This window comes from Janthinobacterium saanense (assembly GCF_014200675.1).
Lineage (GTDB): Bacteria > Pseudomonadota > Gammaproteobacteria > Burkholderiales > Burkholderiaceae_D > Janthinobacterium.
Genome location: NZ_JACHCI010000001.1, coordinates 342,119 through 568,869 on the forward strand (window position 1 = coordinate 342,119; position 226,751 = coordinate 568,869).

Sequence of the window (226,751 nt, forward strand, 5' to 3'; positions counted from 1 at the left end):
GCTCCTCTCGCCAGCGGATAATAGGGCCGGACCTGTCCGCAATCGCGTACATATCTGGCCCTATTTTTTTGTGCTGTCCCACTCTCACGGCACGACGCCCATGTGCGTTTTCAGCCGCGCTGCCATGGCGCTATTTTCGCCTACCCACTTTTCTCTGTTCAGGACGCGATCAGACGACGCTTTCTAAGGCGTAAATTGTTTAAATTGATTCCATTAAACAACACATTTGCGTTTAAAACGAATTAAAAATGGCAATGACCGTTTTTCTACTTTTCTAATCATCACTGATGTGAGAAATTTGTAAAACACGTTACAAAGTGTGAGTGTCTTACAAAGGTGATCACTAGACGTGACGTTTTATATAATAGAAAAATCTTGGGAGTAGTCGTTTTGAATAAAAAAGCAATCAACAGCCATGCACCGGGTTTGAGAAAAAGCACCATCGCCATCGCACTGACCCTGGCGTTCTCGCACAATGTAATGGCGCAGCAAGCTGCCGAGCCTGAAGAAAAATTACAGCGCGTCGAAGTCACCGGTAGTAGCATCAAACGCACCCAGGCAGAAGCCGCTGGCGTGGTGCAAGTGATGACCCGTGCAGATATCGAGCGCACCGGCCAGACCACGGCGCTGGGCATCCTGAATTCGTCGTCCGCCGTCAGCACTTCGATCAACTCGGATAGCAGCAGCTCTGGCAGCTTCGCTACCGGTTCGTCGGGCGTGGGCTTGCGTGGCCTGGGCAAGGTTGCCACCCTGGTGCTGGTTAACGGCCAACGCATTGCGCAATACGGCCTGGCCGATGGCGCACAGCAAAACTTCACCAATCTGGATGCGATCCCTGCTGCTGCTATCGAGCGCATCGAGATCCTGAAAGACGGCGCTTCGGCGATCTATGGTTCCGACGCCATCGCCGGCGTGATCAACATCATTTTGATGAAGAACTTTGAAGGCGCGAAAATCACCGCCAACTACAAAGAATCTGAAAAATTCAGCGACCAGCGTAACCGCAGTGCGTCCGGCATCTTCGGTGTCGGCGATATCGACCGCGACGGTTTCAACACCTACGTTTCGTACGAAGTTTATCAAAGCGATGGCTACTCGGTCGGCGACCTGCGCAGCAACTATCCTGCCTGGAATCGCTTAACCCCGAACCGTTCGACCTGGGACGCCAAGAGCTCGTTCTCGCCTACCGGTAACTATTACCTGAGCAGCACGAACATCGTCGCCGCGCCAGGCTGCCCTGCCGGCAATATCGATCCGGTTGACAAGCTGTGCAAGATGGATGCCCTGCCGTATAGCGGCTTGACCACCGATGCCAAGCGTTACGCCATCGCCAGCAATACCCATTTCAAAATCGGCAAGGATATCGATGCCAACTTTGAAATCACCACCGCCGGCGCCAAAAACCAATACATCGTTGCTCCTTTCAACGTCAGCAACGGTAGCGCGACCTCCTCGTCGAACACCTGGTACAACGCCGTCGATGGCAAGGTAGTCGGTCCGTTTTTCTATCCAAAACTGCCGGTCGGCCATCCGAATAATCCATACAATGTGCCGGTGGAATACCGCGCCCGCATGATGGACACCGGTGATGGCTTCAACTTCAACCGCACCGAATCGGATCAATCGCGCTTCATGCTGACCCTGGCTGGCGACGTCAAGGGCTTCGACTGGAAATCTTCGTTCGGCTACATGAACTCGAAAGCGACCAAGTCTACCCGTGCCCCAAGCGCTGTTGGCTACACCAATGCCATCGTGAATGGTACCTACAAATTTGGCCAGCAAAACGATCCGGCGCTGCTGGACTCGATGTTCCCGGTTCGTGTCACTGAAGGCGAGTCGAAGATCTCGTTTGCCAATGCGACCGTGTCCGGTGAAGTGATGCAATTGCCTGCCGGTCCGCTGAGTGTTGCATTCGGTACCGACATCCGTCGTGAAAAATACAAGATGGCCAGCTCGGACAACGTGCTGCGCGGCGATCTGGTCGGCATTGCTGGCTTGCAAGTCGACGACAAGATGGATCACTACGCACTGTTTACCGAAGCCACCATCCCGGTCATCAAGCGTGTTGAGTTGAGCGCTGCCGTGCGTGCCGATAAATCGACCAACAGCGATGTACATTTCTCGCCGAAGGTTGGCCTGCGCATCAATGCGACCGATACCCTGTTGCTGCGCGCTACCGCATCGGGCGGCTTCCGTGCACCAAACATCGTTGAAACCGGTAACGGTCTGGGCCGTAGCTCGTTCGCCACCAACGTCACCGATCCAAAACGTTGCTCGATCGCCAGCTCCTTGAACAAGCTGATCCAGAGCAATCCGGCTGCCACCAGCACCGACAAAGCCCAAGGCAATACCCTCCAGAGCGCTGATTGCCTGGCTGGCCTGGCCAGCTTCGTGTCGGCCAACAAGGACCTGAAGCCGGAAACTTCGCGTACGTTCACTGCCGGTTTCGTGTTTGAACCGGTCAAGAACTGGACCGTGGCGCTGGACTACTTCCACATTGAGCGCAAGGATGAAATCGGTATCCGCGCGGTTGCGGATGTATTGAAGGGTGAAGACGCGCTGCCAGCTGGCCAGCTGATTCGTGTTGATAACTCGGCTTCTGATGCGCAATTCCTGGCATTGGTCAACAAGTATGCTCCAGGCAATACCACTAACTTCGGTACCGTTGGCAAGCTGGGCCTGCTGTACAACCCATACGTCAACAGCGGCCGTACCCGTGCTTCGGGCTTCGACTTTGATGGTTCGGGCCGTTTCAACACCCCGGTCGGTCAAGTTCGCCTGAATCTGGAAGGTACTTACCTGTGGAAATATCAGGAGTACAGCGTTGCCACCAACTCCTACGACAGCAATATCTCCGGTACCTATGACCTGGGTTCGCGTATGAACATCAAGGCGCGTGCCAGCCTGAAGGCCGGCGCTTTTGATAACGGAGTGACGGTGAACTACCAGAGCGGCTATAGCAACAACAGCCCAACGTCGCCAACTTACTGCGTGACCAACAAGGTTGCGCCTGAGAACATGGCAGCTTGCTCGCGTGTTGGCAGCAACACGACGGTTGACTATAACCTGGCGTACACCGCGATCAAGAACACCCGTCTGAGCCTGTACATCGACAACGTGTTCGCGAAAGCAGCGCCAGAAAGCTGGCGTGATGGCTACCAGGTGAACCCGCAGTTCCGTCGTATCGGCGTATCGGCTGCTTACACCTTCTTCTGATCGTCTTCAGTTGATCAGTGCACGCCAGGCGCTTGCCGGGCGTGTCAAAAAACCAGGCCTTGTGCCTGGTTTTTTTCGTTATGGCGAAGGTGTAAGAGATTTATTTCAGGTTGGCCGCCACGACCTCAAAGCGTTTGCCCAGCGCTGCTTGCGAGCCCCCTTGCAATTGCTGTGCATATTGCCGCAGCACGCCGGCGGAATAAGTGCGCGAAGGTGGCGACAGGTTCGGCAGGAGGGGCAGCACGCGCTGCAGATAATCGCTGCCCTCTTGCCATTTCCCTTGCGCTGCCAGCGCCGACGCCAGCTCCACTGTACGCCGGCCGACGCGTGCATCGCTGCGCGGCTGCGCCGCTTCTTCTGTGGCCAGTGCCTGCCGGTAGAGCTGTTCGGCTTCCGCATTCTTGCCTTCCAGGCGTTTGATGCGGCCCAGGTTGTACTGGCGCTGCGACAGCAGCTCAGGCGATGCATTCGCCTGCTCGGCTGTGCGCAAGGCCTGTGTGCAGGCCAGATCGGCCTCGGCCAGTTGCCCCTTCAGTTCGGCGTTATTGCAGGCATCGTGATGTTCGTTGGAGGCGGTGAGAAGCGATGCGGGCGTGCTACACGCACTGAGCAGGGCGGCGGCGCATAGCAGACTGATAGTATGTATCTTCATGATCTCCTCGTATTTGCAATTGGGGGGCAAACGTGACTCGTTGAAGCAATGCTATTGCGAATATCGTATCAGCATTTGTATGCCTGCGGCATGTTTCGCGGCGCGTGCGGCGCGCCTCTGATTGATGGTGTCCATCCGCTGCATGGGTTTCCGCCATTTGTGCCGCTGATCTGCGTGGCGGTCCGCAGCGATGGGGGAGCGCGACCGCATCATGGAGTTGAAATCGGTGCCGGCGATTACGTCATCAGGCTGTTTTCGGCGCGCCAACTGGCGGCCCGCATCTGCACGATCCTGCGTCGCGCCGACGCCACAATTACCCTGCGCATGACTGGCATGACGATAGCCGTTGCTGTGCGGCGCCCTGCATGGCTTGCCGAGTTGGGAAAACAATGTCCTGCCATGGACAGCATCCAGCGACAGGCGCCTGGCAGCGGGGACAGTAAAAATTCACTGAGCGCATAAACTTTTAATGGCGAGCTGTTGAGGGCTTGCCTGGGGTTGTGGCGAGGGTGGCGCCGCAGCCTTGTCTGTTCTCCATCCATATAAAAAGGAGATGAGTCATGATCAAGAAAACCGGTGCCTTCCTGTTTGCCCTCGGCCTGAGCGCTTCCTATGCGTTTGCGGCCGGCGATGTGTCGCAGTGCTATATGGAGTGCGGCCAGAAAGTGGCGCGCTGCCAGGCCAGCCTGGGTGGTAGTCCTATCTGCTCGGACATGTACGACCATTGCCTGGCCACCTGCCAAAAATAAGCCGCTCCTGGCATAAAAAGCGGGGCAGGTGCGTAGGCGCGTGCCCCGTTTGTTTTACTGCTGCAATGCATTTCCGGTAAGCCGCCAGCCCGCATAAAATCGGCTTCTGCGACCATTTCCTTGCTAATTGGCATGATTTTCAGCCGCCTTAGACAACTCCCGCAAGAGCGTCGAACAACACTTTGACATACCCCGTGTTAACTTGTTGCGTCAAGGGTTTTTGTGCTATATACTAGCCGGCTTCGGTATGGATTCGTCTTTTTTGAGTCCTACGTTACTTTGTAGTTAAACAAGCCCCGCCCAATCGCAGGTGGGAATGGAGAAAAAATGAGCCTAGGCCTTCTCGGTCGCAAGGTTGGTATGATGCGCATTTTCACGGATGAAGGGGATTCGATTCCTGTCACCGTGCTGGACGTATCGAACAACCGTGTTGCGCAAATCAAAACCCCTGAAACAGATGGCTACTCCGCTGTTCAGGTCGCATTCGGTCAACGTCGCGCTTCCCGCGTGACCAAAGCTGTTGCTGGTCATCACGCTAAAGCTGGTGTTGAAGCCGGTACTCTGTTGAAAGAGTTCCGCGTTGACGCTGCTAAAGCCGCTGAACTGAAAGCTGGCGATGTTGTTGCCGCTTCCCTGTTCGAAGTCGGTCAAAAGATCGACGTGCAAGGCGTTACCATCGGTAAAGGCTATGCAGGCGTTATCAAACGTTACCACTTCGCTTCTGGCCGTGCTACCCACGGTAACTCGCGTTCGCATAACGTTCCAGGTTCCATCGGTATGGCACAAGATCCAGGTCGCGTTTTCCCTGGTAAGCGCATGACCGGTCATCTGGGTGACGTTAACCGTACGATCCAGAACCTCGTGATCGCCCGTATCGATGCCGACCGTCAGCTGTTGCTGGTCAAAGGCGCGATTCCAGGTGCGAAAAATGGCCAGGTAGTTGTCTCGCCAGCCATCAAAACCAAAGCCAAGAAGGGAGCTTAAACGATGGAACTCAAGCTTCTGAATGCGCAAGGTCAAGCCGCCTCGAACGTTGCTGCAGCCGATACGATTTTCGGCCGTGACTACAATGAAGCGCTGATCCACCAAGTCGTCATCGCTTATCAAGCGAATGCACGTAGTGGTAACCGCAAGCAAAAAGACCGTGAAGAAGTTCACCACACGACCAAAAAGCCATGGCGCCAAAAAGGTACCGGCCGCGCTCGTGCTGGTATGTCGTCGTCGCCACTGTGGCGCGGCGGTGGTCGGATTTTCCCGAACTCGCCTGACGAAAACTTCACCCACAAAGTGAACAAAAAAATGTATCGCGCAGGTATCTGCTCGATCCTGTCGCAGCTGGCTCGCGAAGAGCGCCTGATCGTGATCGACGATCTGACGATCGACGCGCCAAAAACCAAGCTGTTGTCGCAAAAATTGAACGGCCTGGGCTTTGATTCGGTTCTGATCATCACCGACGTTCTGAACGAAAACCTGGAACTGGCATCGCGCAACCTGCCTAACGTACTCGTCGTTGAGCCACGTCACGCAGACCCGATGTCCCTGGTGTTCTACAAGAAGATCTTGGTCACCAAAGCTGCATTGGCTAAGATTGAGGAGATGCTGGCATGAGCGCGATTTTGAAACATAGCGAAGAACGCTTGATGAAGGTGCTGTTGGCGCCGGTCATTTCCGAAAAGGCCACCATGGTCGCGGAAAAGAACGAGCAAATTGTATTCCGCGTATTGCCGGATGCAACCAAGCCTGAGATCAAGGCAGCAGTCGAACTGCTGTTCAAAGTTGAAGTTCTGTCCGTGCAAACTGCAAACCGTGAAGGTAAGCAGAAACGCACCGGCAAGTTCAACGGTCGTCGTAACCATACCAAGCGTGCTTTCGTGTGCCTGAAACCTGGCCAGGAAATCAACTTCTCCGAGGAGGCTGCATAATGGCACTCGTTAAGATGAAACCAACCTCGCCAGGCCGTCGTGGCATGGTAAAGGTGGTGAATGCTGACCTGTACAAAGGTCGTCCATTCGCTGCCCTGGTTGAAAAGAAATCCAAGACCGCTGGTCGTAACAACAACGGTCACATCACCACCCGTCATATCGGTGGTGGTCACAAGCAACACTATCGCCTGATCGACTTCAAGCGCACCAAAGATGGTATTCCAGCGAAAGTGGAACGTATCGAATACGATCCAAACCGCACCGCGAATATCGCTCTGCTGTGCTACGCCGACGGCGAACGCCACTACATCATCGCAACCAAAGGCATGTCCGTTGGCGATAGCGTGATGAACGGTTCGGAAGCGCCGATCAAATCGGGTAACTGCTTGCCAATCCGTAACATCCCAGTCGGCACCGTGATGCATTGCGTCGAAATGCTGCCAGGTAAAGGCGCGCAAATCGCCCGTACCGCCGGCGCTGGCGTTGTGCTGATGGCGCGTGAAGGTGTTTACGCTCAAGTGCGTCTGCGCTCGGGCGAAGTTCGCCGCGTGCATATCGAGTGCCGTGCAACCGTGGGTGAAGTCGGCAATGCCGAACACAGCCTGCGTAAAATCGGTAAAGCTGGCGCGATGCGCTGGCGCGGTGTTCGTCCTACCGTTCGCGGTGTGGTCATGAATCCGGTCGATCACCCGCACGGTGGTGGTGAAGGTAAAACAGCAGCTGGTCGTCATCCAGTTTCGCCATGGGGCCAACAGACCAAGGGTAAGAAGACACGCCGTAACAAGCGTACTACTTCCATGATCGTCTCGCGCCGCGGCAAGAAATAAGGGGTAGCACATGACACGTTCATTGAAAAAAGGGCCGTTCTGTGACGCCCACCTGGTGAAAAAAGTTGAAGCCGCGCAAGCTGCCAAAGACAAAAAGCCAATCAAAACCTGGTCGCGTCGTTCGACAATCATGCCTGACTTTATCGGCCTGACGATCGCGGTACATAATGGCAAGCTGCACGTGCCAGTTTATGTTTCCGAAAACATGGTTGGTCACAAGCTCGGCGAATTCGCACTGACCCGTACGTTCAAGGGCCATGCAGCTGACAAAAAGGCTAAGAAATAATGGAAACTAAAGCTATCCTCAAAGGTGTGCGCCTGTCGGACCAAAAGGGCCGCCTGGTTGCGGACCTGATCCGTGGCAAGAAAGTTGACGCTGCACTCAACATCTTGCAATTCAGCCCGAAAAAAGGTGCTGCGATCATCAAGCGTGTTCTGGAATCGGCAATCGCCAATGCGGAACACAATGATGGCGCCGACATCGACGAACTGTTCGTGAAAACGATCTACGTCGAAAAAGGTCCGGTCCTGAAGCGCTTCACCGCGCGTGCAAAAGGCCGTGGCGACCGTATTTCGAAACAATCCTGTCACGTTTACGTGACTGTCGGTAACTAAGGAGCCACGATGGGTCAGAAAATTCATCCAACCGGTTTCCGTCTGGCGGTCACCCGTAACTGGGCTTCGCGCTGGTATGCAGGCAACGGTAATTTCGCTGCCATGCTGAACGAAGACTTGAAAGCACGTGCTTACCTGAAAAAGAAACTGAAGAACGCTTCGGTTGGTCGCATCGTTATCGAGCGCCCGGCAAAGAACGCGCGCTTCACGATCTACAGCTCGCGTCCAGGCGTGGTCATTGGTAAAAAAGGCGAAGACATCGAAGTACTGAAGTCCGCTTTGACCAAGATCATGGGCGTGCCAGTACACGTGAATATCGAAGAAATCCGCAAGCCGGAAATCGATTCGCAACTGATCGCTGATTCGATTTCGCAGCAGCTGGAAAAACGTATCATGTTCCGCCGCGCCATGAAGCGCGCAATGCAAAACGCAATGCGCCTGGGTGCTCTCGGTATCAAGATCATGTCCTCCGGCCGTCTGAACGGTATCGAAATCGCTCGTAAAGAGTGGTACCGCGAAGGCCGCGTGCCTCTGCATACCCTGCGCGCCGATATCGACTACGGTACCAGCGAAGCATCGACCACCTACGGCATCATCGGCGTCAAGGTATGGGTTTACAAAGGCGACCGCGCTCCTAACGGCGACGCTCCAGTAATCGATACTCCAGCTGACGAGAAGAAAAGCCGCGGTCCACGCCGTGACGATGGCAAGCCAGCCGGCCGCCCACGTCCAGCGGGTGCGAAACCATCCACAGCACCAGGTGCTGCTCGTGTGCGCGCCGCTAAACCGGCCGCCGCTGCACCAGCTGAGAAAGCAGGAGAATAATCATGCTGCAACCAGCACGCAGAAAGTATCGTAAAGAGCAGAAAGGCCGTAATACCGGTATTTCGCACAGCCGCGGCACCGCCGTGTCGTTTGGCGAATTCGGTCTGAAGGCAGTTGCGCGCGGTCGTATCACTGCGCGTCAAATTGAAGCGGCGCGTCGTGCAATGACGCGTCACATCAAGCGCGGTGGCCGTATCTGGATCCGTATTTTCCCGGACAAACCGATTTCGAACAAACCGGCTGAAGTCCGTATGGGTAACGGTAAAGGTAATCCTGAGTACTACGTGGCTGAAATTCAGCCAGGTAAAGTACTGTACGAAATGGATGGCGTTGATGAAGCGCTGGCACGGGAAGCTTTCCGTCTTGCCGCCGCTAAACTGCCACTGGCTACGACTTTTGTCGTACGTCAAGTCGGCCAATAATTGGAGTTGTATATGAAAGCATCTGAACTCCGCGGCAAGGACCAGCCGGCTCTGCAAAAAGAGCTGAATGATCTGTTGAAGGCACAGTTCGGCCTGCGTATGCAAATCGCTACGCAACAGCTGAGCAACACTTCGCAGCTCAAGAAGGTACGCCGCGATATCGCGCGTGTGAAGACGGTAATGAATCTGAAGGAAGCCAAATGAACGAACCAGTGAAACAGTCGCTCAAGCGCACGCTGATCGGTAAAGTGGTATCCGACAAGATGGACAAGACCGTTACCGTTCTGATCGAGCGCCACGTGAAACATCCTTTGTATGGCAAGATCATCATGCGTTCGAACAAGTATCACGCGCATGACGAAACCAACCAGGTCAAAGCCGGTGATACGGTAGAGATCCAGGAAGGTCGTCCGATCTCCAAAACGAAGGCATGGACGGTGACTCGTGTGGTTCAAGCCGCACCCATCGTTTAAATAAAAACCACCGCTTCGGCGGTGGGTTTTAATTAGTACTTGCAGGCCCGCAAATTGTATGTAATACTTGCGGGCTTCGTTCATGTAACGCCGCAAAGTGTCTGGCCACAGACAGTAGCATTCGCGGTCAGTTGATGTATGAAGGTCATGCACCCAAACAGTGAAGCCCAGCAGGGCGGCTCTGGCGGGACCAAGACTGACCGCGGGTCTACATTGTGTGGATTCTTCGGCTTAAGTTGGGAAAGAGAATACTATGATTCAAACTGAAAGCCGGCTCGAAGTGGCTGACAATACCGGTGCCAAAGAAGTAATGTGCATCAAGGTATTGGGCGGCTCCAAGCGCCGTTATGCTGGCATTGGCGATGTGATCAAGGTAACCGTTAAGGTTGCTGCGCCACGTGGCCGTGTCAAAAAAGGTGAAATTTATAACGCCGTGGTTGTGCGCACCGCTAAAGGTGTTCGCCGCCAAGACGGTTCCCTGGTGAAGTTCGACGGCAATGCCGCCGTTCTGTTGAACGCCAAGCTGGAACCGATCGGTACCCGTATTTTTGGACCTGTCACGCGCGAACTGCGCACTGAGAAGTTCATGAAAATCGTGTCCCTGGCACCGGAAGTCCTGTAAGGAGTCGTAATGGATAAGATTCGTAAAAACGACGAAGTCATCGTTCTGACCGGGAAAGACAAGGGCAAACGTGGTGTGGTGCAGCAGCGTATTGATGCTGAACATATCGTGGTTGACGGCATTAACATCGCTAAAAAAGCGACTAAGCCAAACCCGATGACTGGCGTAACTGGTGGTATCGTCGATAAGACCATGCCAATTCACGTGTCCAACGTTGCATTGTTTAATGCAGCGACTGGCAAGGCAGATCGCGTGGGTTTCAAAGAAGTGGACGGTAAAAAAGTCCGCGTCTTTAAATCCTCCGGCGAAGTAGTGAAGGCTTAAGAAATCATGGCACGTCTCCAAGAATTCTATAAAGAAAAAGTCGTCGCCGACCTGACAGCCAAATTTGGCTACAAGTCGTCGATGGAAGTTCCACGCCTGACCAAAATCACCCTGAACATGGGTGTTGGTGAGGCAATCGCGGATAAAAAAGTACTCGAGCACGCAGTTGCTGACTTGACCAAGATCGCCGGCCAAAAGCCAGTGACCACCAAGTCGCGCAAAGCGATCGCGGGCTTCAAAATCCGTGAAGGCTACCCAATCGGTACCATGGTTACCCTGCGCGGCGCTCGTATGTACGAGTTCCTGGATCGCTTCATTACCGTGGCTCTGCCGCGCGTGCGCGATTTCCGTGGTGTCAATGGCCGTGCATTCGATGGTCGTGGTAACTACAACATCGGTGTCAAGGAACAGATCATTTTCCCTGAAATCGAATACGACAAGATTGACGCGTTGCGCGGTATGAATATCAGCATCACGACAACTGCTAAGACCGATGACGAAGCCAAAGCTTTGCTCGCCGCCTTTAAATTCCCTTTCAGGAACTGATCATGGCCAAACTGTCACTGATTAATCGTGAGATCAAGCGTGCCGACCTGGTGGCGAAATTCGCCCCTAAGCGCGCCGCTCTCAAGGCCATAGTGGATGACCAATCGAAATCGGAAGAAGAGCGCTACGAAGCGCGCCTGAAATTGCAGGCGCTGCCACGTAACTCGAACCCGACGCGTCAACGTAACCGTTGCGCCATCACCGGTCGTCCGCGCGGCACATTCCGTAAATTCGGTCTGGGTCGTATCAAGCTCCGTGAATTCGCCATGCGTGGTGAAATTCCGGGTATGACTAAAGCAAGCTGGTAATAGGAGAATATGCAATGAGTATGAGCGATCCTATCGCCGATATGCTGACCCGCATTCGCAACGCACAAGGCGTGCAAAAAACGACCGTGGCCATGCCATCGTCGAAAGTCAAAATTGCGATTGCCAACGTCCTGAAGGACGAGGGTTACATTGAAGATTTCGCTGTTGCCGAAGCTGGTGGCAAGGCGGAACTGAAGATCGGTTTGAAGTATTATGTTGGCCGTCCCGTTATTGAGCGCTTGGAGCGCGTGTCCCGTCCGGGTCTGCGCGTCTACAAGGGTAAAGACGAGATCCCTACTGTGATGAATGGCTTGGGTGTGGCGATCGTGTCGACTCCGCAAGGCGTCATGACTGACCGCAAAGCACGCGCTACCGGTGTCGGCGGCGAAGTTATTTGCTACGTGGCTTAAGGAGTTACACATGTCTCGAGTAGCTAAAATGCCTATCGTAGTGCCAGCTGGCGCCGAAGTCGCCATCTCCGCACAAGCGATCACCGTAAAAGGCCCGTTGGGCGTGCTTTCCCAGGTCCTCACCGGCCAGGTTAAAGTAGAAAACAATGCAGGAACCCTGAGTTTCGACGTGGCTGATGATAGCCGTGAAGCCAATGCCATGTCCGGCACGCTGCGCGCGCTGGTCAACAACATGGTTGTTGGCGTCACCAAGGGTTTCGAGAAAAAGCTGAACCTGGTAGGTGTGGGTTACAAGGCGCAAGCTCAAGGCGACAAGCTGAATCTGTCCCTGGGTTTCTCGCACCCTGTAGTGCACGACATGCCAGCCGGCGTTACCTGCGCAACACCAACCCCGACGGAGATCCTGATCAAAGGTATCGATCGTCAACAGGTTGGCCAGGTAGCTGCCGAAGTTCGTGCTTACCGCGCTCCTGAGCCTTATAAAGGCAAGGGCGTTCGCTATGCGGACGAAGTGGTTAAGCTTAAAGAAACCAAGAAGAAGTAATTAGGGGCTGACGATGGATAAGAAAGAATCACGGCTTCGCCGCGGACGCCAAACCCGCATCAAGATTGCGGAATTGAAAGTAAATCGCTTGTCGGTGCATCGCACCAACCTGCACATTTACGCCAACCTGATCAGCCCGGACGCTAAAGTCCTGGTTTCGGCATCGACTGCTGAAGCTGAAGTACGCGCTGAACTGGCAGGCCAATCCGGCAAAGGCGGCAATGCCGCTGCTGCAGCCTTGATCGGCAAGCGCGTTGCTGAAAAAGCATTGAAAGCAGGAATTACCGAAGTTGCGTTTGACCGCTCCGGTTTCCGTTACCACGGCCGTGTGAAAGCGTTGGCAGAAGCCGCACGCGAAGCCGGTCTGAAGTTCTAAGGATCAATCATGGCAAAAATGCAAGCAAAAATGCAAAGCGACAAGCCGGATGATGGCATGCGCGAAAAAATGATCGCGATCAACCGCGTGACCAAAGTGGTCAAGGGTGGTCGTATCATGGGTTTCGCCGCGCTGACCGTAGTTGGTGATGGCGATGGCCGCGTCGGCATGGGCAAGGGCAAGTCGAAAGAAGTGCCAGTTGGCGTGCAGAAAGCAATGGAAGAAGCACGTCGCAACCTGATCAAAGTGCCGCTCAAAAACGGTACTCTGCATCACACGGTAGTCGGTCGTCATGGCGCGTCGAAGGTTCTGATGAACCCAGCCAAGCCTGGTACCGGCGTTATCGCTGGTGGCGCAATGCGCGCTATCTTCGAAGTGATGGGCGTAACGGACGTGGTGGCGAAATCCACCGGTTCGAACAACCCATACAACCTGGTGCGCGCTACGCTGGACGGCCTGTCGAAAATGAGTACTGCTTCCGATATCGCTGCTAAACGCGGCAAATCGGTTGAAGACATTCTGGCTTAAGGTGGACAAAATGACAAACACAGTCAAAGTGCAATTGGTCAAGGGCTTGATCGGTACGCGCGAATCGCATCGCGCTACCGTGCGCGGTCTGGGTCTGCGTCGTGTAAATTCGGTTTCCGAATTGCAAGACACCCCATCCGTACGCGGCATGATCAATAAAGTATCGTATCTCGTTAAAGTTGTCGGGTAAGCCTTCGGGCTTACACGAACGGAGCAAATCATGGAATTGAATACTATTGCACCAGCCGAAGGCGCTAAGCACTACAAGCGTCGCGTCGGTCGCGGTATCGGCTCCGGCCTGGGTAAAACCTCGGGTCGCGGTCACAAAGGTCAGAAATCGCGTTCGGGCGGCTTTCATAAAGTCGGTTTCGAAGGCGGTCAAATGCCTCTGCAACGCCGTCTGCCTAAGCGTGGTTTCAAATCGCTCAACGCCACCTTCAAAGCTGAAGTGCGTTTGTCCGATCTGAACAACCTGGCTGTTGGCGAAGTCGACATTCTGGTCTTGAAGCAAGCTGGCGTTCTGGGCGTGTTGGCCCGTGACGTGCGCGTGATCTTGTCCGGCGAAATCACCAAAGCGGTGAATTTGAAGGGCTTGAAAGTGTCCGCTGGCGCGAAAGCAGCCATCGAAGCAGCCGGCGGCTCAGTAGCCTGAGTTGACCGCTAACAGCTTGATCGGAGCGAAAATTGGCGACTAATCCACAACTTGCTAAAAGTGCAGCGGCCGGTTTCCCTTGGGGGCGGCTCTGGTTTTTGCTTGGCGCATTGGTGGTTTATCGTATCGGAGCTCATGTCCCGGTTCCCGGGATTGATCCGACACAATTAGCCGCGCTGTTCAAGGAGCACGAAGGCGGCGTCCTGGGCATGTTCAACATGTTCTCGGGCGGTGCCTTGTCTCGTTTTACAGTGTTTGCGTTAGGTATCATGCCTTATATCTCGGCCTCGATCATCATGCAGTTGCTGTCGATCGTGTCACCGCAGATGGAAGCGTTGAAAAAAGAAGGCGAAGCAGGCCGTCGCAAGATCACCCAGTACACCCGGTATTTCACGGTTGCCCTGGCACTGTTTCAAGCGTTGGGTATTGCAGTCGCACTGGAGTCGCAAGCTGGTCTGGTATTGGAGCCTGGTCTTGCATTCCGCTTCGTAACGGTCGTCACTTTGTTGACCGGAACAATGTTTTTGATGTGGTTGGGTGAGCAAATTACCGAGCGTGGCTTGGGTAATGGCATCTCGATCATCATCTTTGCCGGGATTGCCGCGGGTCTGCCGACCGCACTGGGTGGTTTGTTCAGCCTGGTGTCGAATGGTTCGATCGGTAGCTTGGGCGCGATCTTCATCGTGATCCTGGTAGCACTGGTAACGTTCTTCGTGGTATTTGTCGAACGCGGTCAGCGCAAAATATTGGTCAATTACGCGAAGCGCCAGGTAGGCAACAAGATTTATGGCGGTCAAACCAGCCATTTGCCGTTGAAGCTGAACATGGCCGGCGTGATCCCGCCGATCTTTGCTTCTTCGATCATCTTGTTCCCAGCCACTATCGTGGACTGGTTTTCAAAGGGCGCCGACAACGCTAACCCTGCGGTGCGGTTCTTGAAAGATTTGGCAGCATCGATGGGGCCTGGTGAGCCTATCCATGCGCTGTTGTACGCAGTGGCGATCGTGTTTTTCTGTTTCTTCTATACCGCGCTGGTTTTCAACAGCAAAGAAACAGCGGATAACTTGAAGAAGAGCGGTGCGTTCATTCCCGGGATCCGTCCAGGCGAACAAACAGCCCGTTACATCGACAAGATCCTGACACGCTTGACACTTGCCGGCGCAGTCTACATCACCCTGGTATGTTTATTGCCGGAATTTATGCAAGCCCAGTGGAAAGTACCATTCTATTTCGGCGGTACTTCTTTATTGATTATTGTAGTTGTCACCATGGATTTCATGGCGCAAGTACAGAACTACGTGATGTCGCAGCAATATGATTCGCTGCTGCGCAAAGCAAATTTCAAGGGCGGAATTCCGACGCGTTAAGCGCGGTAAACAGACCGAATGGCAAAAGACGACGTCATACAGATGCAAGGCGAGATTCTTGAGAATCTCCCAAATGCAACATTTCGAGTGAAGCTGGAGAACGGACACGTGGTGCTCGGGCATATTTCAGGTAAAATGCGGATGAATTATATTCGCATTCTCCCTGGAGACAAGGTGACGGTAGAGTTAACACCGTACGACCTGAGCCGAGCCCGCATTGTGTTCCGTACCAAGTAACACACTGAATCAAACCAAAGAAGCGAAAGAAAGAGCCCTAAAATGAAAGTTCTCGCATCAGTCAAGCGGATCTGCCGCAACTGCAAAGTCATCAAGCGCAAAGGCGTAGTTCGCGTTATCTGCGTAGAGCCACGTCACAAGCAGCGTCAAGGTTAATCGAGGAATAACAAATGGCACGTATTGCAGGGGTTAATATCCCAAATCATCAGCATACCGTTATCGGCTTGACAGCCATCTACGGTGTGGGCCGTCCACGTGCAGAGAAAATCTGTGCATCGACCGGTGTAGCAACCAACAAAAAGATCAAAGATCTGGACGACAGCGAACTGGAAAAGCTGCGCGATGAAGTAGGTAAATTCATCGTCGAAGGCGATCTGCGTCGTGAACTCTCGATGAACATCAAGCGTTTGATGGATCTGGGTTGCTACCGTGGCATGCGTCATCGCAAGGGTCTGCCTTGCCGTGGCCAGCGTACGCGTACGAACGCACGTACCCGCAAGGGACCGCGTAAAGCCGCTCAATCGCTGAAAAAATAATCCGCTAGGGAATAATTATGGCCAAGTCGCAAAATAACGCCGCATCAGCACGCGTGCGTAAAAAAGTCAAAAAGAACGTCGCTGAAGGCATCGCACATGTCCACGCATCGTTCAACAACACCATCATTACCATCACCGATCGTCAAGGCAATGCCTTGTCGTGGGCCACTTCGGGCGGTGCAGGCTTCAAGGGTTCGCGTAAATCGACCCCATTTGCAGCGCAGGTCGCCGCAGAAGCCGCTGGTAAAGTTGCTGTTGAGTGTGGCGTAAAGAACCTGGAAGTACGTATCAAGGGCCCAGGTCCTGGTCGTGAATCCGCTGTTCGCGCGCTGAACAACCTGGGCATCAAGATCACCGAGATCCAGGACGTGACGCCGGTACCGCACAACGGTTGCCGTCCACCGAAACGTCGTCGTATCTAAGACAGTGTTGCAGAGGGCGCCTCGGCGCCAGCTGCTTTGCTGTTTGCAGTAAACAGTACAGTTGTGTGAAAACGCTGGAGCAGGGAGCCGGAAACGGTTATACTGCCCGGCTGTTCTTGCCTGTCAAATTCTGTTTGACGGGTTTTTCGTTTTCAGCCACCGTCTGATTGAAACCAAATCAGACTAGCGCCTAACCGCATCAGTGTGTTTGATCATGCATGTGGCTGGGGCGTTATCATTTAAAACAAAGGAAGTATCGTGGCACGTTATATCGGACCTAAAGCAAAACTTTCCCGCCGTGAAGGTACAGACCTGTTCCTGAAGAGCGCACGTCGCTCGCTGGACAGCAAGTGCAAACTGGACGTCAAACCAGGCCAGCACGGTGTTAAATCCGGCGCCCGCACCTCGGACTACGGTAACCAACTGCGCGAAAAGCAAAAAGTAAAACGCATGTACGGCGTGCTGGAACGTCAATTCCGCCGCTACTTCGCTGAAGCAGACCGTCGTAAAGGCAACACCGGCGAAACGCTGTTGAAGTTGCTGGAAGCGCGTCTGGACAACGTTTGCTACCGCATGGGCTTTGGCTCGACCCGCGCTGAAGCGCGTCAATTGGTCAGCCACAAAGCGTTCACCGTGAACGGTATCGTTGTGAACATCGCTTCGTACTCGGTCAAAGTAGGCGACGTTGTTGCTGTTCGTGAAAAATCGAAAAAGCAAGTACGTATCGTTGAAGCGCTGTCGCTGGCTGAACAAGTTGGTATGCCTAGCTGGGTTTCGGTTGATGCCAAGAAAATGGAAGGTACTTTCAAGTCCCTGCCAGAGCGTAACGAAATCGCTAACGACGTCAACGAATCGCTGATCGTCGAGCTGTACTCGCGTTAATAGTAGTCACTAGTATCCACCGCCCACTTTCAAGTGGGCGGTTTTATTAATGCCATCAGCCTTATCGGTGTAATGAGCCGAGGGTATTGAAAAGGACATTTCATGCAAAACAGTTTGTTGAAGCCACGTATTATCGATGTAGAGGCGCTGGGCGCCGGCCACGCTAAAGTAGTGATGGAGCCGTTCGAACGCGGCTATGGCCATACATTGGGTAACGCGTTGCGCCGCGTCTTGCTGTCGTCGATGGTGGGCTACGCGCCGACCGAAGTGACGATCGCTGGCGTCGTACACGAATATTCTTCCCTCGATGGCGTGCAGGAAGACGTCGTCGATCTGTTGCTGAACTTGAAGGGTGTGGTTTTCAAAGTCCACAACCGCGATTCGGTCACCTTGACACTGAAAAAAGAAGGCGAAGGCGCGATCCTGGCCTCCGACATCGACCTGCCGCATGACGTCGAACTGATCAACCCTGACCACGTGATCGCCCACCTGACCGCTGGTGGCAAGCTGGACATGCAGATCAAGGTTGAAAAAGGCCGCGGCTACGTTCCTGGTAACGTGCGTCGCCTGTCGGAAGACACCAACAAGACCATCGGCCGCATCATTCTGGACGCGTCGTTCTCGCCAGTGCGCCGTGTGTCCTACTTCGTTGAATCGGCTCGCGTCGAACAGCGTACCGACCTGGACAAGCTGATCATCAACATCGAAACCAACGGTGTGATCTCGCCGGAAGAAGCGATCCGCCAGTCGGCCCGCGTCCTGGTTGACCAGTTGAATGTGTTCGCTGCCCTGGAAGGTACGGAAGCTGCCGCCGAAGCGCCATCGCGCGCTCCGCTGGTCGATCCTATCCTGTTGCGTCCAGTCGACGACCTGGAGTTGACCGTGCGTTCGGCAAACTGCCTGAAAGCGGAAAACATCTACTACATCGGCGACCTGATCCAACGTTCGGAAAACGAACTGCTGAAAACGCCAAACCTGGGCCGCAAGTCCCTGAACGAAATCAAGGAAGTGCTGGCATCGCGCGGCTTGACCTTGGGCATGAAGCTGGAAAACTGGCCGCCTGCTGGTCTGGAAAAGTAATCGTAGTCTGTAGTTGTAGCAAACTGCCTGGGACAGGTGTCCCAGGCTTTTATTTTTGAAATACCAAACCGGTCCGCGGCTGATGAAGACGAAAGTCTGATTCAACCGATCGAAGAACTGGGTTAAAACTCTCACCGAAAGGATTTATCATGCGTCATGGTCACGGCCTCCGTAAACTGAATCGTACCTCGTCCCACCGTCTGGCAATGCTGCGCAACATGACAGTATCGCTGCTGCGTCACGAAGCGATCAAAACCACCCTGCCAAAAGCAAAAGAACTGCGCCGCGTTGTTGAGCCAATTCTGACCCTGGGCAAAACCGACACCCTGGCAAACAAACGCCTGGCATTCAGCCGCCTGCGCGACCGCGAAATGGTTCTGAAACTGTTCGCTGAACTGGGCCCACGTTTTGCCAACCGTAACGGTGGTTATGTACGTATCCTGAAAATGGGTTTCCGCGTCGGCGACAACGCTCCTATGGCTTTTGTTGAGCTGATGGATCGTCCAGACACGACCGAAGCTGTTGAAGTCGCTGGCGAGTAATCGCTAAGCAACAACTGCAGTATTGAAAGCCAGGCCTAGCCTGGCTTTTTTGTTTTCTGCTGCACTCATCCTTGCTGCAGTGTACTATTCTCCTTTCGCGCCGACCCCTCGTACGGCCTCCGCCTTGTACTCTTGTTCCGCGCGTCTCCTGTCGAATGGTAGATAAAAGGTAGTCCATGTCCCGTTTCCCCCGCTCCGCCGCCGCCCGCGCTGCCTCACCTTTGCAACTGATCATGGCGTGGCTGAGCGCCAGCCTGGTATTGGCCATGCTGATCTTTGGCGCCGGCGCCGCGCATGCCGCCGATGACGAGTTTCTCGATCCCGAACTGGCCTTCAAGTTCTCTGCGCGCATGCAGGACTCATCTACCGTCGCCGTGACGTATCAGATCGCCGATGGCTACTATATGTACCGCGAGCATTTCAAATTCCAGGCCGTCGGCGGCAAGCTCGGTGCGCCGGTGTATCCGGCCGGTAAGGTCAAATTCGACGAAACGTTCCAGAAGACGGTGGAAACCTATCGCCACAGTGTGACCATCACCATCCCCGTCGAGGCGGCAGGCAGCTTCACCCTGAAAGCAACGGGCCAAGGCTGTTCCGATAAAGGCTTGTGCTATGCGCCGCAGGATGCGCAAGCCCAGCTGGTGGGCGGTGGCGGTGGCCAGAGCGTGGCGCCGGGCGCCGTGGCCTCGAAATTTGCGCTGCCGGCCGCACCGGCGGTCGATACGGCTGCCGTGAACGGCCCGCAGGCGCAAGCCTCGCCTGGCGTGTCCGTGATGAGCGTCCCGCAAGCCGATATCACCAGCACGCCGGACGCCGTGCCAGCTGCGCCGGTGGCCAATGCTGCTGCAGCGCCGGCTGGCGAGATGGGCAAGATCGAATCGGCCCTGAAAGGCGGCAAGCTGCTGGTGATCGTGCCCCTGTTCATGTTGCTGGGCCTGGGCCTGGCATTTACGCCTTGCGTGCTGCCGATGGTGCCTATCTTGTCGTCGATCATCGTTGGCGATGGCGCCAAGGTCAGCCGTACACGTGGCTTGCTGCTGTCGCTGACCTATGCGCTGGGCATGGCGATCGTCTACACGGCGCTGGGCGTGGCGGCGGGCTTGGCCGGCGAAGGCCTGGCGGCCAAGCTGCAAAACCCGTGGGTGCTGGGCTGCTTTGCCTTGCTGATGGCAGGCCTGTCGCTGTCGATGTTCGGTTTCTATGAATTGCAAGTGCCAGCTTTCCTGCAAGGCAAGCTGACCTCGGTGTCGAATAATCAATCCTCGGGCCGCCTGGCGGGCGTGTTTGTGATGGGCGCCATTTCCGCGCTGATCGTGGGTCCTTGCGTGGCTGCACCGCTGGCCGGCGCCTTGCTGTACATCAGCCAGACGCGCGATGTCGTCATCGGTGGCAGCGCCTTGTTTGCGATGGCGGTCGGCATGAGCGTGCCATTGATACTGGTTGGCGTGTCGGCCGGTACCTTGCTGCCGCGTGCAGGCGCCTGGATGGATGCCGTCAAACGTTTCTTTGGCGTGCTGCTGCTGGGCGTGGCCTGGTGGCTGGTGTCGCCGGTACTGCCGGGTGCGCTGCAAATGCTGGGCTGGACGGTGCTCTTCATGGGTTATGGCATGTATGTGCTGACGGGCAATAACACCAGTAAAAATGCCTGGATCGGCAAGGCGATCGCCTTGGCCATCACCGTGCTGGGCGCCTTGCAACTGGTCGGTGTAGCCACTGGCGGGCGCGATCCGCTGGCGCCATTGGCCCATTTGGGTGGAGGCCAGGCGGCGCATGAGCAAGCTTTCGTGCGCGTCAAAACCGTGGCCCAGCTCGACGCCGCGCTGGCCCAGCTGAATGGCAAGACGGCCTTGCTGGATTTTTACGCGGACTGGTGCGTATCCTGCAAGGAAATGGAAAAGCTGACCTTTACGACGCCTGCCGTGCGCGACAAGATGGCGCAATCGGTCTTGCTGCAAGTCGATGTGACGGCCAATGATGCGGACGACAAAGCCATGCTGAAACGCTTCCAGCTGTTCGGTCCGCCGGGCATCATCATGTTCAATCCGCAAGGACAAGAAATTGCCCACTCGCGCGTGATCGGCTTCCAGAACGCAGAAACTTTCCTCGCTTCCCTGGCCAAGCTGAACTGAGTGTAAGCATCCACTCTCGCCATGAATAAGAAAAGGCCTGCATTGCAGGCCTTTCTTTTAATGCACGGCTGAACAATTAGCCGGCTTTGTGCTCCATGCCGCCATGATGCTGGCCGCGCCAGCCACCATGTTTGCCGCCTGGAACGCTGTCGTCAAACACCTTTTGCTGTTCCGGCGTCAGTACGGCATAAAAGGTTTTCAGCGTAGCCAGACGGCTTTCCTGATGGGCGATACGTTCTTTCGACATGGCGATCCATTGTTCCATGCGTTCCGGCGCCGACAGCTTGGCAAACGCTACACGCTTGGCTTTCCAGTCACCAGTTGGCGCTTTCGGCGCATTGGCGGCCGTGAAAGTGGCCCAGGCCGGTTCTTGCGCAGCGGTCAGTTTCAGTTTGTCATGCAGGCGCGCCTGGTATTTGGCCATGCGTTCGGCTGGATTGCCGCCACGGTGCCCGCCATGCTGGCCTGCAACATTGGCGCTGGCGGCAGGTGCGCTGGCGGCTGTTTCCTGGGCGTGGACGGTCAGCGATGCGGCACCCATGCCGAGCACGCTCATGGCGATGATCAATTTTTTGCTTAGGCTATTAAATGAGGTGTTCATCTTGATTCCTTTATAATTGAGAAGATGTACATGTCAGTGCACATGAATCCATGTTGAATGGTGCATGTTTCAATGAAGTGTCCAGTCCCCGACAGTTTGTATCTATATGTTTCGTCGGGTCTTCTATATACAAGACGATACAAATGCACTGCGCAGAGGGGGCTGAAGTGGGGATAATTCGTTACATGGAACCCACTTCTACAATTCTTATCGTCGACGACGACCGCGACATTCGGACCTTGCTGGCCGATTACCTGGAAACGAACGCCTATCGCACCCTCGGCGCAGCCGATGGCACCGCCATGTGGAAAGTGCTCGATGAAACGCGTCCCGACCTGATCGTGCTCGATTTGAACCTGCCCGGCGACGATGGCCTGACCCTGTGCCGCAAGCTGCGCGCGCAATCGGCCGTGCCTGTGATTATGTTGACGGCGCGCAACGAGCCGCTGGACCGTATCCTGGGCCTGGAAATGGGTGCCGACGATTATTTGCCGAAGCCGTTCGAGCCGCGTGAGTTGCTGGCGCGCATACGCAGCGTATTGCGCCGCAGCCACGCCATGCCATCGAATGCGCCATCGGACAAGGCGCAGCAAATCCGCTTCTCGGGCTGGACGCTGGACTTGACGGCGCGCCATCTGCTCAATCCCAGCGGCCTGGTGATCATGTTGTCGGGCGCTGAATTTCGTCTGCTGCGGGTGTTCCTTGAGCATCCCAACCGCGTATTGAACCGCGACCAGCTGCTGAACCTGACGCAAGGGCGCGATGCCGACCCGTTTGACCGCTCCATCGATATCCAGATCAGCCGCCTGCGTCAAAAACTGGGCGAAGATGCGCGCTTGCCGCAAATTATCAAAACCGTCCGCAATGGTGGTTATGTCCTGGCGGGCCAGGTGAATGTGGAGCCCCACGCATGAGGGCCTTTTTTGGCTCGATGACAGGACGGGTATTCATGGTGCTGCTGTTCGGTGTGGTCGCTTCGGCCGCGCTGACGCAGTGGCTGGCCGTGGGCGAACGCCAGCGTGCACTGGAACAATACCGCGACTTCCATGCCGTCGAACGGGCTGAACAGCTGGTGATGGCGGCCGACGTGGTGCCGCTGGCCTCGCGCGCCGCCTATCTGAAGGTCGCCAACAAGGGCAGCGTACGCCTGGAACTGCGTCCCGAGGCGGAACAGCAGGCGGGCCAGGCCACGGAATTTTCCACCGCCCTGCAAGCCAAGCTGGGCGAAGCATTCAAGGTCACCCCGCTGGCCGACCGTCCGGGCGCCTGCGCCAAGCCGCGCAAGCCGAGCGGGTTGTTTGCCCCCAAGCAATGGGGCGGTACTTGCGAAAACCTCGATGTGCGCATGCAGGATGGCCACGTGCTGCGCCTGCTGGTCTTGCCGCCACGCCAGCAGCCGCCGTTTGGCGAGCACAGCGACTGGGTCACCTTGCTGCCATTCCTGATCAGCATCGCCATCCTGGCCTACCTGGTCACGCGCATGACCATGCGTCCGCTCAAGCAACTGGCGCAGGCGGCGAAAGACCTGGGCAACGATATCAACCATCCGCCGCTGGCCCTGTCGGGCGCCAGCGAAATCCGCCAGGCCAGCGCTGCCTTCAACGCCATGCAGGCGCGCATACGCCAGCACATTTTCCAGCGCACGCAAATGCTGGCCGCCATCACGCACGACTTGCAGACGCCGCTCACGCGCTTGCGCTTGCGCCTGGAAAAAGTGGCGGATTCGGAACTGTATGACCGTCTGGTGGGCGACTTGTCGGCCATGCAAAGCATGGTCAAGGAAGGCCTGGACCTGGCCCGCTCGATGGATAGCACGGAAGCGATGCAGGCGCTCGATCTCGATTCCCTGCTCGATAGCGTGTGTTCGGACGCCACCGATGCAGGCCAGAAAGTAACCCTGGCCGGTCAAGCCAGCATGGCCCTGATGGGCCGGCCGATTGCCATGCGCCGTTGCCTGGTGAATTTGATCGACAATGCCGTCAAGTATGGCCAGTATGCGCAGGTCACGGTCGAGCGCATCACGGGCGCGGCCCGCATCCGTATCCGCGACGGTGGCCCCGGTATTGCACCAGACCAGCTGGCCAAGGTATTTGAACCGTTCTACCGCATCGAAACCTCGCGCTCGCGTGAATCGGGCGGCACCGGACTGGGCTTGACGATAGCCCGCAACATCGCCGAGCAGCATGGCGCGACCGTTTTGTTGGCCAACCATGTCGATGGCGGATTGGAAGTAACGCTGATTGTGCCGCAATATTACGCAGGAAAGTGATGCTTTTCATGCGACAATATTGCGCTTAATGCCACGTGGCAATTAAATTCAATCTGCGGCCCCGCGTCGCGACAGCGTGACGGAACAATGAAAAAATCTAGCCTGGTAATCCTGGTGGGTGCGGCCCTGTGTATCGGTGGCGGTATCTGGTATTTCAATCATCAGCCTGGCGTAGCGGCAAGCGGCCAGGGTGGCAAGAATGGGCAAGCGCCGACTACGGTCAGCGTGGTGAGTCCATTACGCCAGGATGTGCCGATGGTCTTGCAAGCCAATGGCAGCGTGATGCCGATCAGCAGCGTCGAACTGCATCCGCAAACCACCAGCACCATCGCCAAAGTGCATATCCGCGAAGGCCAGTTCGTCAAGCAGGGCGAGCTGATGTTCACCCTCGATGCGCGTAGCGAACACGCGAACGTCGAGAAAGCCCAGGCACAAGTGTTGCGCGACCGCGCTTCAGTGCTGGACTTCGAACGCCAGCTCAAGCGCAGCGTCGACTTGTTAAGCAAGAATTTTATTGCCCAGGGCGCTGTCGATACCCTGCAAAGCCAGCTCGATGCAGCGCGCGCCCTGCTGGCAGCGGACCAGGCTGCCCTGCGCTCGGCCCAGGTCGATTCCAGCTACACCGTGCTGCGCGCGCCCCAAGCGGGCCGCGTGGGCGCCATCGGCGTGTATGCGGGCAGCCTGGTGCAGCCGACCATGTCGCTGACCAGCATTACCCAGCTCGATCCGATCGACGTCTCCTTCACCTTGCCGGAAAGCAGTCTGTCGGGCTTGCTGGCGGCGCAAAAGGCGGGCGATGTGGCCGTTGCCGCGCTGTTGTCGGACGCGGGCGGCAAGCAGCTCCAGGGCAAGCTCAGCTTTATCGATAATGCCGTCGATTCCGCCACCGGCGTGATCAAGGTCAAGGCCCGCTTCAATAATGGCAGCACTGATTTGTGGCCCGGCCAGTATGTCAACACGCAACTGACCGTGCATACCCTCAAAGACGCACTGGTGATACCGCAAAACGCCATCATCACCACCACCGCAGGTACTTTCGTGTATTCGATGGAAGCGGACCAGACCGCCAAGATGCGCAATATCACCCGTGTGTATGCATTTGGCTTGAACGCCGTCGTCACCGGCTTGAACGGCGATGAAAAAGTCGTCGTCGATGGCAAGCAAAACCTGCGTCCGGGCAGCAAGCTGCGCCTGGCTGAAAAAGCCCCGCTCGCCCCATCGGCTTCTGCTGCGGTGGCGGTGAACGACGCATTGTCGGACAAAGCAGCATGAATTTATCCGAACTGAGCATCCGCCGCCCCGTCATGGTGGTGCTGCTGTCGCTGACGGTCATCCTGGCTGGTGTGCTGGCCTATGGCAAGATTCCAGTGGCAGCATTGCCGAGCTATAACACGCCCGTCATCAACGTCAGCGCCGACCTGGCCGGCGCCAGTCCCGACACGATGGCCTCGTCGGTGGCCTTGCCGCTGGAAAAGCAGTTTTCCACCATCGCCGGCCTGAGCCTGATCACCTCCACCAGTACCCTGGGCAACACCTCGCTGACCCTGGAGTTTGACCCGAGCATCAATGTCAACGAGGCGGCGGTCGACGTGCAGGCCGCCTTGCTGCGCGCCCAGCGTCAGTTGCCGACGGAAATGACGGACTTGCCGTCTTACCGCAAAGTCAATCCGGCCGATGCGCCGGTACTGTTCATCCAGATGACGTCGCCATCGCTGAATTTGTCTGACCTCAACGATTACGCAGAAAACCTGATCGCACCCAGCCTGTCGACCCTGCCGGGCGTGGCCCAGGTCAGCGTGAATGGCCAGAAGCGTTTTGCCGTGCGCGTGCGCGCCCGTTCCGACATGATGAACGCGCGCAATCTGACGATGGACGAGCTGGCGGCTGCCTTGCGCACAGCCAATACGAATTCCCCGCTGGGCATACTCGATGGTCCCAGCCAGACCCTGACCATCCAGGGCAATCCGCAGATGATGAAGGCGGCCGATTTTGCCGAATTGATCGTTGCCACGCGCAATGGCCAGCCCGTGCGCTTGAAAGAAGTGGCCGAGGTGGAAGACAGCTTCCAGTCGATCAAGGCGGCCGGCAGTTTCAACGGCGAGCGTTCGATCAGCCTGATGGTACAGCGGCAACCGGACGCCAATACGGTGCAAGTGGTCGATGGCGTACGCAAACTCTTGCCCGGCTTCAAGGCGCAATTGCCGCAATCGATACAGATCAGTCTGGTCAATGACCGTTCCCTGTCGATCCGCGAAGCGATCCACGACGTCAACCTGACCCTGGCGCTGACGGTAATCCTGGTGGTGCTGGTGATCTTTTTGTTCCTGCACCGCGTCGCCGCCACCTTTATTCCTGCCGTCACCATGCCGATTTCGCTGCTCGGTGCGCTGGCCTTGCTGTATTGGTTGGGCTATAGCCTCGATAACGTGTCCTTGCTGGGTATTACCCTGGCCGTGGGCCTGGTGGTCGATGACGCCATCGTGGTGCTGGAAAACATCGTGCGCCATATCGAGATGGGCAAGAAGCCGATCCAGGCGGCCCTGGTGGGCGCCAAGGAAATGGGTTTTACCATCATCTCGATTTCCGTCTCGCTGGTGGCCGTGTTCATCCCGATCTTCTTCATGCCGGGCGTGATCGGCTTGCTGTTCCATGAATTTGCCGTCGTCGTTTCGCTGTCCATCCTGGTGTCGGCCATCGTCTCGCTGACCCTGGTACCGATGCTGGCCAGCCGCTTTTTGCCGGCCGATTCGCGCGAACACCATGGCGATGGTGCTGATGGCGAAAAAACGTTTATCGGACGCCACTTCGAGGCAGGCTTTACACGCTTGCGCAATGGCTATGTGCGGGTGCTCGACCTGGCGCTGGCGCACCGCAATGTGGTGCTGTTCATCGCCGTGTGCACCTTTGCCCTGACGGTAGTGTTGTACGCCACCATCCCGAAAGGTTTCTTCCCGGAAGAAGACCTGGGCCAGATCCAGGTCAATACGGAAGCCTCGGAAGACATTTCATCGGAAGCGCTGCAAGCCCTGCAAGGCCGGGTTGCCGCTGTGCTCAAAGCCGACCCCAGCGTGCAGGACGTGACCTCGTTTGTCGGCGGCGGCAATACCGGCCGCATGTTCATGGTCTTGAAGCCGCGCAGCGAACGGCCGAAAATGCCGGTGGTGCTGGAAAACCTGCGCCGCGCGACCAGTACCGTGCCCGGTATGGCCGTGTATTTCCGTCCCGTGCAAAACTTGCAGCTGGGCGGACGCCAGAGCAAGAGCCGCTATCAGTACACCTTGCAAAGCGTCAGCCCCGATGCGCTCAATGACTGGGCGGAGAAATTTATCGCCGGCATGCGCCTGGACCCTGCTTTCCGCGATGTCACCAGCGATTCACAGATCAAGGGTTTGCAGGCCTCCTTGAAGATCGACCGCGACAAGGCCAATATGCTGGGCGTGCAAATGTCCGACATCCGCACGGCCCTGTACAGCGCCTTTGGCGAGCGGCAAGTGTCGACCATCTATTCCTCGGCTGCCAGCTATTACGTGATCCTGGAAGCGGCCACGCCGGACCGCCAGTATGACGATGCGCTCACGCGCGTGTCGGTGCGCAGCAAGTCGGGCGAACTGGTGAAACTGTCGTCGATTGCCCATGTGGAGCGCACCATTGGCCCGACGGCCGTCAATCATCAGGGGCAGCTGCAAGCCGTGACGATCGCCTTCAACCTGGCGCCGGACGTGCCACTGGGTATCGCCACTGGCAAGATCGATGTGCTGGGCAAGGAAATGAACTTACCTCCCACCATTATCACGCGCTACGGCGGCGATGCTGCCGTGTTCCAGGATTCGCAATCTAGCCAGATTATCCTGATCATTGCGGCGCTGGCGGTGATTTATGTGCTGCTGGGGGTATTGTACGAAAGCTATATCCACCCGCTGACCATTCTGGCTGGCTTGCCATCGGCTGCCGTAGGGGCGCTCCTGACCTTGCGCCTGTTCGGCATGGACCTGACCATGATCGCCATCATCGGTATCCTGATGCTGATCGGTATCGTCAAGAAGAATGCCATCATGATGATCGACTTTGCCCTGCATGCGCAGCGCAACGAGGGCATGCGTCCGGCAGAAGCCATCCGCCAGGCCTGTATTTTGCGTTTCCGCCCGATCATGATGACTTCGGCTGCCGCCTTGATGGGCGCCTTGCCGATCGCCCTGGGCCTGGGTGCGGGCGCGGAACTGCGCCAGCCGCTGGGCCTGGCAGTGGTGGGTGGCTTGCTGTTCTCGCAAGTCATTACCCTGTTCATTACCCCCGTGATTTACTTGTTCCTCGATAAATATAGCGGCACGGGACCATTAACGGATGAGCAATTGCTGGCACTCGACAGCAAGGCATAAGCCTGGACACGCCGCTTGCTGGCGCCCCTTTTTTCATGAACGGGGCGCCATTTTTGTCAGTAGCAATGATACATACGGTAACAACCGTCAAGGGGCAGCTACTGTAATCTGCTATTGCTGCAAGGAGTGCCGTGATCCTGTACGCTTCGGGTTGCAAAGCTTCGTCACTGTTTTCAAATACCAGCGACTCTGGCACACTGGCTAAGCGCTAAATTTACTGCTACAAAGAAAGCACGATTTATTTTGCATGACACGACCCACCCGATGGCTGCCAATTCAGACTATTGCCCCACTTGCGGTCAATTGATACAGCCGCCAGCCGCCTACGGATCTGAGACTAGCAAGAATCGCAAGATTATCCTGGGCGTGACGGTGCTGCTGCACGTGCTGGTGGCCTTGTATGCCGTGTTTCATAGTGACAAGATTGATAAGCTGCCGACGCCGAAGAAAGAAAGCGCGATGGTGTATATCACGCCGATGAAAAACACGCCGCCATCGCAGCCCGAGCCCAAACCCAAGCCGACGCCAAAACCGAAGGACACCAAGGTGGCCAAGGTGAAGCCGCCACCGTCGCCGAGCAAGCCGGTGGTCACAAAAAATACGCCGAGCACCAAGCCCAAGCTGGAAACCTTTACGCCACCGCTGGTGTCGAAAGTGCCTTTGCCGCCGCCGCCAGCGGAAGACATGGCCACCATGATCGAGCAGCGCCGTCAGCAGCGCCAGGCGCAGCAGCCGGCGCCGCCAGCCGAGGAAAGCGATAACGACCGTGCCATGCGCGTTGCCAAGGCCAATATTGCAGGTGCGCAAGGCCGCAATTCGGGCAGCGACAACGAAGATTCGGGTGGCGTGTTTTCCATCGTCAACCAGACCTCCTTCAGTGCCGAAGTCAAGTTCCGTGGCTGGAATGGCAACTTCAAGCGCAACTGGCTGAAGCAGGAAAGAGTGGACATCGGCAACGAGCCAGATATCGAATCGGCCATCATCAAGAAGATGATACAGCTGATCCGTGCCGAAAAACCGGGCGATTTCGTGTGGGAATCACGGCGTTTGGGCCGCAATGTCAACCTCAGCGCCAGGGTGGAAGACACGGCCGAACTGACGGCGTTCCTGCGCCAGGAGTTCTTCTCCGAGAAGAACTCGGCGCCAAGACGGCGTTAATCTGCAGTCATCCATGAAAAAAGCGGCCATTGGCCGCTTTTTTGATTGCGCTGCTGATTTGTTGATCAGGCCGGCTTGTCCGACTCGGCGCCTGCTTCTGGCTCCACGTCATCTTCCATCTCGATCAGTTCGACCATCTGGGCCGCGCCGTCTTCGCTGATGCCGGCCAGTTCCATGATCTTGTCATTGGCTTCGTCGATGCCGACGCGTTTCAATGCCGAAAACAATTGCACGGTAAATGGGAAGCCGATGCCGTCTTCATCCACGTAGCTGTCCAGCTTAGCCTTGGCCTGGCGCAATGCATTGACTGACTCGTTGCGGTTGAGCTTATCGACCTTGGTCAGGATGCAGTGGATAGGCTTGCCGGTAGGGGCGAACCATTCCAGCATCTGGATGTCCAGATCGGTGAAGGGACGGCGCGAATCCATGATCAGGATCAGGCCCGCCAATTGCTCGCGGCGCTGGACGTAGTCGCCCAGCAAGCGTTGCCAGTGCAGCTTGGCCGAGCCCGATACTTCCGCATAGCCGTAACCAGGCAAGTCGACCAGCAGGCATTCGATCTCTTCGACGATGGTGGCATCCTTGCGGTGCTGGCCCACGTGGGCGCCGCCGATGGAGAAGTAATTGATGTGCTGGGTACGGCCAGGGGTCTTGGAGGCGAACGCCAAGCCTTTCTGATTACATAAAATGTTGATGGCGGTCGATTTACCGGCATTGGAGCGGCCGGCAAAAGCGATTTCCGGCACCGTGGTATCGGGCAGGTCACGCAGTTGGTTGACGGTCGTAAAGAAGCGGGCTTGCCAGAGTTTTGACATGGGATTAGTAAAGCAACAAAATGGAGCGATAAGGGAACGATAACGCCAAGAAGCTATTGTACAATAAGGGGTTGCTTATTGTTGCCGGCGTAGCAGCGATGCGGCTTGCGGCCCTGAAAATAAAGCAAAAATCCCAGGAGCGCGGCAAGGTCCACCACTAATTTCTCACTGTCCCAGGGTGCTTGAATGAATCGTGCGTTTTCACCGTTTGTCAAATCCATGCTGCTTGCTTTGCTGGCTGTATCGGCAACTGCTACTGCGGTCGAAGAAACGAAACCTGCCCACACTCCTGCCGCCGCCGTCAAGGTAGACGCCGCTAAAGGTTCCACCCTGTACAGCGATGGCGATGCGGCGCGCGGTTTGCCTGCCTGCGTGTCTTGCCACGGCGCTGCCGGCAATTCCACCATCGTGGCCAATCCCAAGCTGGCTGGCCAGCATGAAGGCTATCTGTACAAGCAACTGGTCGATTTCACGACGCCAGAGCGTAACCAGGCCGTGATGTCGACCTATGCCAAGATGCTCAGCGATGCCGACAAGAAAAATATCGCCGCCTATCTGGCCGCGCAAGTGGCCAAGCCGGGCACCGCCAAGAACAAGGATACGATAGATCTGGGCAAGAAGATTTACCGTGGCGGCATCGCCGGCAAGCAAATCGCCGCCTGTGCCAGCTGTCATGGCGCGACGGGTAATGGCATACCCGTCCAGTATCCGCGCATTGCCGGTCAACACCAGGACTACACGATAGCCCAGCTGACCCAGTTCCGCAGCACCAAGGCGGACGCCCGCAAGAACAGCGCACCGATGCACACCATCGCCAGCCGCATGTCTGACGACGAGATCGCCGCCGTGGCCGATTATATTGCCGGCTTGAAATAATTTCATAGTATTGATTGCCATGCGCTTATGTGTGGATAATACGAAAGGGTAGCCTGTACGCGGGCTGCCCTTTTTTATAATCCGGCCTCAAACAGGAGTATGCTGCCCGCTTGCGCTCCCCTTTCATGAAGATTGCAGATTCAGTATGAGTATCAACGTATGAGCACCAGCACCACCGGTATCGAATTAAAAACCCAGCGCCGCAGTCTTGCCGAATTCGTCGAGCTGGTCTCGTCGATGCGCTTTGCCATCAGCCTGCTGACCCTGATCGCGGTGGCATCCATTATCGGCACCGTGCTCAAGCAGAACGAGCCCATGCCCAACTATGTCAACCAGTTCGGCCCGTTCTGGTTTGCTGTCTTCGACAAGTTGAGCCTGTATTCCGTGTATTCGGCCTGGTGGTTCCTGATGATCATGGGTTTTCTGGTCGCCTCCACCTCGCTGTGCATCGTGCGCAACGGCCCCAAGATGCTCAAGGACATGCGCAGCTGGCGCGAAAACGTGCGCGAACAATCGCTGCGCAACTTCCACCACAAGATGGAATGGCAAACGCCGCTGGCACGTGCCGGTCTGGCGCAGCAGACGGCGCAGCGCCTGAAGGATGCCGGTTACCAGACCAAGCTGGTGCAAAAAGGCGACGCCATCCTGGTGGCGGCCAAGCGGGGCGGCGCCAATAAATGGGGTTATATCTTTGCCCACGGCGCCATTGTCGTCATTTGCGTGGGCGGCTTGCTCGATTCGGAAATGCCGATCCGGGTGCAGCAATGGGTCTTCGGCAAGACACCGTTTGCTGGCGATGGCGTGATCGCCGAGATTCCTGCCGAGCATCGTTTGAGTCTGTCGAATCCTACCTTCCGTGGCAACACCATGATACCGGAGGGGTCGTCGAGCACCACGGCCATCATTCCCCAGGCCGATGGCGTGCTGATCCAGGATTTGCCCATCACCATTTTTCTGAAGAAATTCCATATCGACTTTTACAGCACCGGCATGCCCAAGCTGTTTGCCAGCGATGTGGTGATCACCGATCATGAAACGGGCAAGTCTTTCCCGGCCACCATCAAGGTCAATGAGCCGCTGATCTACAAGGGTCTGGCGCTGTACCAGTCCAGCTTTGAAGATGGCGGCAGCAAGCTCAAGCTGACAGGCTTTCCCATGACGGGCCAGGCCGACCAGCGCTTCGACATCACTGGCGCGGTGGGTGGCAAGACGCCGCTGGCGGGCGGCGACGACAATGCCTATACGGTGGAGTGGACCGGTTTCCGTCCTTTCAACGTGGAAAACCTTAGCGCCGGCCAAGATGTGCGCGCGGTCAACAAGTCGGACAGCTTCAACGAGAAATTCGCCGTGGGCCTGGACAAGCGCCTGGGCTCGGCTGCCAAGAATGCGCATAACAAGGACTTGAAGAATGTGGGCCCCAGCGTGCAATACATCTTGCGCGACAAGACGGGCCAGGCGCGCGAATACCAGAACTATATGCAGCCCGTGACAGTCGATGGCGCCACCGTCTTTTTGGCCGGCATGCGCGTCAATCCTGGCGATCCGTTCAGCTATCTGCGTATTCCTGCCGATGACAATCACGGCGTGACGGAATGGATGCGCTTGCGCGCCGCGCTGCAAAATCCGGCCCTGCGCGAGCAGGCAGCGGGACAATATGCGCAGCGGGCCATGCCGCAGGCGGACGCGGCCGCCTTGCGCGTGCAGCTGCAGGAATCGGCCGCCAAGAGCCTGGCCATCTTTGCCGGCAATGGCAAAGAGGGCGGTTTCCTGGCCATCTCGCATTTCCTGGAAAAAATCCCGCCTGGCGAGCAGGAAAAAGCTGCCGATATCTTCATGAAGATACTGAATGGCAGCCTGTGGGACTTGTGGCAGGTGGCGCGGGTCAAGGATGGCTTGAAGAGCGTCGAGGCCGACGAAGCCCATGGCCGTTTCTTGCAACTGGCCACGAATGCCTTGTCGGACAGCTTCTTCTATGGTGCGCCCGTGTATCTGCAACTGGAAGACTTCACGGAAATCAAGGCGTCCGTGCTGCAGGTGACGCGTTCGCCGGGCAAGAGCGTGGTCTACCTCGGCTGTCTGTTCCTGGTGATCGGCGTGTTCTCCATGTTCTATATCCGCGAGCGCCGCCTGTGGGTCTGGATACGCGATGTGGCCGGTGATGACGAGGGCAAAGGCGGCAGTGCAGCGCTGATGGCCATGAGCACGCAACGCAAGACCCTGGATTTTGAAAAAGAATTTGAGATATTAAAGCGCAAGCTGCCACAATCGGCGTAAGCTGCGCACAGATATAATTGCCGAAGGGCAACTTTTCCTGACATGGAGAGAAATGATGGAATTGGCAGATAAGCAAATATATACCCAGGAGCCGGGTTTCTTTAAAAGCCTGAGCCTGGTCGACTGGGTGTACGGCGCCGGCTTGCTGGCCGCCGCCCTGTTCGGCCTGTCCCGCTATGGCGAATTCATGGATATCTATGAAAAAGCCATCTTGCTGGCGGCCGCGCCCACCTTCGCCTGGCTGGGCTGGTACTGGAAACCCGTGCGCTGGCTGATTCCTGCCGCGGCCTTGCTGTCGCTGTTCGCCATTTCGCTGTACGGTGGCCAGCTGGACATGGCGAACCAGAAATTTTTCCTGAAATACCTGTTGTCCAGCCAGTCGGCCATCCTGTGGATGGGCACCTTGTTCGTGCTGTCGACCCTGTTTTACTGGATCAGCCTGATTACACGCACGAACTTCGGTTCCTCCATCGGTTCCGTGCTGTGCTGGGCCGGTGTGGTGCTGGGCCTGACGGGCATGCTGGTGCGCTGGTACGAGTCTTACCTGATCGGCGCAGACGTGGGCCATATCCCCGTGTCGAACCTGTATGAAGTGTTCATCCTGTTTTCCTTGATCACGGCCATGTTCTACCTGTATTACGAGCAGCATTACGCGACGCGCCAGCTGGGCGCCTTCGTCATGCTGGTGATCACGGCCGCCGTGGTGTTCCTGCTGTGGTACACGGTCACGCGCGACGCCGCCGACATCCAGCCACTGGTGCCGGCCCTGCAAAGCTGGTGGATGAAGATCCATGTGCCGGCTAATTTCATCGGTTACGGCACCTTCTCGCTGTCAGCCATGGTGGCATCGGCCTACCTGCTGAAATCGAGCGGCTACCTGGTCGACCGTTTGCCGTCGCTGGAAGTGCTGGACGACGTGATGTACAAGGCCATTTCCATCGGTTTTGCCTTCTTTACTGTCGCCACCATCCTGGGCGCCTTGTGGGCGGCGGAAGCCTGGGGCGGCTACTGGTCGTGGGACCCGAAAGAAACCTGGGCGCTGATTGTCTGGCTCAACTACGCAGCCTGGCTGCACATGCGTCTGGTAACAGGTTTGCGCGGCCGCGTGGCTGCCTGGTGGGCGCTGGTGGGCTTGCTGGTGACAACGTTTGCTTTCCTGGGCGTGAATATGTTCCTGTCGGGCCTGCATTCTTACGGCAAGCTGTAAAGAAGTATCACGGAAGCTTTATAAACGGTATTTCGGAATTGGTGTAAGGTAGTCTCATCGGTTTTAGACCAAGAGACCTGCACTTTTTCCGGAGTTGCCATGTTGATCAAACGCAGTCCCAACGGCATTGATGTGCCGTTTTCCTCAGAAATTACGCCGCGCGCCGTGTTTGAAGCGCGCCGCAGTTTCATCAAGCAAGCCGCGCTTGGCTCTATCTCCAGCGCCGCGCTGCTGGAAATGCTCAGCCGTGAAGCCCACGCGCAAGGCAGCAATCCCAAACTGGCCGCCAAGCTCAATTCCGCCTATTCGGTGCAGGAAAAGCAGACTGCCTACAAAGACGCCACCACTTACAATAATTTCTACGAATTCGGCACCGATAAAAGCGAGCCGGCGCAAAATGCGGGCAGTTTGCGCACGCGTCCGTGGACGGTCAGTATCGAAGGCGAAGTGAAAAAGCCGATGACCCTGGACCTCGACGCGCTGCTGAAACTGGCGCCGCTGGAAGAGCGCGTGTATCGCTTGCGCTGCGTGGAAGGCTGGTCGATGGTGATACCGTGGATCGGTTATTCCTTCTCGGAAATCATCAAGAAGGTCGAGCCGACCGGTAACGCCAAATATGTGGAATTCATCAGCCTGGCCGACAAGAAACAGATGCCGGGCGTGGGCAGCCGCGTGCTGCAATGGCCGTATGTGGAAGGCTTGCGCATCGACGAGGCCAACCATCCGCTGGCGATGTTGACTCTGGGCATGTATGGCGAAACCTTGCCGAACCAGAATGGCGCACCCGTGCGCATGGTATTGCCGTGGAAATATGGTTTTAAATCCGCCAAGTCCATCGTCAAGATCCGCTTCGTCAAGGAGCAGCCGCGCACGGCCTGGAATTTGACGGCACCCTCCGAATACGGCTTTTATTCGAATGTGAACCCGGAGGTGGATCATCCGCGCTGGTCGCAAGCGAGCGAGCGGCGTATCGGCGAAGATGGTTTCTTCGTGCGCAAGCGCAAGACCTTGATGTTCAACGGTTATAACGAGGTCGCGCCGCTGTATGCCGGCATGGACTTGAAGAAATTCTTTTGAGGAAGTTCATGGCCCTCAGTTTCAACCTTAATCCTACGCCCAGGCAGCTGAGCTTGCTGAAAAGCCTGATCTTCGTGCTGGCACTGCTGCCGTTTGTACGCATGGTCTGGCTGACGTATTCGGGGCAACTGGTCGAACCGCTGGAATTCATCACGCGCGGCACTGGCGACTGGACCTTGTATTTGCTGTGCATCAGCCTGGCCGTGACGCCCTTGCGGCGCATCACGCAGTGGAATTGGCTGATCAAGCTGCGCCGCATGCTGGGCCTGTTCGCGTTTTTCTATGCCTTCCTGCACTTCATGACCTTTTTGTGGTTCGATCATTTCTTTGACGTCCAGGAAATGTGGGCCGATGTGCTCAAGCGGCCCTTCATCACGGTGGGATTTATTGCCTTTGTCTTGCTGATACCGCTGGCTGTGACCAGTACGCATGGCATGGTCAAACGCCTGGGAGGCAAGCGCTGGCAGTGGTTGCACAGGCTGATCTATGTGATCGCACCGCTGGGTATTTTGCACTTCTGGTGGATGAAGGCGGGTAAACACAATTTCGCCCAGCCGACGCTGTTCGGTGTCATCGTCTTGCTACTGTTGTCAATTCGCGTCTATTACGCCTGGATCAAGCGTGCGAAAAGCGCCAGGGCGACAAGCAATGCCGGCCCGGCGCGTTCACTTTAAGATTGCGGCACGATTTCCGGTGGCGGCGGTACTGCTGCCGGCTGGACCGGGTTTTTGGACGCTGCCGGCTTGGCGGCCGGTGGCTTGGGCAGATACAGGGGACCAGGCTGGCCGCAGCCTGCCAGGAAGCTAGTAACCACAATGGCGGTGCCGATATAAAACGCTGAGGATGACTTCACGATTAGAATCACGGTTTGATTAAGATCTTTGGAGTGTAGCATGAGCGAATCGGAATTCCTGGCCCTGGCCGAAGCCACCCTGACGGACATCGAGGCGGCGCTGGACCGGCTGAACGATGAGGACGTGCTCGACGTCGAATGCAGCCGCAGCGGTAATGTGCTGGAAATCGAGTTCATCGATAACGGCACGAAAATCATCGTCAACAGCCAGGCGCCCATGCGCGAAATGTGGATCGCCGCCCGTTCCGGCGGTTTCCACTACAAACGCGTCGGCGACGAATGGCGCAACACGCGCGACGACAGCGAGTTGTTCGCTGCCTTGTCGGCCATGGCCAGCGAGCAGGCGGGCACGACGGTAGTATTGAAATAAGTTTTAGCGGCGACCCATAAAAAAAGGCAGACTTTTCAGTCCGCCTTTTTTGCTTAGAAGAGCTCGTTTTTCACGGCTTCCTTGGCTTTTTCTTCCTCCGGCGTGCCCCGCGCCGCGCCCTCCAGGCTGCCCACGCCCGTGCCCGGCGGGTTTTCCGCATAGTAGTACTCGTCGCCCACGAGGATCAGCCCATCCGGTACGGCACGTTCCTCGATAGGAATATTCTTCAGCGCCGTGGCCATGTAGTTGACCCAGATCGGCAAGGCCAGGCCACCGCCCGTTTCACGGTTGCCCAGGTTGCGCGGCTGGTCGTAGCCTATCCAGGCGATGCCCACCAGCTTGGCTTGATAACCGGCAAACCAGGCATCGATGGAATCGTTGGTGGTGCCCGTCTTGCCGGCCAGGTCAGTGCGTTTCAAGGACATCGCCTTGATGGCGGTGCCGTGGCGCACCACGTCGTTGAGCATGCTGTTCATCAGGAAGGCATTGCGTTCGTCGATCACGCGGTGGGCTTCATCGCCAGCCTTGTCCGGGTTAGCTTGCGACAAGATCTTGCCATCGCTGTCCGTCACCTTGGCGATCAGATACGGGTTGATCTTGTAGCCGCCGTTGGCGAACACGGCATAGGCGCCCGCCATCTGCAGTGGCGTCACGTTGCCGGCGCCCAGCGCCAGGGTCAGGTAGGGCGGATTCTTGTCTGCATCAAAGCCGAAGCGCGTAGCGTATTCCTGGCCATATTTGGCGCCGATCTTGTGCAGGATGCGGATGGAAATCATGTTCTTCGATTTCATCAAGCCCTTGCGCATGGTCATCGGACCTTCGTATTTGCTGTCGTAGTTTTTCGGTTCCCAGGCCTGGCCACCGGTCTGGCCCGCGTCGAACGAGATAGGCGCATCGTTGATGATGGTCGATGGCGACAGGCCCCGTTCCAGCGAAGCGGAATAGATGAAGGGCTTGAAGGACGAGCCCGGCTGGCGCCATGCCTGCGTCACGTGGTTGAACTTGTTGCGGTTGTAATCGAAGCCGCCCACCATGGCGCGGATGGCGCCGTCGGCGGTGCTGGCCGAGATGAAGGCCGATTGCACTTCGGGCATTTGCGTCAAGACCCAGTTGTTGCCTTCCTGCGATACGCGGATCACGGCGCCGCGCTTGATGCGGCGGTTCGGCGCGGCTTTGTCCGACAGCCAGGCCGAGCCGAACGTCAGGCCGGGTCCGGTGATGCTGATCTCTTCACCAGCCGAGGTCACGGCCTGGATGGACTTGGGCGATGCCTGCAACACCATGGCGGCGATGATGTCGTCGCTGTCAGGGTGATCGGCCAGTTCCGTTTCAATCGCATCGTCCGCTTCGGTCTTGGTTTTTGGAATTTCGATATACGATTCCGGGCCGCGATAGCCGTGGCGCTTTTCGTAATCCATCACACCTTTGCGCAGGGACAAATAAGCGGCATCCTGGTCGGCCTTGGTGATGGTGGTATAGACGTTCAGGCCGCGCGTGTAGGTGTCTTCCTTGAATTGCTCGTAGACAAGCTGGCGCGCCATTTCCGACACATATTCGGCGTGCACGCCAAACGAGCTGCTGTCGGTCTTGACTTTTAATTCCTCGTGTTTGGCTTCTTCGTACTGGGCTGGCGTGATGTAGCCCAGCTGGGCCATGCGCTGCAGAATGTATTGCTGGCGCATCCGTGCGCGTTTCGGATTGACCACCGGATTGTAGGCCGACGGCGCTTTTGGCAGGCCGGCCAGCATGGCCGCTTCCGCCACGGTGATGTCCTTGATATCCTTGCCGAAATAGATTTGCGCAGCCGAGGCGAAGCCATAGGCGCGCTGACCCAGATAAATCTGGTTCATATAAACTTCCAGGATCTGGTCCTTGCTGAGGTTTTGCTCGATCTTCCATGCCAGCAACACTTCATACGCCTTGCGCTTCAAGGTCTGTTCGCTGGACAGGAAGAAATTGCGCGCCACCTGCTGCGTGATGGTCGAGGCGCCTTGCTTGGCGCCGCCCGTCAGGTTGTGCAGGGCCGCGCGGGTGATGCCCAGGTAATCGACGCCGCCATGTTCATAGAAGCGGTCATCCTCGATGGCCAGCACGGCTTTCTTCATCACATCAGGAACATTCTTGATGTGCACCATATTGCGGCGCTCCTCGCCAAACTCACCGATCAGCACGCCATCGGACGTGAAGATGCGCAGTGGCATCTTTGGCCGGTAGTCGGTCAGGGTATCGAGCGCAGGCAGGTTCGGGTACGCCATCGCCAGGCCAAACACCACCAGCAAAACGCCGACTACCCCGAGGCCCAGCATGGAGAACAGGGCCATCAGGAAAAAGCGTTTGGTTTTGCTGCCTTTGGGAGGCGGCTTGGAGCCAGCGTTGCCAGCGGAGGTTGAAGATGTCATGCGTGTCATGTCTTTCGTTTGATTTTTGCGCGCCAATTTGTGCGGGGCAATTATAAGCGAGCTAGCCAGGGCCACGGCGCACCTTGGGCGCCTGGCAGGGTGCGTGCAATGTTGTCGTTACTCTATATAAGCTGGTCTGCGCCGGCTGGCAACAAGGATTTGGTAACAATTCATCTGCGCCAGATCAGGGCTGAGCCAGATAGGCCTGCCGCGCCGCAGCCCCAGGCGCAAATTCCATTTACAGCCACGGAGCACAGAGACTAGGATTTCTGACGTTGACGATGATTGCATGGTGATTTCTCCTATGAAAATGATTCCAGAAAGCAGCAATTACAAACGGCTGTGGCGAACCATGCGTGCCGTCATGGGAAGAAGCTTGCTGGGCATCGACATGGATGAGCAAGCCGTGCGCGTGGTCGAGCTGAAGCGGCGGCGCGGTCTCTGGACTTGCCCGCATTGCGGCATCGCGCCAGTAGCGCCGGGCGTGATCTATGAGGGCAGCGTGGAAGACGTCGACGGCCTGGCTACCGCCGTGCACCAGGCCTGGTCCAGCAGCGGCAGCGCCTGCGCGCGGGTAGCGCTGGCGATGCCGGATGCCACGCTGATCACGCAGACGATACGCTTGCCGGCCGGTTTGCCGGACGAGCAGCTGGAAATCCTGGTGGAGCTGGAAGCAGCGCAATACATGCCATTTGCCCTGGAAGACGCCAGTCTGGATTTTTGCATACTGGGTCCGGCCGGTAGCGATGAAATCGATGTGCTGCTGGTGATTGCGCGGCGGGCCGGCGTGCAGCGCCGCCTCGACGCCGTGGCAGCGGCAGGCTTGCATGCCGTCGTCATGGATAGCGAAGCGCTGGCGCTGCAGGCGGCCGCGGCGCAAGGGGGATGGCGAGGCTTGCCCGATGGCGCCGCCTATCAGCTGGCCTGGGGCCTGGCCATGCACAGGTATGCAGGGTGATGCAAATGAGCAAGACGGCGGCGAGTCTGCATATCAATCTATTGCCGCACAGGGCTGCGGCACGCAAGCGGCGCGAACAGGCTTGCTTGCGCCTGCTGGCCAGCGGTGCGTTGCTGGGCCTGTTGCTGGCGCTGGGCGCGGGCGCTGTGATGCAGCTCAGCCTGGAGCGCCTGACGCAGCGCCAGGAAGGGTGGCGGCTAGCCATGCAGCAGTCGGACAAGGTCATTGTCGCCGGGCAAGTCGTGCAGCGCGAGACGGCAGCGCTGGCGGCGCGCCAGGCGGCGATAACCCAGCTGCAGGCAGAACGCCATGCCTGGGTAGCGATGCTCGCCATGCTGGCCCGCGTGCTGCCCGAGGGCGTGATCCTGCACAGCCTGCATCAGGACGGCAGCCGTTTGCGCCTGCAAGGGCAAGCTATCTCGCAGGAAAAAGTCTCGGCCCTGCTGCTGGCGCTGGGGCAGGCGGCGCCACTGTCGGCCCCCGAGTTGCTGGAAGCGCGCGTGCCGGCCCATGCGATGACAGGCATGGGCGAGGGCGCTGTGGAGTTGACGGTGCAACTGAGGTTGAGTAATCCGTAGCGGGCAAAAAATACAGGAGAGGCGATATGTTGAGCCTGAAAGTAGCGGCTAGCTGGCCGCTGACTAGCCGTCTGGTCTGTGCCGGTCTGTTGGGCGCTTTGCTGGCCGCCGCCGTCTACCTGGGCTGGCTGGCCGGCTTGTCGGCGACCTTGCAGGCGGCGCAGGATGAAGAAGCGCGTTTGCGCGTGGCATATCGCATGTCACAGATGAAGGCGGACCGCTTGCCCGTTTTGCGTGAACAGCAGCGGCAGGCTGCTATCACGCTGGCCAGCCTGGAACGGCAACTGCCGCGCCAGCAAGAGATGGCGGCCTTGTTGTCCAGTATTAATCAGGCCGGCCTGGACAGGGGCTTGCATTTTGCCCTGTTCAAGCCGGGTCCGGCGAAGCCGGCAACGCTGCAAGCCCATTACGTGGCCTTGCCGATCGCCGTGCAAGTACGTGGCGGCTACCACGCCATCGGCGCTTTCGCGGCGGACCTGGCGCGCTTGCCCCGCATCGTCACCGTGCACGAGCTGGCCCTGGTCGCCGGCAATGACGGTGTCCTGACTCTGGACGCCATGCTGCACGCCTACCGCCTGCCCGATGCAACTGAACTGGCGGCGCAGGCCAAATTGCCGCCGGTGACGATGTCGCCGCTGCCGCGCCTGGTGGCGCCTTTGATTGCACAGGCTTATGACGCTGCCGACTTGCCCGATCCCTTCGGCGCTGCCGTGCAGGCGGTGGCCGCTACGCAGAGCGCCGTTGCCGCGCCCGACTTGCAGCGTCCGCGCGAAGTGCTGGAAAGCCTGGCGCTGTCGGAAATGCTGATGGTGGGCAGCGTGCAATATGAAGGCCGGCTGAGTGCGCTGATACAGGCTGGCGGGCGCGTGCATGTGGTCGCCACCGGCCAGCATCTGGGCCAGGACCATGGCCTGGTGATGGAGATCAGCGAGCAGGGCCTGCGCTATCGCGAAGTGTTGCAGGAAGCGAACGGCGCCTGGCGCGAGCGTCGCGGCGGCATCGATGTGCAAGCTGGCAAGGCGGCCAAGCCGCTCATGGCGGAGGCGCAGCCATGACGCCGCGCTGCGCGCTGCTGCTGTTGCTGGCGCTGCATGGCGCTGTTCCCGCCGCGCAAGAGGCCGTGGTGCATGTCACGGCGCCGCGATTGTATGCGGGCGAGAACATCTCCGTCGATTTCCAGAACATTGCCGTCAGGTCGGCCCTGCATGTGCTGGCCGATGTGTCCGGGCAAAATATCGTCGCCAGCGATAGCGTGGGCGGCAATATCACCTTGCGTTTGCGCAATCTGCCCTGGGACCAGGCGCTCGAGGTAGTCTTGCAAGCCAAGGGGCTGGACCTGCGTCGCAACGGCAATGTGCTGTGGATTGCACCACGCGAAGAGATTTTGGCGCGTGAAAAACTGGAGCTGGAACAGCGCGCACAGATCGCCGAACTGGAACCTTTGGCCTCGGCGATCTTCCAGCTGAACTACCAGAAAGCCGAAGCGTTCCGCGCCGTGTTCGGCCTCGATGCGGGCGAGGGCCGCAGCCGGATCTTGTCGCGCCGTGGCAGTGTGCTGATCGAACCGCGCACCAACCAGTTATTCGTCACCGACGTGCCGGCGCGGCTGGAACAGATACGCCTTTTGATCAGCAAGACGGATATTCCGACGCGGCAAGTGCTGATCGAGGCGCGCATCGTCGAGGCCAGCGACAGCTTCAGCCGCAACCTCGGTGCGCGCCTGGGTTTTCTCGACCAGGGCCTGGCGCAGGGCGGGTCAGCCGGCTTTCCGCTCGGTTCCAATGGCCGCCGCGTGGCGGTGGGCGGCAATTACGTGGGCGTGGGCGAGGCGACGGGGCAAACGGTGGCGGGCAATGGCGCTTTCGTACCCAACACGCAATTCGTCAATCTGCCGGCCGCCAGCCTCAATGGCTTGCCGGCCGCCAGTTTTGCCCTGAGCCTGTTTTCGGCCGGCGCCAACCGTTTCCTGAACCTGGAATTGTCGGCGCTGGAAGCCGATGGCAAGGGCAAGATCATTTCCAGTCCCCGCGTGGTGACGGCCGACAAGGTGCAGGCCCTGATCGAGCAAGGCATCGAGCTGCCGTATCAGGTAGCCACCAGCAGCGGCGCCACCTCGATCACTTTCCGCAAGGCCAATCTGCGCCTGGAAGTCACGCCGCACATCACGCCGGACGGCAATGTGGTGCTGGAAGTGGACGTCAACAAGGACAGCGTGGGCCAGGAAACGCGCTCCGGTTTTGCCATCGACACCAAGCACGTGAAGACGCAGGTGATGGTCGAAGATGGCGGCACGGTGGTGCTGGGCGGTATTTACCAGCAGTCCGAACGGGGTACGGAAACCAAGGTACCGCTGCTGGGCGATATCCCTTTGCTCGGTGTTTTTTTTCGCAGCACGGGCCGTAGTCAGGAAAAAACCGAGCTGATGGTGTTTATTACGCCGAAAATAGTAGCAGATCGGCCACCAAAGCGTTAATGTTTCGTCTTTGCGTTTAAGTAATATTACAGACGAAAGCAGACTGATGGTGATCATGCGGAATAGATACTGGAATCAGGCAATGAATTGGCTGGCCCTGCTGGCCTTGAGTACTTTGCTGGCCGCCTGCGGTGGCGGCGGTGGTGATCCGACCCTTGACGGCGGTAGCGGTGGTGGCGGTACGGCGGGCGCTGTTCCCTCCACATTGGCTATTGGCTTGCTCAACGTCACAGGTCAAGTCAGCAACACCATCAGCGGCAGTGCGCCATTGACCGTCAGGGCGCTGGTGCTGGATAAAAATGGCGCGGGCGTGTCCAATGCGCTGGTGACTTTTACCGTCGATGCCAACCTGGTCGCCCTAACGCCAGGCAATGGTACGGCTTTGACCGACGCCAAGGGGGTTGCCACGGTGACCATGCGTCCTGCGAGCAATGCGGTTAGCGGCGCCGGTAAAGTGACGGCCAGCGTGACGACCGCTGGCGTCACGGTCAGTGGCGACGCCAATTATCAGATTGCGGCCACGGTGGCTTCAAAAGCCAGCATCAGCGTTGCCCTGTTGAGCGCTACGGGTAGCGCCAGTAACGCGCTATCGAGTTCCTCACCGTTGACGGCGGTGGCTGCCGTCAAGGATCAGGATGGCAAACTATTGCCAAACGCCCTGGTCGTGTTTGCTGCAGATAATACCCTGGCTACCTTGTCTCCCTCCGCTGGTTCGGCATTGAGTGACGCTAACGGCGAAGCGCGCGTAATCCTGCGTCCTGTCAGCCTGGCTGTGGGCGGCGCCGGTACGTTGACGGCGGCCGTGATACTGAATGGGGTAACTTCGACCAGCGCCATCAATTTTGTCGTGGGCGCGACCACATTGAACTTTGGTAATATCGTCTTTGATACGCCATCGCTCGATGCTTATGGCTCGACCCAGGTTTCCCTCGATGTCTTGTCCAACGGCGTAAAATATACCGATCAAAGCCTGGCCGTTAATTTCAGCTCATCTTGCGTCGCTGCCGGCAAGGCCACGTTTGCCAATGTGGTGCAAACGGCCAATGGCAGTGCGCGCGCCGTTTACCGGGACCAAGGTTGCGGCGTGAGTGATGTGATTTTGGCCACCGCCAGCGGCGTGACAAGTAGCCGCAGCGCGACCCTGCAGATTGCCGCACCGCAGGTAGCCTCCATCCAGTTTTATTCTGCTATCCCGGCAGACAAATCCATCGTCATCAAGGGCCAGGGCGGCTTGTTGCGCAGTGAAAGCGCGACCTTGAAGTTCCGTGTTTTCGATACCTTCAACAATCCTTTACCCGGTTTGATCGTGCGCTTTGCCAAGACAGATGAGAATGCAGATATCGGCTTGAGTCCCCTCTATGGCACCACCGATGTGAACGGCGAAGTGACTACCAGCGTCATGTCGGGTTCTACGCCTTTATCTTTCCGTATCCAGGCCAAGATCGATAATACGAACGTCTCCACCTTGTCGGACTCTATTGTCGTCTCGACGGGTACGCCCGTGCAGAAGGCGTTTTCGATAGCCATCAGCGACAGCAATGTGGAGGGTTGGACTATCGATGCGAATGGCGCCACTCCGTCCGCTTTAGTGACCGTTGCGATGGGCGACAAGTTCGGCAATCCCGTTGCCGATGGCACGCCTGTGGTATTCCAAAGCAATATCGGTGTTGTGGGGAGCGCAAGCAGAGGCGGCTGTAATTCGATCAATGGTTCCTGCACGGTGGATTTTCGCGCGCAGGCGCCGCGTAATCCAGCGGCGAATACACCGGCCACGGTCTGCAACGGTTCTCTGGGTAGCAGCGACAATCCGCGTACTGGGGTTGCTACGATTTGCGCCAGTACCAGCGACGGCACGGCCACGCCCATCTTTGCCAAAACGAATTTCTTTATCAGCGGTAGCTCCCCGGGAACGATTTTCCTCAATGGCGGCACGGTATTGACGTCGGGGAGCGTCGTGAATGACCTGGGCCCCGTGAACTGGAACGTGCCGCTGGTATTTAGCTTGCAGATCAATGATGTCAACAATAATCCCATGCCGAGTGGAACTATTGTTGAGGTCGCCAATATCGTGCGCGCAGCCAGTGGCGGCGTTTCGCCTGCAACCGTGCAGAAAACGTTCCCGGACAGGTCTGTGCCACCGGCTACTTATCAGGGTACGAGTCACCTCGTGACCATTACCAGTCCGGCAGGCCAGCCATGTACCCCGGGAGTGGCTACATTCAATGTGAATGTAACAACCCCGCATTTACTAACTACCAGCTATCCGTTTAAACTGACGTTCACATGCCAATAATGGAGCCACAGGGCGATAGCGGAAAGACAGGGTTATCGTCTGAGTGAATACAAATAGTGTCCGAAATTTCTAACAGCAACATTTTCCTTGTCGGCCTCATGGGCGCAGGCAAGACCACGATCGGGCGCATCCTGGCCCGCAAGCTGGGCTTGCGCTTTGTCGATTCCGACCATGAGATCGAAGCCCGTACCGGGGCGTCGATACCGTGGATCTTCGAGATCGAGGGGGAGCCGTGCTTTCGCCGCCGCGAAGCGGAGGTGATCCGCGACCTGAGCGGGCAGGAAGGCATCGTCATGGCTACCGGCGGTGGCGCCATCCTCAATGCCGAAAGCCGCGCCTTTTTGAGGGAGCGGGGCACCGTGGTCTACCTGCGCGCCAGCGTCAACAACATCCTGGCGCGCACCAGCCATGACAAGAACCGGCCCCTGCTGCAGACGGCCGACCCGCGCAAAAAGCTGGAAGAGTTGACGGCCGAACGCGAGCCGTTTTACATGGAAGTGGCCGACATCGTGATCGATACGGGCCGTCCTAACGTACAATCGATGGTTCAGACTATCCTGATGCAGCTGGCCAGCCTCGAGTGCGAGGCCTCGCCCAACTGTGTCATTCATGCAGAGCCTTCGATGAACGAGCAATCCAAAATGTTGTTGAGCGTAGATCTCGACGAACGCAGTTATCCGATCGCTATCGGTCCCGGCCTGCTGGCCGACGCCGATGCGCTCGTGCGCCATATCAACGGCCACAAGGTGGCCATAGTCACCAATACCACAGTCGCGCCGCTGTACCTGGAGCGGCTGGAAAAAGCGCTGGCCGGCGATGGCCGCGAAGTGATCAGCATCGTCCTGCCGGACGGTGAGGAATATAAAAACTGGGCTAGCCTGATGCAGATCTTCGACGCGCTGCTGGCCAATAAATGCGACCGCAAGACCACCCTGGTGGCGCTGGGCGGCGGCGTGATCGGCGACCTGACCGGTTACGCGGCGGCCAGCTATATGCGCGGGATCGGCTTCGTGCAAGTGCCGACTACCTTGCTGGCGCAGGTCGATTCCTCGGTCGGCGGCAAGACGGGCATCAACCACCCGCTGGGCAAGAACATGATAGGCGCCTTCTATCAGCCGCGCGCCGTGATCGCCGACACCTCGACCCTGGAAACCCTGCCGGCGCGCGAGCTGTCGGCTGGCCTGGCCGAAGTGATCAAGCATGGCGCCATCATCGACAGCGCTTTCTTTGACTGGATCGAAGCCAATATCGCCAAGCTGATGGCGCGCGACAAGGGCGCGCTGGCGTACGCAATTGCCCGTTCGTGCGAAATCAAGGCCGACGTGGTGCGCCAGGATGAACGTGAAGGCGGCTTGCGCGCCATCCTCAATTTCGGCCACACCTTCGGCCACGCCATCGAGGCGGGCCTGGGCTACGGCCACTGGCTGCACGGCGAAGCCGTCGGCTGCGGCATGGTGATGGCGGCTGATTTGTCCTGTCGCATGGGTTATATCGACCAGGCGGCCGTGGACCGCGTGCGCAAACTGGTCGCTGCGGCCGGCTTGCCCATCAAGGCGCCGGACCTGGGCGTGGCGCGCTGGCTGGAGCTGATGGAAGTCGATAAAAAGAATGAAGGCGGCGCCATCAAGTTCATCTTGCTCAAACCGCTGGGCAGCCCACAGATCACGTCGGCGCCGCATGAACTGGTGCTGGCCACGCTGGCCGCCGGAGTCGCCTAAATGCTGCCCGAAGACTTCCTCGCTCCCTATGCGGCCCATTCGGCACAGGGGCAGGGACGTCTTTTTGCCGAGGCGCCGCACGCCTCGCGCAGCCAGTTCCAGCGCGACCGCGACCGCATCATCCATTCCTCGGCTTTTCGCCGCCTCGAATACAAGACCCAGGTTTTTCTGAATCACGAAGGTGATCTGTTCCGCACGCGGCTGACGCACAGCCTGGAAGTGGCGCAGATCGGCCGTTCGATCGCGCGCAACCTGCGTCTGAACGAAGACCTGGTGGAAGCCATCGCGCTGGCGCACGACCTGGGCCACACGCCTTTCGGCCACGTGGGCCAGGACGTGCTTAATGACTGCATGCAGGACCATGGCGGCTTCGAGCACAATCTGCAAAGCCTGCGCGTGGTCGACACCCTGGAAGAACACTATGGCGCTTTCGACGGCTTGAACCTGATGTTCGAGACGCGCGAAGGCATCCTGAAGCACTGCTCGCTGGTCCATGCGCGCGAGCTGGGGCCCGTCGCCCAGCGTTTCATCGCCCGCACCCAGCCGACCCTGGAAGCGCAGCTGACTAACCTGGCCGATGAAATCGCCTATAACAGCCACGATATCGACGATGGCTTGCGTTCTGGCCTGATCACCATCGCGCAGCTGGAAGAGGTCGAGTTTTTCGGTCGCCTTTGGCGTGATGTGCAGACCGCCTTTCCTGGCCTGTCGGGCCGGCGCGCCATCTATGAAACCCTGCGCCGTTTGATTACGGCGCTGGCTGACGATTTGATCGTTACCTCGAATGCCCTGATTCTTGATGCGGCCCCGCGCGACGTCAATGAAGTGCGCACCAGCGCTCCGCTGATCCGTTTTTCAGACGCGATGCGGCGCGACGCCACGGAACTCAAGCGCTTTTTGCGGACCAATCTGTACCGCCACTACCAGGTCAACCGCATGCGCGTAAAGGCCAGCCGCATCGTGCGCGAACTGTATGAGGTGTTCATGGGTGATCCGGCCCTGCTGCCGCCCGACTATCAACTGAAGGAAGGAGATGCCAGCAAACAGGCGCGCAAGATCGCCGACTATATCGCCGGCATGACGGACCGCTATGCGATCCGTGAACATCGCCGCCTGTATTCGCTCGACGAGCTGTAGCCTTTACAAGGCGCCGCTGGCCATCAGCAAGCGCGTCACTTCCGCCGCTGAATGCAAGCCCAGTTTTGCCATCGTATTGTGGCGGTGCACCTGCACGGTTTTTTCGCTGATGCCCAGCTCGCGCGCGATGATTTTTGAGGCTTTTCCTTCCGCCATCAGCAGCGCCACTTCGTGTTCGCGCGCCGTCAGGGTGGACAGCGCCGACAAGGCGGCGTTTGACTGCCTGGCGCGCCGGCTGTCCTCTACGCTGCGGGCCACTGCCCGCGTGACGGCGTCCAGCAAGACTTGATCCTTGCACGGCTTTTCCAGGAAGTCGCAAGCACCTGCCTTCATGGTTTGCACGGCCATGGCCAGGTCGCCGTGGCCACTGAGAAAAATCACAGGCAGGGTGATGGCGTGGCGTCCTAATTCTTGTTGCAGTTCCAGTCCACTCATCAGCGGCATGCGCACGTCGAGCAGCAGACAGCCGGGGACATGGCCGTCATAGCTATTCAAAAAATCGCGCGCCGAGGCAAAAACCTGTACTTTCCAGCCGGCCGAATCGAACAGATAAGCCAGCGAGCGGCGCATGGCATCGTCGTCGTCGACGATGAAAATCACGGCCTCGTTTTCATTGATCATGGGGTGTCTCCACGTGGGTGGCTTCCGGCAGGCGGAAGCAGACCGTCAAGCCGGGAGCGTCATCGTTCGCGTGCGCCGACAGGGTGCCGCCGAACGATTCGATGATGCTTTTGCTGAGCGACATGCCCAGGCCCAGGCCTTCGGCCTTGGTGGTAAAAAAGGGTTCGTACAGGCGGGCAAAGTGTGCCTCGTCCAGGCCGCCGCCAGCGTCGCGCACGGTCACGCTGCAAGCGCCATCGCCATGCTGCAGAACTACGCTGACAGGGTGATCGGGATTGCCGTTTTCTGCCTGCGCATCGAGCGCGTTCTTGAGCAGGTTGAGCAGCACTTGCTGTACTTGCTGCGGGTCGGCCAGCACCTGCGTCTGGCCGGCGTTCATTTCGGTAGTGATCTGTGCATGCGGATGGGCGGCACGGAACAGGGCGATGGCTTGCTCTAGCGCCTCCGATAGCGCGAACGCGGTGCTCTGCGCGGGGCGCTTTTTCGCCATCGCCCGTATATGCCGGATGATGGCGCCCGCGCGTTCGCTTTGGGTGGCGATTTCCTGCGCGCCATCGAGCAGCGGTGCTGGCTCTAGCCGTCCCGCTTCGATACGGCGCACCATGCCGCGCGCGAAATTGCCGATGGCGGCCAGCGGCTGGTTCAATTCATGCGCGATGGCGCTGGCCATCTCGCCCAGGATGGCCAGGCGGGCCGTGTGGTCTTGCGTAGCCTGGCGCTGGCGCGCCTGTTCCTGCAGGGCGTGCAATTGCTGCGTGCGGCGGCTGACCAGGTATTCCACGCGTACCGTGTGCACGGCCCAGGCCACCAGCAGGGCCAGTGCCAGCAGCATCCAGCCCCAGTAGCGCTCCAGCGCCGCATCAAAAGTCAGCTTGTTCAGATGGGCGTAGGGGCCGATGCGCAATTCATGAAGCAGTTCATCGACACTCTGGTAATCGCTGGGCACCGTCCAGCTGTAGCCTTGTTCAGTGCGCGGCATGGCCAGCAAGGCTAGCGCCACCTGTTTTGCCAGCGCCGGTGACGTCTGGCGCAAGGTGACGAAAGGCCAGTCCGGGTACAAGCGCGACGAGGTGGCGCAGCGAAAGCCTGCGATGGGGCGGGTGGTAATCACGCGCAGTTCTCCTCGCGCCACCAAGCCTTGCGCCACCATCTGTTCGAGCAAGCAGGTGCGCACGATGCCCGCGTCTGCCTTGCCTGAACGGACCGCTGCGATGATTTGCTGCGAGGGAAAGCCGCTGTAGCGCAGGCTGGCGAAATCGTGGGCAGGGGCTATGCCCGCTTCCTTCAGTTCGCGCGCGGCGATCTGGTAGCCGCCAAACGCGTCGGGCGCCACCGCCATCACGTTTTTACCTTTCAGGTCGGCCAGGTCGTGCAGCGGTGATGACTGGCGCACGATGATGGCCGAACCGATGCCGAGGCGTGGCGAGTCTGTCCAGGGCGACTCCAGGGTGGCGATGCGGCCGGCGCCATCGCTGTGTTCGAGCGCCACGTAATGGCCACTGCTGGTGATGGCAAAATCGATGGCTAGTCCATGCACGGCGCGCGTCAATCCCGCCTGATCGTAATCGGCCAGCACGAAGCGCACGCCGGGTATGCTGGCCTGCAAATGGCGCGTGACATAGGACCAGTCCTGCCGCACGGCGTCTGCGCCCTTGTAGGCCAGCACGCCGATACGGATCTCGGGCAAATCTGCCGCACTGGCGAATGACGCCGCCAGCGTAACGGCAAGGGCAAAAAGCCAGTGCACTAAAACATGCTGCGCTGCGCTGCCTGCGCATTGCCGAACAGGTCGAGCAGCAGTTTTTTGATGGGGGCGGGCAGCGGCGCGTCGGCGATTTTGCTACCGTCATACCAGACGTGGGTCGCTTCCCCGGCCAGCGACAAACGCCGCGCCAGGGTGACGCGACAGGGGATGATATGCAGCTTGTAGTGGGTGAAGACGTGCACGATGGGCAGCAGCGCTACACGCGATTCGATCTCGCCAAACGGCAGCACCGCGCGCGCCAAATCTTCATCGTCGACCGCCGGCAAGGCGCCGTTGCGCAGCACGTGGCCGTCGAGTTCAGGCAGCGACAGCAGCCCGCCCCAGATGCCGGTCGTGGGGCGCTGCTCCAGCAGTACTTGTCCCTTATCGATCACCACCAGCATGATGGCGTGTTTTTCCGGGCTGCTCTTTTTGGGTTTGCGCACAGGCAGGTCCTTGACCCGGTTGCTGGCGTAGGCCACGCAGCGTGCTTGCAAGGGGCAGCGGCCGCAATCGGGACTGCTGCGCGTGCACAGGGTGGCGCCAAAATCCATCAAGCCCTGCGTGTAGGCTTCGATGCCGGTTTCAGGTAGCAAGGCTTCGGCGCGCCGCCACATCGCTTCTTCCACCTTTTTTTCGCCGGGATACGCATCGATGCCAAACGTGCGCGCAAACACGCGCTTGACATTGCCATCCATGATGGCGGCCCGCGTACCGCTGGAAAAAGCGGAAATGGCGGCGGCCGTCGAGCGGCCGATGCCGGGCAGCTCGGCCAGCAGCAGCGGGTCGCTGGGGAACACGCCATCGTATTCGGCCACCACGCGCTGCGCGCATTTGTGCAGGTTGCGCGCCCGCGTGTAGTAACCGAGGCCGCTCCATTGCGCCATCACGTCTTCGACGGGGGCAGCAGCCAGGTCGCGCAGGGTAGGGAAGCGCTCCAGGAAGCGCGCGTAATAGCCGAGCACCGCCGTCACCTGCGTTTGCTGCAGCATGATTTCGGATAGCCAGATCAGATAGGCGTCGCGCGTGTTTTGCCATGGCAGCGCATGGCGGCCATGCTGTTTTTGCCAGGCGATCACGGTGGCGGAAAAGCTGGGATCGCTATAGTTTTCAGGCGATGCCATGCCCGGTGCGGGCGATAGCGGATGCAGCAAGCGTTTCATGCAGAGGTGTTCTTTCTAATGTCTTTGTTTATGCAGCGATGGCGGCGCGCAGCGTGTCGGCCAGCTGGATCAGTTGCGCCTTGTCGTGTTCAAGCGCGGCCAGGCTTGCATCGAAGGCGGCGATTTTTTGTTCCAGGCTGCCGGTCGCATCGTGGATGCGCTGGATCGAGGCGAAGCGCAGTTTCAGCTGTTCCTTGTACTCGGTGATTTGTGCTTCGAGCGGCGCCATGATGACTTTGAGCCACGCGCTGGCGTCGTCATTGGCTTGCGTAAAACTGCGGCGCACGCGCGAGGCGATGGTGTCGAAGAATTTTTCCATCAGCACCACACGGCTGGTGGTGAGCAAGGTCGCCGTGCCGAACTGCTTGTGGTAGATGGCTTCAATCGCGTCGATCTCCTGGCGATAATGTGCGAGCGAAAACGGCATCGGCATGGCCAGCGCCAGGCCGTGCTCGGCGGCGAATTTGCGGTACATCACGCCCATCATTTCGGTGATCTCGGCGGTCTTGCGTTCCGAGCGGTCCAGGTTCTGGCCGATGCGCTCGAAATACTGGCGCATGGCGTCGCGCAAGCCCGTAAAAAAGCGGCTGCGCTGCATGGCTGCACGCACGGCGTCGATATCGTCGCGCACGATTTCCATGCCCAGGCTGGTGTACAGCTCCGTCGACAGCCGCGTAAACACCGAACGCGTCGCCTGCAGCTTGAACAGGCTGCTGTCGAATTCCTTCTTCTCGATATCGATGCGGCGCATCATGTGGGCGATCACGCCCTGGTTCTTGCCGCGCAGGCTGTGCAGCTCATGCAGCTGCTCGGCGATGCCGCGGGCGCGCGCCGTGGTCTGCGTCTGCTGCGCCGCGACGATGGCGTCCAGGTCGAATACCAGCTGGCGCCCGATGATCTGTTTGCGGGCCGGTATCAGTTCGTCGAACAGCGCCGTTTCCAGCGCCTGCAAACGGCTTTTTTCCAGCAGCGCCGCATCATGGTTGATCTTGCCTACCAGGGCTTTTTGCGCCGAGACGGGAAACACCTGGCCGGGGTCCAGGGTCAGCAGCTGCGCCACGCTGGCTTGCTGGCGCTCGATTGCCTCGGCCACTTGCGCATCGCCGCGCAATTCGTCCCACATGCTGTCGATCTTGTTAAGCACCACCAGCCGTCCCGGCCCGGCGCCGATATGGTTGCGCCATACCTCGATATCGCTGCGCGTCACGCCCGTGTCGGCCGCCAGGATGAACAGCACCGCGTGCGCATTCGGGATCAGATTCAGGGTCAGTTCCGGTTCCGTGCCGATGGCGTTCAGGCCGGGCGTGTCGAGGATGACCAGGCCCTGTTTCAGCAGCGGATGGGGGAAGTTGATGATGGCGTGGCGCCACATGGATACTTCCACCAGACCGTCTTCGCCGACGATGGCTGGCGCGTCGGCATCGTCGGCGTCGAACAGGCCATAGCGGACCGCGTCTTCCACGCTCACGCGGCGCGTCAGGCTGACCTGGCGTATGGCTTCCTGCATGTCGCCACCGGCGTCGATATTCAAGGGCAGCACCGTCCACGCCGACTCCATGTCGCGGTAGTCGCTGGTCGACAGATTGTGCGCGCGCGTCTCGATCGGCAGCAAGCGGATGCAGGGCGGCCATGCCGCGTGGTACAGCAGTTCGGTAGGGCACATGGTGGTGCGCCCCGCGCCCGAAGGCAGAATGCGCTGGCCATAATCGGCAAAGAAAATGGCGTTGATCAGTTCGGATTTGCCGCGCGAGAATTCCGCCACGAAGGCCACGGACAAGCGGTCGTCCAGCAGGCGTGACAGGCAGCGCGCCAGGCGCAGCGCGGACGCGCCGTCGACCAGGCCGGCGCCTTGGGCGGCTTGCTGGTAAGCCTGCAAGGCGGCCAGTACATCCTGGCGCCATGCGCTGTATTGTTCCAAGTCCCTGACCATCTGGATCCTTTGTGAGTACGCTACTTTTGACAGTTCACACAGTAAAACGTCGAGCGCTGGCCCTGCACGATCTGGCGTATCGGCGCACCGCACACGCGGCATGGCTTGCCGGTACGGTTGTAGGTGAAATACGTTTGCTGGAAATAGCCGGACTGGCCATTGACGCCGATGAAGTCGCGCAAGGTGCTGCCGCCCTGGACGATGGCTTCGGCCAGCACGTCGCGGATCGCCTGCGCCAGTTTTTCATAGCGCGCCAGGCCGATGCGTTTGGCTGGCGTCTTCGGATTGATCCCCGCGCGGAACAGGCTTTCGGAACAATAGATATTGCCCACGCCGACCACGATATCGCCCGCCAGCAGCACCTGCTTGATGTTGGTATTGCGGTTGCGGGTTTTCTCGAACAGCAGTTGGCCGGTAAAGCCGCCTTCCAGCGGTTCCACGCCCAGGCCGCGCAGCAGCGCGTGTCCGTCCAGCGGGCCGTCGGCCTGGTCGTGCCACAGCACGGCGCCAAAGCGGCGCGGGTCGGTCATGCGCAGCACCTGCTGCACACCGTCGGCGTCTTCCACCACCAGGTCGATATGGTCGTGTTTTTGCGCTTCGGTACCGGGTGGCAGCACGCGCAAGTGGCCGGACATGCCCAGGTGGATGATCAGGCTACCGTGCTGAAAGTGGATCAGCAGGTATTTGCCGCGCCGCCCCGTCAGGCCGATAGTCTGGCCCGATAACTGTACGCCCAGGGCAGGGGGGAAGGGCCAGCGCAAGCCATCGCGGCGCAGCACGACGGAGCGCACGGTGCGCCCTTCGATATGGGGCGCGACACCGCGCCGTGTGACTTCGACTTCTGGCAATTCTGGCATAGGACTCGACAGTGAAAACAGCTGGGTTGCGGGCGTATGGCCGGCTACGGCCTCTGATGGCGATATCGCGTATCGTTAACCCGCTTATTCTCGTATATATTTCGTTACATACGTGAAGTACGCGATCTACGCGTTGGGCGTAGAATCAAACTTTGCCGTTTAGCCAGGATCAGCCTTTGAAAAACGCTTTCGCCATTGTAACCTTGTCCGCCCTGATGGCCACGCATGCCATGGCACAGACACCAACCGCGCCAACCGATACGCCGGCAGGCGCTCCTGCGGCCACGCCAGCCACTGCAGCAGACGCCAAGCCAGAAACTACACCAAAAGCGGCCGCGGATGCAGGGCTGCCCAATGTCAATCTGAGTAGCGATTTGCTCTACAAGCTGACCAAGGCGGAGCTGGAATTCAAGAGCGGCCAGTGGCAGGGGCCGTATGTGACCATGATGATGGCGGCGCAGCAGACGCGCGATCCGCGCCTGGCGCGCCGTGCTTCTGAAATGGCGCTGGCGGCAAAGCAGGGCGGCGAAGCACTGGCGGCTATCCGTTTGTGGCGCGAACTGGCACCCGATTCCGACGAGGCGACGCAATTTTTCCTCGGCTTTGTCGTGCTGACGGACCGCATCGAAGAAGCGGAGCCTATCTTTGCCCAGCGCCTGGCAAGCGCGCCACCGGGTTCGCGTGGCGTGGCGCTGTTCCAGATGCAGCAAATCCTGGCACGCGCGAATGACAAGCTGTATGCGTATTCCATGCTGGTGCGTTTGAGCCAGCCGTATCTGGACATGTTCGAAGCGCATCTGGTGCTGGCGCAGGGCGCCCTGTCTATCGGTGAACGCCAGCGTGCCATCGATGAAGCGAACAAGGCCCTGCAGATGAAGCCTGCTTCCGACCTGGCGGCGCTGACCCTGGCGCAGGTGAGTGGCGAGCCTGAAGCTGCCAGCAAGGTGCTGGCAGCTTTCCTGGACAAGAATCCGAACAGCATCGAAGTACGCTCCGCCTATGCGCGCCTGCTGGTCGAGCAAAAACAGCTGACAGCGGGCCGAGATCAATTCCTGCTGCTCTTGAAAACCCAGCCTGACAACGCGGCCGCCCTGTATGCACTGGGCATCATCACCTTGCAACTGGACGACACCAAGGGCGCCGAGCAGTATTTCAAGCGCTTCCTGGCCGTGCTCGATAAATCGGCTGACGATACGCGCGATCCATCGAAGGCCCTGATGATACTGTCGCAGATCGCCGAGACGCGCAACGACACCGCCGGCGCCATCGCCTGGCTCGACAAGGTTGACAACCGCGAGTCTCCCGGCTACTTCGACGCCCGTTTGCGCCGCGCGCAGCTGATCGCCCGCAATGGCGACCTCGATGCTGCCCGCAAGGCGCTGACGGAAATCGAAGTCGATGATCCCGCCAGCCAGGGCCAGGTGCTGCTGGTCGATGCGCAACTGCTGCGCGACGCCGGCTACACGCAAAGTGCCTTCACGGTGCTGGGCAGTGCAGTGACGCGCTTCCCTGACAATCCGGAACTGCTGTACGACTATGCCTTGCTGGCCGAGCGTCTCGATCATACCGATGTGATGGAAGCGAGTCTGCGCCGCGTGATGGCGCTGGCGCCCGACAACCAGCATGCTTATAACGCGCTTGGCTACTCGTTTGCCGAGCGTGGCGTGCGCCTGCCCGAAGCCTATGCCTTGATTGAAAAAGCCCTGCAAATGGCGCCCGATGATCCCTTCATCATGGATAGCATGGGCTGGGTGCAGTTCCGCATGGGGAATGTGCCCGCCGCCGAAGAAGCGCTGCGCCGCGCCTACGCCTTGCGCGCCGATCCTGAAATTGCCGTCCACCTCGGTGAAGTGCTGTGGCAAAAAGGCGAGAAAGCGGAAGCCCAAAAGCTGTGGCGCGATGCGCAAGGCAAGGACCCGAAAAACGAAGCGCTGAAAAGCACGCTGGCGCGCTTGAATGTCAGTTTGTAGTTCTTGCCCACACTCTTCACCCCCAGGGCAAGGACTGGGGTCGAACCCTGAGGGTTCGACCCCGGCGTTTGTACTTGGGGTGATTTGATAAAATTGTCCATGTCCAAACACCTCCTTCCCCTTTCTATCCTCTGCCTGGCCCTCTCGGCCTGCTCCACCTTGCCATCTCCGTTTTCGTCCAGCGCGCCGCCCTCCGCGCAAACGGTGGCGCCGTACCGCGCGCAGGTGGAGCTGACGGGGCGGCTGAACGTGACGTATCAAAAGAATGACAAGCCCGAATCGGCCACGGTCAATTTCAACTGGCAGCAAACGGCGCAGCGCACCGACGTGACCCTGTATTCGCCGGTGGGCAGCACCCTGGCCACGATCGCCGTCACGCCGCAGGAAGCGGTGCTGACGCAAAGCGACAAGGCGCCGCGCCGTGCACCCGATATCGACACCCTCAGCGCACAGCTGCTGGGCTGGTCCTTGCCCGTATCGGGCTTGCGCGACTGGCTGCAAGGCTATGCGGATGGCGCCGATGGCCGGCGTTTCGTCGCTTCGCCGCAAAATAACAGCGTGACGACGAAGGACGGCTGGCGTTTGCGTTATGTGTCGTGGCAAGATGCCGGAGAAAATACCCCAGGCGCATTGCCCCAACCGCGGCGTATCGATGCCGAACGCACTACCAGCGCCCAGGCCGATGCCGTGTCGCTGCGCATCGTTCTCGATCCCGCCCCATCGCCCCAAGCACAATGACACTGACTTCCCTGCTCACTTCTTTGAATAACTGCCCGGCGCCGGCCAAGCTGAACCTCTTTTTGCACATCAATGGCCGCCGCGATGATGGCTACCATCTGCTGCAAACGGTGTTCCAGCTGGTCGACCATGGCGACACCTTGCACTTTGTGCTGCGCGACGATAGCCAGATACGCCGCACGACGGTTTTGCCTGGCGTGCCCGAAGAGCAGGACCTGATCATCCGCGCCGCCAGACTGCTGCAAGCCGAAGTGCTGCGCCGCACGGGCGCCTTGCCGTGCGGCGTCGATATCGCCATCGACAAGGTCTTGCCCATGGGCGGCGGCCTCGGTGGCGGTTCTTCCGACGCGGCCACGGCCCTGATGGCCTTGAACCGTTTGTGGCAAGCCGGCTTGACGCGCGAAGAGCTGATGGCGCTGGGCTTGCCGCTGGGCGCCGATATCCCGTTTTTCATCTTTGGCGAGAACGCCTTTGCCGAAGGCGTGGGGGAAGCCTTGCAGCCCGTGGCCACGCCCGATTGCTGGTATGTGGTGATCGAGCCGGGCGTGCAAGTTCCTACTGCTGCAATTTTTTCTGCAGAAGGCTTGACGAGGGATAGCGAACCCGTCACAATAGCGGACTTTTCCAGGCACCTCGCAAAAAGTAACAGCGTGAGCGGGTTTGGTAAAAACGATTTACAGCAAGTGGCAAGCAGCCTTTTCAAGCCGGTAGCAGATGCGGTAGAATGGCTGAGTGCTTACGGAGAGGCCAGGATGACTGGTTCCGGTGCTTGTGTGTTTAGCGCGTTTGCAAGTAGCGAGGAAGCCGATGCAGTGCTCAGCAATGTGCCTGATGTCTGGATAGCCTGGAAAGCAAAAGCACTGAGCCGCCACCCGATGCTCACCGTGTTGTAAGTAGTAAAAAAAGATTTTGCTTAGCTTCAAATAGTCGGTATAATACTGGCCAACATGACGGCAAGCAGTCAGTTGCGTAGGGGAATCGCCAAGCTGGTTAAGGCACTGGATTTTGATTCCAGCATGCGAAGGTTCGAATCCTTCTTCCCCTGCCACCCGTTTCACCGTAGTCTGTCGATGCGAAGTCAGCGTCCAGTACGGGAAGCAAAAACATGTTTCGCTACGCGGAACGTGCTAAACACAGACTGACCGGGCTACTGCCCGGTTAGTGCTTTCAAGACTACTATATCACCTCTTGGGACTCCCATGGCTTACGAAAACCTGATGGTTTTTACCGGCAACGCGAATCCAGCGTTGGCAGAGGGGGTCGCAAAAAATCTCGGCATCCCTCTCGGTAAGGCAAACGTTTCGAAATTCTCCGACGGCGAAGTAATGGTCGAGATTAACGAAAACGTTCGCGGCAAGGATGTTTTTGTTTTGCAATCCACCTGTGCTCCAACCAACGACAGCTTGATGGAAATCATTCTGATGGTTGATGCTTTGAAACGTGCTTCGGCTGGCCGTATTACCGCCGCCATTCCTTACTTCGGCTATGCCCGCCAAGATCGCCGTCCACGCTCCGCGCGTGTTGCGATCTCGGCCAAGGTAGTGGCGAACATGCTGGAAGAAGCCGGTGTCGAGCGCGTCCTGATCATGGACTTGCACGCCGACCAGATTCAAGGTTTCTTCGATATTCCAGTCGACAATATCTACGCATCGCCTATCTTGCTGGGCGACTTGCAAAAGAAAAACTACCAGGATCTGCTGGTGGTGTCGCCCGACGTCGGCGGTGTGGTACGTGCGCGCGCCCTAGCAAAACGCCTGGGCTGCGACCTGGCCATCATCGACAAGCGTCGTCCAAAAGCGAACGTGTCGGAAGTCATGAACATCATCGGTGAAGTCGAAGGCCGTAACTGCGTGATCATGGATGACATGGTCGATACGGCAGGTACCCTGACCAAGGCTGCCGAAGTGCTCAAGGAGCGCGGCGCCAAGAAAGTGGTTGCCTATTGCACGCACCCAGTGTTGTCGGGCCCGGCGATCGAGCGTATCTCGGCATCGCCACTCGACGAGCTGGTTGTCACCGATACGATACCCCTGTCCGAAGCGGCCCTGGCCTGCGGCAAGATCCGTCAATTGACGTGCGCGCCGCTGCTGGCCGAAACGTTCAAACGCATCATCAAGGGCGATTCAGTGATCTCCCTGTTTATCGACTAATACGATAGACGGCAACAAACGTCACCTGCGGCGCGACCGGCTTTTTGCCTGTTGCGCCGCAGTGTTTTAGTTTTCGGGGCGCATCCGCGCCCATTTTCGAAGATTCCTGGTCGCGGGAGTCTTCATAACACAAGACGCGAGTCTTGTTCTTTTTGGAGTTTCACATGAAAGTTATCGCATTCAAACGCGAATTGCAAGGTTCCGGAGCGAGCCGCCGCCTGCGCACTTCCGGCCAAACCCCTGGTATCGTTTACGGCGGCGTTGAAGCCCCAGTACTGATCTCGCTGGATCACAACGCCCTGTACCACGCGTTGAAAAAAGAAGTTTTCCACTCGTCGATCCTGGATCTGGAAATCGACGGCGTTTCGCAACAAGTTCTGCTGCGCGACTTCCAAGTCCACGCATACAAACAACTGGTTCTGCACGCTGACTTCCAACGCGTTGACGCATCGCAACCTATCCACGTGAAAGTTGCTCTGCACTTCGCAAACGCTGACGTTTCCCCAGCAGTCAAACTGCACGGCGCAACCATCAGCCACGTTGCCAACGAAATCGAAGTAGCTTGCCTGCCAGGCCAGCTGCCAGAATTCATCACCGTTGACCTGTCGAACATCGACGTTGGTCACTCGCTGCACGTAGCCGACCTGGTCCTGCCAGCTGGCGTGACCGCTGTCACCCACGGCAACAACCTGACCATCGCTACCGCATCGGTACCAGCTGGCCACGTTGCTGCTGAAGCCGAAGCCGCTGCTGAAGCCGACAAGAAGTAATCGCCGCCGCAGCAATGCGGTTGTGGTAAGGAAAAACCCGTCAGGTTCACGCCGGACGGGTTTTTTTCTGCCTGTTTTCACCGATAATGTTTTCATCGATAATTTTTCATTGCAGACAACATCATGCCCATACGCCTGATCGTCGGCCTCGGTAATCCCGGTCCCGAATACGAACAAACCCGCCATAACGCCGGCTTCTGGCTGGTGGACAACCTGGCCAACAGCTTGCCCGGCACCCGCTTGCAGCGCGATACACGCTACAACGCCATGCTGGCCAAGACATCCATCGCCGGCAACGACGTCTGGCTGCTCGAACCGCTGACCTTCATGAACCGTTCGGGCCAGTCCGTGGGCGCCCTGGCGCGCTTTTTCAAGATTGCCGCCGATGAAGTGCTGGTGGTGCATGATGAACTGGACTTGATGCCCGGTATCGCGCGCCTGAAAAAGGGCGGTTCCGCCGGTGGCCACAATGGTCTGAAAGACATCACGGCCGCGCTGGGCACGCAGGATTACTGGCGCTTGCGCCTGGGCATCGGCCATCCGCGCAGCCTGAGCCTGCAGCAGCAAGTGGCCGATTTCGTGCTGCACCGTCCGCGCCGCGAAGACCAGGACCTGATCGACCAGGCCATCGAAAAATCCCTGCAAGTCATGCCGCAGATTATCGAAGGCAAGTTTGAAGCGGCGACGATGAAGCTGCATACGGCCTGATACCGGTCTGATACCAGCAAGATGCGCCTGCGTTGGCGCTACTTGCCCATCATCAGGCTTTTGTCGCGCGCACAGCAAGGGTACAATGGCTCCCTGACTATGTGGCATATGCACCATCCCCGGAAAACGATGAGCGCACGCTCCGTTTTCCCTAACAGCACGGCAAGCACGCCGATCAGCGGCGCCATGTGCTTTGATTATTAAAGGTTTTTCATGAGTCTCCAATGCGGTATCGTCGGCTTGCCGAACGTCGGCAAGTCCACCCTGTTCAATGCACTGACGAAAGCCGGCATCCCGGCTGAAAACTATCCGTTCTGCACCATCGAGCCTAACGTCGGCGTCGTTGAAGTGCCGGATCCACGCATGGATGCGCTGGCGGCCATCGTCAAGCCGGAACGCATGGTCAACGCCATCGTTGAATTCGTCGACATCGCCGGCCTGGTGGCTGGCGCATCGAAGGGCGAGGGCCTGGGCAACCAGTTCCTGTCGCACATCCGCGAAACGGACGCCATCGTCAACGTCGTGCGCTGCTTCGAAGATGACAACGTCATCCACGTGGCTGGCAAGATCAGTCCGCTCGACGATATCGAAGTCATCCAGACCGAACTGGCGCTGGCCGACATGGGCACCGTGGAAAAAGCCATCCACCGCGAAAACAAGAAAGCCCGTTCGGGCGACAAGGACGCCGCCAAGCTGCTGGCCATCATGGAACGCATGATGCCTTACCTGAACGACGCCAAGCCAGTGCGCGCGATGGGCCTGGACGCCGACGAAATGGAACTGATCAAGCCTTTGTGCCTGATCACGGCCAAGCCGGCCATGTTCGTGGCCAACGTGTCCGACACGGGCTTCACCAACAATCCGCTGCTGGATCAACTGACCGAATACGCAAAATCGCAAAACGCCCCTATCGTCGCCATCTGCGCGTCGCTGGAAGCGGAAATTGCCGATCTGGACGATGCCGACAAGGAAGCTTTCCTGAGCGACATGGGCATGCAAGAGCCAGGCCTGGACCGCTTGATCCGTGCCGCCTACAAGCTGCTGGGCCTGCAAACCTACTTCACCGCTGGCGTGAAAGAAGTCCGCGCCTGGACCGTGCCGGTCGGCGCCACCGCGCCACAAGCAGCCGGCGTGATCCACACCGACTTCGAACGCGGCTTCATCCGTGCGCAAACCATCGCCTATGACGACTACATCGCCTTCAAGGGCGAAGCCGGCGCCAAGGAAGTGGGCAAGATGCGCGCCGAAGGCAAGGAATACATCGTCAAGGATGGCGACGTGCTGAACTTCTTGTTCAACGTTTAATTACAGGTCTTCTTTCCTGCACCCAAAAACCCGCTGCGGCGGGTTTTTTCATGGGCGCGCCACGCTTGTGAAATCGCCATGCCGGTATTGCTTGATGACATATAATTTGCGCACGACTTCCTTATCTTTGCCATATTAATCAACAGGAGCACCATGTTTTTACGCAAATTCCAATCGTGCGCGCAGCTGATGCTGGCCACTGTGCTGATCAGTTTTGTCGCCACTACGCCCGCGCGCGCCGAAGCGGTCGCCGCCAAATTGCCCAATGTGGTGATCCTGGCCACGGGCGGCACGATTGCCGGTAGCGGCGCCGACAGCACCACGACCGTGGGCTATACCTCGGCCACGGTGGGCGTCGACCGCTTGATCGCGGCCGTGCCGGAATTGAAAAAAGTCGCCAATGTAAAAGGCGAGCAAGTGTTCCAGATCGCCAGCGAAAGCATGGGCAATGAACACTGGCTGGTGCTGGCCAAGCGCATCAATGTGCTGCTGGCCTCGCCGGATGTCGATGGCGTGGTCGTGACGCACGGCACGGACACCATCGAAGAAACCGCCTATTTCCTGAACCTGACGGTGAAAAGCAACAAACCGGTGGTGGTCGTGGGCGCCATGCGTCCATCGACGGCCATTTCCGCTGACGGCCCCATCAATCTGTACAACGCCGTGTTGTTGGCAGGCAGCAAAGAAGCCGTGGGCAAGGGCGTGCTGGTGGCCTTGAATGACCAGATCAATGCAGCGCGCGAAGTGACCAAGACGAATACCTCGACCACCGACACCTTCAAGTCGACCGAACTGGGCATGCTGGGCTATATCCAGGGCAGCAAACCGTTCTTTTATCGCCAGTCCACCCGCAAGCACACGGCGGACAGCGAATTCGATATCAGCAAACTCGATTCCCTGCCGCAAGTGGACATCGTGTATGGCTATGCCAATATGAACCGCGTGGCCATCGACGCCTTTATCGCCGCAGGCGCCAAGGGCATCATCCACGCGGGCGTGGGCGATGGCAGCGTGGCTGCGCAAATCAAGCCGGCGCTGGTGGAAGCGCGTCAAAAAGGCGTGCTGATCGTGCGCGCCAGCCGCGTTGGCCAGGGCATCGTGGCGCGCAATGGCGAAGCCAATGACGATGAACTCGATAGTGTGGTGTCCGATACCTTGAACCCGCAAAAAGCGCGCATCCTGCTGATGCTGGCTTTGACCAAAACCAACAGTACGCAAGAGATCCAGCGTATTTTCTACACATATTGACGTATTTGCCAGGCCAGCGCCCTGTCAGCCCCATCTGGCAGATTTACGCTGGCCTGCTTTGCTGCCATACTTCGCCTTTGAACAATTCATTGGCAGACGCTGCGGCACTGCCCCGTGTCACATGGCCTTCCTGTCCGACATCACCCTGTATCCCATCAAATCCTGCGCCGGCATCCGCTTGCGCGAGGCGGTCCTGACGCGTTCCGGCCTGATGAGCGAGCACGTGTATGACCGGGAATGGATGGTGGTCGATGTGCACGGGCGTTTTTTGACCCAGCGCGAATATCCGCGCATGGCGCTGATCGTGCCGCGCATCAAGGCCACCACCCTGGAGCTGCGCGCGCCCGGCATGCTGCGCCTGGAAGTGGAACTGGGCTTGCCCCACCCGCAACTGGCGCCCACGCTGGAAGTGCAAGTGTGGGACGATACGCTGCGCGCCTATGATTGCGACGAAGTCACGGCCACCTGGTTTTCAAACGCCATCGGTGTGCCGTGCCGGCTGGTGCGCTTTCACCCGGATGTGGTACGCCCCACCAGCACCAAGTGGACCGCTGGTGTTGCCGCTTCGACCATGTTTGCCGATGGCTATCCGGTGCTGATCGCGGGCGCCGCTTCGCTCGACGACGTCAATGAAAAATTGCACGCCGCCGGCCGCCCAGCACTTGCCATGGACCGTTTCCGGCCTAATCTGGTGATCAGCGATATTGCTGCCTTCGAGGAAGATTATGCAGACTTCCTGCAATTTGGCGCCACCGTGCTCAAACCCGTCAAACCGTGCTCGCGTTGCCCGATTCCCTCGGTCGACCAGGCCACGGGTGTGCCGGGGCCAGATCCGCTGGACGTGATGCAAGGCTATCGTGCCAAGCCTGAACTCGATGGCGCGATCTGCTTCGGCATGAACGCCATCGTCACCGAGGGTGGCGATGAGCGCATCGTCGTGGGCCAGGAAGTCGGTTTCGAACTGGCATTTTGAGTGCCGCGCCTGCACAGAAGGGTTGGAGGTTTTTGAGATGAATCAACCGATATCGCCGGTGCCAGGCCAGCCTGAGGATGAGGCTACGCAGCAACGACTTGCCAATCTGGACGCCGAAAACCAGACTCTGCAGGCGCGCCTGGCCTTTTTGCTGGAACAGGTCGAGCGCAACCATGACATCATGTGCCGGCACCAGGCGTTTGATCTGGAAATTGTCAGCGCGTCCACCTTTCCCGAGCTGATAGGCACGATTTTTCGCACCTTGCCAGTGATTTCCGACCTCGATGGCGTCACTTTGAGCTTGCTCGATGAGGAAGACGATATTTTGCTGGTGATGGAAAAGCTGGGCGTCGATTTCAGCATCTTTCCGCAACTGCAGTTTGTGCATGAGCCGGCTGAACTGGGTTTCGCGCCGCCTGCGCCCGTGCTGGAAGGCGAGCCGGCCTTGCCGCCGCTGCCCTTGCTGGGCGTTTTCGATACCGCGCTGCATGGCAAACGTTTTCCCGGCGCAGATGTGCCCCTGCGCAGCGTGGCCCTGGTGCCCTTGCTGCGCAACAAGCGATTGATCGGCAGCCTGAACCTGGCCAGCAGCGATGCGGCGCGTTTTACGCCCGCGCTGGGGACGGATTTCATCAAGCACATGGCCTCGATTATCGCCATCTGCCTGGAAAACGTGATCAGCAATGAAATGCTGAAATACATAGGCTTGACCGATTCGCTGACGGGCGTCTATAACCGCCGCTATATCGACCGCCGCCTGCTGGAAGAGATCGCGCGCGCGCGCCGCCAGAACTATTTTATTTCCTGCATGTATATCGATATTGACCATTTTAAATTGGTCAATGACACGCATGGCCACCAGGGGGGCGATGAAGTGTTGCGCGAGGTAGCCACGCGTATTCGCCACGAATTGCGCCGTTCCGATGCGCTGGGGCGTTTTGGCGGCGAGGAATTCGTCGTGCTGCTGATCGATGCCGACCTCGATAGCGCCAGTTTCGTGGCTGAACGCATACGCGCCAGCATCGCCGATACCATGTTCGACTTGCCTGGCAACACGCAAACCTGGGTCAGCGTGTCCATCGGCGTGGCTAGCCTGGACGGTGAATCGATCTTGCAGCCGATGGAAACGGTCTCCCAGCAACTGGTGGCCAATGCGGACCTGGCCCTGTACCAGGCCAAGGCCAACGGGCGCAACCAGGTGGTCAGCTGGCAGGCGCCGATTTCATGATAGTGTCAGCGTAACAACAGGCCTTCCGCCTTCGCCACCGCATCGGCGCTGCCACGCAGCACCACCACGTCGCCGATGGCCAGTTCTGTCTCGGGCGTTATTTCCAGGCGGCCCCGTCCCCGGCGGATGGCCGTCACAAAAGCACCGCAGCCAGCCACGTCGACCGTGCTGAGCGGCAATCCCACACACTGTGCACCATCGCTGAGCGTCACTGTATGCAAACGTTCCAGATCGGCATCGTCACCGGCGTCGCTGGCGCCGTGGAAGTAGCCGCGCAGCGAGGCATAACGCTCTTCGCGCGCCGCTTGCACGCGGTGCACCACACGGCGCAGCGGCACGCCCATCATGATCAGCGCATGCGAGGCGAGCATCAAACTGCCTTCCATCAACTCCGGCACCACTTCGGCCGCGCCTGCATCGCGCAGCTGGTCGAGGTCGCTATCGTCATAGCTGCGTACGATGACAGGCACGGTGGGCGCCATATCGTTGAGCAAATGCAATAGTTTCAAGGCAGCCGGTGTATTGGCATAGGTAATCACCACCGCGCTGGCCCGGTAAATACCGGCGGCCACCAGGCTTTCGCGCCGGCCCGCATCGCCATACGATACGTGGGCGCCGGCCAGTTGCGCTTCCTGCACCCGCTCCGGGTCCAGGTCCAGCGCGTGGTATTCGATGTGTTCTTCCGTCAGCAAGGTCGCCAGGCTTTGCCCGCTGCGCCCGAAGCCGGCGATCAGCACATGCTGCTGCGCGGCCATCGTGCGCGTGGCGATCTTGGTCAGGGCCAGCGATTGCATCATCCAGTCATTGGCGGCCAGTTTCATGACGATAGCGTCCGATTTGGCGATGATCAAAGGCGCCACCAGCATCGACAGCACCATCGCCGCCAGCACCACTTGCACCACGAACGGGTCCATCAGCTTGATGCCGCCGGCCAGGTTCAGCAGCACGAAGCCGAATTCGCCGGCCTGGGCCAGTGCCAGGCCTGTGCGCATCGACACGCCCGTCGACGAGCCGAACAGCTTGGCCAATCCTGTGATCAGGGCGAATTTCAGCAGCACGGGGACGCATAGCAGCAGCAAGACCAGCGTCCAGTTGTCGATTACCACGCGGATATTGAGCAGCATGCCGACGGTAATGAAGAACAGCCCCAGCAGCACATCGCGGAACGGTTTGATGTCTTCTTCCACCTGGTGCTTGAATTCCGTCTCGGAAATCAACATGCCGGCCACAAAGGCGCCCAGAGCCAGCGACAGGCCGGCGCGCTCGGTGATCCAGGCCGCGCCCAGGGTGATCAAGAGCAGGTTGAGCATGAACAACTCTTGTGAGCGGCGCTTGGCAACGATGGTCAGCCAGCCACGCACCAGCTTTTGGCCGATGAACAGCAGCATGATCAGCACGATGAGCGCCTTGCCACCTGCCCACAGCAGGGTTTCTGCCAGGGTTTCGGAGTCGCGGGTCAGGGCGGGAATCAGGATCAGCAGCGGCACCACGGCCAGGTCCTGGAATAGCAGGATGCCGATGATCTTGCGCCCGTGCTCGCTTTCCAGTTCCAGCCGCTCCGTCAGCATTTTCGAGACGATGGCCGTCGACGACATGGCCAGCGCACCGCCCAGGGCAAACGCCGCTTGCCAGCTCATCTGTATATAGGCCGACAGGGTGCGTTCCACGATCCAGCCGAAGACGACGGTGGCGACGATCGTGGTGACCACCTGCGCCATCCCCAGGCCAAACACGATGCGCCGCATGGCGAGAAACTTGGGTAGCGAAAACTCGAGTCCGATGGAAAACATCAGAAAGACGACGCCGAATTCTGCCAGGGTATGGCTGGCTTCGTTTTCGGCCGCCAGGCCCAGTGCATGGGGGCCGATGACGATGCCAACGGCCAGATAGCCCAGCATTGGCGGTAAATGCAACATTCTGAAAGCAACCACGCCCAGCACGGCGCTGCCGAGTAGCATCAGGGTCAATTCTAGCGAGGAAAACATGAGGTTGCCCTGGAAGGTCAGTGGAAATCGTTGTTTGTTACGACTGGCAAGTTTTTTGCTTTCCTAATTCGTTTATACTTTGCGCATGAGTGTAACCCATGAAAAAACAATGCTGAAAGCTTTTGATCGAATTGACATGAAAGCCACAACCGAGCGTGCCGTGGCCCTGGCGCGCACCACCTTGCAGATCGAGTCTGACGCCATCGTTGCGCTCGATGCACGGCTGGCAACGGACGATAGCGTGGGCCGCGCCGTGGCGCTGTTGCTGGAATGTAAAGGCCGCGTGGTCGTGTCCGGCATCGGCAAATCGGGCCATATTGCGCGCAAGATTGCCGCCACCCTGTCCTCGACGGGCACGCCGGCCATGTTCGTGCATCCGGCCGAAGCGGCCCATGGCGACCTGGGCATGGTCACCTCGGAAGACGCGTTTATCGCGATTTCGTATTCGGGCGAATCGGCAGAACTGATGGCCATCATGCCGGTCGTCAAGCGCATGGGCGGCGTATTGATCGCCATGACGGGCAAACCCCATTCCAGCCTGGCCCAATTGGCTGATGTGCACCTCGATATTTCGGTTGAAAAAGAAGCCTGCCCGCTGAACCTGGCGCCAACGGCCAGCACCACCGTGACCCTGGCCTTGGGCGATGCGATTGCCGTCGCCTTGCTCGATTTGCGCGGTTTCAAGGAAGAGGATTTTGCCCGTTCGCATCCGGGAGGCGCCCTGGGCCGCCGTTTGCTGACCCATGTGCATGACGTGATGCGCAGCGGCGAGCAGGTGCCGAAAGTGCCGGTGGAAGCGTCGCTGCTGCAGGCGCTGGAAGAAATGACGAAGAAGGGCATGGGCATGACGGCCATCGTCGATGGCGACAACCGTCCGGTCGGCGTGTTTACCGATGGCGATCTGCGCCGCATGTTCGAACGCGTGCAGGATTTCACGCAAGTGGCCATCCGCGACGTCATGCATGCGCAGCCGCGTAGCATCGCGCCGGAACGCCTGGCGGTGGATGCCGTGGCCGTGATGGAACAGTACCGCATCAACCAGATGCTGGTGGTCGATGCCGGTGGCAAGCTGGTCGGCGCCCTGCATATTCATGATTTGACGCAAGCGAAGGTGATTTGATGGATAGCGTGGCAGACAACCTGGCGCGGGCCGCCAGGATCAAACTGATGATTTTTGACGTCGATGGCGTGCTCACCGACGGCAGCCTGCATTTCGGCCCGGACGGCGAAATGATGAAAACGTTTAATGTGCACGATGGCCTGGGTATCAAGCTGCTGCAGGAGTCCGGCGTGCAGACGGCCATCATCAGTGCGCGCCGCTCGGCGATCACGGCGCGCCGTGCGCAAGACCTGGGTTTTACCCATGTACACCAGGGCGGGCATGACAAGCTGACGCCATTTCTCGAATTGCTGGCGCTGACGGGCTTGACCGAAGAGCAGTGCGGCTATATCGGCGACGATGTCGTCGATGTGCCCCTGCTCAAGCGCGTCGGCTTTGCCGTCAGCGTGCCGGGCGGCCGTCCGGAAGCGCACGCCCTGGCGCATCTGGTGACACAGGCCGGTGGCGGCAACGGTGCGGTGCGCGAGATTTGCGAATTCCTGCTGCGTGCACAGGGTAGTTACGAGCGCGTCATGGCGCCGTTCCTGGAGTAAGGCCATGGCCTTAGCAAGCAGCATCATCATGGAAAGTGCCTTACTATGAGCAAGTCTGTAGGCGCCCATCGCTGGCGCATGGCGTGGACCGTGCTGGGAGCGGTCGTGTTTGCGCTCGGCAGTTTTTGGCTGCTGGAGCTGATGAACCGCAATAGCCAGGAAATCAATGCCAGCAAGCATTTGAACGAGCCTGACTATTTCGTCACCAATTTCAGCGTGGTACGCATGGATTTGCAGGGGAAACCCAGCTATATCGTATCGGGCACCAAGCTGACGCATTACCCGGCCGATGATTCGTCCGATATCGACCATCCCTTCGTGCGCAAGATCAGTCCGGATTTGCCGCCCTTGAATATGAATGCCGAACTGGCCCATATCGACCAGGGCAATACGCGGCTGCAGTTGTACCGCAATGTGGTGATCGATCGCGTGGCCAGTCCCAGGAGTCAGAACATGACGCTCAAGACCGAGGCCTTGACGGTTTTTCCCGATGAAGAACGGATGGAAACGGCCGTGCCGGTCGATATGCTGCTGGGCACCTCGCATGTCACGGGCGTGGGCATGAAGGCCAATAATGCGACCAGCGTGGTGGATGTGCAGCAGAATGTGCGCATCGTCTACCCGCCAGCGCCGCGCAAGCCTGCAGCAGCAAAATGACAGTATGCTAATAAGGAAATCATAAAATGAAAAAAATCTTGCTGTTGACCTTGTTGTCGACTGTATGTTCGCTGGGCATGGTCGGTGCGGCGCGTGCCGAAAAGGCGGACTCGGAGAAAGAAGCCGTGATCACCGCCGAGCGTGGCCAGGTTGATGACGTCAAGCAGGTGCGCACCCTGACGGGCAATGTGGTGCTGGTGAAGGGCACCCTGACCATGAAAGCCGGCCGCGCCGTGATCACGGAAGACCCGCAGGGCTACCAGTTCATCACCTTCTGGGCGGAAACCGGCAAGCTGGCCACCTTCCGCCAGAAGCGCGACGGCGAAGGCGACCTGTGGGTAGAAGGCGAAGCCGAACGCGTGGAATACAATAACAAGACGGAAGTGGTGAAGCTGTTCTCGAAAGCCAAGCTGACGCGCCTGGAAGGCAAGAAACCGACCGATGTGGCCAATGGCGCTTTCATTTCCTATGACAGCCGCAATGAACTGTTCAATATGGAAAATACGGATAGCGGCAGCACCATCCCGGGCGGCGGCAGCGTGCGCATGGTGATCCAGCCGAAGAACAAGGCGCCGGCTGCTCCCGCCGCGTCCTCGTCCACGCCGGCGGCATCGGTACCAGCTACGCCTGCGCCAGGAAAGAAATAATGGAAAATATACGTTGCGGCAGCACCCTGATCGTGAAAGGGCTGCAAAAAACCTATGGCAAGCGCCAGGTCGTGCATGATGTCTCGCTGCAAGTCGAATGCGGCGAAGTCGTCGGCTTGCTGGGTCCTAATGGCGCCGGCAAGACCACCTCCTTCTATATGATCGTCGGCCTGGTGCCGTCGGACGGCGGCACTATCGATATCAGCGGGGTGGACATCTCCAGCCTGCCGATACACCGCCGCGCGCAGATGGGCTTGTCGTATCTGCCGCAGGAAGCGTCGGTCTTCCGCAAGCTGACGGTGGAAGACAATATCCGCGCCGTGCTGGAAATCCAGACCGTCGAAGGCCGTCCCTTGAAAAAGGCGGAAATCGAAGAACGCCTGAATAAGCTGCTGGCCGACTTGCAGATTGAAAAGCTGCGCGAAAACCCGGCACTGTCCCTGTCGGGCGGCGAGCGCCGCCGGGTGGAAATCGCCCGCGCGCTGGCGACCGATCCCCGTTTCGTGCTGCTCGATGAACCGTTTGCCGGCGTCGACCCGATCGCCGTGATCGAGATCCAGCGCATTGTGCGTTTCTTGAAGGAGCGCAATATCGGCGTGCTGATCACCGATCATAATGTGCGCGAAACGCTGGGTATTTGCGACCGCGCCTACATCATCAACCAGGGCTCAGTGCTGGCGTCGGGACGTCCCGATGACATCATCGCCAACGAGTCGGTACGCCGGGTCTATCTGGGCGAACACTTCCGTATGTGAGCCAATGAAACAATCATTGCAGCTGCGCACTTCGCAGCACTTGGCATTGACGCCGCAGTTGCAACAATCGATACGCCTGTTGCAACTGTCCACACTGGAATTGCACCAAGAGCTGGAACAACTGCTGACGGACAACCCGCTGCTCGAGCGCCTCGACGATCCGCTCGACCGTTCGCTGCGCCTGCTGTCCGACGGCGCCTTGAGTTCCACCGCCGCGCCAGCGGAAGCGCCGCCCCAGCCACCCAGCCAGGACGCGCCGGCAGCGCCTGCCGAAGCCGATGGCTACGAGGGCGACACGGGCGAAGCCACGGCTGCTTCGGACACGGGCGACAGTGACTGGAGCGAAGCGAGCCGGGGCAAGGCGCCCGAGGACGACGATGCGCGCCCACAACTCGAAGCCCATCACTGCACTCTGCGCGAACATTTGATGGAACAAATGCGCGTGACGGTGCTGGAATTGCGCGATCGCGCGCTGGTCGAACTGATCATCGACGCGCTCGACGACAATGGCTATCTGGAAGAGCCGCTTGACGATATCCTGGCGCGTTTGCCCGAAGAGCTAGACATCGACGCCGACGAATTGCGCACGGCCCTGGTGCTGCTGCAAAGTTTCGATCCGCCGGGCGTGGGCGCGCGCAATGCTTCCGAATGCCTGGCGCTGCAAATTCGCCGCCTGCCACAGATTGCCCTGGTCACCAGGCGCATGGCCCTGGCCATCGTGGAAAAACACCTGGCCTGGTTTGCCCAGCGCGACTTCAACAAGCTGAAAAAAGCCCTCAACTGCGATGAGGAAGACTTGCGTGAAGCACAAGTAGTGATTCGCCAGTGCAACCCGCATCCGGGCGCCGTGTTTGCTTCCGACGTGTCCGATTATGTGGTGCCGGATGTGGTGGTCAAGCGCGGCCGCCATGGCTGGCAAGTCACGCTGAACAACGATGTCATGCCGCGCCTGCGCGTGAACGCCATGTATGCCAACCTGCTCAAGCAGGGCAAGGGTGAGGGCGCCATGGGCGTGCAGTTGCAGGAAGCCAAGTGGCTGATCAAGAATATGCGCCAGCGTTTCGACACGATATTGCGCGTGGCGCAAGCGATAGTAGAACGGCAAAAGAATTTTTTCTCGCACGGCGCCGTCGCCATGCGCCCCCTTGTGCTCCGCGAAATAGCTGATACACTGGGTTTACACGAGAGTACTATCTCGCGGGTAACAACCCAAAAGTACATGCTGACCCCGCATGGCATGTTTGAGTTGAAATATTTTTTTGGTAGCCATGTTGCCACCGAAGCGGGGGGCGAGGCATCGTCAACGGCGATACGGGCACTGATCGTGCAACTGACAGGAGCAGAAGACACAAAAAATCCTTTATCCGACAGTAAGATTGCGGACATGCTGGGGGAACAAGGCATGGTGATTGCGCGACGTACTGTTGCCAAATACCGGGAAGCGTTGAAAATTCCGCCAGTGAGCCTGCGTAAGTCTTTGTAGTTTTTTCGGTTCCTCTACGGGTCGGACACGATGGACTCCGCATGAACCCGATCATCTTTAGGAGTGTGTATGAATCTCACCATCAGCGGACATCATCTTGAAGTGACACCAGCCATTCGTGAATACGTACAAACGAAACTGGAGCGTGTAAAACGTCATTTCGATCAAGTTATCGATATTGCCGTGATTCTGACCGTCGACAACCTCAAAGAGAAGGCTAAACGTCAAAAGGCCGAAGTCAATTTGCGTCTGAGTGGCAAGACCGTGTATGTGGAAAGCCTGGCGCAAGACCTGTATGCTGCCATCGATACCCTGATCGACAAGCTGGACCGGCAGGTGATGAAGTACAAAACCAAAGTGCAAGGGCACGGTAAAGAGGCGATCAAGCATCTGCCAGACAACACAGAAGAAGCCGCCATCGCCGTCTAAGGCCAGCCGCTTCCCACCGTTGTGATCAAAACTAAGGGCGCATATGCGCCCTTTTTTGCTTTTATGGCGTGTCTATTTTTACATCACGTACGTTCGCGATGGCGCAGCACCACCCGTTCCTGTTCGCTGAAATAGTGTGCCAGCCGTTCTGCCATGTAGACGGAACGGTGTTGTCCACCTGTGCAGCCCAAGGCCACGGTCAGATAGCTGCGGTTGTCGGACTTAAAGGACGGCAACCATTTTTCGATGAAGGCACGTATATCGCCCAGCAATTCAATTGCGCTGGGCTGGGCGTCGAGGAAGGCGATCACAGGTCCATCGCGGCCATCGAGAGGGCGTAGCGTCAAGTCGTAATAGGGGTTGGGCAAGGCCCGCACATCGAAGACGAAATCAGCGTCGAGCGGCACGCCCAGCTTGAAGGCGAACGATTCGAAAAACAGGGTCAGCGGGGCGCGCTCGGAAGCGACGATATCCTTGATCCAGGCACGCAGCTTGTTCGCGCTCAGTTCCGACGTGTCGATCAGATGACCGAGCTGTTCGATGGTCGACAGGCGTTCACGTTCTTCCGAAATGCATTCGATCAAGGTGCGGCGGCTGGCCGGATTCTGGTTGGGCCGCAATTCGTGCGACAGGGGATGGCTGCGCCGCGTTTCAGAAAAACGCGCTACCAGCGCATGCGTGGTGGCTGTCAGGAACATGACCTTGACATCATGTCCCTGGTCGCGCAGCAAGGCCACATTGTGCGGCAGGCTGACCAAGGACTCGGCGCTGCGCGCATCGACCGCCACCGCCAGTTGCGGCGTGCTTTCATCGAGCAGGGTTTGTACCAGGCTGGGCAGCAAGGCAGGCGGCAGGTTGTCGACGCAATAGTAGCCAGCATCTTCCAGCACATTGAGTGCGACAGATTTACCGGAGCCGGATATTCCGGTGATAAGGACGATATGCATAGGGGCGATCATACAATAAAGATCGATCCTCTGCCCCCATAGCCACTATCTTTACAAATTATTGCAACTTGAACACAGCGTTGTTTGCACCAGATCCTGTGGTTGACGGAAGGTGGCCAGCGGCTCAATAGACCCCAGTTTTAATCGCCACTCATGGCGAGGCGTTGGCGCTCCATGAACTCCTGCAAGGTATCGATCCCCCGCAGTTGCAAGATGGTGTTGCGCACGGCTGCTTCCAGCAGCACGGCGATGTTGCGGCCGGCGGCGACGGGGATCACGACCTTGCGGATGGGCAGGCCCAGCACGTCTTCGGTGGGGAACAAAAAGGGCAGGCGTTCTACTTCTTCTTCCAGCGCATTGCGGCGTACCAGGTGGACGATCAGTTTCAATCGCATCTTGCGGCGCACGGCCGTTTCACCAAAGATGGCCTTGATGTCGAGCAAACCCAGGCCGCGCACTTCGAGCAGGTTTTGCAGCAGCGGCGGGCAGCGTCCTTCGATCATGTTCGGTGCGATGCGCGAGAATTCGACGGCGTCGTCGGCCACCAGGCCGTGGCTGCGCGAGATCAGCTCCAGGCCCAGCTCGCTCTTGCCCAGGCCCGAGTCGCCCGTGATCAGCACGCCCACGCCCAGCACGTCCATGAACACGCCGTGCATGATAATGCGTTGCGCCAGCTTTTTCGACAGGTAGACGCGCAGGAAGTCGATCACTTGCGCGGCCGGCAGCGGGGTTGAAAACAAGGGGATATTTTGCTCGTCGCAAATGGCGAGGATGTCGGGCGGCGTTTCCAGGCCTTGCGCGATGATCAGCGCCGGCGGGCCGCCAGCGATCAGCTCACCGATCACGTGAGTACGCGTGTTGACCTTGAGGCGCTGGTAATAATTGATTTCCTGATGGCCAAACACCTGGATGCGGCCCGGGTGTATCAGGTTCAAGTGGCCGACCTGGTCGGCCGCAGAAGAGACATCGCCAGAGATCAGGCGTTCGCCGCCAGGGAAGCCGGCGAACCAGCCCAGTTGCAGGCTTTCACGATTATCGTCGTACAGGCGTTGTATCGTCAGCGGCGTTTGCAACATGGCGGTCTTCTTCAGGAGTGGAGGAATACCTGAAGTTTAACCTGCCGCCTGCAAGCTGGGTTGCCAATTGATGATGCGGTTATGCACCGATTTCGGATCGGGATCGGTGGCCAGGGCCGTACGGAAGGCGTCGTCGGAAAACATTTCAGCGATTTCCGACAGGATTTCCAGATGTTGCTGCGTCACGTGATCTGGAATCAGCAGGAAAAACAACAGGTTGACCGGTTTTCCGTCCGGCGACTCGAATGGTATCGGCTCGGCCAGGCGCACGAAGGCGCCCAGCGGCGCTTTCAGGGTCTTGCTGCCCTTGACCCTGCCATGCGGCACGGCCACGCCATGACCCAGACCGGTCGAGCCCAGCCGTTCGCGGGCAAACAGGTTGTCCGAGACGGTGGAGCGGGCGATGCCGTAATTGTTTTCGAAGATCAGGCCGGCTTGCTCGAAAGCGCGCTTTTTGCTGGAGACTTCCAGGTCCAGAAGGACGTTTTCGATGGATAGTATTTTGCTAAGATTAGTCATGACACTCAGTGAAATGGTGCAATGCGCAGAGGGCTTGCGAGCCGAATTATAGGCCTGTTTTCGTGGCCTGTAACGCCAATTCTCGACAGTATACGCCCGCTTGAGGCGCAGTGGGCGCTCGTGTACGCGGCATCCTTGCATTATTTAAAAAATAACACCAAGGCGAATTAGCTATTTCTTGATTGAAAACGAATGTCTTTCCGGTTTTTCGGTCGCAGAAAGACAATTTTCCGATTTTTCCGTGCTTTTTTCGTACTGCACGGCATTGCGGCCACGTTGTATTAAAACACAGCCGACATTCCTGTCGGCATGTTTTTAGCCCTTACACGGACTTTATGGCGGTTTTATTGATGTGCCTCATTGGCGTGCTTATTGGCGTGCTTATTGACGTGCATTACGTAAATTGCCCGGCATCTTGCCCGTGCTGAAATTGCTGCGCCATGGGTTGATATCGAGTCCGCCGCGGCGCGTGTAGCGCGCATAGACAGACAGTTTTTGCGGTGCGCACTGGCGCAGGATGTCGACAAAGATGCGTTCCACACATTGCTCGTGGAATTCATTATGTTCACGGAAACCGATCAGATAGCGCAACAAGCTTTCCTGGTCGATTTGCGGTCCTGCGTACTCGATTTGCACGCTGCCCCAGTCTGGCTGGCCCGTTACCAGGCAGTTCGACTTGAGCAAATGTGACACCAGCACTTCTTCCACCGGCGCTTCGTCCTTGGCCGCTTTCAGCAACAGGGGCGAAGGTGTGTATTGCGTGACCTCGATATCGAGGCGGTCCAGCAGCACGCCGTCGAATTCACCCATTTTCAGCTTGCCGAAGTCTTCCTGCAGAGTCAGTTCCAGCTGCACCGGCGCGCCAAAACCGTGCGACAAATCCTGCACCAGCAAGGCGCGCAGCGCGTCGGCGCTGGCCAGCCTGGTCTGGTTGAACGAGTTCAGGTAGAGCTTGAACGATTTCGATTCGATGATATTGGGCGAATCGGCTGGCGCGCTGACCTTGGCAATGGCCACTTGTGGCTTGCCACGCAAGTTGAGCCACGACAATTCATAGGCATTCCAGATATCGAGGCCGAAGAAGGGCAGGGTGCCGTGCAGCGCCAATTCATCGCGCTTGCCCTGGCGCGGAATCGGAAACAGCAATTCCGGCGCGTAATCGGTACGGTAAGCGGAGTTTTTGCCCAGTGGAGACAGGCCGGCAAGGTCGTTGGTGGTGGTCATGGTGGTGTCGCGTAGTTCAGTCAAGCACGCATGGTAGCCTATTTACCGCGATGGCAAGAAGCGGGGCCAGGACTATCGGCCTGGCCCGGCACTTTTAGCCCAGGAACAACTTGTAGACCGGATTACTGGTCTCATCCCAGTAACGATAGCCGAGAGTCTCGAGGAAACGGGCGAATTCCGGCATTTCCTCGGGGGGCACTTGCAAGCCGATCAGGATACGGCCCACGTCGCCGCCCTGGCTGCGGTAATGGCACAGGGAAATATTCCAGTTTGGCGCCATACTGTCGAGGAAACGCATCAGCGCGCCCGGGCGCTCGGGAAACTCGAAGCGGTACAGCAGCTCGTCCTGCGCCAGCTGGCTCTTGCCGCCGACCAGGTGGCGCAAATGGGTCTTGGCCAGTTCGTCGTGCGTCAGGTCCAGGGTCTTGAATTCGTGTTCTTCAAAGAGGCTCGCCACCTGGGCCGATTCGTCGCGGTTGGCGATCTGGATGCCGACAAATACGTGGGCCTGTTTTGCATCGCTGATGCGGTAGTTAAATTCCGTCACGTTGCGCGCGCCCACCAGCGAGCAGAAGCGTTTAAAGCTGCCGCGCTGTTCGCGCATGGTGACGGCAAACACGGCTTCGCGGAATTCACCGAGTTCGGCCCGTTCGGCAACAAAACGCAGGCGGTCGAAATTCATATTGGCGCCGCTGGCGATCGTTACCAGGGTTTCATTGTTGACCGGGTGGCGCGACAGGCTGGCCCGTTCCACATAAGCCTTGGCGCCGGCGATGGCCAGCGCGCCCGATGGCTCCAGAATGCTGCGCGTATCCGTAAACACATCCTTGATGGCGGCGCAGATGGCGTCCGTGTCGACGGTGATGATTTCATCGACATACGCTTGCACCAGGCGGAAGGTTTCTTCGCCGGCCAGGCGCACGGCCGTGCCATCGGCAAATAGGCCCACGTCGTTCAGAGTGACGCGCTCGCCGGCTTTCAGCGAACGGGCCATGGCGTTCGAATCGACGCTTTGCACGCCGATGATCTTGATGTCCGGGCGAATCTGTTTCACGTAGGCCGCGATGCCCGCGATCAGGCCGCCGCCGCCTATCGGCGCAAAAATCGCATGGATGGGGCCGGCGTGCTGGCGCAAAATTTCCATGCCGATGGTGCCCTGGCCGGCGATCACATCAGGATCGTCAAACGGGTGCACAAAGGTCAGCTTCTGTTCCAGTTCCAGCGTTTTGGCATGGTTGAAGGCATCCGTGTAGGACTCGCCGTGCAAGACCACTTCGACTTGCGTGCCACCGCGTTGCTTGACCGCCTCGACCTTCACTTGCGGCGTGGTGGTCGGCATGACGATGACGGCACGGCAGCCCATGCGCGCTGCCGACAGGGCCACGCCCTGGGCATGGTTGCCGGCCGAAGCGCAAATGACGCCCCGTTTGCGTTCCGCATCGCTGAGCTTGGCCATCTTGTTGTAGGCGCCGCGTATCTTGAAGCTGAACACGCTTTGCATGTCTTCGCGCTTGAAATAAATCTGGTTGCCCAGGCGTTGCGACAGGGCAGGGGCCAGTTCCAGCGGCGTTTCGGTGGCGACGTCATAGACGCGGGCGGTCAGGATTTTCTTGAGGTAGTCGATGTTCATAGTCTGCAAGCGAGTGATTCTGGGCCAGGAACTTACTGGAACGTGTACGTCGATAGCGGTCTTGCCATAGCGGATAAGCCAGGCAACTGATTTACGTGATAGATATTACGCGGTAGAACTACAGGCCGGTGAGCCCTTGTGGCTGCGCACGGTTGATGCCCGGTACAGTCTGCGCTTCATTATAATGTAGAGCTTTACAGCATCGGGTAGTGTTCAATGATCGAATCTGCAATCGTCTGGTTGCTGCACCTGATTGCAGCGCCAGAGGTCGGGCTGACATCGGTCTTTCTGATCAGCTTTATCTCCGCCACCTTGTTGCCGCTCGGCTCAGAGCCGGCCGTGTTTGCCGTGATCAAGGCCAATCCCTCGCTGTTCTGGGCGGTCATCGCGGTGGCCACCGTGGGCAATACCCTGGGCGGCGTGGTCGACTACTGGATGGGCTACCGGGCCAAGCAGGCGTTTGCCAAGGAGCGCGAGACGCGCTGGTTCGGCTGGCTGGCCCGCTATGGCGCAAAAACCATGTTGCTGGCCTGGCTGCCCGGCATCGGCGACCCGCTGTGCACCCTGGCCGGCTGGCTCAAGCTGCCGTTCTGGCCCAGCGTGGCTTATATGGCCATCGGCAAGTGCGCGCGTTACCTGACCATGACGATATTACTGCTGTATGTACCTGATGGTACCTGGCACTGGATAGGCACATTGCTGTCTTGAGTGAGATCAAATGCAAGCCCATTCCGGTCCGTTTTTAACAGTTTGATAATTTGTGGGCTTGGTCGATTCTTGGCATTTTTACTCAAAAAAAGCCGATATGGTCATTTTTTATTCATATAAAAATTGGCTTGACCATATTTGCTATGGATCGCCAGACCCGACATAAACCTTGGGCGGGCTAAGGCTGTTAGGGCATGGTGCGGCGCAATAAGCTAGAATGGGTCTTTAGGGTAAGTCCACACGTCACCACATTCCATGAACGCTCCCGCACAAATTCAAGCTTTATTGGCAGAAACACCCAATGGTCCAGCAGCCAGCCGACTGCGCGAAATCCCCTATAACTACACGTCGTTTTCCGATCGCGAGATCGTCATCCGGCTGTTGGGCGAGGACTCCTGGCGTCTGCTCGATGAGCTGCGCGGCGTGCGTCAGACGGGCCGTTCGGCGCGCATGCTGTACGAAGTGCTGGGCGATATCTGGGTAGTGCGCCGCAATCCCTATCTGCAAGACGATTTGCTGGACAATCCCAAGCGCCGCCAGGGCTTGATCGACGCCTTGCACCACCGCCTGGCCGAAGTCGACAAGCGCCGCCTGACGGTCGATAGCGCCGCCGATGCTGCTGCCGATACGGCTGCAAATACCCAGCAGCGCAGCGCCAATGTCGAGTCCCTGCTGAAAGCAGCGAGCAAGGCCGTGGCCGATTTTGGCGACGAGTTCCGCAAGACCTACGACTTGCGCAAGCGCACGGTCAAGGTGCTGGGCCGTTACACCGAAAAACACAATGTCCGCTTCGACGGCATGACGCGCGTGTCCCACGTGACGGACGCCACCGACTGGCGGGTCGAATACCCTTTCGTTGTGTTGACGCCCGACACGGAAGAGGAAATGGCCGGCCTGGTCAAAGGCTGTATCGAGCTGGGGCTGACCATCATCCCGCGCGGCGGCGGCACCGGCTACACGGGTGGCGCGATTCCCCTGACGCCCATGTCGGCTGTCATCAACACGGAAAAGCTGATCACCCTGGGCGCGGTGGAAATGCAAGTCTTGCCGGGCTTGACGCATGAATACGCGACGATCAATTCGGGCGCCGGCGTGATTACCAATAAAGTATCGGAAGCGGCGGAAAAAGCCGGTTTCGTGTTTGCCGTCGACCCGACTTCGGCCCATGCATCGTGTATCGGCGGCAACGTCGCCATGAATGCGGGCGGCAAGAAAGCCGTGTTGTGGGGCACGGCGCTGGACAATCTGGCCTCGTGGCGCATGGTCGACCCGAATGGCGATTGGCTCGATGTCACGCGCCTGGACCATAACCTGGGCAAGATCCACGATATCGCACTGGCGCGTTTCCAGCTGGAATGGCGTCACCCGAGCACCCGCGACGCCAATAAGCCGAACGCGCCGTTCAAGACGGAAATCCTGGAAATTCCTGGCCGCAAATTCCGCAAGGAAGGCCTGGGCAAGGACGTGACCGATAAATTCCTGGCCGGCTTGCCAGGCATCCAGAAAGAAGGCTGCGACGGCCTGATTACCTCGGCGCGCTGGATTTTGCACAAGATGCCGAAATTTACCCGCACGGTCTGCCTGGAATTCTTTGGCCAGGCGCGCGATGCGATTCCGTCGATCGTGGAAATCAAGGATTACCTGGACGGTTTGCCGGCCAAGGGCGAGCAATACACCACCCTGCGCCTGGCTGGCCTGGAGCATCTGGACGAACGCTATCTGCGCGCCGTCGGTTACGCCACCAAGTCGAAACGGGGCGTGTTGCCGAAGATGGCGCTGTTTGGCGATATCGTCGGCGACGATGAAAATGCCGTCGCGCAAGCGGCCTCGGAAGTGGTGCGTATCGCCAACACGCGCGTGGGGGAAGGTTTTGTTGCCGTCAGCCCCGAAGCGCGCAAGAAATTCTGGCTCGACCGTGCCCGCACGGCAGCGATTGCCAAGCACACCAACGCGTTCAAGATCAATGAAGACGTGGTGATCCCGCTCAATCGCATGGGCGAATACACGGATGGCATCGAGCGCATCAATATCGAGCTGTCGATCAAGAACAAGCTGCAACTGGCCGAGGCCCTGAGCGCATTCTTTGGCAAGGGCAATTTGCCGATCGGCAAGAGCGACGACGCCTCGGACGACCGCGTGGATGACGCTGAAATGCTGGGCGACCGCGCTGAGCAGGCGCAGCAGTTGCTGGCTGATGTGACCGCCCGCTGGACTTATCTGCTGGGCCAACTGGACCGGCCGCTGGCCGACGTCAAAGGCGAGCTGGCCGAACTGGGCCTGGAGCGCTTGCTGCCCGTGTTCGATGCGCGCCTGGAAACACAGCCTGCCGCCAGCTTGTTTGACGTGGTGCAAGACCGCACCGTGCGCATTACCTGGAAACAAGAAATCCGCGCCCAGCTGCGCCAGATTTTCAATGGCGCCGCCTTCAAGCTCATTCTTGACGAGGCGACGGCGATCCACGCGCGCATCTTGCGTTCGCGCGTCTTCGTGGCGCTGCACATGCATGCAGGCGATGGCAATGTGCACACCAACTTGCCCGTCAACTCGGACAATTACGAAATGCTGCAAGACGCCCACCAAGCCGTGGGCCGCATCATGATCTTGGCCCGCTCGCTCAATGGCGTGATTTCTGGCGAGCACGGTATCGGCATTACCAAGCTGGAATTTTTGACGGAAGAAGAGATCGGCGACTTCCGCAGCTACAAGCTGCGCATCGATCCCGAAGGCCGCTTCAACAAGGGGAAACTGCTGAACTTGCCGGGCATGGGGGCCGACTTGCGCAATGCCTACACGCCATCGTTCGGCCTGATGGGACACGAGTCCCTGATCATGCAGCAAAGCGATATTGGCGCGATTGCCGACAGCGTCAAGGATTGCTTGCGCTGCGGCAAGTGCAAACCCGTGTGCTCGACCCACGTGCCGCGCGCCAACTTGCTGTATTCGCCGCGCGACAAGATTTTGGCGACTTCGTCACTGATCGAAGCTTTCCTGTACGAAGAACAGACGCGGCGCGGCATTTCCATCAAGCATTGGGAAGAATTCGAAGACGTGGCCGACCACTGCACGGTCTGCCATAAATGCGTCACGCCTTGCCCCGTGAACATCGACTTTGGCGATGTATCCATGAATATGCGCAATCTGCTGCGCAAGATGGACAAGAAAAGCTTTAATCCGGGCACCAAGGCGACCATGATGTTCCTCAACGCCACTGATCCCGTGACCATCAATGCCACGCGCAAGGTCATGATAGGCTGGGGTTACAAGGCGCAGCGTCTGGGCCACGATCTGCTCAAGAAATTTGCCAAAAAGCAGACCAAGGCGCCGCCGCCATCGACCGGCAAGCCGCCTGTGAAAGCGCAGGTGATTCACTTCATCAACAAAAAGATGCCGGGCAACCTGCCGAAGAAATCGGCGCGCGCCTTGCTCGACATTGAAGATGACAAGGTGATCCCGATCATCCGTAATCCGAAGACCACCACGGCCGATACGGAAGCCGTGTTCTACTTCCCCGGTTGCGGTTCCGAGCGTCTGTTCTCGCAAGTGGGCCTGGCGACGCAAGCGATGCTGTGGGAAGTGGGCGTGCAGACGGTCTTGCCACCGGGTTATCTGTGCTGCGGTTATCCGCAGCGGGGCGCAGGCGAGTTCGACAAGGCTGAAAAGATGATGACGGACAACCGCGTCCTGTTCCATCGCATGGCCAACACGCTCAATTACCTCGATATCAAGACGGTGCTGGTGTCCTGCGGCACGTGTTATGACCAGTTGGCGACTTACCAGTTTGAAAAGATTTTCCCTGGCTGCCGCATCATGGATATCCATGAATATTTGCTGGAGAAAAACGTCAAGCTGGAAAACGTGAATGGCACCCGTTATATGTACCACGAGCCATGCCACAATCCGATGAAGCTGCAAGAGTCGGGCAAGACCATCAATTCGCTGATCAGCACGGTAGACAACGTGAAGATTGAAAAGAATGACCGTTGCTGCGGAGAATCGGGTTCCCTGGCCGTGACGCGTCCGGACATTTCCACGCAAGTACGTTTCCGCAAGGAAGAAGAAATGGTCAAGGGCGCCGACAAGCTGCGCGGCGATGGTTTCACGGGCGACGTAAAAATCCTCACCAGCTGCCCATCGTGCCTGCAAGGCTTGTCGCGCTACAATGACGATTCGGGCACCACCGCCGACTACATCGTCGTCGAGATCGCCAAACATTTGCTGGGAGAAAACTGGATGCCAGACTATGTGAAACGCGCCAACGATGGCGGCATCGAACGGGTGCTGGTGTGAGTTCCGTGCACTGCGATCTGTGCACCTTGCTCGATGGCTACGCCAGCAAGCAGGGGCTGGAAACCTTGTTATGGCGCAGCGACCGGCTGGCCGTGGTGGCGGTCGATGACGCCGCCTATCCCGGCTTTTGCCGAGTAATCTGGAACAAGCACGTCAAGGAAATGACGGATTTGACACCGGGCGAGCGCAATTACGTGATGGAAGTGGTGTGGCAAGTCGAGCTGGCCGTGCGTGAAGTGATGCAGCCGGAAAAGGTGAATGTCGCCAGTTTCGGCAATATGACGCCGCATGTGCACTGGCATGTGATTCCCCGCTACCGCGACGACGCGCATTTCCCCCATCCGAGCTGGGCCGTGGTGCAGCGCGAAACGCCGGCCGCCGTGCTGGCCGAGCGCCGCGCCCTGCTGCCGGCACTACGCACCGCCATTATTCAACGCTTATCGGCATAATTATGAGTACAAATTCTACCCCGCAACCGACGGACATTACCGTCCATAACCAGTCGCGCGTGCTCGACATCGCTTTTGACGATGGCAGCCAGTTCGCGCTGCCGTTTGAATACCTGCGCGTGTATTCGCCATCGGCCGAAGTGCAAGGCCATGGCAAGGGCCAGGAAGTCTTGCAACTGGGCAAGCGCCTGGTGGGCTTGACAAATCTGGAGCCAGTTGGCAACTACGCCGTGCAACCGACTTTCAGCGATGGTCACAATACGGGCCTGTACACCTGGAGCTATCTGTACAAGCTGGGCGCCGAGCAAAGCAAGCTGTGGCAAGACTATCTGGACCGCCTGACGGCCGCCGGTTATCCGGGCGACAGCGGCCGCGATGCGCTGGCCGACATGACGATCAAACAATCTTCTGGTCACGTCCACGGCCCCAGCTGCGGTCACAAACACTAAGTTTTTCATCGCAAAAATGGGCTGCCCCGGACGGTTGACACCGCTCCGGCGCAGCCCATTTTTTTTGTCCGTTTTTTTGTCCCTATGGCAAGCAGGGTGAAATGGGCTTGCGCTTGTATAATGCACTTAGTTCAAACAGGCTGCCTACCATGACCAATACCACCCATTTCGGATATAAAACAGTTGCAGAAGACGACAAAGTGCGCGAAGTCGCCAAGGTGTTCCATTCCGTCGCTGCCAAATATGATGTGATGAATGACTTGATGTCGGGCGGGCTGCACCGTCTGTGGAAGACCTTTACGATCGCCAACGCGGGCGTGCGCCCTGGCTTCAAGGTACTCGATATCGCTGGCGGCACGGGCGACCTGTCGAAGGCCTTTGCCAAGCAGGCTGGCCCCACCGGTGAAGTCTGGCTGACCGACATTAATGAGTCGATGTTGCGCGTGGGCCGCGATCGCCTCTTGAATCGTGGCTTATTGACCCCAACTCTGCTGTGCGATGCTGAAAAGCTACCTTTTCCTGATAACTATTTTGACCGTGTCAGCGTGGCTTTCGGCTTGCGTAATATGACACACAAGGATGTGGCGCTGGCAGAAATGCGCCGCGTGCTGAAACCGGGCGGCAAGCTGCTGGTCCTTGAATTTTCCAAGGTAGCAGCGCCGCTGCAAAAACCATACGATCTGTATTCGTTCTCGGTATTGCCGTGGTTCGGACAGAAAATTGCGGGTGATGCGGAAAGCTATCGCTATTTGGCGGAATCGATCCGCATGCACCCGGACCAGGAAACGCTGAAGACCATGATGGAAACGGCGGGCCTGGAACGTGTGCAATATTACAATTTGACGGCAGGTATTGCCGCTTTGCATACCGGCATCAAGATGTAGTGTTGCCGGCACTTTAGGAGATGGAATGAAGATGAAGAAATTTTTGGTTGGCATGATGTTGGCCGCGACCACGGTATCGATGCTGGGCGAAGCCCTGGCGCGTCCCATGGGAGGTGGCCGTTCCATCGGCCGCCAGTCGCAAAACGTAGGTCGTCAGGCGCCCGCTCCGGCACCGGCACCTGCGCCTAGCCAGGCACCACGTCAAGCTCAACCGACGCCAGCTCCGGCGGCCGCTGCTGCGGCAAAACCGCCTAGCCGCTGGAAAGGCATTCTGGGCGGCGCCTTGCTGGGCCTGGGCCTGGGCGCGCTGCTGTCGCATTTTGGCCTGGGAGGTGCTTTGGCCAGCATGATCAGCTCGCTGCTGATGGTGGCCTTGATCGCTGGCGTGATTTTCTTTATCTACCGCATGGTACGCAACAAGCGCGATGGCGGCACGGCGAATGCCAACAACGGCGGCAACAATCCGTTTGCCAATTTTGGTGGCAATTTCAATAATACGCCTGCACCGGCTGGCAATGTGCCGGACATCGGTTCGCGCATTCCACCGCTGCCGCCGCTGCAGCCGGTCTCGTCCGGTGTAGGCCTGGACAAGCCGGAACCTGCCGCTGCCGCGCCCTGGGGCGTGCCAGCCGATTTCGACAAGGATAACTTTTTGCGCCATGCGAAAAGCAATTTCATTCGTTTGCAAGCAGCCTGGGACAAATCGGACGTCAATGACATCCGTGAATTCACCTCGCCGGAAGTGTATGCAGAACTGCGCATGCAAATCCAGGAACGTGGCGGCCAGGCAGACTTTACCGACGTGGTCACCATCGATGGTGAATTGCTGGGCATAGAAACGGCCGCCAATGATTATCTGGCCAGCGTGAAATTCACCGGCCTGATCCGTTCGGCGCCGAACGCGGCAGCCGAGCCGTTCGCGGAAGTGTGGAATATGTCGAAACCCCTCAACGGCAATGGTGGTTGGGTCTTGGCGGGCATACAACAATTGAACTAATGTCAATTAGTTCCTGAGCGGCAGCTTAAGCGCAGAATGAATTCTTGCTGCTTGAGGGATATTTCCTGCTGAACTGGTAAGATCGAAACCGCCCGTGTTATTGACGGGCGGTTTTTTCTTTTTAAGGGCGCCACTACGCGCAAGGTAATGACTTCTCCGATTCCAGACCGATCCCTGCTGATGGCGCCTGCCATCGCCACCGTTATTGCCACCATTAATCATTTGCTGGCGCAAGAGCCATGGGCGCGCCAGCAGTTGGCCGTGCACGCCGGCAAGATTGCCTGCATCGATACGGGCGCCGTGGCCTTGCGCCTGCAGGTCGATAGCGCCGGCATGCTGAAGTCGGCCGCGGGCGACGTGCCAGCCAATGTCACCATCCGCGTCAAACTGTCGGATTTGCCGTTGATTGCGCAAAACCGCGAACGGGCGTTTTCCTATGTGAAGATCGAAGGCGATGCCGAGTTTGCCAATGCGATTTCGCAATTGAGCAAGGGCTTGCGCTGGGAAGCCGAACACGACCTGGAAAAAGTGCTGGGCCCCATCTTTGCAACACGATTGGTGGCTGGTGCGAAATCAGCCGTGGCCGCCGCCCGCGCCGGGCATCAGAAACTGGCCGAGAACGTGGCCGAATATTTCCTGGATGAACAGCCGATGCTGATACGTCCCACCACTTTGCACGACTACTCGGCCGGCGTGACGCGCGTGCGCGATGATGTCGAACGCCTGGCCAAGCGCATCGCCAGGCTGGAAAAGGCGCTGCCGCCGCAACCTACACCGGATTTGTCTACATGATCTTGAAATTCCTGCGCCTGTTCAAAATTATTCGGGTTTCCATCAAGTACGGTCTCGATGAAATCGCTATTTCTGGCCTGAAAGTTCCCCGCACGGCCAAGCTGATCGATACGCTGATTTTCTGGCGCGACCTGTCCTCGCCACGCGGCCTGCGGCTGCGGCTGGCGCTGGAAGAGCTGGGCCCCATCTTCGTCAAGTTTGGCCAGGTATTGTCGACCCGGCGCGACCTGATGCCACCCGATATCGCCGACGAGCTGGCGCGCCTGCAAGACCGGGTGCCGCCGTTCGATTCAGATCTCGCCATCGCGCAAATCGTCAAATCGCTGGGCGCCCACCCGGACGAATTGTTTGCACGCTTCGAGCGCGAACCGGTGGCGTCCGCTTCGATTGCCCAGGTGCACTTCGCTACCCTGAAAAATGGCAAGGAAGTGGCCGTCAAAGTCTTGCGTCCAGGCATGAAAAAGCTGATCGACGAAGACGTGGCGCTGATGCATATCGCGGCCGACTGGACCAGCCGTCTGTGGGCCGACAGCAAGCGCTTGAAGCCGAAAGAGGTGGTGGGCGAGTTCGACAAGTATCTGCATGACGAGCTGGACCTGATGCGCGAGGCGGCCAATGCCAGCCAGCTGCGCCGCAACTTTGCCAATTCGAACTTGCTGCTGGTGCCTGAAATGCACTGGGATTATTGCTCCAGCAGCGTGATCGTGATGGAACGCATGGTCGGCATTCCCGTGTCGCAGATCGACCGCCTGGCAGCGGCCGGCGTGGATTTGCGTAAACTTTCCAGCGATGGCGTGGAAATTTTCTTCACGCAGGTGTTCCGTGACGGCTTTTTCCACGCGGACATGCATCCAGGCAATATTCTCGTCTCCATCGCACCGGAGTCGTTCGGCCGCTATATCGCGCTGGACTTCGGCATCGTCGGCACCCTGAACGATTACGACAAGGATTATCTGTCGCAAAACTTCCTGGCCTTCTTCCGCCGCGACTACAAGCGCGTGGCCGAAGCGCATATCGAATCGGGCTGGGCGCCCAAGGATACCCGTGTCGATGAGCTGGAAGCGGCCGTGCGTGCTTGCTGCGAACCAATCTTTGACCGTCCGCTGAAAGATATCTCGTTTGGCCAGGTGCTGCTGCGGCTGTTCCAGACTTCGCGCCGCTTCAACGTCGAAGTGCAGCCGCAGCTGGTGCTGTTGCAAAAGACCCTGCTCAATATCGAAGGCCTGGGCCGCCAGCTGGACCCGGACCTGGACCTGTGGCAAACGGCCAAGCCCTACCTGGAAAAATGGATGAGCAAGCAGGTGGGCCCGCAAGGCTTCATGGATAAGCTGCGCGCCGAGGCGCCACGCTACGCGCATATCTTCCCGCAACTGCCGCGCTTGCTGCATCAAGCCTTGACGGTGCACGGTGAACCGCGCGAAAACGAGGTGGAACTGATGAAAACCTTGCTGGCGGAACAGCAGCAAACCAATCGCTTGCTGAGCTTTATTATCTACTTCGTGGGCGCTTTCGCCTTGGGTGCGCTGGGTTTCCAGGTATTCATGCGCTGGCACCAGCTGCCGTTTTAAGCACCGGGGGAGCGACTGATGGCTGACTTTCAAACGCGCGACCCACGCTCGCCCGCCTTCTGGGACGAGCGTTTCGACAAGCAATTTACGCCGTGGGACCATGGCGGCGTGCCGGCACGGCTGCGCCAGTTTGTGCAAGACAGCCCGGCGCCACTGCGCTGCCTGATCCCCGGCTGCGGTTCGGCCCATGAGCTGGCTTTCATGTTTGATGCCGGCTGGGATGCTACGGCCATCGATTTTTCACCGGCTGCCGTGGCTGCCGCCCGGATTGTCGTCGGTGAGCCACGGGCAGGGCAGGTGGTGGAAGCCGATTTCTTTTCCTGGCAGCCTACGGCGCCGCTGGACCTGATCTATGAGCGGGCCTTTCTGTGCGCCATGCCACGGGCCATGCGGGCGCAAGTGGCCGCCCGCTGGGCGCAGCTGCTGGCGCCGGGCGCCATGCTGGCGGGCTACTTTTTCTTTGACGAGCATGCCAAGGGCCCGCCATTTGGCATTTCTCGTGAGCAACTTCAAGAGCTGCTGTCGCCGTATTTCGAGTGCCTGATTGATGAAGCCGTCACCGATTCCATCGCCGTGTTTGCTGGCAAGGAGCGCTGGATGGTCTGGTCCCGCCGGGCTGGCTGATGGCGGGCGGGGCAATTTCCGTTGAGCGCTGCGGAAAAGCTTTATAATTCAGGGTTTTTGATGATTTTTGCGGAGTTGTGATGCCGATTTACGCTTACCGCTGTGAAGAGTGTGGTTTTGCCAAGGATGTCTTGCAAAAGATGTCTGATCCTGTGTTGACGGTCTGCCTGTCTTGCGGCAAACCCAGCTTCAAGAAACAATTGACCGCCGCCGGTTTCCAATTGAAGGGCACCGGCTGGTACGCAACCGATTTCCGTGGCGGCACGGCGCCCACGACGGCCATCCCGACGGGCCCGGCCGATGCGGCCAAGCCAGCGGCAGAGAGCGCTCCTGCGGCCGCGCCTGTAGCGGCTCCGGCGGCAGCCCCCAAGGCAGACTGAAACAAGGCGTAGCCGCCGTGGCGCACTTCCATTACCGAGAGACCGATGCGTAAATATTTTATTACCGGCTTGCTGATCCTGGTGCCGCTGGCAATTACCCTGTGGGTATTGAATCTGGTGGTGGGCACCCTGGACCAGTCGTTGCTGCTGGTGCCGGAGCAGTATCGCCCGAAAAAGCTGCTCGGCTTTGACATTCCCGGCCTGGGTACGATACTGACGATAGTCATCGTGTTCTTGACGGGTTTGCTGACCAATAACCTGGTCGGCAATTACGTGGTGAAACTGTGGGAAAAGCTGCTGCAGCGCATTCCCATCGTCAACTCCCTGTATTCGAGCGTCAAGCAAGTGTCCGATACCTTGTTTTCCTCGTCGGGTAATGCTTTCCGCAAGGCAGTGCTGGTGCCGTATCCGCATCAGAATTCCTGGACCATCGCTTTCCTGACCGGCGTGCCGGGCGGCGATGCGGCGAACCATCTGGTGGGCGACTATGTCAGCGTGTATGTGCCGACGACGCCGAACCCGACTTCGGGCTTCTTCCTGATGATGAAGCGCAGCGATGTCGTCGAACTCGACATGAGCGTGGATGCTGCGCTCAAGTACATCGTCTCGATGGGCGTGGTGGCGCCTGCGGAAGTTATCGCTGTCACTGGCGTTGTAACGGCGCCGGCAGCCAAAGAATAAAGGCAGGCGTCCCATGGGGGACGTGGCCGGATCGAACACTCATTAACCTGAACTGAGAATCTTATGTCTATGCGTACTCAATACTGCGGCCTCGTCACCGAAGCCATGCTTGGTCAAACCGTCAGCCTGTGCGGCTGGGTACATCGCCGCCGTGACCACGGCAGCCTGATTTTCATCGACTTGCGCGACCGTGAAGGCCTGGTGCAGATCGTCTGCAATCCTGAACAAGCGGAAATGTTCAAGGTCGCTGAAGCCGTGCGCAATGAATTCTGCCTGCGCGTGACCGGTGTGGTGACCGCGCGTATCGACGGCACCATCAACAACAACTTGAAATCGGGCAAGATCGAAGTCGTTTGCGCCGAGATGGAAGTGTTGAACGCCTCCGTGCCTGTGCCATTCCAGCTGGACGACGACAATCTGTCGGAAACCACGCGTCTGACGCACCGCGTGCTGGACCTGCGCCGCCCGCAAATGCAAAACAACCTGCGCCTGCGCTATAAAGTGACGATGGAAGTGCGCAAGTACCTGGACAACCTGGGCTTCATCGACATCGAAACGCCGATGCTGACCAAGTCGACGCCAGAAGGCGCGCGCGATTACCTGGTGCCATCGCGTGTGAACGCAGGCAACTTCTTCGCCTTGCCACAATCACCACAGTTGTTCAAACAACTGTTGATGGTTGCTAACTTCGACCGTTACTACCAAATCACCAAGTGCTTCCGCGACGAAGACTTGCGCGCTGACCGTCAGCCAGAATTCACCCAGATCGACTGCGAAACGTCGTTCCTGACGGAACAGGAAATCCGCGACCTGTTCGAAGACATGATACGTATCGTCTTCAAGAACACCCTCGATATCGACCTGCCGAATCCGTTCCCGGTGATGGACTACGCCACGGCGATGGGCCTGTACGGTTCCGACAAGCCGGACATGCGCGTCAAGCTGGCCTTCACCGACTTGACCGAAGCCATGAAGTCGGTCGAATTCAAGGTATTCAACAGCGCCGCCAACATGAAGGGCGGCCGCGTGGTTGCCCTGCGCGTACCGCAAGGCGGCAGCATGCCGCGTTCGGAAATCGATGCCTATACCCAGTTCGTCGCCATCTATGGCGCCAAGGGCCTGGCCTACATCAAGGTCAATGAAAAAGCCAAGGGTCCTGAAGGCTTGCAATCGCCTATCGTCAAGTTCCTGCCTGCCGACGTGCTGGCCACGATCGTTGAGCAAACCGGTGCAGAAGACGGCGACCTGATCTTCTTCGGCGCGGACAAGGAAAAAGTCGTCAACGACGCCATCGGCGCGCTGCGCGTGAAAATCGGCCACAGCGAATTTGGCAAGAAATCGGGCCTGTTCGACGACGTGTGGAAACCATTGTGGGTGGTCGACTTCCCGATGTTCGACTACGACGAAGAAGCAGACCGCTGGACCGCGACCCACCATCCATTCACGGCGCCTAAAGACGGCCATGAAGACATGCTGGAAACCAACCCAGGCGCCTGTATCGCCAAGGCCTACGACATGGTCTTGAACGGCTGGGAACTGGGCGGCGGTTCTATCCGTATCCACCGCGAAGAAGTGCAAAGCAAGGTCTTCCGTGCACTGAAGATCGATGCCGAAGAAGCGCAGCTGAAATTCGGCTTCCTGCTGGACGCACTGCAATACGGCGCGCCACCGCATGGCGGCCTGGCATTCGGCCTGGACCGTATCGTGACCATGATGACCGGTTCCGAATCGATCCGCGACGTGATCGCCTTCCCGAAAACCCAGCGCGCCCAGTGTCTGCTGACACAAGCGCCGTCGGAAGTGGACGAGAAGCAACTGCGCGAATTGCACATCCGTTTGCGCGGCGCCGAGCCAAAAGTAGCAGGCTAAGCATTAGCCTGAGCTGAAGCGATGCAAAAAAAGGCGCTGAAGAGGCGCCTTTTTCATTCTTGATATGAGCCATAAAATTCCCGTTTCCGTGCTGGTCGTCATCCATACGGCCGACCTTGAAGTGTTGCTGATCGAGCGCGCGGGCCAGCCCGGCTTCTGGCAGTCGGTGACCGGTTCCGTCGACGCCATCGACGAGCCGCTGCTGCAGGCGGCTGCGCGCGAGCTGTTCGAAGAAACCGGCATCGTTGCCGATGGCCACAACATCGTGTTGCGCGACTGGCAACTGTCGAATGTGTACGAGATCTACCCCATCTGGCGCCACCGTTATGCGCCTGGCGTCACGCGCAACACGGAACACGTGTTCAGCGTGCAAGTGCCGCGCGATACGCTGATTACCTTGAGTCCCCGCGAACACTTGCAATACGTCTGGCTGCCTTGCCTGGCGGCGGCTGACCAGTGTTTTTCCTCTTCCAATGCGGAAGCGATTTTGCAATTGCCAGCCATGACAGGCCTGGCGCGCCCTCACTGAATGTTCAAGAAAGTAGTCATGTTTAACTGGATTCATTTGACCCCGCAACAAAAACTGATCGGTATCGCAGGCATTATTTTCTGCCTGTGCCTGATACTGGCCCTGTTTACCTTTGCCACGCCCGGCCGCACGCCGTCGATCGGCTTGCCGCTGATGGCGATAGGCTGGCTGCTGCATCCGGGCGCGTTTGTCCCGGGCAAGCGCACGGTGGCCTGGCGCGGCGCGCCCTTGCTGGTCAAGATCGTCTGGGCGGGCGGCATCGCGGCCCTGTGCATCAGCGTGTCGGCTGGCGTGGCGCGCATGATGGCGTGAAGCGCCAGTTTTTTTGCCGGCCTAGGTGCGCACGCGCACCTAGCATGGCGCCGTGCGGCCCCCGCCAGGGAGTAGAATCAATGCATGAAAATCCGCGTAGCAACTTATAACATCCACAAGGGTGTCTCCTCCGTACGGGGCTTGCCCAGGGTGCATGCCCTCAAGCAGGCCATTACCCTGTTCGATGCCGATGTAGTCTTTCTGCAAGAAGTGCAGGGCAAGCATGACCGCAATGCGGCCCGCTTTGGCGCCGAGGAACATGGCCACAAGCATTGGCCGGAAGCGTCGCAGCATGAATTTTTTGCCGGCCCGGAACACCATACGGCCTACGGCATGAATGCCGTGTATGACCATGGCCACCACGGCAATGCCTTGCTCAGCAAATACCCCATCGCTTCGCAAACCAATCACGATGTTTCTGATCATGCCTACGAGCAACGCGGCATCTTGCATTGCGTGCTGAATACGCCGAAAGCCGATGTGCATTGTTATGTCGTGCATCTGGGCTTGTTTGAAGCAGGACGGGGACGCCAGACGCAGGCGCTGATCGACGCCGTGCTGGCCTCGGCGCCGAATGGCGAGCCGGTCATCATTGCTGGCGACTTCAACGATTGGCGCAACACGCTCAGCGACAAGCTGCGCAATGCGCTGGGGGTGGTGGAAGTGTTCGACCAGCGCGCATCGAACTCGGCCCTGGGCGATCTGGTGCGCACCCTGGCGCGGCGCCAGGCGAAAGCGCCCGTGCCGGCGCGTACTTTTCCCGCGGCCTTGCCCTGGTTCCGCCTGGACCGCATCTATGTGCGCGGTTTCCAGGTGGAAGGCGCGCAAGTGATGCACGGCACTTTGTGGGCCAAGCTGTCGGATCACGCGCCCATCGTCTCCGTACTGAAACTGGCGTAGACTGCCCGCATGCGCTCAGTCAATTTCACTGCCCATAACGACATTACCCTCCTGCATTGCGGCGCCGATTATTTTCCCGCATTGATCGCCGCCATCGATGGTGCCCATACCGAAGTCTTTTTCGAAACCTATATCTTTGCCGACGATGAAACCGGCGCCCTGGTGCTCGACGCCCTCAAGCGGGCGGCTGCGCGCGGCGTGCTGGTGTGCATGATTACGGACTGGTTCGGCACCGGCAACCGCAGGGTCAACGCCATGCATGCCGAGCTGGAAGCGGCCGGCGTGCACCACCGCATCTTCAACGCCTGGTTCCGGCGTGGCATCACGCGTACGCACCGCAAAATCTGCGTGGCCGATGGCGAAATCGCTCTGGTGGGCGGTATCAATATCAATGACGACATGTTTTGCGACTACGACCACAGCATCAGCCTGGCCGCTCCGCGCTGGGATTTTGCCGTGCAGGTGAAGGGCCCGCTGGTGGCCGCCATCCACGAAGAAGCGCATGCGCAGTGGGCGCGCCTGGGCAAGATGAACCTGGTGCGGCGTATCAAGCTGTACAGCAAGATGCGCAGAGTCAGCAAGGAGCTGGCGAAACACCCGGTGGTGGCCGGCTTCGTGGTGCGCGACAACTTGCGCAACCGGCGCACGATACAGCGCGCCTACCTGCAGGCGCTGGGGCAGGCGCGCAAGAGCGTGCTGCTGGCCAACCCGTATTTTGCGCCGGGACAAAAATTGCGCCGGGCGCTGGCCCAGGCAGCCCAGCGGGGCGTGGACGTGGTGCTCTTGATCGGCGTGGGCGAGTTCCGCATGCAAGATGCCGTGGCGCACTCGTTTTATCCGAAATTGCTGGCCGCCGGCGTAAAAATCGTCGAATACCGCAAGACGCAGTTGCACGCCAAGGTGGCCGTGGTGGATGATGACTGGGCGACAGTGGGTTCCAGCAATATTGATGCGCTGAGCCTGTTCCTGAACCAGGAAGCCAATGTGGTGATCAAGGACGTGGCCTTTGCGCAAAGCCTGCGCAAACATATAGAACAGGGTATCGCCGACGGTACGGTGATCCACCAGGATGATTTCAAGCACATCGGCCGTTTTCGCCGCCTCGGTTATGAAGCGGCCTTTTTTGCGTACCGGCTGGTGATGCGCATTTTTTCAGTAGGAAAGTATGCATGAGTGATTTGAACAATCTTCGTATCGATAAATGGTTGTGGGCGGCGCGCTTTTTCAAGACGCGCACCCTGGCCAGCGACGCCGTCGATAACGGTAAAGTAAAAGTGGCTGGCGAACGCGTCAAGCCGGCGCGCGGCTTGAAGGTGGGCGATGAATTGTCCATCGACAATGGGGCGGAAACCTGGGAAGTGGCCGTGCTGGGCTTGTCCGACAAGCGCGGCGCGGCGCCCGTGGCGCGATTGCTGTATGCGGAAACGCCGGCCAGCATCGCGCGCCGCGAACATACGGCCGAAGAAAGAAAACTCTTCCGTGAACCGGGAGCAACCATCAAAGGGCGGCCGACCAAGCGCGACCGCCGTCAATTGAGCAAGGCGGGCGACCTGTCCTGAGATCGTCCTGCCGTGGCCTTGTGGGGCAGGAATAGTCCGGCCCGCAATGCTGCGCCGCACCAATAGAAGAGCGCCTCTAAAGTTCCCGTTTGACTTTTATGTTGTACTGGATAATAGTACGAGCGTTCGGATTTTTTCATGGCGTGCTTTTTTTTGCTCTCCATGCAAGTTCCGCCAGATCGGCAACATCAACATGGAACGGTACTTTTGAATACCTCAGTCAAATTCATGCGCAAAGGCGAACTGACCCGTGCAGCCATCCTCGACGTGGCGCTGGACCTGTCCAGCCGCGACGGCCTGGAAGGCCTGACCATCGGGCTGCTCGCAGACAAAATGAACATGAGCAAGTCGGGCGTATTTGCCCACTTCGGCTCGCGCGAAGACTTGCAGATGGAGGTGTTGAAGCTTTACCACCACCGTTTCGAGCAAGAAGTCTTTTTCCCCAGCATGAAAGAACCACGCGGCATCCAGCGTTTGCAATCGATGTTTGCGCGCTGGGTCAAGCGGGTCAGCGTGGAAATCGCTTCCGGCTGCATCTATATCAGCGGCGCGGTCGAGTATGACGACCGCCCGGGCCCGATCCGCGAAGCGCTGGTGGCCATGGTGCAAGCCTGGCAGGGCGCGCTGCTGCGCTGTGTGCAGCAATCGATCACGACGGGCGACTTGAAGCCCGGCACCGATGCGCCACAGCTGGTGTATGAAATGTATGGCCTGATCCTGGCGCTGCATCACGACGCGCGCTTCCTGCGCGTGCCAGGCAGCATAGAACGGGCGCAAGCGGGCTTTGTCCGTTTGCTGGCCTCGTACCAGAATCCGGCCGCAGTCAGCCAGGAATAAGCCAGGAATAAAGCAGCAGCCGCAACAGAACAAGCAGTTCACAAGTACAACACTTTAGCTAAACGTCTTCAGGAGAAAATTATGGGTCAATACGTCGCGCCAATCCGGGATATGCAATTCGTTCTGCATGAATTCCTGCAAGTGGAAGAAGAATTGAAGCAGATGCCGCATTACGCCGAAGTCGACGCCGACATCATCAACCAGGTGCTGGAAGAGGGCGGCAAATTCACTTCCGAAGTATTGTTCCCGCTGAACCACTCCGGCGACCGCGAAGGCTGCCACCACGATCCCGTCACGAAAACCGTGACCACGCCGAAAGGCTTCAAGGAAGCCTACAAGCAGTACGTCGAAGGCGGCTGGGCGGCACTGGCCTGCGATCCGGAATATGGCGGCCAGGGCTTGCCTGTTGTGCTGAACAACTCCTTCTATGAAATGCTGAACTCGTCGAACCAGGCCTGGTCCATGTACCCAGGCCTGTCGCACGGCGCCTACGAGTGCCTGAAAGAACACGGCACCGACCACCAGAAGGAAGTGTATCTGCCGAAGCTGGTATCGGGCGAATGGACGGGCACCATGTGCCTGACCGAACCGCACTGCGGCACCGACCTGGGCCTGCTGCGCTCGAAAGCGCTGCCTGAGGCAGACGGTTCCTGGACCATCACCGGCAACAAGATCTTCATTTCGGCCGGCGAGCACGACATGTCGGAAAACATCCTGCACCTGGTGCTGGCCCGCGTGCCGGACGCACCGGAAGGCTCGAAAGGCATTTCGCTGTTCCTGGTGCCGAAATTCCTGCCGAAAGCAGACGGTTCCGTCGGCGAGCGCAACCCGATCACCTGCGGCGCGATCGAAGAAAAGATGGGCATCCACGGTAACTCGACCTGCCAGATGAACCTGGACGGCGCCAAAGGCTGGATCATCGGCCAGCCGAACAAGGGCTTGAACGCCATGTTCGTGTTCATGAACGCAGCCCGTCTGGGCGTGGGCATGCAGTCGCTGGGCCTGACGGAAATCGCCTACCAGAACGCGCTGATCTACGCCAAGGACCGCACGCAAATGCGTTCGCTGTCCGGCATCAAGAATCCTGAACTGCCAGCGGACCGCATCATCGTGCACCCTGACGTGCGCCGCATGCTGTTGACCGGCAAAGCCTACGCCGAAGGCGCGCGCGCTTTCACGTCCTACGTGGCGCTGCAGATCGACCGCGAACTGCACCACCCGGACGCCGACGTGCGCAAGGAAGCTGCCGATGAAGTGGCGCTGCTGACCCCAGTCATCAAGGCTTTTATTACCGACAACGCCTGGATCGCCACCTCGGATGCGATGCAAGTATTCGGCGGCCACGGCTACATCGCCGAGTGGGGCATGGAACAGTATGTGCGTGATGCGCGCATCAACATGATCTACGAAGGCACCAACACCATCCAGTCGCTGGACCTCTTGGGCCGCAAAATCCTTGGCGACAATGGCGCCAAGCTGCGCAAGTTCGGTGAAAAGATCAAGGCCTTCGTCGAAGACAACGGCACCGATGAAGCGATGAGCGAATTCGTCACCCCACTGGGCGACCTGGGCGACAAAGTCACCAAGCTGACCATGGAAATCGGCATGAAGGCGTTCCAGAATCCGGACGAAGTGGGCGCGGCCTGCGTGCCTTACCTGCGCGTCGTCGGTCACATGATCTACAGCTATCTGTTCGCGCAGATGGCCAAGATCGCCCTCGAAAAGAGTGGGGCCGCCGAGGCCCAAGGTGATAAGTTTTATGTAGCCAAACTGGCTACCGCACGTTTCTATTTCGCCCGCCTGCAGCCTGAGACGGCAACCCTGATCCGTCAGGCGCGTTCCGGTTCGGCCAACCTGATGGCACTCGACGCAGACCTGTTCTAAGACTTGAGGAAAATATGACCAATTTCATCGTTAAAAAAGTAGCCGTCCTCGGCGCCGGCGTGATGGGTGCGCAGATCGCCGCCCATTGCATCAACGCGAAAGTGCCGGTGGTGCTGTTCGACCTGCCAGGAAAAGAGGGCACGCCTAAGAATGGCATCGTGCTGCGCGCCATCGAGAATCTGAAAAAGCTGTCGCCTGCGCCGCTGGGCAACAAGGATGATGCATCGCTGATCCAGGTTGCCAACTACGAAGACAACCTGGACCTGCTGGCCGGTTGCGACCTGATCATCGAAGCCATCGCCGAGCGCATGGACTGGAAACACGACCTGTATAAAAAGGTCGCGCCGCACATTGCGCCAAACGCGATCTTCGCGTCGAACACCTCGGGCCTGTCGATCAACAAGCTGGCCGACGGCTTTGACGAAACGCTGAAAGCGCATTTCTGCGGCGTGCACTTCTTCAATCCACCACGCTATATGCATCTGGTGGAACTGATCCCGACTACCTCGACCAAGCCGGAAATCCTCGACCAGCTCGAAGCCTTTTTGACCACCACCCTGGGCAAGGGCGTCGTGCGCGCCAAGGATACGCCTAACTTCATCGCCAACCGCGTCGGTATCTTCGGCATGCTGGCAACGATGCATGAAGCGGAAAAATTTGGCCTGTCCGTGGACGTGGTCGATGACCTGACCGGCGCCAAGCTGGGGCGCGCCAAGTCGGGCACCTTCCGCACCGCAGACGTGGTCGGCCTGGACACCATGGGCCATGTGATCAAGACCATGCAGGACAACCTGGCGGACGATCCCTTCTTCGGCGTCTACAAGACCCCGGCCGTGCTGGCGCAGCTGGTAGAAAAAGGCACGCTGGGCCAGAAGAGCGGCGCAGGCTTCTACAAAAAAGTCGGTAAAGAGATCCAGCGCCTCGATTTTGCCACCGGTGAATACGTGACCGGCGGCGGCAAGGCTGCCGACATCATCGCCCGCATCCTGAAAGAAAAGGATCCGGTCAAGAAGATGAAGGCGCTGCGCGAATCGACCAATCCGCAAGGCCAGTTCCTGTGGGCGATCTTCCGCGACGCTTTCCACTACATCGCGATTCACCTCGACACCGTGGCCGACAATGCGCGCGATATCGACTTCGCCATGCGCTGGGGCTTCGGCTGGTCCGTGGGTCCGTTTGAAACGTGGCAGGCATCGAACTGGCTGCAAGTGGCGAACTGGGTCAAGCAAGATATCGACGCCGGTAATGCGCTGTGCAATGCACCGCTGCCAGCCTGGGTCTTCGAAGGCGCAGTCGCTGAAAAAGGCGGCGTGCATACGCCGGAAGGTTCCTACTCGGCCATCTCGAACAGCTTCGTGCCACGCTCGACCCTGTCCGTCTACGACCGCCAGCCATTCCGCGCCCCGGTATTGGGTAGCGGCGCCATCGACGGCAAGACGGCTGGCACCACCGTATTCGAAGACGACTCCGTGCGCGTCTGGCATACGGGCGACGACGTCCTGATCATCTCGTTCAAGACCAAGATGCATGTGATCGGCGAAGGCGTGATCAATGGACTCAAACTGGCACTGGCCGAAGCCGAGAAAAACTTCAAGGGCCTGGTGATCTGGCACGCCGATGCAGCCGAAGGCGGCGCCTTCTCGGCTGGCGCAGACTTGCAATCGGCCCTGCCGGCCTTCATGCAAGGCGGGGTGAAAGCGGTGGATCCTATCATCGCCGAACTGCAAAAAACCTTCATGTCGCTGAAATACGCGAACGTGCCAGTGATCGCCGCAGTGGCGGGCCTGGCGCTGGGCGGCGGCTGCGAGCTGGCGCTGCATTCGTCGAAACGCGTCGCCTCGATCGAGTCCTACATCGGCCTGGTGGAAGTGGGCGTGGGCCTGATTCCTGCAGGCGGCGGTTTGAAAGAAGCAGCGCAGCGCGCCTACAAGGAAGCCAAGGGCAACGACATCCTGCAATTTTTGAAAGTCGGCTTCACCAATGCAGCTACCGCCAATGTGTCGAAATCGGCGCTCGAAGCGAAAAAGATGGGCTACCTGAAAGAAGACGACGTGATCGTGTTCAACGCCTACGAGCTGCTGCATGTGGCCAAGGTCGAAGCGCGCGCCATGTTCGACGCCGGCTTCCGTCCGCAACTGCCATCGCTGATCCAGGTCACGGGCCGTTACGGCTGGGGCACCATCAAGGCGCAACTGGTCAATATGCGCGACGGCGGCTTCATTTCCGCGCACGATTTCAAACTGGGCGAAATGATCGCCGAGATCGTATCGGGCGGCGATGTGGACCAGGGCAGTTTTGTGAGCGAGCAGTGGTTGCTGGATATGGAACGCAAGGCATTCCTCGAATTGCTGAACCATCCTAAAACCCAGGAACGCATCATGGGCATGATGCAGACCGGCAAGCCAGTGCGCAACTAATCGAATAGCGAACACGAAAGAAGACTATGAGCAAACAACTTCAAGACGCATACATCGTCTCCGCAACCCGCACGCCGATCGGCAAGGCGCCGCGCGGCATGTTCAAGAACACCCGTCCGGACGATCTGCTGGTGCGCGTACTGCAATCGGCCCTGGCGCAAGCGCCTGGCCTGGACCCGGCGCTGATCACCGACGCCATCATCGGCTGCTCGTTCCCGGAAGCGGAACAAGGTTTCAATATCGCCCGTAACTCGGTGCTGCTGGCCGGCTTGCCAAAAACCGTGGGCGGCGTGACCGTCAACCGTTACTGCGCTTCGGGCATCACCGCCATCGCCATGGCCGCCGACCGTATCCGCGTGGGCGAAGCCGACGTGATGATCGCCGGCGGTATCGAATCGATGTCCATGGTGCCGATGATGGGCCATCACCCATCGATGAACCTGGACATGTTCAGCGACGAAAACATCGGCATGGCCTATGGCATGGGCCTGACCGCTGAAAAAGTGGCGCAGCAATGGAAAGTGTCGCGCGAACAGCAAGACGCGTTCTCGGTCGAATCGCACCGCCGCGCCATCGCCGCGCAGCAAGCCGATTTCTTCAAGGCGGAAACCACGCCCGTCGAGATCATCACCCGCACGCCTAACCTGGCCACCGGCCAGGTTGACATCAAACGCCGCACGGTCGACACCGACGAAGGCGCGCGCGCCGATTCGACGCTGGAATCCCTGGGCAAGCTGAAACCTGTGTTTGCTGCCAAGGGCACTGTCACCGCTGCCAACAGCTCGCAAATGTCGGACGGCGCCGGTGCGCTCTTGATCGTCAGCGAAAAAATCCTGCGCGAGCACAACCTGACCCCGCTGGCGAAATTCTCTTCGTTCGCGGTGCGCGGCGTGCCGCCTGAAATCATGGGCATCGGTCCCAAGTTCGCGATTCCTGCCGCTTGCGCCGCCGCCGGCATCACGCAAGATCAATTGGACTGGATCGAGCTGAACGAAGCGTTCGCCGCGCAAGCGCTGGCCGTGATCGGCGACCTGGGCCTGGACCCGGCGAAAGTGAACCCGATGGGCGGCGCGATTGCGCTAGGCCATCCGCTGGGCGCAACCGGTGCGATCCGCGCCGCCACCGTGATCCACGCGCTGCAGCGTACCAAGCAGAAGTACGGCATGGTCACGATGTGCGTGGGCGCCGGCATGGGTGCCGCGGGAATTTTCGAACGCGTCTAACGTTCAACGATAAAAATGAAAACCAAGGGCGCTTCAGGATCTTCCTCGGCGCCCTTTATTCTTTGGAGACGACATGGATATTTTGTGCAGCAAGAGCGAGGGCATCCTCACGCTCGAATTCAACCGCCTGGAACGCAAGAACGCCATCACGGGCGCGATGTACCAAACCCTGGCCGATGCGCTGGTGGCAGCTGAAACCGACGACGCCGTGCGCGCCATCCTGATCACGGGTAAGCCCGAGATTTTCACGGCCGGCAATGACCTCGACGACTTCATGAAAACGGCGCGCCCGAAAGACGGCTCGCTCGACGAACAGCGCCCCGTATTCCAGTTCATGCGCGCCCTGTACGGCAGCAGCAAGCCTGTAGTGGCTGCGGTAGCTGGTCTGGCGATCGGTATCGGCACCACCTTGCTGATGCACTGCGATTTGATCTACGCAGCCGACAACGCCAAGTTCTCGATGCCGTTCGCGCAGCTGGGCCTGTGCCCGGAATTCGCTTCCAGCCTGCTGCTGGCGCAAATCGCCGGCTACCCGCGCGCCGCTGAAAAACTGATGCTGGGTGAATCCTTCCCGGCCCAGGAAGCGCTGCAAATGGGCTTGATCTCGAAGGTCGTGCCGCTGGAAGAACTGATCCCGTTTGCGCGCGGCCAGGCCGCCAAACTGGTGGCCCTGCCAGCGGCCTCCATCCGCGCCACCAAGCGTTTGATGAAGCAAAGCCGTCTTGACCCAATGAAGGCCGCCATCGCTGCAGAAAATCAGCAGTTCAGCGCCATGCTGGGCGCACCGGAAGCGAAAGAAGCATTTACGGCGTTCTTTGAAAAGCGCAAACCGGATTTTTCGAAATTTGCTTAAGCGTTGCTGAGCATGCCCGCCAGTATCAACCCCACCGATGCATGCCAGGCCGTCTCGCTGGCGGGCCGTCCCGCCAGCGCATAACCGTGCAGGAAATCGACGAGTGCATCCCGGCCGCGCAGGCGGATTTTTTTCGGCAGATCCAGTCCTGCCAACGCCATCTCGAACAAGCTCGTAAAACGTTCGGCGATATCCGATTGTTCCACCAACCCGCGCGCCATCAGGCGCACAAAATACGGCGTGGCGCTGATCAGCTCCAGGTACAGCGTGCACAGGCCCAGCAAGCGCCGGGGCGGCTTCTGGCGCGCTGTAAATGGCGGCTGCTGCGGGTCGAGCGCAGCGAAGCGCTCGACCATCAGCGCTTGTAATAATTCCTCTTTCCCAGCGTAGTAGTGATACAGGGCCATGGCGTCGACGCCCAGGCTGTACGCCAGCGCGCGCATGGAAAATGCTTCGCCTTTTTCTTCCAGCAGGGGCAGGGCGGCTTGCAGGATGGCGCCGCTGTCCAGCGCAGGTGCGATGCGGCGCGGCCGTCCGGCGCGGCGCACGAAATTTTCTGCGGCTTGAAGTTTTTGTATTTTCATGGGCATAATTCTACACTGTAGAATTAATCACAGGAGGTCTCATGCAAGCACCATTCGTCAGCGTTTTCCTGGGCATCAGTATCGATGGCTGCATCGCCGGCGAGGAGGGCGATTTGTCGTGGCTGGCCGAGCTGGCGCCCGATTCGCCGGAAGCCACCGGCTATACGGCGCTGATGGAGCAGGTCGATACCTTGCTGATCGGCCGCAGCACCTATGACGCGGTGCTGGGGTTTGAGCCGTGGCCGTATGCGGACAAGCGGGTGGTGGTGCTCAGCCACCGCGACTTTGCGCCGCGCCATGGCGAACAGCGGCGCGAGGGCAGTGTGAAGGCGGTGCTGGCGCAGCTGGCCGAAGAGGGCTGCCGCCATGTGTATCTCGATGGCGGCGCCGTGATCTGTGCGGGGCTGCGTGAAGGCGTGGTCGATAGTTTGACCTTGTCGATACTGCCGGTGGTGCTGGGCAAGGGCGTGCGCCTGTTTGATGGTGAGCTGCCGCGCAGCGACTGGCGGCTGGCGTCAACACATCATCTGCCCAGCGGCGTGGTGCAATTGCGTTACCTGTGCAATGAGTTGTAGACGACTGGTCTAATTATGTTAAAATAACTGCCATGAAAGCTCAACAGACAGCTCAGTACACCGACATCCGCCAGCATATTCTCGATCAGGGGAAGGCCATCATCACGCGCAAAGGTTTTGCCGGTGTGGGCCTGAACGAGATTTTGACGGCCGCCGATGTGCCCAAGGGATCGTTTTATCATTACTTCAAGTCCAAGGAATTGTTTGGCGAGGCGATGCTGTCCGATTACATGACGCGTTATCTGGCCGAGATGGATAGCGTGCTCCGCCAGCCTGGCCAGAGCGCGGCCCAGTCGCTGATGGATTATTGGGCCAGCTGGACCAGCTACGACGCCAGCGGCGGCACATGTGACTGCCGTTGCCTGGTCGTAAAGCTCAGCAGTGAAGTGGCCGACATGTCGGAAGCCATGCGTGTCACTTTGCTGGGCGGTACCAACCGTATCGTCGCCAGGTTAGCTGTGAGTATCGAGCAGGCGGTGGCCGACGGCTCCCTGTCGGCGATTGCCGACCCTGCCCACACGGCCTTGACCCTGTATCAGATGTGGCTGGGTGCGGCCATGCTGACCAAGCTGCGGCGCGACGCGAGCGCCTTGCAAGCGGCCTGGCAAGCGACCCTGAGCATATTGCAAATGCCCGCGGGTACGGTGGCGGCACGCTGAGCAGGCGCACAGACACATGCGGATGATGAACCATCCGCTTTTTTTGAATCATGAACTAGACGACCAGTCTAATAATATGGGGCAAGACCATGAAGAATTTCGAATTTCATAATCCGACCAAAATCGTTTTCGGCAGCGACACCGTCGCCAAACTGTCTACCCTGGTGCCGGAAAGCGCACGCGTGCTGATACTGTACGGCGGCGCCAGTGCGGAAAAGACGGGCACCCTGGCTGAAGTGCGGGCCGCCCTGGGCCAGCGCAGCGTGCAGGAATTTGGCGGCATCGAGCCTAATCCCAGCTATGAAACGCTGATGCGCGCAGTCGAGCAGGTGCGCAGCGAAAAGCTGGACTTCCTGCTGGCGGTCGGTGGCGGCTCGGTGATCGACGGCACCAAGTTTGTCGCGGCCGCCGCGCTGTACGATGGCGTGGCGTGGGAGATCGCTGAACGCGGCGGCGCCAATATCGCCCAGGCCCTGCCATTTGGCTCGGTGCTGACTTTGCCCGCTACCGGTTCCGAAATGAATAGCGGCGGCGTGGTCACCAAAAAAGCCACGCAAGCCAAATTGAGCTTCCGCAGCCCGCTGCTGTATCCGCAGTTCTCCATCCTCGACCCCAGCAAAACCTTTACCTTGCCGGCCAGGCAGGTGGCCAATGGCCTGGTCGATGCCTTCGTCCACACCACCGAACAATATCTGACCTATCCGGTGCAGGCACGGGTGCAGGACCGCTTTGCCGAAGGCCTGTTGCAAACCCTGGTCGAGATCGCGCCGCAGGCGGTCGCCTCGCCTGACGATTACGAAACCCGCGCCAACCTGATGTGGACCGCCACCCTGGCCTTGAATGGCTTGATCGGCGCCGGCGTGCCGCAGGACTGGGCCACCCACATGATCGGCCATGAACTGACGGCCCTGTACGACATCGACCACGCCCGCACCTTGGCGCTGGTGCTGCCGGCGCTGCTGGACGTACAGCGCGAGCAGAAACGCGGCAAGTTGCTACAGTATGGAGAGCGCGTCTGGAATATCGACAGTGGTAGCGAGGAAGAGCGCATCGACGCCGCCATTGCCCACACCCGCGCCTTTTTTGAAGGCCTGGGCATCCCGACGCGCTTGTCGGCCTACCAGCTGGGCCAGGAAGCGGTAGAAGCCGTATTGAAGCAACTGGAAGCACATGGCATGACCGCCCTGGGAGAACACCGCGATATCGATCTCGCACGTAGCCGTCGCATTCTCGAAGCAGCACTCTGAACCTCACCGCAAAGGACACATAATGAACATCCTGATGGTACTGACCTCGCACGACCAACTCGGCAATACCGGCCGCAAGACCGGCTTCTGGCTGGAAGAATTCGCCGCCCCCTACTATGCCTTGCAGGAAGCGGGCGCCAGGCTGACGGTAGTCTCGCCGCTGGGTGGCCAGCCGCCGCTGGACCCGAAAAGCGATGAAGCGGACTCGCAAACGGACGCCACCCGCCGCTTCAAGCAAGACCCTGCAGCGCAAGCGGTGCTGGCCAACACGGGCAAGCTGTCCGAGGTCAATGCGAAAGAGTTTGATGCCGTGTTTTACCCGGGTGGCCACGGCCCCCTGTGGGATCTGGCGGAAGACCGCCACTCGATCGCCTTGATCGAACAGATGATCGCCGCCGGCAAACCGGTCGCCGCTGTCTGCCACGCACCGGGCGTACTGCGCCACGTGAAAGCGGCCGATGGCACGCCGCTGGTGCGCGGCAAAAAAGTGACGGGTTTTACCAACACGGAAGAAGAGGCGGTAGGCCTGACGGCCATCGTGCCTTTCCTGGTCGAGGATATGCTCAAGGATAACGGTGGTATTTACTCCAAGCTGGGTGACTGGCAGCCTTACGCCATCACCGATGGCTTGCTGGTCACCGGGCAGAATCCTGCCTCGTCGGAAGCGGCCGCCCAGGCCCTGCTAAAACTGCTGGCTTGATGCTAATACATCGAGTTCGACGATAAAGCCGGGGTCATAGCGTTCATTTTCCGCTGTGCCGTCCGGCCGTTTGTAGCCGCAGGGATTGCAGACGACCCGGCAACCGCCGATGCGGTAATCGAGTGTAGCGTGCATATGGCCGTGCACCCACAGGTCCGCCTGCGCCACCAGCTGATCCAGTTGCGAGGCAAAGGCGGGCGAACCGAGGTTGTCTGCATACTCTTCGGCCACCGACCGCATCGACGGCGCCATGTGCGTGATCACCACCGTCTGGCCATCGAATGGCTGCGCCAGTTCTTGCACTAACCAGGCCTTGTGCTCTGCATGCAGCTGCTTTGTATCGCTGGCGCAGAGCAGGCGTGGTGTTGCGCCGCCCGTGCTGATATGTTTGTAGTCGGGCATATAGCTTTGCGCCGCAGTCATCGCTTCTTCAAGACGCTCGGCGCCGAACAGCAAAAAGTCGGTCCACAGCGTGGCGCCCAAGAAGCGCACGCCATTCAACACCACCGTATCTTCATCGAGCAAACGGATATTGGCGCCATGCGCATTGGCGCTGCTGCAGGCGTCATGGATGGCTCTCTGCATCTGCTCCAGCTGGTGGCCATAGCCTTCGTGATTGCCATGTACGTACAGCACGGGCAGGGCGCCGAAGGTGCGCGCGGCCCAGGCGATGGCCTTGCTGCCGGTGTCGATGTCGCCAGCCAGGATCACGGCGTCCGGGCAACTGGCGGCAATGTCGATAGCGGGCGCATCGTCGCGCCAGACTTCCAGGTGCAGGTCGGACAGTATCAGCAAGCGCATCGTAGGGCGTGGCGCCGGCAAGGCGCGCAAGAGTGGATGGACCTCTATCCTAGCGCAAGAGAGGGCGCCTCGGCAGCTTCTTGCGCCAGCCGGGCCAGCACCGGGTGGGCAAGCGCCGGCACGGAATAGCACAGCCCCAGGCGGCGCGTCAGCTGTCCGCCGGGCAGGGCGCAGGCCCGCAACGCGGGATGCTGCAGTATCAGCGAGCGTGGTGCGATGGCCAGTCCCATGCCGGCCGCCGCCATGCTCAGGGCCAGTTGCAAGGTGCCCGCCTGCGCGGCAGGGAAAGCGGCCATGGCGCCGTACAGCGGCAGCAAACGCTGATGCGAATAATCTGCAGGGCAGGTGATCCAGCTGGCGCTGGCCAGCTCTTCGGGGCGCGGCAGCGCATCGCCATCCAGCGCGTGCGTCAGCGGCACGGCCAGCGCATACGCTTCTTCGCGCAGCGGCAAAAATAACTCATCTTCGCAGCGGTCCTCTTCAGGCGCCAGGCGCGCATGGCCGCTGCAGCCAGGCTCCAATGTCAGCAGCAAACGCGGTTCCAGCGCCTGCAAACGCGCGGCCAGGGCCGCGATATCCTCGTCGGCGATATCGTGCGCGATGCCGATCGACAGGGCCAGCCTGTCACGGTTGTGGCGAAATTGCTGCGTTAGCGCCTGTGCTTCGGCCAGCATGCGCTGCGCCTGTGGATACAGGGTGCGCGCATCGCTGGTCACTTCCACGCCGCGCGGCAGGCGCAAGAACAGCTGCGTGCCCAGCGCATCTTCCAGGGCCTTGATGGTGGCCGACAGGGCGGGCTGCGTCAGGTGCAGGCGGCGGGCGGCGGCGGTGATGTTGCGTTCTTCAAAGACGCATAAAAAGGCGTTGAGCTGGCGGGAATCCATAATTTTTTTTGATGGCTGTGAAAAGAAAACACGATTTTTCACCGTGACTCCCCATGAATATACTGGATTTTTAACAGGATTCATCATATTTTTTAATAAGGAAAGCCTCATGTCCAGCACCACCACTTCCTCGCCGCGCCTGATCGTCATCACCGGCGCCAGTTCCGGCATCGGCCTGGCGACGGCACAGAAACTGTCTGCACTGGGCCATCCGCTGCTGTTGCTGGCCCGCCGCCTGGACCGCATGCAGGCGCTGAAGCTGCCCAATGCGCTGTGCGTGCCGCTCGATATCTGCGACCGCGCCGCCTTCGTTGCCGCCGTGGCCAGCGCCGAGGCGCAGTTTGGCCCGGTCGACGCCATTATCAATAACGCCGGCGTGATGCTGCTCGGCGAAGTCAGTACGCAAGACCCGGAACAATGGGACCGCATGTTCGACGTCAACGTGAAAGGCTTGCTCAATGGCGTGCACGCCGTCAGCGCCGGCATGGTGGCGCGCCGTACGGGCACCATCATCAACGTCGGTTCCGTGGCCGGCCACAAGGCCTTCCCCAATCACGTCGCTTACGTGGGCAGCAAATTCGCCGTGCACGGCCTGACGGAAAACCTGCGCGAGGAAATGTCGGCGCACAATGTGCGCGTGGTGACGATTGCGCCGGGCGCGGTGGAAACTGAGCTCCTGGGCCACACCACCGATGAAGGCATCAAGACCGGTTATCACGCGTGGAAAGAAAGCATGGGCGGCGTGGTGCTGTCGGCCGACGATGTGGCGGCCGCCATCTGCTACGCCTACCAGCAGCCGCAGGGCGTGTGCATACGCGAAATCGTGCTGGCGGCCACCCGCCAGCAAGCTTGACCTTGGCGACCTGACAACGCTACCCTGTGTGTTTGAATCTCCTTTCATCCACACGGGAAGCCCATGCAAGCTCGCACCATTTTTTTTTCCATCCTGTTCGGCCTGTCGCTGGCGCCGGCGCATGCCGCCACCACTGCCGTCCCGGTTACGCTGTTGACGCCGCCCGATCCGCTGACCAGGCCCATCGCCTCGCCGTACGAGGCGCAATGGAACCGCCCGCAGCAGCCGGCGCGGATCTATGGCAACACGTATTACGTGGGCGTGGGCGGCCTGAGCGTGGTGCTGATACATACCGGCGCGGGCCTGGTCCTGATCGACGGCGCGCTGCCGCAGTCAGTGGCAATGATAGAAGCGAGTATCCGCCAGCTGGGCTTTCGCGTGCAAGACATCAAGTTCATTTTGAATACGGAAGCGCATTTCGACCATTCGGGCGGCATCGCCGCACTGGCCCGCGATAGCGGCGCTGTAGTCGTGGCCAGCCCGCTGGGCGCACAGGCGCTGCGCGCGGGGCGGGTGCTGGAGCAAGACCCGCAGGCGGGTGATATCGAGCCCATGCCGGCGGTGGCGAAGGTCAGCGAGATCATCGATGGCGGCATGTTGACATTGGGCGCGACCACCATCACGGCCCACCATATGCCCGGCCATACGCCGGGCAGCACCAGTTGGACCTGGGTCTCGTGCGAAGCGGTGGGCAGCAGCACCGGCAATCCGAATACCTGTTTGAATGTGGTGTTTGGCGCCAGCCTCAATGCCGTGGCGGCCGACGATTTTCACTTCCTGGCCGACGTAAACCATGGTGATTTGACGCCGGATTTTCGCCGTGCCATCAACAAGTTTGCCAGCCTGCCTTGCGATATCCTGATCACCTCCCACCCGGATCATTCGGGCGCCGACCAGAAGCTGGCGCAATTGCTGGCGGGCGTCAAACCGAATCCCTTTATCGATGCACAAGGGTGCCGCAAGGCTGCCATCACCTTCGAGGCGCGGCTGGAAAAGCGCATCGCCAAGGAAAAGGCAGCGGCCAAATAACAACGCTGGCGGTTGACGCAGCGGAGCAGACGGCGAAGAATTGCCGTTCGCACCATAGATCAACCTATTTTACGAAAGGACACCAGATGTACCAGCAGGCTAGTCGTACAGCGCAATTTTTCTAGCCCCGTGCATGACGCTCGGGGCCATCGGCACTGTTGCCGATCCCGAGCCGGTGTTCCAAGAAAACCCCGGTGAGGAAACTCGCCGGGGTTTTTGCTTTTTAGCCCCCGGTATCACAAGTTGAAAGACAGGCTGAAAGGAAGCAGGATGAAACTCAAGATCAAGGCTGTCAAACCACGCAATGTGCTGGTGGCAGCGAGCAAATTACGCGGCGGCGCCGGCGCGCACCAATCGGAACTGTCGCCGCGCGTCGCGCGCCGCGCTGGAAAACAGCGCTTGCACCAGCTGCTGGCGGGCCGGCTCAAAGAGGAAAGCTGAAGGTTTATTCCTCATCGAGCGCGGCAAAACCGTGCGCCAGGTGGTCGATCAGCGCGCGCACGGCCGGCAGCAGGCCGCGCCGCGAGGGGAAGACGGCGTGGATGATTTCAGGCTGCGGCCGCCATTGCGGAGTCAAAGGCAGCAGGCTGCCATCGGCCAGCTGGTCGACGATCATCATGGTTGGCAGTTGCACGACACCGACGCCGGCCACGGCGGCGTCACGCAGGGTCAGCAGGTCGCCCGTGATGAAGCGCGGTGTATGGCGCAGCTGGGCGCGCGCGCCGTCGGGGCCATGCAAATCCCATTGGTGGTTTTGCTGCGGCGTGCCCAGCGCCAGGCTGGGCCAGTCGGCCAGGTCCGCCGGTGAGGTGGGCGCGGGGGCACCATTGAATAGTCGTGGGCTGGCCACCATGCACTGGCTGCGTTCGGCCAGCACGCGCAGCACCAGGTCGCTGTCGGCTAGCGGCGGCGGGCGCACCCTGATCGCCACGTCGATGCCTTCGGCCACCAGGTCCACGCGCCGGTTGGTGGCGTCCAGCTCCAGCCTCACTTGCGGATGCTCGCGCATGAAGCCAGCCAGCATGGGGCCGACCAGGGTGTGCAGCATGGCGATCGGGCAGGATACCCGTACGGTGCCGCGCGGCGTGGCCCGTGTCAGCTCGATCGCCTCCTGCGCCGCCTCCGCTTCCACCAGCATGGCCTTGCAATGCTCGTAGTAAGACTGGCCCACCTCGGTGATGGAGAAATGCCGCGTCGTGCGCTGCAGCAGGCGCACGCCCAGGCGCTCTTCCAGCAGGGCGATGCGCCGGCTCAGCTTGGATTTCGGCATGCCCAGCGCCCGTCCGGCCGGTGCGAAACCGCCATGTTCGACCACCTGCACAAAGTAATACAAGTCGTTCAAGTCCTGCATGTGAGCCTCCTGATTGTTCTATTTTAAGAACGCTGATGGCCGTTTTACCGTCTATCGCGTTTATCGTTGCAACACTATGCTGTAGTCATCGCAGTTACAACTCACGAGGAGAGAGTCATGAACACCGTCACAGGTATTTACAGCGCACCGCGCCAGCACTGGGTAGGCGATGGTTTTCCCGTGCGCTCGCTGTTTTCGTATCAGGACCATGGCAAGCAGCTGAACCCTTTTTTGCTGCTCGATTATGCGGGCCCTGCGCAATTTGCAGCGGCTACGCGTCCGCCCGGCGTGGGTTCGCATCCGCACCGTGGTTTTGAAACGGTGACCATCGTCTATCAGGGCGAGGTGGCGCACCGCGATTCGACCGGACAGGGCGGCGTGATCGGCCCCGGCGACGTGCAATGGATGACGGCTGGCGCTGGCATCCTGCATGAAGAGTTCCATTCGCCCGCCTTCACGCAAGCGGGCGGCACCCTGGAAATGGTGCAGCTGTGGGTGAACCTGCCGGCCAAGGACAAGCTGACGGCGCCCGGCTACCAGGGCATTACCAGCGCCACCATACCGACGGTGACATTGCCGGACGGCGCCGGTTCCCTGCGCGTGATCGCCGGTGAATTCGCCGGCCAGCAGGGACCGGCCAGCACCTTTTCGCCGATGCAGGTATGGGACATGCGTGTGGCGCAAGGCTCGGTGACGCATTTGCCGGTCACGCCAGGCTGGGGTGGCGCGCTGATCGTCCTGCACGGCACGGTGCTGGTGAATGGCGACAGTGTGGTGCGCGAAGCGCAGATGGCGCTGCTGGGGCGTGACGGCGATGGCATCCGCATCGAAGCCAATAACGATGCGGTGCTGTTGCTGCTCAGCGGCGAGCCGATTGACGAACCGATCGTCGGCCACGGCCCGTTCGTGATGAACACCGAGGCGCAAATCGTGCAGGCGTTCGACGATTTCCGGCAAGGCCGCTTCGCCGCCATCGCGTCCTGAGCTTCTGCCGCATTCCGTAACAAACGGGATGCGGCAGGTTTTCCTGGCCACGCCAAATCGGCTATAGTTGCGGCACCCCCACCGCAAAGGAAGACCGCTTGACTCCCCCGCTCGAGATCGCCGCCAACGTGCTGATGACTGCCTCCATCATCCTGGCCGGCCGCAATAATATTCATTCCTGGTGGATAGGCATCGTCGGCTGCGTGCTGTTTGCCGTGCTGTTTTATCAGGTCAATCTGTACGCCGATGTGTTGCTGCAATTGTTTTTCATCGTCACCTGTGCCATCGGCTGGCTGCAATGGCGGCGTGGCGCGGGCGGCCAGCCCTTGCCGATCACACGCGTGGGATGGTCCAGCCTGGCCTGGATCGTGCCGGCCGGCGTGGCCGCCGTCGTTATCTATGGCTTGTTGCTGCACCGCTTCACGAATGCGTATGCGCCTTTCATCGATTCGGCCGTGCTGGTGTTCAGCGTGATCGCGCAATTTTTGCTGATGAGCCGGCGCCTGGAAACCTGGGCCTTCTGGCTGATGGTCAACACGGTGGCCGTGCCGCTGTACTACAGCCGTGGCCTGACCCTGACGGCCGTGCTGTATGCGGCGTACTGGATCAATGCGCTGGTGTCGTGGTACTGGTGGCGTCTCCAGGCCCGCCGTGCAGTGGAGCTTGCTGACGCGCCATCAGGAGCCGGGGCTAGCCTGCCTTAGATTCAAATCATATATACAATCAATTTTTAATTCGTTCACATCATAATAACACCGCGATATAGTGGAATTTCTCCGCTCACCGGTGTTTTTTATGTTGTGTTTTACGAATTCTGCCATTTTTCCCGCCGCCCGGTTGTACATGCCCTGCATGTGCATGCCGATGCGGGCGCGTCCAAGTTATTCGTAGTTTTGTAATTCAGTTATTTACTCCCACGCTGCCTGTGCCCGTTGACCCATCCGGTCCGCGTGCTCCTGCTCGGCCTTTCTCATGCAAAAGGCTGAAATCCCAATAAGAGGAAACCATGTTTAAACCACTCGCCATCAGTCTTGCCATCGCCGCCGCCTTTCCCGTCCTCGCTCATGCCCAGGAGGAAATGGCCCGCGTCAACGTCACCGGATCGAATATCCGCGTCAGCGAAAAGGAGGGCGCCAGCGCCGTCCAGGTCATTACCGCGAAAGAGATGAAAGCCAGCGGCAAGACCAGCATCGCCGATGTGCTACGCTCCATTTCCGCCAATAGCGGCAACAGCTACAACGAACAATTTACAGGCAGTTTTTCGGCTGGCACGGCCGGCCTGTCGCTGCGCGGCATCGGCCAGAAAAATACCCTGATCCTGGTCAACGGCAAGCGCGTGGCCAGCTATGCCACCGCGCAAAACCTGCAAGAAACCTTTGTCGACCTGAACAGCCTGCCGATGGCGGCGGTGCAGCGCATCGAAGTGCTCAAGGATGGCGCTTCGTCCATCTACGGTTCCGACGCCGTGGCTGGCGTGGTCAACATCATCCTGTACCAGGAATTCACGGGTACCGAGCTGACCGTACAAGGCGGCAGTTCGACCGAAGGCACGGGCCAGCATGAAAAGAGCGCAGCCCTGCAAACGGGTTTTGGCAAGCTGCAGGAAGATGGCTATAGCGTGGTCTTCTCGGTCGATGCGCAGCAGCGCGACAAGCTGCAGCAAAGCGATGTGGCATGGATGCGCGATTCGGATTACCGCAACCAGCAGCGCGGCGCCCTGGCCTGGGTGCCGACCAACTATGCGGGCAGCGACCCGACCAAGGTATTGGGCGGCCCCAGCGGCCCGCTGCAATGGGTGAATTACGGCGATATCACGCCAGGCAAGACGGGCCAGGTGCTGGCCTACAATCCCGCCCCCTACAAAACCCTGATACCGGGTATCCAGCGCATCCACTCGTCGCTGCGCACCACCATCAAGGTGAATGAAGACACCGAAGCCTATGTGGATCTGCTGTACAGCTATTCGCGCGCCGACCAGACTTTCAGCGCGCCACTGACAGTCAACAACGCCACGCGCGCCTGGAACAACGGCACCCAGTCGCTCGACACCATTAACGTCGCCCTGCCTGTGGGGAATCCTTATAACCCGGGCAGCACGCCGCTGCCATTCACGGCCACCCTGTTTGACCTGGGCCCGCGCATGAAGCAGGATAAAGTCACCTTTTACCGCACTCTGGCCGGCTTGAAGGGGACGAAGGCAGGCTGGGACTGGGATGCGTCGGTGGGCCACTCCAGCAGCAAGCTGGAAGAAACCGTGCAGAACTTCGTCAACCGCTATGCTTTCCAGACGGTGCTGGCCAATGGCAGTTACAACTTCTTCGACACGGCGCAAAACAGCGAGGCTGTGCGCAACAGCTTGCGCCTGTCGACCCTGCGTCCGGCCGTCTCGACGCTCGATACGCTGGACTTCTCGGCCTCGCGCGAGCTGTGGCAATTGCCGGCCGGCCCGCTGGGTTTTGCCGCCGGTGCGCAGTGGCGCCGTGAAAAAATGGATTCGCAAACCTCGACCGCCGTCCTGTCGGGCACCGAGCTGCGCCCGGCGATTAACATCATCGACGGTTCGCGCGATGTGTCGGCCCTGTTCGCCGAATTCAATGTGCCTGTAGTGAAGGATCTGTCGCTGAACCTGGCCAGCCGCGCCGACCATTACAGCGATTTTGGCAATGCGTTTTCACCGAAAGCCAGCGCCCGCTATCAAGCTGCGCCATGGCTGCTGTTGCGCGGCACCCTGTCGCGTGCCTTCCGTGCCCCATCGCTGCCGGAAATCACCAATAGTACGGCGGTCAGCTATGGCAGCGTGATCGATGCCAAAGATCCCGTTACGCCGACCCAGTTGCGTGGGGTGACGGTGATTACGGCCGCCAATCCGGCATTGCGTCCTGAGCGCTCGAAAAACCTGAATCTGGGTCTGGTCATTTCACCGACCGCCAGTTCCAGCATCGGCATCGATTACTACCGCATCAAGCAAGATGGCGTGATCGGCACGGAAAGCTCGGTCACCACTCTCGCCAATGAAGCGATCGCGCCGCAAAAGATCACGCGCGACTCCGCTGGCCGCATCACCACCTTGTACCGCCAGTACCGCAACCAGGGACAGCGTGAAGTATCGGGCATCGACCTCGATCTGCGCCAGCGTTTCACCAGTGCCGACTGGGGCAAGCTGACCCTGGCGGGCCAGTTGAGCCGCGTGCTGCGCTTTGCCGAGCCGCTGTCTGACGGTGCGCCGCTGACTGATGGCGCCGGCACCAATTACTTTGGTTCGATACCGAAATGGCGCGGCGTGTCGTCGGCCACCTGGGAGCAGGGCAAGTGGTCGTCGACGCTGACCTGGACCTATGTGGGCAGCTATGCGCAAAGCACGCATCTGGATGAATCGGTGGCTGCCTTCAGCACGTTTGATGTCAGCACCAGCTGGCAGGTGACGCCGGCGGCCAGCGTCAGCTTCATCGTGCAAAACCTGGCCGACAAGCGCGCACCGTGGGACTACTCGGCGACCGGCTTCGACTATACGCAAGCTGACCCGCGCGGCCGTTTTGCCTCGCTCAAGCTGAACTACAAGTTCTAAGCATGCCGTGAGGGCGTTAGTGTGAAGCTGACGCCTGCCGCTCCTGCAGGCGCTGACGGTAGGCGCTGGGCGTCATGCCCATGCGTTCGCGGAAGGCGGTGGCGAAATTGCCCGCATTGTGGAAGCCGATCAGCAGGGCGATATCCTGTACATCGATACCGGTCTGCTGCAACAGCTCCACGCCGCGGGCGATACGCGCCTCGCGGATGAAGGCAAACACCGTCATGCCCGTCTGTTCGCGGAACATCAAGGTCAGCTTTTCGCGGTAAGTGCCCACGCTGCGGGCAATTTCCGACAGATTGGGCAAGTCGCCCAGGTTGTCGAGGATCAGCTGTTTGACGGCGTTGACGAAGACCAGGTCAGGATGCTGCTGCCTGTCGGACGGCTCCAGCCCCGCAGGCAAGGCAGTGTTGTTTCTGCGCATCAATCCCAGGTGGATATGGATGCGCGCGGCCAGTTCCTCGGGCGTAAACGGCTTGGCGATATAGTCGACGGCGCCCACCTGCAAGCCCGTCACACGCTCTTTGGCGGCATCGGCGCCACTGAGAAAAATCACCGGTATCGGTTCCGTCTCGGGGTTGGCCTTGAGCAAACGGCACGCCGTAAAACCATCCATTTCAGGCATGCGCACATCGAGCAGTATCAGGTCGGGATGCGTGGCCAGCGCTAGCTGGTAGCCCTGATAGCCATTGAATGCAACGCTGAAACGATAGGGCTGCTCGCTTAAAAGCTCGGTCAGCATGCGCTGCTCGAACGCGGAATCATCCACGATCAAGATGTTTTTTTTGACGGTTTCGCTGGTCAATGGCATGGAATGGTCGGCTTAATCAAAAGGCAAGCTGTGGTTTATTATGCCCTGCTTTTATTTTTTTTTCTGATTTTCGCGTATTTCAAAAGTCGTTTCACCGCCAGCAGAAGCGACTTTTTTTTAGATAGCTAATAATCGGGCCATACATTGATTTAGAGCAATGTCGATTGCAAAAAAATCTGCCTTGTCTTCGATGTAAACATGCTGGCTACCCAACCCGTCTGCCAACTGAAAAGTATTCATGCTGTCCTGGTTTGCGTGCCCTAGAAAACGCCGGCAATACCGTGACTATCCTCAGCGCCCTTGATAACAAGGGCCATTTCATGATGTTTCATCATCAGGAGGTTTTATGTTACGTGCTAAATTTTCCCGCCTTGCCATCGCCGCCGGTCTGAGTCTCGGTGCCGCTTCCCTGGCTATCCCTGTCAACGCCGCCACCTATCTGAATGGCAGCGCCACCGCCAACTTCGATGTCACGCTGACTATCGTGGCCAACTGCATCATCGCGGCGACTCCTTTGAACTTCGGTTCAGTGCAGGGCGTACTGAGTACTGCCGTGAACGTCAATACCACCGTCAACGTGACCTGCACCAATACCACACCGTATAACGTGGGTTTGAACGCGGGCAACGGCACCGGTTCTTCCGGCACCACGCGCTTCATGAGCGGCACCGGTTCGAATACGGGCACAGTGGCGTTCAGCCTGTTCCAGGCCGCAGGCACCACCTTGTGGGGCAATACGCAAGGCACCAATACCCTGGGCGGTATCGGTAACGGTTCGGCCCAGCCGCTGACCGTGTATGGCCAGGTGCCTGCGCAGGCGACCCCCGCTCCCGACGCCTATAAATCGACGATTACCGCAACCGTGTATTTCTAGGCAGGGTGCATATGACGGTACGCCGCTCATTCAACAACTTCTGGCTACTCCTGGCACTGGCGCCGATGCTGAGCATGCTCGGCGCCATGCCGGCGACGGCAGCCAATCTGCAAATTTCTCCCGTCACCATCAATATGCGGGCCGAACAGAATTCGGCCGGTATTACCTTGCAGAATTTGGGCGACAAGCCCCTGTATGGCCAGGTGCGCGTCTTTTCCTGGGACCAGGCCAGTGGTGAGGAAGTGCTGTCGGTGACGCAGGAGCTGATCGCCAGTCCACCTATTGTCGAGGTTGCCCCCAATGGCCGGCAGATCATCCGCCTGGTGCGCCAGGCATCCGGTCCGCTGGCGCTGGAACGTACCTTCCGCGTGCTGATCGACGAGGTGGCGCGTGAGGTGGACCCTGAGCGTAGTGGTGTTGATATCCGTTTGCGTTATTCGGTGCCCGTGTTCCTGCTGCCGGCGACCGGCGCGGGCAAGGAAGTGTTGGACTGGCAAGTATTTCGCAAGGATGGCGAATGGATGCTGCGGATTAAAAATAGCGGCAATTTCCATGCGCAGATAGGCGCCATGACGTTCAAGAATGCGGCCGGCACGGACTATCTCATCAGCAAGGGCTTGTTCGGTTATGTGCTGGCGGGGCGTATGCGGGAGTGGCGCTTGCCCGTGGCCAATGACGCCGCGCTCGATGGCGTGCTGGCCATTTCGGTCAACGTGAATGCAAAGGCGATCATTGCCAAGAATTCGACTCCATAACATTGCCGTCATGGCCTGCGCTCTTCCTGCGCGCCATCACCATGGGCTTTACCGGGTTAAACCATGAAACGGTCACTGACATGGCGGGCCTGCTGGACTGTGCTGCTGCTCATGGGGGCATCAGTGGCCAGGGCCGATGACGCGGTATCAGGAGCCGTATCGGGAGCCGTATCGGGGGCCGTATCGGGGGCCGATCCCGGTCCGGCCAGCTTGCCGGGTGATCCAGCTGTACCGAATGAATTGTATCTGGAGGTCAATGTGAATGCTGAGTCAACCGGGCTGATCTTGCGTTTTACCCAAGTGGGTAAGCGCTTGCGCGGCAATGTGGATGATTTGCGTCAGCTTGGACTGGACGCCGCGCGCCTTGGCGCACCGGGCCAGACCGAGGTCGAGCTCGACGCGATTCCCGGTCTCAGCTATGCATATGATGCCGCGCGCCAGAGCCTGTCACTGACCGTCAGCGATGCGGTGCGTGCGCCTAACCTGGTCAATGCACGCAACACGGGGCGGATACCGCCATCCCAGGTCACGCCTGGCGCCGTGCTCAATTACGAACTGTATTCCGAACTGGGCCAGACGCGCCGCACGGCCATTTTCAACGACTTGCGCTATTTCAATGACAGCGGCGTGCTCAGCAATACCGGGACGATCAATCTCGGCAGCAGCGCGTCAAAATACATGCGCTTTGACACTTTCTGGAACCATGCCAATCCCGATACCCTGGAAACGTGGCAACTGGGCGACCTGATTTCATCGTCGCTGGCCTGGAGCCGCTCGGTGCGCGTGGGTGGTTTTCAATGGCGCAAGGATTTCCAGCTGCGCCCTGATTTGCTGACCTTCCCGGTCGCCTCGGTCGATGGCACGGCACTCGTGCCGTCATCCCTGAGCCTGTATGTCAATGGGATACAGCAATATACGGCCAATGTGCCCAGCGGTCCCTTCGTGCTCAATCAAGTCACCGGCATCAATGGCGCTGGGCAAGCCACGATCATCACGCATGATGCGCTGGGGCGTAGCGTGTCGACCACCTTGCCCCTGTATGTGGACACGCGCATGCTGGCCAAGGGCTTGAGCGATTATTCGGTCGAGGCAGGCGTCTTGCGGCGCGACTATGGCCAGCGCATGTTTGGCTATGAGCGAAAACCCGTGGCCAGTGCTACCGGCCGTTATGGTATCAGCGACGATCTGACCGTCGAAGGGCATACGGAATTGTCGGCCGGCCTGTATCAGGCGGGCGCGGGCGCCTTGTTGCGCATGGGCCAGAAGGGGGTCATCAATGGTTCACTGTCGGCCAGCACGGGCAGCAGCAGCGGTCTGCAGCTCAGCGCCGGTTACCAGTACCTGAGCCCCCGCTTCAGCATCGATACGCAAACCACGCGCGCCAGCGCCGGCTTCGGCGACCTGGCGTCGCGCGACGGCAGCCCCATCGTGCGCACGGCCGACCGCGTCTCGCTGAACGTACCGGTGCTGACGGGACAAAGTGTCAGCCTCAGCTATATCGGCTATACGATAGAAGGCCAGCCTGCATCGAAAATCGCCACGCTCGGTTATTCGGCCACGCTGTTTCATGGACTGTTCCTCAATGCCAGCCTGTTCCAGGACTTGCGCGAGCGTGAAAAGCGGGGCTTTTACTTTGGCCTGAGCCTGGCGTTTGATAGCAATATTTCGGTCAACGCCAATACCAGCCGCCAGAACGGCGTGAACAGCCGCAGCATCGGCGCACAGCGCGCGGCAGACTTTGGCGGCGGTGTGGGATGGGCCGTGCAGTCAGGCGCCACGGGCAGCGTTAATTATCGGCAGGCGCAGCTTGATTATCTGGGCAATGATGGCCGCCTGACAGCGCGCGTGCAAGGCGGTGATGCGGGCAATGCAAGCTCGGTGGGCGCTTCTGGCGCGCTGGTGCTGATGGATGGCCATGTAGCGATGACGCGCCAGGTGGGTAACGGCTTTGCGCTGGTGTCCACCGGCGGCGTGGCGGACGTGCCTGTGCTCAGTGAAAACCGGCAGATCGGCGTGACGGGCGGCAGTGGCTATTTGCTGGTGCCAAATCTGAATGCCTATGGCAGTAACCAGATCAGCATCAACACGGATAACCTCAATGTCGATGCGCGCGTGCCGGTCACCAATATCAATGTGGTGCCCAGGTCTTTGTCCGGTGTGCTCGCGTCCTTCCCGGTTGAACGCTACAGCGCCGCCACCATCATCGTGCAAGATAGCGCCGGAAAATTCCTGGCGACCGGCCTGCCTGTGCTGCATGTACAAAGCGGCAAGAAAACCCTGGTGGGTTTTGACGGCGTGACTTTTGTCGACGACTTGCAAGCCGAGAACGATTTACGCATCGGCGAAGGCGACAACCTGTGCACGGTGCACTTTGCCTACCAGCGTCCGGCGACCGGCTTGCCGGTGATCGGCCCCGTGCGCTGCACGCCTGTGACCGGGGGAGGCCAGTGATGCGCCGCCTGCTGATGGTGTTGCTGACGATAATCGGCTGCAGCTGGAGCGCGACGGCGTCCGCATGGAGCTGTTCGGTCAGCATCACCAATATTGATTTCGGCAATATCAGTCCGATTTCCACCACAGACTATACGACCACAGGGACGGGTACCCTGACCTGCCAGTTTTTTTTGCTCGATCTGGGACCACTGCTCATTCCAACAGTGACCACAGTCGTTTCCCTGGGCCTGGGCACGAATTCGACTTCGGCCCTGCCGCGCAATCTGGGCAATGGCAGCAACCGGATCGAATACAACCTGTATGTGGATGGTAGTTATGCGACGCCCAAGATCTGGGGTGGCGCCAGCGTGCCCGGCGCACCGTCGACGATCAACCCGACCTTTGCCAGCTTGCTGGGTATCGGTACCTTCAGCACGCCGTTCACCGTGTACGCGAAGATTCCGGCCGGAACCACCCTGCCATCCGTGCCCGTGGTGGGGAACAATAACAACACCGTCTATACGTCCACCCTGATCGCCAGCTATAGCTCCGCCGCCTGTGGGTTGCTGAGTATTCTCGGTTGTCCCGTGAGCACTGGCAGCGTCAGTTTTAACGTCACCGCGACAGTGATCAACAATTGCACCATCACTGCCAGCCCGATGGCGTTCGTGAGTACCTCCGTGTTAAGCGGCAATGTGCGCAGCACGAGCAGTTTATCGGTGCGTTGCGCCAATGCCAGCGCTTACCAGATTGCTTTCAACGGTGGCACTGTGACGGGCAATGTAGCCAACCGGCAGATGCGCAATACGGCCACGGGCGAAACCATCGGCTATCGCCTGGCGGCAACGCTTGATGGCGCCACTGTATGGGGCGATGGCACGGCCGGCACCGGCATGGTTACCGGTACGGGCACGGGCGCCACTGTGCCACTGACCGTGTATGGCCTGGTGCCTGCGCAAACTTCACCGACCCCCGGCGATTACAAGGATACCGTGATGGCGACAATTTATTTTTAGAAGGTAATCACAGTCAGGCCGCTGCCCGAGGGCATGGCTTGCTGATGGATCAGATAAGGCGTGTTGTGGCGGCATTGTACCTGGTGACTATTGCGCTGCGAGACGATGGTGCAGGACTCCTGGATCACCAGGCTGGTCTGGAATGAGGCGGTGGCGGTACCGGCGTTGGTGGCCTGGCAGACGGAGAGAGCGAGCAGGGCTGGCAGGACGGCAAACTTCAGGGGAGTCATCGTGAATATGTCGCGTGAAAAACGGGCGTGGGCAGCGGGCAATAGCTTCGCTGACACCGTCTTTCGCACCGGGATAGGGGTCTGTAAGAGGGAAGTATCTGCAACAGCCGTCATTGTACGGGAACCAGAAAAGTGTGATTTTGTGTGTATTTTCAAGCAGTCGTCATGGCGCAGCGATGACTCTTTATTTGATAGTAACTGAAGTTGGATGTTGCTGGGAAAAAACTTTTTCGATTGTTGTGTTGAAATTTACGCGAGGAGATGATCATGAAACATACCAACTTTAACAACTTGCCATGCCCCATCGCACGCAGCCTGGGCAAGGTGGGCGAGTGGTGGAGCATCCTCATTCTGCGCGAAGCATTTTATGGCAAGACGCGCTTCGACGAATTCGAAAAAAGCCTGAAGATCGCGCCCACCATCTTGACGCGGCGTCTGGCCGATCTGGTGGAGGGCGGCTTGATGACGCGCCGCCTGTATTGCGCCAAGCCGCCACGCTACGATTATGTATTGACCAAGTCGGGACGCGCATTCAAGCCGGTGCTGCTGGCTTTTATCGCCTGGGGCAATGAAAACTTCGCCCCTGAAGGCCCCAGCCTGGTGATCGCCAGCCGCGACACAGGCCTGGCCGCCGATCCGGTGCTGGTCGACGCCACCACCGGCTTGCCCATCAATGACGAGTATTACGCATTTGCGCCAGGGCCGGCTGCCAGCGACAGCATGCGCAACATCATCCAGGAAGCGGAAAAGGGCAGCGGTTTCGTGCCCAAGCCGAAAGCGCCTGCCGCCAACCGCGGCTGGGTGGCAGAAGGGCATCTGGCCTAGGCAAGAATGCCGCCTCGCGGCGTCATGGTGTCTGCTGTGAACCTCCTTGGGGCCGCGCAAGCGGCCTTTTTTTTAGAGCTGTTTGTAGGCCTTGCCCGTCATCAGCGCTGCCAATGCCTGCGCATCACCGGGCATGCCGCTGGCCGCCAGGCCGGCCGCCATGCGCGACTGGTCTTCTGCCGTGCGGTTCTGCCCCAGCTTCCATTTTCCCGTCAGCCGCGTGAGGGGAATTTCGATGCCGACGATGGCTGCCAACAGCTTGTCGATATAGCCGGCCGGCGCATCGGCCACCGACCATGGCGCGGCCTGCTGCGCTTCATGCCGCGCCGTCAGGCGTACCACCAGGGCCAGCAGCCAAGCGCGGTCGGTGATGGCCCGCAGCGGACCGTGTCCATGTACCACCGCATAATTGTAAGTGGGGACGACCTTGCCGCTCGCCTGTTTTTCCGCATACCAGGCCGGCGTGATGTAGCTGTGTGGGCCCTGGAAAATCACCAGCGTATCCTGCTGCACGCCCGTTGTCCTCCACAAGGGATTGGCGCGCGCCACATGGGCGCGCAAGGTGCCGAACGGCGCCTTGGGCGTGGGCGCGGCGATCTCGAACGGCAGGTGGTCTGCCGTCCAGCCATCCTTATCCTGATGCACCAGCGCGCCCAGCGGATGCGCCGTGATCAGCCCATGCAGCACGTCGAGGCGCTCTTCGCGAAAGCTGGCGGGCATGTACATTCAGCTGGCTTCCTCGACGATGATATCGGCCTTCAGGGAATTGGCGATGTAGCAGCGCGTATGCGCATCGTGGTGCAGCGCCGCCAATGCGTCAGCCGTGGGCGGCGTACCGGCAAAGGCGATGCGTGGGCGCAGCACGATGCGCGTAAAACCGGTGCGGCCATCGGCCTGCCTGCCCATTTCGCCCACGGCGTCGTCGCGGTAGTCGTCGATGGTGTAGCCGCGCTGGGCAGCCAGCGACAAGAAGAACAGCATGTGGCAGCTCGATGCTGCCGCCACCAGCGCCTCTTCCGGGTCGACATTCGCGGCCACCGACATCGGCAGCGGCACGGACAGCGGCGACGATGAGGCGGGCACGCGCAGGCCGCCATCGAACTGCCATTCATGGCCACGGCTGTAGCGCTGATTGGCGAACTCCTGGCCGGCGCGCTGCCAGCTGACGGTGGCGAAAAACTCTTGCATGGCTATTCCATGGTGAAGAAGGGAACGGCTATCTTAGCGCCAATCTTGGCTATTTAAAATAACCAATAAATGCTATCTTGAAGCTACCAATTTGAGATCGCGCTGCGATATGCCTATACAAGCTTCCCATTTACACACTATGATCGCCGCGCTGCCCTTGAACCGGACGCTACCCGAACCGCTGTTCCGCCAGCTGTATGCTGGCCTCAAGGCAGCCATCCTCGATGGCCGCATCGGTCCGGGCATGCAGCTGCCGCCCACGCGCGACTTTTGCCAGCTGCTGGCGGTATCGCGCCAGACCGTGCTCAATGCCTATGCGCTGCTGACGGCCGAAGGTTATCTCGATGGCGCGGTAGGCCGGGGCACCTTTGTCAGCCGCGATGTGCGGCCGTCCGCGCCATCCGTAGCCCCTGCGCCCGGCCTGCTGCGGCCCCTGTCCGCACGGGGGCAGGGCGTAGTGGCGGCCATGGACCAGGTGGCGTTTCACCGGGGACCCTTGCGGGCCTTCCGCGTCGGCATGCCGCGCATCGACCATTTTCCCTTCGACGTATGGAACCGGCTCGAAGCGCGCCGCTGGCGCCATCCCGATCACCATTTCGGCTACAGCGATCCGGCCGGTTATCTGCCGCTGCGCGAACTGCTGTGCGTGTACCTGCAAGCTTCGCGCGGCGTCCAGTGCACGCCGCAGCAGATCGTCATCACTTCGGGTTCGCAGCAGGCGCTGTTTTTATTGTCGACGATCTTACTGGCGCCTGGCGACAGCGCCTGGATGGAGTCGCCCGGCTATCGCGGCGCCAGCGGTCCGTTGCGGGCAGCGGGCGCGCAAGTGTTTCCGGTGCCCGTCGATGCGCAGGGGCTGGATGTGGCCTATGGCGCGGCGCATTGTCCGCAGGCCAGGCTGGTGTATGTGACGCCATCGCACCAGCTGCCGCTGGGAGTGAGCATGAGTTTGCCCCGCCGCCTGGCCTTGCTGGCCTGGGCCGCGCAGCAAAAAGCGTGGGTGGTGGAAGACGATTACGACAGCGAATACCGCTACACGGGTGCGCCGCTGGCGTCCTTGCAAAGCCTGGACCGGGCTGGCTGCGTGGTCTATGTGGGCACCTTGTCGAAAGTGCTGTTTCCGGGCCTGCGTCTCGGTTACATGGTGGCGCCGCCGGCGCTGGCCGAAGCGCTGGTGCAAGCCAAGTCCGTGGCCGACCGCCACACGGCCATCGTGCCGCAGATGGCGTTGGCGGACTTCATCGCCGAAGGCCATTTCGGCCGCCATATCCGGCGCACGCGCGACAGCAATGCCGAGCGCCGCGACCTGCTGTTGCGCGGCATCGCGCGCGAACTCGATGACCAGCTGGCGTGCGGCCCGACCGACAGCGGGCTGGAACTGTGCACGTATTTTCGCCATGCGCAGCACGCCGAAGAAGTCGTTGCGCGCGCGGGTCTGGCGCGCGGCATCGAACTGCGCCCGCTCGGCCATTATGCCGATCCCGCTGCTGGTGCCGCCTGCGCCACGCCGGCCGGGCTGCTGCTGGGATTTGCAGCCATTCCGCCTGCCGACATCGAGCATGGCTTGCGCGAGCTGGGGCGCATTTTGCGCGGGCGATAATCTATACTGGCGCTCTGCACATCTATGGAAAAAACATGACCATCATCCGCTGCTCCTGGGCCAATACGGCCAATCCACGCTATGTGGCATACCACGACACGGAATGGGGCGTGCCCTGCCACGATGAGCGGCGGCTGTTCGAGATGCTGAACCTGGAAGGCGCGCAGGCGGGCCTGAGCTGGGAAACCATCCTCAATAAGCGCGACACCTACCGCGCGGCTTTCGATGGCTGGGATGCAGAAAAAATCGCCGCCTACGGCCCGGACAAGGTGGCGCAATTGCTGGCCGACCCGGGCATCGTGCGCAACCGCCTCAAGGTAGCCGCTGCCATCACGAATGCGCAAGCCTATCTGCGCCTGCGCGCGGAAGGCCTGACGCTCGACAGCTTCTTGTGGAGCTATGTCGATGGCCAGCCCATCGTCAATACCTGGCAGCCCGGTGAGTTCCCTGCCAAGACGCCCCTGTCTGACCGCTTGTCGAAAGACTTGGCCAAACGCGGTTTCAAGTTCGTCGGTTCCACCATCATCTACGCCTATATGCAGGGCATCGGCATGATCAATGACCACGCGCCTGCCTGCTTCTGCCGCACGGCTGCCTGATGTCGATCAACACCATCGTCGCGCTCGACACGGATTTCGATGGGACGCGCTTTAACGCTGCCTGCCTGCGCCATGGCGGGCAGCGGCTGCATTTTATTGCGCTCGCGCCGCGCCGCATCGATGCCGGCCAGTTGCCGGAACCGTGGCGCAAGCAGTGGCCGCCGTTTGTGCCAGGCCTGCACCGCATGCTGTCGCGCGATGGCCTGGTCACGCTGGATCTGCTGATCGGCGACGTGGATGCCTGCCTGGCGCAGCTGTCTGCGCGCGTCGATGAAGTCTGGCTGGCGACCGTGCCGTCGTCGCTGACGGTGCTGGCGCGGCTGATGAACGATGGCGCCAGTCTGCAGGCTGCGCAGTTTGACGATGGACAACGCGCAGCATTGCAGAAGGCCGGTTTTGTGTTTGACGACAGCCGCCTGCGCGCCGTGTTTCAACGGCGCGCAGCAGGGCAGGCGCCAGTTATCAAACCGGAGCGGCGCGCCATTGTGATCGGCGCGGGGCTGGCTGGCGCCGCCGCCTGCGAACGGCTGGCGGCGCGCGGCTGGCAGGTGACGCTGCTTGAGCGCCACGCGCAGCCGGCCAGCGAAGCCTCGGGCAACCTGGCCGGTATCTTCATGCCGCAATTGTCGAAAGACGATAACGTCGCCACGCGCCTGGTGCGTGCCGCCTATCTGTATGCGCTGCGCCACTGGCAAACCCTGGGCGGCGTGGGAGCAGGATTTGAAGGTGCACAGTGCGGCGTGCTGCAACTGGCGCGCGACGCGGTACACGCGCAGGTGCAGCGGCAGATCGCCGCGACCGCCTTGCCGCCGCCTGAATTTGCCCGCTGGCTGGAGGCAGAGGAAGCATCGCTCATGCTGGGCGCCCCGGCGCCGCACGGCGCCTGGTGGTTTGCCCAAGGCGGCTGGGCGCGTCCGTCCAGCGTGTGCGCAGCCATGCTGGACGCCTGCGGCAGTTTGCTCACGCGGCGTTTTTCACGCAGCGCCGTCAGCCTGCAGCGCGAACACGATGAATGGCTGGTGCGCGATGGCGACGGCGCGCTGATCGCCCAGGCGCCCATCGTGATTATCGCGGGCGGCAATGGCGCCGTAAAGCTGGCACAGGCGGCCAGCCTGCCTTTGGACGCCGTGCGCGGTCAGGTCACGCATCTGGCGCAAGGCAGCTTGCCCGAGCTGCCGTTTGTGCTGTGCCGCGAAGCCTATATGACGCCGGTGCAGCAGGGCATCGTCTGCGTGGGCGCTACCTACGATGCGGACGGTGACGCTGCCTTGCGTGTGGCCAGCCAGCAGGAAAACATCGGCAAGATCGCCGATATCCTGCAGGTGGCTCCCTTCGAGGCTCCGCTGGCCGGGCGCACCGGTTTTCGCTGCGTGGCGCCAGACCGCTTGCCGCTGGCGGGCGCCTTGCCTGACCCTTCCGTGCCGGGCCGCTGCGAACGCCTGCGCGACGTGCCGCGCTGGCCTGGCCTGTTTGGTTTGCTGGGCTATGCTTCGCGCGGCCTGATCTGGGCGCCGCTGGCAGCCGAATTGCTGGCCTGCCAGCTGGAAGGTGAACCGCTGCCGCTCGAGGCACAACTCGCTGAAGCACTCGACCCAGGCAGATTCCTGCTGCGCGAACGCCGCCGGAGCGCCTGAAAAAGCCCATGGCGTTGTTGTCTTGCCTCGTCGTACATGCGTACTGCCTTCGACATTCCGCCTAGCCCTGGACATTTTCAGGCGCTCCAAGTTTCAAAACGGTCATATACGTTTTTCATCTTTCCATTCTCTTTTTTATTTGTTTTCTGAACAAGACAAGTTCGCTACAGTGGACTCGTGCTGGTTTTTTGATGACGTAAAGAGGTGGAATCATGGCCGTAACAGTGGCAGCAACAGAATTGGATTTTGATCCCCGCGCCAGCCATGGCGACGGGGCGTTTGAGGCGGTGCTCAATGCCGCGCGCGCGCAGGCGCAAGCGCAAAACCTGCCCTATGCCGGCATCGTCAGCGCGCAAGACGCGTGGCAGCTGGTGCAGGCCCACAAGGCGCTGCTGGTCGATGTGCGCACCAATGAAGAGCGCATCTTTGTCGGCCATGTGCCCGAATCACTGCACGTGGCGTGGGCCACTGGCACGTCGATGAACCGCAATCCCCGTTTTACGCGTGAACTGGAAGCCAGGGTGCGCGACAAGGCAGCCGTGGTGCTGTTGTTATGCCGCAGCGGCAAGCGTTCGGCGCTCGCCGCCGAAGCGGCGGCCAAGGCAGGTTTTACAAACGTCTTCAATATCGCACAAGGCTTCGAGGGCGACCTCGACGACCAGCAGCAGCGCGGCCACAGCGGCGGCTGGCGCTGGCATTCCCTCCCCTGGCAACAGGACTGAGCGCGCTTCCCATTTTTCACCCACCCAGGACCATCATGAACCAGCGTGCCTTGCCTACGGGCGCCACCGCCCCTCTCCCTGCGCAGCCGCAGTGGGAATTGCGCCAGATTGTCGATGAATTACGCACGGTGCGCGAGCGCTGGCGCGAAGGTTTGGCTAGCAGCCAGGAATGTGGCGCGCGCGAATTCCCTTCGCGCCAGCATTTGCGCGATATCGTCGCGGCCCTGTGTGCGGCGCTGTTCCCGATGCGCTTGGGACCGCTCGACCTGCAGCAGGAAAGCGAAGATTTTTTTGTCGGCCACACGCTCGACACGACGCTGACCAATCTGCATGAACAGGTGCGGCGTGAACTCAGTTACCACGCGCGCCAGCACGGCTTGCAGCAGACAGTGCCCATCGAACAGCAGGCGCTGGCCATCGTGCAGCGCTTCGCGCGCGCCTTGCCGCGCATCCGCGCCCAGCTCGACACCGACGTGCAGGCCGCCTTCCATGGCGACCCGGCCGCGCACAGCGTCGACGAAGTGCTGCTGTGCTATCCGGGCATCCTGGCCATCATCCATTACCGCCTGGCGCACAGCCTGCACGTGCTCGGTGCGCCGCTGGTGGCGCGCATCATCGCCGAAGTGGCGCATTCGCAGACGGGCATCGATATCCATCCGGGCGCCGTCATCGGTTCCAGTTTTTTCATCGACCATGGCACCGGCGTGGTGATCGGCGAGACGGCCATCATCGGTGAGCGTGTACGCATCTACCAGGCCGTCACATTGGGCGCCAAGCGCTTCCCTGCGGGCAGCGACGGCGTGCTGAAAAAGGGCCTGGCGCGCCATCCTATCGTGCAGGACGATGTCGTGATCTATGCGGGCGCCACCATCCTGGGCCGGGTGACCATCGGCCAGGGGTCCGTCATCGGCGGCAATGTCTGGCTGACGCGTAACGTGGCGCCGCACAGTCATGTGACGCAGGCGCAGAACCACCAGGAAGTACCGCGCGAAAGCGATGCCGTGCTTGCTTCCTATTCCCATCAAACCTGAGGACACGATGCTGATCAAACAGTTTGGACTGGCCGTGCGCCAGTTACGCGAAGGACATGGCTGGTCGCAGGAGCGGCTGGCGGAAGCGGCCGACTTGAACCGCTCCTTTATCGGCGAAATCGAACGGGGCGCCGCCACGCCATCGCTGCTGACGGTGGAAAAACTGGCTGGCGCCCTGGGCATCGGCCTGGCCGGCCTGATGGCGCGCTGTGAACCGGCGCTGGTGGATTAAAACAGGCGCTTGATGGCGATAGCATGTTGAGGAGATTGAGAAGTCAGTCGATACTTTATTTGTTTTTCAGATAAGCATATTCATTTTCCTCATTAGGAGTATTCATGGCAGAAGCACCAGAGAGTCAATTTGCGCTTGGCGATAACGCAGCGCGCCAGTTGGCCAATGCAAGCAAGAGCGTTCCCCAGTTATCCACCATCACGCCGCGCTGGCTTGTGCATCTGCTGCAGTGGCTGCCCGTGGAAGCGGGTATCTACCGCCTGAACCGTGTCAAGAATCCGAAAGACGTGCGCGTCGCCTGCTCGCAGCGCGATGAGTCGGAACTGCCGCAAACCTTCGTCGACTACGAAGAACAGCCACGCGAATATTTTCTCAACGCCGTCAGCACCGTGCTCGACGTGCACACGCGCGTGTCGGACCTGTACAGCAGCCCGCACGACCAGATCAAGGAGCAATTGCGCCTGACCATCGAGACGATCAAGGAACGCCAGGAAAGCGAACTGATTAACAATCCCGATTACGGCCTGCTGGCCAGCGTGCATGACGACCAGCGCATCTTCACCCTGACGGGCGCGCCGACGCCGGACGACCTCGACGAATTGCTGACCAAGGTGTGGAAAGAGCCGGGCTTCTTCCTGGCCCATCCGCTGGCGATTGCCGCCTTTGGCCGCGAATGCACGCGCCGTGGCGTGCCGCCGCCGACCGTCAGCCTGTTCGGTTCGCAGTTTCTGACCTGGCGCGGCGTGCCGCTGGTGCCGTCCGATAAACTGCCTATCGAAGACGGCAAGACCAAGATCCTCCTGCTGCGCGTGGGCGAACAGCGCCAGGGCGTGATCGGCCTGTTCCAGCCTGGCCTGGCGGGCGAGCAAAGCCCCGGCTTGTCGGTGCGTTTCATGGGCATCAACCGCCATGCGATTTCGTCCTACCTGATTTCGCTGTATTGCTCGCTGGCCGTGCTGACCGACGATGCGGTGGCCGTACTGGAAGACGTGGAGATCGGTAAATACCATGACTACCCAGACACCTACAAGTGATGGCGTGGCGGCGCTGGCGCCGTCATCCCTGCTGCCCGACGAAGCGACCCTGAACCGCCTGGCGGGCGAGTTTTTCGCGCGCCTGCCCGGTTTGGACAAGTCGCCCAGCCTGGGCGGTTCGGGCAGCGTGCTCGATGCGGCGCCCCGTTATGCCAACCGTCCGCCACCGCAGCCTGGCCCGTCGTTTGCCGCCATCGCGCCCGGCGTGGCGACGGCGCAAGTGCCGCCCGTGACGCCGCCGCTGGAAGTGCCGGTGGCGCCGGCGCCGGCTTCCGTGCCGACACCGCGTGCCTCTGCGATCAGTGCGCCGTCGCCGTATTATTTTGTGGGCGGTGCGCATGGTTATCCTGCAGCGAACACGAATCTCGATGGCCTGGCAAGGCAGGGGCAGGGGAACGCAGGCGACCATGATTTGCGCGGCCGCTTTGCCGTGCCTGAGCGCGCTCCCGTGCACCAGTTGCCGGTGACGCCAGCCGGTAGCCAGCCCGAGTTTTATTTCCAGACCGTGCTGCCCGCAAGGCAGGAAGGCAAGGCCCACCACCAGACACCGGCGGCCTTCGATGTGCATGCCGTGCGCCGCGATTTTCCCGTGCTGTCCGAACGGGTCAAGGGCAAGCAGCTGGCCTGGTTCGACAATGCCGCCACCACCCACAAGCCGCAGTCGGTGATTGACCGCATCGCGTATTTTTACGCGCACGAGAATTCGAATATCCACCGCGCCGCGCATGAACTGGCGGCCCGCGCCAGCGATGCGTATGAAGCGGCGCGCGCCAAGGTGGCCAATTTCCTGGGTGCCGGCTCGCCCAATGAAATCATCTTCGTGCGCGGCGCCACCGAAGGCATCAACCTGATCGCCAATACCTTTGGGCGCAAGTTCATCGGTTCTGGCGACGAGATCATCGTCTCGCAGCTGGAGCATCACGCCAATATCGTGCCGTGGCAGCAGCTGGCGGCGGAAAAGGGCGCTACCTTGCGCGTGATCCCCGTCGATGACAGCGGCCAGATCATCCTCGATGAATTCCGCAAGCTGCTCAATGGCCGCACCAAACTGGTATCGGTGACGCAGGTGTCGAATGCACTCGGCACGGTCGCGCCGATAGCGCAAATCATCGCGCTGGCGCATGCCGCGGGCGTGCGCGTGGTGGTCGATGGCGCGCAGGCGGTGTCGCATCTGCGGGTCAACGTGCAGGCGCTCGATGCCGACTTTTATGTGTTCTCGGGCCACAAGGTATTTGGCCCGACCGGCATAGGCGCGGTGTATGGCAAGGCCGACCTGCTCGAGCAATTGCCGCCATGGCAGGGCGGCGGCAATATGATTGCCGACGTCACGTTCGAGCGCACGGTGTACCAGGGCGTACCGAACCGTTTCGAGGCGGGCACCGGCAATATCGCCGACGCCGTGGGCCTGGGTGCGGCCATCGATTATGTGCAGCGCATCGGCCTGGAAAACATCGCCGCCTACGAGCACGCCTTGCTCGAATACGCCACGCATCATCTGCAGTCGATACCGGGCGTGCGCCTGATCGGCACGGCGCTGGACAAGGCCAGCGTGGCGTCCTTCGTGCTGGCCGGTTACGAGCCATCGGAAGTGGGCCATGCGCTCAATGAAGAAGGCATCGCCGTGCGTTCGGGCCACCATTGTGCCCAGCCGATTTTGCGCCGCTTCGGCGTGGAAGCGACCGTGCGGCCCTCGTTCGCCTTCTATAACACCTACGAGGAAATCGACCGCTTGATTACGGTGGTGCGGCGCCTGGCTGGCGCACGGCGCTGATACCGCCAGCGTGTCAATAGCGCGATGCCGCCCCGTGTTGTACGCGGGGCGGCATTTTTTTATGGTGTTTGTGCTATCTCGGCTGCTTCTGCGCTATGCTGGCTGATGCGCTCTCACGGGCGGTATAATTTGCTTGTGGCAACATTTGAGCCGCGGCGCGGTGCCGCTGGCGCCCAAGGAGATATCCGGTGGAAGATCAACACAGCTCGCCCGAGCTTTTCCTGTTCCTGGCGTCGACCGTGCACGACATGAAAAATTCGATCAGCGTCTTGAGTGGCACGCTGGAATCCCTGCTGGCGGCCGAACAGGCCAAGGTGGACGCAGATGCAGACGCGGCGCAGAATGCGCCCGCCTACCTGCAGATGGCGCAAATGCTGTACCAGACCAAGCGCCTCAACGATAATCTGATACAGCTGCTGGCGCTGTACAAGGAAGTCGGCAAGCCCGGCTACCCCTTTGACGTGCAGCCGCAACTGGTGGCGCAGGTGCTCGCGCAGGTGGTGGACCAGGAAAAAATCCTGCTTGCCTCCAAGGGCATACGCCTGGAAACCGATTTCCCTCTTGAGCTGATCTGGACGCTCGATGAAGACCTGGTGATCGGCGTGCTGGCGCATGCCATCAACAACGCCATCCGCTATACCAAAGACACGATACGTTTGTCCGCGCGCGAAGTCGGGGCGGTGCTCGAATTGCGCGTGGAAGACAATGGCGAAGGTTATACTCAGGCGCTGATCGAGGCGGGCAGCGCCGCCATGAATGGCATGCAGGCGGGCGTGGATTTTTCCACCAACAGCACCGGCCTGGGACTGTATTTTTCCAGCGAGGTAGCCAAGATGCATAAATTCCGCGGCCACAGCGGCAGCATTGCGCTGGCCAATGGCGGCGCCCTGGGCGGCGGCTGTTTCATCCTGCGTTTGCCCTGAGCGAGATATCACCATGACGACGGAAAACAAGGGCAGCGCCATCGAGGCTGCTTCCACCGACTGGGCCGACAAGCATTATCTGCTGGTCGATGATTTTATCGGCATCCGCATCCTGCTGCGCGAATCGCTGCGCAACCTGGGCGCGCGCCATATCGACCAGGCGGCCAGCGGCGGCGAAGCCATGAAGCTGCTGGCCAAGACGCGCTACGACGTGGTGCTGTGCGATTACAACCTGGGCGAAGGCAAGAACGGCCAGCAAGTGCTGGAAGAGACGCGCGTGCGCAACCTGACGGCGCCATCCAGCGTGTGGCTGATGGTGTCGGCTGAAAAAAGCGTGGAGTCGGTGATGGGCGCGGCCGAGCACCAGCCCGACGCCTACCTGATCAAGCCGATCACGGAAGGCGTGCTGCTGACGCGTTTGAACCGCGTGTGGCACAAGAAGCAGGTGTTCCGCGAAATCGACCAGGCTTGCCTGGAAAAGGATTATCTGCGGGCCGCCAAGCTGTGCGACGCGCAGATCGGGATGAACAAGCTGCACGAACTGGAATTGCTGCGCATGAAAGCCAGCTTGCTGCTGAAAAGCGGCGAACCGGAAAAGGCCCGCGCCGTGTATGAAAAAGTGCTGGCCGAACGCGATTACAGCTGGGCCAAGGCGGGCCTGGGCAAGATCCGCATGAATAACGGCGAACACGAGGCGGCGCGGCAGATCTTCCAGGGCGTGATCGTTGAAAACAAGTATTACATCGACGCCTACGACCAGATGGCGGTGGCCTACCAGTTGATGGGCCAGCACGAGGAAGCCTGCGGCGTGCTGGAAAAAGCGGCCCGGCTGTCGCCCAATTCCGTGCCGCGCCAGCGTAGCCTGGGCCAGGCGGCGCTCAAGATAGGCAATGTCCCGATGGCGGAAAAGGCTTTCCGCAAATGCGTCTCCATCGGTGAATTTTCCGTCATGAAGACGCCCGACGCCTATCTGGGCCTGGCGCGCGTCTGCGGCCTGAAAAACGTCGCCAAGGAAGCGCTGCAATGGCTGTTGCTGGCGCAGCGCGAATTCCCGCCCGAGCAGATCGGCTTGCGCTCCAAGATCACGGAAGGCATGGTGTATCACGAAACCGGTGATTACCGGCGTGCGCGCGCCTGCGGCGATGAACTCGAAGCGATGCTGGCCGAGGATCCCGTGCGGCCGGATAAAAGCATCTGCATGGAGATGGCTACCTTGCTGTTCGCCGTCGGCGTGAAGGATGCGCCGGCCGGCCTGCTGTGCTACGTGGTCAAGAATAACCACGACAACCAGGTGGTGCAGGACGAAGTGCAAAAGATATTCGACAAGGCGAAGATGGGCGATGAAGGCGCGAGCCTGATCAACGCCGCGCGCAAGGAAGCGTCGGACCTGATGAACAAGGGCGTGCTGCTGTGGAAGACCGACAAACTCAACGAGGCGGTCGAATGGATGCGCGCGGCGCGCGAAAAACTGCCGAACAATTTGCGCATCCTGTTCAACTCCGCGCAAATCATCGTGTCCTTTTTGCAGCAGCGCGGCTACCAGCAGGCGCTTTCTGAGGAAGCGATGGAAGTGTTGCTATATGTAGACAAAATTGCACCGGGACAGCAGCGTTTCGCGCAATTGATGGAGCAATTATTGCAACTGACACCGCCGCCCGTGCCCGAAGGGCAGGCCGTGGTGCTTGAAAAAGCCGTGGCTGTGGCGGAAAAACCCGTAAAACCCGTGCGTGGCCGTGTCGGATGATAAACTAGCGGCCAGCGTCGGCTTGCCCGCGCTGGAGTTGCTTTATAACAATAAGGATGAAAATATGCGTGATGTGGTCAATGAAGTCTACAAAAAAATGAAAGTCGGCAGCATTGCCTGGGTACGCCCGGTAGCCGCCAAGGGCGATACGCTGGAAACATTCCAGAACTCGTACGAGCATGCCAAGGCATTGGCGGACGAGGGCCTGATCACCATCGGTGACGTCAAACGCCAGCCAGACAACCTGATCGAAGCGATCCGCATTCACCGCATCGCCTGATCATGCCGCTGCTCCAGGGCAGCTTACGCTTTACCTGCCGCCTTGGGCGCCGCGCGTTTTGCGGGCGCCTTGCGGGCTGGCACCTTGGCCTTGACGGTGCTTTTTCCTGTGCTTCTACCGACGTTCGCGCCCGTACCTGATGCTGCAGGCTGGGCCCGTTTGCTTGCCGGTGGTTTTGTTTTAGCGGCATCTGCGGAACCCGCCGCGCCGCCTGGCGCTTCCGGCGACATGGCCGTCGACACCGCCTGTTTGAATTGATCCTGTAATAAATTCCACCAAGCATTCGGATTGGCCAGTTGCGCTGCCGCATGGTTGCTGGCTTCAGCAGGCGCCGCCGGCGGTGGCGCCGGTGCTGGTTCAGGCGCCGCTGCCGGGGCGCTCGCCGATGGCGCCGGCTGCTGGAAGAAGGCGGAAGCGTAGGGCGCCGATTCAAACAGCGATTTTTCGCTCGCTTCAGGCTGGTTCATGGCTGCCGCCAGCGAGGCGCCCATGGATTTCAGGGTGGCGATGGTGCCGCGCTGCACTTCCAGCGCCTGGATACTGCCGCGCAGCATGCTGGTATTCAAGTTCAGCCAGGCTTCGACCGCCTTCAAGTCATTGATTTTCTTGTCCAGTTCTTCCACCGACAAGGTGGGCGCCGTGATGCCGGGCACGCCCATGCCAGGCACGCTCATGCTGCCCCACAGGTTCTTGACGAAGTCGAGCGTATCGGTCACAGCTGCTGCGCCGGGCATCTGGGGCATTTTCGGATAGTCCATGCGGTAGTCTCCTGGTAGGTCGATGCCCTTAGCGTAGCAGATATCAGCTTGCAACTGACGTAATCTGGCTGACATTTTTCATCTACATTTTCTTACATAAAAGCTGATCCCTAGCGTGCTCTTCCACGGCAGAAATAGTGCAAGAGGCGTTACACTAGCAGCCATGACGCCCGCTTCCTTCTTTTCGCCGCCGCGCCGCCGCACCGTCGTCTTTATCGTGGTGATCGTGCTGCTGCATGTGCTGGCGCTCGATTGGCTCAGTTCGCACACCGGGACGGCGCATCCGGCGCAAGAGTCCATGCGCGTGGTGGACATGGAATTGATCGCCGAGCCTCCCAAGCCCTTGCCGGTGACGCCACCACCGCCGCCACCGAAGCTCAGGCCGCAGCCCAAGCCGCGGCCGCCGCCACCGCCGCCGCTGGAAACGCCATTGCCATCGAGCGTGGCGGCTCAATTGACGGCGCCCCCCAGCGATGTTCCGGAAGGCCCTGTGGCGCCGCCGGCTGCACCGGTCATTGCGGCGCCGCCGCCACCAGCGGCAGCTGCGCCTGAACCGGCGGCGGCACCGGCACCTGAGCCTGCGCCGCCCGTCGCCGCGCCACCGCATTACAAGATCAATGTGCCCGCCTCGGCTGAATTTGACATGCAGGTGGACCGCCGCGACGCCGATGGCACCAAATGGAAAGGCGTGGCGGCCATGTCGTGGCAAAATAAGGGCGACAACTACCAGTTGAAGCTGGAAGTCGGCTTGAGTATGTTGATCACACGCATCAATCTGCTGGTATTGACCAGTACAGGTATCATAGATGACAAGGGCATCGTGCCCGTCACGGCGACGGAAAAACGCAAGGGCCGCTCGCAGACGGCCACGCATTTCAATGCGGAGCAGAAAACCATCACCTTTTCTGCCAGCACGGCTTCCGTGCCCTGGTTGCCAGGGGCGCAGGACAAGGCCAGCATACCGTTCCAGCTGGCTGCCATCGGCCGCGGCGACGTGAACCAGCTGGCGGGCAATATCGATATCCAGGTCGGCGAAGAGACGGAGGCGACCGTGTTCCGCTTCAAGCTGGTGGGACAGGAAGAAATCGATACCAGGATGGGCCGCCTGGTGACCTGGCATTTGAGCCGGCCACCGAAACCGGGCTCGTATTCGTCGCAGCTCGATATCTGGCTGGCGCCGTCCTTGCAATGGTATCCGGTACAAATACGCAATACTGAAGCGAGCGGGGCGCTCACGACGCAAACCGTCTCCAAAATTACCGTCAGTGATGACGTAACAGGAAAATAAATGAAACTCTTTAATCCTTTTTCTCCTTTTAAACAGATGCTGGCAGCAGGCTTGCTGGCCGCGACCATGGCGCCCGCCATGGCGGACGCACCGGTCGACCATCCCGTGATCAAGCGCGCCTTCAAGCTGGCGCCATCGGCCGACCTGAGCTATACCATCAAGGCCAAGCAGCGCGGCATAGCCCTGGCCGGTGAATCGATCAGCAACTGGCGTGCCGGCGATGGCAAGTATTCGCTGCTGGCGGAAACCAAGGTGCCCCTGTTCGGCAAGATCCTGGAACAGCGCAGCGATGGCGCGGTGGACGATTATGGTCTGGCGCCGTCGCAATTCGTGGAAAAGCGTTTCCGCCAGGATGCAGCGACCACCACCTTCAAGCGCGACAGCAAGACCATCGTCTTTAGCGAAGGCGACGACAGCTATCCGCTCCAGGGTGGCGAGCAAGACCGCAACAGCACAGTCTGGCAGTTGGTCAGCGTAGCCCGCGCGGCGCCCGAAAAATTCGTGCCCGGTTCGGAATGGACGTTCTTCGTGGCCGGCCGCCGCGATGCCGAGCCATGGACCTTCAAGGTGGTCAAGGAAGAAAAAGTGACGACCGGCCAGGGCGAAGTGTCCGCCGTGCACCTGGTCAAAGCGCCACCGCCGAACAAGCAGGGCCAGCAGGTCGACCTGTGGCTGGCGCCGTCGCTGGAATGGTATCCCGTGAAAGTGACGTTTGCCGACGTCGATGGCGATTACGTCGAGCAGACCTTGCAGAAGATCGTTAAAAAGTAAGTGCTTGCTATTATTTTAGCGGTTGATTTGTAAGGATTTTCTAAACCCAATAGCAGAAACCGGGGTCAGACCCTCAGGGTCTGACCCCAGCCTTTTGCCGTTGGGGTTTTTGTTGATGCAACATTCTGTCTGTTGCCAGCGGTAGCTACCCCCTCCCATGCGTCGATTTGCATGTCAGAACTGATATACTGACGCCCCCGCCCCGCAGCGCCGCATTCGCCCGCTGCGCCGCCCGCTGAACACTCATCCGGAATAGAATGATTGATATAATGTCAAGTGCAGCCGTGGCTGCGGATGCAAACCAGACAGAGCAAGAGCATCACGATTCTTTGCAGGCGCATTTCCAGCCGAATATTTCAGCCGATGAAATCGAGCAAGTATTCCATCTGAAACGGGCGCAGCCGTTGCTGCAAGTGTTTACGGCCCTGTTTCATGGCGGTTTCGACGGCGTGCTGGTGCGCTTGCTGGTGTTGCGCGAGCTGGCGGCCGACGTGGCGACTTCCGCTTACACGCGTGCCGATATCAATACGAAACTGGCGTATCTGTTGCCGGAAAGCCTGGAAACAGTCTTGCTGCGCTTGCGCAGCAACCACTTGCTGGCCTGGGATGCGCAGCAGGGCGTGTACCGCGTGACGCCGATGGCGCGCAATGTGTTGTCCGCCATCGATAGCCTGCTGGGCCTGGGCCAGACCGAAGATGAAGCCGAAATGGGCTTTTTGCTGTCGCAGGTGGCCGGTGCGCAAGCCGTGGGTGGCGTGTCGGTAGAGCAATTGCAGCACTTGCTGGGACGCCTGGTGGACTTGACGGAAGAGTTTTCCGACGCCATCGCTTCCGGTTCCGAATTCCGCTTGCGCACGGCGCAGGCAAAGTGGAATATGGCTTGCGACTGGGTCGAGAAAGGGTCCGAGATCTTGCTGGCGATTACCTCGGATGAAAACGCGGATGGCGCCACCCACAAGGCGGCGCAAGCGATCGGCCGCGCACAAAGCAAGCTCCTGAACATGCAGGGCATGTTCTCGCGCGCCCTGAACCAGATCGAACGCCAGCGCGTGCACCTGGGCCAGTCGGGCCTGTCGACTACCGACATCAAGCGCTGGCTGCTGCTGCACGAAGACCTGGCCAGCCTGGCCGAGGGCGCCATCGATCAACCGGTGGTGCCGCTGTTCTCGACGCCGGCCGAAATGATCGACGTGGCTGAAACGGAACTGCTGTCCGAGCGCTCGGCCGGCGTGGCCAATACCGGCTTGCCCAGCGGCGAAGATGCCCCGACCACCATCAGCGATGGCCCGGCCATGCAGCTTGAACTCGACGATTTGCTCGAACGCCTGTCGAACTTCGCCAGCCTGGGTAATTTTCCCAGCATCGGTGAAGAAGGGCCGAAGTCGGTGCCGGTGCAAGATTCCCTGCTGCCCGCCAGTTTCGCCGTGGCGTCTTACCGCGCCTCGATGCTGCCGCTGCTGGGCGATGTGTCCGAAGCGAGCTTGCAGGGCGCGACGGCCGAACTGGCCCGTTTGCCGATCACCTTTACACCGACCGACGAGATGGTCTACCTGGCCGACCCGCATGTGGCAGCCATGTCGATCGCCTCGCTTTCACTGAATGTTTCACTTGATTTAGATAGCGGCCCAGCCGATGAATGACGATTCCCAAATCCTGATTGCGCGTCTGCTCACGCATCAAACCCTGCGCCGCGACGAAAAGCTGGTCAAGCGCGTGCTGTCCGACGAGTTGTTCCGCGCCGAAGTCGATGCTCGCCTGCTCGCCTGCGGCCTGAAACTGCTCGACAACGTGTATGCCGACCATGTGACTCTGGCCCTGACGCGCACCATCGAACCGAAGATTTTCGGCGCGCGCGATGTGTGGCAAAACAATAATTTTGGCCTGGCCCGCGATGGCGTGGCCTTGCTGGTGGTGCTGTGGGCGCAGATCATCCTGCCCAAGCGCGAACGCCAGGAAACGCACCAGCATGCGGACGATGACCAGAACGATATGTTCGGCACCGAAAAGCCGCTGCCGCGCGCAGAAGATACCTCGATCGGCATTTCCTACAAGGCGCTGCTGTCGGACTTCGGCGACAAGCTGGGCAAGAAGACGCGCATGGACATGAATCTGGGCACGCTGGCCAAGCTGGGTTTCATCGAACGGCGCGGCGATTTCATACTCGAAGGCCCCTTGCTCGACCTGATGATGGATACCGACGTCCTGAAAGAGCGCATCATCAATGGCGCCCTGGCCGATGTGTTCAAGCGTGCCCCGGCGCGCCTGGTAGCCGTCGACCTTGATGCTGATCTGTCGGCCGACATCGGCGACTTGCCAGACGCCGGCGATGCCGATGATGCAGCGTCGCCCGAACTTCCTCACTGAAAGCGCCCATGTTTCATATCAAATCACTTGAACTGGTGCACTGGGATTACTGGCAGCGCATCAAGAATATTCCGCTCGACGCCAAGATCATCACCATCGCGGGCCAGAACGGCTCGGGCAAGACCACCTTGCTCGACGCGCTGCGCACCCTGTTCGGCCTCGATTGCTCGATGGGCCGCACGTATAAGCACTATGCGCGCCACTCGGGCCAGCAGACGGCCTGGCTGCGCGCCGTGGTCGACAACAAGAACGTGGGCAAGCAGCTGTCGAACCGCCCGTTCCGCAGTTCCGGTTTCTTCAGCGACGATGAAGTGACCCTGTTTTGCCAGATCCAGAAGAACGGCGGCGACTGGAAGCGCCAGTATCTGATGCGTCCGGGCAATGTGCAGATCGAAGACATCACCGACGCCAACGACTGGCTGGGCGTGGAAAACTACCGCAAGCGCCTGGCCAATGCCGGCCTGTCGCCCGCCATGTCGAAAGTGCTGGCGCTGGAGCAGGGCGAGACGGACAAACTGTGCGAATACGCGCCGCGCCAGCTGCTCGACCTGGTGTTCCAGGTCTTCGGCGACAAGGAAGTGCTGGACGCCTACGATGAAGCCAAGCGCCACCAGCGCGATACGGAAGAAGAGCTGAAACGCTTCGAGTCCGAGCTGGAAGCGTCGAAAACCAATCTGGAAGGCCTGCGCCTGCGCGTGGCCAATTACCATCAATGGGAAGGCTTGCACAAGGAACGCCGCAACCTGCTCGAAGAAGTGCTGCCCAGTTTGCAGTACCACGAGGCACGCGAAAAAGCGGCCACCGCCAGCCGCCAGCTGCGCGAAGCACGCAAACCGATGGCCCAGGCCGACCAGCAACTGACGGACAAGCGCAATGCGCTGGCGGCGCAGGCGAAGGCGCTGTCGGATGCGCAGATGAACGAGACCCTGCTGGAGCAGGAATCGATAGGCTTGCAGAGCCGCTTGTCCCTGATCAATGCGAAACTGAAACCGCTCGACAGCCTGCTGGAACAAAAAGAACGCTTGCAAAAGCTGGCGGCGGACTCCGGCAGCGACATTGCCGCAGTGGCGGCCCAGCTGGAACAGAAGGAAGCGGATTTGCTGCGCCAACGCCAGCAGCGCGATGCCTTGTCGGCGCGTATCGCCGGCGAGCAGGCGACCATCGCCGGGCTGCAGGGCAAGACCGCCATGCCGGAACCGGACAATGTGCGCGGCATGCGCCGTGCGCTGCGCGACGCGGGCATCGCCCACGCCATGCTGTCCGATATCGTCGAAGTGACGGACAGCCGCTGGCAGGGCGCCGTCGAAGGCATATTGGGCGGTTACGCCTCGGTGGTCTTGCTCGATAAATCCAAGGATGCGGCGGCGGCCTATCGCCTGGCCGAGAAGGAACGCTATCGCCACTTCATCGTGCCCGAACTGGTCACGGCGCCGTCGGCAAAAGACGACAGCCTGCTGGCGGTGGTCAAATTTTCTGCGCCCGTGCCTGGCTGGCTGATCGAGCAGTTGTCGCGCATCGCCCGCGTCGATTCGGTGGAAGCCGGTTTCAAGCTGGGCAATCATGAGGAATGGATCACGCCCGAGGCCTATCACCGCGAACGCCGCGGTGGCCGCTCGCTGTTCGTGGAAGCCTCGCGTTACCGGTTTGGCCAGGCTGGCCGCACGGGCCGCCTGGAAGCGCTGCTGCGTTCACTGCCTGGCCTGGAAGCGCAGGAAGACACTTTGACCCTGGCGATCTCAAAACTGGCGGCCGAAGTGGGCGCCTTGAAGGCACGCATCGCCGGTGTCGACGCGGCCAAGGAACTCAGCGCGCGCCAGGAAGAGTTTGGCGAAGCGCTGCGCAACTCGAAACCATTGAAGGAAGAGCGCCTGGAAGTGGGCAGCCGCCTGGGCGAGCTGCAAAATCTCACCAAGAACGCCACCGTGGTGCGCACGCGCGCCGATACCGTCTGGCAAAACGCGCGCCTGGCCCTGTCGGAAGCGGAAGCCGGATCGCGCCTGGGTTACAAGAAACAGATCGAACAGCGCGCCGAACACGCACGCGCCTTGCTGGCCCTGCGCCGCGCCTGGCGCCATCTGCCGAAAAGCTGGCGCCGGCCGTCGCGCCGCACCGCGCTGGTGGCCGAACATCAGAACTCGCACCAGGTCGACCTGCGCGTGGCCAGCCTGCAAAGCAGCCTGGCGCGCGACGACTGGGAACTCGACGCCACCGTGATCGACCAGCATCATCGCCTGTCCGATCAATTGCATGGCCGCCAGTCGGAAACCGACGAGCGCCGCTACCAGAACAACCGCGCCATCGAAGCGACCGGCAATGCCCGTGGCGCCTATATGGAGCGCTTGCGCTACACCATCAAGACCTATAGCAAGAACATCAAGGAGCTGGGCGAACTGGCCGGCATCGAAGTGCATGCCGACCCCGTGCGCCTGGAAAACGACGATGTGCAGCTGTCGCAGGCAGGCTTGCATGTGCGCTTCAAGTTCGATGGCAAGGGCGTGATCGGCATGAACGACGGTGAAGCGTCGGGCGGCCAGCAAGTCATGAAGTCCCTGGTGCTGCTGATCGGTTTGCTGAAGTCGGAAGACGGTTCCGGCGGCTTCGTGTTTATCGACGAACCGTTTGCCCACCTCGACATCCGCAATATTCAACTGGTCGGCGAATTCCTGAAAAATACGGAAGCGCAGTATCTGATGACGACGCCGCTGACGCATAACACGGACGTGTATGACCCGTCGGAGCTGACCTTGATCACCAGCAAGAAGAAAAAGGATACGCAATGGGCGCAACCGATTTTTGTATTGCAGCGCCGCCAGGAGCCGGCGCCCGGCAAGGCGGCTTGATAGGTGTGCGCACCCTGGCCGCCGCACTGGCAATCGCCAGTGCGGTTCCCGCCATGGCCAACGACGGTATCGCGGCGCAAAGTGCGGGCGGCATCGTGTTTGGCAAGACCGACGCCGTGGCCATGAAAAAGGAAGTGCTCAGCGTGAGCGCCGGCTTGATCAAGGTCGAATACGAGTTCCTGAATGAATCGCAAAGCGATGTGGAAGAAACCATCTTCTTCCCCTTGCCCGAATACGCGGCCGGCTACCACGGCTCGCCCACGTATTATGGCCAGCCGCAGCAGTTCACTATCGAGGTGGACGGCAAGCGCAAGCCTTATGACACCAATTTTGTAGCCATGCTGGCCGGCAAGGACGTGACGGCCCGCCTGCGCCAGCTGGGTTTGACGGACCAGCAAATCGCGTATTTCCCATCGCACACGCCGTTCGACCAGCAAGTGGCATCCTTGAGCGAGGCCCAGCGCGCCATCCTGCTCAAGGAAGGCTTGCTGGCCCAGCTCTACGACGAGGAATGGGTACCGGCCTGGACGGTGAAAGTCAGCTATCTGTGGCAGCAGACATTCCCGGCTGGTAAAGTCGTGCGCGTGCGCCATCAATATGCGCCTTTTGTCGCCGCCGGTAGCGCCGCGACCTACCTGGGCGATGACAAAGAGTTTGAAAGGAAATACTGCACCGATCAGGGCTTCCAGAAAACCTGGCAGCGCCTGGCCGCCAGGGCCGGTGAGAACGGCGTGGTCAATGCCGTGGCCGTTTCGTATATTTTGACGACCGGTAACACCTGGAAGAATGGCATCGAAGACTTTAGCTTGAACTTGATCAAGGGCAAGCCGGACGAGCTGATCAGCCTGTGCTTTCCCGGCACATTTACCAAGGTCAATCCCACCACCTTGCAAGTCAGGCTGCGCAATTTCCGGCCCCAGCAAGACCTGGACGTCTACTTCGGCAATGTCGAGGGTTCCGGCATGCACGAGGGCGTGGCGCCGGCGATACGGCCGTGATTAAGGGCCGCACAGCGCGGTCCACCGCAGCTTTGCTCAGATGTTTTCAACCAGCGGTTGATTGCGCTTCCTCCAGCGCACCAGACCCCATGCATACGTAGCGTAGTAGCCGGTAAACAGGCCGTAGGCGGCCATGGTCAGCGGACTTTGGCCGAACGGTGGCGGCGGTACGGGCACGGCCAGGCGCGTGTTCAGGTAGATTTCCATGCCGCGGTACAGCAGGCGGGCGACGAACAGCATGGTAATGGCCAGGGCCAGGTAGCGGTGCTGGGTGAAAAAGAAATGTTTACCGACCTGTTCGAAGCGGGTCAGCTTCAGGCCCAGCACGCCCAGCCAGCCGCCAGCCAGCACGCCTGCACCCAAGGTAGACAGGGGCAGGACCTCGAATTTCGTCGTCGTTGCCAGGAATAAAATCAGCGCAGGAAAACCGATCGCCACCAGCCAGTGCCGCCACAGATGCGATTGCTGGCGCGCCACCAGTTTTTTCAGGCGTGAATAAATGCGCCAGACGAGCAGCGGGGCCAGGCAGAGCAGGGCGAGGGTGGTGGTTTCCATGGATGCGTTCGGGGGGCGGATAAAACAGCGATTGTAAGCCAGATCGCTGTCGCTGCGGCATTGCTGCGCAGGCGGCAAAAGTTGCTTATTGACATTTTCATGACATGTCATCAATATGTTCCGTCACACCTGCCGCCAGGAGCGGCGCGGTGCAGCATCTTGATTGCCCCTTATTGACTACTCACCATTCCTGGAGTTCCATGTCTACACGTTTGCCTTTGCCCTTGTTGCCGATTACCGTGGGCCTGATGGCTGCCTCGTCCTCGCTGGCCATGGCGCAAGATAGCGGCTACCAACTGCCGCCCGCGCCCCTGCAAGCCATCGTTGACGCGCCGCGCGCACCGGTCCTGAACCTGAGCCCGAAACGCAACCTGGCAGCCGTGCTGCCGACGCCGTCGCTGCCCAGCATCAGCGAAGTGGCGCAGCCTGAACTGAAGCTGGCCGGCCTGCGCATCAATCCACGCACCTATTCGGCCAGCCGTTTCAGTTTCTACACGGGCCTGGGCCTGCTCGACATCGATACGCAGAAAGAGATCAAGGTCAGCGGCTTGCCGGCTACGCCGCGCATCGCCGATCTGGCCTGGTCGCCGGACCAGCACTACCTGGCGTTTACGCATATCGCCTATGCCGATCCGGCCAAGGGCGTGAAAGAGTCGGGCGTGGAACTGTGGCTGCTGGATGTGCAAACCAAAGTGGCGCGCAAGCTGGGCAGCCAGCCTTTGTCGGCCGTGAACGGCCGTGGTTTTTCCTGGATGCCAGACAGCAAAACCCTGCTGCTCATGCTGAAACCGGCCAAGCTGGGCGCCGTGCCGCAATCGGTGGGTATTCCGGCTGGTCCTGCTACGCAGGATAGCAACCCTGGCGGCGGCGTGAAACAATTGCGCACCTATCCCGATCTGCTGAAGAACGAGGAAGACGCGAAGCTGTTTGAACATTACATCACCGTGCAGCTGGCCTTGCTCGACGTGACGGGCAAGCAGCGCCTGATCGGCCAGCCTGGCCCATACTCGCGCGTATCGAGCTCGCCGGATGGCAAGAACCTGCTGACGACCAGCATCCTGCGCCCGTATTCCTACATCGTGCCGGCCTATGATTTCGGCCACAAGATCGAAGTGCGCGACCTCTCCGGCAAGGTGAGCCATACGGTGGCGACCCTGCCGCTGGAAGAAGGCCTGCCACCAGGCAATGACGCCGTGTCGGCCGGTGTGCGCGACGTAACGTGGCGTGTCGATGCGCCAGCCACCCTGGTATGGGCTGAAGCGCAGGATGGCGGCGACCCGGCCAAGGCGGCTGAAATCCGCGATATCGTCTACACGCAGGCGGCGCCGTTCACCGCGAAACCTGCTGTGCTGGCCAAGCTGGGTTCGCGTTACCAGGGCGTGGCATGGGGCCGGGGCGACCTGGCGCTGCTGACGGAAGCCTGGTACAAGACGCGGGTCGTGAAACAATGGAAAGTCACGCCGGACCAGCCAGCCACGCCGGCCGAGCTGCTGTCCACGCGTTCGCTGGAAGACCGCTACAACGATCCGGGCCAGCCTGTAATGCGTCCAGATGCAGCCGGCTTGCCGCGCCTGCTGGTCTCCGCCGACAACACCATCCTGCTCGACGGCCAGGGCGCTACGGCGGAGGGCGACCGTCCCTTCATCGACCGCTTCAACCTGGACACCAGGAAAACCGAGCGTCTGTTCCAGAGCGCCGCGCCGTATTATGAAAACGTGGTGGCGGTGCTCGATGAAGACGGCAGCCGTTTGCTGTCCACGCGTGAAACGCCGACGGAACAGCCGAACTATTATGTACGCAACCTGAAGCAGCAGGGCGCAGCCCAGTTGACGGCGCTCACGCATTTCCCGCATCCGCTGCCGCAGCTGAAAGACGTGCAGAAAGAGCTGATACGCTACAAGCGCGCCGATGGCGTGGACTTGACGGCGACGCTGATGCTGCCGCCGAACTATGACGTCAAACGCGACGGTCCGCTGCCGACCCTGATGTGGGCGTATCCGCAGGAATTCAAGTCGGCCAGCGCCGCCAGCCAGACCAAGGGTTCGCCGTATAAATTCAATGCCGTCAGCTACTGGGGCCCGGCCGCCTTTTTGTCCATGGGTTATGCCGTGCTGGACAATCCATCGTTCCCCATCGTCGGCAATGGCGAGCAGGAACCGAACGACACGTATCTGGCGCAACTGGTAGCCGACGCCGAGGCGGCGGTGAACGAAGTGGTCAAGCGTGGCGTGACCGACCGCAACCGCGTTGCCATCGGTGGCCATTCGTATGGTGCTTTCATGACGGGCAATCTGCTGGCGCACACGCGTTTGTTCCGTGCCGGTATCGCCCGCAGCGGCGCCTACAACCGTACCCTGACGCCATTCGGCTTCCAGGCGGAAGAGCGTTCATTCTGGAAGGCGCAGGATGTCTACCAGGCCATGTCGCCATTTAACTATGCAGACAAGATCAAGGATGCGCTGTTGATGATCCATGGCGAGCAGGACAACAATCCTGGCACCTTCCCGATCCAGAGCGAACGCATGTTCCAGGCCGTCAAAGGCCTGGGCGGCACGGCGCGCCTGGTGATGTTGCCCAACGAAAGCCACGCCTACCGCGCGCGCGAATCGATCATGCAGATGCTGTATGAAAGCAACAACTGGCTGGAGAAATATGTGAAGAACGCTAAGCCGGTGGAAGCGGAAGTCAAGCAGGCAGTGAAATAAAGGCAACAGGTGGGCATTGCGTGGTATGGTCTTCCTTTGTCGTCAAGGAGGCCAGCCATGACAGCCATCGCTAGCGATGCCCACCGCGCGCCCGATCCGGCGCCTGTCGATGATCCCCAACCTGCCCGGGAACCCGCATGGGCGCCAGACACGGCGCCAGGCCACCACCCCGGCCCAGCGCATCCGGTGCCGCAGGATGACCCCGTGCCCGATCCGCACCCCAGTTAATCTCGTCAAGAAAGGCTGTTTTAGATGGCAATTATCAAGGAAGTTTATACGCGCAAAGTCAGCGGAGAATCGTTCGACTACGAACTCGATTACACGCCCGGCGCAGATGTGGGCTGGATCGCACGCGTGTACCACGACGGCGTGCTGAAAGGCTCGCCACACGGCGCACTGACCGCCAACGTACTGTCCGGCCCGGCGCTGGAACAATATCTGCGCGCTTATGTCGAAGGCATGATAGAGCGCGGTCTGGACGTGGCTGAATAAAGTTATTTACAGTAGTAGGATGTGATTGCTACGCAGGCTTCCTCGGAGGCCTGATCTTTTTTGAGCTGTAGCAAATGGTCGCTGCTAACGCCTGGGCGCGAGTGAAGCATTCAAGCATTCCATTTCGCAGCATGGTATTTTGCGGTCTCTTCGGCGCCATGCGTGATGAGCAGCTTCAGCAAATCCTCTTTATGGCATGGTGGCGAAGTCAAATCATGGATGGTTTTCAACAGCGCATGCTCTACTTGGGCAGGCGCAGCCGCATTTAACCTGTTGATGAAATCCCCAGGAGAGACGACGTCTATGCCAATGGCCGCCATTTCCTTGACGGCCAGATGCGGCAAGTTGCTCGACACAATGAATACCTTGTCGACAGCACACTCTTCCTGAGCGAGGGTGTGCAAGACCAGCGCGGCCGAAGCCACATGCATGTCGCCCGCATGGACTTTTGAAGGCACCCTGTTTTTATAGCCGGGCTGGTCATAAAGGAGCACTTCATATTCCTGGCCCACTGCCGAGCGGAAGCAATGGAGCCGGTGCTTGGCTTTGGCGATGTGCACAGGATCTGGCAGAGCAGCTTTGATCGCCGTTCTTTCCGCCTTGACTTGCGCCAAGACAACAGCCCCGAAGTGCCTGATGAATTCATCCTCGATGGTCTGTGTCCAGCGTGGGTGATACAGGCCGGTCAAAGCCAGGTCAAAAAGAAGATCGGACAGGCGTGGTGGAAGCAGCACATTGGCATCCAGGACGGCCAGCGTGCTCCCTCCCGGAGATAAGGGGTGCTTAATCGGTGGCATGGTGGCCGCTTCTCTTGGCAGCCTTCACATAGTCCTCTTCTGGAGTGGCATACATCCCGGCATCCATGGCAGCCTTGCGGTAGTCCTTGTCGCCAGCGGAGGCTGCTTTGGCCGCGTTCGTGGCCTCCATCCATTGCAATACTGACGATTTTGGCACTTTGCGATGGCCGCCTTTGGAGGTCACGGCGCCAGCCAGTTTGCCCGCGTCTATCAACATTGCTACATAAGGCCGGCTGCACTCCATGAGCTGTGCCGCCTCTTGCGTGCTGAGCATCGCTACACTTTCCACATCGGCTGCCGTGTGGGCGATAGCGCTTCCGTTCGACACGATGGCCAAGTGTATCTGTACGGCCGCCCGCAATTCCTTGGTGGACTCATCTTGGCCGTCGAGCAGTTCGTGCAAAGCGTGCGCAATCAGGCCTGATTTGGCCGGTTGACCCAAAGCCTCCAATTTCTCGGCCAGCCGGGATGCCATTGTCACCAAGGTGTTCGATACCAGCCGTGGTCTTTTGAGTGTCGCCGTCATCAGACTTCCTTTTTCGATTTATAAAGAATAATCGAAAAACGAAACGAAGACAAGCTGGTCTTCCATATCTTGCAGATGTTGATCACATGGCATCAATCAAACGCCCACGTATACAACACGTCCAGCGCATTATTGGTGCCGGTCTGGAATTGCAGGGTGAAGCGGCGGTCCAGTTTGTAGCGTAGCTTGACCAGGCTGCTGGCTGTGCTGGTGCCTTGCTCGAACGTCAGGTAGGCGCGCGACGACAAGCGTTTGCCGACCGTGACGACGGTGCTTTCCAGTCCCTGGGCTTGCGACAGGCCCACTTCATCGAGGCCCAGCGAGCTGGCCAGCTTGCCTTGCAAGCCGCCACCGGAGCCGCCGAACAGGGCGCCGGCAGCTGTCGTCAGCAAGGCCATTTCATCGCCGGCCGCCGCTTCTGCACCGTGACCGAGGATCAGCCAGGCCAGCTTGTCGCTATCGGACACGTTCGGCGTGGACACCAGCTTGGCGGTTGGCGCCTGGGCCGTGCCGCGCACTTCCACGCCTGCTTCGACGTTGGTTTCCGACAAGGTATCGCCTTCGGGACGCTTGCGCACGGCCAGGATATTCAAGGCCGGGTTGTCGTAGGCGCCCGTGAAGTTGATCACGCCCCGGTCGATCGACAGTTTCTGGCCGTAAGCGGCATATACGCCGTTGGCCACGCGGATGCTGCCCGTCACGCGCGGCGCGGCGCGGTTCAGCACGCGGGCGCGCACATTGCCTTCCAGGTCGGCGTCCAGTCCCATGCCGCGCAGATGGAAGGCGTTGCCCAGATCAAACTCCAGGTCGATATTCAGGGGCAGGGATGGCGCTTCCTTGCTGGCCGCCGTTTTCTTGCCCAGCACGACGACGTCATTGCTTTGCGTGGGCGTGTCTTGCGGCGCCAGCTCGATCAGGGCACGGTTGGCCTTGAACTTGCCCTCGAAACTGAACCGCTTGTCATTGCGCACCAGGGTGCTATTGCCCGACAAGACCAGGGTGCGGTCGGGGCGCGACAGCGCTTGCAGGCGGTCGGCCATCAATTTCAGTTCCATGCTGGCTTCGCCATTGGCAAAGCGTACCCAGCCGTCTGCCTGCACCTTGCCGTCGCCGCCATCAAAGCTCAGGCGCTGCAATTGCAGTTGATCGCCAGCAAGCTTAGCTTGCAGCACGCCATTGCGCAGCTTCAAACCCTGGTCGGCCCAGCTCACCAGCAGCTTGCTGCCATTGATGTCGCCATTCAATTGCGGCGCACCGATGGTGCCACTGCCCGACAGGGCCACCGTCACGCCACCACCGAGTTCCAGGCCCTCCTGGCCCGTCAGCGGCGCCAGCCAGGACAGCGAGGCGATGCTGGTGGTGCCCGTCAGGCTCAATGCGCTATCGTTGCTGATGCGGCCATCGAGCATGCGCACCGTGGCATTGATATCGCTCTGGCCCGCGCGCGCGCCATCGAGTTTGACTTGCAGCCGCAGTTGCTGGTTGGCGATGTCGACCCGCGCATCGAGGGTGCGCAGACCCAGCGCCAGTGGCGAGTCCACGCCCACCGTCACGTCGCCTTTTTCGCGGTACACGTGCAGCATGCCGGCCAATGCCGGTTCCTTTTGCCTGGCAGTGGCCGCCTGCATATCGAGCGACCATTGCGCGCCCAGGGTCAGGTCGCTGCGGGTGTTCGCTTGCAGCGCAGGAATCACTTGCGACAGATAGGTCAGCGCCACGCCGGCTGCCTGGCCCGAACTGGTCCAGCGGGCGCCGTCCTTGTTCAGGTTTTGCATGGTGATGCTGCCAGCAGGCAATTTGATGACGGTGTTGCCGATGGAAATTTGTTCTGGCTGGCCCAGTCCCGCCACGCCACTGCCGGCCGGGCCGGCTACGCGCACGGGCACGGGCGCTTGCAAGGCCAGCGCATAACGGCCCTTGTTTTGCAGGCTGTCTATGCTGCCTGTCCAGTTGGCGCCGCTCTGGCTGCCGTGGATTTGCACGCTGGCGTCGAAATCGTCGTTGCGCGCCACCAGGTTGATGCTGTGGCTGCCGCGCGTACCGGTCGATTTCAAACGTGCACCGGCCAGCTTGAAGGTGGGCGTGCTGTAGCCGGTGATTTCCAGGTCGCTGACCATGGCGTCTTGTGCGCCCTGGCCGGCGCCCACGCTGGCGCTGCCTTTGACGGTTTTTAATTGCTGGTCGCCAAAGAAGGTCAAGTCCTTGCCGTCGAGCGAGAGTTGCGCGGCAGGCGCGTCCATCTTGCCGGACACGGAGCCGGAGGCGCGCAGCACGCCGGCAAAGCGCGGTCCCAGGGTGGACAGCTGCGGCGCATCGAGTTTCCAGTCCAGCTTGTCGGTGGCGCCGCCCAGCGCGCCCTGGGCCAGCAGGCTGTTCGGTCCCAAACGCAATTCCACGTCAGCGCTGTCGACTCTTTTTGCATTGGCCGACAGTTTGGCGTAGCCGGCCAGCGGGGCGTTTTGCAGGGTCGAGTCGCGCAGGGCCAGGTTCAGGGCGACTTTCCAGTCGCTGGTAAGGCGGCCGCTGCCGTCAAAACTGGCGTTGATATTGCCGACGGGCAGGGAGCCAAAGGCAGCCGGGTTGATTTTTTCCACGCTGCCGGCCACTTTCAGCTCGGCTTCCTTCTTCGGTCCCGTCAAGCCCACTTCGCCGCTGGCGTGTATCACGCTGTCGGCCACGGGGCGCTTGCCGCTGCTCAAGCCCAGTCCTTTGGCGTCGGCCACGAAAGTGCTGCGCGGCTGTTGCATGCTGCCTTGCACGACGCCGCTGGCAACGATGGCGCCCAGCAAGTCGTTTTGTATGGCGGACAATTGCCGCGCATCGACATTCCAGTTCAGTTTTTCACCGGCGCCGCCGAAATTACCCTTGGCCGCGATGGTGTTCTTGCCCAGCGCCAGTGCCACATCGATGCCACTGAAGTGCTGTGCATCGGCCGTCAGCTTGCCCTTGCCGGACAAAGGCTGGTCCAGCAACTTGCTGGGGCGCACGGTAAAGTCCGCATTGGCCAGCCATTGCGGTGTGACGTGGCCATTGGCCCGCACGTCCAGGTTCAGGTCAGCCACAGGGAAGGCGCCGAAATCGGCCGGGTTCAAGCGGCTGGCGCTGGCCACCGCCTTGAAGGCTTGTTCATCCTTGAGGCTGATCTGGCCCGTGGCGTTGATTTGGCTTTTGCCCGCTTGCAAGGTTGCCTTGCTCAGCTGCACCAGGGAGTCTGCCATGCTCGCTTCCAGGTCCAGGCGCAGCTTGGCTTCGCCCAGTTTGGCGCGCAGGGTTTGGGTCTTGCCGTCGCTGTCCAATACGATGTCGCCGGCGATTTTGGTGCTGTTGATGCTGCTGACCACATGCTGCAGATTGATGCTGTCGGTGTGCAAGGACAAATGCGCGCTGCCGATGGGGCCATCGGCCGCTTCGCGCTCCAGCTTGCCGCTACCGGTGAATTTGCCGGCAGCAGCCAGGTCGATCAGGGCCGATTCCAGGGTGGTGGCTGTCAGCGTGCCGCCCAGGCGCGCGTCGAGCTGGCGCAGCGGCAACTTGTGCTGGTCGATGGGGCCAGGCGTGGCGTGATTGAGTACCGACAATTTACCGGACACGCTTTGCTTGTCGCCGATGGCGGCGTCCAGGTCCAGGCTCAAGTCCGCCTGCGGCAAGGTGGCGTCAAACTGGCCAGGGTTGATCTGGCGCCCTTGAATGCTGGCCGAGCGCAGGATGATCACCGGGTCGAACGGCGCCAGCGCCAGGCGGGCGTCAAGCGTGGCGGGCCCGGCGCTACCCTTGGCCGTGATATTGAGCAGATTCAGGTCGCCGCCCAGTTGCAGGGCCACGGCGGCCGGTTTTTCGCCAGCAGCCGGCTTGATCTGCGTCAAGCTGGCCGTGCCCTTCAGTTTGAATGGCTGGGTGGCGGCGATGGTGGCGTCGGCCTTGGCCAGGCCAAAGGGCGTGCTGACGGAGGCATCGCTCAAGCGCCATTCGTTCTTGTCGCCCGACAAGGTGAGATGGATCTTTTCCAGCACCGTGTTGCCGCCCGCGCTGACCAGGGTCAGCTTGTCCAGGCGCGCATCGCTGATGCCGACCTTGAACGGCGAGGCCAGGCTGCTGGGCATGGTCGCCGGTTCATCGGACGGGCCCGTGCTTTCCACGGACAGGCTGGCCACGTGCAGTTCGCTGATCGCAATGCCTTCCGAGAAATACTGGAACGGCGACCAGTTGATGTCGATATTCTCGGCCGTGATGTGCTGCGTCTTGCTGCGGTAGCTGACATGGCCCAGGTGCATGCGGTTGTACAGCGAGCCGGACACGCCGCTTACTGCGATTTCGCCACCGCTGGCGCTGGCCACTTTTTGCACCAGCAGCTGCAAGGTCGATTCGCGGCCCAGGAACCAGAAGGCAGCGCCCAGCAGCACGGCCAGGCTGGCCATGCCGATGGCCAGATAACGGGGCCAGCGGCGCGGCTTTTTCGCTGGCGGCGTGGTGCCGGGAGTATCGGGAGACTCGGTAGTGATTTCAGACATCAGAAAGTGAATCCCAGGGAAAAGTGCAAACGGTAGGCGTGGACGGCGTGGCCATAGGCCACGTCAACGTTGATGGGGCCGACAGGGCTCTTGTAGCGTCCGCCCAGGCCGTAACCCGATTTCGGCGTCAGCGCGCCTTTCACCGTATCGGCCGAGTTGCCGGCGTCATAAAAGGTGGCAATCGCCCATTTCGGCAGGAACCAGTATTGGTATTCGGCGCTGGCGGTGGCCATGTAACGGCCACCGACGGTGGCGTCGCCTTCCTTGACGCCCAGTTCCTGATAGGCGTAGCCGCGCACGGACTGGTCGCCGCCGGCCCGGAACAGATAGACGGCCGGTACGCCTTTTTTATCTTTCGAACCCAGCGCGCCCATTTCGCCGCGCAGGATGACTTCGCCTTTTTCGCCGAGCGGACGATACCAGACCGTCTTGGCTGCCACGCGTACGAAGCGCTCGTCTGTGAGCACCGGCAACAGCGCGCCGCCCACCTGGGCGTTGATGACGTAGCCACGGGTGGGGAAGAGCAGGCTGTCGAGCTCGCGCTTGGTGATGGAATAGGTCAGCGGCAAGCTCTTGCTGCGCGTTTGTTCCAGGCCCACCACCGTCTTGTCTTCCCTGAGGAATTCGAAGGTCAGGCTGCGTTCCAGATTGGTGCCGCCCCAATTGCGTTTGGCCGAGATGGCCGACACGGCTGTAATCTCGTTGGAAATATCGCTGCGCTCGAACGAAGCGCCCACGCTGTCGCTGTAGCCGCGCGCAGTGGTGGGCAAATAGAAGTTGGTATGCGCCGCCTGCTTCTTGGTTTCCATGGTGATCGCGCTCTTGAAACGCGTGCCCCAGACGTTCAGGTTGTCATAGTTGAGCTGGACGCGGTTACCCGTATTGGTACTGAAACCGATACCGGCGCTGACGTTTTGCTGCTTGTTTTCCGTCACGCGCACCACCAGCGGCAATTGCGGCGCCGGTCCGCGATACACGGGCTTGGCGGCGGGCGCGCCGGTGGCTGCCTCGGCGCCATCCTGGCTGGCCTGGCCTGCCTCGATCTGTTCGCTGAGGATGCTGCTCATGTCGGCGCTCACTTCCACGCTGGCGAAGTAGCCGGTATCCTGCAAGGCGGCCTGGTAGGCTTGCAAGGCCGTTTCGCTGTAATAGTCGCCGGCGTGGATCTTGTTCAGGTTGGTGATGATGTTTTCGGGATAGCGTTTCAAGCCTTCGATGCGCAGCTCGCCAAAGCGCAGTTCGGGGCCACTGTCCAGCACCACCAGCAAGGATACCTTGTGCGTGTCCGGATCGACCACGGCTTGCGTATCGAGTAGCTGCGCGCGCGGGTAGCGCGTCTGCACCACTTCGCGCAGCAGGGCGCGCTTGGCCGATTCCCAGTCCGACTGGCGGAATACCTGGCCCGTCTTCAAGGCCCAGCTGCGCTTGAGCGCATCCTTGTCGTACGGTTCGCTGGCGGCCAATGGCGGGGTGGAATCGAAACCGCGCAATTCCAGCTCGACCTTGTCGATAGTGACCGCCTGGCCCGGTTCCACATCGACGATGACGACCGGCTTGCTGCCCGTGGTATCGACCCTTACCTTGACGGTGGGCGTATAAAAGCCGGCCGTGGCCACCAGGTTCTTGACTTGCTCAGGCGCATCACGTACCAGACGTTGCAATTGTTCGCGGTCCATGCGCGGGTTGCCACGGAAACGTTCCAGTTCCAGGTTTTTTTCCAGCAACTCATCGAGGTCGCCCGGTGCATTCACCTTGACGTCGTATTGCAGGGCAGGCGGGCTTGCTTCGGTAGCGACGGGATCGGCTGGCGCATCGTCTGCCGGGGTTTCCTGTGCCGTCTGCGCCTGGGCATAGCCCATTGGAAACACCAGGATAGCGCCGCCCGCGACGGCCAGCGTCAGTTGCCCCATTACTTTTGTCACCACTTGTGCCAAAATTCGTGGTCGTATCGCCTTGTCGGCCGCTATATGTCCTGGTGATCGTGCAGAAAACATGGTGCTCCAGATGAGTAAATGCTGACTGCATGTTACCGGATTAGGTAAATTGATGGCGGACGAATAAGTATCTTTTGCGTAGGGAACATGTTTCCCTGCGCACTATTGCAACAGATAAACAGAAGGAATAAAAATTATGCTAGCAAGCGACTCCGCACTGGTGCTCTTTAGTGGTGGGCAAGATTCCACCACCTGCCTGGCCTGGGCCTTGAAACACTATAGCCGAGTGGAAACTATCGGCTTTGACTATGGCCAGCGCCATGCCATCGAGTTGACCGTGCGTCCCGGCTTGCTGCAGCAGATACGCGCACAGTCGCCCGAGTGGAACAGCCGCCTGGGTGAAGACCACATGATAGACCTGTCCCTGATTTCCGCCATTTCCGATACGGCCATGACGCAGAATGTGGAAATCGTGATGCAGGCAAATGGCTTGCCGAATACTTTCGTGCCTGGCCGTAACCTGCTGTTCATGACGGTGGCCGCTACCGTGGCTTACCGCCGTGGCTTGACGGTGCTGGTGGGCGGCATGTGCGAGACGGATTTCTCCGGTTACCCGGATTGCCGCGACGACACCATGAAGGCGCTGCAAGTAGCCCTGAACCTGGGCATGGATACGCGTTTGAAGCTGGAAACGCCGCTGATGTGGCTGGACAAGGCGCAAAGCTGGGATCTGGCCGAAGACCTGGGCGGCCAGCCGCTGGTCGACCTGATACGCAGCGGCACGCACACCTGCTACCTGGGTGAGCGCGGTGAACTGCATGACTGGGGTTATGGCTGCGGCACTTGCCCGGCTTGCGCGCTGCGCGCCAACGGTTATCAGCAATATGCGGCGCGCAAGACTGTCAAATAAATAGTGTCTGTCTGCCTGTAAAGGCCGGGCATAGCCTGGCCAACTACTCTGCGCGCTGTTCTCCACAGCGCCATCCTGCCCGTCAGCATCGCTCACCAGCATGTGGTCTTTTTAATACAAAATACAGCGTTGCAAGCCCGCCCGCTGTAACGTACTATCATTTTCTTTGGCGACTGATGGTAGTTGTTGATGAGGCTGCAAGCCTCGTCCGCAGCCCGCTACGCTATCGATTGTTTTTCTGGCCCTCATGCATACACGCGCGTTTTTGTCGTGCTTCTCCAAGCCGGTGTCGGACTGGGTGGGACCGCGTCTGCTGGCGACGCTGGTGCTGATGCTGTGCCTGGGACTGAGCTATGGCGCCTGGCGCAATGCCAGCGAGGTGAGCCGGCAGCAGGTGCAGGCCGATTTCGATTTCCGCGTGCGTGAGCTGGCGGGCAATATCATCAGCCGCATGCAAACCTATATCCAGGTGCTGCACGGGGTGCAGGGCTTGTACGCCAGCTCGCAGGAAGTCACGCGCGACGAATTCCATGCCTATCTGGCGCAGCAGCAGGTGGACTTGCACTTCCCTGGCATCCACGGCATCGGTTATCTGCCGCTGGTGCCTGGCGCGGCGCGCGCCCGGCATGAAGCGCAGATGCGCGCCGAAGGTTATCCCGCTTATGTGATCCATCCGCCCGGTGAACGCCCTTCGCACGCCCCCGTTACCTATCTGGAACCGGTGAGCGATAGCAATCTGCTGGCCTTCGGTTATGACATCCTGTCCGAGCCGGTGCGGCGTGCGGCGCTGGAACAGGCGCGCGATACGGGGCTGGCGGCGATGACGGGCAAGATTCACCTGGTGCAGGATGGCGATCACAAGGAAGTCTCCGGTTTCCTGATCGTCTTGCCCGTGTATGGCCATGGTCTGGCGCTTGCCGACATGCGGCAGCGCCGCAGCGCCTTGCGCGCCTGGGTGTTTGCGCCATTTCGCATGAACGATTTGATGGCGGGCGTGGGCGGCGAAGCGTCGCGCCTGCTGGACCTGGAAATCTATGATGGTCCGCAGCTGGCCGAGGCAGCGCTGATGTACGACAGCCTGCCGGGAACGCTGTCGGCGCAGGCGTCCGGCACGCTGTTGTCGACGCGCCGCATCACTATCGCCGGCCATGCGTGGACCTTGCGCGTGCGCGCCATGCCTGGCTTCGGCGGCGATGCGCTGGCCAGGCCGCGCGCGGTGGCCGCCGCCGGTGTGTTGATCAGCTTGCTGCTGGCCCTGTCCAGCTGGATGCTGGCGGCCAGCCGGGCGCGGGCCAGGGCGGCGCTGGCGCGCGCCAGCGAGATGGCGGTGCAGCTGGCGCAGGGCCAGGCCAGTGTGCTGGCGATGGCGGAAGCGGCGCAACGCAGCCAGGCGATGCTGCGCAACATCCTCGATGCCACCATCGACGGCATCCTGGTCGACAATCTGGCGGGCCATATTTTCACGTCGAACCGGCGCTTTCGTGATTTATGGCAAGTGCCCGATGCGCTCGACTGGCAGGCGGACGGCGAGGCGCTGGTGCACCATGTGGCAGGGCAACTGGAGCAGGCCGCGCCCTTCCTGGGGGCGCGTAGCGAAACGCCGCAGGGCCACCGCGAACGGCGCGACGTGCTGACTCTGCGCGACGGCAGGGTGATCGAACAATATGTGCGCAGCATGCAGCTGGGCAATGAGCATGCGCGGCTGTGGACTTTTCGCGATATCAGCGAACGCAACCAGCTGGAGCGGCGCGAGACGACGCGCCGCCAGGTACTGGAAATGCTGGCCACGGGCGCGCCGCTGGAAAGGGTGCTGGAAAGCGTGGTGCTGGGCGTGCAGGCCGACCATCCAGCCATGCTGTGCAGTATTTTGCTGCTCGACGAGAGCCGTCACCGCCTGGTGCTGGGCGCCGCGCCCAGCCTGCCCGCTTTTTTCAATCTGTCCAGCCACGGCCATGACCTCGATACCCTGCAGGGTGTGCATGGCATCGCGGCGCAAGCCGTGCGCAGCGGCCAGCGTATTGCCGTGGGCGACCTGCAGGCCGATGGCGGCCCGCCCGGCGCCATGGAGCTGGCCTGGCGCGCCCGCTTGCAATCGTGCTGGGCCGAGCCCGTGCGTGGTGGCTCGGGCAAGGTGCTGGGCGTGCTGATGGCTTACCATCGCCAGCCCATGTTGCCTGGCGCTACCCATCTGGCGCGTTTGGGAGAGGCGGCGCATCTGGCTGGCATGGCGATCGAGCAAGCCCAGGTAGCGCTGGCCCTGCGCGCGGGCGAAGCGCGTTTCCGCAGCCTGTATGACCATGCGCCGGTGGCCCTGTGGGAACAGGACTGGTCGGCCGTGCGCGATGCACTCGATACCCTGGTGCAATCGGGAGTGGGCGACCTGGCCGCGTATTGGCAAGCCCATCCGGGTGAATTGAAACGTTTGGCTGGCCTGGTACGCATCATCGATGCGAATGGCGCTGCGCTGGCGCAGGTGCGCGCCAATGGCGAAGACCTGCGGCGCGGCGCCCTGAGCCTGGCGCAGAATTTCGATGACGATGCGATGCGCTGTTTTGGCGATGCCTTGCTGGCGCTGGCGGGCGGCGCCCATCTGTTTGAGTGCGAAGGCAGCTTTGTGCGCCTCGACGGCGCAGCGCGGCAAAACGAATTGAGCCTGCTGGTGATGCCGGGCCATGCGGACAGCCTGGACTTCGTGATGGTGTCGTCGCTGGACATTACCGAGCGCAAGCGGATGAATGCAGAACTGCTGCAACTGGCGACCACCGATTTCCTGACCGGCTTGCCGAACCGCCGGCATTTCATGGCCGCGCTGGAAAATGAACATGCCAGGCTGCAACGCGAACTGGCCAGTAGCGCCACCGTGCTGATGCTGGACCTTGATCATTTCAAACGGGTCAACGACGAGCATGGTCACGCGGTGGGCGACGCCGTCCTGCGCCACCTGGGCACGTTGATGTGGCAAGAGCTGCGCAAGGTCGACGTGCCGGGGCGGGTGGGGGGCGAAGAGTTTGCCATTCTGCTGCCCGGCACGGACCTGGCGGCGGCCGCCGTGTTTGCCGAGCGCTTGCGTCGCCGGGTGGCAGAGAGCGCTTTGACCACCGATGGCGGCGTGCTCATCAACAGCACCGTCAGTATCGGCATGGCGGCCATGGCGGGCACGGATGCCGATTGCGACACGGTGCTGGCGCGGGCCGATGAAGCCCTGTACCGCGCCAAGCGGGGCGGGCGCAACCGGATAGAGCAGAATGATGGTGGCGCTGGCGGCGTACTGAGCCAGTTCATGAACAACTGAGGTCTTAACGGCTATTGCGCTGCTTGCGGTTGCGGCTGACCAAGACCCAGATGATGGCGATAGGGATCAGCAGCGGCAGCATGAACGGCGCGCTGAAGAGCAGTCCCAGCGCAATGCAGCCGGCCACGATGGCGACCATCAGCACACCTACCCCTGCCATTACCAGACCCACCAATACGGCCGCGCAGATGATGGCGATCAGGGCGATCAGCAAGCCGCCGCCAGCGAAAATCATGCCGAACAGAAACTCCAGCGGACCATCGACGTCATTGCCATTGAAGTCCATCGTCATATTGCTGCCGCTGATCTTGTTAAAGAACAGGCAGGCGAGGACCAGGATGAAGACGAAGCCAAGGATTTTTTTCATGATGTGCCTCTGTGGGGTGGTGTACTGGTGAACTCAGGATGTTCACACTGTAATTGCCCATCACTATCGTTGCCAGTGGCGTGAGACAGACGGTCATTTTCGCGGTATGGAAAGCGGACTGGCCTGTTTATCCTGTTATCGAACAAGATTTCTTTTCTTGAAATATACGTCAGCCGTCCTATACTGAATACCTCAGTCTAGCAAGGAGGGCAACATGCTTTTGTTTGCAGATACCGGGGATCAATCGTTATCCCTTCATGACCATGAAACCACGCGCCAACGTAGCGCCCAGCAGTCTTTCGCCGAACCTGTCGGTGCGCCATCGGCCATTCCGCCGATCATCATCAATCCCTACAATTACCACGTGCCGCTGCCAGCCATTGACCCGCGCTGGATACCACCCGGCCCGCCGCTGACCTGGCCTGCCCATCCTGCCATGCGCATGTGCTAACGCTGTTGCCTGTTCAGTTCCATGGCCTTAAAAAAAGCCCGCATCGCGGGCTTTCGTGCGTGACAGCAGATGAGGTCAGCTCTTGCGGCGCAGCATGAAGCCCATCAAGCCCAGGCCGGCCAGCAGCATGCCATAGGTTTCCGGTTCCGGTACGGCGCTGATGAAGGCGTGGTTGTCCGTCTCGAAAGCGTTTTGTCCGGATGCAAAGGCGACCGAGGTAATCTTCGATCCCGCGCCGGCAAAGGCATTCACGTACAGGCCGATCGTCTGGTTGCCATTGGGCAAATCGCCGGCCAGGGTGGCCAGTTGCGTGCCCGTCAGCGTCGTGGTGCTGTGATCGGCAAAGGTGTAGGTGACGCTATTGTAGGTGTCGGGCGAACCCATATAAAAACCGAAATAGCTGAGGCCGCCGCTAAAGGTCGCGGTCACGGGTGTGTGCTGGTCGGAAGAAACGCCGGCCGACAGGTACATGCTCGTGTCACTAGGAGGCGCGGCATGGTTGACGTCCGTCCCGGTAAACAGCGAGCCGTCCGTGTAGTTGGCGGGCAGGATGCCGCTGTTGAAGTCGATGGTGGTGGCGCCTGCAACGGCAGACTCCAGCCCCTGACCAGCGACAGCAACACCGCCTGCCGTAAACACAGGAACGGCACTGGCCGTGCCTGCAACAGCCAGCGTGGCAAAAGCCATGGTAGCGAGTAGTTTCATTTTTATTCCCTCAAGTTAATATGTACGCTGCTATTTTTCAGAGAGATGCCTGTTGCGGGGGGACATGCAGACCGTGCGGCGTACGGGGTTGAGGGGCGTCGCGGTGATGATAGTTGCTTGCAACCAAGCATTATTAAATGCAATATTTGAATTCAAAAAACACAACTATATTGCGATGTAATAATAGGTTGTATTGAGAAATATCAAAGCTCGATTATTAGAACTTGCCTACTAAATTGATAGCTTGCATTCCTGCCGAGATCGTCTATGGGACGATGCCGTCGCCATCGACTTTGCCGCGCGGAACAGGCGCAAAGAAGGCCGTCATGTAACGGCGTTTTCGACTATCATGCTAGCCCCAGCCATCGAACGAGCACCGCCATGAGCACCGAGTTTTCCACCTTCCCCGACCCCTCCTCCGAACCAGATAATGACGCCCCCATCCAGGAACCGCGCCTGTGGGTGGGCAATGGCTGGACGGCCCGCGTGATCAAGAATGAGGAAGATGAAGGCTGGGCCGTGGCCATGATCAAGGATGGCGAACCGGAACCAGCCCTGGTAGGGCCGTGGACCATGGGGCGCGACAAGAAAAATCCGAAACCGCTCGACGTCAACGCCTTCAATACGCTGGTCAAGACAGCCTCGGAAGTGCTGCGCCGCCATGAGCAGCAGCTGCACGCGCAATTGCACAAGAGCCTGTATGTGGCCACCGACGAGGGCCAGATCAAGGTCATGTTCGACATCGTGCCCGACGAAGACCACCCCTATGCCGAACTGAGCGCCTACGATGCCGATGGCGAGCAGATTGCCAAGGTACGCACCTCGGCGGCCTTCAAGTTCAATGCCACGGCAGCGGCCAACTGGATCGAAGGCGGCTACCGCAAGCCCAACTAAGTTTCCTTGCCTTGCTTGCGATAAGCCAGCCGGTACAGCAGCGGCAGCACCAGCAAGGTCAGCACGGTCGATGACAAGATGCCGCCGATCACCACGGTGGCCAGCGGGCGCTGCACTTCGGCGCCCGTGCCGGTAGCGATCGCCATCGGCACGAAGCCCAGCGAGGCCACCAGCGCCGTCATCAGCACGGGACGCAAGCGGGTCAGCGCGCCTTCGCGCACGGCTGCATCGAGTCCCACGCCCTGTTCACGCAGCTGGCGGATAAAGGCGAGCATCACCAGACCATTGAGCACGGCCACGCCCGATAGCGCAATGAAGCCCACGGCGGCCGAGATCGACATGGGGATGTCGCGCAGCCACAGCGCAATGATGCCGCCGGTCAAGGCGAACGGGATGCCGCTAAAAACCAGCAAGCCATCCTTGACATTGCCGAACATGGCAAACAGCAACACAAACACCAGGCCCAGCGCCACCGGCACCACCAGTTGCAGCCGCTTGCTTGCCGACTGTAATTGCTCGAACTGGCCGCCCCAGCTGGTCCAGTAGCCGGCTGGAATTTTGACCTGCGCCTGCAGTTGCTGTTCTGCCTCGGCAACGAACGAGCCGATATCGCGCCCGCGTACATTGGCGCTGATGACGATGCGGCGCTTGCCATCTTCGCGGCTGATCTGGTTCGGCCCCGGCGCCATCTGCAGGCTGGCCACTTCGCCCAGCGGGATGAAGCGCGCGCGTCCTGCCGTGCTGGCGTCCTGGGGCAGGGCAATCGGCAAGCGCTGCAATTGTTCCAGGTCGCTGCGCAGGTTTTCCGGCAGGCGCACCACGATATCGAAGCGGCGGTCGCCCTGAAACACAGTCCCCGCTTGCTGGCCGCCGATGGCGGTGGCGATTGCCGATTGCACGTCAGCAATGTTAAGTCCGTAGCGCGCCGTCTGCTCGCGGTCTATCTGCACTGTCAGCATGGGCAGCCCCGTGGTTTGTTCCACTTTGACTTCCGCCGCACCGCTGATGCTGCCGAGCACGCTGGCGATCTTGGCCGCCGTGCCATCGAGCACCGCCATATCGTCGCCAAACAGTTTCACGGCCACGTCGCTGCGCACGCCGGAAATGAGTTCATTGAAACGCAGCTGTATCGGCTGCGAAAACTCGTAGTTGTTGCCGGGCAGGCTATTGGCCGTGGCCTCGATTTCCGCCAGCAATTGTTTACGCGACTTGTTAGGCTGCGGCCACTGTTCGCGCGGCTTGAGCATGATGTAGCCATCGGAAATATTCGGCGGCATCGGGTCCGAGGCGATTTCGGCCGTGCCCGTGCGGGCAAACACGCGGGCGATTTCCTTGTGGCTGGCCATCAGCTTCGTTTCCAGCTGCTGCTGCATGGCCAGCGATTGCGTGAGGCTGGTGCCGGGAATGCGCAGGGCCTGGATGGCAATATCGCCCTCGTTCAGGTTGGGCACGAATTCGCTGCCCATGCGCGTAGCCAGCAAGCCCGACAGCAGCACGGCGACGGTCGCGAAGACCAGCACCACGGGCGTGTTGGCCATCACCTTGTCCAGTGCAGGTGCATACCAGCGTTTGGCGGCGCGCATGAGGGCGTTTTCTTTTTCCGCCACCTTGTCGCCGATGAACAGGGCCACGGCGGCAGGAATGAAGGTGATCGACAGCAGCATGGCGCCCAGCAGTGCGATGACTACCGTCAAGGCCATCGGCGTAAACATGCGTCCTTCCACGCCCGTTAGCGCGAAAATGGGCAGGTAGACCACCATGATGATCAACTGGCCGTACAGCAGCGGGCGGCGCGCCTCTTGCGATGCGGCAAACACTTCATGAAAGCGCTCTTGCAAGGTGAGGGGCCGGCCATGCTTCTCTTGCGCATGCGCAAGGCGGCGCACGCAATTTTCCACGATCACCACGGCGCCATCGATGATGATGCCAAAGTCCAGCGCACCCAGACTCATCAGGTTGGCGCTGACGTGGTATTGCACCATGCCCGTAAACGTGAACAGCATGGCCAGCGGGATCACCATGGCCGTGATGACGGCTGCGCGAATATTGCCCAGGAACAGGAACAGCACGGCGATCACCAGCACCGCGCCTTCCAGCAGGTTTTTCTTGACCGTATTGATGGCCTTGTCGACCAGTACCGTGCGGTCATAGACGGTGACGGCGTGCACGCCGGCGGGCAAGCTGCGGTTGATTTCCAGCATCTTTTTATCCACCGCCTGCGAAACGGCGCGGCTGTTTTCACCGATTAGCATAAAGACCGTGCCCAGCACCACTTCGCGGCCGTTTTCCGTGGCCGCGCCCGTGCGCAGTTCGCGCCCGATCAGCACTTCAGCCACGTCGCGGATGCGGATGACCACGCCTTGCACATTGGCCACCACGATATTGCCGATATCGCTTTTGGACGCCACTTGCCCAGGCGCCCGTATCAGCAATTGCTCGCCCTTGCGCTCGATATAGCCGGCGCCCACATTGCTGTTGTTGCGTTCGAGCGCGGTCACGATTTCTTGCAGGTTGATGCCGTAGGCGGCCAGTTTTTCCGGGCTGGGCGCCACCTGGTATTGCTTGGCGTAACCGCCGATGGCATTGATTTCCGTCACGCCTGTCACGTTGCGCAATTGCGGCTTGATGATCCAGTCCTGGATTTCGCGCAAATCCGTCGGCGTGTACGGCGTGCCGTCCGGTTTTTTCGCGCCAGCTTCGGTTTCCACCGTCCACAGATAGATTTCACCGAGGCCGGTGGAGACGGGGCCCAGCTTCGGCGTGATACCGGCGGGCAAACTTTCCCTGGCTTCCTGCAGGCGCTCGTTGATCATCTGGCGGGCGAAATAAATATTCGTGCCATCCTTGAAGATCACCGTCACTTGCGACAGGCCGTAGCGCGACAGCGAACGGGTCTGCTCCAGCTTGGGCAAGCCGGCCATGGCCGTCTCGATGGGGAAGGTGATGCGCTGCTCGGTTTCCAGCGGTGAATAGCCGCTGGCCTGGGTGTTGATTTGCACCTGCACATTGGTGATGTCGGGCACGGCGTCGATGGGCAGCTTTTGATAGCTGTAGATGCCCAGGCCAGCCATGGCGGCCACGGCCAGCATCACCAGCCAGCGCTGGGCGATGGCGAAGCGTATCAAGCGTTCAAACATGATGGTTTCCTCGTTTCAACGTTGGATTTAGTGTTCATGGCCGGCGGCATCCTTGCCCAGCTCGGACTTCAAGACAAAGCTGCCCTGCGCCGCGTACGGCGTGCCGCTCGTTACGCCCTCGGTGATTTCTGTCAGCTTGCCGTCGCTGCGCCCCAGCTTGACGGGGGTGGCCTGGAAACCTTGCTTGATTTTGACGAATACCGTGGGCTTGTCTTCCACGCTCTGTATCGCCTCGCTGTGTACTGTCACGGCCGCGTCCGCCTCGCCAGACACCACCGCCACCGTCACGAACAGGCCGGGGCGCCAGGCCATGTCGGGGTTGGACAGGGTGATGCGGGCCTTGGCCGTGCGCGTCTGCTCGCCGATCAGCGCACCGACATAAGTGATCGTTCCCTTGGCGCTGGCGTCGAAGGCCGACGCCTTCACTTCCGCCTTGCCGCCCACGCGCACGGTGGCCAGGTCTTTGGCCGGCACGGCGATTTCCGCCCACACGGTGGACAGGTCGGAAATGACAAAGATATTCGCGTCTTCCTTGACCGCTTCACCGAGCGCAATATGTTTCTCCAGTACCATGCCGTCGAAGGGCGCGCGGATTTCATAGCGGTTCAATGGCCCCTTGCCGCCACCCGTGGCGCCCAGGGCACTGAGTTTCTGGCTGGCATTTTGCACGGCGATTTCCGCTTCGCGCCACGCTTGCTGCGCCTGCAGATAATCCTGCTCGGCCGAGATTTTTTCATGCCACAGCTTTTCTTCGCGCTCATAGGTGGAGCGGGCCAGCGACAAGCGCCGCTGCGCCGACAGCAAGCTGCTGCGCTGCTCGGACAATTCCGTGCTGGCGATCACAGCCAGTACCTGCCCCTTCTTTACCAGTTGCCCCAGGTCTGCCTGCACGGCTTCGACCACGCCAGCCAGGCGCGGCACGACGTGGGCCGTGCGGTCTTCATTGAAACGGATTTCGCCAGGCAATGACACCGTGGTCTTGATGCGCGCCGGGCCCGCTTCGGCGATGGTCACGCCGGCCTCCTGTATCTGTGCGGCGCTCAGTTCCAGTCGTCCCTCCACCTCTTCGTGGCTGTGGTCATCTTTCTTTGCGGCTTGCTCCTGCGCTTTGGCCACAGGCGGCGTTTCTTTGTGACCGCCTGTGCCGAGGATGAGCGCACCCAGCACGATGCCGGCTGCGGCGATGGCGGCGATGGCGATGGTTTGTTTCTTATTGAGATTCGTCTTCATGAATGTCTTCCTTAGAGGGCGGGCGCGCCGAGCAGGCGTTCGATTTCGGCAGCGGCCTGTTGCGCTTCGGTCAGCGCGCGCAGGGTCTGGTTTTTGGCTTGCAGCAAGGTGCGTTGGGCGTCGAGCACATCGAGGAAGGCGAATTTGCCAAACTCAAAACCCTTGGTCGCCGCGTCATAAGCGCTTTGCGCGCCGGGCAAGATGTCGCGGCGCAAGCTTTCCACGTCGAGCCTGGCCGTGGCCAGGCGTTCGCGGGCGTCAGCCAGCGCCGTTTGCAGGTCCAAGCTGGCGGCCGCCAGTTCGTCGCTGGCCTTGTCGCTGCGGCGCAGGGCGTCGAGCTGGTTGCCGGCATTGCGGTCGAACAGGGGCAAAGGCAGGGACAAGCCGATAATCGCCTGGCTGCGTCCCAGCTCTTCCGAGCGTTTCATGCCCAGGCTGACGGTGATATCGGGCGTGGTCCGGCGCTGTTCCAGGTCCAACATGGCTTTGCGTTGCTCCAGCGTACTGCGTGCCTGGCGCAGGGCAGGCGCGTGCTGCAAACGTGTCGCCAGTTCACTGCTGTCGGGCAAGGGCGGCAAGTCGTCGAGATTGCCTTCGGCCACGCTGAAGCGGGGCGTGGCATTGCCCCACAGGGCGGCCAGGCGCTTGCGAGCGCTGGCCAGTGCGCCGCGCGCCAGGTTCAGTTCCAGCCGGACGCTCGCTTCGGCCACGCGGGCGCGCGTTTCTTCGACGGGCGAAGCTTTACCCGCCGTGACCCGGCGCGCCGTGATGTCGCTTGCGCGCGCAGCCAGTGCTTGCGCGCTATCGGCCAGACGCAACCCTTGCTGCGCAGCCAGCACGTCGATAAAGGCGGTCGTCACCGCCGCACGCGTATCGGCCTGCTGCATGGCCAGCGCCGCTTCGGCCACGTCTTGCCCCCGCTGCGCCACCTGGGTGCGGGCGCCGCGCTTGCCGCCGAGTTCGATCAGCTGGTTCAGCTGCACGGTGGTGCTGCGCGTGGCGCGGCGGGTGTCTTCGACCAGGGTTTGCAGTTCGGGATTGGGCAAGGTTTGCGCCTGTTGCAGGGCGCCTCCCTGGGCTTCCAGTTCATGGCGCGCGGCGGACAAAGTAGGGTTGTTGCTGACCGCCAGGGTTTGGGCAGCCGCCAAGCTCAGTGCGCCGGCAGGTTCTTGCGCGTGCGCATGCGCGCCGGCCAGCAAGCCGGCGGCCAGTAAAAAAATAGTTCGGTACATCGAATTCTCCAAAATCAGGGAAGGAATTCGACGGGACGGACAAAGCCGCACCCACCAGATCAAGCGTGATGCGTGCCGTTGTCAGAGAGAAAAACGTCCCGTCGGTCTAGGCGACCGGGGACCAGTCGGGCCGCTTGGGTCCGTCAGGGATGTGCGAGATGTAGAACGGTGAAGCGGTGTCGATGGCGTTCGAGGCCGTATCGAACACGGGCATGCTGGCACTGACGGGCAGCCAGGCGTGGCCTATGCCATGGCAGACATTGCAGTCGCTATGCGGCTGGCCCTTGGCTTGCTTGTCGATGGAAGCCTGCTTGTCAGCCTGCGTGTCGCTGCCTGCCTTGTGCTGGTGGCTGTGGTGGCCCAGATGCTGGGCCGCCTTGCCTTCTTCGTGTTGGCAATAGGCGCTCGCCGCTGCCCAGGACATCTGGAGCGGAAGCACGAATAGCAGCAGGAGCACGAAGAATTTTTTCATTGATCCAGGTATTGTAGCCTGTATCCGTTTAATGGAGTTGCGCGCGCCACTCCTTCAAATGCGCTTCGATGGCCTTGCCCCGGTAGATCTGCGGTTCGGAATGGTCTTCCGGCGCGACCACGCCATCTTCCTGGAACTCCGTTTCCTCGCGCGCATTGACCAGCACCCTGGCCTTGTCGAAGGCCTCGCCAAAGCTGGCGCTGTGCGGCAGGGCATCCTTGAAATACGCTTCGCTGAAGTAGGTGAATTCGTTCTGGTCGTCGCAGCCGAACGAGGTGCGGTCGCGCCGCGCCGCTGTGATCACCAGCGTGTGGTCATCTTTCAGGGTATCGATGAAGCCGCCCGCATAGCAGGCCGAGACCAGCACCACTTTCCAGCGGATGCCGGTCTTTTTCAGCATGCCGGCCAGCTCTTGTGCGGGCAGGCTGCGCAAATCCATGCCGTTTTGCGCCAGCGACAGTTCATGCTCGGGCGAGCCGTGGCTGGTGAGGAAGAGGAACAGGATATCGTTGTTCTTGTCCATCTTGCCGGCGATGGTCTCCAGGCTGGTGCGGATGCTGGTGATGGTGGCCATCGGCTGCTTGGCCACCGTGTTGCGGCTATTGACCAGCATCAAGGAGCGGCCTGCCGTGCCGTAATCGCGGTCGAACTGGCGCTGCACATAATTGGTCTCGCGGTGGAAGACTTCCTGCGAACCGTCGCCGGCCACGCCCAGCAGATACAGATTGATTTTTTTGGCCGGGTCGCGTGCTGCCAGCTTGCCCAGCGCCTGGTCGAGCAGGCTGCGCTGGCTATACAGGGCCAGTTCCACATTGTCGCGCGTGAGCTTGTCGCCGGCCGGATCGTCGAGCTGGCCTTCGGTCCAGTTGCCGCTGTCTTCGCGGCGGCCATCGGCTTGCGCCGTGGCGTAGCGCAGCACGCCCTTGCCATCGAATACGCCATTCTTGAAGCCACCCCGGTATTCGTCGCCATCGACCGTGCGCAGCAGACCCTCGCCGTCGAATTTCCAGTCCTTCAGCGGGCCTTCGTAATGGATGCCATCCTTGGTGGTGACGATGACCTTGCCCAGCGGCTGGCCCTGCACGAACTGGCCTTCAAAGACAGTGCCGTCGGTATCGCTCAGTTTGCCTGCGCCATGCGGTTTCCAGTTCTTGAAGGCGCCCACGAAGCTGCCGCCATCGGCACCCTCGAAACTGCCGCTGCCTTCGAAGCTACCCTTGCTGAAGCTGCCCGTATAGACTTCGCCCTTGGGCGAGGTGTAGCGCCCCTCGCCATCGAAGGCGCCCTGGCGGAAGGCGCCCACGTAGTCCACGCCCGAGCTTTGCCGTAAATGGCCCTGGCCGGAAAACACGCCCCGTTCAAAGCCGCCTTCATAGTAGGCGCCGCTGGCGTACTCCAGCCGGCCCTGGCCTTGCATCTTGCCGTCGGCCAGCGGGCCGAAATAGCGGCCGCCATCGGCCGTCTCTGCCGCAGGCGGGCGGGCCGGCGGCGCCGCGCACAGCGGCGGCATGCCCAGGGCGGCAAACAGCAGCAAGCCGGCGAGAGTGTAAGGGCGGAGCGAAGAGCGGCGCGGTGCGGTCATGGGGGCAGGGATGGGGCTGGTCGTCAGAGGGTGCCTAGTCTGCCACTGTCTGGCCCGGCTGGCAAATGTGTGCGCATAGTAATTGTCAGGACTTGCCTTTTAGTGGTGCCAAGCGGGAGTTGAACTGCTACTATGCGCTCAATATGTGTACATAAAGCAATATAAGCAGGCAAACAAGTCAGCACAAGGATCAGCATGGAAAGTCGTCTCAGCCGTCTCGAAGCCGTTCAAACTGTCTTGCTGGAAATCGGGCAGCGCTCCAGCACGTGCAGCGATATCTCGGAATTCCTGCAAGCCGTGCATGCGGCGCTGGGGCGCATCATGTACGCGGCCAATTTTTATGTGGCCTTGAGCGACCATGACGACGGCCTGGTGCGCTTTCCGTATTTTGTCGATGAATTCGATGCATCGCCGTCGCCGGACGCGGGCGTGCGCCTGGCCAGCGCCGCGCAGTCGCCCACGGCCTGGGTGATCGTGAACCGCAAGCAATTGGTGATGTCGGCCGGCGACGAGGCCATGCGCGCCATCGATGGCGGCTCCTGGGGCGGCGGCACGGCAGCCGAGCACTGGATAGGCTGCCCGCTGCTGGACCAGCAGCACCAGGCGCTGGGCGCCATCGTGATCCAGAGTTATACCGCCGAGCACCGCTTCAGCGATGAAGACCAGGCCCTGTTTGCGCTGATCGCCACCCATGTCTCGAGCGCGCTGCAAGGCATGCAAAGCATGGACCGGCTGGAAAAAGCGGTGCAGGAGCGCACGGCCTTGCTGGCGCACGAGGTGGCCGAGCGGCGCCGCGCGGAAAACCTGCAGCATGCGTTGTATGAAATCGCGAATCTGTCGGCGCAAGCCTCCGACGCGGGCACCCTGTACGCACGCTTGCACGCCATCATCAGCGAACTGGTGACGGCGAAAAATTTCCTGATCGCCCTGTATCACCCGGACAGCAAGGACATCACGATCCCGTATTTTGTCGATGAAAAAGATGCCCAGGCGCCCGTCAAGCGCTTTCATTACGGCATCGGCATGAGTTCCTATATCCTGGCGCGCCGCCAAGCCTGTTTGCTCGATGCCGGCAGTTATGCGGCGCTGGTGGCCAGCGGCGAGATGAACGAGCCGCTGGGCAATGTGGGCATCGCCAGCTGGATGGGCGCGCCCATGCTGTTGGGCGAGCGTGCGTATGGCGTGATCATCGTGCAAAGCTACGACGCCTCCGTCGTGTATGGCCAGGCAGAACTGGATGTGCTGGCCTTCATGGCCAGCCATGTTGCGGTGGCAATTGCGCGCATGCAAGCCGATGCCGCCATGCGCCGGGCCAAGGAAGCGCTGGAAGAACAGAATGCTGCCTTGAACAGCGCTTTGAGCGCGCTCAAGGAAGCGCAGTCGGAACTGGTACGCCAGGAAAAACTCGCGTCCTTGGGCCGCCTGGTCGCCGGTGTCGCCCATGAAATCAATACGCCGCTGGGCATTTGCGTGACGGCCACCAGCCATCTGGTGCAGGAACTGAAGCTGACGCGCGAAGACCTGGCCGCCGGCCAGCTCGATGAAGATGGCTTGCAGCAATTTTTTGGCATCATCGACCAGACCTTGCGCATCATGACCACCAATACCCAGCGCGCGGCTGCGCTGGTGCGCAGTTTCAAGCAGGTTGCGGTAGATCAGTCCTCGGATGAATTGCGCAGTTTTAATTTACGCAAATATCTCGATGAAGTGCTGCTGTCGCTGCAGCCCAAGCTGAAAGGCAAGCCCGTCAAGGTGGAGATCGATTGCGCTGCCGAACTGCATTTGCGCAGCTATCCGGGCGCCGTCTCGCAGATTGTGACGAATATGGTGGTCAATTCGCTGGTGCATGGTTTTGCGGAAGGCGAACCGGGCAAGATCACGCTCAGCGCCAGGAGCGAGGGCGACATGCTGGCGCTCGATTACAGCGACGACGGCATGGGCATGGACAGCGCCACCCTGGGCCAGTTGTTTGATCCCTTCTTTACGACAAAAAGGGGTTCCGGCGGCAGTGGCCTGGGTGCGCATATCTTGTATAACCTGGTGACGGGGCCGCTGGGTGGTACCGTGAATGTGGTCAGTGCACCCGGCATGGGCTTGCACTACAAGATCAGATTTCCGTTAGAGCCCAAGAGTGCTTGAAAGTTTGGAATTTGAACAGCGGGCCGGAGGCGCGGGCCTGAGAAAATGCCGATGGCTGCGTTGCGGCTTCCTTGCCGTACATGCGTACTGTCTGCGTCGCCGCGCCTTGCCCTCGGCATTTTTCAGGCCCGCTTGGCCCGGAAAGCCCGGGCTGGGGACTTGGGCCGAAGCATGTTTTGCCGGTATGCGTATCGGTCAGGGGCACTTGGCTATTTGATGAGTGGCTGCTGTCGCCCCGAAGCAGTCATTCCACCGGAGCGCGCAGCTTAGCTGTAATCTCAGCCCCTAGACAATAACAGAGCTCCGGGTATGCCTGTCGTCGGTAGCAACTGCATCCTCGCGTCACTGGGCGCTCAAGTGTCGCCGGATAGAAAAGGTACTCCAATACAAACGCCCGAAACGAGGCCGAAGTACATCCAACAACTGCTTCATACGCAAACAGTGTATGAACGATGTATTCTGGCCCGTTTGTTCTTAACTTTATCTTCTTCTATCCTGTTGCGGTAGCGTGGCCGTCCTTGTGCGTATGGCGTAGATTACAGACTGATTGGCCTGCCTCATCTGATCCAGGTGGCGACGATGGCGAAATCAGAAGACACCGGCCAGTCCTTTACGGACATGCTCAATTTTCGTAACGAATACGACATCCGGATTGTCGAATACCGCCCAGACCACCCCGCAAACCCGAGCCAGTTTTGGACTCCATGGCCTCCCTTCGAGAGCGCATGCAAGGAATTTCGTGTCCCATAACGCACTTCCGCTCATGCCAGCTGCGTTTGGGAGGGCGATAAGCTGCCCATCAGTAGCTCTAGTTGCGGCTATAGGGTAATGGACGGCAACGTGCACAGAAGGATCAAAGTTTGATGCCGATATTTGCACATTGTCCTTGAGAGCCTGTGACAGCATCGGTTTTCCTCGAATGGTCATATGATTGAAATGAGATTCGATCAACTGGTGGCGTTGTCTCGGATCATTGCGCTCCGCACGGTATCCGGGAAAACCGTACCAAAACAGTAGTTCTTCGTCTACTGGAGAGTAACAGTTGTCGACAAATGAAATAGGTAAGATTTTCTTCGCTGGAGGAAGAAATTTTTTATCCGGATAAATTGGTAGAGCCGCTGCATCAATCGGCCACGCTGCCATTGCCGGAGTACCGAAGGCCGCGTTGTATTCTGCACCGTCTTCCGGAAGGTGAGCAAGGCGCCCTCCAGAAGGGACATTGCTAATCACATGCTCTGCCGTAAGAATCCAGGTTAGTTCTGGGCCTGCTAGGTATGTACCCGACCCCCATGCCGTCCCTGAACCAGGTTGCTCGCTCATACTGAGCGGTGTCGCAAATTGTTGAACGTATTCGCTCATTTCCTCTGTGACTCTTGCGCAGTGCTTCTCCCACTCGGCCACGGTAACCATGTTGTTCCCCTTTATTTTTAATTGGACACCAGATGATGCCACTCAGGCATAGCGTAGCGAGCAAGCAACACCAAAAAAGAGTGAAAACGCGAAATCATTGAATGCGCTCTTCGGATTACCTAAAGCTCAGACATTCCCCGTTTTGGTGGCGCGAAAATGCTCAGTTTGTAATAAATCAGGCATGGCGTTCGAATGAAGAGAAGAGCGACCTGAACGACGGCATGACCGTAGCCATGAATACCTAAATTTTATTATTTGTACGGCTGCTCCTGGCCGATTACCGACCTTTACCGATTCCCACCACTTTTGCAAGCTGTGCGTGACCAGATCAGTCGCAGCCATTTTCTGACCAGTACTTAATGCGCGTGACAAAAACGTCCGTGGCTGCATTGCCCGTGCTGCGTCTGGCTTACGTATCCGGGCAGTCCCGGCTAGTCCGGGAAACGCTGATTGAGCGCCAGCGCCTCATCCAGATTTGCAATCAGCAATTCCACATATTGCGGGTCCAGGTGGCTGCCGCTGACTTCGCGCAGGTAGCTGACGACTCTTTCCAAGGGCCAGGCTTCCTTGTAGCAACGTTTGTGCATCAGCGCGTCGAACACGTCGGCGACGGCGGCGATGCGCGCGTATTTGTGGATGTGCTCGCCAGACAGCCCTTGCGGGTAGCCGCTGCCGTCGAATTTTTCATGGTGCTGGTGGGCGATCACGGCCGCTGCCTTCAACAGCGGGCGCTGCGAGCCGTCGAGGATGGACATGCCTACCGTTGGGTGCTGCTTCATGATTTCCCATTCGGCCGCGTCGAGCTTGCCCGGTTTCAGCAGCACCGCATCGGGCGTGGAAATCTTGCCGATGTCATGCATGGGCGCCGCGTGGCGCAGCACCATGGTTTCTTCCTCGGACATGCCGGACGCCTGGGCCAGCAGCTGGCACACTTCGGCCATGCGGCGCACGTGGTTGCCGCCTTCGTGGGAACGCGATTCGACCACGTCGCCCAGGCGCAAGATCAGTTCGGCCTGGGTATCGGTGATTTCCTGGGTCAGCAAAATGTTGTCGAAGGCAATCGCCACGCCAGAGCAAAATACTTCCAGCAACTGTGCATCGAGTTCCGAGATTTCTTCCACGCCCTTGAGCACCAGCAAAGATGCCTTGCCGCTGCTGTTAGGAAAGTAGCCGACATAGGTGTCGCCATGCAGGCGCGAGATTTTATTGCTTTTCGCATCGTCCAGTTGCGACAGCAGGGCAGGGCTGAGGATGCCGCCGTCCGCTTCATGGTCGCCGATCTGAGCGAGGATTTCATAGTCCTGTTCGCCGGATATCGCACTGGCGCCGCGCAGGCGCAGCAGCATGCTTGTTTCCAGGCGCAGCAGGGCCACCACTTGCTGCAGCAGGCCGCTGGCGAAGTCGCGCAGGTTGCGTTGCTTGAAGATATGGGCGGAAGCGGCGATGACGCGCTCCAGGCCTTCGCGGTAATTGAGCTGGGCCAGGCGCGCTTCCTCGACCTTCATGATGTCGCGGTAGGCGCGCAGGGCGGCAAAGGTGGTGGTAAACAGCTTGGTGCGGTCGAGCTCGGTTTTTTCCTTGTAATCGTTAATGTCGTAATTGACGATCACGCGTTCCTCTGGCGCCTGGCCGGGCTGGCCCGTGCGCAGCACGATGCGCGTAAAGCGGTTACCCAGTTCTTCGCGCATCCAGCGCGCCACTTCCAGGCCGCTGTCTTCGCGCTCCATCACCACGTCCAGGAACACCAGCGCAATATCGCTTTCGCGCGCCAGCACCTGCTTGGCTTCGGCGCCGCTGTAGGCGTGCAGGAAGCTGAGGGCGCGGCCTTCCAGGCGGAAGCGGCTCAGTGTCAGCTCGGTGATGTCATGGATGTCGGGTTCGTCATCGACGAGCAAGACTTTCCAGGGAGGTAACTTGGGCGATGCTGAAGACAAAAATGACATGAGGGCGAGTTCCGCTAAAAGGCATAACTGACGCAATGCAAGACGCCACGCGCCAGGAATTCCTGTGCGCCACTACCGGCGTTGCGCGTTTTTCGGGCGCATTTTGTCGATTGTAGACTGACAGCTAAGTATTAACAACAAGCAATAATGATTGTCGTATTTCATGTGGCGACCGTATCAAAAATGCTAAATCGCTAGCATATTTAGTTTATCGCTTAGGCAACTATATTTTCAAGACAATACTTTGTTTTAATCAATATTGCCAACGAAACTGTAAAAAAAGGCGCGTGGAGGGATGATGTAGCCTCCGCAAAAAGATCGTAACAAGGTATGAATTTTGCAAAAAACCGTGGGTGATGCGTTTATAGTGAAGCGTAGCTGAAAGAACAGACGTGGCCTGCAAGCCATCGAATTGCTTGAAAGGGATCATCATGAACAAGAAGTTGACGCGCGCCCTGTTCGCGGGCATGGTCTTGCTGGCCAGTAGCGCTGCCTGGGCCGAGACACAGGTGAAGTATGACAAGCCTGATGAATTCACAGACCTGCCTTTTGATCAAACCAAGCGTGACAGCGTACTGAAAGACTTGACTGCCCATTTTGAAAAACTGGGACAGAGCCTGCCGTCCGGGCAAAACCTGCAGATCAATGTCACCGATATCGATCTGGCTGGCCGTGAAGAGCCTCGCTTGCGCGGCATCAGCGATTTGCGCATCATGAATGGCCGCGTCGACTGGCCACGCATGCGTTTGCATTATGTGCTGTCGCAGCAAGATGGCAAGGTGATCAGCAGCAGCGATGCGGCCCTGTCCGACATGTCATACCTGAGCCGCATCAACCGTTATGCCAACGATGATCCTTTGCGCTATGAAAAGCTGATGCTCGATGACTGGTTCGCCAGCACCTTCGGTGTCAAGGTGGAGCTAACGAGGTAAGCCTCACGCTGCTTCAGCAGCCAGGTCGTGCTTGCCACGCTGTGTTAATCGACCCAGTTCACTTGTGGAAACTTGCCGCCGAAATCTTCCGGCATGGGGACGACCTGACTGAGCTTGTAGTTGAAAAACACGAAGCCGGACTTGGCCATGGCGATCAAGGAATTGTCGCGTGGGCGCGTGATGCGGAAAGTAATGTCGCCGCCATATTTATTGAAGTCCATGACGCCCACTTCGAACAGCAACTGGTCGCGCGCATGGGCTTCGGCGCGATAGGTGGTGGCCAGGTCGGTGACGATGATGCCGGTGCCGTCCGCTTCGATGTCGCGCACGCCGAATTCAAACAGGAAACGCGCGCGGGCCTCGGAAATCATGGAAATCATGGAATCATTGCCGAGATGGTTGCCGGCGTTGATATCCGTCGTGCGTACAGTCAATTGCGAGGAATAGCAGTATTGGTCTTCGGGAAATTCAAGTTTCAAACGGGCCATAGTATTCTCTTGAGCTGGGGCGCAGAGCGCGGCTAAAAAGTTAATTCTAGCCGGTTCCACGCATTCCATCGAAAAATACCCCCAGCGTGTGCCATTTACTTGCGCACAATACGGTACACACTGCCCGTGCCGCTCAGCATATACAGCTCGTTTTGCGCATCCTGGCCAAAAGACACGATATTGCCCACATTCGTGATGCCCCAGTCCGTCACGGCCGAGGCGGTGCCATTGCTGTAGCTAAAGCTTTTCAGCCAGCCGCTGCAGTAATCGGAATACAGGTATTGCCCCGCCAGTTCCGGCAAGGCCGTGCCGCGGTACACATAGCCGCCCGTGATCGAGCAGCCGCCTGCGCTGTCATGGCCGTAGGTAATCGCGGGCAAGACCAGTCCTGCCTGGTTACACGTACTGCTGTTGTAGCACACATTGCCTTCCATGATATTCCAGCCATAGTTGTTGCCGGCCTGGCTGGCCGGGCTGACATCGACCTCTTCCACCCTGGCTTGCCCCACATCGGCGATATACAGTCGCTGGGCCAGCACGTCGAAGGCGTAGCGCCATGGATTGCGCAAGCCGTAGGCCCAGATTTCGCCGCGCTGTCCAGTCGATCCGGCGAAAGGGTTGCCAGTTGGAATGGTGTAAGGCTGGGCTACGCTGCTATTGTTGACATCGAGGCGCAGCAGTTTTCCTAACAGCACATTGGTATTTTGCGCATTGCCGGGCGGATCGCCGCCGCTGCCGCCATCGCCCGTGCCCGCATACAGATAGCCGTCGGGCCCAAAGCTGAGCAGGCCGCCGTAGTGGTTGTTGAAACTGGGGTGGGCAATGGTCAGTATGGTCAGTACGGACAGGGGATCGGCCAGGCTGGCGTTGCCGGCCGACACCTGCCGCCGCTCGATGACGATATCGCCGGCCAGATTCGTGTAATAGATGAAGAAATAGCCATTGCTGGCGTACTGCGGGTGAAACGCCATCGACAGCAATCCCCGTTCGCCATCATTGGTGGTCAACGCACTGATGTCGAGGAAGGGCGCAGGCAGCAGATTGCCGCTGTCGATGATGCGGATGCGGCCCGGTCGTTCGACGATGAACTGGCGGCTGTCACCGGGTGGCGCCGTGAGGAAGACGGGCGTACTCAAGCCGCTGGCGACCGCTTGCAGGGCGAGGGCCAGCGGTGTGGGCGTGGGTGGCGTGCCTGGAGGGTGGTCGTGATGGCCGCCACCGCAGGCGGCCAGCAAGCCGATGCAGCATGCCAGTAGCAGGCAACGCCATGTTTGCGGCATCAGGGGAAATCGCTTGCACATATCAGTCTCCTGCAGGAAGGACGCAGTAGCATCCAGAATGCGCTTCCTTTTCTTGACGGGATTGAGCTATCGCAAGCGAACCCGCGCAGCATCGGACAACTGCGCCGCGTTTTCAGACAATCGCGGCGCCAGCGCCTGCGCAGGACGGGCTGGGGGCCGATAATGGCGGCTTTCGAAACCAAGCAGGAGTTGTGCATGAAAACCAAAGCAGCCGTGGCATGGAAGGCGGGCGCGCCCCTGACCATCGAAGAAGTGGACCTGGCCGGCCCGCGTGCAGGCGAAGTGCTGGTCGAGCTGAAAGCCACCGGCATTTGCCATACCGATTACTACACCTTGTCGGGCGCCGACCCGGAAGGGCTGTTCCCTGCCATCCTGGGCCATGAAGGCGCGGGCGTGGTGGTCGATGTCGGGCCGGGCGTGACGACCCTGAAAAAGGATGACCACGTTATTCCGCTGTACACGCCGGAATGCCGCCAGTGCAAATTCTGCCTGTCGCAGAAAACCAATCTCTGCCAGGCGATCCGCTCCACGCAGGGACGTGGCCTGATGCCGGACGCCAGCAGCCGCTTTTCGCTGGACGGCAAGCCGCTGTTCCACTACATGGGCACCTCGACCTTTTCCAACTACATCGTGGTGCCGGAAATTGCTTTGGCGAAAATCCGCTCCGACGCGCCTTTCGATAAAGTCTGCTACATCGGTTGCGGCGTGACCACGGGCGTGGGCGCCGTGCTGTTTTCGGCCAAGGTCGAGGCGGGCGCCAATGTGGCCGTGTTCGGCCTGGGCGGCATCGGCCTGAACGTGATCCAGGCGGCCAGGATGGTCGGCGCCGATAAAATCATCGGCATCGACATCAACCCGGCGCGCCAGGCCATCGCCCGCAAGTTCGGCATGACGCATTTCATCAATCCGAACGAAGTGGAAAATGTCGTCGATGCCATCGTGCAACTGACCGATGGCGGCGCCGATTACTCGTTCGAATGCGTGGGCAATACCACCCTGATGCGCCAGGCGCTCGAGTGCACGCACAAGGGCTGGGGCAAATCGTTCATCATCGGCGTGGCGGCAGCGGGCCAGGAAATTTCCACGCGGCCATTCCAGCTGGTCACGGGCCGCGAATGGCGGGGCTCGGCTTTTGGCGGCGCGCGCGGACGCACCGATGTGCCGAAGATCGTCGACTGGTATATGGAAGGCAAGCTCAATATCGACGATTTGATCACGCACCGCTTGCCGCTGGAACGCATCAATGAAGGTTTTGACTTGATGAAGAGCGGCGAATCGATACGCTCGGTGGTGCTGTACTAGTTCTTTCTGTACTCACTGCGCAACACTTGTGCGCTGATGCGGGGCGGTGTGCTGTACTTCGGCCGCCGCCCCTGCTAGTGTCACTATATGGTTTTCATATTGTGAACGTTGCCGCAGGAGTCTACGATGTTTGCCACTGCCTATCTTGCCACCTTGCGCCGCATGCTGCCCATCTTCGCGGCCGCTGCTGCCGGTTCCCTGATCGCCTTCTGGTTCAGCGGCGCCGCCATCCTGGCCACGCCTGCCATCTGGCTGGCGCTGCTGGCCACTTTCCTGCTGTCGGCGCTGATGTTTACGCCGCTGGCCTTGCATCGGCGGCAACTGGCGACGCGCCAGGTCCGTGGTAAAAAGTTACGCTAAGCCCCTTATTCACGCCTGGTACTGGAAAAGCGTTCGCGGTAATCGCGTGGGGTGATGCCCAGTTTCTTGTGGAATAGCCGGCGCAAGCGCTCTTCGCTATGCAAGCCTGTCTGGGCCGCGACCTGTTTCAGCGACGTGACGTTATCTTCGAGCAGGCGGCGCGCTACTTCAAAGCGCGCCGTTTCGATGAATTCCGTGGGGCTGGTGCTGGTTTCGCGCTGGAATACGCGCGTAAAATTGCGCTCGCTCATGGCCAGCCTGGCCGCCAGCAGCGGTATCGTCAACGGCTGGGCCAGATGTTCCATGATCCAGCCCTGCAACTGGCGCATGCCTGGATGCGTCGTCATCTGGCTGGCCAGGTGCACGGAAAATTGCGACTGGCCGCCCGGCCGTTTCAGATACACCACCAGGTCGCGCGCCACTTCCAGCGCGATGTCGCGGCTGAAATGTTCTTCCACCAGCGCCAGGGCCAGGTCGATGCCGGCCGTCACGCCAGCCGAGGTCCACAAGTTTCCTTCGCGCACGAAAATCGCATCGGCATTCACGTTGATTCTTGGGTAGCGCTGGCGCAGGCTGTCCACCGCGCTCCAGTGCGTGGCGGCGCTCTTGCCGTCCAGAATGCCAGCCTCGGCCAGGAAGAAGCAGCCCGTGCACAAGGCCGCCAGGGTCGATATGCGGGGCGCCGCTTCGGCCACCCAGGTGGCGATGGCCGGCAGCTCTTGTAATACTTCTTCCACGTTGTGGCAGCCGACGATCACGGCCAGGTCGGGCAGGCGTGTGCTGTCGAGCGCTTTGCTGGCGTGCAAGGACATCAAGGTATCGGACTCGACAGGCCCAACGCTGGTCGAGGCGATTTGCACGTCATAGCCACCAGGCAACTGGCGCAGGCGCAAATGGGTGTTGGCGTAGTCAAACACCTTCATGGCGCCTATCGCTTCGAGCGCCTTGAAGCCGGGATAAACGATGATGTCGACGCTGCGCAGTGGGGTGTCAGTGGAGGTTTGCTTGATCATGCGATATGCGCGAGGGTGAAAAATACTGCCATAATGCAACAACAGTGCTGCCGTAGATTAGCATGGAATAATCCACAGGCTGGCTGTCCCCCCACTCATCAGATTTCCCGATACCGTGCGCATATACACTTTTCTTGCCAGCTTGTGCCTCATGCTGTGGGCCGGCCTGGCCCAGGCTGCCACACTCAACTTCAATGGCGCCGATGTGAACGGCTGCAGCCGCAGCGGCACGCAATACACTTGCGCGTCCTTGTCGCTGGCCGATACCGACGCCATCGTGATTGCCAGCGGCGCGGCTGTCACCGTCAACAGTGCATTGACGATCACCTATAACCAGGGCTTGACGATGAGTGGCAGCGCCGCCCTGACGGTGAAGGGCAACTTCGACATGACGAATGTCAATCCCAATAACCTGAGGATCACGGGCGGCAGTCTGGCGGCGCCGGGCAACACCTTCAGCATGGGCGCACAGGCGCAGACCATCAGCGCGAATATTTCTGCAGCCAGCATCAGCATGGGCTCGAACAATGTCAATGTGACGGGCAGCATTAGCGCTACGGGCCAGGTGAGTATTGCTTCCGGTTCCACCATCAATGGACCGATCAGCGGCGACACCGTCAATATCCTGGCGGCCAATAGCCAGATCACGGGCGATATCACGGCCGCGACTGCCATCACCGTCGGTTCCGGCAGCCAGGTCAAGGGCAATCTGACCGCGCCCACCGTCAGCCTGCAGGCGTCCAGCCTGTCCGTCACGGGCAATGTGAAGGCCTTGAAGTCCTTGACGATAGAATCGGGCAACAACATCAAGGGCAATGTGGAGGGCGGCAACGTGACCCTCAACGATTCGAACGCCTACATCACCGGCAATGCCCTGGTCGACCATATCACCCTGGGCTGGCAGGGCCGGGTGCAGCAAACCATCACTTGCAAAGCCTATACGCCAGCCAATCCCTGCAGTTGCGTGACCAATAACAGCGGCTATGCCTATACCGATCCATTGGGGCCGAAATGTAGCGCGCCCACTCCCGCTGGCCCCGATCACTTCCAGATCACCCATCCACCTACCGCGCTGAGCTGCTCGCCGGCGCCCGTCACGGTGACGGCGTGCGCCGATGCCGCTTGCAGCACCGTCTACACGGGCGCGGCGCAAGTGACCCTGACGCCCGGCGGCGCCACGGCGCAAATCAATGCCAGCACGCCAGCCACCGGCATCGCCACCTCCAGCGTGTCACAGACCACGCCCGCCAGCAATGTTTTAATTGGCTTGAGCAGTACGCCGACCACCACCGGCGCGCTGGTGTGCAAGAGCAGCGTCGACAACAGCACGACGAATTGCAGGATGGCTTTTGTCAGCAGCGCGCTGCAGCTCAGTGGCGCGCCCCGTTATGCGGAACAGGATGCAGCGATCAGCATCAGCGCCTTGCAGGCATCGTCGTCGAATCCCCGTGCCTGCGTGCCCCTGTTTGCCGGACAAAACAAGACCATCACGCTGAAATGCAGTTATGCCGACCCATCGTCTGGCACCTTGCCTGCGCGCATCAAGGATGCGAATGGCAATCCTGTCGCGCTCGGTGTTAATGCCGGCAGCGCCTGCAGCGCGGCCGGTGCGCCTGTCAGCCTGAGCTTCGATTCAAATGGACTCGCGACGCCATTGATGACCTATGCCGACGTGGGCACGCTGGGCCTGAGCGCCACCTATGCTTCCACCAGCGGCAGCGACAGCGGCTTGACGATGACGGGCAGCGGCAATGTCATCGTCGCGCCGAAAAGTTTTTCCTTCAGCGCGATTACCACGCCGCAGCGCGCTGGCGTGGCCGTCACGCCTGTGTCGCCAGCAACGGCCATCAATGTGTCGGCCCTGAATGCCCTGGGCAAGGTGACGCCGAATTTCGGCCGCGAATCGGTCACGCAAACGGTGGGCCTGGATCGTCTGTTTGTGGCGCCAGTTTTTTCGGGCAACAATAATCCTGCCGTCGTGGGTAGTGTGCTTTTTGCAGGCAACGGCGTGGGCACGGCCACCGGCATGAGCTGGCCGGAAACGGGCACCATCCAGTTCACGGCCACTTTAGCTACTTACCAGAGCGCAGCCTTGCCAGCCACGGGCAATAGCGCCAGCGTGCAGTTTGTTCCGCATCATTTCATCACGGAAACGGTCGGTACGCCGCCCATGGCATGCTTATCGTCCTTGAACTGCGCCGGCTCGCCAGCGGCTTTTGTGTATTCCGGCCAGCCCTTCAATTTGCGCGTGACGGCGCAAAATGTCGGCAATGCCACCACCATCAATTTCGACGGGCGCGACAGCAGCTTGAGCGCCAAGGTCAATCTGCAGGGCTACGATGCGGCCAGCGGCACGACGGCTTTTCCACCAAGTAACCCCAGTGGCAGCCGCTTGACCGATGGCAGCGCCGCACAAAATACGGTGACCGGCATCGCGCCGGCCAGCTTTACTGCGGGCGTTGCCAACACCCCAATCGCCTACCGTTTCCCGGGTGCTTATGCCGTGCCGGCAGGCGCCACAGCGCTGGCGCCGCCCACGGGCGTGCTGTTCCGTGCCACCACCACCTATGCGAATGGCATGGGAGTCAGTTCCTCATCAGTCTCGGCCCCTGCCTTTCCCTCGGGCGGGGGCGGCACGGAAGCCAAGCTGACGGTGCTGACGGGCCGCATCATGGTGCCCAATAGCTATGGTTCGGAGCGCTTGCCGATGCGCCTGCCGGTGCAGGTGCAATACTGGGATGGCGGCTGGAAAACCACTACCTCCGACAGCGTCAGCAGTTTTACGCAGACGGGCGTGATCCTGGTCAATTGCAGCAAAGGTTTGGCTTCCGGCGGCAATAGCTGCAATGGTGCGGCAAAAGCAGCGCAGGGCACGTACACCGTCAGCACGGGCGTCTTGCCGCAGCCAAACGGGCAACTGGTGTTGCTGGCGCCTGGCCTGGCGGGCAGCGTCGATGTGTCGGTGGGCGCCTTTCCTTATCTGCCCAGCACCATCGGGCGCGCCGTTTTTGGCGTCTACAAATCGGGTCCGGTGATTTATCTGAGGGAGATGTATTGACAAGCCATCAAGGTAAAGGAGGGGTCGACGCAGACTCGGAAAAAACGCAGTAAGATGCTTTCCGCGCTACACGTACTTCTTCTAACCTGAACTGATTGGACACCCTATGAGCACAACTTCGCAGTGGATCGACGTCGCCAGCCCGAATGGCAGCTTCCAGGCTTACCTGGCCGTGCCGCATATCGGCAAAGGCCCCGGCATCATCCTGTTGCAGGAAATTTTTGGTGTCAACGAGCACATCCGTGCCGTGGCTGACCAGTACGCCGCCGATGGCTACGTGGTGCTGGTGCCTGACCTGTTCTGGCGCGAAGGCGCACACATCGAGCTGGGCTATGACGAAGCGGGCTGGAAACGCGCCGTCGAACTGATGCAGGCTACCGACAACGAGCACGCGCTGGAAGACATCACCGCCACCGTCGCCGCCCTGCGCGCGCGCCCTGAAGTGGAAGGCAAGATCGCCTCCATCGGCTATTGCTTCGGCGGCCGTCTGTCTTACCGCACGGCTGCTGCCGGCCTGGTCGATGCAGCGATTGCCTACTATGGCGGCGGCATCCAGAACCAGCTGGGCCTGGCCGACCAGATCAAGGTGCCGCTGCTGATGCATTTCGGCGGTCAGGACAGCCATATCCCGCCGGAAGCCGTGCAACAGATCGCCCAGCGCTTTGAAGACCGTGAAGAAGTGGAAATCCACATCTATCCGGGCGCCGAGCATGGTTTCAACTGCACCCACCGCTCCAGCTATCACCAGCGCGCAGCCACCCAGGCGCATGGCAATTCGCTGATTTTCCTGTCGGAAAATCTGTAATAGATTGTTGAAAAAGCGGACAGCAAGCGCTGCCCCTTGAGCAGCAAAACCGCACGGGCGCTACAATAGCGCCTGTGCCGGGTCTCCCCGGCAGGCGGGCACGGCGCTACGTAACAGCGCCCCGCAAACCCAGACTAGGATGTTGAATTAAAGATGGCCCAAGTAATTGTTTCTGTGACATTGGCGGCAAGCGCCGAACGCGTGTGGGATTTTATCGGCGGCTTCCAGTCGCTGGCTGAATGGTCTAGCTCGATCAAGACCAGTTTGGCAGAGCAGGGCGGCCGGGTGCGCCGCCTGAAGACCACGGATGGCGCCATCATCGCCGAACGTCTGCAAAGTTTCAGCGAAGCGGACAAGAGTTATAGCTACACCATCGTCTCGGGACCGATACCCGTCAAGAATTACCGCTCCACCCTGCGCGTCAGCGGTGAACCGGGCGCCACCTCCTGCGTGGCCGAATGGTCGAGCGAGTTCGATGCGGCCGAAGGCGTGGAAGACGTCATGATCGCCGCGTTTCAACATCTGTATGAAACGGCCTTCGCCGACCTGAAACGCATCATGGCAATCTAAACAAGAGGGGCAGTTCTGATGAACTGCCCCTCTTTGTTTTAGCGCTTCACTTTGCCAAACGCTTCACCCTTGTTCCAGGTTGGCATGGTCTTGTCGTTGGCCACTTCATAACCGAGGTTCAGGGTAAATTGCGCCTGCTGCACCATGCCCGACAAATCCCAGGCCGGGTTGTATTCATCGGTCACCTGGTGATAGACCTTCTTGAAGGCCACCATGCGCTCGTTTGACTCTTTCGGATCTTTCACGAAATCAAAGTAGCCGTCGCCGGAAAATACGGCCGAGCCCACGTTGAAGGCGGGCACGCCGGCCTTGGCAAAGCTGAAATGGTCGGCGCGGAAAAAGGCGCCCGACAGGTCGGGAATCGCTGGCGCCAGGCGTAATCCCATGCGCTTGGCGACCTTGCCGGCGCTGGCGTACAGGCTGCTGCGCTCGGCGCCGGCCACGCCGATGTCGCGCGTCTTGCCAACGAAGTTCATGCTGTCCAGGTTCAGGTCGGCAGCGGTTTTGTCCAGCGGCCACAACGGTGTGCGGACCCAGGCAGTGCTGCCCAGCATGCCGGTTTCTTCGCCGGCCGGCCACAGGAAGATTTGCGTGCGGCGCGCTGGTTGCTTCACGGCCACTTGCGCCATGGCCAGCAAGGCTGCCGCGCCCGAGGCATTGTCGACCGCACCGTTATAAATGTGGTCGGTCTTGTCGCCGCGCGCCTGGCCGCCTTCATCGATGCCCAGATGATCCCAGTGGGCCGAATAAATCACGGCTTCGTCTTTCAGCTTGGGATCGGTGCCCGGCACGATGCCGGCCACATTGAATTGCTCGATGCTGCGGATCTTGCTGTCGACCTTCACTTGCACGGTGGCGTTCAGGGCGACGGGCTGGAAGTCGCGCGTTTCAGCCTTGGCGCGCAGGGCGTCCAGGTCCTGGCCGGCCGCCTGGAACAGTTCGCGCGCCGTGTCTTCCTGCAGCCAGCCTTCGAAGGCATTGCCGGCGCCTGCCAGGTTGAAGCGTTCATGGCTGAAGCCGTTGGCAGGCACGCTCCAAGGGTAGGATGCCGATTCCGTCGTGTGGATCAGCAACACGCCGGCGGCGCCCTGGCGCAGCGCTTCCTCGTATTTGTAGACCCAGCGGCCGTAATAGGTGAGCGACTTGCCGGCGAAACGATTCGGTTCGGCAGCCGTCGGTTGCGGGTCGTTGACCATCATCACCAGCAGCTTGCCCTTGACGTCGATGCCCTTGAAATCGTCCCATTGCTCTTCGGGCGCGCGGATGCCGTAGCCGACGAAGACGACCGGTGCGTCGAAGGCCACTTTTTGCTGGCCGTTCGAGGCGCCATACACGATGCCCTTGCCCACCTCGGGCGAGAAGGTCTTGCCGCCGGCCGTGAAGCTGACCGTACTGTCAGGCAAGGCTTTGCTGCCGACAATCTTCACGCCCTGGCGATACGTGCCGTCTTTCAATGGTTGCAAACCGATGATGGCTGCCTGGGTTTCCAGGTAGCGCACCGCCAGGTCGCCGCCGCGCTGGCCCGTGCCGCGTCCTTCCAGCAAGTCGTCGGCCAGGAATGATAAATGGGCGCGCAGCGGCGCTTCGGCGACGACGGGCAGGGGCTGGGCATGGGCGTAGCTGCTGAGCAAGGCGATGCCGACAGCGAGGGCGAGGGGTGAACGCATGAAGACTCCAAAAGTGAAAACGGGTAGGCGATGCCGGGATCAGGGTCTGGCATCAGAGGCAATCTTACTCTACCGCAAGCGGCGGCGCGAGGCGTGCGGCGCGGCTGCAACGATCCGGGCCACAATGCAGCTTGGCCGCCAGCCGGCTGGCCCCACAACAGGGAGCGTCACCATGAGCGCAGCAGAGAGCAGCTTGCAGCACAGTCATTCTGGCAACACCGTGCAGACCGCCGATGGCAGTTTGATTTACTACAAGGACTGGGGCAGCGGCGCGCCGGTCGTCTTCAGTCACGGCTGGCCCTTGTCGTCCGACGCCTGGGAAGACCAGATGTTTTTTCTCGCTGAGCATGGTTACAGGGTCATCGCGCATGACCGGCGCGGCCATGGCCGTTCCAGCCAGCCTTTCCAGGGCAACGACATGGATACCTATGCCGACGACCTGGCCACCCTGATCGAAGCGCTGGACTTGCAGGGCGCCACCCTGGTCGGGCATTCCACGGGCGGTGGCGAAGTGGCGCGCTACATCGGTCGTCATGGCACGGACCGCCTGGCCGGCGCCGTGCTGGTGGGCGCCGTGCCGCCGCTGATGCTGAAAACAGACAACAATCCGCTGGGGTTGCCGCTATCGGCTTTTGACGACATCCGCGCCGGCGTACACAAGGACCGCAGCCAGTTCTTCCGCGACTTGAGCGAGCCCTTTTATGGTTATAACCGGCCCGGCGCGCAGGTGTCGCAAGGCGTGCGCGACAGTTTCTGGCGGCAGGGCATGCAAGCGGGCATGCCGGCCGCCTATTTGTGCATCAAGCAATTTTCGGAAACGGATTTCACGCCGGATCTGGCCAAATTTGACGTGCCCACCCTGGTGATCCATGGCGACGATGACCAGATCGTGCCGATCGCCGCCTCGGCCAGGCGCACGGCGGAATTGATTATCGGTAGCAAGCTGCTGGTGTATGCGGGCGCGCCGCACGGTCTGGCGAGCACCCACAAGGACAGGTTGAATCAGGACTTGCTGGCTTTTTTGTCTAACCCGGGAGCCGTGTAATGTCCGGGCCAGCGGTGCTGCCGTATTTCTTATTAAAGATTCAATGTTGACACTGTTTTGCACCAATTACGTGCGGATCGCCGATTTTTCTGCGTTTTAGGACGCAAAAAACGGCGTTATCCGGTCGGCATCCACCCGGTATCGTCCAGTAAAGAGTAAACTAGAGGATACACTCTTTCGCATTGGGCGATTCGAGCGAACTTGTGAGTGATTTCATGTCTGATACACCAATTTCCTTATTTTCCGACCTTAACCTGAGCGAGCCGCTGATACGCGCGCTCAAGGATGTCGGTTACGAAACACCGTCGCCTATCCAGGCGGCAACGATTCCATTATTGCTCGCCAATCGCGACGTGCTGGGCCAGGCACAAACGGGTACCGGTAAAACCGCTGCCTTCGCCCTGCCTATCCTGTCGCGCATCGATCTGAAACAAAGCTCACCCCAAGCCCTGGTGCTGGCCCCGACGCGCGAACTGGCGATCCAGGTCGCCGAAGCGTTCCAGGTCTACGCCGCCCACATCCCTGGTTTCCACGTGCTGCCGATCTACGGCGGCCAAAGCTATGGTCCGCAACTGTCGGCGCTGCGTCGTGGCGTGCACGTCGTTGTCGGCACGCCAGGCCGCGTCATCGATCACCTGGACAAAGGTTCGCTGGACCTGTCCAAGCTGAAAACCCTGGTGCTGGACGAAGCCGATGAAATGCTGCGCATGGGCTTTATCGACGATGTCGAACGCATCTTGAAAGAAACGCCGGAAGGCCATCAAACGGCCCTGTTCTCGGCCACCATGCCATCGGTCATCAAGCGCATCGCCACCACCTACCTGAACAACCCGGCTGAAGTCACCGTGGCCGCCAAGACGGGTACGGCGGACAACATCCGCCAGCGCTACTGGCTGGTGTCGGGCATGCACAAGCTTGACGCATTGACCCGCATCCTGGAAGCCGAAGCGTTCGACGGCATGATCATCTTTGCCCGCACCAAGCTGGGTACGGAAGAGCTGGCCGGCAAGCTGCAGGCACGTGGTTTTTCGGCTGCCGCCATCAATGGCGATATCCAGCAAGCACAGCGCGAGCGCACGATTCAGCAGTTGAAAGACGGCAAGATCGACATCCTGGTGGCAACCGACGTGGCCGCCCGCGGCCTGGACGTCGAACGCATCAGCCACGTCATCAACTACGACGTGCCGCACGATCCGGAAAGCTATACCCACCGTATCGGCCGTACCGGCCGCGCCGGCCGCAGCGGTGAAGCGATTCTGTTCATCACCCCGCGTGAAAAGAACTTGCTGAAATCGATAGAACGCGCCACGCGCCAGCCTATCGGCATGCTGGAATTGCCGACCATCCAGGCCGTCAATGACGTGCGTATCGCCAAGTTCAAGGAACAGATTACCGAAACCCTGGCGCTGGGTGAACTGGAACAATTCCAGTCGCTGATCGAAGATTTCGAGCGTGAGCAAAACATTCCCGCCATCGAGATCGCCGCCGCCCTGGCGAAGATGGCCCGTGGCAATGTGCCGTTGTTGCTGGACAAGAACAAGCAGCGCGAGCAAAGCACCTGGCAAGACGACCGTCCAGTGCGCCAAGACCGTTTTGACCGTCCTGAACGCAATGACCGCAATGACCGCTTTGAGCGTAACGACCGCTTCGACCGTCCTGAGCGCAGCGAGCGTCCAGCCTTCCCTAAAAAAGAACGCATCTCGCGTCCAGCCGACGCCGGCATGCAAACTTTCCGTATCGAAGTAGGCCATCAGCATGGCGTGAAACCTGGCAACATCGTGGGCGCCATCGCCAACGAAGCGGGCATCGATTCGAAAAACATTGGCCGTATCGAAATCTACGACGATTACAGCGTCCTCGATTTGCCGGACACCATGCCGAAAGAATTGCTGGACCAGTTGAAAGGCGTGTGGGTTGCAGGTCAGCAATTGCGCATCAGCCGTGACGGCGATGCGCCAGACCTGGCGCCAGCGAGCCCGCGCAAGCCGTTTGCCGCCAAGGCCGCGCCGGCAGCCGCGCCTGAAGCAGCGTTTGACGCAGCGCCACGGGCACCGAAGAAAGAACGTGCACGTCCAGGCGTGACGGCGTACCGCATCGAAGTGGGCCGTCAACACGCTGTAACGCCAAGCAACATCGTGGGCGCCATCGCCAACGAAGCGAACCTGGAAGCCAAGCTGATCGGCCGTATCGATATCTATGACAACTTCAGCATCCTGGATATGCCGGAAGGCATGCCACCGGAGATCCTCGACCACCTGAAAACGGTCGTCGTCTCGGGCCAGAAGCTGCGTATCAGCCTCGATGACGGCACCACGGAGCGCAAGCCTGAAGCACCGCGTCACAAGGCGCCGCGCAAGTTCAAGTAATGGCAGCCTCGCAGGCGCCTCCCCGGCGCCTGTGTCTCGGATTCGAGACAACTCTGTACCTGGCACCTGCGTGCCAGGTATTTATTTTCCCGCAAGAAACACTTTCCCCTCTTACGCTACCATTGCTGAAGGCCACGGCACGCCGATACTGTTTGTATCCGCACGCGCCATCTATTACCCGGCGCTTTCTCCTGAGTTAACAATGACTTGAGCAATAAATAATATTTGAATAATTTTTTTACTAAAACTCAGTCATTTATTTTTATTTTAATAAAGTCAATTTAATTGAATTAAAGTAAATACTAAAAGGTAGCATAGTTAATTTTTATCATATTGTTTGATAGGCGTCATGTCCTATGAGCGCATATCTGGCAGGTGCTTGATGTGGTATATTGTTTTTATGTTTTTGTTATGCTAGTTGAGAAAAATAGAGGAGCGACAATGCGGGTCAACACGCCTATTACGCAAAATGAATACGTATTAAATGAGGGCATGACGATTGTTTCCACTACGGATTTACAGGGAAACATCAATTATGCGAATCAGTATTTCATTGAAGTCAGCGGATTTTCAGAAATGGAATTACTGGGGGCGCCACAAAATATCCTGCGCCACCCCGATATGCCGGTCGAAGCATTTGCCGACCTGTGGGAAACCATCAAGAGCGGCATGCCGTGGACGGGCATGGTCAAGAACCGCTGCAAGAATGGCGATTTCTATTGGGTGCTGGCCAATATCACGCCCGTGATTGAAAACGGCCGCCCCATCGGCTATATGTCCGTGCGCACCAAACCCACGCGCGAGCAGATCAACGAGGCGGCTGCCCTGTACCAAGGTTTTAAAGAGGGCAATACGTCCAAGCTGGCGATACGCAATGGCCGTATCGTGCGCCAGGGCTGGGCCGCCAGGCTGGCGGAATGGCGCAAGCTGAGCCTGCCGCAGGATATTGCCCTGCATTGTGTGATCTTTGGCCTGATCCTGATCATCCTCGGCTGCGCCGTGTGGAATATCGATGGCGAAACCAGCACGGCCACGCGCAGCTGGCTCAGTGGCGCCGCCGCCGTGGGCGTGGCCTTGGCCCTGTATTTCTGGTCGCACTTGCACAATTCGCTGGCCGCCCCCCTGAACGACGCCATCACGGTGGCGCGCAAGATGGCCGGTGGCGATTTGACGGGCACCATCGAACATGTGCGTGATGATGACATGGGTCAATTGATGGCGGCCTTGCGCCAGACCAATATCAATTTGCACAGCATCATCGGCGACGTGCGCGCCAATTTTGAAGATATCCGCATCACCACGGCCGAAATCGCCACCGGCAATATGGACTTGTCCAGCCGCACCGAGTCTCAGGCGTCCAGCCTGGAACAAACGGCGGCCAGTATGGAAGAGCTTACCTCGACCGTGCAAAACAGCGCCGAACACGTGGCCATGGCCAATGACCTGGCGCTGCAGGCGTCTGGTATCGCGGCCAAGGGCGGCGCCATCGTGACGGAAGTGGTTACCACCATGGATGAGATCAGCAGTTCCTCGCGCAAGATTCTCGACATCATCGGCTTGATCGACGGCATCGCTTTCCAGACCAATATCCTGGCCTTGAACGCCGCCGTGGAAGCGGCGCGCGCCGGCGAGCATGGCCGCGGCTTTGCGGTGGTGGCGGGCGAAGTGCGCAGCCTGGCCCAGCGCTCGGCCACGGCTGCCAAGGAAGTCAAGCACCTGATCGACCATTCGATCGCCACCGTCAATGCGGGCACCGAGCTGACCAGCAATGCGGGCGCGACCATGACGGAAGTGATCGCCTCTGTAGCCCGCGTGACGGAAGTGATGGATGAAATCTCCTCGACCACGCGCGAACAGAACCAGGGCATAGGCCAGGTCAACCAGGCGGTGATTCATATGGATGGCATCACGCAGCAAAACGCCGCGCTGGTGGAACAGGCAGCGGCGGCCGCCATGAACCTGGCGCAGCGCACGGACAGCGTGGCCAAGTCGATCAGCATTTTTAAACTGAAATCTTCGCCCAAGCGCAAGAGCGCTGGCGTGGGGGCGCGGGCGCTGTTGAAGGCGAGGTAAAAAAAGTCAAACCCAGACTGCAAATGCTGGGGTCGTACCCTCAGGGTACGACCCCGGTCTTTGCCCTTGGGGTACTCAAACTGTATCAGCGTTTAAGCTGATACACCTCTCCCTGCCGCACCTGCTTCACCACCCCATCTTCCCCAAACAAAATCACAAATTCCCCCTGCGCACCGGATTGCGTCGGGTAGGTGTACATCCACACTTCATTACCGCTGTCGAAACGGATGGCCGTGCTGTCGCCCAGAGCCGTACGTACTTGCTGCTTGCTGGCGCCGATCTGCACGGTGTGTTCCAGGGTGGCGTAAGGCACATTCTTGCTCGCTTGCAAGGCGCGCGTGCCCGAGCAGGCGGTCAGCGTGGCGAGCAGCAATAGACTCAGCCACTTCATGGCGTCACCTCGTCCATATAACGCAATTCCAGCAAGCTGTCGTCGGGCCAGCTGGCATCCCACAGGGGCGCGTAATAACTGCGGTCCAGCAAGACCTGGCAATCGCAATAGGGCAGCGAGGCGGGTGTCTGCTCGCCGCCTGCGTACAGCATCCTGAACGGCAGCGCCAGGCGGCGTTCGCCATGCACCAACGTCACGCCAAACAGGGGGCGGTCCGCGAAGAACAAATAATTGCCGTCGGGCTGATTGCACACCTTGTCGGTGCTGTACAACATGCTCGAGAGCCAGGCGATGATTTGCGGGTCATTTGAAATCAGGCCGGAATCCATGCCGGCGCGGCATTCCAGGCGCAAGTCGCCCAGGCGCCGCGTATCGGGCGGCAAGCCGGGCGTGATCACCTGGGCGCGCCAGCTCATGCTGCTGGCCTTGCGGTTGGCGAGCAGCACGGCGTCTTCGCGCAAGGCTTGCTCATTGCGCACGGGCGCAAAACTGTTGTCGGCTGCCAGGGGCAGCGGCACGCTGACGGTGTCGCCGGCGATGCGCAGCTGTACGCCGCTCATGTCCACGCCGGGCTGGCGCGGCAGCAGCCGGAAGCGCAGGCTGGCCTGTGGTGCCAGCGCATGGTCGCGCTCGAAGCGGTCCACACCCTGCATCATCTTGCGGTAGGATTTATCGACCGGGTCGCGCGTGGCGTCAACCTTGACTTGCGGTACTTGTTGCGTGGGCGCAGTTTGCGCCAGCGCAATCGTGCTGTGGAGCAGTAAGCCAACTAGCAGTGGAAGTAAGGCACGCATGCAGCCATGCTACGCTGTTTCGCCCAACCGCCACGCACGCATGACTTCAGCAGCTCAGTATTCGGTCGATTTGCGCGCGTCCCCACGCACCAGTTCCGCCGGGTATTTCAAACGATTGAGTGCCATCTTTTCCAGCACGGCCGCGTGCAGGTCCACGCCGCTCTTGTCGGCCAGGCGCACCAGATACATCAGCACATCGGCCAGTTCGTGGCGGATGCCCGTGCGTTTCGCCTCGTCCAGTTCCGCGTCCGCGCCGGTGGCCAGCCACTGGTAGTGTTCCACCAGTTCCGCCACTTCCACCGACAGCGCCATGGCCAGGTTTTTTGGCGTATGGAACTGGTCCCAGTCGCGCTCTTGCGCAAAGGAGCGCAGGCGTGCGCGGATGTCGAGCAGGCTGTCAGCAGGCGCGCTCATGCCGCCAGCGCCAACGGTTTTTCCATGAAGACGCTGAACGGGTCGTCCGGATAACCGCCGTAGGGGCCGCGCCGCTGGTAGCCTTGGCGTGCATACAGGGCGATGGCGGCTGGCTGGTGGATGCCTGTTTCCAGTGGCAGCAGGCGGCAGCCACGCTCGAGCGCCTGCGCTTCCAGCACGGCCAGCAGGCGCTGGGCCAGGCCCAGGCCACGGCTGTCCGGATGCACATACATGCGCTTGACTTCGCCAAATTCGGGTGTGACGACGATGGCGCCGCAGGCGACTGCCAGGCCGTTTGCATCGCGCGCGACGGCAAACAGCAAGGAGGCCGGCGGCAGCGACGCCAGATCCAGCGAGTACACGCTGTCAGCCGGATACAGGCTTTGCTGGTAGGCGTCGAGCTCGGCGATCAGGGCCAGCACATCGGCTTGTTGCGGCGATTCAAGATGGATTTGCATGGGGAAAGTACATAAAATGTGATTTCCCCATGGTATCACTCCTGCTTCTTTAGGCGCATCGACAGGCCCACGGGCGACATCACAAAACCCATCAATTCCTGCGCCTCGCCACCATCGGGCGTATCGATCCCGGCAATATCGAAACTGCCCAGCAGCATGGCCATGGCGATCTTGATTTCCAGCAAGGCCAGATAGCGGCCGGGGCAGGTGCGCAAGCCGGAGCCGAAAGGCATGGCCGCCCGCTTGTTGTTGGTCTCGTGTTCGCCCTCGGCCAGCCAGCGCTCGGGCTTGAATGCTTGCGCATCGGCAAAATGCGTATCGGATACCGTATCGTGGCGCATCAGGCAGCAAATCATGGTGCCGGCCGGGATGGCGATGTCGGCGATGACGGTGTCGCGCAGCGCTTCGAGCGGGATATACGGCGCCACCGGTTTCAAGCGCATCGCTTCGCTGGCGCAGGCGCCCAGGTAGTCCAGGCTATCCATTTGCTCGATCGTGAAGGCGGAAACATCGGGCGCCAGGCGGCGTACTTCGTCGCGCGCCTTGGCCAAGGCTTGCGGATTGCGCTGCAGCAGATACAGCATCCATGAAAGCGTGTTGGCCGTTGTGTCTTCACCCGCCAGCAAGATGGTCAGCACATTGCCCGCCACATTGCCGTCGTTGACGCCGCTGTCTTTTTCATCGGCTGCGCCTATCATCGCTTCGAGCAGATTGGGCGGACGCTCGCGGCGCACCGGGTCTTGCGCCATGCGCAACCGTGCCTGTGCTATCAGATCGGCTATCGCCAGCTTCAGGGCCGCCATGTCGCGGTCGAGGCGGTGGTCGCGCGGCAGCTTGACATAGCGCCAGTAGGGCACAAGGGACAGGCTGCGCCGCGCCACGGCCGGCAGAATCGCATCCAGATGGCGCTGGATCACGTCGTCGCCCGCTTCCAGGGTATTGACCTCGGTGCCGAAGGCCAGGCCGGCGATGATGTCGACCGTGTAGCGCTTTAAATCGTCATCGAGGTTGATGGTCTGGCCGTGCGCGGCGGCGTGAGCCCAGCGCCGCTGCAAACGCTGCGCTACCGTCACCAGCGAGGGAAAATACGCCTTGATGGCGCCGGGCGCCATGCCGGCCATGACCATGCGGCGCTGGTTGCGCCAGGTGGCGCCTTCGGCCAGGAACACGCCAGGCTGGCTGCCCATCTCTTCGGCGACGATGACGCTGCTGAGGGGCCGGCGAAAGCCATCCGGACGGTCGCGCAGTATGGCGGTAATCGCCTCGCTATCGGAGACCACCAGCATCAATTGCGGACCAAACCAGGCGCGCACGAAGGGACCGTAGCGCTGTGCCCAGCCTTCCATGTCGAGGTGGATGCGTGGCAGTTTGACTTGCAGGCTATTTCCGATAAAGGGCAGTGCCCAGGGTCCCGGCAATTGGCGGATCTGGCGCAGCGGACGACTATTCGATGGTGTGGCGGTGTGATCGAGTGGCGGCATGGCGTGCTCCTGCTGAATGTTGAAGATACATGTTGAAGATGCGTGTTGAGGATGGCTTGACTGTACGCGCCGCACGGTGCCGCGTATTGAACGTTTACGACATCATCACAGGTATTTTCACCGCGTTGCAAATTATGCCACTCGCTGTAGAATGAGCCGCATGTCGACCACGCCGAAAAACCCTGCCGCAGCCATCACGCGCCTGATTGCGCCACGCATGGCGCTGGCGTCCTGCGTGCGCGCCATCGTCGTGCGCGACACCACGTCTTGCGCGCCCTTGCCACCCGCGCAGCGCCTGAACCGCTTTCCTGCCGTGCCCATGTGCTGCATCGTCTGGACCATCAAGGGTGAGTTGGAGGCCGCCGGACCGGGCCTGTCGCTGGCCGATGTGCGCATGCTGCCCGCACTGGTCGGTGGCCCCCGCTCGTATCCGCTGGTCAGCTACAACCCTGGTCCCGTGCACTCGTTTATTGTGATGTTTTACCCGGCCGCCTTATATGCGTTGACGGGCGTGTCGATGGATGCCTTGCTGGACCAGTTTCGCCCGCTTGAAACCATATTCGACGCCGACTGGCAGGTGCTGTCCGACGCCATGCTGGCTGCGCCCGACGATGAAGCGCGCATCCGTCTGCTGGAAGCTTTTCTGGCGCCACGCTGGCAAGCGGTCCGCAAGGCCGGCGATCATTCGGCAGGCGCCATGCAGGACTGGGTACGCCGCCTGGGCGTGCAGGCGGCATCGACAGGGTTGGCCAGCGGTGCGCGCAATATCGAGCGCCGCATCAAGGCCTGGGCCGGCCAGCCCATGCGCACTTTGCGCCGCATGCGCCGCGCAGAACAGGTATTCCTCGACGAGCGCGAAGCCATCTTGCAGGGCAGGGTGTCATGGACCGAGGTGGCCGCCAGCGGCGGTTATGCCGACCAGGCCCATTTCTGCCGCGAGACGCGTGAAATCACCGGCCTGACGCCGACCGAGCTGACGCGCGCCATGAAGGAAGACGAAAGCTACTGGATATACCGTATCTGGAACTAATTTATTCTGCGTAGACCAGGCCCTTGCGCAGCGTGATCTGATGGTGGCCCGCGCCGGGCGCCATCATGGGGAAGCAGTTTTCCTCGCCATGCACGCGCACGTCGAGAAAGTAGGGACCATCGGCGGCCAGACACTCGGCCAGCGCCGCATCCAGTTCCGCGCGGTGTTCCACCGTACGGGCTTGCCAGCCGAAGGCGCGCGCCAGGGCGACGAAATCGGGCAGCGCTTCGGTGTAGCTGTGGCTGTAGCGCCCGCCATGTATCAGTTCCTGCCACTGGCGCACCATGCCCATATAGCCATTGTTCGACAACACCACTTTGACGGGCAAACGGTGCTGTACGGCGGTGGCCAGTTCCTGGATATTCATCAGTATCGATGCGTCGCCGCTGACGCACACCACGGTTTTATCGGGATGGGCGATCTGCGCGCCGATGGCGGCCGGCAGGCCATAGCCCATGGTGCCCGCGCCGCCTGATGTGAGCCAGCGGCCCGGCCGCTCGAAGCGCAAATGCTGGGCGGCCCACATCTGGTGCTGGCCCACGTCGGTGGCGACGATGGCGTCCTGGCCGTCCAGCGCCGCCTGCAGGCGCTGCATCAAGGCTTGCGGGGCGATCACGCCTGGCGTGTCCTCAAACGCCAGGCTGTTCTGTGCACGCCAGCCATCGATGCGGCGCCACCAGCTGGATAAATCCTGCCTGGACTGGCTTTGCAAGGCGCCCACCAGCGCCGCCAGCACGGGTGCGCAATCGCCGCGCAAGGCGACATCCGCACGTACTACTTTATGGATCGAAGCGGGGTCGATATCGATGTGTATCACTTTGGCGTGGGGGCTGAAGGCGTCCAGCTGGCCCGTGACCCGGTCGTCGAAGCGGGCGCCCACGCAGACGATCAGGTCCGCATGGTGCATGGCCAGATTCGCTTCCAGGGTGCCGTGCATGCCCAGCATGCCCAGGAAAGCCGGGTGCGAGGCGGGGAAGGCGCCCAGGCCCAGCAGGGTCAAGGTACACGGCGCGCCGGCCATGGCGGCCAGCGCCTGGAACAGGGCGCAGGCGGACCCACCGGAGTTGATCAAGCCGCCGCCGCCATAAAACACGGGCTGGCGCGCGCCGGCCATCAGGCTGGCGGCGCGCTCGATCTCGGCTTGTTCGGGCAGGCGTGCCGGCGCCGGTGCTGCCGGGATAGGCGGCGCGCCATGCACGGGCGCCAGTTGCAGATCTTTGGGAAAATCGATCAGCACGGGGCCGGGCCGGCCTTGCGTGGCTTGTGCGAACGCGGCCTGCACCACGGCTGCTACTTCTTCGGCGTCGCGGATTTGCCGGTTCCATTTGGTGACGGGGCGCGAGATGCCCAGCGCGTCGCATTCCTGGAAGGCGCTGGTGCCGATCGCCTTTGTCGCCACCTGGCCGCTGATGCAGATCACGGGAATCGAATCGCACAGGGCGTCGAGCAGGCCGGTGGTGGTGTTGCTCATGCCAGGGCCGGAGGTGACGAACACCACGCCGGGCCGGCCGGTGCTGCGCGCATAGCCTTCTGCCGCGTGCACGGCCGCCTGTTCGTGGCGCACCAGCACGTGGCGCAGGCGCGGCTGCGCGTGCAGCGCATCGTACAGGGGCAGCACGGCGCCGCCCGGATAGCCGAACACGGTATCCACGCCCAGCGACAGCAGGGTGTCAATCAGCACACTGGCGCCATTGCGGGAGGGAAGGTCGACGGCGGGAGCGAGCAGGGTGGCGTGGTCAGGTTTCATGCGCTTATTGTCTATCTGTCCTGTCAGAAAAGGCTGCTGGATTTGTGATGTAAAATCACTATTTCAGCAAAATTTGCTGCAAAGTGAAGGAAAATCAGCATGAAGCTGGATAAATTCGACCTCGCCATCCTGACGGCGCTGCAGCAGGACGCCCGCATCAGCCTGCATGACCTGAGCGCCAAGGTCGGTCTGACGTCGTCGCCGTGCTGGGCGCGCATCAAGCGCATGGAGGACGATGGCGTGATCGAGGGTTACACGGTGAACGTGAATGCGGCCAAGGTGGGGCTGGCCGACACCGTCATCGTGCAAGTGACCCTGGACGACCATTCCGACCAGGCCCTGTTTGAATTTGGCCACGCGCTGGCCATGATCCCCGAAGTGCTGGAAGCCTTTTTGGTGTCCGGCGACTACGACTATTACCTGCGCATCGCCGTCAGCGACACGCGCGACTACGAACGTTTGCTGCGCGAGCGCCTGTACAAGATCCCCGGCATCCGCCACAGCAAATCGAGCTTTGTCTTGCGGCAACTAAAGCAAAGTTATCTGCCGCTGCAGCGTTGAGCGTGCGCAGGCTAAGTAGAGAAAAGCAGCTTGAATGCCAGGAGGATGAGGAAAAATAAAAACAGGGTGTTGTGTATATGTTATTCATTTTCCGTATCCCGTGATGGCGCCGCCTCAGCCGCGCCATCGATTCAATATCATCTTCAGGGGAAGCAGAATGAATCGTTTATCGCATCTGGCCCGGTGGCTGGCCGCCGCCCTCATCTTGTTTGGCGCCGCGCCCGCCATGGCGGCGCTGATCCATTTCGACGATATCGCGCCCGACATCTACAGCAGCGGCGACGTGCTGCAGACCTCGGGCTACACCTTTTTATTTTTGGCCGACCCCACCTCGGCCGCGAATGGCTGGTCCAGCGGCGTGGGCGCGCTGCTCGACGGCGGCGCCGATTCTTCCTGCGATATCCTCGCCTGCCCCAGTGGCGCCAGCGGCAATTACCTGGCGATTCTCAACGATGGCGGGCTCCAGCTGTCGCACGCGCAGGGATTCATGCTGGCCGGTTTCGATTATTCCTTCATCGCCCCTGTCGCGGGAGGCATCGACCAGAACTGGGGCCAGCTGCAACTGAGCGGCTTGCTGCGCGATGGCTCGATGATGACTGCCACGCTGGATTTTCCAGGGCAGGGCAGCGATGGCAATTATCACTTCCAGCCTGCCTTGCTGCCGGCCGCCTTCGGCAGCCAGGTTTTTGTGAACCTCACTTTCAATGCCTGCATTTTCAATGCGCTCGGCTTGTGCAGCAATACACTCGCTTTCCCCGCCTTCAACCAGGCGCAATTCGGCCTCGATAACATCAGCATCAACGCCGTGGCAGAACCCCCGACGTCGATGCTGATGCTGGCCGGCCTCTGCGCCATCGGCATGTTGTCGCGCCGCCGCCAGGCGCATCGTCTGCAAGGAGCATGAGATGAAACTTCATCCTGTTTCGTTGGCCATCTTTTGTCTGGCTGCCACCCTTGCCGCTGGTTTTGCACCATCTGCGCAGGCACAGGAACGCCGCTCTTACATCGTGCAATTGATCGACAAGCCCGCCGCCAGCTATGCGGGCCAACTGGCCAGCCTGGCCGCCACCAAACCGGCGCCGGGCGCGCGCATCAATGTGGGCGCGGCCGATGTGCAGGCCTACCTCGCTTATCTCGATAGCCGCCAGTCCGCGGTGAGCGCCAGCGTGCCGGCCGCCCATATCACGCACCGCTACAACGTCGTCTTCAATGGCTTTTCCGCGCTGCTGACGGATGATGAAGTGCGGGCCCTGAAGCGCAACGGCAGCGTGGCCAGCATCAGCGCCGACCATATCCTGCAGGTCGACACCAGCTACACGCCGACTTTCCTGGGCTTGAATCAGCCGGGCGGCTTGTGGGAGCAACTGGGCGGCACGGCGCATGCGGGCGACGACATCATTATCGGCATCGTCGATACGGGCATCTGGCCCGAGAACCCATCCTTTGCCGACCGCCTTGATGACCAGGGTGTGCCCAGCCACGGCGGCAGCCATGTCGCGTATGGCCCGCCGCCCGCCAACTGGCAAGGCATCTGCCAGGAGGGCGAAGGTTTTAGTACGGCCAATTGCAACAACAAGCTGATAGGCGCGCGCTACTACCGGACTTCCAGCGCCGCGCTGCACTGGACGGAATTTCTCTCGCCGCGCGATTCCCTGGGCGGTGCGACAGGGCATGGCGGCCATGGTTCGCATACGGCTTCCACGGCGGGCGGCAATCATGGCGTGGCCGCCAGCGTAGACGGCGTCTCGCTGGGCGCCGTCTCGGGCATGGCGCCCCGTGCGCGCCTGGCTGTGTATAAAGTCTGCTGGACCGCGGCGTCGACGGGCCGCAATGGCTGCGCCACGTCCGACAGCGTGGCCGCCATCGACCAGGCCGTGAAGGATGGCGTCAACGTCATCAATTTTTCCATCGGCCCGAACGCAGGCGGCGGCGCCTTCGATGATCCGACCGAACAGGCCTTCCTGGGCGCAGCCGGCGCGGGCGTGTTCGTGGCGACTTCGGGCGGCAATTCCGGCCCTTCCACGCTGCCGCCCAATATGCAAGCGCCCGTGTCGCACATCAGCCCGTGGCTGGCGACGATGGCCAATTCCACCCACAACCGCCTGTACGCGGGCAACGTCATCCTTGGCGATGGCCGGCGTCTGGAAGGCGCATCGAGCAATGCCAATACGCCGCTCTCGCCGCTGATACGCTCGCGCGATGCGGGCCTGCCTGGCGTGGCGGCTACCGACATCAACTTGCTGCGCTGTTTTGGCGATGCCGATGGCAGCCCGGCTTATCTCGATCCGGCCAAGGTGGCGGGCAAGGTGCTGGTCTGCGACCGGGGCGCGAATATTCTCATCAACAAGAGCGCGAATGCCAAAACGGCGGGCGCTGTTGGCGTGGTCATCGCCAATGTGGCGGGCGGCGCCACCAATCTCGTCAACCAGAGCTATGTGCTGTCTACCGTGCAGCTGGCACTGGCCCCGGCCGAGACCCTGAAAGCGTACATGGATGCCACACCCTCGGCGACGGTGGCCTTGGGTGAAGTGCATGCGATTGCCGACACCAGCGTGCTGGCGCCCATCGTCAGCGGCAGTTCTTCGCGCGGGCCCAATGTGGCCGACCCGAATATTTTGAAGCCCGACATGTCGGCGCCTGGCACGAATATCCTGGCAGCCGTGTCGGCCGACCTGACCCAGGCCCAGCGCGATGCGGTGGCGGCCGGTGGCGTGGCACCCGTGGTGGAATGGGATTTTTATACGGGCACCTCGATGGCCAGCCCGCACGTGGCTGGCGTGGCGGCGCTGCTGAGCCAGCAGCACCCATACTGGTCGCCGGCAGCCATCAAATCGGCGCTGATGACGACCGCGTACAGCACTTATGCTGACGGCTTGAATGGCAGCCTGCCCTGGGATGCGACGGCGAAAAATGCAGGCCAGTTGCCATGGGGGCAGGGCGCGGGCCATATCGCACCCAATGGCGCCAGCGATCCCGGTCTGGTGTATGACGCGGGTCTGGTCGATTACGTGCGCTTCCTGTGCGGCTTGAATATCCGTACGCCGTATTCCACCGATTGCAGCGCCATCGGCGCCATCGCGCCCTACAATCTGAACCTGGCGTCGCTGACTGCCGCCCATGTGCTGGGCGCGCTGACCTTGCAGCGTACGGTGACCAATGTGGGTGCCAGCAGCGCCGTCTACAACGCCTCGGCCAGCCTGCCAGGTTTTAGCGTGCAAGTCACGCCGCAAAGTCTGTCGCTGGCGCCCGGCGAGAGCGCGCAATTCCAGGTCAGGCTGACGCGCACCACGGCGCCGGTCGATACCTGGGTGTATGGCGCCCTGAGCTGGAGCGATGGCGCGCACACCGTGCGCAGTGCGCTCACGGCGCGTGGCAGCGTGCTGGCCGTGTCGCCGCTGGTCGGCAGCGCAGCACTCACGGGCAGCAAGGTGCTGAGCCTGGGCACGGGCTTTTCCGGGCCGCTGGTCGCCGTCAAATCGGGCTTGCTGCCAGCAGCACGCGAGACGCGCTCCATCGGCCAGGCCGACAACAATACGGCCTCAAGCAGTTGCACCACGGGCGGCGCGGTGGGCGTGAATGTGCATAGCGTGGTCATCCCGGCCGGCACCCTGGCGGCGCGGTTTGCCACCTACGATGACGACACCACGGGCGGCGCAAACACCGACATCGACATGGAGGTCTACAACGCCGCCGGTGAACAGGTGGGCAGCAGCGGCAATGAAGGCTCGAACGAGCAAGTGGAGCTGCGCTTGCCGCCAGCGGGCGCTTACCGCGTCTGCGTGATCGGCTACGCGCCGCAAAATGGCAGCGCCGACTACACCCTGTCGTCGTGGGTGCTGGCGCCTGGCCTGAGCGATGGCAACTTCAAGGTGCTGATGCCGGGCACCGCCTACATAGGCGGCACGGCATCGGTGGCGCTGTCCTGGTCCGGCCTGGCGCCTGGCCAGCGCTACCTGGGCGCACTTGCATATCAGGTGGCGGGTACGCTGCAAGGGCTGACGGTGATCGAGGTCGACACCACCGATCCCGTACCGCTGTTGCGTAGCGCGCGCGCCAGCAAGCCAGTGCCGGTGAAATAAATCAGCTACTCAGCGCGGCCGCCATGCAGGCGGCCGTTTTTCCAGAAAGGCTGTCACCCCTTCGTCCGCATCCTCTTCCATCATGTTGCGCGCCATGACATCGCCAGCATAGGCGTAGGCCTCGTCCAGGGCCATTTGCCGCTGGCGGTAAAACATGGCTTTGCCGTAGCGTATTGCGGTCGGACTTTTTTCCACGATGCTGGCGGCCAGTTGCGCGACTGCCTCATCGAGCGCAGCGTCGGCCACGGCGCGGTTGATCAGGCCCCAGTCGGCGGCCGTGGCGGCGTCGATGAAGCGGCCCGTGACCAGCATCTCGAAGGCCCGCTTGGGCGATACATTGCGCGACAGGGCTACCGAGGGCGTGGCACAAAATAATCCCACATTGATGCCGGACACGGCAAAGCGGGCCGCCTCGCCCGCTACCGCCAGGTCGCAACTGGCTACCAGCTGGCAACCGGCCGCCGTAGCGATGCCATGCACCCTGGCAATCACGGGCACGGGGAGCGACTGTATCGATTGCATCACGCGTGAGCATTGCGCAAACAGCGCCTGGTAATGATCGAGGCGGCGCGTGGCTTGCATTTCGCGCAGGTCGTGGCCCGCGCAAAAAGCCTGGCCTTGCGCGGCCAGCACCACGCAGCGCACGGCGGGCTGCTGCGCGATGGTATCGAGTTCGGCCTGCAGCGCCGCCAGCATGGCGCTGGAGAGGGCATTGAACTGCGCGGGACGGTTCAGGCGCAGGGTGACGAGCTCACCGTCGTCTTCGCGCAGCACCAGTGCATCGATGTGCGGCATGGCCATCGCCTATTTGGCGGCGGTGACGCTGCCGATGCCGCTGATCGATTTATGCACGATCTTCGGTTTGCCGTAATACACCAGTTCGCCCATGCCGCGCACCACGGCGTTCAATTCGCCCGAGGAATAGACTTTCACCGAGCCGATGCCGTCAAAATTGACGTCGACGTTTTTCGCCAATAAAGCCTTGGTGTCGACTTCGCCCACGCCTTGCGCCTTCAGGCGCAGCCAGTCCACCTGGCCATCGGCGCTCAAGCGTCCGGCGCCCTTGTAGCTGATGTCGACCCGGGGGCCACTGAGCCTGGTCAATATCTTTTCGCCCGCACCTTCGGCGATCAGCTTGCGCAGGGCTGGCACGGTGACGATGATGCGCGGATCGCCCTCGGTCTTCTTGATGTTCTTGTCCTTCATCGATATTTTCAGCTCGCCATCGACCACTTCCGTGATCACGCCGCTGATAAATTGCTGGTCGCCGCGCAGAATCAGGCTCTGTTCCTTGCCCGACTCGATCTCGATGCTGATGGGGCCACGGATATCGATGGCATTGAAGGCGCCGACTACACGCGTCTGCTCGCCGGCATGCACCGGGCTAAGCAATGCAAGGGGCAAGGCGGCAAACAGGGCTAGACGGCGCATGGCGATTTCCTTGAGTTGTTGATAAATGTATTCTATGGCGCAACTTCTTCGCGTGGAAGAAATTTGCGACGAACTGCACAAATCGCAACATGGATGGGGCGCAAGCGCTGCACCATCCGCGCGACCAACTGGCCGCCATTGGTCTATGCTATGGCCTGTACAGTCTCCGGAGACGGCATGAAAAATTACCACAAAGAAGATTACCCCGTCGCCGATATCCGGCGCTTCCTGGAACCCGGCCCCGTCGTGCTGGTCAGTTCAAGCTGGAAGGGCGAGAGCGACATCATGACCATGGGCTGGCATATGCTGATGGAATTCACGCCATCCTTGCTGGGCTGCTTTATTTCCGACGCGAACCACAGCCATGAAATGATCAAGCGCAGCATGGAATGCGTGATCAACCTGCCCACGGCCGACATGGTGGACCAGGTGGTGGCGATAGGAAATTGCAGCGGTGTCGACACGGATAAATTTAGCGCCTTCGGCTTGACGGCGCAGCCGGCCGAGCAGGTGGGCGCTCCCTTGATCGCCGAATGCTACGCCAACTTCGAATGCAAGCTGGCGCAGGTGGCGGGCAACCCGCGCGGTGGTTTTTTTATCCTCGAATGCGTGAAAGCCCACGTGGCCACCTCGCCCAAGCTGCCAGAAACCCTGCACTATCGGGGTAATGGCGAGTTCATGGTGTCGGGCCGCACCATCAGCCGTAAGAGTCTGATGAAACCTGAAATTTCTTAAATGACACCTTGCGCCAGCATCGCATCGGCGACTTTGACGAAGCCCGCAATATTGGCGCCATCGACATAACTGACCGTGCCATCGGCGCGGGTGCCGTATTGTTTGCAGGCGGCATGGATGCCCTGCATGATTTGCAGCAGGCGCGCATCGACTTCTTCGCGGGGCCAGGCGATGCGGGCTGCGTTCTGGCTCATTTCCAGGCCCGAGGTAGCTACGCCGCCCGCGTTGCTGGCCTTGCCCGGCGCATATAAAACGCCGGCTGCCTCGAAAGCCTTGGCCGCTGCGATGGTGGTGGGCATGTTGGCGCCTTCGGCCACGCACACCACGCCGTTGGCGATCAGGCTGCGTGCGTCATCGATGGTCAATTCATTTTGCGTGGCGCAAGGCAGGGCGATATCGACCGGCACGTGCCATGGCGAGACACCTGCTTCGAAACGCACGCCGGTGCGTTCGGCGTAATCGCTGACGCGGCCATACAGGTGATTCTTGATCTCCATCAAAATGGCCAGCTTGGCCGGCGTAAAACCTTCTTCATCGATGACGGTGCCGCTGGAGTCCGACAGGGTCACTACGCGCGCGCCCAAGTCCATGGCTTTTTCCACCGCGTATTGCGCCACGTTGCCCGAGCCGGAGACGGACACGCGCATGCCTTCGAATGAGCGTCCCTGCGTCTTCAACATTTCCTGGGCAAAATACACGGTGCCGTAACCGGTCGCTTCCGGACGCATCAAGGAACCGCCGAAGCTGGCGCCCTTGCCGGTGAACACGCAGTCGGCGCGGTTGCTGAGTTTTTTCATCATACCGGCCATATAACCGACTTCGCGCCCACCCACGCCGATATCGCCGGCTGGCACATCCGTGTCCGCTCCCACATGCCGGAACAGTTCGCTGACAAAGGCCTGGCAGAAGCGCATCACCTCGCCCTGGCTCTTGCCTTTGGGATCGAAGTCCGAACCGCCCTTGCCACCGCCCATTGGCAAGGTCGTCAGCGCATTCTTGAAGGTTTGTTCAAAGGCCAGAAATTTCAGCACCGACAAGGTCACGGACGGGTGAAAACGGATACCGCCCTTGTACGGCCCGATCGCCATGCTGTGCTGGATGCGGTAGCCGCGATTGACTTGCACCTGCCCATGATCGTCCACCCACGACACGCGGAACATCACCACGCGCTCCGGCTCGACCAGTCGTTCCAGCAAGCCTTGCTCCGCGTATTTCGGATGCTGCTCCAGGAACGGCCACAAGCTTTCCATGACTTCGGTGACGGCTTGCAGAAACTCGGGCTGACCTGGATTGCGCGCGGCGACTTGCTGGACATACTCGTGAGCAGATGCGTATTTCATCAAAATTCCCTGGAGTTAATTGCTGATTTGAGCATATATCTTCTCAGATTTTGCACAAAAATGGTGCGAAAATTTGGTTTGGAGGATTTTCTGCTATTTTTCTGCGGGAGGTTGAAGGAATATTTTTCGCAGCAAAACAGGATTGGTCTGGTGCAAATAACGACTGAAAAACACAACGCCAGCGGGAGGCTGGCGTTGTGCATGGCGTGGCGGCGAGAGGCAGACTCTTGCATCCATCTTGTCGGCAGACGCAATGCGGTGGACCAGCAGTTACTTTTTGCCATCCTTCGATGCTGGGGAGGAAGTGCAAATGGCAGCGCTAGCTGATCCGGCTATGCTGAGCCCGGTTGACAGGTCAAAACCGAAATCGCAGCGGTAGCCATCGGCTGGGTGATAGCGGCAGGACAGTGTCTCGCGGTTGCGTATCCGGATTTGTGGGTCGGGACAAGCGTCCTTCAGATCCGGGCCGATGGCGTTGAACATATCCCGCGCCGCCGCGCCTGTCAGATTGAATGCGGCCTTGGCATCGCCGGCAGCAGGGGACACCGCTTCTTCAAGATAGCCGCCGTAAATGGCATAGCGTCCAGAGAAATCCTTGTGGACGTATTGCCAGACAGCTGAGGCATGTTGCGCCAGCAGCATGAGCACCGGCACTGCAAACAGCGCCAACATGCGCCTCAGCATAGGGAGCCTCCGATGCTGAGCCCCGTCACCAGGTCAAAACCGAAGTCACAATGGTGGCCGTCGCGGGGATGGTAGGCGCAACTCAGCTGTGCCCGTTGCCTGATGCGTTGTCCGCCTTCCGCGCCGCATACATTGCGCAAGTCCGGCCCCATGGCCTCGAACATCTGCCTTGCCACCTTGCCATCGATCCAGAATGCGATGCGCTTGTCTTTGCCGGTAGGCGGAAGCGGGTCGCCCAGGCCATCGCCATAAATCGCGTAGCGGCCCTGGAACGGTTGGTAGGAGAATGTCCAGCCTTGAGCCGCATGCGCGACGACCATGCCGAAAACGACCAGGGTGAGAATCACGAAGAGAGACAGGCGGCGCATAAGAAATCCTTGATTGAGCTGTCCTGCGGCATGGAAAGCCATGCTGCAGTAAATCGCTAAAGCAGATTTTTACTTGCCTACAATCTTCTATGTTGCGAGAGCGCAAGATGATGAAGAGCAGCACCGGCCGCCTATGTTGGCAGGTGTTTTTTGCGGAGGGGATGCCACTTCATGGGCCAATGTGATATCTATGTTTATCTTCTGAAAGATTGACTGATGCCAATCAGCTCTCTTGGCGAGCAGGCAAAAATGACACTCCGTTTGCTTACTTTGAATGGGAGATACCATCATGCTCAAGTCTTTTGCCGCCAGAGGTGTGTCAGGCTGTATGGCCATGGCCGGTGCGCAGTTGCTTTCAGGCTGTGTGTCGAACACGGTCCCCGTGATAGCGTCAACCTCGTCCTATGAATGCAGGTCAACGCCGGTGGATGGCTTGCCCAAGGCGGGGGACGGTGCGTATGGATGTCATTTTCAACTACGCGATACAGAGACTAAGCAAATTCTCCCCCATACGCCTTATTCTCTCGATGTGTATGCACCTGTGGAAACCAAAGGGGCAGAAAAATTGCCTTTAGTTACCCTGAAAGGCATCACAGATGCGCATGGGAGATCCGGTTATGTACGGGCGCCATTTCCTATTGTTCCCGAGCGTGTGCGATTTGTACGGATGGTTGGGACTGGAGCCTATGGACGCTCGCCTCATTTGATACGCCCGACAGATGGCGCGGGTGTTGCTGGTATGAATTATCAGATAAGCGGGTGTGGGTGGGACAAGCATGGTATTACTGACGATCAAGGTTTTACGCCCTTGTTTCTTAGTGAAACGTCCTGTACGTTCAAGACGATTTTTTATATGAAGCGAGAACGTGCAGGCGGTACAAAGTGATACCGCCGGCGCTGTGATGGGAGGTTTCTGCTATGCAGCATGCGCCACGGCGCGTATCTCGATCAACTGGTGGGGGAAGGCCAGGCCGGACACGCCGATCAGGGTGGCGGCCGGGCGATGGTCGCCCACGTATTGCTTGAAAAGTTCCACGCAAGGCTGGAAATGTTCGGCGGGGTTGGCGAGGTAGATCACCATTTCCGCGATCTGCGTACGTCCGACCTGGAAGCCGGCCAGTACGCGGTCGAGGTTTTCCAGGGTGGTGCGTGCCTGCAGATCGAAGTCGTTTTCACCGACGAAAGCGCCCTGCATGTCGTGCGAGAATTGGCCGGAAATGTAGATGGTGCCGTTGATGCTATAGCCTTGGGTGACGCCGAATTGTTCTTCCCAAGAAACGCCGTGATTGTAGGTGGTGGCTGTTTGTGTCATGCTGTTTTTCCTCAGTGTTGTCTTGCTTCGCCGGAGATCGGCGAGGTGGGAAAAGTATAGCGAGGTATCGCCAGCCTATAGGCGAACGGAGGGCGGCACAGAGGGGATAAACCATCCCAAATGGTGTTGATATAGTAGCTGGCCTGGCGCTGGAGAAAGAGAAATAACCGTATGTTGCGCGCGAATCTGAACGAGATTCTGGTCTTCATGGCCGTGGTCGATGAAGGCAGTTTCATTGCGGGCGGCACGGCCATGGGCTTGAGCCGTTCGGCAGCCGGCAAGGCCGTGAACCGGCTCGAAGAACGGCTGGGCGTGCGCCTGCTGCACCGGACGACCCGCGCCCTGAGCCTGACCGATGAAGGCCGCGTTTTTTATGAGCGGGGCTTGCAGATACTGGCGGCCGTCGACGAGGCCGAGTCCAGCGTGGCTGTGGGGGCGGGAGGGGGCACGCCGCGCGGCGTCTTGCGGCTGACCTTGCCCGACGCCTACGGCCGCCTGGTGATCTTGCCGCTGCTGCGCCGCTATCTGGCCGCCTGGCCCGAGCTGCAGGCCGAGGTCAGTTTTACGGACCGCCAGGCCGATATTGTCGAAGAGGGATTTGACCTGGCCATCCGCATCGGCGAAGCGCCGCCCGATACCCGGCTGGTATCGCGCGTGCTGGCCCGCCACCAGGCTGTGCTGTGCGCGTCCCCCGCTTACCTGGCCGAGCGAGGGCTGCCGCTCGACAGCGACGCGCTGGCCGCACACGATTGTTTGATCTTCAGCAGCCGTAATCGCCGTCAACCCTGGCGGATCTTTGGGGATGACAGCACAGGCAAGTTGCCTGGACGCAGCCGTTTGCGCCTCGATAGCGGCGACGCCATCCGCGATGCCGTCCTGGCCGGCGACGGCATCGCGCTGCTGCCCGATTTCCTGGTTGCCGGCGATCTGGAGGCGGGACGGCTGCTGCAGGTGTTGCCGGACTTGCCGCTCGACGAAGTGAAAATCGTCACCATCTACCCGACCCGGCGGCTGCTGGAGCCCAGGGTGCGGCGCTTCATCGATTTCCTGGTCGACGAATTGGCGGCTTGATCAGACCTCGACTCCCTGCTTTTCGCTGGCAAGACGATGGTCGTCCAGAACGGGTTTCTGGATGTTCACCGTATCTGCAGGCTGTGATGGCTGCGGTGGAAAGTCGTCAACCTGAATTGCTGCGTCAACCAAACGAGTGAATTCCAGCAAGGTATTGTGCTCCTGGCAGCTGATCGAACCAGAAGCGGCCGCTGCACTCAGCCACTCCTGCATGGCTGATACGCTTTGCGGCAAGTGCTTGAGGGCCGCGCCTTGCGGCGTGTCTTTCAGGCGTTTTTCGATGGCCACCACCTCGGACAGCAAGTCCAGCGCCATTTCGCCACGGGCCAGCGGATCGCCCGCATCGTTTGCCACGTAGCAATCGGCAAGCAGGCGCTCGCGGTCGGCGCCCGGCGTTTGCATGGCCTGCGTCACTGCACTGCCCAGTTCATCGGAAGGCGGGCGATGCGGCAGGCCGAAAGGAAACAGCCAGACGCGCAGCAAGACTGCCAGTCCCCGCGCGGGGAAATTGTCCAGCACGCCGCTCAAGCCTTGCTGCGCCTTGCACAGGGTATCTTGCAGCGCCCAGTGGACATAGGGCAGGTCGGCCTGAGGCCGTCCGTCATCTTCATAACGTTTCAGCACAGACGAAGCCAAATACAGTTGCGACAGCACATCGCCCAGGCGCGCGGAAATCCGTTCGCGCCGCTTGAGTTCGCCACCGAGCACAAACATCGACATATCGGTCATCACGGCAAAGGCCGTCGACAATCGCGTGACGGCGCGGTAATAAGGCGCCAGTTCGGGCGCGCCGGCGTCGGGCACGGCAGCCAGCCGTGCACCGCCCAGGCCATACCAGAGTCCCCGTGCAATGTTGCCCAACACAAAGCCGACGTGGCCGAAGAATGCCTGGTCGAAGTCTTGCAGGGCTTTGCGGTGTTCGGTCTCCTTGACGGCGGCCATTTCCTTGAGCACATACGGATGGGCGCGGATGGCGCCCTGGCCAAAGATGATCAGGCTGCGGGTGAGTATATTGGCGCCCTCGACGGTGATGGCGATGGGGATTTGCTGATAGGCATTGGCCAGGAAATTATTGGGCCCGATGCAGATGCCCTTGCCGCCAAGGATATCCATGCCGTCATTGACCAGTGCGCGTCCCCGTTCGGTGACATGGTATTTGACGATGGCGGAAATCACGGCCGGCTTTTCACCCAGGTCCACGGCCCGCGCCGACAGCCTGCGCGCCGCATCCATCAGGTACAAATTGGCGCCCATGCGCGCCAGCGCTTCCTGCACCCCTTCGAATTTGCCGATCGGCATATTGAACTGGCGCCGCACGGCCGCATAGGCGCTGGTGCCGCGCACGGCCATCTTGGCCATGCCCACGCTGGACGAAGGCAGTGAAATGGCGCGCCCGGCCGCCAGGCATTCCATCAGCATGCGCCAGCCCTTGCCCACTTGCGCCTTGCCGCCGATCACCCAGTCGATGGGAATGAACACATCCTTGCCCGAGGTCGGGCCGTTCTGGAACACAGCGTTCAAAGGATGGTGGCGGCGGCCGATCACCACGCCGTCATGCTTGGCCGGAATCAGCGCGCAGGTAATGCCGGGCGCTGCATCGTCGGACAATAGACGGTCGGGGTCGCTGGTATTGAATGCCAGCCCCAGCAAGGTGGCCACCGGCGCCAGCGTGATGTAGCGCTTGTTCCAGGTGAGGCGTATGCCCACGGTGGCGCGGCCTTCATGCTCGCCCATGCAGACCACGCCGTGATCGGGAATCGCCGCCGCATCGGAACCGGCATACGGGCTGGTCAGCGCAAAGCAGGGAATTTCCAGGCCGGCAGCCAATCGTGGCAAATAATGGTTTTTCTGTTCGTCGGTGCCATAGTGCAGCAGCAATTCGGCCGGTCCCAGTGAATTGGGCACCATCACCGTGACGGCCAGCGCCGAGCAGCGCGTCGACAGTTTCATGACCACTTGCGAATGCATATAGGCGGAAAATTCCTTGCCGCCATATTGCTTCGGAATGATCATGCCGAGAAAACCTTGCTGCTTGATATAGGTCCAGGCTTGCGGCGGCAAGTCCAGTCCCTGCTGGGTGTCCCAGTCATTGACCATATCGCACAGTTGATCGACATCATGGTCGAGAAAGTGGCGCTCTTCGGCAGTCAGCGTGGGGCCGGTATGGGCCAGCAATTTGGGCCAGTCTGGCTGGCCGGAAAACAGGTCGGCATCCCACCAGGTAGTGCCCGCTTCGAGCGCGTCGCGTTCGGTATCGGACATGCTGGGCAGGATGCGCTTGAACAGCGCGAGGATGTGCGGGGTAATCAGCGCGCGGCGCAGGGGGGCGACGGCAAACAGTGCAATCAGGCAAAGCACAATCAGCACTAGCGCCATCAGAAATATCGTCAGCATGCGTGTCTCCCTGTTTTAATAAGAACAGGGTAGGCCGATGCGGTCGAGCTTTCTGTGCGGTATAGCGCATAGGCGGCGTCTTCGGCAACGCCGCCCGGCTAGTTTCTAAGTTGCCATCGAGCGCAGCAGCAAGCCGGTGATGTAAGCGCCATAGGTGCCCAGCGCATAACCGAGCACGGCCAGCAGCACGCCGACCGGCGCCAATGCCGGATGGAAAGCGCTGGCGACGACCGGCGCAGAAGCGGCGCCGCCGATATTGGCTTGCGAGCCGACGGCCATGAAGAACAGCGGTGCGCGTATCAGCTTTGCCATCAGCAGCATTAGGCCGCCATGCACGGCGATCCAGATCAAGCCCAGCAGGAACAGGAAAGGCTTGTCGAACAGCGCCTTGAGGTCCATGTGCATGCCGATGGTGGCAACTAATATATACAGCATGGCCGAACCGATGGTCGAGGCGCCCGCGCCTTCCAGGCTGCGCGCCCTGGTAAAGCTCAGCAGCAAGCCGATGGTGGTGGCCAGCACGACGATCCAGAAGAAGCCCGACGTCAGGCTGTAATCCTGCAAGCGCCATTCGGCCGGCAAGGTGGCGATCCATGCCACCGTCGGGGCCGCCAAAAAGTGCGACAGGCCGGTAGCGCCCAGGCCGATGGCCAGTATCATCATCACATCATTCAGGCCGGGAATGCGCGCATGCTGGGCTTTATAGGTTTCGATGCGGTCTTTCAGTGCGTTGATGGCCGACAGGTCGGCGCCCGTCCAGCGGTCGAAGGCCTTGGCGCGGCTGGCCATGAACAGCAGCACGGCCATCCAGACATTGGCGACCAGCACGTCAACGGCGACAAACTGGCCAAACAGGGTGGCGTCGACTTCAAACACTTCCTTCATCGCCGCCTGGTTGGCGCCGCCGCCTATCCAGGAACCGGCCACGGTGGTCATGCCGCGCCAGGTTTCACCGGCCACCGTTTCAGGGTGGATCAGGCGTACGGCCTCGAACGCGACCACCGCGCCCAGCATCACGCCGACGGTGCCGGTCAGGAACATGATGATGGCCTTGGGGCCCAGACGCATCAGGGCGCCGAAATCGATGGCGATGCACAGCAAAACCAGTGCGCTCGGCAGCAGATAATCGCGCGCCACGCCATACAGGGCCGAAGCATTGCCATCGATGATGCCGGCCGTGTTCAGCAGGGCAGGGATCAGATAGCACATCAGCAGGGAAGGGACGTAGGTATAAAACCTGGACCAGAAGCCGGTGGTTCTCGACGACGTCCAGAAGACGGCGCCCAGCGTAATGGCCAGCAAACCGAGGACAACAGCATCATTGGTGATCAAAGCGGTAGTAACAGGAGGCATCTAGTTCCCTCAGGCAAAGAGTGTGTGTCATGGCGCACGATCGCTGCGCCACGTAAGGCAAGCGGCCAGCTCATGGCCAGGCGCTCGTCGTACAGATTGCGGACTGCGGCTGCATTCTACATTGCATGGAAGGCAATAGTTGGTTGTCTTGCTTGGTGACAAAAAGTCGGGGAAGTGTTGCTGAGGGGAGGGAAATAAACCGGCAAAAACAAAAACGCCAACCCGAAGGTTGGCGTTTTAATATGTACTGCTGAATTCTTGGTGGCCCGGGGCGGAATCGAACCACCGACACAAGGATTTTCAATCCTCTGCTCTACCGACTGAGCTACCAGGCCAAGGCGGAGAATTATAACAGAAAGACTCCAAGCCTGACCAGAGCATCTTGTGTTCAAATGCAACAGATGGTCGAAACTTTCTTTTTTGATACTCTTATAAGGCCGAACCGCCGTTCAAGTTTGGTTTTTGCAGTTCGCAGCGGCCCGCCACGCAGCTGGCGCCCGGGTCGGTGATGATGGAGCAGGTCGACAGCATGCCGTCGTTTTGCTGTTGCCGGCGGCTGGCTTCCGCTTGCGCGTAGGCCAGCGCCTTGATTTTCTTGCCGTCATTGCTCTTGCTGGACCAGGCCAGGTAGCGTTCCGGGCCGCCGCAAGCCTTGGCGCCGATGGCGATGGTTTGGCATTGCTCGGTGGAATCGCATGCAGCGTTGCCCACTTCCGTCTTGATCTGTTCCAGCAAGCTGGCCTGGCTGGGGGCAGGGGTGGCAGGGGCATTCGCGTCTTGCGCGGGGGCGCTGCAGGCGCTGGTGGCAAGCAGCAAGGCGCCGACGCATAGAAAGCGCAGCAAGGTAGGGAAGATAGGTGTTTTCATGCCTTCATCATGTGCCACGCTTATGGAAATGGCAAGCACGATTCGCAGCGAGGTGCCGCATGAAAAATGCCCGCGCGGGGCGGGCATCGTTCTTACTGATAACTACTTGAGAATTACTTCAAGGTACGCTGGAACAATTCATCGATACGGCGGTATTCGTCGTACCACGCTTCCGGCTGCACGAAGCCGTGGCGCTCCATCGGGTAGCTGGCCATTTCCCATTTATCCTTTTTCAGCTCGATCAGGCGCTGCGACAGGCGTACGGAGTCCTGGTAAAACACGTTGTCGTCGATCATGCCGTGCGCGATCAAGAGGTTGCCTGTCAGCTTGTCGGCATATTCGATCGGCGACGAGGTTTTATAGGCTTGCGGATCGAGTTCCGGCGTGTTCAGGATATTGGCCGTGTATTCGTGGTTGTAGGTGGTCCAGTCGGTCACCGGGCGCAGCGCAGCGCCCGACTTGAACACTTCCGGTGCGCGCATCAGTGCCATCAGGCTCATGAAGCCGCCATAGCTGCCGCCATAGATGCCCACGTTCTTGATGTCGCCCTGCTGCGTCGCGGCCAGCCAGTTGGCGCCGTCCACAAAGTCTTCCAGCTCAGGGTGGCCCATCTGGCGGTAGATGGCCGTGCGCCAGGCGCTGCCATAACCGAGCGAGGCGCGGTAGTCGACGTCGAGCACGATAAACCCCTGTTCCACCAGCAGGTTGTGGAACATCTGTTCACGGAAGTAGACCGGATAGCGTTCCGTTACGTTCTGCAAGTAGCCGGCGCCGTGGGCAAACATCACGACCGGGTATTGTTTACCAGCTTCCAGCTGGGCCGGGCGATACAGCTTGGCCCAGATCGGCGCCGCGCCATGCGTGGACGGCACTTGCACCAGTTGCGGCATGATCCAGTTGCGTGCCTTGAAGGCATCGCTGCGGGTATCGGTCAGCACATTCGCCTTGCCGCCTGCGACAGAAATGGTGGCCAGTTGCGGCGGCACATAGCTGCTGGAATAACGCACCAGCAGCTTGCTGTTGTCGGGCGACAGGCCAAAGTTTTCCACGCCCTTCAAGGACGTCACTTCGCGTTCGCCGCCGTCTTTGGCGGTGGTGGCGCACACTTCATAGGTGCCGGGCGCTTGCGGGTTGCAGACGAAATAGGCATGCTTGCCGTCGCGGCTCCATTCCACATTGCTTACTTCCCAGTTGCCATGGGTGAGCGCGCGCGCCGGGGCGGCGCCGGTTTTCGTGTACAGATGGGCGTAGCCGCTTTCCTCGGACAGATACCACAGGGTGGCGTTGTCGGGCAGCCAGCCGAATTCGTCGGCGCGGCGGTTGACCCAGGCTACGTCGCTGATGCGGTGCGCCGGCACCAGCGTGCCATTGGCCAGGTCGACGGTAGAGATCCAGCGGTCTTTATTATCGATGGCGCGCACCAGCACGGCTACCTTGCTGCCATCGTCGGTCCAGGCGATGCCGTCGCGCTGGGCATCGACCGTGACCGGCCGGTTGCCTTTCAACGCAGGCAGTTTTTGTTCTACGCGCAAAGCGGCCAGCGGATCGGTGGCGATGCCGGGCAGGCTGTCGAAAGCGATCTCGCGCACGGTGCCGGTACGCAGGTCGGCCAGATGCAGGGTTTGCGCGATCGGCATGTTGCGGCCCACGCGGGTGCGTTCATCATCGATTTCCGGGTAACCCGTTTCCGTGACGTAGCGGGCCAGTTTGCCGACCTTGCCCTTGTCGGCGCTCTTGTCTTGCGTGACGAACAGCAGCCAGCGGCCGTCCGGCGACAGCGCGCTGCCGGAAATTGTCACCTTGTCGCCCAGGTAGATCGGTGCGGGCGCGCGGGTGGCGTCGGCACGGCGCTCTTCCTGGCGGCGGTCGCGGCTGGTGTCGCGGTCTTCCTTCTGGCGCGCCAGGTTGACGATCAAGCGCAGTTGCAGGTCGCGCTGGCTGTCGGCGTCGGGTTTGGCGTCCGGGTCCTTGACCGCGCGCAACAAGGCGACTGGGGCGCTCAGGCGCTCGGCGCGGCTCCAGCTGAACCAGTCATTGCCGCTGCGGTATTGCACGGCGTTGCCGTCGTTGGAGTATTGCGGGTCGCTGATGCCGAACACGCCACGCGTGATTTGCGTCAGTGCGCCGCTTTTCAGGTCGCGTTCAAACAGGTCGCTATTGCGCAGCAGGATGGCGCGCGTGCCGGCCCGGTTGTAGACCATATTCGGACCGTCCAGATTGGCCAGCTGGCTGTCTTCGACCTGCTTGCCGCTATTGAGTTTGGCGCTGGCGCCGGCGATTTGCACGGTGTCGCGCAAAGGCGAAGCCAGGCGTTTTTGCTTGTAGTAAATCTGGCCATTCCAGCCCCACCATGCCGCTTCGACGGGGGTACCTATCCAGTCGGGATTGGCCATCGCCTGATCGAGTGTAATCGGCGTTGGCGCAGTAGCGGACGGTGCTGCATGGACGGCGGGAAAAAAGGCTGCCAGCAGGGTCAGCAGCAGTGGACGAACAGGAAGAGCCAGACGCATGGGAAATCGCTTTAAAGAAGGAGAGGGTGGCGTAGATGGCGGGGCCAGAAGCGGACTATTCTAGCGTAGGAATTTCGTTGCGGAAATGCCGGAAAGCTAAGCCCGGCTGGGATGGGGAAGCTGCGTTTTAACCGGAAGTAGCAGCCGGGGCTAGGAGTGGAGCGTGCATAAAAAACGCCAGCTCGGCGGCTGGCGTGGTCTGGGTTGCGACAGCGCTTATTTCTTCGGTGCGCTCAAACAGGATTTCATGAATGTCTTGCGCTCATCGCCTTTCTTGCCGGCAGCGTCGGTATTGCACGCTTTCATCTTGTCTTGCTGTGTCATGGCGATGGCTGGGGCTGGCTTGGCGCTCAGGCATTCCTTCATGAACGCCTTGCGTTCATCGCCCTTCTTGCCGCTGGCATCGGCGTTACAGGCAGCCATCTTTGATTGCTGGCTGTTGGCTGCCTTTGGGGCATCGGCCGCCATTGCCGTGCTGCAGCAAAGAGCGAACAGGGTGGCGGTGATACTAGCAGTAAGCGTGGTTTTCATGGCGCATCCTTTTGACAGGCGAGGGTGAAAGATCAATGTGAGACAGGCAATTAACTATATGCATTTTCGGCATATTGCGCCACTGATATCGTTTTGTGCGTCGTGCAATGCCTGGTGCCATATATTTATATGTATCGACGCATCACTGCAAAATTATTGTTTGTATTTGAAATTTTTACGCAAGCTTATTCGGTATTGTTCGTTCTTTTTTGATATGCTGGCCTTTATATTGCCGCGACACAATAACGAAAGGCAATCATGTCAGGGATGCAGCACATCAATCGCAAGCAGCAATCAGGGTTTTCTTTACGGCGCACGCCACTGACACCATTCAGCTATGCCATCGGCGTACTGTGCGCTGGCGCGGCCATGCAGACGCCTGTCTACGCACAGCAACAAACCGACACTGCCGACGTGGCCGCGACCCAGGTCATCGTCACGGGGACGCGCGTCTCGAACCGTTCGGTACTCGACACCGCGTCGGCGGTCGATGTGGTATCGGCCGAAACACTCAACAATGTCGGCGTGACCGAACTGAGCCAGTCGCTGGCCAATGCGCTGCCTGCGCTCAATTTTCCACGGCCGGGCCTGGTGGACGCTACCGACTCGGTACGTCCGGTCACCTTGCGCGGCCTGTCGCCAGACCAGGTGCTGGTACTGGTCAACTCCAAGCGCCGCCATTCATCAGCGCTGGTTAATGTCAACGGCTCGGTCGGTCGCGGTTCGGCGTCGGCCGACTTGAACACGATTCCTTCGAGCATCATCAACAGCGTGGAAGTGCTGCGCGACGGTGCTGCCGCGCAATATGGCTCCGACGCCATTGCCGGCGTGATCAATATGCGCCTGCGTGAAAACAGCAGCGGCGGTGCGCTGTTTATCAACGGCGGCGAACGCAATACCACCTACGGTTTCAACCCCGGCACCCTGCCGGCCGGACTGGCGCTGACGGCGCCCACCACCCGCAGCCGCACCGATGGCGTAACGCTGACGGTGGGCGGCTGGAAAGGCTTCAGCCTGGGCGAAGACGGTTTTCTGACGGTCGCGGCAGAGTTGAAAAAGCAGAAGCACTCCGAGCGCAGCGGCTACGATACGCGCCAGTTCTATGCGAAGGTCAACGGCGCTTTCGATCCGCGCGAACTGACCGTCAACCGCTATGACACCTGGTCGGGCGACCCGGAGCTCAAGCAGGCTACCCTGTTTGCCAATGCCGGCCAGACGCTGGCGGACGGCCAGAAGATTTATGGCTGGGCCAGTTATCAGCGCCGCGAGACCGAATCGGCCGGTTTCTTCCGCCGTCCGCTGCAAGATGAAAACATCCTGTCGGTGTATCCGAACGGCTATCTGCCAATTATCGCGCCGACGGTCGATGACTACAGTGGCGCCATCGGCACCAGCTGGAGTGGTCATGGTTGGGACTACGACTTGTCGCTGACCTATGGTCGCAACAAGATGTCGTTTGAGGTGGAAAACTCGCTGAACCGCTCGATAGGCGCAAGCAGCAAGACCTCGTTCGACGCTGGTGGCTTTGCCTACCAGCAGGTAGCGGCCAACTTCACCGCCGTGCGCCCGGTGCCGGTCTCGTTTCTGCCGGCGCCGTTGAACCTGGCGGTGGGCGCTGAAGTGCGCTATGAAAACTACCAACTGTTTGCCGGCGAACCCGATTCCTACCGCTACGGCGGCCAGCTGCTGGCCAACGGCACGCCAGCGGCAGCCGGCGCGCAGGTCTTCCCCGGCTATACGCCGGACAATGCGATCGACAAGGGCCGCCATTCGACGGGCGCGTTTGTTGACCTGGAAACCAAGCTGACATCAAAACTGCTGACCTCGTTTGCGGCGCGCGCCGAACGTTATTCGGATTTCGGCAACAACCTGACCGGCAAGGCCGCTGCCCGCTATGACTTTACGCCGGCGTTTGCGTTACGCGGTTCGGTGCAGAACGGCTTGCGCGCGCCATCGCCGCAGCAGCAGTTCTACACCTCCACCTCGATGACCTTTATCGATGGCGTGGCCTACAATATCGCCACCTTCCGCCCGAACGACGCGGCGGCCGTGGCCTTGGGCGCCAAGCCGCTCGACGCTGAAAAATCGGTCAACTTCTCGCTCGGCGCGGTGCTGCGCTTTGGCGACCTGAGTGTGACTGCCGATGCTTACCGCATCAATATCGACAACCGTATCGTGCTGTCGGAAAACCTGACCTCGGCCGCCGTGCGCAATTACCTGACCAGCCAAGGCTTTACCGGCGTGGGCGGCGCGCGCTTCTTTATCAACGGTGTCGATACCAGCACCAAGGGCCTGGACGTGGTGGTCAATTGGCCATGGAAGGCGGCTGCGGCAGGGCGCTTCGACTTTACGCTGGCTGGCAACTACAACAAGACCGAAGTGACGCGTGTGCCGGAAACGTCCGAACTGGCGGCGCTTAATCCTGCACCGGTGCTGTTCGGCCGCTCCAACGTGATCGGTCTGGAACGGGGCCAGCCGAAAAACAAGGTCACCGCGTCGGTCAACTGGAAGCTGAAAGATGTCGGCGTGACTGCCAGCGCGACCCGCTATGGCGAGACGATGTCGGCTGGCAGTACGGCCGCCACCGATTTCGTGATCTCGCCCAAGACCATCGTCAACCTGGAAGGCCGTTACGAGTTGACCAAGTCGACCCAGCTGGCCTTTGGCGCCGACAACCTGTTCGACATCTATCCCGATGCCGTGCCGGCTACACTCAACACCACCGGCGCCGTGCCGTACGCCAACCGCGCCCCGTTTGGCCGCGGCGGACGGTTTGTGTATGCGCGGGCCAGCTACAAGTTTTAAGTTTTAACCCTAAAGCAAGCCCAGGGCTTGCTTTGGGGCTTCATCACCGCACCGAGGAACCAGCATGTCCCCCACATTCAGAAAACTGCTGGCGCCCGGCTTCAAGCGCGCCGTGGTGTTTCGCGGTGGTGGCATACGCCTTGCTGCGCCATTTGCGCGCTTCAGGCTATCATTAAAAAAGCTTGCTCACGCAGCAGTGTGCGTGCAGGGGAGGGCTGGCCAGATTGCGCCGCCATCCCCTGTTTGTTTTGAACAGACGTTTTTACAAGGAAGTACCATGACAGTCAGCCATCGCCCCCTATACCAACGCCAGCCCCTGATGACAGCGGCTTTACTCACGCTGGCCCTGGCCGGCAGCGCGCAGGCGGTGTCCCTGCCGGCCGTCGAAGCGCAGCACGGCATGGTGGTGTCGTCGCAGCACCTGGCCAGCCAGGTCGGCGTCGATATCCTGAAAATGGGCGGCAATGCGGTCGATGCGGCAGTCGCTGTCGGCTACGCGCAGGCGGTGGTCAATGCCTGCTGCGGCAATATCGGTGGCGGCGGTTTCATGACCATCCACCTGGCCAATGGCAAGGATACGTTCATCAACTTCCGCGAAAAGGCGCCGGCTGCCGCCAGCGCCGACATGTATCTTGATGCGGATGGCAAAATCAAGCCTGGCGCCAGCCTGCACGGCTACCTGGCCGTGGGCGTCCCAGGCACGGTGGCCGGTTTCGAGCGCGCCCAGCGCCAGTACGGCAAGCTGACGCGTGCCCAGGTGATGGCGCCCGCCATCAAGCTGGCGCGCGAGGGTTACATTCTCAACCGCGGCGACACCGACATTATCGACACCACGGTGGCCTACTTCAAGAAAGACCCGGAAGCGGCGCGCATTTTCCTGCGCAAGGATGGCACGCCGCTGCAGCCGGGCGACCGGCTGGTGCAGAAAGACCTGGCGCGCACGCTCGAATCGATTGCACGCCACGGCCCGGACGCTTTCTACAAGGGCGCCATTCCGGCGGCCGTGGAAAAGGCCGCCAAGGCGGCTGGCGGCATCATCACGGCGGCCGATTTTGCCGCCTACACCACCACCGAAACAGCGCCGCTCACTTGTACTTATCGCGGCTACCAGTTCGTCTCGGCGCCGCCGCCAAGTTCGGGTGGCGTGACGCTGTGCCAGACGCTCAATATCCTCGAAGGCTACGACATGAAGGCGTTCGGCTTCCAGTCGGCGGCCAGCGTACATTACATGACCGAGGCAATGCGCCACGCCTACAAGGATCGCAACAGTTATCTGGGCGACCCGGATTTCATCAATAACCCTGTCGAGCATTTGCTCAGCAAATCCTATGCCGCTGACATTCGCAGCAAGATCCTGCCGGACCGCGCCACGCCGTCTAGCCTGGTACCGCCGGAAACCATGCAGCGCGAAAAACCGGAAACCACGCATTATTCGGTGCTGGACAAGGACGGCAACGCCGTCTCGACCACCTATACCGTCAACGGCCGATTCGGTGCCGTGGTGATTGCACCGGGCACCGGTTTCTTCCTGAATGACGAGATGGATGACTTCACCAGCAAGATCGGCGCGAAGAATATGTATGGCCTGGTGCAGGGCGCCAGCAATGCGATTGCACCGGGCAAGCGGCCGCTGTCGTCGATGGCGCCAACCCTGGTCAACAAGGATGGCCAGACCTATATGGTGCTCGGTTCGCCCGGCGGTTCGCGCATTATCAGCATCACGCTGCAGTCGGCGATCAACGTGATCGACTATGGCATGGCGCCGCAGGAAGCGGTCGATGCGCCGCGCATCCATCACCAGTGGCTGCCCGACCAGGTGTATTACGAAACGCGCGGCGTCTCGCCCGATACCCTGGCGATCCTGAAAAACATGGGCTACAGTATGACCGAGCAGACGCCGTGGGGCGCCACGGAGCTGATCCTCAAGGGGCTGCCGGCCGCCGTTGGCGCCGGACCTGCCAGCTCGGGTAATGACTCTGGCGTATCGGGCAAGGTACGCCCCGGCTGGCTGTATGGCGCCAACGACGCGCGCCGTCCGGCCGGTGCTGCCATCGGCTATTGAGGCCTGAAGGAGTGACTGCCGCTGGCGCCGATGCTATGCTAGCGGCTTTCATGGGCATAACGGAGTAGCACAGATGGTCTCCCTGCAAGAGCAGTTTTTAAAGGCCGGCCTGGTCGACAAGAAGAAGGTCAAGCTGGCCAACCAGGACAAGAGCAAGCAAAAGAAGGATGAGCGCAAGAGCGGCACGCAAAGCGTCGACGAAGTGCGCATCGCTGCGCAGGAAATCCAGCGCAAGAACGCCGAGCGCGCCCGCGAACTGAACGCCCAGCGCGACGCGGCTGCCAACCAGAAAGCCATCGTCGCGCAAATCGCGCAAATGGTGCAAAAAAACCGCCAGAGCAAGGGTAACAACGGCGACGTGCCGTATAACTTCACCTTCAACAACAAGATCGAGCGCATCTACGTCACCGCCGCCGTGCAAGCCCATCTGGTGGCCGGCCGCCTGGTCATCATCTGCCTGGGTGGCGCCGTTGAATTGGTGCCGCGCATCATCGCCGACAAGATCGCCGAACGCGACCCCGCCATCGTCGTGCGCGTCAAGCAAGCCAGCACGGAAGTCGATGAGGACGATCCATACGCAGCGTTCCAGATTCCGGATGATTTGATGTGGTAAGACGGCTTTTGCTGTCCTATTTTCAGCCCTGGCAGACAAATGCCTGTGGCAACACTCTTTCAGGTAGCGCGCCAGGCCCTGCACCGCTGGTGTTTGTCCCGGCGGTATTGAAGCTCCTGTCTGTCAAAGTATAAAGTATTTTTTCGATAATAATTTTTTTGCATAAAATTCCGCATCGAAAAATTTATTTCATAATTAATGTGAAAAATTTCTAAACTTGGAACTAATTTGAATCAACGCAAATCAGAGGTAATGACTTAATATGTAAAGTACTTAAGTATTTAATATATTGAAAATATCTCTATAAGGCTTCATATGGCGGAACTTCTTCAATACCTGGACAATGCCGAAAAGGTATTTGTGTTCGATCAGGTATATCCACTGAGTGCTGCCACCGAGCAGGCAAACCAGAAAAAATTGAATGCTTTCGGGCTGCTGGCGAAATTCAATCCTTTCAAGCGTCCCAAGGATGAAACGGTGCTTCTTTCCAAGCACGTTTTGCGTTATGAACCCTTCTGGCATGTGGTGACTACCCGTTCAGTCGATTATTCACGCGAACTTACCTATCCGGTAGAGATCGGTAACGCGTATGCGAAAAAGGTGCTGATCAACTGCAAGGAATATTCAATCGCCGAACAGGGAAATAAACGCTTGATCAACCTACAGGCAGTCGAGTACTCGCACCGGAAGATCCATTACGACGATTATCTCGACGGCCTGTCGCGTGACCTGAAAAAAGGCGTGTTGGCCAATTACATCAACAAATACAAGATGCAGGAACAGACGGTACTCGAATTGCCTGAAGCAATCGTCCCGCAATTACGATTGCCTATGCTGTTGCGAAAAATACGGCAGACGCTGGATGCTGAGGTGATCAATGCCCACGAGTTTCAGGAAGATATTGTTACAGTTGAAAAAGTGTACCTGTATTATCGCCCCGTGTTTGCGTTTGAATTTACCTGGACGACTGAGGACAAAGTAGGGGTGATTGAAGTCGATGGCCTGACCGGTGAGGTGCTCGAAAATGGTCAGTGGTTCAGGGACACGCTGCAGGCGATTACCACGCGGGAAATGCTGTTTGAATTGGGTTCTGAGCTGGCCAGTGCCTTGCTGCCCGGTGGCGGAACCGCCGTCAGGATTATCGAAAAAATTTCTGGTAACTGATGGATAAGCTTGCACGTAGGGCGTAATACAGGCCCTGCAGTGAATGCCACCAACAAAAACGCCAACCCGAAGGTTGGCGTTTTTATTACGTACTGCTCAATTCTTGGTGGCCCGGGGCGGAATCGAACCACCGACACAAGGATTTTCAATCCTCTGCTCTACCGACTGAGCTACCAGGCCAAGGCGGCCGATTATAGCAGATGGGAAATCGGTCGGCTAGCCCCTGCGCTACGCCAGCCTAGGCTGGCGACTTGGCGGTATTGGCGGCGCTCCACAGGGAGCCGGGGTTGGCGCGGTCCGGGTACAGGGCCAGCATCTGCTCGTACAGTTCGCGCGCGCTGCTGGTGGCGTCGTTCAGGCGGATGAAGTCGCGCAAATATTGTCGTGTCTCATCGACAATTTTTGGGTTGTCATCGTTGCCCGGGATTTTATGGCCGGCTATCACGGCCCGAGGCTTCAAGGCATCGATCTTGTCCAGCGCGGCCAGCCATTCCTGCCGGGTTTGCCGGTTTGATTCGTTGAGGAAAGGGTGGATGCCGTTATACACGGCGTCGCCCGCCACCACCAGGCTGATCGATGGCACGTGCAAACAGGTAGAGTCGTCGGTATCGGTATGGCCGAGATTGACGACGTTCAAGACATTACCTTCCAGTGTCAGCTGATTGCCTGGCATGGCTTGCGCCGTGGAAATGATGTCGGGAATCTGGTTCGGGAACAGCTTGCGCCAGCGGCTGTTCAATTTCTCGGGCGTGATTTGCTGCAGCATTTTGGCCGCCACCGTGGGCGTGGCCACTGCTTTTACATTTGGAAAACGTTGCTGCAGGATGCTGAGGCCAAAGAAATGGTCGCCATGGGCGTGGGTAATATAGATGGTGCTCAAGGTCTTGCCGCTGGCGACAATCGCGTCCGCCAGGCCCTGGGTCTGCTCCACCGTCAAAAAGGTATCGACCAGTACCGCTTCGCGCTGGCCATAAATCAGGGTCGAGGAATTGGCCACCCAGTTCAGCTCTTCCTTGCCCGGCGGCACATCACGGCTCAGTCCGGGCCGCTTCACGGTTAGCACCTTGTACTGCAGTGCCGATGCCTGGCTAT

At 59.9% G+C, this 226,751-nt stretch carries 209 protein-coding genes, 3 tRNA genes and 1 pseudogene (1 of these 213 cut by a window edge); 150 read left to right on the plus strand and 63 right to left on the minus strand.

Annotated elements, in window-relative coordinates; all coding sequences use genetic code 11:
- Positions 1-390 precede the first annotated feature (390 nt).
- Positions 391-3,216: a TonB-dependent receptor plug domain-containing protein gene (locus HDE72_RS01545; protein ID WP_260176350.1), complete on the plus strand. Its 2,826-nt coding sequence runs from the start codon at positions 391-393 to the stop codon at positions 3,214-3,216.
- A 100-nt stretch (positions 3,217-3,316) separates the two neighbouring features.
- Here HDE72_RS01545 and HDE72_RS01550 read toward each other — a convergent pair whose 3' ends face one another.
- The gene (locus HDE72_RS01550; RefSeq protein ID WP_183736984.1) at positions 3,317-3,868 is read right to left on the minus strand and encodes an RND family efflux transporter; all 552 of its coding nucleotides are present in this window, start codon (positions 3,866-3,868) and stop codon (positions 3,317-3,319) included.
- A gap of 48 nt (positions 3,869-3,916) precedes the next feature.
- Between HDE72_RS01550 and HDE72_RS01555 the strand changes: the two genes are divergently transcribed.
- The 31 genes from HDE72_RS01555 to dsbD all read left to right on the plus strand — a co-directional run bounded on the left by HDE72_RS01555 (position 3,917) and on the right by dsbD (position 21,206).
- On the plus strand, positions 3,917-4,330 hold the full coding sequence (locus HDE72_RS01555) for a hypothetical protein (RefSeq protein ID WP_183736985.1): 414 nt from the start codon (positions 3,917-3,919) through the stop codon (positions 4,328-4,330).
- Positions 4,331-4,428: 98 nt separating this feature from the next.
- Positions 4,429-4,617 carry a hypothetical protein gene (locus HDE72_RS01560; protein ID WP_183736986.1) on the plus strand — a complete coding sequence of 63 codons (189 nt, stop codon included), beginning with the start codon at positions 4,429-4,431 and terminating at the stop codon, positions 4,615-4,617.
- A 327-nt stretch (positions 4,618-4,944) separates the two neighbouring features.
- Positions 4,945-5,601, plus strand: a complete 657-nt coding sequence (rplC, locus tag HDE72_RS01565) for a 50S ribosomal protein L3 (RefSeq protein WP_010394393.1) — start codon at positions 4,945-4,947, stop codon at positions 5,599-5,601.
- Between the two features lie 3 nt (positions 5,602-5,604).
- Positions 5,605-6,225 (plus strand): 50S ribosomal protein L4, encoded by a 621-nt coding sequence (rplD, locus tag HDE72_RS01570; RefSeq protein ID WP_034753197.1) that lies wholly within the window; start codon positions 5,605-5,607, stop codon positions 6,223-6,225.
- Positions 6,222-6,539 (plus strand): 50S ribosomal protein L23, encoded by a 318-nt coding sequence (rplW, locus tag HDE72_RS01575; RefSeq protein ID WP_010394398.1) that lies wholly within the window; start codon positions 6,222-6,224, stop codon positions 6,537-6,539. Before rplD ends, rplW begins: the two co-directional genes overlap by 4 nt.
- Complete coding sequence (gene rplB, locus HDE72_RS01580) at positions 6,539-7,366, plus strand: 50S ribosomal protein L2 (protein ID WP_183736987.1); 828 nt, start codon at positions 6,539-6,541, stop codon at positions 7,364-7,366. The genes rplW and rplB overlap by 1 nt, the downstream gene beginning before the upstream one ends.
- 10 nt (positions 7,367-7,376) lie before the next feature.
- Entirely contained in the window at positions 7,377-7,652 is a 276-nt protein-coding gene (gene rpsS, locus HDE72_RS01585) for a 30S ribosomal protein S19 (RefSeq protein ID WP_008444295.1), read from the plus strand.
- On the plus strand, positions 7,649-7,981 hold the full coding sequence (gene rplV, locus HDE72_RS01590; protein WP_170840583.1) for a 50S ribosomal protein L22: 333 nt from the start codon (positions 7,649-7,651) through the stop codon (positions 7,979-7,981). Before rpsS ends, rplV begins: the two co-directional genes overlap by 4 nt.
- Before the next feature lie 9 nt (positions 7,982-7,990).
- Positions 7,991-8,806 (plus strand): 30S ribosomal protein S3, encoded by an 816-nt coding sequence (rpsC, locus tag HDE72_RS01595; protein ID WP_183680789.1) that lies wholly within the window; start codon positions 7,991-7,993, stop codon positions 8,804-8,806.
- Between the two features lie 2 nt (positions 8,807-8,808).
- The gene (gene rplP / locus HDE72_RS01600) at positions 8,809-9,228 is read left to right on the plus strand and encodes a 50S ribosomal protein L16 (protein WP_038497037.1); all 420 of its coding nucleotides are present in this window, start codon (positions 8,809-8,811) and stop codon (positions 9,226-9,228) included.
- A 12-nt stretch (positions 9,229-9,240) separates the two neighbouring features.
- Positions 9,241-9,432: a 50S ribosomal protein L29 gene (rpmC, locus tag HDE72_RS01605; RefSeq protein WP_010394412.1), complete on the plus strand. Its 192-nt coding sequence runs from the start codon at positions 9,241-9,243 to the stop codon at positions 9,430-9,432.
- A complete protein-coding gene (gene rpsQ / locus HDE72_RS01610; RefSeq protein WP_065310148.1) occupies positions 9,429-9,701 on the plus strand; it encodes a 30S ribosomal protein S17 in 273 nt (90 codons plus the stop codon). Before rpmC ends, rpsQ begins: the two co-directional genes overlap by 4 nt.
- 253 nt (positions 9,702-9,954) lie before the next feature.
- Positions 9,955-10,323, plus strand: a complete 369-nt coding sequence (rplN, locus tag HDE72_RS01615; protein ID WP_008444317.1) for a 50S ribosomal protein L14 — start codon at positions 9,955-9,957, stop codon at positions 10,321-10,323.
- A gap of 9 nt (positions 10,324-10,332) precedes the next feature.
- Positions 10,333-10,647 carry a 50S ribosomal protein L24 gene (gene rplX / locus HDE72_RS01620; protein ID WP_010394419.1) on the plus strand — a complete coding sequence of 105 codons (315 nt, stop codon included), beginning with the start codon at positions 10,333-10,335 and terminating at the stop codon, positions 10,645-10,647.
- A 6-nt stretch (positions 10,648-10,653) separates the two neighbouring features.
- Positions 10,654-11,193, plus strand: coding sequence for a 50S ribosomal protein L5 (gene rplE, locus HDE72_RS01625; protein ID WP_183680788.1), 540 nt, complete (start codon positions 10,654-10,656; stop codon positions 11,191-11,193).
- 2 nt (positions 11,194-11,195) lie between these two features.
- On the plus strand, positions 11,196-11,501 hold the full coding sequence (gene rpsN / locus HDE72_RS01630; RefSeq protein WP_183736988.1) for a 30S ribosomal protein S14: 306 nt from the start codon (positions 11,196-11,198) through the stop codon (positions 11,499-11,501).
- Between the two features lie 14 nt (positions 11,502-11,515).
- Positions 11,516-11,911: a 30S ribosomal protein S8 gene (rpsH, locus tag HDE72_RS01635; RefSeq protein WP_008444325.1), complete on the plus strand. Its 396-nt coding sequence runs from the start codon at positions 11,516-11,518 to the stop codon at positions 11,909-11,911.
- 10 nt (positions 11,912-11,921) lie between these two features.
- A complete protein-coding gene (rplF, locus tag HDE72_RS01640) occupies positions 11,922-12,455 on the plus strand; it encodes a 50S ribosomal protein L6 (protein WP_183736989.1) in 534 nt (177 codons plus the stop codon).
- Between the two features lie 13 nt (positions 12,456-12,468).
- Positions 12,469-12,831, plus strand: coding sequence for a 50S ribosomal protein L18 (gene rplR / locus HDE72_RS01645; protein WP_010394431.1), 363 nt, complete (start codon positions 12,469-12,471; stop codon positions 12,829-12,831).
- A gap of 9 nt (positions 12,832-12,840) precedes the next feature.
- On the plus strand, positions 12,841-13,359 hold the full coding sequence (gene rpsE, locus HDE72_RS01650; protein WP_010394433.1) for a 30S ribosomal protein S5: 519 nt from the start codon (positions 12,841-12,843) through the stop codon (positions 13,357-13,359).
- Between the two features lie 10 nt (positions 13,360-13,369).
- Complete coding sequence (gene rpmD, locus HDE72_RS01655; protein WP_010394435.1) at positions 13,370-13,549, plus strand: 50S ribosomal protein L30; 180 nt, start codon at positions 13,370-13,372, stop codon at positions 13,547-13,549.
- 30 nt (positions 13,550-13,579) lie between these two features.
- The gene (gene rplO / locus HDE72_RS01660) at positions 13,580-14,011 is read left to right on the plus strand and encodes a 50S ribosomal protein L15 (protein WP_183680786.1); all 432 of its coding nucleotides are present in this window, start codon (positions 13,580-13,582) and stop codon (positions 14,009-14,011) included.
- A 32-nt stretch (positions 14,012-14,043) separates the two neighbouring features.
- Complete coding sequence (gene secY, locus HDE72_RS01665; RefSeq protein ID WP_183680785.1) at positions 14,044-15,378, plus strand: preprotein translocase subunit SecY; 1,335 nt, start codon at positions 14,044-14,046, stop codon at positions 15,376-15,378.
- Positions 15,379-15,396: 18 nt separating this feature from the next.
- Entirely contained in the window at positions 15,397-15,615 is a 219-nt protein-coding gene (infA, locus tag HDE72_RS01670; protein WP_005663428.1) for a translation initiation factor IF-1, read from the plus strand.
- Positions 15,616-15,657: 42 nt separating this feature from the next.
- Positions 15,658-15,771, plus strand: a complete 114-nt coding sequence (rpmJ, locus tag HDE72_RS01675; RefSeq protein WP_119811791.1) for a 50S ribosomal protein L36 — start codon at positions 15,658-15,660, stop codon at positions 15,769-15,771.
- A 14-nt stretch (positions 15,772-15,785) separates the two neighbouring features.
- Positions 15,786-16,151: a 30S ribosomal protein S13 gene (gene rpsM / locus HDE72_RS01680; protein WP_046681666.1), complete on the plus strand. Its 366-nt coding sequence runs from the start codon at positions 15,786-15,788 to the stop codon at positions 16,149-16,151.
- 17 nt (positions 16,152-16,168) lie between these two features.
- Complete coding sequence (rpsK, locus tag HDE72_RS01685; protein WP_010394475.1) at positions 16,169-16,573, plus strand: 30S ribosomal protein S11; 405 nt, start codon at positions 16,169-16,171, stop codon at positions 16,571-16,573.
- Between the two features lie 258 nt (positions 16,574-16,831).
- The gene (gene rpsD, locus HDE72_RS01690) at positions 16,832-17,455 is read left to right on the plus strand and encodes a 30S ribosomal protein S4 (RefSeq protein WP_183736990.1); all 624 of its coding nucleotides are present in this window, start codon (positions 16,832-16,834) and stop codon (positions 17,453-17,455) included.
- A 102-nt stretch (positions 17,456-17,557) separates the two neighbouring features.
- On the plus strand, positions 17,558-18,535 hold the full coding sequence (locus HDE72_RS01695; protein WP_008444343.1) for a DNA-directed RNA polymerase subunit alpha: 978 nt from the start codon (positions 17,558-17,560) through the stop codon (positions 18,533-18,535).
- Positions 18,536-18,684: 149 nt separating this feature from the next.
- Positions 18,685-19,077 (plus strand): 50S ribosomal protein L17, encoded by a 393-nt coding sequence (rplQ, locus tag HDE72_RS01700; protein ID WP_183736991.1) that lies wholly within the window; start codon positions 18,685-18,687, stop codon positions 19,075-19,077.
- A 176-nt stretch (positions 19,078-19,253) separates the two neighbouring features.
- Positions 19,254-21,206 (plus strand): protein-disulfide reductase DsbD, encoded by a 1,953-nt coding sequence (gene dsbD, locus HDE72_RS01705; RefSeq protein ID WP_183736992.1) that lies wholly within the window; start codon positions 19,254-19,256, stop codon positions 21,204-21,206.
- Between the two features lie 76 nt (positions 21,207-21,282).
- Here the strand turns inward: dsbD and HDE72_RS01710 are convergent, their stop codons facing one another.
- Entirely contained in the window at positions 21,283-21,807 is a 525-nt protein-coding gene (locus HDE72_RS01710) for a Spy/CpxP family protein refolding chaperone (protein ID WP_183736993.1), read from the minus strand.
- 185 nt (positions 21,808-21,992) lie between these two features.
- Between HDE72_RS01710 and HDE72_RS01715 the strand changes: the two genes are divergently transcribed.
- The 5 genes from HDE72_RS01715 to HDE72_RS01735 all read left to right on the plus strand — a co-directional run bounded on the left by HDE72_RS01715 (position 21,993) and on the right by HDE72_RS01735 (position 29,610).
- Positions 21,993-22,721, plus strand: coding sequence for a response regulator (locus HDE72_RS01715; protein ID WP_183736994.1), 729 nt, complete (start codon positions 21,993-21,995; stop codon positions 22,719-22,721).
- On the plus strand, positions 22,718-24,076 hold the full coding sequence (locus HDE72_RS01720) for an ATP-binding protein (RefSeq protein WP_183736995.1): 1,359 nt from the start codon (positions 22,718-22,720) through the stop codon (positions 24,074-24,076). The genes HDE72_RS01715 and HDE72_RS01720 overlap by 4 nt, the downstream gene beginning before the upstream one ends.
- A gap of 87 nt (positions 24,077-24,163) precedes the next feature.
- Positions 24,164-25,348, plus strand: coding sequence for an efflux RND transporter periplasmic adaptor subunit (locus HDE72_RS01725; RefSeq protein WP_183736996.1), 1,185 nt, complete (start codon positions 24,164-24,166; stop codon positions 25,346-25,348).
- Complete coding sequence (locus HDE72_RS01730) at positions 25,345-28,452, plus strand: efflux RND transporter permease subunit (protein ID WP_183736997.1); 3,108 nt, start codon at positions 25,345-25,347, stop codon at positions 28,450-28,452. The genes HDE72_RS01725 and HDE72_RS01730 overlap by 4 nt, the downstream gene beginning before the upstream one ends.
- A 264-nt stretch (positions 28,453-28,716) precedes the next feature.
- Positions 28,717-29,610 (plus strand): hypothetical protein, encoded by an 894-nt coding sequence (locus tag HDE72_RS01735; RefSeq protein WP_260176352.1) that lies wholly within the window; start codon positions 28,717-28,719, stop codon positions 29,608-29,610.
- 65 nt (positions 29,611-29,675) lie between these two features.
- On the opposite strand, the gene yihA is transcribed toward HDE72_RS01735, so the two are convergent.
- Positions 29,676-30,425: a ribosome biogenesis GTP-binding protein YihA/YsxC gene (gene yihA, locus HDE72_RS01740; RefSeq protein WP_183736999.1), complete on the minus strand. Its 750-nt coding sequence runs from the start codon at positions 30,423-30,425 to the stop codon at positions 29,676-29,678.
- Between the two features lie 186 nt (positions 30,426-30,611).
- On the opposite strand from yihA, the gene HDE72_RS01745 reads away from it, so the two are divergent.
- The 5 genes from HDE72_RS01745 (at position 30,612) to HDE72_RS01765 (ending at position 36,533) form a co-directional block, all read left to right on the plus strand.
- The gene (locus tag HDE72_RS01745) at positions 30,612-31,301 is read left to right on the plus strand and encodes a c-type cytochrome (protein ID WP_183737000.1); all 690 of its coding nucleotides are present in this window, start codon (positions 30,612-30,614) and stop codon (positions 31,299-31,301) included.
- A gap of 159 nt (positions 31,302-31,460) precedes the next feature.
- Positions 31,461-33,575 (plus strand): cytochrome c biogenesis protein ResB, encoded by a 2,115-nt coding sequence (locus tag HDE72_RS01750; RefSeq protein ID WP_183737001.1) that lies wholly within the window; start codon positions 31,461-31,463, stop codon positions 33,573-33,575.
- A 55-nt stretch (positions 33,576-33,630) separates the two neighbouring features.
- Positions 33,631-34,782 (plus strand): c-type cytochrome biogenesis protein CcsB, encoded by a 1,152-nt coding sequence (ccsB, locus tag HDE72_RS01755; RefSeq protein ID WP_183737190.1) that lies wholly within the window; start codon positions 33,631-33,633, stop codon positions 34,780-34,782.
- Positions 34,783-34,881: 99 nt separating this feature from the next.
- Positions 34,882-35,859 (plus strand): protein-methionine-sulfoxide reductase catalytic subunit MsrP, encoded by a 978-nt coding sequence (msrP, locus tag HDE72_RS01760; RefSeq protein WP_183737002.1) that lies wholly within the window; start codon positions 34,882-34,884, stop codon positions 35,857-35,859.
- 8 nt (positions 35,860-35,867) lie between these two features.
- Entirely contained in the window at positions 35,868-36,533 is a 666-nt protein-coding gene (locus tag HDE72_RS01765) for a protein-methionine-sulfoxide reductase heme-binding subunit MsrQ (protein ID WP_183737003.1), read from the plus strand.
- Here HDE72_RS01765 and lptM read toward each other — a convergent pair.
- Complete coding sequence (gene lptM / locus HDE72_RS01770) at positions 36,530-36,712, minus strand: LPS translocon maturation chaperone LptM (protein ID WP_183737004.1); 183 nt, start codon at positions 36,710-36,712, stop codon at positions 36,530-36,532. The two genes, HDE72_RS01765 and lptM, sit on opposite strands and share 4 nt — an antisense overlap.
- Before the next feature lie 40 nt (positions 36,713-36,752).
- Here lptM and cyaY point away from each other — a divergent pair, with 40 nt between their 5' ends.
- Positions 36,753-37,082, plus strand: a complete 330-nt coding sequence (gene cyaY / locus HDE72_RS01775) for an iron donor protein CyaY (RefSeq protein ID WP_183737005.1) — start codon at positions 36,753-36,755, stop codon at positions 37,080-37,082.
- Positions 37,083-37,135: 53 nt separating this feature from the next.
- Here cyaY and HDE72_RS01780 read toward each other — a convergent pair whose 3' ends face one another.
- Positions 37,136-39,481, minus strand: a complete 2,346-nt coding sequence (locus HDE72_RS01780; RefSeq protein ID WP_183737006.1) for a penicillin-binding protein 1A — start codon at positions 39,479-39,481, stop codon at positions 37,136-37,138.
- A 304-nt stretch (positions 39,482-39,785) separates the two neighbouring features.
- On the opposite strand from HDE72_RS01780, the gene pilM reads away from it, so the two are divergent.
- The 7 genes and pseudogenes from pilM to HDE72_RS01815 all read left to right on the plus strand — a co-directional run bounded on the left by pilM (position 39,786) and on the right by HDE72_RS01815 (position 48,638).
- Positions 39,786-40,439, plus strand: a complete 654-nt coding sequence (gene pilM, locus HDE72_RS01785) for a type IV pilus biogenesis protein PilM (RefSeq protein WP_183737007.1) — start codon at positions 39,786-39,788, stop codon at positions 40,437-40,439.
- Between the two features lie 5 nt (positions 40,440-40,444).
- Positions 40,445-41,017, plus strand: a complete 573-nt coding sequence (locus HDE72_RS01790; protein WP_183737008.1) for a PilN domain-containing protein — start codon at positions 40,445-40,447, stop codon at positions 41,015-41,017.
- A 26-nt stretch (positions 41,018-41,043) separates the two neighbouring features.
- Positions 41,044-42,072 (plus strand): pilus assembly protein PilP, encoded by a 1,029-nt coding sequence (locus HDE72_RS01795; RefSeq protein WP_183737009.1) that lies wholly within the window; start codon positions 41,044-41,046, stop codon positions 42,070-42,072.
- Positions 42,073-42,164: 92 nt separating this feature from the next.
- Positions 42,165-43,490, plus strand: a pseudogene (locus tag HDE72_RS01800) (type IV pilus secretin PilQ); the annotation flags it as partial.
- An 82-nt stretch (positions 43,491-43,572) separates the two neighbouring features.
- On the plus strand, positions 43,573-45,783 hold the full coding sequence (locus HDE72_RS01805) for an Ig-like domain-containing protein (RefSeq protein ID WP_183737011.1): 2,211 nt from the start codon (positions 43,573-43,575) through the stop codon (positions 45,781-45,783).
- A gap of 98 nt (positions 45,784-45,881) precedes the next feature.
- Positions 45,882-47,501: a bifunctional shikimate kinase/3-dehydroquinate synthase AroKB gene (gene aroKB, locus HDE72_RS01810; RefSeq protein ID WP_183737191.1), complete on the plus strand. Its 1,620-nt coding sequence runs from the start codon at positions 45,882-45,884 to the stop codon at positions 47,499-47,501.
- Entirely contained in the window at positions 47,502-48,638 is a 1,137-nt protein-coding gene (locus tag HDE72_RS01815) for a deoxyguanosinetriphosphate triphosphohydrolase (RefSeq protein WP_183737012.1), read from the plus strand.
- 3 nt (positions 48,639-48,641) lie between these two features.
- Here the strand turns inward: HDE72_RS01815 and HDE72_RS01820 are convergent, their stop codons facing one another.
- Genes HDE72_RS01820 through mutM form a run of 5 tightly spaced genes read right to left on the minus strand, consistent with a single transcriptional unit; the run spans position 48,642 to position 54,953 of the window.
- On the minus strand, positions 48,642-49,259 hold the full coding sequence (locus HDE72_RS01820; protein WP_183737013.1) for a response regulator transcription factor: 618 nt from the start codon (positions 49,257-49,259) through the stop codon (positions 48,642-48,644).
- Positions 49,249-51,006, minus strand: coding sequence for a sensor histidine kinase (locus tag HDE72_RS01825; protein ID WP_183737014.1), 1,758 nt, complete (start codon positions 51,004-51,006; stop codon positions 49,249-49,251). The genes HDE72_RS01820 and HDE72_RS01825 overlap by 11 nt, the downstream gene beginning before the upstream one ends.
- Positions 51,006-52,166, minus strand: a complete 1,161-nt coding sequence (gene mutY, locus HDE72_RS01830; protein ID WP_183737015.1) for an A/G-specific adenine glycosylase — start codon at positions 52,164-52,166, stop codon at positions 51,006-51,008. The genes HDE72_RS01825 and mutY overlap by 1 nt, the downstream gene beginning before the upstream one ends.
- A gap of 28 nt (positions 52,167-52,194) precedes the next feature.
- Positions 52,195-54,096, minus strand: coding sequence for a dynamin family protein (locus HDE72_RS01835; RefSeq protein WP_183737016.1), 1,902 nt, complete (start codon positions 54,094-54,096; stop codon positions 52,195-52,197).
- Positions 54,097-54,116: 20 nt separating this feature from the next.
- Positions 54,117-54,953: a bifunctional DNA-formamidopyrimidine glycosylase/DNA-(apurinic or apyrimidinic site) lyase gene (gene mutM / locus HDE72_RS01840; protein ID WP_183737017.1), complete on the minus strand. Its 837-nt coding sequence runs from the start codon at positions 54,951-54,953 to the stop codon at positions 54,117-54,119.
- Positions 54,954-55,129: 176 nt separating this feature from the next.
- On the opposite strand from mutM, the gene HDE72_RS01845 reads away from it, so the two are divergent.
- From HDE72_RS01845 to HDE72_RS01895, 11 genes are all read left to right on the plus strand, one after another.
- Complete coding sequence (locus HDE72_RS01845) at positions 55,130-56,923, plus strand: tetratricopeptide repeat protein (protein ID WP_260176354.1); 1,794 nt, start codon at positions 55,130-55,132, stop codon at positions 56,921-56,923.
- A 99-nt stretch (positions 56,924-57,022) separates the two neighbouring features.
- A complete protein-coding gene (locus HDE72_RS01850) occupies positions 57,023-57,661 on the plus strand; it encodes an outer membrane lipoprotein LolB (protein WP_183737018.1) in 639 nt (212 codons plus the stop codon).
- Entirely contained in the window at positions 57,658-58,554 is an 897-nt protein-coding gene (gene ispE / locus HDE72_RS01855) for a 4-(cytidine 5'-diphospho)-2-C-methyl-D-erythritol kinase (RefSeq protein WP_183737019.1), read from the plus strand. The genes HDE72_RS01850 and ispE overlap by 4 nt, the downstream gene beginning before the upstream one ends.
- Before the next feature lie 78 nt (positions 58,555-58,632).
- Positions 58,633-58,709, plus strand: a tRNA-Gln gene (locus tag HDE72_RS01860).
- A 151-nt stretch (positions 58,710-58,860) separates the two neighbouring features.
- The gene (locus HDE72_RS01865) at positions 58,861-59,811 is read left to right on the plus strand and encodes a ribose-phosphate pyrophosphokinase (protein WP_183737020.1); all 951 of its coding nucleotides are present in this window, start codon (positions 58,861-58,863) and stop codon (positions 59,809-59,811) included.
- A gap of 164 nt (positions 59,812-59,975) precedes the next feature.
- A complete protein-coding gene (locus HDE72_RS01870; RefSeq protein ID WP_183737021.1) occupies positions 59,976-60,581 on the plus strand; it encodes a 50S ribosomal protein L25/general stress protein Ctc in 606 nt (201 codons plus the stop codon).
- A gap of 123 nt (positions 60,582-60,704) precedes the next feature.
- A complete protein-coding gene (gene pth, locus HDE72_RS01875; RefSeq protein ID WP_183737022.1) occupies positions 60,705-61,289 on the plus strand; it encodes an aminoacyl-tRNA hydrolase in 585 nt (194 codons plus the stop codon).
- A 213-nt stretch (positions 61,290-61,502) separates the two neighbouring features.
- Positions 61,503-62,594 carry a redox-regulated ATPase YchF gene (ychF, locus tag HDE72_RS01880; RefSeq protein WP_183737023.1) on the plus strand — a complete coding sequence of 364 codons (1,092 nt, stop codon included), beginning with the start codon at positions 61,503-61,505 and terminating at the stop codon, positions 62,592-62,594.
- 153 nt (positions 62,595-62,747) lie between these two features.
- Positions 62,748-63,842: a type II asparaginase gene (locus HDE72_RS01885; protein WP_183737024.1), complete on the plus strand. Its 1,095-nt coding sequence runs from the start codon at positions 62,748-62,750 to the stop codon at positions 63,840-63,842.
- A 121-nt stretch (positions 63,843-63,963) separates the two neighbouring features.
- Positions 63,964-64,815 carry an MOSC domain-containing protein gene (locus HDE72_RS01890; protein WP_183737025.1) on the plus strand — a complete coding sequence of 284 codons (852 nt, stop codon included), beginning with the start codon at positions 63,964-63,966 and terminating at the stop codon, positions 64,813-64,815.
- 37 nt (positions 64,816-64,852) lie between these two features.
- Positions 64,853-66,043 (plus strand): GGDEF domain-containing protein, encoded by a 1,191-nt coding sequence (locus HDE72_RS01895; protein WP_183737026.1) that lies wholly within the window; start codon positions 64,853-64,855, stop codon positions 66,041-66,043.
- A 5-nt stretch (positions 66,044-66,048) separates the two neighbouring features.
- On the opposite strand, the gene HDE72_RS01900 is transcribed toward HDE72_RS01895, so the two are convergent.
- Positions 66,049-68,028: a monovalent cation:proton antiporter family protein gene (locus tag HDE72_RS01900; protein WP_183737027.1), complete on the minus strand. Its 1,980-nt coding sequence runs from the start codon at positions 68,026-68,028 to the stop codon at positions 66,049-66,051.
- A gap of 109 nt (positions 68,029-68,137) precedes the next feature.
- Here HDE72_RS01900 and HDE72_RS01905 point away from each other — a divergent pair, with 109 nt between their 5' ends.
- The 7 genes from HDE72_RS01905 (at position 68,138) to hpf (ending at position 73,652) form a co-directional block, all read left to right on the plus strand.
- Positions 68,138-69,148 (plus strand): KpsF/GutQ family sugar-phosphate isomerase, encoded by a 1,011-nt coding sequence (locus HDE72_RS01905; RefSeq protein WP_183737028.1) that lies wholly within the window; start codon positions 68,138-68,140, stop codon positions 69,146-69,148.
- A complete protein-coding gene (locus HDE72_RS01910; RefSeq protein ID WP_183737029.1) occupies positions 69,148-69,681 on the plus strand; it encodes a KdsC family phosphatase in 534 nt (177 codons plus the stop codon). The genes HDE72_RS01905 and HDE72_RS01910 overlap by 1 nt, the downstream gene beginning before the upstream one ends.
- A 45-nt stretch (positions 69,682-69,726) precedes the next feature.
- Positions 69,727-70,338, plus strand: a complete 612-nt coding sequence (gene lptC, locus HDE72_RS01915) for an LPS export ABC transporter periplasmic protein LptC (RefSeq protein WP_260176356.1) — start codon at positions 69,727-69,729, stop codon at positions 70,336-70,338.
- Between the two features lie 26 nt (positions 70,339-70,364).
- The gene (gene lptA, locus HDE72_RS01920) at positions 70,365-70,985 is read left to right on the plus strand and encodes a lipopolysaccharide transport periplasmic protein LptA (protein WP_183737030.1); all 621 of its coding nucleotides are present in this window, start codon (positions 70,365-70,367) and stop codon (positions 70,983-70,985) included.
- Entirely contained in the window at positions 70,985-71,740 is a 756-nt protein-coding gene (lptB, locus tag HDE72_RS01925) for an LPS export ABC transporter ATP-binding protein (RefSeq protein WP_183737031.1), read from the plus strand. The genes lptA and lptB overlap by 1 nt, the downstream gene beginning before the upstream one ends.
- A 4-nt stretch (positions 71,741-71,744) precedes the next feature.
- On the plus strand, positions 71,745-73,223 hold the full coding sequence (locus HDE72_RS01930) for an RNA polymerase factor sigma-54 (RefSeq protein ID WP_183737032.1): 1,479 nt from the start codon (positions 71,745-71,747) through the stop codon (positions 73,221-73,223).
- A gap of 69 nt (positions 73,224-73,292) precedes the next feature.
- The gene (gene hpf / locus HDE72_RS01935; protein ID WP_183737033.1) at positions 73,293-73,652 is read left to right on the plus strand and encodes a ribosome hibernation-promoting factor, HPF/YfiA family; all 360 of its coding nucleotides are present in this window, start codon (positions 73,293-73,295) and stop codon (positions 73,650-73,652) included.
- Positions 73,653-73,735: 83 nt separating this feature from the next.
- Here the strand turns inward: hpf and rapZ are convergent, their stop codons facing one another.
- The 5 genes from rapZ to ilvA all read right to left on the minus strand — a co-directional run bounded on the left by rapZ (position 73,736) and on the right by ilvA (position 79,048).
- Positions 73,736-74,599 carry an RNase adapter RapZ gene (gene rapZ / locus HDE72_RS01940; RefSeq protein WP_183737034.1) on the minus strand — a complete coding sequence of 288 codons (864 nt, stop codon included), beginning with the start codon at positions 74,597-74,599 and terminating at the stop codon, positions 73,736-73,738.
- A gap of 140 nt (positions 74,600-74,739) precedes the next feature.
- Complete coding sequence (hprK, locus tag HDE72_RS01945; RefSeq protein WP_183680697.1) at positions 74,740-75,675, minus strand: HPr(Ser) kinase/phosphatase; 936 nt, start codon at positions 75,673-75,675, stop codon at positions 74,740-74,742.
- A gap of 36 nt (positions 75,676-75,711) precedes the next feature.
- The gene (locus HDE72_RS01950; RefSeq protein ID WP_183680695.1) at positions 75,712-76,194 is read right to left on the minus strand and encodes a PTS sugar transporter subunit IIA; all 483 of its coding nucleotides are present in this window, start codon (positions 76,192-76,194) and stop codon (positions 75,712-75,714) included.
- Positions 76,195-76,575: 381 nt separating this feature from the next.
- Positions 76,576-77,418, minus strand: a complete 843-nt coding sequence (gene queF, locus HDE72_RS01955; protein WP_183737194.1) for an NADPH-dependent 7-cyano-7-deazaguanine reductase QueF — start codon at positions 77,416-77,418, stop codon at positions 76,576-76,578.
- A 94-nt stretch (positions 77,419-77,512) separates the two neighbouring features.
- Positions 77,513-79,048: a threonine ammonia-lyase, biosynthetic gene (gene ilvA / locus HDE72_RS01960; RefSeq protein ID WP_183737035.1), complete on the minus strand. Its 1,536-nt coding sequence runs from the start codon at positions 79,046-79,048 to the stop codon at positions 77,513-77,515.
- 216 nt (positions 79,049-79,264) lie between these two features.
- Here ilvA and HDE72_RS01965 point away from each other — a divergent pair, with 216 nt between their 5' ends.
- The 22 genes from HDE72_RS01965 (at position 79,265) to HDE72_RS02070 (ending at position 103,250) form a co-directional block, all read left to right on the plus strand.
- On the plus strand, positions 79,265-79,756 hold the full coding sequence (locus tag HDE72_RS01965) for a YqaA family protein (RefSeq protein WP_183737036.1): 492 nt from the start codon (positions 79,265-79,267) through the stop codon (positions 79,754-79,756).
- Between the two features lie 255 nt (positions 79,757-80,011).
- On the plus strand, positions 80,012-84,043 hold the full coding sequence (locus tag HDE72_RS01970) for a DUF3683 domain-containing protein (RefSeq protein ID WP_183737037.1): 4,032 nt from the start codon (positions 80,012-80,014) through the stop codon (positions 84,041-84,043).
- Positions 84,044-84,048: 5 nt separating this feature from the next.
- Entirely contained in the window at positions 84,049-84,492 is a 444-nt protein-coding gene (locus HDE72_RS01975; protein WP_311735183.1) for an HIT family protein, read from the plus strand.
- A gap of 2 nt (positions 84,493-84,494) precedes the next feature.
- Complete coding sequence (locus HDE72_RS01980) at positions 84,495-84,941, plus strand: gamma-butyrobetaine hydroxylase family protein (RefSeq protein WP_183737039.1); 447 nt, start codon at positions 84,495-84,497, stop codon at positions 84,939-84,941.
- 149 nt (positions 84,942-85,090) lie between these two features.
- Complete coding sequence (gene ubiE, locus HDE72_RS01985) at positions 85,091-85,825, plus strand: bifunctional demethylmenaquinone methyltransferase/2-methoxy-6-polyprenyl-1,4-benzoquinol methylase UbiE (protein ID WP_034753359.1); 735 nt, start codon at positions 85,091-85,093, stop codon at positions 85,823-85,825.
- 25 nt (positions 85,826-85,850) lie between these two features.
- Positions 85,851-86,822, plus strand: a complete 972-nt coding sequence (locus tag HDE72_RS01990; RefSeq protein WP_183737040.1) for a Tim44 domain-containing protein — start codon at positions 85,851-85,853, stop codon at positions 86,820-86,822.
- Positions 86,823-86,969: 147 nt separating this feature from the next.
- A complete protein-coding gene (locus HDE72_RS01995; RefSeq protein WP_260176358.1) occupies positions 86,970-87,614 on the plus strand; it encodes a ubiquinone biosynthesis accessory factor UbiJ in 645 nt (214 codons plus the stop codon).
- Positions 87,611-89,182 carry a ubiquinone biosynthesis regulatory protein kinase UbiB gene (ubiB, locus tag HDE72_RS02000; RefSeq protein ID WP_183737041.1) on the plus strand — a complete coding sequence of 524 codons (1,572 nt, stop codon included), beginning with the start codon at positions 87,611-87,613 and terminating at the stop codon, positions 89,180-89,182. The genes HDE72_RS01995 and ubiB overlap by 4 nt, the downstream gene beginning before the upstream one ends.
- Positions 89,183-89,200: 18 nt before the next feature.
- The gene (locus HDE72_RS02005) at positions 89,201-89,806 is read left to right on the plus strand and encodes a methyltransferase (protein WP_183737042.1); all 606 of its coding nucleotides are present in this window, start codon (positions 89,201-89,203) and stop codon (positions 89,804-89,806) included.
- Positions 89,807-89,886: 80 nt separating this feature from the next.
- A complete protein-coding gene (locus HDE72_RS02010) occupies positions 89,887-90,186 on the plus strand; it encodes an FmdB family zinc ribbon protein (RefSeq protein WP_183737043.1) in 300 nt (99 codons plus the stop codon).
- 45 nt (positions 90,187-90,231) lie between these two features.
- Positions 90,232-90,867, plus strand: a complete 636-nt coding sequence (locus HDE72_RS02015) for a DUF502 domain-containing protein (protein ID WP_183737044.1) — start codon at positions 90,232-90,234, stop codon at positions 90,865-90,867.
- A gap of 63 nt (positions 90,868-90,930) precedes the next feature.
- Positions 90,931-92,736 carry an aspartate--tRNA ligase gene (gene aspS, locus HDE72_RS02020; RefSeq protein WP_183737045.1) on the plus strand — a complete coding sequence of 602 codons (1,806 nt, stop codon included), beginning with the start codon at positions 90,931-90,933 and terminating at the stop codon, positions 92,734-92,736.
- A gap of 64 nt (positions 92,737-92,800) precedes the next feature.
- Positions 92,801-93,265 carry a dihydroneopterin triphosphate diphosphatase gene (gene nudB, locus HDE72_RS02025; RefSeq protein ID WP_183737046.1) on the plus strand — a complete coding sequence of 155 codons (465 nt, stop codon included), beginning with the start codon at positions 92,801-92,803 and terminating at the stop codon, positions 93,263-93,265.
- Positions 93,266-93,283: 18 nt separating this feature from the next.
- A complete protein-coding gene (locus HDE72_RS02030; protein WP_183737047.1) occupies positions 93,284-93,577 on the plus strand; it encodes a hypothetical protein in 294 nt (97 codons plus the stop codon).
- Between the two features lie 84 nt (positions 93,578-93,661).
- The gene (locus tag HDE72_RS02035; RefSeq protein ID WP_183737048.1) at positions 93,662-94,477 is read left to right on the plus strand and encodes an endonuclease/exonuclease/phosphatase family protein; all 816 of its coding nucleotides are present in this window, start codon (positions 93,662-93,664) and stop codon (positions 94,475-94,477) included.
- Between the two features lie 9 nt (positions 94,478-94,486).
- Positions 94,487-95,650 carry a cardiolipin synthase ClsB gene (gene clsB / locus HDE72_RS02040; protein ID WP_183737049.1) on the plus strand — a complete coding sequence of 388 codons (1,164 nt, stop codon included), beginning with the start codon at positions 94,487-94,489 and terminating at the stop codon, positions 95,648-95,650.
- Complete coding sequence (locus HDE72_RS02045; RefSeq protein WP_183737050.1) at positions 95,647-96,036, plus strand: RNA-binding S4 domain-containing protein; 390 nt, start codon at positions 95,647-95,649, stop codon at positions 96,034-96,036. The genes clsB and HDE72_RS02045 overlap by 4 nt, the downstream gene beginning before the upstream one ends.
- Before the next feature lie 228 nt (positions 96,037-96,264).
- Positions 96,265-96,873: a TetR/AcrR family transcriptional regulator gene (locus HDE72_RS02050; RefSeq protein WP_183737196.1), complete on the plus strand. Its 609-nt coding sequence runs from the start codon at positions 96,265-96,267 to the stop codon at positions 96,871-96,873.
- Positions 96,874-96,954: 81 nt separating this feature from the next.
- Positions 96,955-98,757: an acyl-CoA dehydrogenase C-terminal domain-containing protein gene (locus HDE72_RS02055; protein ID WP_183737051.1), complete on the plus strand. Its 1,803-nt coding sequence runs from the start codon at positions 96,955-96,957 to the stop codon at positions 98,755-98,757.
- A gap of 14 nt (positions 98,758-98,771) precedes the next feature.
- Positions 98,772-101,174 carry a 3-hydroxyacyl-CoA dehydrogenase/enoyl-CoA hydratase family protein gene (locus HDE72_RS02060; RefSeq protein ID WP_183737052.1) on the plus strand — a complete coding sequence of 801 codons (2,403 nt, stop codon included), beginning with the start codon at positions 98,772-98,774 and terminating at the stop codon, positions 101,172-101,174.
- Positions 101,175-101,200: 26 nt separating this feature from the next.
- Positions 101,201-102,397, plus strand: coding sequence for an acetyl-CoA C-acyltransferase (locus tag HDE72_RS02065; protein ID WP_183737053.1), 1,197 nt, complete (start codon positions 101,201-101,203; stop codon positions 102,395-102,397).
- Positions 102,398-102,470: 73 nt separating this feature from the next.
- The gene (locus HDE72_RS02070) at positions 102,471-103,250 is read left to right on the plus strand and encodes an enoyl-CoA hydratase (protein WP_183737054.1); all 780 of its coding nucleotides are present in this window, start codon (positions 102,471-102,473) and stop codon (positions 103,248-103,250) included.
- On the opposite strand, the gene HDE72_RS02075 is transcribed toward HDE72_RS02070, so the two are convergent.
- Entirely contained in the window at positions 103,247-103,834 is a 588-nt protein-coding gene (locus HDE72_RS02075; protein ID WP_183737055.1) for a TetR/AcrR family transcriptional regulator, read from the minus strand. The genes HDE72_RS02070 and HDE72_RS02075 overlap by 4 nt on opposite strands.
- Positions 103,835-103,875: 41 nt before the next feature.
- On the opposite strand from HDE72_RS02075, the gene HDE72_RS02080 reads away from it, so the two are divergent.
- The 4 genes from HDE72_RS02080 (at position 103,876) to HDE72_RS02095 (ending at position 107,015) form a co-directional block, all read left to right on the plus strand.
- Positions 103,876-104,409, plus strand: coding sequence for a dihydrofolate reductase family protein (locus tag HDE72_RS02080; protein ID WP_183737056.1), 534 nt, complete (start codon positions 103,876-103,878; stop codon positions 104,407-104,409).
- 32 nt (positions 104,410-104,441) lie between these two features.
- Positions 104,442-105,068 carry a TetR/AcrR family transcriptional regulator gene (locus HDE72_RS02085; RefSeq protein WP_183737057.1) on the plus strand — a complete coding sequence of 209 codons (627 nt, stop codon included), beginning with the start codon at positions 104,442-104,444 and terminating at the stop codon, positions 105,066-105,068.
- An 89-nt stretch (positions 105,069-105,157) separates the two neighbouring features.
- Positions 105,158-106,315, plus strand: a complete 1,158-nt coding sequence (locus HDE72_RS02090) for an iron-containing alcohol dehydrogenase (RefSeq protein ID WP_183737058.1) — start codon at positions 105,158-105,160, stop codon at positions 106,313-106,315.
- Between the two features lie 22 nt (positions 106,316-106,337).
- A complete protein-coding gene (locus HDE72_RS02095) occupies positions 106,338-107,015 on the plus strand; it encodes a type 1 glutamine amidotransferase domain-containing protein (protein WP_183737059.1) in 678 nt (225 codons plus the stop codon).
- Here the strand turns inward: HDE72_RS02095 and HDE72_RS02100 are convergent.
- Both HDE72_RS02100 and HDE72_RS02105 read right to left on the minus strand, forming a co-directional pair.
- Positions 106,998-107,816: a metallophosphoesterase family protein gene (locus tag HDE72_RS02100; protein ID WP_183737060.1), complete on the minus strand. Its 819-nt coding sequence runs from the start codon at positions 107,814-107,816 to the stop codon at positions 106,998-107,000. The two genes, HDE72_RS02095 and HDE72_RS02100, sit on opposite strands and share 18 nt — an antisense overlap.
- A 44-nt stretch (positions 107,817-107,860) precedes the next feature.
- Positions 107,861-108,700: a LysR family transcriptional regulator gene (locus tag HDE72_RS02105; protein ID WP_183737061.1), complete on the minus strand. Its 840-nt coding sequence runs from the start codon at positions 108,698-108,700 to the stop codon at positions 107,861-107,863.
- A 109-nt stretch (positions 108,701-108,809) separates the two neighbouring features.
- Here HDE72_RS02105 and HDE72_RS02110 point away from each other — a divergent pair, with 109 nt between their 5' ends.
- The 3 genes from HDE72_RS02110 (at position 108,810) to HDE72_RS02120 (ending at position 111,023) form a co-directional block, all read left to right on the plus strand.
- Entirely contained in the window at positions 108,810-109,553 is a 744-nt protein-coding gene (locus HDE72_RS02110) for an SDR family oxidoreductase (RefSeq protein WP_183737062.1), read from the plus strand.
- Between the two features lie 63 nt (positions 109,554-109,616).
- A complete protein-coding gene (gene bla, locus HDE72_RS02115) occupies positions 109,617-110,582 on the plus strand; it encodes a subclass B3 metallo-beta-lactamase (RefSeq protein ID WP_183737063.1) in 966 nt (321 codons plus the stop codon).
- A gap of 270 nt (positions 110,583-110,852) precedes the next feature.
- Positions 110,853-111,023 (plus strand): hypothetical protein, encoded by a 171-nt coding sequence (locus tag HDE72_RS02120; RefSeq protein WP_183737064.1) that lies wholly within the window; start codon positions 110,853-110,855, stop codon positions 111,021-111,023.
- 4 nt (positions 111,024-111,027) lie between these two features.
- Here the strand turns inward: HDE72_RS02120 and HDE72_RS02125 are convergent, their stop codons facing one another.
- Positions 111,028-111,933, minus strand: coding sequence for a LysR family transcriptional regulator (locus HDE72_RS02125; RefSeq protein ID WP_183737065.1), 906 nt, complete (start codon positions 111,931-111,933; stop codon positions 111,028-111,030).
- Positions 111,934-112,050: 117 nt separating this feature from the next.
- Between HDE72_RS02125 and HDE72_RS02130 the strand changes: the two genes are divergently transcribed.
- The 3 genes from HDE72_RS02130 to HDE72_RS02140 all read left to right on the plus strand — a co-directional run bounded on the left by HDE72_RS02130 (position 112,051) and on the right by HDE72_RS02140 (position 116,482).
- Positions 112,051-112,917 (plus strand): pirin family protein, encoded by an 867-nt coding sequence (locus HDE72_RS02130; RefSeq protein ID WP_183737066.1) that lies wholly within the window; start codon positions 112,051-112,053, stop codon positions 112,915-112,917.
- 98 nt (positions 112,918-113,015) lie between these two features.
- Positions 113,016-113,621 (plus strand): nicotinamide riboside transporter PnuC, encoded by a 606-nt coding sequence (gene pnuC / locus HDE72_RS02135; protein ID WP_183737067.1) that lies wholly within the window; start codon positions 113,016-113,018, stop codon positions 113,619-113,621.
- A gap of 302 nt (positions 113,622-113,923) precedes the next feature.
- Entirely contained in the window at positions 113,924-116,482 is a 2,559-nt protein-coding gene (locus tag HDE72_RS02140; protein WP_183737068.1) for a TonB-dependent receptor, read from the plus strand.
- A gap of 16 nt (positions 116,483-116,498) precedes the next feature.
- Here HDE72_RS02140 and HDE72_RS02145 read toward each other — a convergent pair whose 3' ends face one another.
- Entirely contained in the window at positions 116,499-117,293 is a 795-nt protein-coding gene (locus HDE72_RS02145) for a response regulator transcription factor (RefSeq protein ID WP_183737069.1), read from the minus strand.
- Between the two features lie 346 nt (positions 117,294-117,639).
- Between HDE72_RS02145 and HDE72_RS02150 the strand changes: the two genes are divergently transcribed.
- The 4 genes from HDE72_RS02150 (at position 117,640) to HDE72_RS02165 (ending at position 122,371) form a co-directional block, all read left to right on the plus strand.
- A complete protein-coding gene (locus tag HDE72_RS02150) occupies positions 117,640-118,167 on the plus strand; it encodes a Csu type fimbrial protein (RefSeq protein ID WP_183737070.1) in 528 nt (175 codons plus the stop codon).
- Positions 118,168-118,178: 11 nt separating this feature from the next.
- Positions 118,179-118,922, plus strand: a complete 744-nt coding sequence (locus HDE72_RS02155; RefSeq protein ID WP_260176359.1) for a fimbrial biogenesis chaperone — start codon at positions 118,179-118,181, stop codon at positions 118,920-118,922.
- Between the two features lie 258 nt (positions 118,923-119,180).
- Positions 119,181-121,373, plus strand: a complete 2,193-nt coding sequence (locus HDE72_RS02160) for a fimbria/pilus outer membrane usher protein (protein WP_183737071.1) — start codon at positions 119,181-119,183, stop codon at positions 121,371-121,373.
- Positions 121,373-122,371 (plus strand): Csu type fimbrial protein, encoded by a 999-nt coding sequence (locus HDE72_RS02165; RefSeq protein WP_183737072.1) that lies wholly within the window; start codon positions 121,373-121,375, stop codon positions 122,369-122,371. Before HDE72_RS02160 ends, HDE72_RS02165 begins: the two co-directional genes overlap by 1 nt.
- Here HDE72_RS02165 and HDE72_RS02170 read toward each other — a convergent pair.
- A complete protein-coding gene (locus tag HDE72_RS02170) occupies positions 122,368-122,601 on the minus strand; it encodes a Csu type fimbrial protein (RefSeq protein ID WP_183737073.1) in 234 nt (77 codons plus the stop codon). The genes HDE72_RS02165 and HDE72_RS02170 overlap by 4 nt on opposite strands.
- A gap of 267 nt (positions 122,602-122,868) precedes the next feature.
- On the opposite strand from HDE72_RS02170, the gene HDE72_RS02175 reads away from it, so the two are divergent.
- On the plus strand, positions 122,869-123,426 hold the full coding sequence (locus HDE72_RS02175; RefSeq protein WP_183737074.1) for a winged helix-turn-helix transcriptional regulator: 558 nt from the start codon (positions 122,869-122,871) through the stop codon (positions 123,424-123,426).
- Positions 123,427-123,498: 72 nt separating this feature from the next.
- Here the strand turns inward: HDE72_RS02175 and HDE72_RS02180 are convergent, their stop codons facing one another.
- Both HDE72_RS02180 and HDE72_RS02185 read right to left on the minus strand, forming a co-directional pair.
- The gene (locus tag HDE72_RS02180) at positions 123,499-124,152 is read right to left on the minus strand and encodes an FMN-binding negative transcriptional regulator (protein WP_183737075.1); all 654 of its coding nucleotides are present in this window, start codon (positions 124,150-124,152) and stop codon (positions 123,499-123,501) included.
- Positions 124,153-124,614, minus strand: a complete 462-nt coding sequence (locus tag HDE72_RS02185) for an OsmC family protein (RefSeq protein ID WP_183737076.1) — start codon at positions 124,612-124,614, stop codon at positions 124,153-124,155.
- A gap of 157 nt (positions 124,615-124,771) precedes the next feature.
- Between HDE72_RS02185 and pdxR the strand changes: the two genes are divergently transcribed.
- From pdxR to HDE72_RS02240, 11 genes are all read left to right on the plus strand, one after another.
- Entirely contained in the window at positions 124,772-126,214 is a 1,443-nt protein-coding gene (gene pdxR, locus HDE72_RS02190; protein ID WP_260176360.1) for a MocR-like pyridoxine biosynthesis transcription factor PdxR, read from the plus strand.
- 35 nt (positions 126,215-126,249) lie between these two features.
- Entirely contained in the window at positions 126,250-126,813 is a 564-nt protein-coding gene (locus HDE72_RS02195; RefSeq protein WP_183737078.1) for a DNA-3-methyladenine glycosylase I, read from the plus strand.
- The gene (gene mnmC1 / locus HDE72_RS02200) at positions 126,813-128,447 is read left to right on the plus strand and encodes an FAD-dependent 5-carboxymethylaminomethyl-2-thiouridine(34) oxidoreductase MnmC1 (RefSeq protein WP_183737079.1); all 1,635 of its coding nucleotides are present in this window, start codon (positions 126,813-126,815) and stop codon (positions 128,445-128,447) included. The genes HDE72_RS02195 and mnmC1 overlap by 1 nt, the downstream gene beginning before the upstream one ends.
- 239 nt (positions 128,448-128,686) lie before the next feature.
- Positions 128,687-129,169, plus strand: coding sequence for a rhodanese-like domain-containing protein (locus HDE72_RS02205; protein WP_260176362.1), 483 nt, complete (start codon positions 128,687-128,689; stop codon positions 129,167-129,169).
- 35 nt (positions 129,170-129,204) lie between these two features.
- Positions 129,205-130,200 carry a serine O-acetyltransferase EpsC gene (epsC, locus tag HDE72_RS02210; protein WP_183737081.1) on the plus strand — a complete coding sequence of 332 codons (996 nt, stop codon included), beginning with the start codon at positions 129,205-129,207 and terminating at the stop codon, positions 130,198-130,200.
- A gap of 7 nt (positions 130,201-130,207) precedes the next feature.
- Positions 130,208-130,432 (plus strand): helix-turn-helix domain-containing protein, encoded by a 225-nt coding sequence (locus HDE72_RS02215; protein ID WP_260176363.1) that lies wholly within the window; start codon positions 130,208-130,210, stop codon positions 130,430-130,432.
- Between the two features lie 104 nt (positions 130,433-130,536).
- Positions 130,537-131,466 carry a family 2A encapsulin nanocompartment shell protein gene (locus tag HDE72_RS02220; RefSeq protein WP_183737083.1) on the plus strand — a complete coding sequence of 310 codons (930 nt, stop codon included), beginning with the start codon at positions 130,537-130,539 and terminating at the stop codon, positions 131,464-131,466.
- Positions 131,441-133,237, plus strand: coding sequence for a family 2A encapsulin nanocompartment cargo protein cysteine desulfurase (locus tag HDE72_RS02225; protein ID WP_183737084.1), 1,797 nt, complete (start codon positions 131,441-131,443; stop codon positions 133,235-133,237). The genes HDE72_RS02220 and HDE72_RS02225 overlap by 26 nt, the downstream gene beginning before the upstream one ends.
- 188 nt (positions 133,238-133,425) lie before the next feature.
- The gene (locus HDE72_RS02230) at positions 133,426-134,160 is read left to right on the plus strand and encodes a sensor histidine kinase (protein ID WP_311735175.1); all 735 of its coding nucleotides are present in this window, start codon (positions 133,426-133,428) and stop codon (positions 134,158-134,160) included.
- A gap of 13 nt (positions 134,161-134,173) precedes the next feature.
- Positions 134,174-135,904: a tetratricopeptide repeat-containing response regulator gene (locus HDE72_RS02235; protein WP_260176364.1), complete on the plus strand. Its 1,731-nt coding sequence runs from the start codon at positions 134,174-134,176 to the stop codon at positions 135,902-135,904.
- The gene (locus HDE72_RS02240; RefSeq protein ID WP_311735174.1) at positions 135,894-136,184 is read left to right on the plus strand and encodes a hypothetical protein; all 291 of its coding nucleotides are present in this window, start codon (positions 135,894-135,896) and stop codon (positions 136,182-136,184) included. Before HDE72_RS02235 ends, HDE72_RS02240 begins: the two co-directional genes overlap by 11 nt.
- Positions 136,185-136,207: 23 nt before the next feature.
- Here the strand turns inward: HDE72_RS02240 and HDE72_RS02245 are convergent, their stop codons facing one another.
- On the minus strand, positions 136,208-136,942 hold the full coding sequence (locus HDE72_RS02245; protein ID WP_183737085.1) for a PhaM family polyhydroxyalkanoate granule multifunctional regulatory protein: 735 nt from the start codon (positions 136,940-136,942) through the stop codon (positions 136,208-136,210).
- 163 nt (positions 136,943-137,105) lie between these two features.
- Between HDE72_RS02245 and HDE72_RS02250 the strand changes: the two genes are divergently transcribed.
- The 6 genes from HDE72_RS02250 to HDE72_RS02275 all read left to right on the plus strand — a co-directional run bounded on the left by HDE72_RS02250 (position 137,106) and on the right by HDE72_RS02275 (position 145,203).
- The gene (locus HDE72_RS02250; protein ID WP_183737086.1) at positions 137,106-138,230 is read left to right on the plus strand and encodes a DUF3108 domain-containing protein; all 1,125 of its coding nucleotides are present in this window, start codon (positions 137,106-137,108) and stop codon (positions 138,228-138,230) included.
- Positions 138,231-139,001: a DUF3108 domain-containing protein gene (locus HDE72_RS02255; RefSeq protein WP_183737087.1), complete on the plus strand. Its 771-nt coding sequence runs from the start codon at positions 138,231-138,233 to the stop codon at positions 138,999-139,001. It abuts the gene before it with no gap.
- 269 nt (positions 139,002-139,270) lie between these two features.
- A complete protein-coding gene (locus HDE72_RS02260) occupies positions 139,271-140,641 on the plus strand; it encodes a hypothetical protein (RefSeq protein WP_409254943.1) in 1,371 nt (456 codons plus the stop codon).
- Positions 140,634-141,365: a hypothetical protein gene (locus tag HDE72_RS02265; RefSeq protein WP_183737089.1), complete on the plus strand. Its 732-nt coding sequence runs from the start codon at positions 140,634-140,636 to the stop codon at positions 141,363-141,365. Before HDE72_RS02260 ends, HDE72_RS02265 begins: the two co-directional genes overlap by 8 nt.
- Positions 141,366-141,373: 8 nt before the next feature.
- On the plus strand, positions 141,374-144,205 hold the full coding sequence (locus HDE72_RS02270; protein WP_183737090.1) for an ATP-binding protein: 2,832 nt from the start codon (positions 141,374-141,376) through the stop codon (positions 144,203-144,205).
- Positions 144,142-145,203 (plus strand): DUF4424 family protein, encoded by a 1,062-nt coding sequence (locus tag HDE72_RS02275; RefSeq protein WP_183737091.1) that lies wholly within the window; start codon positions 144,142-144,144, stop codon positions 145,201-145,203. The genes HDE72_RS02270 and HDE72_RS02275 overlap by 64 nt, the downstream gene beginning before the upstream one ends.
- Positions 145,204-145,239: 36 nt before the next feature.
- Here HDE72_RS02275 and HDE72_RS02280 read toward each other — a convergent pair whose 3' ends face one another.
- Complete coding sequence (locus HDE72_RS02280; RefSeq protein ID WP_183737092.1) at positions 145,240-145,758, minus strand: CcdC protein domain-containing protein; 519 nt, start codon at positions 145,756-145,758, stop codon at positions 145,240-145,242.
- A 200-nt stretch (positions 145,759-145,958) separates the two neighbouring features.
- Here HDE72_RS02280 and HDE72_RS02285 point away from each other — a divergent pair, with 200 nt between their 5' ends.
- Genes HDE72_RS02285 through HDE72_RS02295 form a run of 3 tightly spaced genes read left to right on the plus strand, consistent with a single transcriptional unit; the run spans position 145,959 to position 148,955 of the window.
- Positions 145,959-148,463, plus strand: coding sequence for an alpha/beta hydrolase family protein (locus tag HDE72_RS02285; protein WP_260176365.1), 2,505 nt, complete (start codon positions 145,959-145,961; stop codon positions 148,461-148,463).
- Positions 148,464-148,520: 57 nt separating this feature from the next.
- The gene (locus tag HDE72_RS02290; RefSeq protein ID WP_183737093.1) at positions 148,521-148,691 is read left to right on the plus strand and encodes a hypothetical protein; all 171 of its coding nucleotides are present in this window, start codon (positions 148,521-148,523) and stop codon (positions 148,689-148,691) included.
- A gap of 24 nt (positions 148,692-148,715) precedes the next feature.
- Positions 148,716-148,955 (plus strand): hypothetical protein, encoded by a 240-nt coding sequence (locus HDE72_RS02295; protein ID WP_183737094.1) that lies wholly within the window; start codon positions 148,716-148,718, stop codon positions 148,953-148,955.
- A 110-nt stretch (positions 148,956-149,065) separates the two neighbouring features.
- Here HDE72_RS02295 and HDE72_RS02300 read toward each other — a convergent pair whose 3' ends face one another.
- The 4 genes from HDE72_RS02300 to HDE72_RS02315 all read right to left on the minus strand — a co-directional run bounded on the left by HDE72_RS02300 (position 149,066) and on the right by HDE72_RS02315 (position 156,696).
- The gene (locus tag HDE72_RS02300) at positions 149,066-149,752 is read right to left on the minus strand and encodes a hypothetical protein (RefSeq protein ID WP_183737095.1); all 687 of its coding nucleotides are present in this window, start codon (positions 149,750-149,752) and stop codon (positions 149,066-149,068) included.
- A complete protein-coding gene (locus tag HDE72_RS02305; protein WP_183737096.1) occupies positions 149,739-150,278 on the minus strand; it encodes an excisionase family DNA-binding protein in 540 nt (179 codons plus the stop codon). The genes HDE72_RS02300 and HDE72_RS02305 overlap by 14 nt, the downstream gene beginning before the upstream one ends.
- A 92-nt stretch (positions 150,279-150,370) precedes the next feature.
- Entirely contained in the window at positions 150,371-154,786 is a 4,416-nt protein-coding gene (locus HDE72_RS02310; protein ID WP_183737097.1) for a translocation/assembly module TamB domain-containing protein, read from the minus strand.
- Positions 154,786-156,696 carry an autotransporter assembly complex protein TamA gene (locus HDE72_RS02315; protein ID WP_183737201.1) on the minus strand — a complete coding sequence of 637 codons (1,911 nt, stop codon included), beginning with the start codon at positions 156,694-156,696 and terminating at the stop codon, positions 154,786-154,788. The genes HDE72_RS02310 and HDE72_RS02315 overlap by 1 nt, the downstream gene beginning before the upstream one ends.
- Before the next feature lie 220 nt (positions 156,697-156,916).
- Between HDE72_RS02315 and queC the strand changes: the two genes are divergently transcribed.
- Positions 156,917-157,630, plus strand: a complete 714-nt coding sequence (queC, locus tag HDE72_RS02320) for a 7-cyano-7-deazaguanine synthase QueC (RefSeq protein ID WP_183737098.1) — start codon at positions 156,917-156,919, stop codon at positions 157,628-157,630.
- Positions 157,631-157,877: 247 nt separating this feature from the next.
- Positions 157,878-160,922, plus strand: coding sequence for a sensor domain-containing diguanylate cyclase (locus tag HDE72_RS02325; RefSeq protein WP_221291125.1), 3,045 nt, complete (start codon positions 157,878-157,880; stop codon positions 160,920-160,922).
- 4 nt (positions 160,923-160,926) lie between these two features.
- Here the strand turns inward: HDE72_RS02325 and HDE72_RS02330 are convergent, their stop codons facing one another.
- Positions 160,927-161,289 carry a hypothetical protein gene (locus HDE72_RS02330; RefSeq protein WP_183737099.1) on the minus strand — a complete coding sequence of 121 codons (363 nt, stop codon included), beginning with the start codon at positions 161,287-161,289 and terminating at the stop codon, positions 160,927-160,929.
- Positions 161,290-161,503: 214 nt separating this feature from the next.
- On the opposite strand from HDE72_RS02330, the gene HDE72_RS02335 reads away from it, so the two are divergent.
- Positions 161,504-161,740 (plus strand): hypothetical protein, encoded by a 237-nt coding sequence (locus tag HDE72_RS02335; RefSeq protein ID WP_183737100.1) that lies wholly within the window; start codon positions 161,504-161,506, stop codon positions 161,738-161,740.
- 75 nt (positions 161,741-161,815) lie between these two features.
- Here HDE72_RS02335 and HDE72_RS02340 read toward each other — a convergent pair whose 3' ends face one another.
- The gene (locus HDE72_RS02340) at positions 161,816-162,445 is read right to left on the minus strand and encodes an Npun_F0296 family exosortase-dependent surface protein (protein WP_183737101.1); all 630 of its coding nucleotides are present in this window, start codon (positions 162,443-162,445) and stop codon (positions 161,816-161,818) included.
- A gap of 381 nt (positions 162,446-162,826) precedes the next feature.
- On the opposite strand from HDE72_RS02340, the gene HDE72_RS02345 reads away from it, so the two are divergent.
- Complete coding sequence (locus tag HDE72_RS02345; RefSeq protein WP_183737102.1) at positions 162,827-163,339, plus strand: hypothetical protein; 513 nt, start codon at positions 162,827-162,829, stop codon at positions 163,337-163,339.
- Here HDE72_RS02345 and HDE72_RS02350 read toward each other — a convergent pair.
- The 5 genes from HDE72_RS02350 to HDE72_RS02370 form a co-directional block, all read right to left on the minus strand.
- Positions 163,336-166,476 carry an efflux RND transporter permease subunit gene (locus HDE72_RS02350; protein ID WP_183737103.1) on the minus strand — a complete coding sequence of 1,047 codons (3,141 nt, stop codon included), beginning with the start codon at positions 166,474-166,476 and terminating at the stop codon, positions 163,336-163,338. The two genes, HDE72_RS02345 and HDE72_RS02350, sit on opposite strands and share 4 nt — an antisense overlap.
- A 27-nt stretch (positions 166,477-166,503) precedes the next feature.
- The gene (locus HDE72_RS02355; RefSeq protein ID WP_183737104.1) at positions 166,504-167,706 is read right to left on the minus strand and encodes an efflux RND transporter periplasmic adaptor subunit; all 1,203 of its coding nucleotides are present in this window, start codon (positions 167,704-167,706) and stop codon (positions 166,504-166,506) included.
- Positions 167,707-167,717: 11 nt separating this feature from the next.
- Positions 167,718-168,938, minus strand: coding sequence for a TolC family protein (locus HDE72_RS02360; RefSeq protein ID WP_183737105.1), 1,221 nt, complete (start codon positions 168,936-168,938; stop codon positions 167,718-167,720).
- A gap of 106 nt (positions 168,939-169,044) precedes the next feature.
- Positions 169,045-169,410: a cation efflux protein, CzcI family gene (czcI, locus tag HDE72_RS02365; protein WP_183737106.1), complete on the minus strand. Its 366-nt coding sequence runs from the start codon at positions 169,408-169,410 to the stop codon at positions 169,045-169,047.
- 28 nt (positions 169,411-169,438) lie between these two features.
- A complete protein-coding gene (locus tag HDE72_RS02370; RefSeq protein ID WP_183737107.1) occupies positions 169,439-170,992 on the minus strand; it encodes a C13 family peptidase in 1,554 nt (517 codons plus the stop codon).
- Between the two features lie 195 nt (positions 170,993-171,187).
- Here HDE72_RS02370 and HDE72_RS02375 point away from each other — a divergent pair, with 195 nt between their 5' ends.
- Complete coding sequence (locus HDE72_RS02375) at positions 171,188-173,131, plus strand: GAF domain-containing sensor histidine kinase (protein WP_183737108.1); 1,944 nt, start codon at positions 171,188-171,190, stop codon at positions 173,129-173,131.
- 588 nt (positions 173,132-173,719) lie between these two features.
- On the opposite strand, the gene HDE72_RS02380 is transcribed toward HDE72_RS02375, so the two are convergent.
- Both HDE72_RS02380 and HDE72_RS02385 read right to left on the minus strand, forming a co-directional pair.
- On the minus strand, positions 173,720-174,541 hold the full coding sequence (locus HDE72_RS02380; RefSeq protein ID WP_183737109.1) for a hypothetical protein: 822 nt from the start codon (positions 174,539-174,541) through the stop codon (positions 173,720-173,722).
- A gap of 431 nt (positions 174,542-174,972) precedes the next feature.
- On the minus strand, positions 174,973-176,484 hold the full coding sequence (locus tag HDE72_RS02385) for a response regulator (protein WP_183737110.1): 1,512 nt from the start codon (positions 176,482-176,484) through the stop codon (positions 174,973-174,975).
- A gap of 431 nt (positions 176,485-176,915) precedes the next feature.
- Between HDE72_RS02385 and HDE72_RS02390 the strand changes: the two genes are divergently transcribed.
- Positions 176,916-177,416: a DUF3016 domain-containing protein gene (locus tag HDE72_RS02390; protein WP_183737111.1), complete on the plus strand. Its 501-nt coding sequence runs from the start codon at positions 176,916-176,918 to the stop codon at positions 177,414-177,416.
- A gap of 44 nt (positions 177,417-177,460) precedes the next feature.
- Here the strand turns inward: HDE72_RS02390 and HDE72_RS02395 are convergent, their stop codons facing one another.
- Positions 177,461-177,904 (minus strand): thioesterase family protein, encoded by a 444-nt coding sequence (locus tag HDE72_RS02395; protein WP_183737112.1) that lies wholly within the window; start codon positions 177,902-177,904, stop codon positions 177,461-177,463.
- Positions 177,905-177,999: 95 nt separating this feature from the next.
- The gene (locus HDE72_RS02400; RefSeq protein ID WP_183737113.1) at positions 178,000-179,205 is read right to left on the minus strand and encodes a PQQ-dependent sugar dehydrogenase; all 1,206 of its coding nucleotides are present in this window, start codon (positions 179,203-179,205) and stop codon (positions 178,000-178,002) included.
- Positions 179,206-179,400: 195 nt separating this feature from the next.
- On the opposite strand from HDE72_RS02400, the gene HDE72_RS02405 reads away from it, so the two are divergent.
- Both HDE72_RS02405 and HDE72_RS02410 read left to right on the plus strand, forming a co-directional pair.
- Entirely contained in the window at positions 179,401-180,507 is a 1,107-nt protein-coding gene (locus HDE72_RS02405) for an S-(hydroxymethyl)glutathione dehydrogenase/class III alcohol dehydrogenase (protein WP_183737114.1), read from the plus strand.
- Positions 180,508-180,633: 126 nt separating this feature from the next.
- Positions 180,634-180,867 (plus strand): hypothetical protein, encoded by a 234-nt coding sequence (locus HDE72_RS02410; RefSeq protein WP_183737115.1) that lies wholly within the window; start codon positions 180,634-180,636, stop codon positions 180,865-180,867.
- Between the two features lie 5 nt (positions 180,868-180,872).
- Here HDE72_RS02410 and HDE72_RS02415 read toward each other — a convergent pair whose 3' ends face one another.
- Positions 180,873-181,880, minus strand: a complete 1,008-nt coding sequence (locus HDE72_RS02415) for a GlxA family transcriptional regulator (protein ID WP_183737116.1) — start codon at positions 181,878-181,880, stop codon at positions 180,873-180,875.
- A 151-nt stretch (positions 181,881-182,031) separates the two neighbouring features.
- Here HDE72_RS02415 and HDE72_RS02420 point away from each other — a divergent pair, with 151 nt between their 5' ends.
- The 3 genes from HDE72_RS02420 to HDE72_RS02430 all read left to right on the plus strand — a co-directional run bounded on the left by HDE72_RS02420 (position 182,032) and on the right by HDE72_RS02430 (position 186,313).
- Positions 182,032-184,938, plus strand: a complete 2,907-nt coding sequence (locus tag HDE72_RS02420) for a DUF6701 domain-containing protein (RefSeq protein ID WP_183737117.1) — start codon at positions 182,032-182,034, stop codon at positions 184,936-184,938.
- A gap of 106 nt (positions 184,939-185,044) precedes the next feature.
- On the plus strand, positions 185,045-185,743 hold the full coding sequence (locus HDE72_RS02425; RefSeq protein WP_183737118.1) for a dienelactone hydrolase family protein: 699 nt from the start codon (positions 185,045-185,047) through the stop codon (positions 185,741-185,743).
- Between the two features lie 153 nt (positions 185,744-185,896).
- On the plus strand, positions 185,897-186,313 hold the full coding sequence (locus tag HDE72_RS02430; RefSeq protein ID WP_183737119.1) for an SRPBCC family protein: 417 nt from the start codon (positions 185,897-185,899) through the stop codon (positions 186,311-186,313).
- A gap of 38 nt (positions 186,314-186,351) precedes the next feature.
- Here HDE72_RS02430 and HDE72_RS02435 read toward each other — a convergent pair whose 3' ends face one another.
- Positions 186,352-187,980 carry a M28 family peptidase gene (locus HDE72_RS02435; RefSeq protein WP_183737120.1) on the minus strand — a complete coding sequence of 543 codons (1,629 nt, stop codon included), beginning with the start codon at positions 187,978-187,980 and terminating at the stop codon, positions 186,352-186,354.
- Between the two features lie 172 nt (positions 187,981-188,152).
- Between HDE72_RS02435 and HDE72_RS02440 the strand changes: the two genes are divergently transcribed.
- The 3 genes from HDE72_RS02440 (at position 188,153) to HDE72_RS02450 (ending at position 193,464) form a co-directional block, all read left to right on the plus strand.
- The gene (locus tag HDE72_RS02440; RefSeq protein ID WP_260176367.1) at positions 188,153-189,025 is read left to right on the plus strand and encodes an alpha/beta fold hydrolase; all 873 of its coding nucleotides are present in this window, start codon (positions 188,153-188,155) and stop codon (positions 189,023-189,025) included.
- Positions 189,026-189,240: 215 nt separating this feature from the next.
- Entirely contained in the window at positions 189,241-191,391 is a 2,151-nt protein-coding gene (locus tag HDE72_RS02445; RefSeq protein WP_183737122.1) for a DEAD/DEAH box helicase, read from the plus strand.
- A 441-nt stretch (positions 191,392-191,832) separates the two neighbouring features.
- Positions 191,833-193,464 carry a methyl-accepting chemotaxis protein gene (locus HDE72_RS02450; protein WP_183737123.1) on the plus strand — a complete coding sequence of 544 codons (1,632 nt, stop codon included), beginning with the start codon at positions 191,833-191,835 and terminating at the stop codon, positions 193,462-193,464.
- Positions 193,465-193,549: 85 nt separating this feature from the next.
- Here HDE72_RS02450 and bamE read toward each other — a convergent pair whose 3' ends face one another.
- From bamE to HDE72_RS02475, 5 genes are read right to left on the minus strand one after another with little or no spacing between them, the layout of a single operon-like run.
- Positions 193,550-193,855, minus strand: coding sequence for an outer membrane protein assembly factor BamE domain-containing protein (bamE, locus tag HDE72_RS02455; protein ID WP_183737124.1), 306 nt, complete (start codon positions 193,853-193,855; stop codon positions 193,550-193,552).
- On the minus strand, positions 193,852-194,649 hold the full coding sequence (locus tag HDE72_RS02460; protein WP_183737125.1) for a hypothetical protein: 798 nt from the start codon (positions 194,647-194,649) through the stop codon (positions 193,852-193,854). The genes bamE and HDE72_RS02460 overlap by 4 nt, the downstream gene beginning before the upstream one ends.
- Positions 194,650-194,703: 54 nt before the next feature.
- Positions 194,704-195,063 (minus strand): nucleotide pyrophosphohydrolase, encoded by a 360-nt coding sequence (locus tag HDE72_RS02465; protein ID WP_183737126.1) that lies wholly within the window; start codon positions 195,061-195,063, stop codon positions 194,704-194,706.
- The gene (locus tag HDE72_RS02470; RefSeq protein ID WP_183737127.1) at positions 195,060-195,521 is read right to left on the minus strand and encodes a GNAT family N-acetyltransferase; all 462 of its coding nucleotides are present in this window, start codon (positions 195,519-195,521) and stop codon (positions 195,060-195,062) included. Before HDE72_RS02470 ends, HDE72_RS02465 begins: the two co-directional genes overlap by 4 nt.
- A 35-nt stretch (positions 195,522-195,556) precedes the next feature.
- On the minus strand, positions 195,557-197,002 hold the full coding sequence (locus HDE72_RS02475; RefSeq protein ID WP_183737128.1) for a cytochrome P450: 1,446 nt from the start codon (positions 197,000-197,002) through the stop codon (positions 195,557-195,559).
- 160 nt (positions 197,003-197,162) lie between these two features.
- Here HDE72_RS02475 and HDE72_RS02480 point away from each other — a divergent pair, with 160 nt between their 5' ends.
- Positions 197,163-198,032 carry a helix-turn-helix domain-containing protein gene (locus HDE72_RS02480; RefSeq protein ID WP_221291126.1) on the plus strand — a complete coding sequence of 290 codons (870 nt, stop codon included), beginning with the start codon at positions 197,163-197,165 and terminating at the stop codon, positions 198,030-198,032.
- A gap of 1 nt (position 198,033) precedes the next feature.
- Here the strand turns inward: HDE72_RS02480 and ilvB are convergent, their stop codons facing one another.
- The gene (ilvB, locus tag HDE72_RS02485; protein ID WP_183737129.1) at positions 198,034-199,779 is read right to left on the minus strand and encodes a biosynthetic-type acetolactate synthase large subunit; all 1,746 of its coding nucleotides are present in this window, start codon (positions 199,777-199,779) and stop codon (positions 198,034-198,036) included.
- A gap of 99 nt (positions 199,780-199,878) precedes the next feature.
- Here ilvB and HDE72_RS02490 point away from each other — a divergent pair, with 99 nt between their 5' ends.
- The 3 genes from HDE72_RS02490 to HDE72_RS02500 all read left to right on the plus strand — a co-directional run bounded on the left by HDE72_RS02490 (position 199,879) and on the right by HDE72_RS02500 (position 204,419).
- Complete coding sequence (locus tag HDE72_RS02490) at positions 199,879-200,340, plus strand: Lrp/AsnC family transcriptional regulator (protein WP_070217690.1); 462 nt, start codon at positions 199,879-199,881, stop codon at positions 200,338-200,340.
- A 157-nt stretch (positions 200,341-200,497) separates the two neighbouring features.
- A complete protein-coding gene (locus tag HDE72_RS02495) occupies positions 200,498-201,244 on the plus strand; it encodes an NF038120 family PEP-CTERM protein (protein ID WP_183737130.1) in 747 nt (248 codons plus the stop codon).
- 1 nt (position 201,245) lies between these two features.
- Positions 201,246-204,419, plus strand: coding sequence for a S8 family peptidase (locus HDE72_RS02500; RefSeq protein ID WP_183737131.1), 3,174 nt, complete (start codon positions 201,246-201,248; stop codon positions 204,417-204,419).
- Between the two features lie 9 nt (positions 204,420-204,428).
- Here HDE72_RS02500 and HDE72_RS02505 read toward each other — a convergent pair whose 3' ends face one another.
- Positions 204,429-205,220 (minus strand): enoyl-CoA hydratase, encoded by a 792-nt coding sequence (locus HDE72_RS02505; RefSeq protein WP_183737132.1) that lies wholly within the window; start codon positions 205,218-205,220, stop codon positions 204,429-204,431.
- A 3-nt stretch (positions 205,221-205,223) separates the two neighbouring features.
- Complete coding sequence (locus HDE72_RS02510; RefSeq protein WP_183737133.1) at positions 205,224-205,850, minus strand: GIN domain-containing protein; 627 nt, start codon at positions 205,848-205,850, stop codon at positions 205,224-205,226.
- 177 nt (positions 205,851-206,027) lie between these two features.
- Between HDE72_RS02510 and HDE72_RS02515 the strand changes: the two genes are divergently transcribed.
- On the plus strand, positions 206,028-206,585 hold the full coding sequence (locus HDE72_RS02515; protein WP_183737134.1) for a flavin reductase family protein: 558 nt from the start codon (positions 206,028-206,030) through the stop codon (positions 206,583-206,585).
- On the opposite strand, the gene gdhA is transcribed toward HDE72_RS02515, so the two are convergent.
- From gdhA to HDE72_RS02530, 3 genes are all read right to left on the minus strand, one after another.
- Entirely contained in the window at positions 206,582-207,925 is a 1,344-nt protein-coding gene (gene gdhA / locus HDE72_RS02520) for an NADP-specific glutamate dehydrogenase (RefSeq protein WP_183737135.1), read from the minus strand. The two genes, HDE72_RS02515 and gdhA, sit on opposite strands and share 4 nt — an antisense overlap.
- A gap of 270 nt (positions 207,926-208,195) precedes the next feature.
- The gene (locus HDE72_RS02525; RefSeq protein WP_183737136.1) at positions 208,196-208,609 is read right to left on the minus strand and encodes a hypothetical protein; all 414 of its coding nucleotides are present in this window, start codon (positions 208,607-208,609) and stop codon (positions 208,196-208,198) included.
- Positions 208,603-208,977, minus strand: a complete 375-nt coding sequence (locus HDE72_RS02530; protein WP_183737137.1) for a hypothetical protein — start codon at positions 208,975-208,977, stop codon at positions 208,603-208,605. Before HDE72_RS02530 ends, HDE72_RS02525 begins: the two co-directional genes overlap by 7 nt.
- 289 nt (positions 208,978-209,266) lie before the next feature.
- Between HDE72_RS02530 and HDE72_RS02535 the strand changes: the two genes are divergently transcribed.
- Positions 209,267-209,863, plus strand: a complete 597-nt coding sequence (locus tag HDE72_RS02535; RefSeq protein ID WP_183737138.1) for a hypothetical protein — start codon at positions 209,267-209,269, stop codon at positions 209,861-209,863.
- Between the two features lie 30 nt (positions 209,864-209,893).
- Here the strand turns inward: HDE72_RS02535 and HDE72_RS02540 are convergent, their stop codons facing one another.
- Positions 209,894-210,289 carry a RidA family protein gene (locus HDE72_RS02540; RefSeq protein WP_183737139.1) on the minus strand — a complete coding sequence of 132 codons (396 nt, stop codon included), beginning with the start codon at positions 210,287-210,289 and terminating at the stop codon, positions 209,894-209,896.
- 171 nt (positions 210,290-210,460) lie between these two features.
- Between HDE72_RS02540 and HDE72_RS02545 the strand changes: the two genes are divergently transcribed.
- Positions 210,461-211,360 carry a LysR family transcriptional regulator gene (locus HDE72_RS02545; RefSeq protein ID WP_183737140.1) on the plus strand — a complete coding sequence of 300 codons (900 nt, stop codon included), beginning with the start codon at positions 210,461-210,463 and terminating at the stop codon, positions 211,358-211,360.
- Here HDE72_RS02545 and HDE72_RS02550 read toward each other — a convergent pair whose 3' ends face one another.
- The 6 genes from HDE72_RS02550 to HDE72_RS02575 all read right to left on the minus strand — a co-directional run bounded on the left by HDE72_RS02550 (position 211,361) and on the right by HDE72_RS02575 (position 218,952).
- Positions 211,361-213,754: an acyl-CoA dehydrogenase gene (locus HDE72_RS02550; RefSeq protein WP_183737141.1), complete on the minus strand. Its 2,394-nt coding sequence runs from the start codon at positions 213,752-213,754 to the stop codon at positions 211,361-211,363.
- A gap of 105 nt (positions 213,755-213,859) precedes the next feature.
- Positions 213,860-215,107: a DUF819 family protein gene (locus tag HDE72_RS02555; protein ID WP_183737142.1), complete on the minus strand. Its 1,248-nt coding sequence runs from the start codon at positions 215,105-215,107 to the stop codon at positions 213,860-213,862.
- Positions 215,108-215,366: 259 nt separating this feature from the next.
- Positions 215,367-215,442: transfer RNA gene (locus HDE72_RS02560), tRNA-Phe, on the minus strand.
- A gap of 94 nt (positions 215,443-215,536) precedes the next feature.
- Entirely contained in the window at positions 215,537-215,974 is a 438-nt protein-coding gene (locus HDE72_RS02565) for a hypothetical protein (protein ID WP_183737143.1), read from the minus strand.
- Positions 215,975-216,087: 113 nt separating this feature from the next.
- Positions 216,088-218,484, minus strand: a complete 2,397-nt coding sequence (locus HDE72_RS02570; RefSeq protein WP_183737144.1) for a S9 family peptidase — start codon at positions 218,482-218,484, stop codon at positions 216,088-216,090.
- 216 nt (positions 218,485-218,700) lie between these two features.
- Entirely contained in the window at positions 218,701-218,952 is a 252-nt protein-coding gene (locus HDE72_RS02575; protein WP_260176385.1) for a PsiF family protein, read from the minus strand.
- Between the two features lie 321 nt (positions 218,953-219,273).
- Between HDE72_RS02575 and HDE72_RS02580 the strand changes: the two genes are divergently transcribed.
- From HDE72_RS02580 to HDE72_RS02595, 4 genes are all read left to right on the plus strand, one after another.
- Positions 219,274-221,820: a TonB-dependent receptor plug domain-containing protein gene (locus HDE72_RS02580; RefSeq protein WP_260176374.1), complete on the plus strand. Its 2,547-nt coding sequence runs from the start codon at positions 219,274-219,276 to the stop codon at positions 221,818-221,820.
- Positions 221,821-222,139: 319 nt separating this feature from the next.
- Positions 222,140-223,882: a gamma-glutamyltransferase gene (gene ggt, locus HDE72_RS02585; RefSeq protein ID WP_221291138.1), complete on the plus strand. Its 1,743-nt coding sequence runs from the start codon at positions 222,140-222,142 to the stop codon at positions 223,880-223,882.
- Between the two features lie 73 nt (positions 223,883-223,955).
- Positions 223,956-224,495 (plus strand): DUF2058 domain-containing protein, encoded by a 540-nt coding sequence (locus tag HDE72_RS02590; RefSeq protein WP_183737147.1) that lies wholly within the window; start codon positions 223,956-223,958, stop codon positions 224,493-224,495.
- A 315-nt stretch (positions 224,496-224,810) separates the two neighbouring features.
- A complete protein-coding gene (locus HDE72_RS02595; protein WP_183737148.1) occupies positions 224,811-225,659 on the plus strand; it encodes a hypothetical protein in 849 nt (282 codons plus the stop codon).
- A gap of 104 nt (positions 225,660-225,763) precedes the next feature.
- Here HDE72_RS02595 and HDE72_RS02600 read toward each other — a convergent pair.
- Positions 225,764-225,839, minus strand: a tRNA-Phe gene (locus tag HDE72_RS02600).
- 58 nt (positions 225,840-225,897) lie between these two features.
- Positions 225,898-226,751: the 3' portion of an MBL fold metallo-hydrolase gene (locus HDE72_RS02605; protein WP_221291127.1), read on the minus strand. Its footprint extends 79 nt past the window's final position; 854 of the gene's 933 nt are visible here — the last part of the coding sequence; its start codon lies beyond the right edge, outside the window — the gene reads right to left on this strand; the stop codon is at positions 225,898-225,900.

Excerpts from the sequence above, each read along its gene's own strand:
- HDE72_RS01550 (WP_183736984.1), bottom strand. The coding sequence starts at position 3,868 with ATGAAGATACATACTATCAGTCTGCTATGCGCCGCCGCCCTGCTCAGT.
- HDE72_RS01555 (WP_183736985.1), top strand. The coding sequence starts at position 3,917 with ATGCTATTGCGAATATCGTATCAGCATTTGTATGCCTGCGGCATGTTT.
- HDE72_RS01560 (WP_183736986.1), top strand. The coding sequence starts at position 4,429 with ATGATCAAGAAAACCGGTGCCTTCCTGTTTGCCCTCGGCCTGAGCGCT.
- rplC (WP_010394393.1), top strand. The coding sequence starts at position 4,945 with ATGAGCCTAGGCCTTCTCGGTCGCAAGGTTGGTATGATGCGCATTTTC.
- rplD (WP_034753197.1), top strand. The coding sequence starts at position 5,605 with ATGGAACTCAAGCTTCTGAATGCGCAAGGTCAAGCCGCCTCGAACGTT.
- rplW (WP_010394398.1), top strand. The coding sequence starts at position 6,222 with ATGAGCGCGATTTTGAAACATAGCGAAGAACGCTTGATGAAGGTGCTG.
- rplB (WP_183736987.1), top strand. The coding sequence starts at position 6,539 with ATGGCACTCGTTAAGATGAAACCAACCTCGCCAGGCCGTCGTGGCATG.
- rpsS (WP_008444295.1), top strand. The coding sequence starts at position 7,377 with ATGACACGTTCATTGAAAAAAGGGCCGTTCTGTGACGCCCACCTGGTG.
- rpsC (WP_183680789.1), top strand. The coding sequence starts at position 7,991 with ATGGGTCAGAAAATTCATCCAACCGGTTTCCGTCTGGCGGTCACCCGT.
- rplP (WP_038497037.1), top strand. The coding sequence starts at position 8,809 with ATGCTGCAACCAGCACGCAGAAAGTATCGTAAAGAGCAGAAAGGCCGT.
- rpmC (WP_010394412.1), top strand. The coding sequence starts at position 9,241 with ATGAAAGCATCTGAACTCCGCGGCAAGGACCAGCCGGCTCTGCAAAAA.
- rpsQ (WP_065310148.1), top strand. The coding sequence starts at position 9,429 with ATGAACGAACCAGTGAAACAGTCGCTCAAGCGCACGCTGATCGGTAAA.
- rplN (WP_008444317.1), top strand. The coding sequence starts at position 9,955 with ATGATTCAAACTGAAAGCCGGCTCGAAGTGGCTGACAATACCGGTGCC.
- rplX (WP_010394419.1), top strand. The coding sequence starts at position 10,333 with ATGGATAAGATTCGTAAAAACGACGAAGTCATCGTTCTGACCGGGAAA.
- rplE (WP_183680788.1), top strand. The coding sequence starts at position 10,654 with ATGGCACGTCTCCAAGAATTCTATAAAGAAAAAGTCGTCGCCGACCTG.
- rpsN (WP_183736988.1), top strand. The coding sequence starts at position 11,196 with ATGGCCAAACTGTCACTGATTAATCGTGAGATCAAGCGTGCCGACCTG.
- rpsH (WP_008444325.1), top strand. The coding sequence starts at position 11,516 with ATGAGTATGAGCGATCCTATCGCCGATATGCTGACCCGCATTCGCAAC.
- rplF (WP_183736989.1), top strand. The coding sequence starts at position 11,922 with ATGTCTCGAGTAGCTAAAATGCCTATCGTAGTGCCAGCTGGCGCCGAA.
- rplR (WP_010394431.1), top strand. The coding sequence starts at position 12,469 with ATGGATAAGAAAGAATCACGGCTTCGCCGCGGACGCCAAACCCGCATC.
- rpsE (WP_010394433.1), top strand. The coding sequence starts at position 12,841 with ATGGCAAAAATGCAAGCAAAAATGCAAAGCGACAAGCCGGATGATGGC.
- rpmD (WP_010394435.1), top strand. The coding sequence starts at position 13,370 with ATGACAAACACAGTCAAAGTGCAATTGGTCAAGGGCTTGATCGGTACG.
- rplO (WP_183680786.1), top strand. The coding sequence starts at position 13,580 with ATGGAATTGAATACTATTGCACCAGCCGAAGGCGCTAAGCACTACAAG.
- infA (WP_005663428.1), top strand. The coding sequence starts at position 15,397 with ATGGCAAAAGACGACGTCATACAGATGCAAGGCGAGATTCTTGAGAAT.
- rpmJ (WP_119811791.1), top strand. The coding sequence starts at position 15,658 with ATGAAAGTTCTCGCATCAGTCAAGCGGATCTGCCGCAACTGCAAAGTC.
- rpsM (WP_046681666.1), top strand. The coding sequence starts at position 15,786 with ATGGCACGTATTGCAGGGGTTAATATCCCAAATCATCAGCATACCGTT.
- rpsK (WP_010394475.1), top strand. The coding sequence starts at position 16,169 with ATGGCCAAGTCGCAAAATAACGCCGCATCAGCACGCGTGCGTAAAAAA.
- HDE72_RS01695 (WP_008444343.1), top strand. The coding sequence starts at position 17,558 with ATGCAAAACAGTTTGTTGAAGCCACGTATTATCGATGTAGAGGCGCTG.
- rplQ (WP_183736991.1), top strand. The coding sequence starts at position 18,685 with ATGCGTCATGGTCACGGCCTCCGTAAACTGAATCGTACCTCGTCCCAC.
- dsbD (WP_183736992.1), top strand. The coding sequence starts at position 19,254 with ATGTCCCGTTTCCCCCGCTCCGCCGCCGCCCGCGCTGCCTCACCTTTG.
- HDE72_RS01710 (WP_183736993.1), bottom strand. The coding sequence starts at position 21,807 with ATGAACACCTCATTTAATAGCCTAAGCAAAAAATTGATCATCGCCATG.
- HDE72_RS01715 (WP_183736994.1), top strand. The coding sequence starts at position 21,993 with ATGGAACCCACTTCTACAATTCTTATCGTCGACGACGACCGCGACATT.
- HDE72_RS01720 (WP_183736995.1), top strand. The coding sequence starts at position 22,718 with ATGAGGGCCTTTTTTGGCTCGATGACAGGACGGGTATTCATGGTGCTG.
- HDE72_RS01725 (WP_183736996.1), top strand. The coding sequence starts at position 24,164 with ATGAAAAAATCTAGCCTGGTAATCCTGGTGGGTGCGGCCCTGTGTATC.
- HDE72_RS01730 (WP_183736997.1), top strand. The coding sequence starts at position 25,345 with ATGAATTTATCCGAACTGAGCATCCGCCGCCCCGTCATGGTGGTGCTG.
- HDE72_RS01735 (WP_260176352.1), top strand. The coding sequence starts at position 28,717 with ATGGCTGCCAATTCAGACTATTGCCCCACTTGCGGTCAATTGATACAG.
- yihA (WP_183736999.1), bottom strand. The coding sequence starts at position 30,425 with ATGTCAAAACTCTGGCAAGCCCGCTTCTTTACGACCGTCAACCAACTG.
- HDE72_RS01745 (WP_183737000.1), top strand. The coding sequence starts at position 30,612 with ATGAATCGTGCGTTTTCACCGTTTGTCAAATCCATGCTGCTTGCTTTG.
- HDE72_RS01750 (WP_183737001.1), top strand. The coding sequence starts at position 31,461 with ATGAGCACCAGCACCACCGGTATCGAATTAAAAACCCAGCGCCGCAGT.
- ccsB (WP_183737190.1), top strand. The coding sequence starts at position 33,631 with ATGGAATTGGCAGATAAGCAAATATATACCCAGGAGCCGGGTTTCTTT.
- msrP (WP_183737002.1), top strand. The coding sequence starts at position 34,882 with ATGTTGATCAAACGCAGTCCCAACGGCATTGATGTGCCGTTTTCCTCA.
- HDE72_RS01765 (WP_183737003.1), top strand. The coding sequence starts at position 35,868 with ATGGCCCTCAGTTTCAACCTTAATCCTACGCCCAGGCAGCTGAGCTTG.
- cyaY (WP_183737005.1), top strand. The coding sequence starts at position 36,753 with ATGAGCGAATCGGAATTCCTGGCCCTGGCCGAAGCCACCCTGACGGAC.
- HDE72_RS01780 (WP_183737006.1), bottom strand. The coding sequence starts at position 39,481 with ATGACATCTTCAACCTCCGCTGGCAACGCTGGCTCCAAGCCGCCTCCC.
- pilM (WP_183737007.1), top strand. The coding sequence starts at position 39,786 with ATGAAAATGATTCCAGAAAGCAGCAATTACAAACGGCTGTGGCGAACC.
- HDE72_RS01790 (WP_183737008.1), top strand. The coding sequence starts at position 40,445 with ATGAGCAAGACGGCGGCGAGTCTGCATATCAATCTATTGCCGCACAGG.
- HDE72_RS01795 (WP_183737009.1), top strand. The coding sequence starts at position 41,044 with ATGTTGAGCCTGAAAGTAGCGGCTAGCTGGCCGCTGACTAGCCGTCTG.
- HDE72_RS01805 (WP_183737011.1), top strand. The coding sequence starts at position 43,573 with ATGAATTGGCTGGCCCTGCTGGCCTTGAGTACTTTGCTGGCCGCCTGC.
- aroKB (WP_183737191.1), top strand. The coding sequence starts at position 45,882 with ATGGGCGCAGGCAAGACCACGATCGGGCGCATCCTGGCCCGCAAGCTG.
- HDE72_RS01815 (WP_183737012.1), top strand. The coding sequence starts at position 47,502 with ATGCTGCCCGAAGACTTCCTCGCTCCCTATGCGGCCCATTCGGCACAG.
- HDE72_RS01820 (WP_183737013.1), bottom strand. The coding sequence starts at position 49,259 with ATGATCAATGAAAACGAGGCCGTGATTTTCATCGTCGACGACGACGAT.
- mutY (WP_183737015.1), bottom strand. The coding sequence starts at position 52,166 with ATGAAACGCTTGCTGCATCCGCTATCGCCCGCACCGGGCATGGCATCG.
- HDE72_RS01835 (WP_183737016.1), bottom strand. The coding sequence starts at position 54,096 with ATGGTCAGGGACTTGGAACAATACAGCGCATGGCGCCAGGATGTACTG.
- mutM (WP_183737017.1), bottom strand. The coding sequence starts at position 54,953 with ATGCCAGAATTGCCAGAAGTCGAAGTCACACGGCGCGGTGTCGCGCCC.
- HDE72_RS01850 (WP_183737018.1), top strand. The coding sequence starts at position 57,023 with ATGTCCAAACACCTCCTTCCCCTTTCTATCCTCTGCCTGGCCCTCTCG.
- ispE (WP_183737019.1), top strand. The coding sequence starts at position 57,658 with ATGACACTGACTTCCCTGCTCACTTCTTTGAATAACTGCCCGGCGCCG.
- HDE72_RS01865 (WP_183737020.1), top strand. The coding sequence starts at position 58,861 with ATGGCTTACGAAAACCTGATGGTTTTTACCGGCAACGCGAATCCAGCG.
- HDE72_RS01870 (WP_183737021.1), top strand. The coding sequence starts at position 59,976 with ATGAAAGTTATCGCATTCAAACGCGAATTGCAAGGTTCCGGAGCGAGC.
- pth (WP_183737022.1), top strand. The coding sequence starts at position 60,705 with ATGCCCATACGCCTGATCGTCGGCCTCGGTAATCCCGGTCCCGAATAC.
- ychF (WP_183737023.1), top strand. The coding sequence starts at position 61,503 with ATGAGTCTCCAATGCGGTATCGTCGGCTTGCCGAACGTCGGCAAGTCC.
- HDE72_RS01885 (WP_183737024.1), top strand. The coding sequence starts at position 62,748 with ATGTTTTTACGCAAATTCCAATCGTGCGCGCAGCTGATGCTGGCCACT.
- HDE72_RS01890 (WP_183737025.1), top strand. The coding sequence starts at position 63,964 with ATGGCCTTCCTGTCCGACATCACCCTGTATCCCATCAAATCCTGCGCC.
- HDE72_RS01895 (WP_183737026.1), top strand. The coding sequence starts at position 64,853 with ATGAATCAACCGATATCGCCGGTGCCAGGCCAGCCTGAGGATGAGGCT.
- HDE72_RS01900 (WP_183737027.1), bottom strand. The coding sequence starts at position 68,028 with ATGTTTTCCTCGCTAGAATTGACCCTGATGCTACTCGGCAGCGCCGTG.
- HDE72_RS01905 (WP_183737028.1), top strand. The coding sequence starts at position 68,138 with ATGCTGAAAGCTTTTGATCGAATTGACATGAAAGCCACAACCGAGCGT.
- HDE72_RS01910 (WP_183737029.1), top strand. The coding sequence starts at position 69,148 with ATGGATAGCGTGGCAGACAACCTGGCGCGGGCCGCCAGGATCAAACTG.
- lptC (WP_260176356.1), top strand. The coding sequence starts at position 69,727 with ATGAGCAAGTCTGTAGGCGCCCATCGCTGGCGCATGGCGTGGACCGTG.
- lptA (WP_183737030.1), top strand. The coding sequence starts at position 70,365 with ATGAAAAAAATCTTGCTGTTGACCTTGTTGTCGACTGTATGTTCGCTG.
- lptB (WP_183737031.1), top strand. The coding sequence starts at position 70,985 with ATGGAAAATATACGTTGCGGCAGCACCCTGATCGTGAAAGGGCTGCAA.
- HDE72_RS01930 (WP_183737032.1), top strand. The coding sequence starts at position 71,745 with ATGAAACAATCATTGCAGCTGCGCACTTCGCAGCACTTGGCATTGACG.
- hpf (WP_183737033.1), top strand. The coding sequence starts at position 73,293 with ATGAATCTCACCATCAGCGGACATCATCTTGAAGTGACACCAGCCATT.
- rapZ (WP_183737034.1), bottom strand. The coding sequence starts at position 74,599 with ATGCATATCGTCCTTATCACCGGAATATCCGGCTCCGGTAAATCTGTC.
- hprK (WP_183680697.1), bottom strand. The coding sequence starts at position 75,675 with ATGTTGCAAACGCCGCTGACGATACAACGCCTGTACGACGATAATCGT.
- HDE72_RS01950 (WP_183680695.1), bottom strand. The coding sequence starts at position 76,194 with ATGACTAATCTTAGCAAAATACTATCCATCGAAAACGTCCTTCTGGAC.
- queF (WP_183737194.1), bottom strand. The coding sequence starts at position 77,418 with ATGACCACCACCAACGACCTTGCCGGCCTGTCTCCACTGGGCAAAAAC.
- ilvA (WP_183737035.1), bottom strand. The coding sequence starts at position 79,048 with ATGAACATCGACTACCTCAAGAAAATCCTGACCGCCCGCGTCTATGAC.
- HDE72_RS01965 (WP_183737036.1), top strand. The coding sequence starts at position 79,265 with ATGATCGAATCTGCAATCGTCTGGTTGCTGCACCTGATTGCAGCGCCA.
- HDE72_RS01970 (WP_183737037.1), top strand. The coding sequence starts at position 80,012 with ATGAACGCTCCCGCACAAATTCAAGCTTTATTGGCAGAAACACCCAAT.
- HDE72_RS01980 (WP_183737039.1), top strand. The coding sequence starts at position 84,495 with ATGAGTACAAATTCTACCCCGCAACCGACGGACATTACCGTCCATAAC.
- ubiE (WP_034753359.1), top strand. The coding sequence starts at position 85,091 with ATGACCAATACCACCCATTTCGGATATAAAACAGTTGCAGAAGACGAC.
- HDE72_RS01990 (WP_183737040.1), top strand. The coding sequence starts at position 85,851 with ATGAAGATGAAGAAATTTTTGGTTGGCATGATGTTGGCCGCGACCACG.
- HDE72_RS01995 (WP_260176358.1), top strand. The coding sequence starts at position 86,970 with ATGACTTCTCCGATTCCAGACCGATCCCTGCTGATGGCGCCTGCCATC.
- ubiB (WP_183737041.1), top strand. The coding sequence starts at position 87,611 with ATGATCTTGAAATTCCTGCGCCTGTTCAAAATTATTCGGGTTTCCATC.
- HDE72_RS02005 (WP_183737042.1), top strand. The coding sequence starts at position 89,201 with ATGGCTGACTTTCAAACGCGCGACCCACGCTCGCCCGCCTTCTGGGAC.
- HDE72_RS02010 (WP_183737043.1), top strand. The coding sequence starts at position 89,887 with ATGCCGATTTACGCTTACCGCTGTGAAGAGTGTGGTTTTGCCAAGGAT.
- HDE72_RS02015 (WP_183737044.1), top strand. The coding sequence starts at position 90,232 with ATGCGTAAATATTTTATTACCGGCTTGCTGATCCTGGTGCCGCTGGCA.
- aspS (WP_183737045.1), top strand. The coding sequence starts at position 90,931 with ATGTCTATGCGTACTCAATACTGCGGCCTCGTCACCGAAGCCATGCTT.
- nudB (WP_183737046.1), top strand. The coding sequence starts at position 92,801 with ATGAGCCATAAAATTCCCGTTTCCGTGCTGGTCGTCATCCATACGGCC.
- HDE72_RS02030 (WP_183737047.1), top strand. The coding sequence starts at position 93,284 with ATGTTTAACTGGATTCATTTGACCCCGCAACAAAAACTGATCGGTATC.
- HDE72_RS02035 (WP_183737048.1), top strand. The coding sequence starts at position 93,662 with ATGAAAATCCGCGTAGCAACTTATAACATCCACAAGGGTGTCTCCTCC.
- clsB (WP_183737049.1), top strand. The coding sequence starts at position 94,487 with ATGCGCTCAGTCAATTTCACTGCCCATAACGACATTACCCTCCTGCAT.
- HDE72_RS02045 (WP_183737050.1), top strand. The coding sequence starts at position 95,647 with ATGAGTGATTTGAACAATCTTCGTATCGATAAATGGTTGTGGGCGGCG.
- HDE72_RS02050 (WP_183737196.1), top strand. The coding sequence starts at position 96,265 with ATGCGCAAAGGCGAACTGACCCGTGCAGCCATCCTCGACGTGGCGCTG.
- HDE72_RS02055 (WP_183737051.1), top strand. The coding sequence starts at position 96,955 with ATGGGTCAATACGTCGCGCCAATCCGGGATATGCAATTCGTTCTGCAT.
- HDE72_RS02060 (WP_183737052.1), top strand. The coding sequence starts at position 98,772 with ATGACCAATTTCATCGTTAAAAAAGTAGCCGTCCTCGGCGCCGGCGTG.
- HDE72_RS02065 (WP_183737053.1), top strand. The coding sequence starts at position 101,201 with ATGAGCAAACAACTTCAAGACGCATACATCGTCTCCGCAACCCGCACG.
- HDE72_RS02070 (WP_183737054.1), top strand. The coding sequence starts at position 102,471 with ATGGATATTTTGTGCAGCAAGAGCGAGGGCATCCTCACGCTCGAATTC.
- HDE72_RS02075 (WP_183737055.1), bottom strand. The coding sequence starts at position 103,834 with ATGAAAATACAAAAACTTCAAGCCGCAGAAAATTTCGTGCGCCGCGCC.
- HDE72_RS02080 (WP_183737056.1), top strand. The coding sequence starts at position 103,876 with ATGCAAGCACCATTCGTCAGCGTTTTCCTGGGCATCAGTATCGATGGC.
- HDE72_RS02085 (WP_183737057.1), top strand. The coding sequence starts at position 104,442 with ATGAAAGCTCAACAGACAGCTCAGTACACCGACATCCGCCAGCATATT.
- HDE72_RS02090 (WP_183737058.1), top strand. The coding sequence starts at position 105,158 with ATGAAGAATTTCGAATTTCATAATCCGACCAAAATCGTTTTCGGCAGC.
- HDE72_RS02095 (WP_183737059.1), top strand. The coding sequence starts at position 106,338 with ATGAACATCCTGATGGTACTGACCTCGCACGACCAACTCGGCAATACC.
- HDE72_RS02100 (WP_183737060.1), bottom strand. The coding sequence starts at position 107,816 with ATGCGCTTGCTGATACTGTCCGACCTGCACCTGGAAGTCTGGCGCGAC.
- HDE72_RS02105 (WP_183737061.1), bottom strand. The coding sequence starts at position 108,700 with ATGGATTCCCGCCAGCTCAACGCCTTTTTATGCGTCTTTGAAGAACGC.
- HDE72_RS02110 (WP_183737062.1), top strand. The coding sequence starts at position 108,810 with ATGTCCAGCACCACCACTTCCTCGCCGCGCCTGATCGTCATCACCGGC.
- bla (WP_183737063.1), top strand. The coding sequence starts at position 109,617 with ATGCAAGCTCGCACCATTTTTTTTTCCATCCTGTTCGGCCTGTCGCTG.
- HDE72_RS02120 (WP_183737064.1), top strand. The coding sequence starts at position 110,853 with ATGAAACTCAAGATCAAGGCTGTCAAACCACGCAATGTGCTGGTGGCA.
- HDE72_RS02125 (WP_183737065.1), bottom strand. The coding sequence starts at position 111,933 with ATGCAGGACTTGAACGACTTGTATTACTTTGTGCAGGTGGTCGAACAT.
- HDE72_RS02130 (WP_183737066.1), top strand. The coding sequence starts at position 112,051 with ATGAACACCGTCACAGGTATTTACAGCGCACCGCGCCAGCACTGGGTA.
- HDE72_RS02140 (WP_183737068.1), top strand. The coding sequence starts at position 113,924 with ATGTTTAAACCACTCGCCATCAGTCTTGCCATCGCCGCCGCCTTTCCC.
- HDE72_RS02145 (WP_183737069.1), bottom strand. The coding sequence starts at position 117,293 with ATGCCATTGACCAGCGAAACCGTCAAAAAAAACATCTTGATCGTGGAT.
- HDE72_RS02150 (WP_183737070.1), top strand. The coding sequence starts at position 117,640 with ATGTTACGTGCTAAATTTTCCCGCCTTGCCATCGCCGCCGGTCTGAGT.
- HDE72_RS02155 (WP_260176359.1), top strand. The coding sequence starts at position 118,179 with ATGACGGTACGCCGCTCATTCAACAACTTCTGGCTACTCCTGGCACTG.
- HDE72_RS02165 (WP_183737072.1), top strand. The coding sequence starts at position 121,373 with ATGCGCCGCCTGCTGATGGTGTTGCTGACGATAATCGGCTGCAGCTGG.
- HDE72_RS02170 (WP_183737073.1), bottom strand. The coding sequence starts at position 122,601 with ATGACTCCCCTGAAGTTTGCCGTCCTGCCAGCCCTGCTCGCTCTCTCC.
- HDE72_RS02175 (WP_183737074.1), top strand. The coding sequence starts at position 122,869 with ATGAAACATACCAACTTTAACAACTTGCCATGCCCCATCGCACGCAGC.
- HDE72_RS02180 (WP_183737075.1), bottom strand. The coding sequence starts at position 124,152 with ATGTACATGCCCGCCAGCTTTCGCGAAGAGCGCCTCGACGTGCTGCAT.
- HDE72_RS02185 (WP_183737076.1), bottom strand. The coding sequence starts at position 124,614 with ATGCAAGAGTTTTTCGCCACCGTCAGCTGGCAGCGCGCCGGCCAGGAG.
- HDE72_RS02195 (WP_183737078.1), top strand. The coding sequence starts at position 126,250 with ATGACCATCATCCGCTGCTCCTGGGCCAATACGGCCAATCCACGCTAT.
- mnmC1 (WP_183737079.1), top strand. The coding sequence starts at position 126,813 with ATGTCGATCAACACCATCGTCGCGCTCGACACGGATTTCGATGGGACG.
- epsC (WP_183737081.1), top strand. The coding sequence starts at position 129,205 with ATGAACCAGCGTGCCTTGCCTACGGGCGCCACCGCCCCTCTCCCTGCG.
- HDE72_RS02215 (WP_260176363.1), top strand. The coding sequence starts at position 130,208 with ATGCTGATCAAACAGTTTGGACTGGCCGTGCGCCAGTTACGCGAAGGA.
- HDE72_RS02220 (WP_183737083.1), top strand. The coding sequence starts at position 130,537 with ATGGCAGAAGCACCAGAGAGTCAATTTGCGCTTGGCGATAACGCAGCG.
- HDE72_RS02225 (WP_183737084.1), top strand. The coding sequence starts at position 131,441 with ATGACTACCCAGACACCTACAAGTGATGGCGTGGCGGCGCTGGCGCCG.
- HDE72_RS02235 (WP_260176364.1), top strand. The coding sequence starts at position 134,174 with ATGACGACGGAAAACAAGGGCAGCGCCATCGAGGCTGCTTCCACCGAC.
- HDE72_RS02245 (WP_183737085.1), bottom strand. The coding sequence starts at position 136,942 with ATGGACTATCCGAAAATGCCCCAGATGCCCGGCGCAGCAGCTGTGACC.
- HDE72_RS02250 (WP_183737086.1), top strand. The coding sequence starts at position 137,106 with ATGACGCCCGCTTCCTTCTTTTCGCCGCCGCGCCGCCGCACCGTCGTC.
- HDE72_RS02255 (WP_183737087.1), top strand. The coding sequence starts at position 138,231 with ATGAAACTCTTTAATCCTTTTTCTCCTTTTAAACAGATGCTGGCAGCA.
- HDE72_RS02260 (WP_409254943.1), top strand. The coding sequence starts at position 139,271 with ATGTCAAGTGCAGCCGTGGCTGCGGATGCAAACCAGACAGAGCAAGAG.
- HDE72_RS02265 (WP_183737089.1), top strand. The coding sequence starts at position 140,634 with ATGAATGACGATTCCCAAATCCTGATTGCGCGTCTGCTCACGCATCAA.
- HDE72_RS02270 (WP_183737090.1), top strand. The coding sequence starts at position 141,374 with ATGTTTCATATCAAATCACTTGAACTGGTGCACTGGGATTACTGGCAG.
- HDE72_RS02275 (WP_183737091.1), top strand. The coding sequence starts at position 144,142 with ATGGGCGCAACCGATTTTTGTATTGCAGCGCCGCCAGGAGCCGGCGCC.
- HDE72_RS02280 (WP_183737092.1), bottom strand. The coding sequence starts at position 145,758 with ATGGAAACCACCACCCTCGCCCTGCTCTGCCTGGCCCCGCTGCTCGTC.
- HDE72_RS02285 (WP_260176365.1), top strand. The coding sequence starts at position 145,959 with ATGTCTACACGTTTGCCTTTGCCCTTGTTGCCGATTACCGTGGGCCTG.
- HDE72_RS02290 (WP_183737093.1), top strand. The coding sequence starts at position 148,521 with ATGACAGCCATCGCTAGCGATGCCCACCGCGCGCCCGATCCGGCGCCT.
- HDE72_RS02295 (WP_183737094.1), top strand. The coding sequence starts at position 148,716 with ATGGCAATTATCAAGGAAGTTTATACGCGCAAAGTCAGCGGAGAATCG.
- HDE72_RS02300 (WP_183737095.1), bottom strand. The coding sequence starts at position 149,752 with ATGCCACCGATTAAGCACCCCTTATCTCCGGGAGGGAGCACGCTGGCC.
- HDE72_RS02305 (WP_183737096.1), bottom strand. The coding sequence starts at position 150,278 with ATGACGGCGACACTCAAAAGACCACGGCTGGTATCGAACACCTTGGTG.
- HDE72_RS02310 (WP_183737097.1), bottom strand. The coding sequence starts at position 154,786 with ATGTCTGAAATCACTACCGAGTCTCCCGATACTCCCGGCACCACGCCG.
- HDE72_RS02315 (WP_183737201.1), bottom strand. The coding sequence starts at position 156,696 with ATGGGGCAACTGACGCTGGCCGTCGCGGGCGGCGCTATCCTGGTGTTT.
- queC (WP_183737098.1), top strand. The coding sequence starts at position 156,917 with ATGCTAGCAAGCGACTCCGCACTGGTGCTCTTTAGTGGTGGGCAAGAT.
- HDE72_RS02325 (WP_221291125.1), top strand. The coding sequence starts at position 157,878 with ATGCATACACGCGCGTTTTTGTCGTGCTTCTCCAAGCCGGTGTCGGAC.
- HDE72_RS02330 (WP_183737099.1), bottom strand. The coding sequence starts at position 161,289 with ATGAAAAAAATCCTTGGCTTCGTCTTCATCCTGGTCCTCGCCTGCCTG.
- HDE72_RS02335 (WP_183737100.1), top strand. The coding sequence starts at position 161,504 with ATGCTTTTGTTTGCAGATACCGGGGATCAATCGTTATCCCTTCATGAC.
- HDE72_RS02340 (WP_183737101.1), bottom strand. The coding sequence starts at position 162,445 with ATGAAACTACTCGCTACCATGGCTTTTGCCACGCTGGCTGTTGCAGGC.
- HDE72_RS02345 (WP_183737102.1), top strand. The coding sequence starts at position 162,827 with ATGAGCACCGAGTTTTCCACCTTCCCCGACCCCTCCTCCGAACCAGAT.
- HDE72_RS02350 (WP_183737103.1), bottom strand. The coding sequence starts at position 166,476 with ATGTTTGAACGCTTGATACGCTTCGCCATCGCCCAGCGCTGGCTGGTG.
- HDE72_RS02355 (WP_183737104.1), bottom strand. The coding sequence starts at position 167,706 with ATGAAGACGAATCTCAATAAGAAACAAACCATCGCCATCGCCGCCATC.
- HDE72_RS02360 (WP_183737105.1), bottom strand. The coding sequence starts at position 168,938 with ATGTACCGAACTATTTTTTTACTGGCCGCCGGCTTGCTGGCCGGCGCG.
- czcI (WP_183737106.1), bottom strand. The coding sequence starts at position 169,410 with ATGAAAAAATTCTTCGTGCTCCTGCTGCTATTCGTGCTTCCGCTCCAG.
- HDE72_RS02370 (WP_183737107.1), bottom strand. The coding sequence starts at position 170,992 with ATGACCGCACCGCGCCGCTCTTCGCTCCGCCCTTACACTCTCGCCGGC.
- HDE72_RS02375 (WP_183737108.1), top strand. The coding sequence starts at position 171,188 with ATGGAAAGTCGTCTCAGCCGTCTCGAAGCCGTTCAAACTGTCTTGCTG.
- HDE72_RS02380 (WP_183737109.1), bottom strand. The coding sequence starts at position 174,541 with ATGGTTACCGTGGCCGAGTGGGAGAAGCACTGCGCAAGAGTCACAGAG.
- HDE72_RS02385 (WP_183737110.1), bottom strand. The coding sequence starts at position 176,484 with ATGTCATTTTTGTCTTCAGCATCGCCCAAGTTACCTCCCTGGAAAGTC.
- HDE72_RS02390 (WP_183737111.1), top strand. The coding sequence starts at position 176,916 with ATGAACAAGAAGTTGACGCGCGCCCTGTTCGCGGGCATGGTCTTGCTG.
- HDE72_RS02395 (WP_183737112.1), bottom strand. The coding sequence starts at position 177,904 with ATGGCCCGTTTGAAACTTGAATTTCCCGAAGACCAATACTGCTATTCC.
- HDE72_RS02400 (WP_183737113.1), bottom strand. The coding sequence starts at position 179,205 with ATGTGCAAGCGATTTCCCCTGATGCCGCAAACATGGCGTTGCCTGCTA.
- HDE72_RS02405 (WP_183737114.1), top strand. The coding sequence starts at position 179,401 with ATGAAAACCAAAGCAGCCGTGGCATGGAAGGCGGGCGCGCCCCTGACC.
- HDE72_RS02410 (WP_183737115.1), top strand. The coding sequence starts at position 180,634 with ATGTTTGCCACTGCCTATCTTGCCACCTTGCGCCGCATGCTGCCCATC.
- HDE72_RS02415 (WP_183737116.1), bottom strand. The coding sequence starts at position 181,880 with ATGATCAAGCAAACCTCCACTGACACCCCACTGCGCAGCGTCGACATC.
- HDE72_RS02420 (WP_183737117.1), top strand. The coding sequence starts at position 182,032 with ATGCTGTGGGCCGGCCTGGCCCAGGCTGCCACACTCAACTTCAATGGC.
- HDE72_RS02425 (WP_183737118.1), top strand. The coding sequence starts at position 185,045 with ATGAGCACAACTTCGCAGTGGATCGACGTCGCCAGCCCGAATGGCAGC.
- HDE72_RS02430 (WP_183737119.1), top strand. The coding sequence starts at position 185,897 with ATGGCCCAAGTAATTGTTTCTGTGACATTGGCGGCAAGCGCCGAACGC.
- HDE72_RS02435 (WP_183737120.1), bottom strand. The coding sequence starts at position 187,980 with ATGCGTTCACCCCTCGCCCTCGCTGTCGGCATCGCCTTGCTCAGCAGC.
- HDE72_RS02440 (WP_260176367.1), top strand. The coding sequence starts at position 188,153 with ATGAGCGCAGCAGAGAGCAGCTTGCAGCACAGTCATTCTGGCAACACC.
- HDE72_RS02445 (WP_183737122.1), top strand. The coding sequence starts at position 189,241 with ATGTCTGATACACCAATTTCCTTATTTTCCGACCTTAACCTGAGCGAG.
- HDE72_RS02450 (WP_183737123.1), top strand. The coding sequence starts at position 191,833 with ATGCGGGTCAACACGCCTATTACGCAAAATGAATACGTATTAAATGAG.
- bamE (WP_183737124.1), bottom strand. The coding sequence starts at position 193,855 with ATGAAGTGGCTGAGTCTATTGCTGCTCGCCACGCTGACCGCCTGCTCG.
- HDE72_RS02460 (WP_183737125.1), bottom strand. The coding sequence starts at position 194,649 with ATGCGTGCCTTACTTCCACTGCTAGTTGGCTTACTGCTCCACAGCACG.
- HDE72_RS02465 (WP_183737126.1), bottom strand. The coding sequence starts at position 195,063 with ATGAGCGCGCCTGCTGACAGCCTGCTCGACATCCGCGCACGCCTGCGC.
- HDE72_RS02470 (WP_183737127.1), bottom strand. The coding sequence starts at position 195,521 with ATGCAAATCCATCTTGAATCGCCGCAACAAGCCGATGTGCTGGCCCTG.
- HDE72_RS02475 (WP_183737128.1), bottom strand. The coding sequence starts at position 197,002 with ATGCCGCCACTCGATCACACCGCCACACCATCGAATAGTCGTCCGCTG.
- HDE72_RS02480 (WP_221291126.1), top strand. The coding sequence starts at position 197,163 with ATGTCGACCACGCCGAAAAACCCTGCCGCAGCCATCACGCGCCTGATT.
- ilvB (WP_183737129.1), bottom strand. The coding sequence starts at position 199,779 with ATGAAACCTGACCACGCCACCCTGCTCGCTCCCGCCGTCGACCTTCCC.
- HDE72_RS02490 (WP_070217690.1), top strand. The coding sequence starts at position 199,879 with ATGAAGCTGGATAAATTCGACCTCGCCATCCTGACGGCGCTGCAGCAG.
- HDE72_RS02495 (WP_183737130.1), top strand. The coding sequence starts at position 200,498 with ATGAATCGTTTATCGCATCTGGCCCGGTGGCTGGCCGCCGCCCTCATC.
- HDE72_RS02500 (WP_183737131.1), top strand. The coding sequence starts at position 201,246 with ATGAAACTTCATCCTGTTTCGTTGGCCATCTTTTGTCTGGCTGCCACC.
- HDE72_RS02505 (WP_183737132.1), bottom strand. The coding sequence starts at position 205,220 with ATGGCCATGCCGCACATCGATGCACTGGTGCTGCGCGAAGACGACGGT.
- HDE72_RS02510 (WP_183737133.1), bottom strand. The coding sequence starts at position 205,850 with ATGCGCCGTCTAGCCCTGTTTGCCGCCTTGCCCCTTGCATTGCTTAGC.
- HDE72_RS02515 (WP_183737134.1), top strand. The coding sequence starts at position 206,028 with ATGAAAAATTACCACAAAGAAGATTACCCCGTCGCCGATATCCGGCGC.
- gdhA (WP_183737135.1), bottom strand. The coding sequence starts at position 207,925 with ATGAAATACGCATCTGCTCACGAGTATGTCCAGCAAGTCGCCGCGCGC.
- HDE72_RS02525 (WP_183737136.1), bottom strand. The coding sequence starts at position 208,609 with ATGCTGAGGCGCATGTTGGCGCTGTTTGCAGTGCCGGTGCTCATGCTG.
- HDE72_RS02530 (WP_183737137.1), bottom strand. The coding sequence starts at position 208,977 with ATGCGCCGCCTGTCTCTCTTCGTGATTCTCACCCTGGTCGTTTTCGGC.
- HDE72_RS02535 (WP_183737138.1), top strand. The coding sequence starts at position 209,267 with ATGCTCAAGTCTTTTGCCGCCAGAGGTGTGTCAGGCTGTATGGCCATG.
- HDE72_RS02540 (WP_183737139.1), bottom strand. The coding sequence starts at position 210,289 with ATGACACAAACAGCCACCACCTACAATCACGGCGTTTCTTGGGAAGAA.
- HDE72_RS02545 (WP_183737140.1), top strand. The coding sequence starts at position 210,461 with ATGTTGCGCGCGAATCTGAACGAGATTCTGGTCTTCATGGCCGTGGTC.
- HDE72_RS02550 (WP_183737141.1), bottom strand. The coding sequence starts at position 213,754 with ATGCTGACGATATTTCTGATGGCGCTAGTGCTGATTGTGCTTTGCCTG.
- HDE72_RS02555 (WP_183737142.1), bottom strand. The coding sequence starts at position 215,107 with ATGCCTCCTGTTACTACCGCTTTGATCACCAATGATGCTGTTGTCCTC.
- HDE72_RS02565 (WP_183737143.1), bottom strand. The coding sequence starts at position 215,974 with ATGAAAACACCTATCTTCCCTACCTTGCTGCGCTTTCTATGCGTCGGC.
- HDE72_RS02570 (WP_183737144.1), bottom strand. The coding sequence starts at position 218,484 with ATGCGTCTGGCTCTTCCTGTTCGTCCACTGCTGCTGACCCTGCTGGCA.
- HDE72_RS02575 (WP_260176385.1), bottom strand. The coding sequence starts at position 218,952 with ATGGCGGCCGATGCCCCAAAGGCAGCCAACAGCCAGCAATCAAAGATG.
- HDE72_RS02580 (WP_260176374.1), top strand. The coding sequence starts at position 219,274 with ATGTCAGGGATGCAGCACATCAATCGCAAGCAGCAATCAGGGTTTTCT.
- ggt (WP_221291138.1), top strand. The coding sequence starts at position 222,140 with ATGACAGCGGCTTTACTCACGCTGGCCCTGGCCGGCAGCGCGCAGGCG.
- HDE72_RS02590 (WP_183737147.1), top strand. The coding sequence starts at position 223,956 with ATGGTCTCCCTGCAAGAGCAGTTTTTAAAGGCCGGCCTGGTCGACAAG.
- HDE72_RS02595 (WP_183737148.1), top strand. The coding sequence starts at position 224,811 with ATGGCGGAACTTCTTCAATACCTGGACAATGCCGAAAAGGTATTTGTG.